The 230686-nt window shown below is 70.3% G+C and carries 195 protein-coding genes, 2 tRNA genes and 4 pseudogenes (1 of these 201 only partly in view); 116 read left to right on the top strand and 85 right to left on the bottom strand.

The genetic code is table 11. From position 1 onward, the window contains the following. A protein-coding gene (locus tag OG504_RS25090; protein ID WP_405991829.1) for a prolyl oligopeptidase family serine peptidase crosses the window boundary here: on the top strand, window positions 1–778 show its 3' end. The gene continues 1022 nt to the left of window position 1, outside the view; 778 of the gene's 1800 nt are visible here — the last part of the coding sequence; its start codon lies off the left edge, out of view; it ends in the stop codon at window positions 776–778. Between the two features lie 69 nt (window positions 779–847). On the opposite strand, the gene OG504_RS25085 is transcribed toward OG504_RS25090, so the two are convergent. After that, window positions 848–2755, bottom strand: coding sequence for an NAD-binding protein (locus OG504_RS25085; protein WP_405996419.1), 1908 nt, complete (start codon window positions 2753–2755; stop codon window positions 848–850). Between the two features lie 180 nt (window positions 2756–2935). Here OG504_RS25085 and OG504_RS25080 point away from each other — a divergent pair, with 180 nt between their 5' ends. Together OG504_RS25080 and OG504_RS25075 are read left to right on the top strand one after the other, a co-directional pair. Next, complete coding sequence (locus OG504_RS25080) at window positions 2936–4015, top strand: permease (RefSeq protein WP_405991828.1); 1080 nt, start codon at window positions 2936–2938, stop codon at window positions 4013–4015. Beyond that, on the top strand, window positions 4012–4812 hold the full coding sequence (locus OG504_RS25075) for a TIGR03943 family putative permease subunit (protein ID WP_405991827.1): 801 nt from the start codon (window positions 4012–4014) through the stop codon (window positions 4810–4812). Before OG504_RS25080 ends, OG504_RS25075 begins: the two co-directional genes overlap by 4 nt. Window positions 4813–4855: 43 nt before the next feature. On the opposite strand, the gene OG504_RS25070 is transcribed toward OG504_RS25075, so the two are convergent. Then, complete coding sequence (locus OG504_RS25070; protein ID WP_405991826.1) at window positions 4856–5299, bottom strand: DUF5994 family protein; 444 nt, start codon at window positions 5297–5299, stop codon at window positions 4856–4858. A 205-nt stretch (window positions 5300–5504) separates the two neighbouring features. Between OG504_RS25070 and OG504_RS25065 the strand changes: the two genes are divergently transcribed. The 4 genes from OG504_RS25065 to OG504_RS25050 all read left to right on the top strand — a co-directional run bounded on the left by OG504_RS25065 (window position 5505) and on the right by OG504_RS25050 (window position 7756). After that, window positions 5505–6368 carry a hypothetical protein gene (locus OG504_RS25065; RefSeq protein WP_405991825.1) on the top strand — a complete coding sequence of 288 codons (864 nt, stop codon included), beginning with the start codon at window positions 5505–5507 and terminating at the stop codon, window positions 6366–6368. 134 nt (window positions 6369–6502) lie between these two features. Beyond that, a complete protein-coding gene (locus tag OG504_RS25060; protein WP_405991824.1) occupies window positions 6503–6829 on the top strand; it encodes a MerR family transcriptional regulator in 327 nt (108 codons plus the stop codon). Between the two features lie 212 nt (window positions 6830–7041). Then, on the top strand, window positions 7042–7245 hold the full coding sequence (locus tag OG504_RS25055) for a cold-shock protein (RefSeq protein WP_019063123.1): 204 nt from the start codon (window positions 7042–7044) through the stop codon (window positions 7243–7245). Between the two features lie 169 nt (window positions 7246–7414). Then, window positions 7415–7756, top strand: a complete 342-nt coding sequence (locus tag OG504_RS25050; protein ID WP_405991823.1) for an SCO5918 family protein — start codon at window positions 7415–7417, stop codon at window positions 7754–7756. 90 nt (window positions 7757–7846) lie between these two features. On the opposite strand, the gene OG504_RS25045 is transcribed toward OG504_RS25050, so the two are convergent. Then, complete coding sequence (locus OG504_RS25045) at window positions 7847–8905, bottom strand: PucR family transcriptional regulator (RefSeq protein WP_405991822.1); 1059 nt, start codon at window positions 8903–8905, stop codon at window positions 7847–7849. A gap of 254 nt (window positions 8906–9159) precedes the next feature. On the opposite strand from OG504_RS25045, the gene OG504_RS25040 reads away from it, so the two are divergent. From OG504_RS25040 to OG504_RS25030, 3 genes are all read left to right on the top strand, one after another. Continuing rightward, window positions 9160–9789, top strand: coding sequence for a hypothetical protein (locus OG504_RS25040; protein ID WP_405991821.1), 630 nt, complete (start codon window positions 9160–9162; stop codon window positions 9787–9789). 105 nt (window positions 9790–9894) lie between these two features. Beyond that, the gene (locus OG504_RS25035) at window positions 9895–12042 is read left to right on the top strand and encodes a flotillin family protein (RefSeq protein WP_405991820.1); all 2148 of its coding nucleotides are present in this window, start codon (window positions 9895–9897) and stop codon (window positions 12040–12042) included. Between the two features lie 88 nt (window positions 12043–12130). Then, window positions 12131–16945: a DNA repair ATPase gene (locus OG504_RS25030; RefSeq protein WP_405991819.1), complete on the top strand. Its 4815-nt coding sequence runs from the start codon at window positions 12131–12133 to the stop codon at window positions 16943–16945. Window positions 16946–16975: 30 nt separating this feature from the next. On the opposite strand, the gene OG504_RS25025 is transcribed toward OG504_RS25030, so the two are convergent. Next, complete coding sequence (locus OG504_RS25025) at window positions 16976–17323, bottom strand: hypothetical protein (RefSeq protein ID WP_405991818.1); 348 nt, start codon at window positions 17321–17323, stop codon at window positions 16976–16978. A gap of 425 nt (window positions 17324–17748) precedes the next feature. Between OG504_RS25025 and OG504_RS25020 the strand changes: the two genes are divergently transcribed. Further along, on the top strand, window positions 17749–18642 hold the full coding sequence (locus OG504_RS25020; RefSeq protein ID WP_405991817.1) for an acyl-CoA desaturase: 894 nt from the start codon (window positions 17749–17751) through the stop codon (window positions 18640–18642). Window positions 18643–18648: 6 nt separating this feature from the next. Here OG504_RS25020 and OG504_RS25015 read toward each other — a convergent pair whose 3' ends face one another. From OG504_RS25015 to OG504_RS25000, 4 genes are all read right to left on the bottom strand, one after another. Next, window positions 18649–19395, bottom strand: a complete 747-nt coding sequence (locus OG504_RS25015) for a GAF domain-containing protein (protein ID WP_405991816.1) — start codon at window positions 19393–19395, stop codon at window positions 18649–18651. Then, complete coding sequence (locus OG504_RS25010) at window positions 19392–20138, bottom strand: ANTAR domain-containing protein (protein WP_405991815.1); 747 nt, start codon at window positions 20136–20138, stop codon at window positions 19392–19394. Before OG504_RS25010 ends, OG504_RS25015 begins: the two co-directional genes overlap by 4 nt. A gap of 64 nt (window positions 20139–20202) precedes the next feature. Beyond that, window positions 20203–20580, bottom strand: coding sequence for an STAS domain-containing protein (locus tag OG504_RS25005; RefSeq protein WP_405991814.1), 378 nt, complete (start codon window positions 20578–20580; stop codon window positions 20203–20205). Between the two features lie 184 nt (window positions 20581–20764). After that, the gene (locus tag OG504_RS25000; protein ID WP_405991813.1) at window positions 20765–22132 is read right to left on the bottom strand and encodes a helix-turn-helix domain-containing protein; all 1368 of its coding nucleotides are present in this window, start codon (window positions 22130–22132) and stop codon (window positions 20765–20767) included. A gap of 201 nt (window positions 22133–22333) precedes the next feature. Between OG504_RS25000 and OG504_RS24995 the strand changes: the two genes are divergently transcribed. Further along, entirely contained in the window at window positions 22334–23143 is an 810-nt protein-coding gene (locus OG504_RS24995; protein ID WP_405991812.1) for a DUF4232 domain-containing protein, read from the top strand. Window positions 23144–23224: 81 nt separating this feature from the next. On the opposite strand, the gene OG504_RS24990 is transcribed toward OG504_RS24995, so the two are convergent. The 3 genes from OG504_RS24990 to OG504_RS24980 form a co-directional block, all read right to left on the bottom strand. Continuing rightward, window positions 23225–23298, bottom strand: a tRNA-Pro gene (locus tag OG504_RS24990). A gap of 54 nt (window positions 23299–23352) precedes the next feature. After that, the gene (locus tag OG504_RS24985; RefSeq protein WP_405991811.1) at window positions 23353–24132 is read right to left on the bottom strand and encodes a Pr6Pr family membrane protein; all 780 of its coding nucleotides are present in this window, start codon (window positions 24130–24132) and stop codon (window positions 23353–23355) included. Window positions 24133–24440: 308 nt separating this feature from the next. Further along, a complete protein-coding gene (locus OG504_RS24980) occupies window positions 24441–25367 on the bottom strand; it encodes a metallophosphoesterase (protein ID WP_405991810.1) in 927 nt (308 codons plus the stop codon). 154 nt (window positions 25368–25521) lie between these two features. Between OG504_RS24980 and OG504_RS24975 the strand changes: the two genes are divergently transcribed. Beyond that, complete coding sequence (locus OG504_RS24975) at window positions 25522–25989, top strand: GatB/YqeY domain-containing protein (protein ID WP_405991809.1); 468 nt, start codon at window positions 25522–25524, stop codon at window positions 25987–25989. Window positions 25990–26101: 112 nt separating this feature from the next. Here the strand turns inward: OG504_RS24975 and OG504_RS24970 are convergent, their stop codons facing one another. Beyond that, window positions 26102–28381 carry a transglycosylase domain-containing protein gene (locus tag OG504_RS24970; protein WP_405991808.1) on the bottom strand — a complete coding sequence of 760 codons (2280 nt, stop codon included), beginning with the start codon at window positions 28379–28381 and terminating at the stop codon, window positions 26102–26104. A gap of 407 nt (window positions 28382–28788) precedes the next feature. Between OG504_RS24970 and wblA the strand changes: the two genes are divergently transcribed. Beyond that, on the top strand, window positions 28789–29127 hold the full coding sequence (wblA, locus tag OG504_RS24965) for a transcriptional regulator WblA (RefSeq protein WP_019063745.1): 339 nt from the start codon (window positions 28789–28791) through the stop codon (window positions 29125–29127). A gap of 50 nt (window positions 29128–29177) precedes the next feature. On the opposite strand, the gene OG504_RS24960 is transcribed toward wblA, so the two are convergent. Both OG504_RS24960 and OG504_RS24955 read right to left on the bottom strand, forming a co-directional pair. Next, entirely contained in the window at window positions 29178–30620 is a 1443-nt protein-coding gene (locus OG504_RS24960) for an ArsA family ATPase (protein WP_405991807.1), read from the bottom strand. Continuing rightward, window positions 30617–31594 carry an ArsA family ATPase gene (locus OG504_RS24955; RefSeq protein WP_405991806.1) on the bottom strand — a complete coding sequence of 326 codons (978 nt, stop codon included), beginning with the start codon at window positions 31592–31594 and terminating at the stop codon, window positions 30617–30619. Before OG504_RS24955 ends, OG504_RS24960 begins: the two co-directional genes overlap by 4 nt. Before the next feature lie 95 nt (window positions 31595–31689). On the opposite strand from OG504_RS24955, the gene OG504_RS24950 reads away from it, so the two are divergent. From OG504_RS24950 to OG504_RS24935, 4 genes are all read left to right on the top strand, one after another. Next, entirely contained in the window at window positions 31690–31848 is a 159-nt protein-coding gene (locus OG504_RS24950; RefSeq protein WP_019063748.1) for a DUF4177 domain-containing protein, read from the top strand. After that, window positions 31845–32312 (top strand): RidA family protein, encoded by a 468-nt coding sequence (locus OG504_RS24945; protein ID WP_317880519.1) that lies wholly within the window; start codon window positions 31845–31847, stop codon window positions 32310–32312. Before OG504_RS24950 ends, OG504_RS24945 begins: the two co-directional genes overlap by 4 nt. Before the next feature lie 222 nt (window positions 32313–32534). After that, entirely contained in the window at window positions 32535–33404 is an 870-nt protein-coding gene (locus tag OG504_RS24940) for an NUDIX hydrolase (RefSeq protein ID WP_405991805.1), read from the top strand. Window positions 33405–33953: 549 nt separating this feature from the next. Beyond that, window positions 33954–34784 carry an MBL fold metallo-hydrolase gene (locus tag OG504_RS24935; RefSeq protein WP_405991804.1) on the top strand — a complete coding sequence of 277 codons (831 nt, stop codon included), beginning with the start codon at window positions 33954–33956 and terminating at the stop codon, window positions 34782–34784. Here OG504_RS24935 and OG504_RS24930 read toward each other — a convergent pair. The 3 genes from OG504_RS24930 to OG504_RS24920 all read right to left on the bottom strand — a co-directional run bounded on the left by OG504_RS24930 (window position 34781) and on the right by OG504_RS24920 (window position 37471). Further along, window positions 34781–35617, bottom strand: a complete 837-nt coding sequence (locus tag OG504_RS24930; RefSeq protein WP_405991803.1) for a nucleotidyltransferase domain-containing protein — start codon at window positions 35615–35617, stop codon at window positions 34781–34783. The genes OG504_RS24935 and OG504_RS24930 overlap by 4 nt on opposite strands. Window positions 35618–35676: 59 nt before the next feature. Beyond that, a complete protein-coding gene (locus OG504_RS24925) occupies window positions 35677–36723 on the bottom strand; it encodes a PQQ-binding-like beta-propeller repeat protein (protein ID WP_405991802.1) in 1047 nt (348 codons plus the stop codon). Between the two features lie 73 nt (window positions 36724–36796). Continuing rightward, window positions 36797–37471 (bottom strand): Crp/Fnr family transcriptional regulator, encoded by a 675-nt coding sequence (locus tag OG504_RS24920; protein WP_019063754.1) that lies wholly within the window; start codon window positions 37469–37471, stop codon window positions 36797–36799. 252 nt (window positions 37472–37723) lie between these two features. Here OG504_RS24920 and nth point away from each other — a divergent pair, with 252 nt between their 5' ends. The 3 genes from nth to OG504_RS24905 all read left to right on the top strand — a co-directional run bounded on the left by nth (window position 37724) and on the right by OG504_RS24905 (window position 40589). Next, entirely contained in the window at window positions 37724–38602 is an 879-nt protein-coding gene (gene nth, locus OG504_RS24915) for an endonuclease III (RefSeq protein WP_405991801.1), read from the top strand. An 84-nt stretch (window positions 38603–38686) separates the two neighbouring features. Beyond that, a complete protein-coding gene (locus OG504_RS24910; RefSeq protein ID WP_318017803.1) occupies window positions 38687–39376 on the top strand; it encodes a CoA pyrophosphatase in 690 nt (229 codons plus the stop codon). A gap of 13 nt (window positions 39377–39389) precedes the next feature. Next, on the top strand, window positions 39390–40589 hold the full coding sequence (locus OG504_RS24905) for a MarP family serine protease (protein ID WP_405991800.1): 1200 nt from the start codon (window positions 39390–39392) through the stop codon (window positions 40587–40589). Window positions 40590–40633: 44 nt separating this feature from the next. On the opposite strand, the gene OG504_RS24900 is transcribed toward OG504_RS24905, so the two are convergent. From OG504_RS24900 to OG504_RS24875, 6 genes are all read right to left on the bottom strand, one after another. Then, a complete protein-coding gene (locus tag OG504_RS24900) occupies window positions 40634–40813 on the bottom strand; it encodes a hypothetical protein (RefSeq protein WP_078623198.1) in 180 nt (59 codons plus the stop codon). A gap of 160 nt (window positions 40814–40973) precedes the next feature. Continuing rightward, a complete protein-coding gene (locus tag OG504_RS24895; RefSeq protein ID WP_405991799.1) occupies window positions 40974–41924 on the bottom strand; it encodes an alpha/beta fold hydrolase in 951 nt (316 codons plus the stop codon). Continuing rightward, window positions 41921–42406, bottom strand: coding sequence for a phage holin family protein (locus OG504_RS24890; RefSeq protein ID WP_327402382.1), 486 nt, complete (start codon window positions 42404–42406; stop codon window positions 41921–41923). The genes OG504_RS24895 and OG504_RS24890 overlap by 4 nt, the downstream gene beginning before the upstream one ends. A gap of 43 nt (window positions 42407–42449) precedes the next feature. Further along, window positions 42450–43886 carry a Na+/H+ antiporter NhaA gene (gene nhaA, locus OG504_RS24885; protein ID WP_405991798.1) on the bottom strand — a complete coding sequence of 479 codons (1437 nt, stop codon included), beginning with the start codon at window positions 43884–43886 and terminating at the stop codon, window positions 42450–42452. A 280-nt stretch (window positions 43887–44166) separates the two neighbouring features. Beyond that, a complete protein-coding gene (acs, locus tag OG504_RS24880) occupies window positions 44167–46128 on the bottom strand; it encodes an acetate--CoA ligase (RefSeq protein ID WP_405991797.1) in 1962 nt (653 codons plus the stop codon). A gap of 167 nt (window positions 46129–46295) precedes the next feature. Continuing rightward, entirely contained in the window at window positions 46296–48884 is a 2589-nt protein-coding gene (locus OG504_RS24875) for a bifunctional SulP family inorganic anion transporter/carbonic anhydrase (RefSeq protein ID WP_405991796.1), read from the bottom strand. A gap of 336 nt (window positions 48885–49220) precedes the next feature. On the opposite strand from OG504_RS24875, the gene OG504_RS24870 reads away from it, so the two are divergent. Beyond that, a complete protein-coding gene (locus OG504_RS24870) occupies window positions 49221–50492 on the top strand; it encodes a hypothetical protein (protein WP_405991795.1) in 1272 nt (423 codons plus the stop codon). A 57-nt stretch (window positions 50493–50549) separates the two neighbouring features. Here the strand turns inward: OG504_RS24870 and OG504_RS24865 are convergent, their stop codons facing one another. Continuing rightward, entirely contained in the window at window positions 50550–51530 is a 981-nt protein-coding gene (locus tag OG504_RS24865; RefSeq protein WP_405991794.1) for an ATP-binding protein, read from the bottom strand. Between the two features lie 101 nt (window positions 51531–51631). Between OG504_RS24865 and OG504_RS24860 the strand changes: the two genes are divergently transcribed. Then, window positions 51632–52456 (top strand): oxidoreductase, encoded by an 825-nt coding sequence (locus tag OG504_RS24860; protein ID WP_405991793.1) that lies wholly within the window; start codon window positions 51632–51634, stop codon window positions 52454–52456. Window positions 52457–52485: 29 nt separating this feature from the next. Here OG504_RS24860 and OG504_RS24855 read toward each other — a convergent pair whose 3' ends face one another. Further along, on the bottom strand, window positions 52486–52650 hold the full coding sequence (locus tag OG504_RS24855) for a hypothetical protein (protein ID WP_405991792.1): 165 nt from the start codon (window positions 52648–52650) through the stop codon (window positions 52486–52488). Between the two features lie 153 nt (window positions 52651–52803). Further along, window positions 52804–53637 carry an HAD family hydrolase gene (locus OG504_RS24850; RefSeq protein ID WP_405991791.1) on the bottom strand — a complete coding sequence of 278 codons (834 nt, stop codon included), beginning with the start codon at window positions 53635–53637 and terminating at the stop codon, window positions 52804–52806. A 587-nt stretch (window positions 53638–54224) separates the two neighbouring features. Between OG504_RS24850 and ssd the strand changes: the two genes are divergently transcribed. From ssd to OG504_RS24815, 7 genes are all read left to right on the top strand, one after another. Further along, entirely contained in the window at window positions 54225–55328 is a 1104-nt protein-coding gene (ssd, locus tag OG504_RS24845; RefSeq protein WP_405991790.1) for a septum site-determining protein Ssd, read from the top strand. Between the two features lie 527 nt (window positions 55329–55855). Beyond that, window positions 55856–57013 (top strand): TadA family conjugal transfer-associated ATPase, encoded by a 1158-nt coding sequence (locus tag OG504_RS24840; RefSeq protein ID WP_405991789.1) that lies wholly within the window; start codon window positions 55856–55858, stop codon window positions 57011–57013. Between the two features lie 121 nt (window positions 57014–57134). After that, complete coding sequence (locus OG504_RS24835; protein ID WP_405991788.1) at window positions 57135–57995, top strand: type II secretion system F family protein; 861 nt, start codon at window positions 57135–57137, stop codon at window positions 57993–57995. Window positions 57996–58404: 409 nt separating this feature from the next. After that, entirely contained in the window at window positions 58405–59217 is an 813-nt protein-coding gene (locus OG504_RS24830; RefSeq protein ID WP_405991787.1) for a type II secretion system F family protein, read from the top strand. 94 nt (window positions 59218–59311) lie between these two features. Further along, a complete protein-coding gene (locus tag OG504_RS24825; RefSeq protein ID WP_405991786.1) occupies window positions 59312–59551 on the top strand; it encodes a DUF4244 domain-containing protein in 240 nt (79 codons plus the stop codon). Next, window positions 59538–59915, top strand: a complete 378-nt coding sequence (locus OG504_RS24820) for a TadE family type IV pilus minor pilin (RefSeq protein WP_405991785.1) — start codon at window positions 59538–59540, stop codon at window positions 59913–59915. Before OG504_RS24825 ends, OG504_RS24820 begins: the two co-directional genes overlap by 14 nt. A 71-nt stretch (window positions 59916–59986) precedes the next feature. Continuing rightward, a complete protein-coding gene (locus tag OG504_RS24815) occupies window positions 59987–60439 on the top strand; it encodes an Rv3654c family TadE-like protein (protein WP_405991784.1) in 453 nt (150 codons plus the stop codon). A gap of 54 nt (window positions 60440–60493) precedes the next feature. Here OG504_RS24815 and OG504_RS24810 read toward each other — a convergent pair whose 3' ends face one another. After that, the gene (locus tag OG504_RS24810; protein WP_405991783.1) at window positions 60494–63004 is read right to left on the bottom strand and encodes a DEAD/DEAH box helicase; all 2511 of its coding nucleotides are present in this window, start codon (window positions 63002–63004) and stop codon (window positions 60494–60496) included. An 80-nt stretch (window positions 63005–63084) separates the two neighbouring features. Here OG504_RS24810 and bldG point away from each other — a divergent pair, with 80 nt between their 5' ends. The 16 genes from bldG to OG504_RS24730 all read left to right on the top strand — a co-directional run bounded on the left by bldG (window position 63085) and on the right by OG504_RS24730 (window position 97524). Continuing rightward, window positions 63085–63426: an anti-sigma factor antagonist BldG gene (bldG, locus tag OG504_RS24805; protein ID WP_003975386.1), complete on the top strand. Its 342-nt coding sequence runs from the start codon at window positions 63085–63087 to the stop codon at window positions 63424–63426. A 118-nt stretch (window positions 63427–63544) separates the two neighbouring features. Next, window positions 63545–63982 carry an ATP-binding protein gene (locus OG504_RS24800; RefSeq protein ID WP_033286332.1) on the top strand — a complete coding sequence of 146 codons (438 nt, stop codon included), beginning with the start codon at window positions 63545–63547 and terminating at the stop codon, window positions 63980–63982. A gap of 309 nt (window positions 63983–64291) precedes the next feature. Further along, on the top strand, window positions 64292–66700 hold the full coding sequence (locus OG504_RS24795; RefSeq protein WP_405991782.1) for a sodium-translocating pyrophosphatase: 2409 nt from the start codon (window positions 64292–64294) through the stop codon (window positions 66698–66700). A gap of 218 nt (window positions 66701–66918) precedes the next feature. Next, on the top strand, window positions 66919–67515 hold the full coding sequence (locus OG504_RS24790; RefSeq protein WP_405991781.1) for a small secreted protein: 597 nt from the start codon (window positions 66919–66921) through the stop codon (window positions 67513–67515). A 139-nt stretch (window positions 67516–67654) separates the two neighbouring features. Further along, on the top strand, window positions 67655–69175 hold the full coding sequence (locus OG504_RS24785) for a methyltransferase (protein WP_405991780.1): 1521 nt from the start codon (window positions 67655–67657) through the stop codon (window positions 69173–69175). A gap of 549 nt (window positions 69176–69724) precedes the next feature. Continuing rightward, on the top strand, window positions 69725–73069 hold the full coding sequence (locus OG504_RS24780) for a protein kinase domain-containing protein (protein ID WP_405991779.1): 3345 nt from the start codon (window positions 69725–69727) through the stop codon (window positions 73067–73069). 95 nt (window positions 73070–73164) lie between these two features. Further along, on the top strand, window positions 73165–73362 hold the full coding sequence (locus OG504_RS24775; RefSeq protein WP_266769886.1) for a hypothetical protein: 198 nt from the start codon (window positions 73165–73167) through the stop codon (window positions 73360–73362). 420 nt (window positions 73363–73782) lie between these two features. Then, window positions 73783–76623 carry a type I DNA topoisomerase gene (gene topA / locus OG504_RS24770; RefSeq protein WP_405991778.1) on the top strand — a complete coding sequence of 947 codons (2841 nt, stop codon included), beginning with the start codon at window positions 73783–73785 and terminating at the stop codon, window positions 76621–76623. Between the two features lie 122 nt (window positions 76624–76745). Beyond that, window positions 76746–80033: a dTMP kinase gene (tmk, locus tag OG504_RS24765; protein WP_405991777.1), complete on the top strand. Its 3288-nt coding sequence runs from the start codon at window positions 76746–76748 to the stop codon at window positions 80031–80033. Window positions 80034–80221: 188 nt separating this feature from the next. Then, window positions 80222–81427: a DNA polymerase III subunit delta' gene (locus OG504_RS24760; protein ID WP_405991776.1), complete on the top strand. Its 1206-nt coding sequence runs from the start codon at window positions 80222–80224 to the stop codon at window positions 81425–81427. Window positions 81428–81575: 148 nt separating this feature from the next. Further along, a complete protein-coding gene (locus OG504_RS24755; protein WP_405991775.1) occupies window positions 81576–83222 on the top strand; it encodes an alpha/beta hydrolase in 1647 nt (548 codons plus the stop codon). 117 nt (window positions 83223–83339) lie between these two features. Next, window positions 83340–83413, top strand: a tRNA-Thr gene (locus OG504_RS24750). Window positions 83414–85339: 1926 nt separating this feature from the next. Then, the gene (locus tag OG504_RS24745; protein WP_405991774.1) at window positions 85340–89023 is read left to right on the top strand and encodes a LamG domain-containing protein; all 3684 of its coding nucleotides are present in this window, start codon (window positions 85340–85342) and stop codon (window positions 89021–89023) included. Between the two features lie 175 nt (window positions 89024–89198). Beyond that, on the top strand, window positions 89199–96128 hold the full coding sequence (locus tag OG504_RS24740; RefSeq protein ID WP_405991773.1) for a polymorphic toxin-type HINT domain-containing protein: 6930 nt from the start codon (window positions 89199–89201) through the stop codon (window positions 96126–96128). Between the two features lie 50 nt (window positions 96129–96178). After that, window positions 96179–96673, top strand: a complete 495-nt coding sequence (locus OG504_RS24735; protein ID WP_405991772.1) for a hypothetical protein — start codon at window positions 96179–96181, stop codon at window positions 96671–96673. A 527-nt stretch (window positions 96674–97200) separates the two neighbouring features. After that, window positions 97201–97524 (top strand): hypothetical protein, encoded by a 324-nt coding sequence (locus tag OG504_RS24730; protein WP_405991771.1) that lies wholly within the window; start codon window positions 97201–97203, stop codon window positions 97522–97524. A 96-nt stretch (window positions 97525–97620) separates the two neighbouring features. On the opposite strand, the gene OG504_RS24725 is transcribed toward OG504_RS24730, so the two are convergent. Next, window positions 97621–98151 (bottom strand): transposase, encoded by a 531-nt coding sequence (locus OG504_RS24725; RefSeq protein WP_405996418.1) that lies wholly within the window; start codon window positions 98149–98151, stop codon window positions 97621–97623. Then, window positions 98148–98690 (bottom strand): winged helix-turn-helix domain-containing protein, encoded by a 543-nt coding sequence (locus OG504_RS24720; RefSeq protein ID WP_405991770.1) that lies wholly within the window; start codon window positions 98688–98690, stop codon window positions 98148–98150. The genes OG504_RS24725 and OG504_RS24720 overlap by 4 nt, the downstream gene beginning before the upstream one ends. Window positions 98691–98962: 272 nt before the next feature. Between OG504_RS24720 and OG504_RS24715 the strand changes: the two genes are divergently transcribed. Then, window positions 98963–99121: a hypothetical protein gene (locus OG504_RS24715; protein WP_405991769.1), complete on the top strand. Its 159-nt coding sequence runs from the start codon at window positions 98963–98965 to the stop codon at window positions 99119–99121. A gap of 1595 nt (window positions 99122–100716) precedes the next feature. Here OG504_RS24715 and OG504_RS24710 read toward each other — a convergent pair. From OG504_RS24710 to OG504_RS24690, 5 genes are all read right to left on the bottom strand, one after another. After that, entirely contained in the window at window positions 100717–101103 is a 387-nt protein-coding gene (locus OG504_RS24710) for a VOC family protein (protein WP_405991768.1), read from the bottom strand. A gap of 324 nt (window positions 101104–101427) precedes the next feature. Beyond that, window positions 101428–101790, bottom strand: a complete 363-nt coding sequence (locus tag OG504_RS24705; RefSeq protein WP_405991767.1) for a VOC family protein — start codon at window positions 101788–101790, stop codon at window positions 101428–101430. After that, window positions 101787–102614 (bottom strand): MerR family transcriptional regulator, encoded by an 828-nt coding sequence (locus tag OG504_RS24700; protein ID WP_405991766.1) that lies wholly within the window; start codon window positions 102612–102614, stop codon window positions 101787–101789. Before OG504_RS24700 ends, OG504_RS24705 begins: the two co-directional genes overlap by 4 nt. Then, complete coding sequence (locus OG504_RS24695; RefSeq protein WP_405991765.1) at window positions 102614–102772, bottom strand: hypothetical protein; 159 nt, start codon at window positions 102770–102772, stop codon at window positions 102614–102616. The genes OG504_RS24700 and OG504_RS24695 overlap by 1 nt, the downstream gene beginning before the upstream one ends. Window positions 102773–102893: 121 nt before the next feature. Next, the gene (locus OG504_RS24690; RefSeq protein ID WP_405991764.1) at window positions 102894–103868 is read right to left on the bottom strand and encodes a nuclear transport factor 2 family protein; all 975 of its coding nucleotides are present in this window, start codon (window positions 103866–103868) and stop codon (window positions 102894–102896) included. 240 nt (window positions 103869–104108) lie between these two features. Here OG504_RS24690 and OG504_RS24685 point away from each other — a divergent pair, with 240 nt between their 5' ends. Continuing rightward, window positions 104109–104618 (top strand): MarR family winged helix-turn-helix transcriptional regulator, encoded by a 510-nt coding sequence (locus OG504_RS24685; RefSeq protein ID WP_405991763.1) that lies wholly within the window; start codon window positions 104109–104111, stop codon window positions 104616–104618. Window positions 104619–105286: 668 nt separating this feature from the next. Here the strand turns inward: OG504_RS24685 and OG504_RS24680 are convergent. The 4 genes and pseudogenes from OG504_RS24680 to OG504_RS24665 all read right to left on the bottom strand — a co-directional run. Continuing rightward, on the bottom strand, window positions 105287–105523 hold the full coding sequence (locus tag OG504_RS24680; RefSeq protein ID WP_405991762.1) for a hypothetical protein: 237 nt from the start codon (window positions 105521–105523) through the stop codon (window positions 105287–105289). A gap of 555 nt (window positions 105524–106078) precedes the next feature. Further along, window positions 106079–107797 carry a hypothetical protein gene (locus OG504_RS24675; protein ID WP_405991761.1) on the bottom strand — a complete coding sequence of 573 codons (1719 nt, stop codon included), beginning with the start codon at window positions 107795–107797 and terminating at the stop codon, window positions 106079–106081. Window positions 107798–108162: 365 nt separating this feature from the next. Continuing rightward, window positions 108163–108336: pseudogene (locus tag OG504_RS24670) on the bottom strand (helix-turn-helix transcriptional regulator); the annotation flags it as partial. 109 nt (window positions 108337–108445) lie between these two features. Continuing rightward, window positions 108446–108666, bottom strand: a pseudogene (locus OG504_RS24665) (aldo/keto reductase); the annotation flags it as partial. A 532-nt stretch (window positions 108667–109198) separates the two neighbouring features. Here OG504_RS24665 and OG504_RS24660 point away from each other — a divergent pair. Next, on the top strand, window positions 109199–110185 hold the full coding sequence (locus OG504_RS24660; RefSeq protein ID WP_405991760.1) for a zinc-dependent alcohol dehydrogenase family protein: 987 nt from the start codon (window positions 109199–109201) through the stop codon (window positions 110183–110185). A gap of 218 nt (window positions 110186–110403) precedes the next feature. Here OG504_RS24660 and OG504_RS24655 read toward each other — a convergent pair whose 3' ends face one another. Then, the gene (locus OG504_RS24655; RefSeq protein WP_405991759.1) at window positions 110404–112521 is read right to left on the bottom strand and encodes an FtsX-like permease family protein; all 2118 of its coding nucleotides are present in this window, start codon (window positions 112519–112521) and stop codon (window positions 110404–110406) included. Then, on the bottom strand, window positions 112518–113252 hold the full coding sequence (locus OG504_RS24650; RefSeq protein ID WP_405991758.1) for an ABC transporter ATP-binding protein: 735 nt from the start codon (window positions 113250–113252) through the stop codon (window positions 112518–112520). The genes OG504_RS24655 and OG504_RS24650 overlap by 4 nt, the downstream gene beginning before the upstream one ends. Window positions 113253–113370: 118 nt before the next feature. On the opposite strand from OG504_RS24650, the gene OG504_RS24645 reads away from it, so the two are divergent. Further along, a complete protein-coding gene (locus tag OG504_RS24645) occupies window positions 113371–114612 on the top strand; it encodes a sensor histidine kinase (protein ID WP_405991757.1) in 1242 nt (413 codons plus the stop codon). Next, entirely contained in the window at window positions 114609–115322 is a 714-nt protein-coding gene (locus OG504_RS24640) for a response regulator (RefSeq protein ID WP_405991756.1), read from the top strand. Before OG504_RS24645 ends, OG504_RS24640 begins: the two co-directional genes overlap by 4 nt. Before the next feature lie 45 nt (window positions 115323–115367). Here OG504_RS24640 and OG504_RS24635 read toward each other — a convergent pair whose 3' ends face one another. Continuing rightward, entirely contained in the window at window positions 115368–115706 is a 339-nt protein-coding gene (locus OG504_RS24635) for a DUF4333 domain-containing protein (RefSeq protein WP_033286352.1), read from the bottom strand. A gap of 294 nt (window positions 115707–116000) precedes the next feature. Between OG504_RS24635 and OG504_RS24630 the strand changes: the two are divergent. Beyond that, window positions 116001–116456, top strand: a pseudogene (locus OG504_RS24630) (DUF5994 family protein); the annotation flags it as partial. A 10-nt stretch (window positions 116457–116466) separates the two neighbouring features. On the opposite strand, the gene OG504_RS24625 reads toward OG504_RS24630, so the two are convergent. Beyond that, window positions 116467–117291, bottom strand: a complete 825-nt coding sequence (locus tag OG504_RS24625) for a SigB/SigF/SigG family RNA polymerase sigma factor (protein WP_405991755.1) — start codon at window positions 117289–117291, stop codon at window positions 116467–116469. A 252-nt stretch (window positions 117292–117543) separates the two neighbouring features. On the opposite strand from OG504_RS24625, the gene OG504_RS24620 reads away from it, so the two are divergent. Continuing rightward, a complete protein-coding gene (locus tag OG504_RS24620) occupies window positions 117544–118218 on the top strand; it encodes a hypothetical protein (protein WP_405991754.1) in 675 nt (224 codons plus the stop codon). 151 nt (window positions 118219–118369) lie between these two features. Here the strand turns inward: OG504_RS24620 and OG504_RS24615 are convergent, their stop codons facing one another. The 4 genes from OG504_RS24615 to OG504_RS24600 all read right to left on the bottom strand — a co-directional run bounded on the left by OG504_RS24615 (window position 118370) and on the right by OG504_RS24600 (window position 122258). Next, window positions 118370–118759: an ANTAR domain-containing protein gene (locus OG504_RS24615; protein ID WP_405991753.1), complete on the bottom strand. Its 390-nt coding sequence runs from the start codon at window positions 118757–118759 to the stop codon at window positions 118370–118372. A gap of 81 nt (window positions 118760–118840) precedes the next feature. Further along, window positions 118841–119173: an SCO4225 family membrane protein gene (locus tag OG504_RS24610; RefSeq protein ID WP_405991752.1), complete on the bottom strand. Its 333-nt coding sequence runs from the start codon at window positions 119171–119173 to the stop codon at window positions 118841–118843. Between the two features lie 56 nt (window positions 119174–119229). After that, on the bottom strand, window positions 119230–119922 hold the full coding sequence (locus tag OG504_RS24605) for a response regulator (RefSeq protein WP_405991751.1): 693 nt from the start codon (window positions 119920–119922) through the stop codon (window positions 119230–119232). Next, window positions 119919–122258, bottom strand: coding sequence for a histidine kinase (locus OG504_RS24600; protein ID WP_405991750.1), 2340 nt, complete (start codon window positions 122256–122258; stop codon window positions 119919–119921). Before OG504_RS24600 ends, OG504_RS24605 begins: the two co-directional genes overlap by 4 nt. A gap of 207 nt (window positions 122259–122465) precedes the next feature. On the opposite strand from OG504_RS24600, the gene OG504_RS24595 reads away from it, so the two are divergent. The 6 genes from OG504_RS24595 to OG504_RS24570 all read left to right on the top strand — a co-directional run bounded on the left by OG504_RS24595 (window position 122466) and on the right by OG504_RS24570 (window position 129642). Continuing rightward, window positions 122466–122930, top strand: coding sequence for a DUF5707 domain-containing protein (locus OG504_RS24595; protein WP_405991749.1), 465 nt, complete (start codon window positions 122466–122468; stop codon window positions 122928–122930). A gap of 193 nt (window positions 122931–123123) precedes the next feature. Next, entirely contained in the window at window positions 123124–123777 is a 654-nt protein-coding gene (locus OG504_RS24590; RefSeq protein WP_405991748.1) for a caspase family protein, read from the top strand. After that, window positions 123743–123940 (top strand): hypothetical protein, encoded by a 198-nt coding sequence (locus tag OG504_RS24585; protein WP_405991747.1) that lies wholly within the window; start codon window positions 123743–123745, stop codon window positions 123938–123940. The genes OG504_RS24590 and OG504_RS24585 overlap by 35 nt, the downstream gene beginning before the upstream one ends. Window positions 123941–123958: 18 nt before the next feature. Next, complete coding sequence (locus tag OG504_RS24580; protein WP_405991746.1) at window positions 123959–124405, top strand: DUF3052 domain-containing protein; 447 nt, start codon at window positions 123959–123961, stop codon at window positions 124403–124405. 127 nt (window positions 124406–124532) lie between these two features. Further along, a complete protein-coding gene (locus OG504_RS24575) occupies window positions 124533–125426 on the top strand; it encodes a glycosyltransferase family 2 protein (protein WP_405996417.1) in 894 nt (297 codons plus the stop codon). Window positions 125427–125910: 484 nt separating this feature from the next. After that, window positions 125911–129642, top strand: a complete 3732-nt coding sequence (locus tag OG504_RS24570; protein WP_405991745.1) for a BTAD domain-containing putative transcriptional regulator — start codon at window positions 125911–125913, stop codon at window positions 129640–129642. 3 nt (window positions 129643–129645) lie between these two features. On the opposite strand, the gene OG504_RS24565 is transcribed toward OG504_RS24570, so the two are convergent. Beyond that, window positions 129646–131334, bottom strand: a complete 1689-nt coding sequence (locus tag OG504_RS24565; protein WP_405991744.1) for a bifunctional 3'-5' exonuclease/DNA polymerase — start codon at window positions 131332–131334, stop codon at window positions 129646–129648. Window positions 131335–131577: 243 nt separating this feature from the next. Here OG504_RS24565 and OG504_RS24560 point away from each other — a divergent pair. Then, window positions 131578–132117: pseudogene (locus OG504_RS24560) on the top strand (Uma2 family endonuclease). Between the two features lie 22 nt (window positions 132118–132139). Here OG504_RS24560 and OG504_RS24555 read toward each other — a convergent pair. Beyond that, entirely contained in the window at window positions 132140–132856 is a 717-nt protein-coding gene (locus tag OG504_RS24555) for a Clp protease N-terminal domain-containing protein (protein ID WP_405991743.1), read from the bottom strand. Window positions 132857–133015: 159 nt separating this feature from the next. Between OG504_RS24555 and OG504_RS24550 the strand changes: the two genes are divergently transcribed. Further along, entirely contained in the window at window positions 133016–133786 is a 771-nt protein-coding gene (locus OG504_RS24550) for a hypothetical protein (protein ID WP_405991742.1), read from the top strand. 42 nt (window positions 133787–133828) lie between these two features. Here OG504_RS24550 and OG504_RS24545 read toward each other — a convergent pair whose 3' ends face one another. Beyond that, the gene (locus OG504_RS24545; RefSeq protein ID WP_405991741.1) at window positions 133829–134566 is read right to left on the bottom strand and encodes a TetR/AcrR family transcriptional regulator; all 738 of its coding nucleotides are present in this window, start codon (window positions 134564–134566) and stop codon (window positions 133829–133831) included. 137 nt (window positions 134567–134703) lie between these two features. Here OG504_RS24545 and OG504_RS24540 point away from each other — a divergent pair, with 137 nt between their 5' ends. Both OG504_RS24540 and OG504_RS24535 read left to right on the top strand, forming a co-directional pair. Continuing rightward, window positions 134704–135645, top strand: a complete 942-nt coding sequence (locus tag OG504_RS24540) for a hypothetical protein (RefSeq protein WP_405991740.1) — start codon at window positions 134704–134706, stop codon at window positions 135643–135645. A 249-nt stretch (window positions 135646–135894) separates the two neighbouring features. Beyond that, entirely contained in the window at window positions 135895–137010 is a 1116-nt protein-coding gene (locus OG504_RS24535; protein ID WP_405991739.1) for a DUF2786 domain-containing protein, read from the top strand. 6 nt (window positions 137011–137016) lie between these two features. On the opposite strand, the gene OG504_RS24530 is transcribed toward OG504_RS24535, so the two are convergent. The 4 genes from OG504_RS24530 to rpmB all read right to left on the bottom strand — a co-directional run bounded on the left by OG504_RS24530 (window position 137017) and on the right by rpmB (window position 138899). Beyond that, window positions 137017–137538 carry a DUF4232 domain-containing protein gene (locus OG504_RS24530; protein WP_405991738.1) on the bottom strand — a complete coding sequence of 174 codons (522 nt, stop codon included), beginning with the start codon at window positions 137536–137538 and terminating at the stop codon, window positions 137017–137019. A 210-nt stretch (window positions 137539–137748) separates the two neighbouring features. Then, window positions 137749–138228: a hypothetical protein gene (locus OG504_RS24525; protein WP_405996416.1), complete on the bottom strand. Its 480-nt coding sequence runs from the start codon at window positions 138226–138228 to the stop codon at window positions 137749–137751. 129 nt (window positions 138229–138357) lie between these two features. Further along, window positions 138358–138663, bottom strand: coding sequence for a 30S ribosomal protein S14 (gene rpsN, locus OG504_RS24520; protein WP_384151920.1), 306 nt, complete (start codon window positions 138661–138663; stop codon window positions 138358–138360). Then, window positions 138663–138899 carry a 50S ribosomal protein L28 gene (gene rpmB / locus OG504_RS24515; RefSeq protein ID WP_405991737.1) on the bottom strand — a complete coding sequence of 79 codons (237 nt, stop codon included), beginning with the start codon at window positions 138897–138899 and terminating at the stop codon, window positions 138663–138665. The genes rpsN and rpmB overlap by 1 nt, the downstream gene beginning before the upstream one ends. A 75-nt stretch (window positions 138900–138974) precedes the next feature. Here rpmB and rpmG point away from each other — a divergent pair, with 75 nt between their 5' ends. From rpmG to OG504_RS24490, 5 genes are all read left to right on the top strand, one after another. Next, window positions 138975–139139: a 50S ribosomal protein L33 gene (gene rpmG, locus OG504_RS24510; RefSeq protein ID WP_327402261.1), complete on the top strand. Its 165-nt coding sequence runs from the start codon at window positions 138975–138977 to the stop codon at window positions 139137–139139. 5 nt (window positions 139140–139144) lie between these two features. Then, window positions 139145–139393, top strand: coding sequence for a type B 50S ribosomal protein L31 (locus OG504_RS24505; protein WP_393751594.1), 249 nt, complete (start codon window positions 139145–139147; stop codon window positions 139391–139393). 2 nt (window positions 139394–139395) lie between these two features. After that, window positions 139396–140928, top strand: coding sequence for a GTP-binding protein (locus OG504_RS24500; RefSeq protein WP_405991736.1), 1533 nt, complete (start codon window positions 139396–139398; stop codon window positions 140926–140928). Between the two features lie 2 nt (window positions 140929–140930). Then, on the top strand, window positions 140931–141176 hold the full coding sequence (gene rpsR / locus OG504_RS24495; RefSeq protein ID WP_405991735.1) for a 30S ribosomal protein S18: 246 nt from the start codon (window positions 140931–140933) through the stop codon (window positions 141174–141176). A gap of 287 nt (window positions 141177–141463) precedes the next feature. Then, complete coding sequence (locus OG504_RS24490) at window positions 141464–141682, top strand: DUF397 domain-containing protein (RefSeq protein WP_051105974.1); 219 nt, start codon at window positions 141464–141466, stop codon at window positions 141680–141682. A gap of 69 nt (window positions 141683–141751) precedes the next feature. Here OG504_RS24490 and OG504_RS24485 read toward each other — a convergent pair whose 3' ends face one another. Continuing rightward, the gene (locus OG504_RS24485; protein ID WP_366497574.1) at window positions 141752–142243 is read right to left on the bottom strand and encodes an ATP-binding protein; all 492 of its coding nucleotides are present in this window, start codon (window positions 142241–142243) and stop codon (window positions 141752–141754) included. A 374-nt stretch (window positions 142244–142617) separates the two neighbouring features. Between OG504_RS24485 and OG504_RS24480 the strand changes: the two genes are divergently transcribed. The 6 genes from OG504_RS24480 (at window position 142618) to OG504_RS24455 (ending at window position 148198) form a co-directional block, all read left to right on the top strand. Further along, window positions 142618–143442 (top strand): helix-turn-helix domain-containing protein, encoded by an 825-nt coding sequence (locus OG504_RS24480; RefSeq protein WP_405868559.1) that lies wholly within the window; start codon window positions 142618–142620, stop codon window positions 143440–143442. 118 nt (window positions 143443–143560) lie between these two features. Further along, the gene (locus tag OG504_RS24475; protein ID WP_405991734.1) at window positions 143561–145021 is read left to right on the top strand and encodes an aldehyde dehydrogenase family protein; all 1461 of its coding nucleotides are present in this window, start codon (window positions 143561–143563) and stop codon (window positions 145019–145021) included. Between the two features lie 134 nt (window positions 145022–145155). Beyond that, window positions 145156–145704, top strand: a complete 549-nt coding sequence (locus tag OG504_RS24470) for a DinB family protein (protein WP_405991733.1) — start codon at window positions 145156–145158, stop codon at window positions 145702–145704. Window positions 145705–145728: 24 nt separating this feature from the next. Continuing rightward, window positions 145729–146370: a PadR family transcriptional regulator gene (locus OG504_RS24465; protein WP_405991732.1), complete on the top strand. Its 642-nt coding sequence runs from the start codon at window positions 145729–145731 to the stop codon at window positions 146368–146370. 74 nt (window positions 146371–146444) lie between these two features. Then, a complete protein-coding gene (locus tag OG504_RS24460) occupies window positions 146445–147440 on the top strand; it encodes an ATP-binding cassette domain-containing protein (RefSeq protein ID WP_405991731.1) in 996 nt (331 codons plus the stop codon). Continuing rightward, window positions 147437–148198 carry an ABC transporter permease gene (locus tag OG504_RS24455; protein ID WP_405991730.1) on the top strand — a complete coding sequence of 254 codons (762 nt, stop codon included), beginning with the start codon at window positions 147437–147439 and terminating at the stop codon, window positions 148196–148198. The genes OG504_RS24460 and OG504_RS24455 overlap by 4 nt, the downstream gene beginning before the upstream one ends. 295 nt (window positions 148199–148493) lie before the next feature. Here the strand turns inward: OG504_RS24455 and OG504_RS24450 are convergent, their stop codons facing one another. Both OG504_RS24450 and OG504_RS24445 read right to left on the bottom strand, forming a co-directional pair. Continuing rightward, window positions 148494–149900 (bottom strand): glutamate decarboxylase, encoded by a 1407-nt coding sequence (locus OG504_RS24450; protein ID WP_405991729.1) that lies wholly within the window; start codon window positions 149898–149900, stop codon window positions 148494–148496. Window positions 149901–149938: 38 nt separating this feature from the next. Beyond that, entirely contained in the window at window positions 149939–151222 is a 1284-nt protein-coding gene (locus OG504_RS24445; protein ID WP_405991728.1) for an ion channel protein, read from the bottom strand. A gap of 137 nt (window positions 151223–151359) precedes the next feature. Between OG504_RS24445 and OG504_RS24440 the strand changes: the two genes are divergently transcribed. Next, window positions 151360–152121 carry a MerR family transcriptional regulator gene (locus tag OG504_RS24440; RefSeq protein WP_405991727.1) on the top strand — a complete coding sequence of 254 codons (762 nt, stop codon included), beginning with the start codon at window positions 151360–151362 and terminating at the stop codon, window positions 152119–152121. 22 nt (window positions 152122–152143) lie between these two features. On the opposite strand, the gene OG504_RS24435 is transcribed toward OG504_RS24440, so the two are convergent. Next, window positions 152144–152509 (bottom strand): YbjQ family protein, encoded by a 366-nt coding sequence (locus OG504_RS24435; RefSeq protein WP_359613974.1) that lies wholly within the window; start codon window positions 152507–152509, stop codon window positions 152144–152146. A 144-nt stretch (window positions 152510–152653) separates the two neighbouring features. On the opposite strand from OG504_RS24435, the gene OG504_RS24430 reads away from it, so the two are divergent. After that, window positions 152654–153556 (top strand): DedA family protein, encoded by a 903-nt coding sequence (locus OG504_RS24430; RefSeq protein WP_405991726.1) that lies wholly within the window; start codon window positions 152654–152656, stop codon window positions 153554–153556. Window positions 153557–153651: 95 nt separating this feature from the next. Here OG504_RS24430 and OG504_RS24425 read toward each other — a convergent pair whose 3' ends face one another. Next, complete coding sequence (locus OG504_RS24425; protein ID WP_405991725.1) at window positions 153652–155307, bottom strand: threonine/serine exporter ThrE family protein; 1656 nt, start codon at window positions 155305–155307, stop codon at window positions 153652–153654. Between the two features lie 105 nt (window positions 155308–155412). Next, a complete protein-coding gene (locus OG504_RS24420; RefSeq protein WP_019070224.1) occupies window positions 155413–155904 on the bottom strand; it encodes an inorganic diphosphatase in 492 nt (163 codons plus the stop codon). A gap of 79 nt (window positions 155905–155983) precedes the next feature. Between OG504_RS24420 and dacB the strand changes: the two genes are divergently transcribed. The 6 genes from dacB (at window position 155984) to folE (ending at window position 163793) form a co-directional block, all read left to right on the top strand. After that, window positions 155984–157678, top strand: coding sequence for a D-alanyl-D-alanine carboxypeptidase/D-alanyl-D-alanine-endopeptidase (gene dacB, locus OG504_RS24415; RefSeq protein ID WP_405991724.1), 1695 nt, complete (start codon window positions 155984–155986; stop codon window positions 157676–157678). A gap of 175 nt (window positions 157679–157853) precedes the next feature. Continuing rightward, complete coding sequence (locus OG504_RS24410; protein WP_405991723.1) at window positions 157854–158975, top strand: zinc-dependent metalloprotease; 1122 nt, start codon at window positions 157854–157856, stop codon at window positions 158973–158975. Window positions 158976–159168: 193 nt separating this feature from the next. Next, window positions 159169–160209: a tRNA lysidine(34) synthetase TilS gene (gene tilS, locus OG504_RS24405; RefSeq protein WP_033286142.1), complete on the top strand. Its 1041-nt coding sequence runs from the start codon at window positions 159169–159171 to the stop codon at window positions 160207–160209. Window positions 160210–160274: 65 nt separating this feature from the next. Further along, complete coding sequence (hpt, locus tag OG504_RS24400) at window positions 160275–160835, top strand: hypoxanthine phosphoribosyltransferase (protein ID WP_033286141.1); 561 nt, start codon at window positions 160275–160277, stop codon at window positions 160833–160835. A 186-nt stretch (window positions 160836–161021) separates the two neighbouring features. Further along, complete coding sequence (gene ftsH, locus OG504_RS24395; protein WP_405991722.1) at window positions 161022–163055, top strand: ATP-dependent zinc metalloprotease FtsH; 2034 nt, start codon at window positions 161022–161024, stop codon at window positions 163053–163055. A 132-nt stretch (window positions 163056–163187) separates the two neighbouring features. After that, a complete protein-coding gene (gene folE / locus OG504_RS24390) occupies window positions 163188–163793 on the top strand; it encodes a GTP cyclohydrolase I FolE (protein WP_318017968.1) in 606 nt (201 codons plus the stop codon). 167 nt (window positions 163794–163960) lie between these two features. Here folE and OG504_RS24385 read toward each other — a convergent pair whose 3' ends face one another. From OG504_RS24385 to OG504_RS24360, 6 genes are all read right to left on the bottom strand, one after another. After that, entirely contained in the window at window positions 163961–164449 is a 489-nt protein-coding gene (locus OG504_RS24385) for a DUF3180 domain-containing protein (RefSeq protein WP_405991721.1), read from the bottom strand. Between the two features lie 59 nt (window positions 164450–164508). After that, window positions 164509–165120 carry a 2-amino-4-hydroxy-6-hydroxymethyldihydropteridine diphosphokinase gene (folK, locus tag OG504_RS24380; protein WP_405991720.1) on the bottom strand — a complete coding sequence of 204 codons (612 nt, stop codon included), beginning with the start codon at window positions 165118–165120 and terminating at the stop codon, window positions 164509–164511. Then, a complete protein-coding gene (gene folB / locus OG504_RS24375; RefSeq protein WP_033286136.1) occupies window positions 165117–165476 on the bottom strand; it encodes a dihydroneopterin aldolase in 360 nt (119 codons plus the stop codon). Before folB ends, folK begins: the two co-directional genes overlap by 4 nt. 302 nt (window positions 165477–165778) lie before the next feature. Next, window positions 165779–166282, bottom strand: coding sequence for a nuclear transport factor 2 family protein (locus tag OG504_RS24370; RefSeq protein WP_019064272.1), 504 nt, complete (start codon window positions 166280–166282; stop codon window positions 165779–165781). Beyond that, complete coding sequence (folP, locus tag OG504_RS24365; RefSeq protein WP_405991719.1) at window positions 166279–167187, bottom strand: dihydropteroate synthase; 909 nt, start codon at window positions 167185–167187, stop codon at window positions 166279–166281. The genes OG504_RS24370 and folP overlap by 4 nt, the downstream gene beginning before the upstream one ends. A gap of 845 nt (window positions 167188–168032) precedes the next feature. Beyond that, complete coding sequence (locus tag OG504_RS24360; protein ID WP_033286134.1) at window positions 168033–169844, bottom strand: phosphatidylglycerol lysyltransferase domain-containing protein; 1812 nt, start codon at window positions 169842–169844, stop codon at window positions 168033–168035. A gap of 226 nt (window positions 169845–170070) precedes the next feature. On the opposite strand from OG504_RS24360, the gene OG504_RS24355 reads away from it, so the two are divergent. Both OG504_RS24355 and OG504_RS24350 read left to right on the top strand, forming a co-directional pair. Next, window positions 170071–171207: an alpha/beta hydrolase gene (locus tag OG504_RS24355; protein ID WP_405991718.1), complete on the top strand. Its 1137-nt coding sequence runs from the start codon at window positions 170071–170073 to the stop codon at window positions 171205–171207. 88 nt (window positions 171208–171295) lie between these two features. Beyond that, on the top strand, window positions 171296–172642 hold the full coding sequence (locus tag OG504_RS24350; protein WP_405991717.1) for a hypothetical protein: 1347 nt from the start codon (window positions 171296–171298) through the stop codon (window positions 172640–172642). A gap of 26 nt (window positions 172643–172668) precedes the next feature. Here OG504_RS24350 and OG504_RS24345 read toward each other — a convergent pair whose 3' ends face one another. Both OG504_RS24345 and OG504_RS24340 read right to left on the bottom strand, forming a co-directional pair. Further along, complete coding sequence (locus tag OG504_RS24345; protein WP_405991716.1) at window positions 172669–174024, bottom strand: PH domain-containing protein; 1356 nt, start codon at window positions 174022–174024, stop codon at window positions 172669–172671. Then, window positions 174021–174521 carry a PH domain-containing protein gene (locus OG504_RS24340; protein ID WP_405991715.1) on the bottom strand — a complete coding sequence of 167 codons (501 nt, stop codon included), beginning with the start codon at window positions 174519–174521 and terminating at the stop codon, window positions 174021–174023. The genes OG504_RS24345 and OG504_RS24340 overlap by 4 nt, the downstream gene beginning before the upstream one ends. Window positions 174522–174552: 31 nt before the next feature. Here OG504_RS24340 and OG504_RS24335 point away from each other — a divergent pair, with 31 nt between their 5' ends. Beyond that, window positions 174553–175704, top strand: a complete 1152-nt coding sequence (locus OG504_RS24335) for an NADH-quinone oxidoreductase subunit D (protein WP_405991714.1) — start codon at window positions 174553–174555, stop codon at window positions 175702–175704. A 29-nt stretch (window positions 175705–175733) separates the two neighbouring features. Here OG504_RS24335 and OG504_RS24330 read toward each other — a convergent pair whose 3' ends face one another. Continuing rightward, complete coding sequence (locus OG504_RS24330) at window positions 175734–176762, bottom strand: SAM-dependent methyltransferase (protein WP_405991713.1); 1029 nt, start codon at window positions 176760–176762, stop codon at window positions 175734–175736. A gap of 118 nt (window positions 176763–176880) precedes the next feature. On the opposite strand from OG504_RS24330, the gene OG504_RS24325 reads away from it, so the two are divergent. Next, complete coding sequence (locus tag OG504_RS24325; protein WP_405991712.1) at window positions 176881–178086, top strand: sensor histidine kinase; 1206 nt, start codon at window positions 176881–176883, stop codon at window positions 178084–178086. A 98-nt stretch (window positions 178087–178184) separates the two neighbouring features. Continuing rightward, window positions 178185–178856 carry a response regulator transcription factor gene (locus tag OG504_RS24320; protein ID WP_026151569.1) on the top strand — a complete coding sequence of 224 codons (672 nt, stop codon included), beginning with the start codon at window positions 178185–178187 and terminating at the stop codon, window positions 178854–178856. 61 nt (window positions 178857–178917) lie between these two features. On the opposite strand, the gene OG504_RS24315 is transcribed toward OG504_RS24320, so the two are convergent. After that, window positions 178918–180030: a DUF5937 family protein gene (locus tag OG504_RS24315; protein ID WP_405991711.1), complete on the bottom strand. Its 1113-nt coding sequence runs from the start codon at window positions 180028–180030 to the stop codon at window positions 178918–178920. A 99-nt stretch (window positions 180031–180129) separates the two neighbouring features. Here OG504_RS24315 and OG504_RS24310 point away from each other — a divergent pair, with 99 nt between their 5' ends. Continuing rightward, entirely contained in the window at window positions 180130–180345 is a 216-nt protein-coding gene (locus tag OG504_RS24310; protein ID WP_405991710.1) for a hypothetical protein, read from the top strand. Between the two features lie 56 nt (window positions 180346–180401). On the opposite strand, the gene OG504_RS24305 is transcribed toward OG504_RS24310, so the two are convergent. Further along, window positions 180402–181667 (bottom strand): threonine aldolase family protein, encoded by a 1266-nt coding sequence (locus OG504_RS24305; protein WP_405991709.1) that lies wholly within the window; start codon window positions 181665–181667, stop codon window positions 180402–180404. A 185-nt stretch (window positions 181668–181852) separates the two neighbouring features. Here OG504_RS24305 and OG504_RS24300 point away from each other — a divergent pair, with 185 nt between their 5' ends. The 10 genes from OG504_RS24300 (at window position 181853) to OG504_RS24255 (ending at window position 190457) form a co-directional block, all read left to right on the top strand. Further along, window positions 181853–182773 carry a Rossmann-like and DUF2520 domain-containing protein gene (locus OG504_RS24300; protein WP_405991708.1) on the top strand — a complete coding sequence of 307 codons (921 nt, stop codon included), beginning with the start codon at window positions 181853–181855 and terminating at the stop codon, window positions 182771–182773. Then, on the top strand, window positions 182770–183777 hold the full coding sequence (gene panC / locus OG504_RS24295; RefSeq protein ID WP_405991707.1) for a pantoate--beta-alanine ligase: 1008 nt from the start codon (window positions 182770–182772) through the stop codon (window positions 183775–183777). The genes OG504_RS24300 and panC overlap by 4 nt, the downstream gene beginning before the upstream one ends. Window positions 183778–183788: 11 nt before the next feature. Continuing rightward, window positions 183789–185546, top strand: coding sequence for an L-aspartate oxidase (locus OG504_RS24290; protein WP_405996415.1), 1758 nt, complete (start codon window positions 183789–183791; stop codon window positions 185544–185546). Between the two features lie 5 nt (window positions 185547–185551). Continuing rightward, window positions 185552–186529: a carboxylating nicotinate-nucleotide diphosphorylase gene (nadC, locus tag OG504_RS24285; RefSeq protein WP_405991706.1), complete on the top strand. Its 978-nt coding sequence runs from the start codon at window positions 185552–185554 to the stop codon at window positions 186527–186529. 2 nt (window positions 186530–186531) lie between these two features. Beyond that, window positions 186532–187329 (top strand): type III pantothenate kinase, encoded by a 798-nt coding sequence (locus OG504_RS24280; RefSeq protein ID WP_200680630.1) that lies wholly within the window; start codon window positions 186532–186534, stop codon window positions 187327–187329. Window positions 187330–187929: 600 nt separating this feature from the next. Beyond that, the gene (locus tag OG504_RS24275; RefSeq protein WP_405996414.1) at window positions 187930–188592 is read left to right on the top strand and encodes a hypothetical protein; all 663 of its coding nucleotides are present in this window, start codon (window positions 187930–187932) and stop codon (window positions 188590–188592) included. A gap of 48 nt (window positions 188593–188640) precedes the next feature. After that, window positions 188641–188820 carry a hypothetical protein gene (locus OG504_RS24270; RefSeq protein ID WP_033286119.1) on the top strand — a complete coding sequence of 60 codons (180 nt, stop codon included), beginning with the start codon at window positions 188641–188643 and terminating at the stop codon, window positions 188818–188820. Window positions 188821–188940: 120 nt separating this feature from the next. Continuing rightward, window positions 188941–189354: a BlaI/MecI/CopY family transcriptional regulator gene (locus OG504_RS24265; protein WP_078623229.1), complete on the top strand. Its 414-nt coding sequence runs from the start codon at window positions 188941–188943 to the stop codon at window positions 189352–189354. 9 nt (window positions 189355–189363) lie between these two features. Continuing rightward, window positions 189364–189897: an amino-acid N-acetyltransferase gene (locus tag OG504_RS24260; protein WP_019064250.1), complete on the top strand. Its 534-nt coding sequence runs from the start codon at window positions 189364–189366 to the stop codon at window positions 189895–189897. A gap of 224 nt (window positions 189898–190121) precedes the next feature. Beyond that, window positions 190122–190457, top strand: a complete 336-nt coding sequence (locus OG504_RS24255; protein ID WP_033286117.1) for an Lsr2 family protein — start codon at window positions 190122–190124, stop codon at window positions 190455–190457. Here the strand turns inward: OG504_RS24255 and OG504_RS24250 are convergent. Beyond that, window positions 190436–191083, bottom strand: coding sequence for an SCO3374 family protein (locus tag OG504_RS24250; protein ID WP_405991705.1), 648 nt, complete (start codon window positions 191081–191083; stop codon window positions 190436–190438). The two genes, OG504_RS24255 and OG504_RS24250, sit on opposite strands and share 22 nt — an antisense overlap. 441 nt (window positions 191084–191524) lie before the next feature. Between OG504_RS24250 and OG504_RS24245 the strand changes: the two genes are divergently transcribed. Continuing rightward, window positions 191525–194053, top strand: a complete 2529-nt coding sequence (locus OG504_RS24245; protein ID WP_019064247.1) for an ATP-dependent Clp protease ATP-binding subunit — start codon at window positions 191525–191527, stop codon at window positions 194051–194053. A gap of 76 nt (window positions 194054–194129) precedes the next feature. On the opposite strand, the gene OG504_RS24240 is transcribed toward OG504_RS24245, so the two are convergent. Together OG504_RS24240 and OG504_RS24235 are read right to left on the bottom strand one after the other, a co-directional pair. Next, window positions 194130–197174, bottom strand: coding sequence for an NACHT domain-containing protein (locus OG504_RS24240; protein ID WP_405991704.1), 3045 nt, complete (start codon window positions 197172–197174; stop codon window positions 194130–194132). A 47-nt stretch (window positions 197175–197221) separates the two neighbouring features. Next, the gene (locus OG504_RS24235; protein ID WP_405991703.1) at window positions 197222–197839 is read right to left on the bottom strand and encodes an HAD family acid phosphatase; all 618 of its coding nucleotides are present in this window, start codon (window positions 197837–197839) and stop codon (window positions 197222–197224) included. A 458-nt stretch (window positions 197840–198297) separates the two neighbouring features. Here OG504_RS24235 and OG504_RS24230 point away from each other — a divergent pair, with 458 nt between their 5' ends. Then, on the top strand, window positions 198298–198885 hold the full coding sequence (locus OG504_RS24230) for a M23 family metallopeptidase (protein ID WP_405991702.1): 588 nt from the start codon (window positions 198298–198300) through the stop codon (window positions 198883–198885). Here the strand turns inward: OG504_RS24230 and OG504_RS24225 are convergent. After that, complete coding sequence (locus OG504_RS24225) at window positions 198882–199490, bottom strand: TetR/AcrR family transcriptional regulator (protein ID WP_405996413.1); 609 nt, start codon at window positions 199488–199490, stop codon at window positions 198882–198884. The two genes, OG504_RS24230 and OG504_RS24225, sit on opposite strands and share 4 nt — an antisense overlap. 128 nt (window positions 199491–199618) lie before the next feature. Between OG504_RS24225 and OG504_RS24220 the strand changes: the two genes are divergently transcribed. The 4 genes from OG504_RS24220 to OG504_RS24205 all read left to right on the top strand — a co-directional run bounded on the left by OG504_RS24220 (window position 199619) and on the right by OG504_RS24205 (window position 203400). Further along, window positions 199619–201220: an MDR family MFS transporter gene (locus OG504_RS24220; protein WP_405991701.1), complete on the top strand. Its 1602-nt coding sequence runs from the start codon at window positions 199619–199621 to the stop codon at window positions 201218–201220. 418 nt (window positions 201221–201638) lie between these two features. Next, entirely contained in the window at window positions 201639–202112 is a 474-nt protein-coding gene (locus OG504_RS24215) for a helix-turn-helix transcriptional regulator (protein ID WP_405996412.1), read from the top strand. Next, window positions 202109–202543 carry a VOC family protein gene (locus OG504_RS24210; RefSeq protein WP_405991700.1) on the top strand — a complete coding sequence of 145 codons (435 nt, stop codon included), beginning with the start codon at window positions 202109–202111 and terminating at the stop codon, window positions 202541–202543. Before OG504_RS24215 ends, OG504_RS24210 begins: the two co-directional genes overlap by 4 nt. Then, on the top strand, window positions 202540–203400 hold the full coding sequence (locus OG504_RS24205; RefSeq protein ID WP_405991699.1) for a class I SAM-dependent methyltransferase: 861 nt from the start codon (window positions 202540–202542) through the stop codon (window positions 203398–203400). The genes OG504_RS24210 and OG504_RS24205 overlap by 4 nt, the downstream gene beginning before the upstream one ends. A gap of 100 nt (window positions 203401–203500) precedes the next feature. On the opposite strand, the gene cseC is transcribed toward OG504_RS24205, so the two are convergent. The 5 genes from cseC to OG504_RS24180 all read right to left on the bottom strand — a co-directional run bounded on the left by cseC (window position 203501) and on the right by OG504_RS24180 (window position 208252). Then, entirely contained in the window at window positions 203501–204844 is a 1344-nt protein-coding gene (cseC, locus tag OG504_RS24200; RefSeq protein ID WP_405991698.1) for a two-component system sensor histidine kinase CseC, read from the bottom strand. Window positions 204845–204852: 8 nt separating this feature from the next. After that, window positions 204853–205560 (bottom strand): two-component system response regulator CseB, encoded by a 708-nt coding sequence (gene cseB / locus OG504_RS24195; protein WP_405991697.1) that lies wholly within the window; start codon window positions 205558–205560, stop codon window positions 204853–204855. 186 nt (window positions 205561–205746) lie between these two features. After that, window positions 205747–206436 (bottom strand): hypothetical protein, encoded by a 690-nt coding sequence (locus OG504_RS24190; protein ID WP_405991696.1) that lies wholly within the window; start codon window positions 206434–206436, stop codon window positions 205747–205749. Beyond that, the gene (locus OG504_RS24185) at window positions 206424–206963 is read right to left on the bottom strand and encodes a SigE family RNA polymerase sigma factor (RefSeq protein WP_019064956.1); all 540 of its coding nucleotides are present in this window, start codon (window positions 206961–206963) and stop codon (window positions 206424–206426) included. The genes OG504_RS24190 and OG504_RS24185 overlap by 13 nt, the downstream gene beginning before the upstream one ends. A gap of 341 nt (window positions 206964–207304) precedes the next feature. Continuing rightward, window positions 207305–208252 carry an A/G-specific adenine glycosylase gene (locus OG504_RS24180; protein ID WP_405991695.1) on the bottom strand — a complete coding sequence of 316 codons (948 nt, stop codon included), beginning with the start codon at window positions 208250–208252 and terminating at the stop codon, window positions 207305–207307. A gap of 562 nt (window positions 208253–208814) precedes the next feature. Here OG504_RS24180 and OG504_RS24175 point away from each other — a divergent pair. Beyond that, window positions 208815–209645, top strand: coding sequence for a hypothetical protein (locus OG504_RS24175; RefSeq protein ID WP_405991694.1), 831 nt, complete (start codon window positions 208815–208817; stop codon window positions 209643–209645). 28 nt (window positions 209646–209673) lie between these two features. Here the strand turns inward: OG504_RS24175 and disA are convergent, their stop codons facing one another. Further along, entirely contained in the window at window positions 209674–210732 is a 1059-nt protein-coding gene (gene disA, locus OG504_RS24170; RefSeq protein ID WP_051801604.1) for a DNA integrity scanning diadenylate cyclase DisA, read from the bottom strand. Between the two features lie 136 nt (window positions 210733–210868). Continuing rightward, on the bottom strand, window positions 210869–212278 hold the full coding sequence (gene radA / locus OG504_RS24165) for a DNA repair protein RadA (RefSeq protein WP_405991693.1): 1410 nt from the start codon (window positions 212276–212278) through the stop codon (window positions 210869–210871). A 198-nt stretch (window positions 212279–212476) separates the two neighbouring features. Between radA and OG504_RS24160 the strand changes: the two genes are divergently transcribed. After that, window positions 212477–214174, top strand: coding sequence for a BACON domain-containing protein (locus tag OG504_RS24160; RefSeq protein ID WP_405991692.1), 1698 nt, complete (start codon window positions 212477–212479; stop codon window positions 214172–214174). 4 nt (window positions 214175–214178) lie between these two features. Here the strand turns inward: OG504_RS24160 and OG504_RS24155 are convergent, their stop codons facing one another. Continuing rightward, window positions 214179–215039 carry a hypothetical protein gene (locus OG504_RS24155; RefSeq protein WP_405991691.1) on the bottom strand — a complete coding sequence of 287 codons (861 nt, stop codon included), beginning with the start codon at window positions 215037–215039 and terminating at the stop codon, window positions 214179–214181. 83 nt (window positions 215040–215122) lie between these two features. On the opposite strand from OG504_RS24155, the gene OG504_RS24150 reads away from it, so the two are divergent. The 4 genes from OG504_RS24150 (at window position 215123) to ilvD (ending at window position 219953) form a co-directional block, all read left to right on the top strand. Further along, complete coding sequence (locus OG504_RS24150) at window positions 215123–216070, top strand: Ppx/GppA family phosphatase (RefSeq protein WP_405991690.1); 948 nt, start codon at window positions 215123–215125, stop codon at window positions 216068–216070. A 467-nt stretch (window positions 216071–216537) separates the two neighbouring features. Next, window positions 216538–217362, top strand: coding sequence for a sugar phosphate isomerase/epimerase family protein (locus OG504_RS24145; protein ID WP_405991689.1), 825 nt, complete (start codon window positions 216538–216540; stop codon window positions 217360–217362). Continuing rightward, window positions 217359–217964: a TetR family transcriptional regulator gene (locus OG504_RS24140; protein ID WP_405991688.1), complete on the top strand. Its 606-nt coding sequence runs from the start codon at window positions 217359–217361 to the stop codon at window positions 217962–217964. The genes OG504_RS24145 and OG504_RS24140 overlap by 4 nt, the downstream gene beginning before the upstream one ends. 135 nt (window positions 217965–218099) lie before the next feature. Beyond that, on the top strand, window positions 218100–219953 hold the full coding sequence (gene ilvD, locus OG504_RS24135; protein ID WP_405991687.1) for a dihydroxy-acid dehydratase: 1854 nt from the start codon (window positions 218100–218102) through the stop codon (window positions 219951–219953). A 74-nt stretch (window positions 219954–220027) separates the two neighbouring features. On the opposite strand, the gene OG504_RS24130 is transcribed toward ilvD, so the two are convergent. Next, a complete protein-coding gene (locus OG504_RS24130) occupies window positions 220028–222133 on the bottom strand; it encodes a protein kinase domain-containing protein (RefSeq protein ID WP_405991686.1) in 2106 nt (701 codons plus the stop codon). 182 nt (window positions 222134–222315) lie between these two features. On the opposite strand from OG504_RS24130, the gene OG504_RS24125 reads away from it, so the two are divergent. The 3 genes from OG504_RS24125 to OG504_RS24115 all read left to right on the top strand — a co-directional run bounded on the left by OG504_RS24125 (window position 222316) and on the right by OG504_RS24115 (window position 224332). Then, the gene (locus OG504_RS24125) at window positions 222316–222645 is read left to right on the top strand and encodes an SH3 domain-containing protein (RefSeq protein ID WP_405991685.1); all 330 of its coding nucleotides are present in this window, start codon (window positions 222316–222318) and stop codon (window positions 222643–222645) included. 159 nt (window positions 222646–222804) lie between these two features. After that, window positions 222805–223335 carry an EamA/RhaT family transporter gene (locus tag OG504_RS24120; RefSeq protein WP_405991684.1) on the top strand — a complete coding sequence of 177 codons (531 nt, stop codon included), beginning with the start codon at window positions 222805–222807 and terminating at the stop codon, window positions 223333–223335. Window positions 223336–223549: 214 nt separating this feature from the next. Continuing rightward, complete coding sequence (locus OG504_RS24115; protein ID WP_405991683.1) at window positions 223550–224332, top strand: class I SAM-dependent methyltransferase; 783 nt, start codon at window positions 223550–223552, stop codon at window positions 224330–224332. A gap of 563 nt (window positions 224333–224895) precedes the next feature. On the opposite strand, the gene OG504_RS24110 is transcribed toward OG504_RS24115, so the two are convergent. Then, window positions 224896–226206: a SulP family inorganic anion transporter gene (locus tag OG504_RS24110; protein WP_405991682.1), complete on the bottom strand. Its 1311-nt coding sequence runs from the start codon at window positions 226204–226206 to the stop codon at window positions 224896–224898. Window positions 226207–226501: 295 nt separating this feature from the next. Here OG504_RS24110 and OG504_RS24105 point away from each other — a divergent pair, with 295 nt between their 5' ends. The 3 genes from OG504_RS24105 to proC all read left to right on the top strand — a co-directional run bounded on the left by OG504_RS24105 (window position 226502) and on the right by proC (window position 229055). After that, on the top strand, window positions 226502–227359 hold the full coding sequence (locus OG504_RS24105) for an ABC transporter ATP-binding protein (RefSeq protein ID WP_405991681.1): 858 nt from the start codon (window positions 226502–226504) through the stop codon (window positions 227357–227359). Then, complete coding sequence (locus tag OG504_RS24100) at window positions 227356–228165, top strand: ABC transporter permease (RefSeq protein WP_405991680.1); 810 nt, start codon at window positions 227356–227358, stop codon at window positions 228163–228165. Before OG504_RS24105 ends, OG504_RS24100 begins: the two co-directional genes overlap by 4 nt. An 80-nt stretch (window positions 228166–228245) precedes the next feature. Next, entirely contained in the window at window positions 228246–229055 is an 810-nt protein-coding gene (gene proC, locus OG504_RS24095) for a pyrroline-5-carboxylate reductase (RefSeq protein ID WP_033287344.1), read from the top strand. 36 nt (window positions 229056–229091) lie between these two features. Here proC and trpS read toward each other — a convergent pair whose 3' ends face one another. Then, window positions 229092–230087, bottom strand: coding sequence for a tryptophan--tRNA ligase (gene trpS, locus OG504_RS24090; RefSeq protein ID WP_405991679.1), 996 nt, complete (start codon window positions 230085–230087; stop codon window positions 229092–229094). Window positions 230088–230686: the final 599 nt, after the last annotated feature.

Raw genomic sequence — 230686 nt, 5'->3', positions numbered from 1 at the left:
CCCCGGCTCGGTCCCGGTGGAGGACGTGTGGGTGGAGGGTCCCGGCGGCCGTATCCACGCCCTGGTCCAGAAGCCGGCGGGCGCGACCGGCCCCCTGCCCACGGTCTTCGACATCCACGGCGGCCCGACCTGGCACGACAGCGACTCCTTCGCGGCGGGCCCGGCGGCCTGGGTCGACCACGGGTACGCGGTCGTCCGGGTCAACTACCGCGGCTCGACCGGCTACGGCCGTGCATGGACGGACGCCCTGAAGTACCGGGTCGGCCTGATCGAGCTGGAGGACATCGCGGCGGTCCGGGAGTGGGCGATCACCTCCGGCCTCGCCGACCCCGCCCGCCTGATCCTCACCGGCGGGTCCTGGGGCGGCTACCTCACCCTCCTCGGCATCGGCACCCAGCCCGACGCGTGGACCCTGGGCATCGCGGCGGTCCCGGTCGCCGACTACGTCACGGCGTACCACGACGAGATGGAAGCCCTGAAGGCCATGGACCGCACGCTCCTGGGCGGCACCCCCGAGGAGGTCCCGGCCCGCTTCGAGGCATCCTCCCCGCTGACCTACGTCGACGAGGTCACGGCCCCGGTCTACATCTCGGCCGGCGTCAACGACCCGCGCTGCCCGATCCGCCAGATCGACAACTACGTGAAGCGGCTCGAGTCGCGGGGTGCGGTGCACGAGGTGTACCGGTACGACGCGGGGCACGGGTCGCTGGTGGTGGACGAGCGGATCAAGCAGGTGAAGCTGGAACTGGACTTCGCGGAGCGGCACTTGGCGAAGTAGGCGGGGTTTCCCGAAGGGTCGGTCTTCTCGGGAGTCGCGTGCGGAGCGGGGATCCGAACTCCCCGCTCCCTACGTCCCCGCCCGGTCCCGAGGCCTGCGCCCCAGCAACTCCGCCAACCCCCGCCGAGTCGCCGCCAGCACAACCCGGTCGGAGTCCCGCAGGACATACGTGTCGGGGAGGTCCCAGACCAACCCCGACCGCCGTACGTCCTCGGAGGCGTCCCGCGTCGCCGTGTCCAGCGCAAGGACCCGCCACGACCCCGCCCGGAACGCCTCGGCGATCGTCTTCCCCTCCAGCTGGGGATGCCCACCCACGGTCATCGCCGCGAACAGCAACACCCGCCGCTCGACAGGGATCGCCCCCAGAATCTGCCGCCCCATCATCGCCCCGGCGAAGGCAGGCGCGGCCAGATGGGACACACTCCGGCTCCGGGTCAGGGCACCGGGGTGCGCGGCACGCAGGGTCCGGTACACGGCGGTGGCGAAGTCGTCGTCGTACAGCCGGAGCACGACCCGTAGATCCGGCCGCACGGACCGCGCGTACAGCACCGCTTCGAGGTTCGTCGTGTCGGAGCTGGTGACCGCGAGGAGGGCGTGGGCGCGGTGGACCTTGGCGGATTCCAGGACGCCCTCCTGGGTGACGTCACCCAGGATCACCGGCACCCGCAGCCGGCGCGCGACCGCGAGCCCGCGGGCCTCGGGGTCGGCCTCGACGCACACCACGGGGATGTTGAGTTCGCGCAGCCGGGTCAGCACCCGGGTGCCGATCTTGCCGAGCCCGAGCAGCACGACATGCCCGCCGAGCCCCCGCGGCGGCTTGCGCAACGCGGTCGCCGTACGGAACGTGCCGAGGGCTTCGAGCACCGCGGCCAGCAGCACCGGCAGCATCAGCAACCCGACGAGCCCGGACAGGAGTTGAAGGATCTGCCGTCCCAGGGGCGCCCCGATCGCGGGGTCGTCGATCGCGAAGAGATCGAGCAGGGTCAGATAGAAGGCGGTCAGCGGATGGATCTGCGTCACCAGCCACAGCGAGACGGCGAGCGCGATCACACACGCCACCATGCCCGCCAGCGACCACCGCAGCCGCCGCGAGAAGAGCGAGGACCACGCCGGTACGACCCCGCCCCTGCGCCCGACCGGCAACTGCGGCCCGGCGTACGACACTTGCTCAAGGACGACGGTTCCGCGCCCGGTGGCGGAGGCGACCGCCGCCGCGTCGGGCAGCAGGCGCGGACCCTGTTCGCCCATGCCCTCGGAGCCGTCCGCACCGGCCGGGTCGCTGCTGGTCGCCGAGAGCAGGGCCAGCGTGGCAAGCCCAGGATCGGCCACCTCCCCGGGGCCCGGCGGCGGCCGTTCCACCGCGCGCAGCAGCAGCCCGTCGGTCTGGACGACCTTGCTGGTCCCGGCGAGCGCGGTCGCGGCCAGCGCGGGTGCGGCGGTGTCGGCGTCGGAGAGGACGGTGGTCGAGGCGTCGAACCCGGTACCGGGCCCGCCACTCGTCCCGTCACCGGTCGCCAACGCGGCGGCCTGGTCGAGGAGTTCCTCGATGTGCTGGCCGAGCCGCCGGTTGTAGAGGCGGATCACCAGCCGGATACGGGGGTTGAGGCGGCGGGCGGTGAGGGCGGCCCGGATGTTCGTCTCGTCGTCGTCATAGACGAGGGCCAGCGCGGTCGCCCGGTCCACGCCCGCCTCGGCGAACACGGCCTCGGTCAGCTCGGCGACCTCCAACACCCGCTCGCCGCGCGGGGGTTCGGGGGCGACAGGTGCGGTGCTGCCGCCGCCATTGCCGTTGGTCCGGCCCACCGCCGCGTTGACCCGGTCGAGCAGCGCGGCCGAGGCGGCACGCGCGCGGCCGACGACGGGCGGCCGGGCGGTGGCCTCGGAGAGCGGGACGACGAGGGTGATCTGCTCGCCGTAGACACTGCGGAGTTCGACGGCGAGCCGGTGCGCGAGCGCGTCGTCTCCGCACACCACCATGTGCGCACGGGCGTTGCCCGGAGGGGTCTGATTCGGAACGCTGCTCGCCACGAGGGGAAAGACTGCCCCAAGGAGGCGGGTGGTTCCAGTATTCCGCTGAACACCCGTGCCCTGACTGCCGTATGCAGAGACAGGGAGCAAAACTCGCGAAACCAGGCGTCTGCCGGAGGTATCTCACCCGTGGCCATCACCACCGAACCAGCCGCGCCGACCACGGAGACGCCACCGGACCCGCATGCGAAACCGGACGCGAAACCGGCCGCGCCCGCCAAGGAGTCACCGGCCGCGTCCGCCAAGGCGTCGAAGGACGGCTGGCAGCTCAACTCACCCCTTGTGCTGACCATGGTGCTGCTCGTGGTCGTGCTCGCCCAGAGCCCGATCCGTCAGGCCCTGTCCGCGCCGGTGATGCAGAGCTGGATGACGGTGTTCGTGGCCGTGGTCGTGCAGGCGCTGCCCTTCCTGGTGCTGGGTGTGCTGCTGTCGGCCGGGATCGCGGTGTTCGTACCGGCGACGTTCTTCACCCGCGCGCTGCCGAAGAACCCCGTGCTGGCCGTGCCGATCGCCGGTATGGCGGGCGCGATCCTGCCCGGCTGCGAGTGCGCGTCGGTGCCGGTGGCCGGGGCGCTGGTGCGGCGGGGTGTCACCCCGGCGGCGGCGATCGCGTTCCTGCTCTCCGCCCCGGCGATCAACCCGATCGTGCTGACGGCGACGGCCGTTGCGTTCCCGCGCAACCCGGAGATGGTGCTGGCCCGGTTCGTCGGCAGCCTGCTCGTGGCCTGCGTGATGGGCTGGCTGTGGACGCGGATCGGCCGTACCGACTGGCTGCGTCTGCCCGCCCACGAGCCGCACGAGGGGGAGACCAAGGGGGCCGCGTTCTGGGGCTCGGTCCGGCACGACGTCATGCAGGCCGGCGGATTCCTCGTCCTCGGCGCGATGTCCGCGGCCACGCTCAAGGCGGTGGCACCGGCGAGCTGGCTGCGGACGGCCGCCGACAACCCGGTGGTGGCGATCCTCGCCCTCTCGATCCTCGCCGTCCTGCTGTCGATCTGCTCGGAGGCGGACGCGTTCGTCGCCGCGTCGCTCACCCAGTTCTCGCTCACGGCCAAACTCGCGTTCCTGGTGGTGGGCCCGATGATCGACCTGAAGCTGTTCGCCATGCAGGCGGGCACGTTCGGCCGGGGCTTCGCGATGCGCTTCGCACCCGCCACCTTCGTCCTCGCCATCGCGGGCGCGGTCGTCACCGGGGCGGTGCTCCTGTGAACCGGCAGGCACAGGCGGCGGTCCTGTTCCTCGTCGGCGCGGCCCTCCTGCACGCGGGCTTCACCAACCTCTACCTGCGCTACGTCAAGGCAGGCCTCCAGCCGCTCCTGCTGCTCTCCGGCGCGGTCCTCATCGTGACCGCACTGGCGACGGCCTGGTACGAGTGGCGCCGGACGCGGAGGGAGAAGACGCAGGCGGAAGCGCACGCGGGGGCCCACACCGAAGCGCACGCGGAGGCCCACACCGAGGACGACGCTCACGAGGGACACGTACCCGAGGGACACGTCCACCGCGAACCCCGTATCTCCTGGCTCCTGATCCTCCCCCTCTTCGCCCTGATCCTGGTCGCCCCACCGGCTCTCGGCTCCTACAGCGCGGTCCGCACCGGCACAGCCATCCAGCAGCCGTACGGCCTTCTCAAGCTCCCCGACAGCAACCCGCTCACCATCGGCCTGGTCGACTACGCGAGCCGCGCGGTCTACGACCACGGACGGTCCCTGGGCACCCGGCAGCTGAAGGTCACCGGCTTCGTCGCGCTGGACAAGTCGGGCTCCCCGTTCCTCGTCCGCATGGCTCTCAACTGCTGTGCGGCGGACGCCCAGCCGGTGAAGATCGCGCTGACGGGCAAGATTCCGCCGGTACTTCAGCCCGACACCTGGCTGGAGATCACCGGCACCTACAGCCCCAAGCAGACCAAGGACCCCATCAACAACCGCCCGATCCCCTACTTCCAGGTCACCCAGGCCAAACCGGTCCCGACGCCGAAGGACCCGTACGACGAGAGCTGGAACCAGTGACAACTGGAACCAGTAACAGCCGGAACCAGTAACTGGCCTGGTTTCAGAGGAGGTTGGCGACCGCGGCGGCCATGATCGGCTCGGCGGTCTCCTCCGTCAGCTCCGGCGGTACGACCAGGAGATCCCAGCGGCCGCGGCCCGGCGCGAGCAGGACGACGGTGTTCGGGGCGTGCACGGCGGTGGTCCGGTGCAGCCGTACGACCTGGTTGGCCACGAGCATCCGGCCGGGGGCGGTCGACCAGACCCGCCCGTTCACCATCACGCTGACGATGTGTCCCCAGGTCCGGGGCAGTCCGGCGAGCAGGCGCGGCACCTCGGTGAGCACGTCGTAGGAGTGCGGCCACCAGGCTCCGTCGAGGCGGCGCGGTACGGAGGTGTGGGCGGCGAGGCGCAGCCGGAGGACGGGCGGGGCGGTCTGCTCCACGTCGGGCGACGAGGCGATGGTGTCCGAGGCGGGCGAACTGTGGGTGTCCGTGGGCGCGTTCATGTCGCGGTCCCTGTCCCCGGCCGTCCGTCGTGCGGCGGTCCGGTGCCGTGGTGCACTGGGAACGACGACGGCGCCAGAGCCGAGGTGCGGAGAACTCCCGGTACTGCTCACCGTACTCCCGCCCCGGGCGGGCCGGTCTGCGCCGGAGGCACTCCGTGCCCCTCCGCGGCCCGCGGGCGTACCGTGAAAGGACCGAGGATTTCTCGTGCACCGGATCGCACCGGTGCCGTTCTCGGCGAACCACGACGCCGGGGCGGATCCGTTCCGCGCCCGGGGCAGGGCTCAGCCCATGACCGTGAATGTGCCCGGTCGGCCGGTGACCGCGGACGCGCCCGCGGCCCTCGCCGGACACGGCGGTGCCGGTACGGCGGGCTGGGAGAGGACGTGGTCCACGTCGGGCCAGGAGCGGGGTGCTTCCGGCCACGAGCCCCACACGTCCAACCGTGAGCGCGGCCCGTCCCCCTGGGAAGGGGACCGCGTCCGCCCGCTCAGCCGCCGCCAGATCGAGGACCGCTTCCAGGACCTGGGCGTCCTGTACGAGGAGACCTGCGGCGGGACCCGCAGGGGCAACCGTTCCCGCACCGCCTTCCTGCGGCGGCTGGCCGGTGACGTCCGGCGCCCCGGTTTCACCCTGCTGATCGCCGAGAACACGACCCTGACGGCCTGCGCCTACGGCTTCCCCGTGCGCGTCGGCGACCCCTGGTGGCAGGGCCACGACACCCGGCTGCCCCGGCTGCTGCACGGGCTCGCGGTGACCGGCGGACTCTTCGCGGTCTCCGGGATCGTCGTCCCGCCCCGCGTGCGCACCCACTACCAGGACCGGGACTGGAACCTCGCCCGGCGCCTGCAGCGCCGGCTGCTCGCCGATCACGCGTCGGCGCTCGGCGTCACCCTGGTGCCCCGCACCGACACCGAGACCCTGACGGCGTACCGCGCGTGGGGCTGGCAGGACGTCGTAGGACCCCCGTCTGACGCCGCGCGAGCACCCGAACGGGGCTCTCTGCGGGGCCCCGACGGCCTTGATCCACGGCTTCCGGGCGCCTGCCGGGTGCTGGTTCTGGCCCCCTGAGAGCGTCGACCGGCGTCACAACATCTATGTTCGCCGCGACAGAGATTCCCCGGGTGCGACTAGAGTTCCCGTACGGGGGAACCAGCTCCCGCGGCAGGCCGATGCCGCCCGGGCGGCCCGCAGGAAAGGTGTACATGCCCGCAGAAAGCCAGCAGCCCGCGGCCGACCGGCTCGACGACGACGACTACCCCGCCTACACCATGGGCCGGGCCGCCGAGCTGATCGGTTCCACCCCAGGTTTCCTCCGGTCACTGGGTGAGGCCGGGCTGATCACCCCGAAGCGATCGGACGGCGGTCACCGCCGCTACTCGCGCCGTCAGCTCCGTACGGCCTCCCGTGCGCGCGAGCTGGTCGACCAGGGGACGCCCATCGAGGCCGCGTGCCGCATCATCAGCCTGGAGGACCGGCTGGACGAGGCCCTGCGTGTCAACGAGGAGCTGCGCCGCTCATCCCATCGGTAGAAAATCTGCTGCGCCCGAAACAGAAATTCACCGTTTCGGGTCGGCGCTTTTCCCGCCCAATTCCCCCGCCCCGTAAATGGGTTCCGTGCTAGGCTGACTTCAGTTGCAGTTGTGGTTGCCAATTTTGAACCGGTTCTCCGGACAGGTGATCATCACGGCGATGGAGGAGATTCGTAAAGTGCGGATCTCGTGCACTGCCTAGGAGTTAAGACATGGCCACCGGTACCGTGAAGTGGTTCAACGCGGAAAAGGGCTTCGGCTTCATCGAGCAGGACGGCGGCGGCGCTGACGTCTTCGCCCACTACTCGAACATCGCCACCCAGGGCTTCCGCGAGCTGCAGGAAGGTCAGAAGGTGACCTTCGACATCACGCAGGGCCAGAAGGGCCCGCAGGCGGAGAACATCGTTCCCGCCTAAGCACGCGAAGCTGCGAAACAGGGGCCCGCACCTTGGGTGCGGGTCCCTTTTCGTATCTGCTCATTTACCTGCCGTTCCCCGGCCGTTCTCGGCATCCCCGGCATCCCCGGCTTTCCCCGAGGAGAAATCCTCCCCTCTCCTCCCGCTCGAAACCCCTTGGTGAGGCACCATGCGCTGCGTGATCGCCCGTTACCCCTTCGATCTGACGAAGAGCGAGGTGGAGGAGATGCTCAAGGGCATCCGCCCGGAGCAGCCCGTCACCGGCCAGTGCGCCGTCATCAGCCGCAAGCTGTACCCGGTCAAGCAGGTCGGCGAGGTGATCACCAAGCAGGACCGCCGTGACTTCACCGCCTTCGAGGTGACCAGGGCTCTCACCCGGCTCGGTTTCACCTGCCACGAGACGCCGCCCGCGCCCGCCACTCCGGCGCCCGCACCGGCCGCCCCCGCCACGGAGAACCCCACGGACTCCGGCCCGGAATCGACCTCGTACATCGGCACCACCCTGGGCTGACGCCTCCGCCCGCACGTCCCCGCACACCCCGAGCGACCACGCCGCCGTAGATCCATCCGGGCGCGAGGTCGCTCTTTGCGTGCCGGCTCCTCACAGCTCCTTGTCGGGCCAGTCCAGCAGGCGGGCCCCGATGACCGCCGTCTGCAGCGTGTACCGCTGGCCGGGGTCCGCCGGATCAGCGCCGGTCAGCTGGTGGATGCGCTCCAGCCGGTAGGTCAGCGCGCGCACGCTCAGCGAGAGCCGGCGCGCGGACTCCGCCGCCACACAACCGCTGTCGAAGTACGTCGACAGGGTGTCCAGCAGCGGGCGCGCACCGCCGCGCGCCCTGGTCAGCGGGCCCAGCGCGTCGAGCACCAGATCCGCCATCGCCTGCCGGTCGCGGGTGAGCACCGGGTAGACCAGCAGGTCGGCGGCGCGCAGGAGGGGGCCCTCCAGGTTGAGGCGCTCGGCCAGTTCGAGCGTGTTCAGGGCCTCCTCGTACGACTGGACGATCCCGCCCGCGCCCGGCTGCGGCCGGCCGATCGCCGCGCGGGTGCCCTCCGCGGCGGCGTACGACTGCTTCGCGAAGTGGGCGAGGATGTCGTCCTGGTCGCCGGGCGCGACACACAGCATCCGGCCGGCCTTCGTGGTGAGCAGGATGTTGCGGTCACCGAAACGGCTGATCATCGCCCGCTCCACCTGACGCGGCACCGGCGCGCTCTCGTCGTACGGCGTCGGGCCCTGGACGACCGCGACGGCGTGCGTGTGGGAGAGGCGCAGGCCGAAGCGCTCGGCGCGCTCCGCGAGCCGGCCCAGATCGCTGCGGCCGTAGAGCAGGTCGTCGATGAACTCCCGCCGCGCCGCCTCTTCCTGTCGTACGGCGAGACGCTGCGCGCGTTCGTAGCCCTCGGCGAAGGCGTCGATCACCTGCTGCACCGCGGCAAGGGTGCAGTCCGCGGCACCGGGGGTCTGGGGCCAGGCGGCGCGGGTGGCGGCGAGATGGGCGTTGACCAGGGCGCGCAGTCCGTGACCGGCCTCGGCCGCCTGCTCGCCCAGGGTGCGGCGGGCCGCCAACTCGGCCCGGGTCAGGCGGCGTCCGGTGCCGGCGACCTCCGCCAGGAGCGGCGCATACCCCGCCAGATACTGCTCAGGTATTTCGCGCTCCGGCAACTCCGCCCCCGTTTTCCTTGACGCCCTGGTGACGCTTTCTTAGCGCGTCACCGGCATCAAGACCCTAATGAACACTGCCGGGTTCCGGCAATGCGCGGGCGCGCACCCCGCGTGCACCATGGCGCCAGGGGAGCACCGCGGAAGGTTCCGGTGCCGGACACCGGCAAGTGTCCTGCACCGGGGCCGCGATCCGCGCATCCCCGAAGTCTTAACGCGTCGTGGACTCAGCGGACAGGGAACGGGGGGCCGGGATCATGGGGGCGTTCTTCGCTGCCGCGACCGGTTTTCCCACCGTCGTCTTCACCGCCGCGCTCACCGTGGTCGTCCTGTTCTGGCTGCTGGTCGCGCTGGGCGCGGCGGACGCCCGTGGACACGCCCACGTTCACCTCAACTCCCGTGCGCACGGCGATGGTTGGGGGCTCGGCGGGGTCCCGGTGACCCTCGCCTTCTCACTGTTCACCGCCGTCGGCTGGCTGATCAGCTACTGCGCGAACGTGCTGTTCGTCCCCTCCGGCCCGGTCGGGGTCCTGGTCGGAGCGGTCGTGCTGACCGTCACGGTGTACGTCTCCTGGCGCGCGACCAAGCTGCTCGTACGCCCTCTGCACCGCCTGTTCCCCGACGAACACGGGCCGTCCCGGCTGGACTTCGTCGGGCTGACCTGCACGATCCGCACCGGGCGGGTCGACGCGGGGTTCGGTCAGGCGGAGGTCAGGTCCGCGGACGGCTCGGCCGCGGTGGTCCAGGTCCGGCAGACGGGCAACGACGCCCTCGCCGGCGGCAGCACCGGACTGCTCTACGCCTACGACGAGACCGGCGAGTTCTTCTGGGTCGCGCCCTACGACAGCGCGCTGGACCCGCGGACCGGCCCCGGCACGACGGGATAGGCCGTCAACTCAGGCCGGCCGCACGCTCGTTGACCTCCACTCGCTGATCCCTGCCTGGTCGTCGATCACTCTGCTCACCCCTCTCATCCCTTGAGGACCCATGTCATGAACGCCATCACCGTCGGCATCGGTGTGTTCGTCGCCGTTGTCCTGCTCATCGCGCTCACCCTGCTTCTGGTGGTCGGACGGCTCTTCCGGAAGGTGGAGCAGGGGCGGGCGCTGATCGTCTCCAAGACGAAGAAGGTCGACGTCACCTTCACCGGGGCGGTCGTGCTGCCGGTGCTGCACAAGGCCGAGTTCATGGACATCTCGGTGAAGACCATCGAGATCCGCCGCACCGGGCGCGAGGGCCTGATCTGCCAGGACAACATCCGCGCCGACATCCACATCAGCTTCTTCGTGCGGGTCAACAAGACCGTCGAGGACGTCATCAAGGTCGCGCAGGCCATCGGCACCCAGACGGCGAGCGACCCGGCGGCGATCCAGGACTTCTTCGCCGCGAAGTTCTCCGAGGCGCTCAAGACCGTAGGAAAACAGCTGGACTTCGTCGATCTCTACACCAAGCGCGAGGAGTTCAGGGACCGGATCATCCAGGTCATCGGCACCGACCTCAACGGCTACCACCTCGACGACGCGGCCATCGACTTCCTCGAACAGACGCCGATGACCCAGCTCGACAACCAGAACATCCTGGACGCGCAGGGCATCCGCAAGATCACCGAGCTGACGACGATCGAGCACGTCCGCACCAACGAGTTCCAGCGCACCGAGCAGAAGGAGATCACCCGGCAGAACGTCGACGCCCGGGAGACCATCCTGGAGCTGGAGCGCCGGCAGGCCGAGGCGGAGATCAAGCAGCGCCGTGAGGTGGAGGTCCTGCGCGCCAAGGAGGAGGCCGCCACCGCGAAGGTGCAGGAGGAGGAACGGCTGGGCGCGCAGGCTGCGTTCCTCCGCACCGAGGAGCAACTCGGCGTTCAGCGCGAGAACCAGGCCCGCGAGATCGCCGTCGCGCAGAAGAACCGCGAGCGGGTCATCGCCGTCGAGAACGAGCGCATCGAGAAGGACCGCCTCCTCGAAGTCATCGCCAGGGAACGGGAGACCTCGCTCTCCGGGATCGCCCGTGACAAGGAGGTCGAGGCGGAGCGGCGCGAGGTCGCGGACGTGGTCCGGGAACGGATCGCCGTGGACCGTACGGTCGCCGAGCAGGAGGAGGCCATCAAGAAGCTGCGGGTGGTCGAGGAGGCCGAGCGCACCCGCCAGGCCGTGATCATCGCCGCCGAGGCGGAGGCGCAGGAGAAACTGGTCAAGGACATCAAGGGCGCCGAGGCCGCGGAGGCCGCCGCCAAGCACCGCGCCGGTGAGCAACTCACCCTCGCCGAGGCCCGGTTGAAGTCCGCCGACCTCGACGCCCGCGCCAAGTTGCGCCTCGCGGAGGGCATCCAGGCGGAGGCGGCGGCGGCCGGACTCGCCGAGGTCCAGGTCCGCGACAAGGAGGCCGAGGTCACCGTGAAGGCCGGCCGCGCCGAGGCCGAGGCCACGGGGGCGCGGCTGCGCGCGGAGGCGGAAGGCACCGAGGCCCGGCTGCGGGCGGAGGCCGAGGGCACCCGGGCCAAGGCGCTCGCCGAGGCCGAAGGTGCGCAGGCCAAGGTCCTCGCGCAGGCCGAAGGCGTACGGGCGAACGCGCTCGCGGAAGCCACGGGCATCGGCGAGAAGCTCAAGGCCGAGGCGGAGGGCCTCACCGAGAAGGCCGCCGCGATGGCCGCCCTCGACGACGCCTCGCGCGGACACGAGGAGTACCGGCTGCGGCTGCAGGCCGAGAAGGAGATCCGGCTCGCGGGTCTCGACGTGCAACGGCAGGTCGCCGAGGCGCAGGCCACGGTCCTCGCGACCGGTCTGGAGAACGCCGACATCGACATCGTCGGCGGCGACTCGGTCTTCTTCGACCGGCTGATCTCGTCGATCTCGTTCGGCAGGAGCGTCGACGGTTTCGTCTCCAACTCCCAGACGGCACAGGCCCTGGCGCGTCCCTGGCTGGACGGCACGTCGAACATCGCCGACGACCTCGGGCGCGTTCTCGGCTCCGTCTCCACGTCCGACGTGCAGAACCTCACCGTCTCCGCGCTGCTGATGAAGCTGATGACCTCGGACCCGGCGAACGCCGGTCGGCTACGGCAACTGCTGGACAAGGCAGGTGAGTTGGGCCTGGCGGACACCCCGCTGGCCGCGCTCAACGGGCACCCGGTCAAGGCCTGACCGGCCTGACCCCCACCGACGGTCCGGAACTGCCGCACAGGGGACGGCAGTTCCGGACCCACCCCCCCCGAGATCCTGAGAGGGACCCATGACCACCGGCCTGGACACCGGCACCTACGAGGTCCTGCGCGACCGCCTCGCCGCACAGGCCGCCGAACTCGCCCGCCGCGCGGAGACGCTCAACGCCCGCCGCACCGAGGAGTTCGGCTCCACCCGCCTCGAACTCACCGGCACCGAACGCCTCGACACCGACCACCCGGCCGCACCGCGCGACCTCGTCGCCGTAGGAGACACCCTCCTCTTCGGCCGCCAGGTCTCCCTCGGTGTCACCCGGGAGACGACGGTGGCCGACGTCCTCGCCCTGCACGACCGCCACGACCTGCGCGGACTGCCCGAGAACGCCGTACCCGGACTCCTCGACGACCCGGACTTCGTACGGGAGTTCACCGCCCTGCACCGGTACTACCGCCAGGCCCGCCTCCTCCAACTCCGGTGCCTCGACGGCAAGTTGCTCGCCGTCTTCCGCACCGGCGAGAAGGCCGACGACATCCGGGTCCTGCGCTGGGCACTCGCGGACGACGGCCGGTCGGCGACCTTCCTGGACGCGCACGGCGAACGCGACCACGTCTTCCCGCCGCCGTACGACGTCGACTGGACGGAGACGAACCGCGAGGACCAGATTCCCGGTCGGCACCCGCATGTCCGGATCCAGGACGGGCTGTACGTCGACACGGTGGGCGGAACTCTCACCGTCAAGGTGGAGGACAACACCGAGACGGGGGAGGGGATTTACTCCGAGCCGGTGGACGAACCGTTGCAGTCGGCGGCCGACGCGGAGATCGCGTATGCGCGGGTGGGGGCGCTGGTGCTGCTGCGGGTGCGGCCGTACAAGGAGGAGGCCCGGCGTTATCTGGTCTTCAACACGCTGACCAAGGGCGTCGTCCGGCTCGACGGGATCGGGCTGTCGTGCCATCGGCTGCCCGAGGAGCAGGGGATCGTGTTCCCGGGCGGGTACTGCCTGGCCACGGGGGCGTGGAAGACCTTCGAAGTGGACACCACCGGGCTGGAGTCGGAGCGCGTGGTGCGCTCGCCCAACGGTGAGGACGTGCTGTTCGCGTACCGGGCGCGGGTGCCGGGGCGGAGCCTGCTGCTGCCGTACAACATGATCCGCAAAGAGGTCGCCAACCCGCTGTCCTGCCAGGGGTGGGCGCTCTTCGGCGACGGTGTGTTGATGGTGCTGCGCGCGGGCGGGGAGGGGGAGACCGCTCGCGTTCATCCGTTGCGGGTGTGGCGTACTCCGTACGTCTCGGACACGTACGCCGCCGCCCAACTCGTCGGGTCCGGGCCGCTGTTCCGGGTGGGGAACGCCGATCTTGTGCGGGGGATCTCCGACTGTCTGTCCCTCGCGGGGGCGGTGGCCGGGATGGAACCCACGGCGGAGGTGTACGAGGCGTTGGTCTCCGCGTGTGTCCGGGCGGGGGACTCGTACCACTGGCTCGGTGACGTCGAACTCGGCTATCTGGGCGGCCCGTTGGAGGACGTCCGGGTCACGGCGGAACAGGTCCTGGCCGAGTTCGAGACCGTCCGGACGGTCACCGCCCGCGCGGCCGATGCCCTCGCCGAGACCACGGAACGGCTCACCGGGCTCGTACGGCGGCTGCGGGGCGAGGTGCCCCGGGACGCGGCGGGGTGGGTCGCCGGGCTGACCGAACTCCGGCGTGCGCAGGGGCACTTGCTGACGTTGAAGGAGATGCGGTACGCGGACATCGCGCGGATCGACGAGTCGGCGGCCGGGGTGGAGGCGGAGCTCGGGGCGTTCGGGCAGCGGGCGGTCGGGTTCCTGGCGGGCGAGGACGCGTTCGCCGGGCACCATGAGGTGATCGGTGAGTTGATCGCGGAGGCGGGAGCGCTCGGCACCGTCGCCGAGTCGGCACCCGTGGCCGCTCGGCTCGACGAACTGACCGACGGGCTGCGGACGGTGACCGAGGTGATCGCCGGGCTCGACATCGCCGACGCCACGGTCCGTACGTCGATCCTGGAGCGGATCGCCGAGGTGCTGGGCGGGGTCAACCGGGCCCGCGCCACGCTGGACGCCCGGCGCAGGGAGCTTCAGGACCGGGAGGGACGGGCGGAGTTCGCGGCCGAGTTCGCGCTGTTGGGGCAGTCGGTGACCGGAGCGCTCGCGGACGCGGCGACACCGGAGGCGTGTGACGATCAACTCGCCCGGCTTCTGGTGCAGTTGGAGAACCTGGAAGCCCGTTTCGCGGACTTCGACGACTTCCTCGCCGAACTGACCGGCAAGCGCACCGAGATCTACGAGACCTTCTCCGCCCGCAGGCAGAGCCTGGCCGATGAACGGGCACGCAGGGCCGAGCAGTTCGCGGTCTCGGCGAACCGGGTCCTGGAGACGGTGGTTCGGCGAGCGGCCACGCTCGCCGATGCCGACGCGGTGAGCACGTACTTCGCCTCCGATCCGATGGTGACGAAGATCCGCCGCACCATCGACCAACTCCGGGACCTGGGCGACCGGGTGAGGGCGGAGGAGCTGACTGGTCGGCTGGCCTCGGCCCGTGAGGAGGCGGCCCGTGCCCTGCGCGACCGCACCGACCTGTACACGGACGGCGGCCGTACCCTGCGCCTGGGCCGCCACCGTTTCGCCGTGAACACCGAGCCCCTCGACCTCACCCTGGTCCCGGCAGGTGACGGTCTTGCCTTCGCGCTCACCGGCACGGACTACCGAACCCCGGTCACGGACCCGGAGTTCGCGGCCACCCGTGAGTTCTGGGACCGCCCGCTGCCCTCCGAATCACCGCAGGTCTACCGCGCCGAGCACCTCGCCGCCCGCCTCCTCGACGAACACGGCGCCCAGGCCCTCGCCCAGGAGCCCGACCTCGCCGCTCTGGTCCGCGGGGCCGCGCAGGAGTCGTACGACGAAGGCTACGAACGCGGTGTGCACGACCACGACGCGACCGCGATCCTGGCGGCCGTTCTCCGCCGGTACGAGGGTGCGGGTCTGCTGCGACACGAACCGGGCGCCCGGGCAAGGGCGTTGCTGTTCTGGACCCACGGCACGAGCCCGGAGAAGCGGGCCGGCTGGACGCGGCGGGCGCGGTCGCTCGCGCGGGCCCGCGACACCTTCGGACCGACCCCGGCCGTCGCCGACTTCCTCACGGAGCTGGCGGGAAGGACGGGCGAGTCCGCCGCCGCGTACCTCTTCGACGAACTGACCACCGGTCCCGAGGGTTTCGTGATCAGCGCTGCCGCTCGCACATTCCTCGACAAGTTCCGGCGCACGGTGGGGAGTTCGGCCTACGACGACGATGTGCTCGCCGTCGATGACCTGGCAGCCCGCCGCCAGTTGGTGGAGGCCTGGCTGTCCGCGTACACGACGGCATCCGGTACCGAGGTCGACCCCGGAGACCTCGCGGAGGCGGTGGCCGCCGAACTCTGCCCGGACGCACCTCGGTACGAGTCGGACGCGCGGCTGACCGAGACGGTCGGGGGGCTGCTGGGTACCCATCTGCGGATCGTGGCGGGGTCGTTGACGCTCCGGGTAGATGAATTCCTCGCCCGGACACGGGAGTTCAGGGCGACGGACGTCCCCGGTCATCGGGCGTACCAGCGTCGCCGTACGGCCTTGGTGGCGGCGGAACGTGCCCGGCTGCGACTCGACGAGTACCGGCCGCGCGTGCTGTCGTCCTTCGTGCGGGGGCGGCTGGTCGACGAGGTGTATCTCCCGTTGGTCGGCGACAACCTGGCTCGGCAGATCGGTACGGCGGGTGAGGGGCGGCGGACCGATACCGGTGGCTTGCTGTTGCTCATCTCGCCGCCGGGGTACGGCAAGACGACCCTCATGGAGTACGTCGCCGAGCGGCTCGGGCTGGTGCTGGTCAAGGTCAGCGGGCCCGCCCTCGGGCACGGCGTCACCTCCCTCGACCCGGCCGAGGCGCCGAACGCGACCGCCCGGCAGGAGGTGGAGAAGGTCAACTTCGCGCTCGCGGCCGGCAACAACGTGCTGCTCCACCTCGACGACATCCAGCACACCTCGCCCGAACTCCTGCAGAAATTCATCCCGTTGTGCGATGCGACGCGGCGGGTGGAGGGCGTCTGGGAGGGCGTACCGCGTACATACGACCTACGGGGGAAACGGTTCGCCGTCTGCATGACCGGTAACCCCTACACCGAGTCGGGTGGGCGTTTCCGGGTCCCCGACATGCTGGCGAACCGTGCCGACGTCTGGAACCTCGGCGATGTCCTGACCGGCAAGGAGACAGTGTTCGCGCTGAGTTTCCTGGAGAACGCGCTGACCTCCAACCCGGTGCTCGCCCCGCTGGCCGGCCGCGACCGGGACGACCGGGACCTGTTGATCCGGCTGGCGGAAGGTGACGCGACCGCCCGCGCGGATCGGCTGTCCTACGCCTGTGATCCCGCCGAACTGGCCCGGATCGTAGGGGTGTTGAGGCACCTCATCGCCGCCCGCGACACCGTGCTCGCGGTCAACTCCGCGTACATGGCGTCGGCGGCGATGACGGACGCGGCCCGTTCGGAACCGCCGTTCCGGCTGCAGGGGTCGTACCGCACCATGAACCGCATCGCCCAGCGCATCGAGCCGGTGATGAACTCCCGTGAGCTGGCTGCCGTGTTGGACGACCACTACACCGCCGAGGCGCAGACCCTGGGGACGGGCGCCGAGGCGAACCTGCTGAAGCTGGGGGAGTTGCGGGGCACGCTGACCGGCGAACAGGCCGCGCGCTGGGGGGAGTTGAAGGCGACGTACGCGCGGTCGCGAGGCATGGCGGAGGGCGACCCGTTGAGCCACGCGGTGGCGGCTCTCGGGCTGCTGGCCGAGCGGATCGGGGCGGTGGAGTCGGCGATCACGCGGGCGAGCGGCGGCCCGGAATGACGGTCACCGATCTCCCCGTACACCCAACTGCTAGAGCTGGAGCAGCCGTTGGGTGATCTCGCGGTACTGCCGCAGCGCGTTGCGGGGTTCGTCGGACTGGGAATCGGGGTCCTCGTCGGCCCAGCTGGCGCGGAGGAGTTCGCGGCGGGCCGCGAGGGCGGCGACGAGCTGGGCGGTGGCCTCGTCGTAGGCGCTCTCCGCCTCCGTCAGGGCGTCGCGCGGAGTGTCCGCGAAGGTGTTGAGGGCGTGCCGCAGCCGCTGGAGGACCTTGTCCCGCTCGCTCGACGGGAGCAGCGGCTCCGGGCCCGGGGTGCGGCGTTCGGAGGGGACCCGGTTCTGGCCCGCGGGTTGTTGGGCGCGTGTCTGGTCGTACATCATCGGGAGTCGCTTCCGTCCCGCCCGAAGGCGTTATTGGGATCGTCCGTGCACCGGCCACTGCCCTGCGCCGTGCTGCCAGTCAACGTGCGGCGACGGTTCGTGTCAACGCGGCGGTCACGCGCTCCCGGCCGACGCGTTCCGGTGTGTGCCGGAGTACCGTGGAAGGACCGAGGCCTTCGCGCGCCAATGTCCCGCTCCGGCGCCGTGTTCTCGCGTTTCCCTTCACAGGGGCAGCCCGTGACCCCGGCCGCGCCGTCCGCCGCGAGGCCGAGGAGTCCAGCATGTCGACCGTCTCCGCCCCACCCCCTGCCCCGAAAAAGTGTGACACTTTCGGGGAAAGTGACACACTTTTCTCGGACACCTCCCCGCCACCCCCGTCCTACGACGGCACCTCCCCCTTCCCGCCCGACGAGGGCCCCGCGCCCGTGCGGGACCGCGGGGACCGGATCTACGTCGGCGTCACCGCGGCGATCGTCGTCCTGCCGTTCGTGGGGCTCGGCCTGGTCGGCTGGCTGCTGTGGGGGCGGCTCATCCATCCCGTCGACATCGTGCTCGCGGTCGTGCTCTACACGATCACGGGTCTCGGCGTCACGGTCGGCTTCCATCGCGGGCTCACCCACGGCTCGTACCGCGCGGTCCGGCCCGTGCGCATCGCGCTCGCGGTGGCCGGGTCGATGAGCTTCCAGGGCGACGTCATCGGCTGGGTCGCCACCCACCGCCGCCACCACGCCTTCACCGACCGGCCCGGCGACCCGCACTCGCCGTACCGCTACGGCACCCATCTGCGCGGCCAGTTGCACGGCCTGTTCGACGCCCATGTCGGCTGGCTGTTCCGCAACGAGCAGTCACCGCCCGAGCGTTACGCCCCCGACCTCGTCGCCGACCCCGACATCCGGGCGGTCTCCCGCGCCTTCCCGCTGCTGTGCTTCGTCACGCTCGCGCTGCCGTTCGGCCTCGGCTGGGCGATCGGCGGCAGCTGGCTGTACGGGGTAACAGGCCTGCTGTGGGCGGGACTTGTGCGGATCGCGCTGCTCCACCACGTCACCTGGAGCGTCAACTCGCTGTGCCACATGATCGGTGAGCGGCCCTTCCGGACCCGGCGCCACGACCGCGCCACCAACCTGTGGCCGCTTGCCCTGCTCTCCTTCGGCGAGAGCTGGCACAACCTCCACCACGCCGACCCCACCAGCGCCCGGCACGGCGTCGACCGCGGCCAGATCGACCCGTCGGCCGCCGTCATCCGCCTGATGGAGCGCGCCGGTTGGGCCTACGACGTGCACTGGCCGACCGCGGACCGGGTCGCCGCCCGCCGCGCCTGACCTCGGCTACGGCCGGTGCGGTGGCGGGATCATCCGGGTGTCGAAGCCGCCCGCGATGATCTGCGCCGCGAGATCCGACAGGCGCAGATGACGGGCACGGGCGTAGGAGCGGAACGCTGTGAACGCGTCGTCGACGGACGTGTTCCAGCGCTCCGCCAGCACACCCTTGACCTGCTCGATGAGGATGCGGCTGGTCAGCGCGGACTGCAACTGGCTGTTCTCGACGTGCGACTGCTCCAGTGTGCGCTGCTGGAGCACCGCGATGGTGGCCACGTCGGCGAGGGCCTGGGCGAGGGCGATGTCGTCGTCGCCCAGGCGGTGCGGGGTGGTCTGGAAGAGGTTGAGCGCGCCGACGACCCGGTTGCGCAGCCGGAGCGGTATGGCGTGCGTGGCCACGTACCCCGTCGCGCGGGCCTGCGCCGCGAAGCGCGGCCAGGCCGCGGTCACCTCCGGCCGCGTCAGGTCGATGTTGGTGCGAGCGGCGCCGGTGCGGTAGCACTCGACGCACGGGCCCTGGTCGTGCTGGAGCGCGAGGAGCTCCAGCAGGCGGGTGTGCTCGTCCGAGGCGGCGATGATCTGCAGTTCGCCGTGCGCGTCCACGAGCAGGATCCCGGCCGCCGACACGTCGAGCAGCTCGACGCAGCGCGAGGACAGCCGGTGCAACAGGTCGATGACGTCGAAGTCCTCGACCAGGGAGTCCGCGACCTCCACGAAGATCTCGGCCAGACGTCGTTCGCGGGCCATGGCGATCATCCCTTTCCAGTGTCGGGCGAATACGGCCCGCTCATATCGTCGTCCATTTCGTCGCCGAAGCGGAGTCGGCGGGCGACCACGTCCGCCGCGACCTCGCCGAGAGGGCGTTCACTGCCGTAGGCGTGGGCCCGCAGGCGCAGCAGCGCCTCCTGTATGGGCACGCCCAGCTGGACACTGATCATCCCGGTGGCCTGGTGCACGACCGGGCGGTTCAGCCCGGTCGGCCAGGCCGGTATCGCGTCCGGCCCGGGTGCGGTGCCGTTCGCGTGCCCGGTGCCGTTCAGGAACGCGCCGGTCAGCGCGGCCGTGAGGGCGGTGGCGTCGCCGTACTGCTGCTCGCTGATCCGTCTGTCCCCGGCGCACAGCACGGTCAGGACGCCGACCCGGATCGCGCCGATGCCCAGCGGGAACCCGCACACGCCCTGGACGCCCATGTCGCGCGCGGCCGGCAGCAGCACGGGCCAGCGCTCGGGGCGAACCCGCTCCAGGTCAGGCTCCAGCACGGGCGAACCGGTGCGGACGGCCTCCGGGCCGGGGCCCTCGCCCAGCGTGAACTGGAGCTCCTCGAAACGGGCGCTCAGGTCGGGATGGCACCACAGGGGCTCGGCAGTACGCGCGGCGCCGACCAGCAGCGACAGGGCGACGCCCTGGGCACCCAGCGCCCGGGCGCAGGCCTGCGCGGGATCGCCGCCCTCACCGAGGCGCAGCGACCGCAGGACTTCGGCCATGCCGTCGCTGATCACCGTGCTCCGTTCCGCGGCCGCCGGGACACTTCGAGACGATGCGCCGACCGACGTCTGCCGTACCCTACGTGGCCCTGCGCTCCAACGCGCGGTCGGCGAGCACACCCTTCCAGGCGTCCCGCACGCTCGCGTACCGCGGGAACCGCTCCACCAGACCGGCGGCCCGGAACACGAGCAACGGCCCCGGCCGGGAGTGCACGACGCGCAGCCACCCGAGCCGCTCACGGCACTCCTCCCAGGCCGCGCTCAACGGGTCCAGAACACTGCCGTCCATGAAGGTCACATCGAGCAGATCGACGACGATGAAGAGCCGCCCCGCGCCGTGCCGGGCTTCCTTGAGCTCGTGTGCGAAGGCCGGCACGGTCGTCAGATCGAGCTCACCGCCGGCCCGGACCACGCGTGGTTCGGCCGGTTCGTCGAACAGATCAGGATGCGGGCCCATGTGCCCCATCTCCCCTGTAAGAGAGTGGCTTTCGCCTTCTTGCGCAGGGCCTCTGTTGCGCGGAACGAGACTGCACGGAGAGGGCCGGGGTCCTGGGCTGCCGTAGGACGAGCGTACTGCCGGGGACGGACATGCCGGGAGCCGTTTCCGGCTAATGGGTACCGATTTCGGCCTTGTGCCTGCGTCAGTCGGCCTGATGCGGTATCCACTCGCTGTCGTCGAGTGAATAGCCGTAGCGCGGACGTCCGTTCATCCCGCTGGTGTGGAACGGCTTCCCCTGGTCGTCGATGCGCAGCACCCCGTGCCGGGTCCCGCTCGTCCAGGCCAGCTCCAGGTACCAGCGCACATCGTGCGAGGCCGCGGCGGCCGTGATGTACAGGACCTCGGGATCACTCTCGCTCACCTTGTACGGCAGCCCGGTCTGCCCGGCCTTCGGCGTGGCCACCGGCCGCGTCGCGTCCAGCCCGACGTCGAAGGAGTGCGTGGGCACCCCGCCGCCGCAGCCGACCCCGACATACCCCATGGTGTACGCGTTCCAGGCGAGCGGCGCCCCGCTCTGCACCACCCGCACATTCAGCGACTGGAGTACGACGGTCTCCTGCCCGGTGCCCTGGACAGTGAGCTCGAGGTACTGACTGTCCGCGGACACGGCCCCCAGCGCGCTCACCCAGCTCGGGGCGTCCTGCTCGGTGGGCGGCGGCGGCACCTTCGCCGCGTCCTCGTCGACCAGGTAGGTCTGACTGCAGGGGCTTTCCCAGGCGTACGGCCGTGAGGTGACGGTCAGCGGGACGGCGGCGGTTGCCGCGCCGCCGTCGGCCTTGTTGCTCGGGGTGGCGGATGTGCCGGTCTTCGCGGCGGCGGACCGGGAGGGGTTCGCGCTGTCGGAGGGCGAGGTGGAGGTGGAGGGGGAGGAGGACGCCTTCGACTTCGACGACGGGGAGGGGCCCGAGGTGCCGCTTCCGGTGGAGGTCACGGAACCGGCTTCCTGCTTGCGGTCACCACTGTTGTCGTCGCCGGAGACGAGACGGGGGATGAGGGCGGTGGCGGCGAGGACCACGGCGACCGCGGCGGCGGTGAGGAGGGTGGTGCGGCGGCGGGTGCGGTTGCCGTTGCGGGGGCGGGAGTTGGGGGTGGTGGGGTGGCCTGGCTGCGGGGGGTTCGCGCCGGGTGGGGGTGTGTTGGTGGCGGGGGTGGGAGCGGAGGGGGTGGTGGATGCGGGGGTGCTTGTGCCGGGTGCCGGGGTTGCCGCAGTCGCCGGGGTTGCCGTAGCGGCTGTCCCGGCGGCAGCCTTCCGCTCTCGCTGGCGTGCCCCGTCGGCCAGGATCCACCGGCGGTGGGCCTCGACGAGCTCGTCCGGGGTCGCCTTGCAGAGCCGGGCGAACCGCTCCACGGGGGCGTACTCGGTGGGTACGGCATCGCCGTTGCAGTACCGGTGCAACGTCGACGTACTCATGTGCAGCCGCTTCGCGAGCACGCCGTAGCTCAGCCCCGAACGGTCCTTGAGCTCCCGTATCAGTGCCGCGAAATCGGCGGTCTCCTCAGGCCCTGCCACCCTGCCCCCATTCCAGTCGAGCGTTCCAGGGAGTCACTGTTCCCCCAGGTAAGAGCCGGTGCGAACGTTCCAGGTTCCCGTAGATCCCGGCTGTCGTAGCGGGTGGGACGGAAAGCGGCACAAGCTGCGGTCATCAAAGCACGCCGCCCGCCGACCGGTTGGGCGGCGGCCACTTCCCTCCTTCCGAAAGGCACAACAGCCATGTCCGCGTTCACCGCCCGTCCCCGCACCCGCCTCTTCGCCGCCGCCACCGTCGCACTCGCCGCCCTCTCCCTCACGGCCTGCAACGACAAGCTGGGAGTACAGGACGAGGGCGCGGCCAACCCGACGTCTTCCACGGTGGGGACACCGGCACCGGCGGGGACGAAGGCGGGCGGTTCGACGGGTTCCACGGGTTCCACGGGTTCCACCGGGTCCACGTCGGGCGGCTCGTCGACGGGCAACTCCTCGTCCGGGGGCAGCGGGGGTTCGGGCGGCGGCAAGACGAGCGGGGGCTCGGGATCGGGCTCAGGTTCCGACTCGGGCTCGGGCTCGAATTCGGGTTCGGGTTCGGGTTCGGGTTCCGACTCGGACACCCCCGCGAGCAGGGTCCCGTGCAGCGGCGCCAACACCAAGGTCACCGCCCAGACGGTGTCACGCCCCATCAACCACATGCTGCTCACCGTCACCAACACGGGTACCAAGACCTGCGACCTCTACTACTACCCCGCCGTCAACTTCGGCGACGCCCAGTCGGTCCCCCCGGTCATGAAGGACTCCCAGCCCCAGGCGGTGACCACCCTCACCCCGGGCCAGTCGGGCTACGCCGGCGTGGCCCTCGCCGGCGGAGACAACGGCTCCGGCACCAACGGCCGCACCGCCAAGTCCCTCTCCGTCTACTTCTTCGACCGCAACAACAACAGCATCAGCCCGGCGGCGACCCCGGCGCTGCCGGCGAAGGGCGTGTACGTGGACGACTCGCTGAAGGTGACTTACTGGGTGTCGGATGCGCAGGACGCGTTGACGTACTGAGCGCCGGGGACGGGGGAGACCGAGAACGCCAGAGGGCCGGTACTGGAATCAGTACCGGCCCTCTGAACTGCTATTTGGCTGTCGGGGTGGCGGGATTTGAACCCACGACCTCTTCGTCCCGAACGAAGCGCGCTGCCAAGCTGCGCTACACCCCGATGTCGCCACTCATCTTGCCAGTGTTGCTGCTCATCGCGGCGACATCGTTTACTTTAGCCCACCGGTGGCTGGAGACGAAATCCGGTTTTGGCGCGGTGGCGGATGGGGTTGGGGCGGGCGTGGTCGAGGGCCACGAGGAGGACGGAGAGGGCGTAGAAGGCGAGGCCGAGGAGGAGGGCGTTGCCCAGGACGCTCTTGTAGCCGTGGTGTTCGACGTCCAGGAACGAGTAGAGGTAGCGGCCCGGTGTGCCGGGGAGGATCAGTTCGCCCCGGCCCAGTGACACAGCCAGGTACGTCATCGGGTACAGCAGCCACGTCGCGGCCATCCGCAGATGCAGCCGGCCGGGGGCGGTCAGGAACAGCCAGTCGATCACCGCGGCGATCGGGATCACCGTGTGCAGGACCTGGTTCGTCACCGCCTGCCAGCCGTTGAGGGGTCCGCCCGTCATCGCGAACGGGCTCGACGCGTGCGCCAGGATCAGGTGGTACACCAGGCCCGTGATCGTGATGTAGAGCAGGGCCGCTCCCGTGACCAGGGGGGAGAGGGGGCGGCGGGCCGTCCAGGCTCGGCGGGCCGTGGCGAGCATGACCAGGGCCAGCAGGATGTTGCTCTGGATCGTGAAGTAGGTCAGCACCCGGATCGGGCTGCCGAGGAAGAGGTCGACGGTCACCGCCGCTGCCGCCACGAGCGCGACCAGCAGTCGGTACGCAGCCGTCAGCGGGCGACGGTACGGGGCCACCACCGCGGTGGCGGGAACGGGTGAGGCGAGCAGCGCGGGCATGCCGGGTACCGCGGGGAGGTCCGGGATGTCCCTGGGTATCGGGGCGGTCATGCCCTCACGCTAGGCAGCGGGGACAAAAGGGGCGATACGGGTGGGCTGGACGGGCTACCCCAGCGACCGCGACTCCACGAGGACCCTCACCGCAGCCCCGGTACCCGTCTCCTAGCGCCGCGCCACCAACGTCGCGGGTGGGCCGGACCAGTTACCCGAGCGACCGCGACTCCACGAGGACCCCCGCAGCAGCCCCCGGTACCCGTCTCCTACCGCCACCCCGCCAACGTCACGGGTGGCTGGATGGGCTACCCCAGCGACCGCGACTCCACCAGGACCCCGCAGCAGCAGCCCCCGGTACCCGTCTCCTACTCCCGCCCCACCAACGTCAACAACGTCGCCTCCGGCGGACAAGCGAACCGTACCGGCGTATACCGATTGGTCCCGCACCCGGCCGACACGTGCAGATACGACGTCCGCCCCTCCGCCGTGTGCCGGGACAGTCCCTTGACCCGGTCCGTGTCCAGGTCGCAGTTGGTGACGAGCGCGCCGTAGAACGGAATGCAGAGCTGGCCGCCGTGCGTGTGGCCGCCGAGGATCAGGGGGTAGCCGTCCGCCGTGAACGCGTCCAGGGCCCGGAGGTACGGCGCGTGCACCACGGCCATCGAGAAGTCGGCGTCGTCGGACGGGCCGCCGGCCACGCGGGCGTAGCGGTCGCGTTTGATGTGGGGGTCGTCGAGGCCGGTCAACTCCACGGACGCGCCCTCGAGTTTCAGCGTGCCCCGGGTGTTCGTGAGGTTCAGCCAGCCCGCCGCGTCGAAACCGTCCCGCAGGTCCTCCCACGGGATGTGGACGGCGCCTACGACGGGCGGGTTGCCGTTCAGGCCGTGGCGGCCCGCGGTCTTCTCGAACAAGTACCGGGCGGGGTTACGGGGTGTGGGGCCGTAGTAGTCGTTCGAGCCGAAGACGTACGCGCCCGGGAAGTCCATCAGCGGGCCGAGCGCGTCCAGGACCTCTGGGATGGCCTCCGGGTCGGAGAGGTTGTCGCCGGTGTTGATCACGAAGTCGGGGCGCAGGCCCGCGAGCGAGCGCAGCCAGCGCTGCTTCTTGCGCTGGCCGCCGACCATGTGGATGTCGGACACCTGGAGGACTCTGAGCGGGCGCATGCCGGCCGGCAGCACCGGGACCGTCACCCGGCGCAGCCGGAAGGAGCGGACCTCGAAGGCCGCCGCATAGACCACACCGGCGGCACCGGCCGCCGCAATTCCCAGGGGTACTCCGTATCGCGCGCGCATACCGCCATCGTGTCAGACCCCACTGACACCCCGTCGGCCGCGGCCGCTTAAGGGGCCACCTAAGGGGCCACCTAAGAGGCCCCTTGAGCGGCTCCTCAAGCAGCCCCTTAAATCCGCGGGCGGCCGGACTCACGCACCTGCGAGAATCGGACCCATGACCACCACGCTCAAGTCGAAGCTGCAGGAAGACCTCAACGCCGCGATCAAGGCGCACGACAAGCTGCGCTCCTCCACGCTCCGGCTGACGCTCTCCGCGATCACCAACCAGGAGGTCGCGGGCAAGGAGAAGCGCGAGCTGTCCGACGACGAGGTCCTCAAGGTGATCACCAAGGAGGCGAAGAAGCGCCGCGAGGCCGCGGACGCCTTCGCGCAGGGCGGTCGCCCCGAGTCGGCCGCGCAGGAGACGGCGGAGGGCGAGATCCTCGCCGAGTACCTGCCCAAGCAGCTCGGCGACGAGGAGCTGACCGTGATCGTCACCCAGGCCGTCGAGGATGCCAGGGCGGCCGGCGCCGAGGGCCCGCGCGCGATGGGCGCCGTCATGAAGATCGTGAACCCGAAGGTCGCCGGCCTGGCCGAGGGCGGCCGCGTCGCCGCCGTGGTGAAGAAGCTCCTCGCCGGCTGACCCACCGGCCGTAAACAGACGTGCCGTTACGACGACGGGGGCGCCCCTTGTGAAAAGGGGCGCCCCCGTCGTCGTGGACGAAGAAGCAGGAGAACTGCCGGTAGCCGGGGTGTCAGCCCCTGTTGCCGCCGTTCCCGTTGCCGTTGTTGCCGCCGTTGTCGTTGCCCTGGATGAAGCCGTCGGGGAAGGAGAACGTCGGGGTGGGGTCGGTTGTGCCGGTGGTGCCGCCGTCGGTGGTCAGGCCGCCGTTGTCGTTGCCCCCGTTGTCGTCTCCGCCGTTGTCACCGTTCTTGCCGCCGTCGTTGCCCTTGTCCTTCTTGACGGGGTCGGGGATGTTGACGAGCTGGAAGGACTGGGCCTGCTTGCCCTCCAGGGCGCCGGACATGGCGTCCTTCCAGATCGGGCCGGGGGTGTCGGCGCCGTAGACCTCGTCGTGCCAGACGCCGCCGATGCGGATGTTGGTCATCTCGACGTTCTGCTTGGGGCTGCCGACCCAGACCGCGCCGGCCAGGTTCGGGGTGTAGCCGACGAACCAGGCGTTCTTGCGCGCGTCCGTCGTACCGGTCTTACCGGCGCTCTCGCGGTCGGTGAGGCCGGCCTCCTGGCCGGTACCGGAGTCGACCACGCCGCGCAGCACGGTGTTGATCGTGTCGGCGGTCTTCTTGCTCATCGCGCGCGTGCAGGTCGACTTCGGGACGGCGAGCGACTTCTGCTCGTTGCCCACCTTCTGGGTGATGGACTCGATGGCGACCGGGGTGCAGTACGTGCCCTCGTTGGCGAAGGTCGCGTACGCGGTGGCCATCGTCAGCGGCGAGAGGCCCTTGGAGCCGAGCGCGATGGCCGGGACCTCGGGGATCTTGTCGCCGTTGCCCTGCACGACGCCGAGCTTGTTGGTCATGCTCACCACGGGGCACAGACCGATGTCGGAGATCATCTGCACGAAGTAGGTGTTGACCGACTTGGCCATCGCCTCCTTCAGCGCGTACGGACCGTGCTCCGACTCGCTCTCGTTCTCCACCGTCGCGCCGCCCGTGTTGACCCAGTTCTTGCCGCTGCAGGTCGAGACGGGGCTCGGGTAGTCCATCGAGTACGGCGCCGGGTACTGCTGGGTGGCCGGCAGGCCCTGCTCCAGCGCGGCCGCCGCGACGAACGGCTTGAACGTCGAACCGGTCGGGAAGCCGAAGTTCGAGCCGCCCATGTCGGCGTTGACCGAGTAGTTGTACTCGGTCTCGTTCTTGCCGTAGCCGTACGGCCTCGACTGGCCCATGCCGAGGATCTTGCCGGTGCCGGGTTCGACGAGGGTGGCCGCCGCGGCGACCGAGTCCGACTTGTAGATGTGGTCCTTGAGCGAGGCCTGCACCGAGTCCTGCGCCTGCGGGTCCAGCGTCGTACGGATCGTCAGGCCGCCCTGGTTCCAGATCTTCGCCCGGGCCTCCTTGGTCTTGCCGAAGACCGGGTCGCTCAGGAAGACGTTCTCGACGTACTTGCAGAAGAAGCTGGCGCCCTTGACCGCGGTGATGCAGCCGTTCTTCGGCTGGCTGACCTTGAGGCCGAGGTCGGTCTGCTCGGCCTTGAGGGCATCCGCCTTGGAGATGTCGCCGACCTCGGCCATGCGGGCCAGCACGGTGTTGCGCCGCTTCTTGGCCTCGGCCTCGTCGTTGATCGGGTCGTAGCGCGTGGGCGACTGGACGATGCCCGCGAGGAGTGCCGACTGCTGGAGGTTCAGGTCCTTGGCGTGCTTGGAGAAGTAGCGCTCGGAGGCGGCCTCGACGCCGTAGGCCTGCTCTCCGAAGAAGGTGATGTTGAGGTAGTTCTCGAGGATCTTCTTCTTGCCGAGCTTCTCTTCGATCTGGATCGCGTACTTCAGCTCCTTGACCTTGCGGCCGAGCGTCTGCTGAGTGGCCTGCGCGACCTTCGTCGGGTCGTCACCGGCCTCCTCGACGAAGTAGTTCTTCACCAGCTGCTGGGTGAGGGTCGAGGCGCCCTGGGACACCCCGCCGCTCTGCGCGTTCTTGTTGAGGGCGCGCAGGACGCCCTTCAGGTCGATCGCGCCGTGCTGGTAGAAGCGCGAGTCCTCGATCGCGACGATCGCCTTCTGCATGTACGGCGAGATGTCCTTGAGCTCCACCACCGTGCGGTCACGGGAGTAGACCGAGGCGATCTGGTTGCCCTTGCTGTCCAGGATCGAGGTGCGCTGGCTCAGCTGAGGGCTCTTCAGACTGTCCGGGATGTCGTCGAATCCCTGGACCGACCCCTTGGCCGCGAGTCCCAGCGCGCCGGCCGCGGGCATCGCGATTCCGGCCATGACGGCACCGGCGAGCACACTGACACCGAGGAACTTGGCGGTCTGTTGCAGGGGGGACAGACCACCACCCGAGCGCTTTTTTGGCATGGGGGCAGCCTACGTTCTCATTCGCCGGACACGTGTATAGGCGTTGGCCTAAGCTGCTCTCAACTGTCACAGCAGCGCGGTTACGTATCAATACGTCCGGCGACCCCGAATCGTTCCGGTCGTTCCGGGTTTTTTTGTCGGAGGCGTGTCCGAATCCGCCTCCTGTGTCACCTGGTGCCCCTTGTGGCGCATGTCAACTGTCCCGCTTTGCCGGGAAAGTCACGCATGTCGTCAGCTCACTCCCCCGGGTGATCTGCCGCTTACCCATAGTCCGTTCGGGCCATTCAAGATTGGGCCCGAAGGGGGTGTTGCGCTGTGCCCACCTTCCGTAACGTCCTCAACTGGCGGCGGTGAATATGCCGCTGCCGCCGTGGGGGAGCCTCGATTCGGGAGAGGACGGCGCCGGTATGGGCTGGGTTACCGACTGGAGTGCGCAGGCGGCCTGCCGCACTACCGATCCGGATGAACTGTTCGTTCAAGGAGCAGCGCAGAACAGGGCGAAGGCAGTGTGCACCGGATGTCCGGTGCGCACGGAGTGCCTCGCCGATGCGCTCGACAACCGCGTCGAATTCGGCGTGTGGGGAGGAATGACGGAGCGGGAGCGCCGCGCACTGCTGCGCAGGCGGCCCACTGTCACTTCATGGCGCCGGCTACTGGAGACCGCGCGTATCGAGTACGAACGAGGGGTCGGCATCATCCCCCTCGACGACGACGAGATCTACGAGAACTACGCGGCGGTGGGCTGACGCCGGTCCCGTAGGGGCCGATCGACCCCGGGCGATCCCCGGGGCGTTCGTCAGACCTTCGTCTCGGGCAGCTCCGGCCGACCGGCCGCGAGCCGGTTCCCGATGTCCCGCAGCCCCGCGAGGTCGTGTACATCGCCGGGCAGCGCGGCCACTTCGGCGACGGCCACCTCCGGGTGCCGCGCGGTGAAGCGGTCACGTGTGCGCTGCTCACGCGAGAGCAGACGCATCCGCTCGGCATGCAACTTCAGCAGGCCCGCGGTGAGTTGGTCGACGGATCGCTCGTCGTCGGCCGGCTGATCGTCGGTGTCGTCCGTGGCGGCGGACCGCTCCTGGTCCGTGTCGGCGGGGGAGCCTTCGTCAGGAGCTGCGGCGCGAACTGCTGCCTCGGTGGCGGGCGATGAAGCGGGAGATTCTGAACTGCCGTACGTGTCGGGAGAGTTACGAAGTCCAGCTTTCCCGCCCACCTGATCGACAATGCGGGGCTCCTCAAGATTTTCCGCGGCGGCGAGTGCCCGCTCGGCCGACAGCCGGGCGGCTCCGCTGCCGTGCACCCGGTTGAGGACCAGACCGGCCAGCGGCATCTCCTCGGCCGCCAGCCGCTCCACGAAGTACGCGGCCTCGCGCAGCGCGTCCCGCTCCGGGGCCGCGACCACCAGGAACGCCGTACCGGGCGCCTGGAGCAGCTTGTACGTCGCGTCCGCGCGCGTGCGGAAGCCGCCGAAGGTGGTGTCCATCGCGGCGATGAACGTCTGGATGTCCTTGAGGAGTTGACCGCCGAGCAGCTTGCCGAGCGTGCCGGTCATCATCGACATGCCGACGTTGAGGAACTTCATCCCGGCCCGGCCGCCGAGCTTCGCCGGGGCGGTCAGCAGCCGGATCAACTTGCCGTCCAGGAACGAGCCGAGACGTTTCGGCGCGTCCAGGAAGTCGAGCGCCGAGCGGGACGGCGGGGTGTCCACGACGATCAGGTCCCAGTCGTGCTGGGCGCGCAACTGGCCCAGCTTCTCCATCGCCATGTACTCCTGCGTGCCCGCGAAGCCCGCCGAGAGCGACTGGTAGAAGGGGTTGTTGAGGATCGCGGCCGCCCGCTCGCGGTCCGCGTGCGCCTCGACGATCTCGTCGAAGGTGCGCTTCATGTCGAGCATCATGGCGTGCAGTTCGCCGTCCCCGTCGACGCCCTTCACACGCCTCGGGGTGTTGTCCAGCGAGTCGATCCCCATGGACTGGGCGAGCCTGCGGGCCGGGTCGATGGTGAGCACGACGACCCGGCGCCCCCGCTCGGCGGCCCGCAGCCCGAGCGCCGCCGCGGTGGTCGTCTTGCCGACCCCGCCCGAGCCGCAGCACACGACGATGCGTGTCTCCGGGTCGTCGATCAGCGGGTCCACGTCGAGCACGCGCGCGTGGGAGATGCGATGGGAGCGGGAGGTGTCCTGTGCGGAGGGGGTCTGACGGGGGCGGGCGGGGTCCGTTGTGCGGGCCGGGTCCGGACTCATGACATCCCCTGCTTCCGCAGCTCGCTGGCGAGTTCGTACAGGCCCCCGAGGTCCATGCCCTCGGTGAGCAACGGCAGTTCGTGCAACGGCAGGCCCTGCTCGCCGAGTACGGCCCGCTGGTCGTGCTCCAGCGCGTACCGCTCGGCGTACTCCTCGGCCTGCGCGAGCAGCGGGTCCACCAGCTTCTCGGCGTTGCCGCCGCGCCGGGCCCCGCCGAGGCCCGCGGAAGACAGCGCCTGCGCTACGGCGGTGCGCGGGACGGCCTGTACGAGGTCGAGGTCGGTCGCGTCCAGCACCTCGGGGCGGACCATGTTCACGATGATCCGGCCCACCGGCAGCCGGGCCGCCCGCAGTTCGGCGATGCCGTCCGCGGTCTCCTGGACGGGCATCTCCTCCAGGAGCGTCACCAGGTGCACGGCCGTCTCCGGGGACTTCAGGACCCGCATCACCGCCTGCGCCTGATTGTGTATCGGGCCGATCTTCGCGAGCCCCGCCACCTCGTCGTTGACGTTGAGGAAGCGGGTGATGCGGCCGGTGGGCGGCGCGTCCATCACGACGTAGTCGTAGGCGAACCGTCCGCTCTTCTCCTTGCGGCGTACGGCCTCGCAGGCCTTGCCGGTCAGGAGGACGTCCCGGAGACCGGGCGCGACCGTGGTGGCGAAGTCGATCGCGCCGAGTTTCTTCAGGGCGCGGCCCGCTCCGCCCAGTTTGTAGAACATCTGGAGGTAGTCCAGAAGGGCCAGTTCGGGGTCGATGGCCAGCGCGTACACCTCCCCGCCCCCGGGAGCGACGGCGATCTTCCGCTCCTCATAGGGCAGCGTCTCCGTCTCGAAGAGCTGCGCGATGCCCTGGCGACCCTCGACCTCGACGAGAAGCGTCCGCTTCCCCTCGGTGGCCAGGGCCAGCGCGAGGGCCGCGGCCACCGTGGTCTTGCCGGTACCGCCCTTGCCACTGACGACCTGGAGCCTGCTCACGTCTTCGAGCCTAACCAGTCCGCGCCCGAACCAAGCCAGAGGCTGTGGATAACGCGACCACTGGCGGCTGGTTCGCAGCGGCTAAAGTCGGCCGCATGACCAAGTGGGAATACTCGACTGTGCCGCTGCTCGTCCACGCCACGAAGCAGATTCTGGACACCTGGGGCGAGGACGGCTGGGAGCTCGTCCAGGTCGTGCCCGGGCCGAACAACCCCGAGCAACTGGTGGCCTACCTCAAGCGGGAGAAGGCATGAGCGCCGTCGACGCCCGGCTGGCCGAGCTCGGTCTGACCCTGCCGGCGGTCGTCCCGCCGCTCGCCGCGTACCAGCCGGCCGTGCAGTCCGGGGTGTACGTCTACACCTCCGGCCAACTGCCCATGGTGGACGGCAAGCTTCCCGTCACCGGCAAGGTGGGCGGTGAGGTCACCGCGGAGGAGGCCAAGGAACTGGCCCGCACCTGCGCGCTGAACGCCCTCGCCGCCGTCAAGTCCGTCACCGGTGACCTCGACCGCATCGCGCGCGTGGTGAAGGTCGTCGGCTTCGTCGCCTCGGCCTCCGACTTCACCGGCCAGCCCGGTGTCATCAACGGCGCAAGCGAGCTGCTCGGCGAGGTACTCGGCGACAAGGGTGTCCACGCGCGGAGCGCGGTCGGCGTGGCGGTACTGCCGTTGGACTCACCCGTCGAGGTCGAGATCCAGGTGGAGCTGACGCAGGCGTAGTCGCTGTCCCGGGGCGGACGATCGGGTTGATCGCTGTCCCCGGGTGGACGATCCGGCTTGAGCGCTGTCGCTGTCCCGGGACGGGTGCTCGGCCGTGGTCGCTGTCCGGAGGATGTGGCGGGTGCAGTCGCTGTCCCGGGGTGCGTGATCCGGGGTAATGGCTGTCCAGGGGACGTGTTGTTGCCTCTCGAACATCCGCGCGCTACGGGATAGCCTCCGCCCATGGCGAACGGTCAGTGGTACCCGGCGGAGTGGCCCGAGCGCATCAGGGCGCTCGCGGAGGGCCGGCTCACGCCGGTGGAGCCCCGTCGGGCGGCCACGGTGATGCTCCTCAGGGACACCGGCACCGGCCCCGCCGTCCACATGCTGCGCAGACGCGCCTCCATGGCCTTCGCCGGGGGCGCGTACGCGTACCCGGGCGGCGGTGTCGACCCGCGCGACGACGACCACCACGTCCGCTGGGCGGGCCCCACGCGCGCGTGGTGGGCGAACCGGCTGGGCGTCGACGAGACGGCGGCCCAGGCGATCGTGTGCGCGGCGGTCCGGGAGACGTACGAGGAGGCGGGCGTCCTGCTCGCCGGACCGACCCCCGACTCGGTCGTCGGCGACACCACCGGCCCCGACTGGGAGACGGACCGCACCGCCCTGGTCGCCCGTGACCTGTCCTTCGCGGAGTTCCTCGACCGCCGCGGCCTGGTCCTGCGCTCCGACCTGCTGGGCGCGTGGGCCCGCTGGATCACCCCGGAATTCGAGACCCGCCGCTACGACACCTGGTTCTTCGTCGCCGTCCTCCCGGAGGGGCAGCGCACCCGCAACGCCTCCACGGAGGCCGACCGCACGGTGTGGATCACCCCCGGCGAGGCGGCGACCGGGTACGACAAGGGCGACCTGACGATGATGCCGCCCACCATCGCGACCCTGCGCGGCCTGATCCCCTACGGCAGCGCGGCGGCGGCCCTCTCGGCAGCCCCGGAACGCGACCTGACTCCGGTCCTCGCCCGGGCCCGCCTGGAGGCCGACGAGGTCGTCCTGACCTGGCCGGGGCACGGGGAGTTCACGAAGCACATTCCTTTGGGCGGGGCGTCGGCATGACCGGTTCGGGGAAGGGCGGTTGTCGTGGGGCGGGTGCGGCGCGGGGTGCTTCTCGCGCCGTGGGTCCGGCGGTGATCGCCTGCCGCGTGACCGTTCCGGTGTTGGACGCCCTCCGCGTGATCGGTTCGCTGAAGGGCGGGCCCTGTAGGGCCGCTTCAGTGGAAGGCGCTCTCCGTGGGACCGGCCCGGTGAGGGGCACCTCGCGCGTGGCCGACCCGGGGGAAGGCATCCTCCGCGCGGCGGATCCGAAGGAAAACGTCCTCCGCGCGGCTGACCCGGCGAAGGACACCTCCCGCGCGGCCGGTCCGTGCGACCAGCCCGGCGAAGGACGCCCTCCGGGGGACCAACTCGGCGAAGGACCACCTCCGGGGGAGCAATCCGGCGAAGGACCACCTCCGGGGGAGCAACCCGGCGGAAGACGCCTTCCGCCGATCCACCCCGGCGGAAGCACGTCTCCGAGACCCGCCCCACCGAAACCCACGCCCGCATGAGCACCCCACCGAAAATCGCCCCGCACCCGATCCCCCGCCCCACGGAAGGCGCCCCCGCATGACCGACGCAGCCGCCCTCCCCGGTCAGCCACGTGGCGGGGTCCTCACCGGCCCCGCCACCGCCCGTGCCGTCAACGTGCTCGCGCCCAACGCGTCCGCGATGACGTTGGACGGGACGAACACGTGGATCGTCGCGGAGCCGGACTCGGAGCTGGCCGTGGTGATCGATCCGGGGCCGTTGGACGAGGGGCATCTGCGGAATGTCGTCGATGTCGCCGAGAAGGCGGGGAAACGGGTCGCGCTGACCCTGTTGACGCACGGGCACCCCGACCACGCGGAAGGTGCCGTCCGGTTCGCCGAGTTGACCGATACCAAGGTGCGGGCGCTGGATCCGGCGTTGCGGCTCGGGGACGAGGGGCTGGGCGCCGGGGAGATCGTTCGGGTCGGCGGGCTGGAGCTGGTCGTGGTGTCGACGCCCGGGCACACCGGGGACAGCCTGTGCTTCCATCTCCCGGCCGATCAGGCCGTCCTGACCGGGGACACCATCCTGGGGCGCGGTACGACCGTCGTGGCGCATCCTGACGGCCGCCTGGGGGACTACCTGGACTCGCTGCGGCGGCTGCGGTCCCTCACGGTCGACGACGGCGTCCACACCGTCCTGCCGGGCCACGGGCCGGTCCTGGAGGACGCCCAGGGTGCCGTCGAGTTCTATCTCGCCCACCGCGCCCACCGGCTCGCCCAGATCGAGACGGCCGTCGAGAACGGTCACCGGAGCCCGGCCGAGGTCGTCGCCCACGTGTACGCGGACGTCGACCGCTCCCTGTGGCCGGCCGCGGAACTGTCCGTCCGGGCCCAGTTGGACTACCTCAAGGAACACGGTCTGATCTAGTCCGTGCCCATGTCCTCAGGGCGCGGTGTCTTCACGCCGTGCACGCGTGCGTACTCCTCTGCCAGCCACGGGCCCAGATCGTCGACGTAGGAACGCAGGACGCTCGCGTCGCCCGTCGGGTCGTAGCCGGACTCCGCCGCCTTGCGCAGGGACTCCGCCCGCTCCGGGTAGTACGCGGCGAACGCCTCTGCCATCTCCCGTAGGTCGCTGGTCCAGCCGTTCCAGCGGGGCATGACCAGGGTGAAGCCGGTGCGGACCAGGTGCCGGGACGTGAAGCGCACCAGGGGGCGGCGGGCCTCGTCCGTGTCCTCCGTGGTGGCGATGCGCTCGCGCCAGCGGGGGAGCAGGCGGGCCAGGTCGCCGTTCGTCTCCCGGGCGAGCTGTGAGTCGGGGCGGTAGCGGGGCAGGTCCTCGGCGAGGTCCTCCCCGAGCAGCGGGGTGCACAGGCACGCCACGAACCACCCCAGGTCGTACGTCTCCGGCTCGCTCAGCAGCCGTCTCCGGCCGTACAGCAGGGTTCCGACCCCGTCGATCTCCGGGAACTCCTTGTCGAGCGCCTCGCCGAGGTTCCGGGCCTCGGAGCGGTCCTCCTCGGTCGGTTCCTGCCGGGTCACCACGAGCAGGTCCAGATCGCTGCGCCCCACGCGCGCGGTGCCGCGCGGGATCGACCCGTAGAGGTACGCGCTGTTGAGGCGTCCCCCGTAGTCGTCGATCAGCCGGTCCCGCGCGGCGGCGACGACCGGCCGGAAGGCGTGCGGGATGCGGCCCAGAGAGCCCTCGCGCTCGATGTATCCCTGGGCGTCGAGTCCCCTGTGGTCAACGGTTGTGGCCATGGGATCACTGTGCCGGGAGACGGGCCCCCGAGGAGTGCGTTTTCGGCTGTCGATCGGGGTCATGTCCAGCGGAACACCCGTAAGCCGTGGCTGTAGTCGCCGGCCTCGCAGCCCACCGCGACCAGGTCCCCGGACGCGGCGACGAGCGAGTCGAACGCCGTACCGGGCAGCCTGCGCCGGGCCACCACCCTGCCGTCGGCGGGGTCGAGCACGCTGAGGCGGCCGCCGTACTCGTGCACGACCAGCAGTCGGCCCCGGTGGGCGAGGACGCCGTCCTGGTACGTCTCCTTGCCGTGCCACTCCCACAGGAGCTCGCCGGAGGAGACGGAGTACGCCCCGAGCCGGTTGCCCCGGTCGAGCTCGGCCCGGTCCTTGGGGACGAGGCCCACCACCAGGACGTCACCGGCCACGGCGACCTGTTCGCCGAACCTCTCGTACCCCTCCGGGAGGGCGAGTGTCACGGCTCCTGTGCCGCCGTCGGCCAGGACCAGGAGGCTGTGCCTGCCGCGTACGCCGCGCGTTCTCAGGGTCGCCACGAAGGGGCGGGCGCTGATGACGGACGCGCTCTCCACGCGCGGGTCGGTGAGTTCGTATGTCCAACTCACCTCGCCCGTGTCCACGTCGAGGGCGCGCATCACCGGTCGCGCCTCCCCGTCCGTCCAGGACTCGCCGGCCGTCGCGAGGAGACCCCCGCCGAGGGCGACCTCGGACGGTATGTGCCCCAGCGGGGCCGCGTCCTGCTTCCGGCGCCGTACGACCTCGCCCGTGGCGACCGCCAGCGAGGTGAGGCCGACCCGTTTCACGTCCCGGCGCCGGCCGTCGTCGTAGTGCATGACCACCCCCACGCCGCTCTCGGCGTCGGCGGACACCAGCCCGACGATCTGGTCCCCGGGCGGCCGCCAGGTCCACAGCGGGTCGCCCGTGGTGGCCCGGAACGCCCGCACCCCGTCCGCGCGGGCGATGACCACGGTGTCGTCCGTCAGCCACAGGCCCAGCGGTTTTCCGCCGAGGTCGCCCTTCTCGTCGGGCGTTCTCCACAGCCGGCGCGCCGATCTTCGCCACCAGGAGTGTTTCCAGGCCGAATCCGACGCCTTGTCCTCGTACATCCCCACCCCTGGCGATACGCGAAGGGCCCCGCCGTACGAGCAGGGCCCTTCGAAGTCGTACGAAATGCTGTGGCTAACGCGAGCGCTTCGCCAGCCGCTCCACGTCCAGCAGGATCACCGCGCGGGCCTCCAGACGCAGCCAGCCGCGGCCCGCGAAGTCGGCGAGCGCCTTGTTGACCGTCTCGCGGGACGCGCCGACCAGCTGGGCCAGCTCCTCCTGCGTGAGGTCGTGCACCACGTGGATGCCCTCTTCCGACTGCACGCCGAAGCGGCGGGAGAGGTCCAGCAGGGCGCGGGCCACGCGGCCGGGGACGTCCGAGAAGACCAGGTCGGACATCGCGTCGTTGGTCTTGCGCAGCCGGCGGGCGACCGCGCGCAGCAGTGCGGAGGCCACCTCGGGGCGGGCGCTCAGCCAGGGCTGGAGGTCGCCGTGGCCGAGGCCGAGCAGCTTGACCTCGGTCAGCGCGCTGGCGGTCGCCGTACGCGGGCCCGGGTCGAACAGCGACAGCTCGCCGATCAGCTCGCCGGGGCCGAGGACGGCCAGCATGTTCTCGCGGCCGTCCGGGGAGGTGCGGTGCAGCTTCACCTTGCCCTCGGTGACCACGTAGAGCCGGTCGCCCGGGTCGCCCTCGTGAAAGAGCGAGTCCCCGCGCGCGAGGGTCACCTCACTCATGGAGGCGCGCAGCTCCGCGGCCTGATCGTCATCGAGCGCCGCGAAGAGCGGGGCGCGCCGCAGAACGTCGTCCACGAGTTCTCTCCTTGTCGACCTGCTCAGGGGATGGTGCTCCCCCTTGGTACCAGGGGACCGTGCTCCCCATTTTGCTGGACCGTCCAAACAGTGTGATCTGTCACAAGGATGCCGCACAGGTGTCCCGAGGTAAGCGGCAGGGGTCCAATTGGGGGCTGATCTTCGGGGTCCGGGGCGGATGTCAGTGCCGGGCTCTAGGCTGGCCGGGTGTCCAAATCGCCGGTGAGAGCACAGGCCAAGGGGGCTGGGCGGATGGTTGTACCTCGTGATTCCGCTGTGGGCGAACAGGGCCCTGACGGCGGCAAGAGCAGCGGCAGGAAAGCGGCAAAGGGGGCAAAAGTTGCGGCCGGCGTGAAGAGCGAATCGCACACCGCCCTCGTCCGCCGCGCCCGCCGCATCAATCGCGAACTGGCCGAGATCTATCCGTACGCCCATCCGGAGCTCGACTTCGAGAACCCCTTCCAGCTCGTGGTCGCCACGGTCCTGTCGGCCCAGACCACCGACCTGAGGGTCAATCAGACGACCCCGGCGCTGTTCGCCAAGTACCCGACCCCCGAGGACCTGGCCGCCGCGGACCCGGAGCAGGTCGAGGAGATCCTCCGCCCGACCGGGTTCTTCCGGGCCAAGACCAAGTCGGTCATAGGGCTCTCCAAGGCCCTGGTGGCGGACTTCGGCGGCGAGGTGCCCGGCCGGCTCGAAGATCTCGTCAAGCTGCCCGGTGTGGGCCGCAAGACCGCCTTCGTGGTGCTCGGCAACGCCTTCGGGCGGCCCGGCATCACCGTGGACACGCATTTCCAGCGGCTCGTACGGCGCTGGAAGTGGACCGAGGCGACCGAGCCCGACAAGATCGAGGCCGCCGTGGGAGCGCTCTTCCCGAAGAGTGACTGGACGATGCTCTCGCACCACGTGATCTTCCACGGCCGCCGGATCTGCCACGCCCGCAAGCCCGCGTGCGGCGCCTGCCCCATCGCCCCGCTCTGCCCGGCGTACGGCGAGGGCGAGACCGACCCGGAGAAGGCGAAGAAGCTGCTCAAGTACGAGAAGGGCGGCTACCCGGGCCAGCGTCTGAACCCGCCGCAGGCCTATCTCGACGCGGGCGGCAAACCGGCGCCGCCCCTGGGCTCGGCGTGACGGGGACCGGCATGACATCGGGGGCCGGATGACGGAACGATCTCGGAGGTATCGGGCGTTGATCAGTGGGAACGGGGGTGGGGGATGACGCACGCGAGCAATACCCAGGGTGTGGGGCTCAGCAAGGACGGGCTGCCGGGCTGGCTGGATCCGGTGGTGCGCGCCGTGGAGACGGTCGAGCCGTTGCAGCTCAGCCGGTTCCTGCCGCCGGAGGACGGGGCGGGGCGGCAGTCGGCGGTGCTGATCCTCTTCGGGGAGGGCGATCAGGGGCCCGAGCTGCTGCTCATGGAGCGGTCGAGTTCGCTCCGGTCGCACGCGGGGCAGCCGTCGTTCCCCGGTGGCGCCCTCGACCCCGAGGACGGTGACCCGACCGGTGACGGACCGCTGCGGGCCGCTCTCCGCGAGGCCGAGGAGGAGACCGGGCTCGACCCGGCCGGAGTGCAGCTCTTCGGAGTGCTGCCCAAGCTGTACATCCCGGTGAGCGGCTTCGTGGTGACGCCGGTGCTGGGCTGGTGGCGGGAGCCGACACCGGTGGGCGTGGTCGACCCGAACGAGACGGCACGCGTGTTCACGGTCCCCGTGGCGGATCTCACGGATCCGGCCAACAGAGTCACCGTCACGCACCCCAGCGGCTTCCTGGGTCCGGCATTTCTGGTCGAATCGGCCCTCGTGTGGGGCTTCACGGCCGGAGTCATCGACCGCCTGCTGCACTACTCCGGTTGGGAGCGGCCCTGGGACCCTGAGAAGCAGGTCCCCCTCGACTGGCGGTCATGACAGGGTGTCGCTCGTGAATGTGCTGGACATCCTGTTGCTGGTCGCCGCCGTGTGGTTCGCGATCGTGGGCTATCGCCAGGGGTTCGTCGTCGGCATCCTGTCGGTGATCGGGTTCCTGGGTGGCGGTCTCGTCGCCGTCTACACACTGCCCGTGATCTGGGACGCGCTGACCGAGAAGTCGGAGGTCAGCACCACCGCGGCCGTCGTCGCGGTCATCATCGTCATCGTCTGCGCCTCCGTCGGCCAGGCCCTGACCACCCACCTGGGCAACAAGCTGCGCCGGTACATCACCTGGTCCCCGGCCCGCGCCCTGGACGCGACCGGCGGCGCCCTCGTCAACGTCCTCGCGATGCTCCTGGTCGCCTGGCTGATCGGCTCCGCGCTGGCCGGCACGACCCTGCCGACGCTCGGCAAGGAGGTCCGCAGCTCCAAGGTGCTGCTGGGGGTCTCCCGGGCGCTGCCCTCGCAGGCCGACACCTGGTTCGCGGACTTCTCCTCGGTCCTCGCGCAGAACGGTTTCCCGCAGGTCTTCAGCCCGTTCGCGAACGAGCCGATCAACGACGTCCAGCCGCCCGACCCGGCCCTCGCCTCCAGTGCGGTCGCCACTCGCGCCCAGCAGTCCATCGTCAAGGTCATGGGCACCGCCCAGAGCTGCGGCAAGGTCCTGGAGGGCAGCGGCTTCGTCTTCGGCGACCGCCGCGTGATGACCAACGCGCACGTCGTCGGCGGCGTCGACGAACCCACCGTCCAGATAGGCGGCCAGGGCCGCAAGTACGACGCCAAGGTCGTCCTCTACGACTGGCACCGCGACATCGCCGTACTCGACGTACCGGACCTGAAGGCGCGCTCCCTGCAGTTCGCCACCAAGGACGCCACGAGCGGCAACAGCGCGATCGTCGCCGGCTTCCCGGAGAACGGGTCGTACGACGTCCGTGCCGCACGCGTGCGTGGCCGCATCACGGCCAACGGCCCGGACATCTACCACCGCGGCACGGTCCGCCGCGATGTGTACTCGCTCTACGCGACCGTCCGCCAGGGCAACTCCGGCGGCCCGCTGCTCACGCCCGAGGGCAAGGTGTACGGCGTGGTCTTCGCGAAGTCCCTCGACGACCCCGACACCGGGTACGCGCTCACCGCCGACGAGATCCAGCCGGACATCCTCAAGGGGCGCAGCGCCAACCAGCAGGTGGACAGCGACAGTTGCGCGCTGTGAGAGGTGTGCGCACCGAAAGGCGTGCCCTGTAGGAGGTGGGTGCGTCAGCCTCGGGGATGACGCAGCCGTACCGAGACCCAACGGGCCCGGCGGCGCAGAATGCGCGGGATCCCCACCCTGAGATCGGTGCCCTGGAGTTGCGGGGCGCCCCGTTGGTGGGAGCTCAGACCGTGGTCCGAGCGGCGATTGCGTGCTGCGTCACTGTAGTCGTGCGTCCAGCCCATACCCCGACGTCTGCCCCTGCCCCAAGGTCGATAACCACCCCTTGGGGCCCCAATTGGCCTATGCGCGAGGCAAGTAGCCGTTCGTAGTACAGGTGTTCAGATCCGGATACCGGGCGCAGCGGACCGGTCACGCACAGGTCACGCTTCGGTCATCCACCGGTCAACGATCGGGTTCGGGATCCTTGAGCCAGTTGACCAGTTCGGTCGAGAAGACCACCGGGTCCTCCTCGTGCGGGAAGTGCCCGAGACCGTCGAACAGCCGCCAGCGGTACGGCGCTTCGACGTACTCCCCGGACCCCGCCGCGCTGCGGGTGCGCAGCACCGGGTCGAGCGAGCCGTGCAGGTGCAGTGTCGGCACCCGCACCGGCCGCTTCATGCGCCGGTTGAACTGGATGCCGTCCGGGCGGGCCATCGACCGCACCATCCAGCGGTACGGCTCGATCGAGCAGTGCGCGGTCGACGGGATCAGCATCGCCCGCCGGTACGCCTCGACCGTCTCGTCGTCGGGCAGGTTCGCGCCGGACCAGTCCCGGATCAGCGTGCCCACCAACTCGGCGTCATCGGCGAGCAGTTGCCGCTCGGGGAGCCAGGGGCGCTGGAACCCCCAGATGTAGGAACTCGCCGCCGACTGCCTGACGTCGGAGAGCATCGCGTTGCGCCAGCGCCGGGGGTGCGGCATCGAGGAGACGGCGAGCCGGCGCACCAGCTTGGGGCGCATCGCGGCCGCAGTCCAGGCCAGGTAGCCGCCCAGGTCATGGCCGACCAGCGCGGCGTCCGGCTCACCGAGGGAGCGGATCACGCCGGTGATGTCGAGGGCGAGGTTGGCGGGGTCGTAGCCGCGCGGGGTGCGGTCGCTGCCGCCGACGCCCCGCAGGTCCATGGCGACGGCCCGGAACCCGGCGTCGGCCAGCGCGCCGAGCTGGTGCCGCCAGGTCCACCAGAACTGGGGGAAGCCGTGCAGCAGCAGGACCAGCGGTCCGTCGCCCACCTCCGCGATGTGGAAGCGGGCGCCGTTGGCCGCGACATCCCGGTGGGTCACCTCGCGCCCGCCGGGAATGTCGAGCCGTACGACCGAAGCAGGTTGCGCCCAAGGATTGGCGGGGTCCGTCATGAGGACGAGCGTGCCACAGCCTCGATGGCTTCGGGGACACGGTCCTCGATCGCCGCGCGGGGATGCGGCTTGGCGTTGCCGAGGACGCCGGCGGTCTCCTTGACCGAAGCGGCCACCTTCTGCGGGCCCTTGCTCTTCGCTGCCTTCTTGAAGAAGAGCACGCCCACCAGCCCGAGGACGACCGCGACGAGCACGTTCGCGGCGAAGGAGAGCAGGAAACAGAGCGCCATGTTCCAGCCGCTCCAGGTGCGAATGCCGTACGCCAGCGCGAAGTTGAGCATCGGCAGGGAGAACAGCAGCACCACCGCGGCGACCGTGAACGCGCCGCCGCCCGCGACACCGCGCTTGACGTCCTGCTTGAGCTGCGCCTTCGCCAGCGCGATCTCGTCGTGCACCAGCGCGGACATCTCGGTCGTCGCCGAGGCGAACAGCTGGCCGATGCTGCGTTCGGCGCCGACCGGGCTGCCGTCGGGTGCGCTCATCGCGTACTCCCTCTTCTGCATGTGTTTGTACCGTCTGGTCAGATCATGCCGGACCGTCGTCGTCCTCGCCTGCCCCGCCCGCCACTTCGGCAAGCCCGCGTCGCTCGGCGGCCTTCACCTCGGCGAGCCTGCGGTGCTCGGCCGCCTTGCGCTCGTGGATCTCCGCCATGCGCAGGTGGTACGACGGCTCGTCCTGCTCGTAGATGTCGGGGATGCCGTCGAGATCCTCGTCGCGCTCCTCGTCCTCGTACATCCTGCGGTACCTGGCGTTGCGCAGCTTCAGCAACACGGTCGCGCACAGGGCCGCGATGACGGAGCCGACGAGGACGGCCGCTTTGACCTCGTCGGTGAGCATCTGGTCGCCGTCGAACGCGAGTTCCCCGATGAGCAGCGACACGGTGAAGCCGATGCCGGCCAGCGAGGCGACCGCGAACACGTCCGGCCAGGCGAGGTCGTCGCTGAGCGAGGCCCGGGTGAAACGGGCCGTCAGCCAGGTCCCGCCGAAGATGCCGACCGCCTTGCCCACAACGAGCCCGAGGACCACGCCCAGGGTCTCCGGTTTGGTGAACACGTCGCCCAACGCGCGGCCGGACAGGGCGACTCCGGCGCTGAACAGCGCGAACAGCGGCACCGCGAGCCCCGCCGACAGCGGCCGTACGAGATGTTCGACGTGCTCGCCGGGGGAGTGCTTCTCGTCCTCGCGGGTGGTGCAGCGCAGCATCAGGCCCATCGCGACACCGGCGATGGTGGCGTGGACGCCGCTGTTGTACATCAGCGCCCAGATCACCAGCGCGAGCGGGACGTAGACGTACCAGCCGCGCACGCCCCTGCGCAGCAGCAGCCAGAAGACGGCGAGGCCGATGACGGCCCCGCCGAGCGCCACGAAGTCGATGTCGGCGGTGAAGAAGATCGCGATGATCAGGATCGCGAACAGGTCGTCGACGACGGCCAGGGTGAGCAGGAAGGCGCGCAGCGCGCTCGGCAGGGAGGTGCCGATGACCGCGAGGACGGCGAGCGCGAAGGCGATGTCGGTGGCGGTCGGCACCGCCCAGCCCTGGAGTGAGCCGCCTCCGGTGAGGTTCGTGAGCGTGTACACGAGCGCCGGTACGGCCATCCCGCACAGGGCCGCTACGACGGGCAGCGCGGCGGCCTTGGGGTCGCGCAGGTCGCCCGCGACGAGTTCGCGCTTGAGCTCGATGCCGGCGACGAAGAAGAAGACGGCGAGGAGGCCGTCGGCGGCCCAGTGGGCGATCGAGAGGTGCAGGCCGAGGGCGGCGGGGCCCAGGTGGAAGTGGCTGACGCTCTCGTAGCTGTCGTGCAGGGCTGGGACGTTGGCCCAGATCAGCGCGGTTACGGCGGCGATCAGGAGGAGGACACCGCCGACGGTCTCGGTGCGCAGCGCGTCCGCGACGAAGTTCCGCTCGGGCAGGGACAGCCGTCCCAGCACTTTGCGGGCGGCGGTGGGGCGGGGCGCGGTCACGGGGAGACCTCCGGGGTGGCGGGCAGCACAGAGCACTTGCCGACCAGACTTCCCGGCGCACCTTGTCGCGTCTTTGACGCTTTACTTAGCTTACCTAAGGTGCGGCGGGGCGGGTCCTGCGGATCTCACGTCTAGGGGTTCTACGGGTCGTACGGGGACGTCTACGGGTTTACGGGTCGCACGTCTACGGGTTCTACGGGTTCTACGGGTCTCACGCTATGCGCGAAAGGGGCGCCCGGCACGTTCGCCGCCGGGCGCCCCTCCTCGTCGTATCCGCAGGTCAGTCCTCGCTGGACGCGGCCGGGAGCTTGTCCTGGATCAGGGTCATGACGGTGGAGTCGGTCAGGGTCGTGACGTCTCCGAGCTGCCTGTTCTCCGCCACGTCCCGCAGCAGGCGGCGCATGATCTTGCCGGAGCGGGTCTTCGGCAGCTCGGCCACCGGGAGGATCCGCTTGGGCTTGGCGATCGGGCCGAGGACGGTGCCGACGTGGTTGCGCAGGTCGGCGACGAGGTTCTCGTCCTCGGCGTTCGCCGTGCCGCGCAGGATCACGAAGGCGACGATCGCCTGTCCGGTGGTCTCGTCGGCCGCGCCCACCACGGCCGCCTCGGCGACGGCGGGGTGGGAGACGAGCGCCGACTCGACCTCGGTGGTGGAGATGTTGTGCCCGGACACGAGCATCACGTCGTCCACCCGGCCGAGCAGCCAGATGTCGCCGTCGTCGTCCTTCTTCGCGCCGTCACCGGCGAAGTACCTGCCCGGGAACCGCGACCAGTACGTGTCGAGGAACCGCTGGTCGTCGCCCCAGATCGTGCGGAGCATCGACGGCCACGGCTCGGTCAGGACGAGGTAACCGCCGCCGCCGTTCGGGACCTCGTTGGCCTCGTCGTCGACGACCGTCGCGGAGATGCCGGGCAGCGGGGTCTGCGCGGAACCGGGCTTGGTCGCGGTCACGCCGGGCAGCGGCGAGATCATCATCGCGCCGGTCTCGGTCTGCCACCAGGTGTCCACGATCGGCGTCCTGTCGGCGCCGATGTGCTTGCGGTACCAGATCCACGCCTCGGGGTTGATCGGCTCGCCGACCGAGCCCAGGATGCGGAGGGAGGACAGGTCGAACTTCGCGGGGATGTCGTCGCCCCACTTCATGAACGTACGGATCGCGGTGGGCGCCGTGTACAGGATCGTCACCCCGTACTTCTGGACGATCTCCCAGAAGCGGCCCTGGTGCGGGGTGTCCGGGGTGCCCTCGTACATGACCTGGGTCGCGCCGTTCGCCAGCGGGCCGTAGACGATGTACGAGTGCCCGGTGACCCAGCCGACGTCGGCCGTGCACCAGTAGACGTCGGTCTCCGGCTTGAGGTCGAAGACCGCGTGGTGGGTGTACGCGGCCTGGGTGAGATAGCCGCCGGAGGTGTGCAGGATGCCCTTGGGCTTACCCGTAGTACCGGAGGTGTAGAGGATGAACAGCGGCTGCTCCGCCTCGAACGCCTCGGGCGTGTGCTCCGCCGACTGCCGGTCGACGATCTCGTGCCACCACACGTCCCGCTCGTCGTTCCACGCGACGTCCTGGCCCGTACGGCGGACCACGAGCACGTGCTCGACGCCGCTGTCCGGGCGGTCGACCGCGTCGTCCACGGCCGGCTTGAGCGCGGACGGCTTGCCGCGCCGCCAGCCGCCGTCCGTGGTGATGACGACCTTGGCGTCCGCGTCCTGGATACGGGTCGCGAGCGCGTCCGCCGAGAAACCGCCGAACACCACCGAGTGCGCGGCGCCGATGCGCGCGCAGGCCAGCATCGCGACCGCGGTCTCCGGGATCATCGGCATGTAGACGGCGACCCGGTCGCCCTTCTGAACTCCCAGCTCCAGCAGGGCGTTCGCGGCCTTGGAGACCTCGTCCTTCAGCTCGGCGTAGGTGATCGCGCGGCTGTCGCCGGGCTCGCCCTCGAAGTGGATGGCGACGCGATCGCCGTTGCCCGCCTCGACGTGCCGGTCCACGCAGTTGTACGCCACGTTGAGCGTGCCGTCCTTGAACCACTTGGCGAACGGCGGGTTCGACCAGTCCAGCGTCTCGCTCGGCTCCTTCGCCCAGCTCAGGCGGCGGGCCTGCGCGGCCCAGAAGCCGAGCCGGTCAGCCTTGGCCTGCTCATACGCCTCCGCCGTGACATTGGCGTTCGCCGCCAGGTCCGCGGGGGGTGCGAACCTGCGCTCCTCGCGCAACAGGTTGGCCAGGCTTTCGTTGCTCACGGCATCTGCCTTTCCCAGGGTGTCCGTTGTGTCCCGGGCCAGCTCATCAGACCCGGGGGTCCGATGACAAGGGTCGCCGAAATATTGGTTTAGACCTGTCATCGGACCCGCGTGCAGACGCGTGTGGCGAGGGTCTTTCGTACCCACGGACGCCGGGTGAACAAGGTTCAGGCCGACATGTCCGCCACCCCCACGCCGTCGAACAACTGCTCCCCGTCCTCCTCGGTCAGCAAGTACGCCTGCGCCTCACCGACATGGAAGTACATCCCGTGCAGCTCCAACGCCCCCTCCCGCAAGGCCCGAGCCACCGACTCGTGCCCCCGCAGATGCTCCAACTGCTGCACCACATTGGTCAGACACAACTGCTCTACGGCGTCGGCGGGCGCCCTTGTGGCCAACCGGGCCCAGGGCCGGCCGTCGTCGGCCATCCGCTCCAGGCTCGGCAGCCCGTTCCGCAGCCACCGCTTGAGCGGCGTCTGGGCGCCCCCGGGCTCGGAGTTGAGCAGCGCCTGCATGGCTCCGCACCCGGAGTGCCCGCACACCGTGATCGATCTCACCCGCAGCACGTCCACCGCGTACTCGATCGCCGCGGCCACCGAGTTGTCCCCGCTCTCCTCGCCGGGCGGCGGTACGAGGTTGCCCACGTTCCGTACGACGAACAGGTCGCCGGGACCACTGGAGGTGATCATCGACGTCACCAGCCGCGAGTCGGCACAGGTCAGGAAGAGCTGCGAGGGCCGCTGCCCTTCCCTGGCGAGCCGGGCCAGCTCGCCCCGCACGAGGGGTGCGGTGTTGCGCTGGAACGCGCTGATGCCACGGGCGAGTTGGTGGCCGCCGGGGCCGGGGTTGGTGCCGGTTCCGGGGCGGGGTCCGGCGCCGGTGTCCTTGCCGGTTCCGAGGTGGGTGTCCGTGCCGGTGCCTGCGTCGCCCGGGGTGGTGGTGCCGGGTGCGGGACGGTCGGTGGGCTCGCCCGGGTGTCCGCTCGGCGCGGCGGACTGCGGGTGGTCGCACTGGTGGTTGCGCCAGGGCGTCCAGGGGTGGCAGCGGCAGGCGGTCGACGTCGTCGGCTCGCCGGTCGGAGCGTCGGCCGTGGTGCGGGCCGGAGCCTCGGTCGTCTTGCCGCTCGTCGCGCGGGTCGTGGTGCCGGTCGCGGAGTCGGCCGGTGTTGCCTCGCTCCCGGTGCGGCCCGGCTTGGTGTCGCGAACTCCCGTACGCCGCCCGGTCAGTTCGGCGGAGCCTCCGCGCGCGGTGTGCGCGTTCTGCCAGTCCTGCAGTGACTCGTACGCCGCGTGGTCCATGAACGAACCGTCCAACTCCACGACGACGTGGGCGCCTTGGGGTACGAGATGCAGGGTTCGGCTGAGCCGTGGCACCGCGAGGAACGTCAACTGCCCTCGGACGTGGACGTGATGGACTCCTTCCTTCTCGTCGTGCGTGATGTGGGTGTGGGCAAGGCGGTTGAGGGCTACGGCGACGGCCACGGTGACCCCGAGGAGCACGCCCTCCAGGACGCCGAGGAAGACCACGCCGAGGGTGGTGACGGCGTAGACCAGCACTTCGCGGTGGCGGGTCACCGTGCGGATGTGGTGCAGGGACACCATCTGGATGCCGACGGCCATCACGAGTGCGGCGAGCGAAGCGAGGGGAATCAGCTCCAGCACCGGGACCATCAGCAGCGCGGCTACCACTACGAGAACGCCGTGCAGCATCGTGGAGTTCCGGCTCACGGCACCGGCTTGCACATTCGCCGAACTCCGTACGGCCACGCCCGCGACGGGCAGTCCGCCGAGCGCGCCGGAGACGATGTTGGCGGCGCCCTGGCCCAGCAGCTCGCGGTTCAGGTCGGAGCGGCCGACGCGGGCGGAGAGCCCGGGCTGCCCGGCGACCAGCTTGTCCACGGCGACCGCGCCGAGCAGCGACTGCACGCTGCACACCAGCGTGGTGGTGAGCACGGCGGCGGCGATCCCGAGGACCGGGCCCTCGGGCAGTCCGGCCAGCGCGTGACTGCTCCAGGACGGCAGGTCGACCTTGGCCAGGCTCAGCCCGGTGAGGGAGGCGGTGAGGGTGGCCCCGGCGACGGCGACGAGCGCGGCCGGGATCTTGCGCATCAGGTGTCCCAGCCGTCCGGGGACGCGCGGCCACAGCAGCAGAAGGGCCAGCGTCAGCATGCTCATCGCCACGTCGGCGGGGTGCAGGTCCGCCAACTGGGCGGGCAGCGCGCGGAGGTTGGCGAGGACGGAGCTCTGCGGGGTGCCGCCCAGCACGATGTGCAGCTGGGCGACGGCGATGGTGACACCGATGCCGGCCAGCATGCCGTGCACGATCGCGGGGCTGACGGCGAGCGCGGTACGGGCCACGCGCACACAGCCCAGGGCGAGTTGGGCGAGCCCTGCGAGGACGGTGACAGCGCAGGTCGTACGCCAGCCGTAACGGTGGATCAGATCGGCGGTGACCACGGTGAGTCCGGCGGCCGGGCCGCTGACCTGGAGGGGGCAGCCGCCGAGCAGCCCGGCGACGAGGCCGCCCGCGGCGGCGGCGACCAGGCCGGCCTGGAGGGGCGCGCCGGTGGCGAGAGCGATGCCGAGGGACAGGGGGAGGGCGATCAGGAAGACCGCGATAGAGGCCGACACATCGGCGCCCGCGACACGGAAGCGGCGGGGCCGGGGCGGCGGCGGGCTGTGGGGCTGGTGGACGCGCTTCGTCCGACTCTCGTTCGCATTCGAGTCGGTGGCGCGGGTGGGTACGCAGGCTGACATGTCTTCCCGTCTCCTCCGGGGCAGCGCGGTCGCGGAACTGGTGGTCCCCGTCGATGGCGGGGGTCGGTCGCGGCCGTGGGGTCACGGCGTGCAGCGGCGGGATATCTCAACGCTCGGTAAACGGATCGTAATGCAGAGTAAAGGTCAAGCATAGGCTTTGCGGGCAAATGGCCTAATAAGTCACCTCGTGGAGTGAAGTGGAAATTTCATCGGCTTGTCGTACTAATCCCACCTTCGGCCCCATGCGACCTTGGCGCCGCTGCCGGGAATCCCGGCACATCGCCAGAGAACGCCCTGATCGGCGTCGGTCCGAACGAAGGAAGAAGGTGGGCGGACATGGCCGCCACCCAGAGGATCACCGCGGGCGCCGTGATCGCCGCGGCCTGTGCCGCGTCGCTCGCCGGTTGCGCGATCGGTGACAACGGTTCCCCGCACGGAGCGCACGGTCCGCACAAGGCGGCGCCCGCCCCGGCACCCAAGAGCGGAGTCCGCCTCATCGGGGACGGCTCCACGTCGTACACCGGGGCGCAGCCGCATCTGCCCAGACCCGAGCGGCTCAAGCCCGGCCAGAAGCCCCCGCAGTTCGTGGTCTTCTCCTTCGACGGCGCCGGCGAGGACAGCCAGAAGCTGTTCTCCCACTTCCGCAAGGTCTCCAAGGCCAACCACGCGAACATGACGTACTTCCTCAGCGGCGTGTACATGCTGCCGGAGGACAAGCGCGACCTCTACAAGCCCCCGGAGCACTCGCCGGGCAGCTCGGACATCGGCTTCAACGACGAGCAGGGCATCGCCGACACCGTGAAGCAGCTGCGCCTGGCGTGGCTGGAGGGCAACGAGATCGGCACCCACTTCAACGGCCACTTCTGCGGCAAGAACGGTGGGGTCGGCGAGTGGTCGGTCGCCGAGTGGAAGAGCGAGATCGCCCAGGCGAAGCAGTTCGTGAAGACCTGGAAGACCAACTCCGGGATGAAGAAGGCGTCTTCGCTGCCCTTCGACTACGACAAGGAACTCGTCGGCGCCCGCACGCCCTGCCTGGAGGGCCAGGCCAACTTCATGAAGGCGGCCAGCCAGCTGGGCTTCCGCTACGACACCAGTGGGGTCAACGACCAGATCTGGCCCAAGAAGAAGGAGGGGCTGTGGGACCTGTCCATGCAGCTCGTCCCCTTCCCCGGCCACACCTATGAGCAGCTGACCATGGACTACAACTTCATGGTCAACCAGTCCGGCACGCAGACCCAGGGCGACCCCGACAAGTACGACCAGTGGGGCGACGAGATGCGTGACGGCCTGCTCAAGGGCTTCGACCGGGCCTACGACGGCAACCGCGCGCCCCTGGTCATCGGCAACCACTTCGAGTCCTGGAACGGCGGCACCTACATGCGTGCCCTCGACGAGGTCATCGAGAAGGTCTGCAACAAGTCCGAGGTGCGCTGCGTGTCCTTCCGGCAACTGGCCGACTGGCTGGACGCCCAGGACCCGCAGACCCTGGCCAAGCTGCGCGGCCTGAACGTCGGCGAGGCACCGAAGGCGGGCTGGACGTCCTTCCTGACCGGCCGCCCCGCCCCGGCCCCGAAGGGCGTCCCCGGGGCGCCGGCGGTCAAGCAGTAGGCGCTGCCGGTCAAGCGGTGAGCGGCAGTTGGGAGAGGGCGCGCCTCACGCAGCGCATCACGCGGAGGCGGTGACGCTCTCGTCGAGCACGAACCCGGGGTCGACCTGCGCGGCCAGGTCGGCCCCGGTGCGCTCATTGCCCCAACTCTGCGCGTTCTTCAGATGGAAGTGCACCATCTGCCGCGTGTAGCGCTCCCAGTCACGCAGTTCGTACGTCGCGTCGGCGGCGATCTCCAGCAGGCGCAGGGCGCGGCGGTTGGCGTCCTCCAGGAGCTCGAACCGGGGCGGCCGGCCCTTCTCCATGGCACGCACCCAGTCCGAGTGCCCCACCGTCACGAGCAGGTCGTCCCCGACCTCGGCGCGGAGGAAGTCGAGGTCGTCCTGGTCCCGCACCTTGTTGCCGACGACCTTGAGAACGACTCCGAAGTCACGGGCGTACTCCTTGTACTGGCGATAGACGGAGACCCCCTTCCGGGTCGGCTCGGCCACCAGGAACGTGATGTCGAAGCGGGTGAACATGCCGGAGGCGAAGGAGTCCGAGCCCGCCGTCATGTCCACCACGACGAACTCGTCGCGCCCGTCCACCAGGTGGTTCAGGCACAGCTCCACCGCTCCCGTCTTGGAGTGGTAGCAGGAGACCCCCAGATCGGCGTCGGTGAAGGGGCCCGTGACCATCAAACGGACGGCGCCACCGTCGAGTTCCACCGGTCGCGCGCAGGCGTCGTAGACCGGATTGTTCTCGCGCACCCGCAGCAGCCGGGAGCCCTCGCCGGGCGGGGTGGTCTTGATCATCGTGTCGGCGGAGGCGATGCGCGGGTTGGTGCCGCGCAAGTAGTCCTTGATCAGGGGGAGGTGCTCGCCGAGCGCGGGCAGTGCGGCGGCCTCGGACTCGTCCAGGCCGAGGGCGGGGCCCAGGTGCTGGTTGATGTCCGCGTCGACGGCGACGACCGGTTGGGCGGTGGCCGCGAGGTGGCGGACGAACAGGGAGGACAGGGTGGTCTTCCCGCTGCCGCCCTTCCCGACGAAAGCAATTTTCATGTTCACGAAGCGTAGTCGTGACATAGCTGTACGTGTCAGGTGTGCGTGAAGAAGACCACTCAATCGTGGGGCGGACCCCGGGGATGGCTACTGTCGCACTCATGAGTACGACAGGTGCGACCGCCGATCCGCTCGCGGCCCTGGGCACACTGCCCGGAGTGGCCGAGTCCGTCGAGTCCATGCGCAAGGCCGTGGACCGGGTCTACGGGCACCGCGTCATGCGGCGCCGCAGCAATGAGCTCACCGCCGAGGCGGCCCTGCGTGGCGCGCGGGGTTCGGCCGCGCTGTCCGGGGCGGACTGGGCCCTCGAAGAGGTGCGTCGGCGCACCGACTTCAGTGGTGACGCGGAGGCCCGCACGATGGGCGCGGCCCTCCGGCTGTCCGCCGAGGCGGGCCAACTGCTGTCCATCTGGCGGCAGTCGCCCCTCCGGGTGCTCGCCCGGCTGCACCTGGTGGCCGCCGCGAGCAACGACGACACGGTCGGCCGGCCGCGACAACAGGGGGAGCCGGTCGACGAGCCGCTCATCGAACTGCCGCTGCCGGGCGCGGCCGAGGTGTCCGGGCGCCTGGACGGACTCGCAGACCTGATCATCGCGGGCGGCTCGGCGCCGGCGCTGGTGACGGCCGCCGTCGTGCACGGCGAACTGCTCGCGCTGCGCCCCTTCACCTCCCACAACGGCCTGGTCGCGCGCACCGCCGAGCGGATCGTCCTCATCGGCAGCGGCCTCGACCCGAAGTCCGTCTGCCCGGCGGAGGTCGGCCACGCCGAACTGGGGCGCGCGGCTTATCTGGCGGCGCTGGACGGTTACGTATCGGGCACCCCGGAGGGCATGGCCGCCTGGATCGCGCACTGCGGCCGGGCGGTCGAGCTGGGGGCGCGCGAGTCGACGGCGGTGTGCGAGGCGCTTCAGCGCGGGGCTGCCTGACAGCGAAATGGCCCTCTACTGGAGGGCCGTCAAAGGGATGCGGCGGTACGAGGATTCGTACCGCCGCTGGCATGTTCCACCGGGTTACCAAGCGTCCTCGAAATATTGCCCATCAGGTCGGGAACAATGCCCGTCACCTGGTGCGGCTGGCCCGTAATCGACGGGTCGACGTCGCGTGGGTGCTCGGTGGTCATGCGCGGTCCGTGGGGCCAAATGCGGTATTAAGGTGATCCTTTCGGATGTCCTTGGTCTCGCGGGCCGTTGAATCCTTTGTACTCCAGCCCTGGGGGAAGCGGAACCCCTGGTCGCGGTTCTTTACTTTTACGTTCAAAGAGTTACCAACCGGCTTAAACGGTCACCGCTTTGCGTCGGCTCGCGTACCAGACGAGCCCCGCCGTGGCCGCCGCGGCACCCACGGCCGCCGCCACGACCAGCGCCGGGCGGGGCGGTACGGAGAGCACGGGAAGCCGCTGCTTGAGCCGGACCGGGCGGTTGAAGTCCAGAATCGGCCACCCGCGCGCGAGTGCCTCCCGGCGCAGCGCGCGGTCCGGGTTCACGGCGTAGGGATGGCCCACGGACTCGAGCATCGGTACGTCGGTCGCCGAGTCGCTGTAGGCGTAGCAGCGGTCGAGGTCGTACCCCTCGGACTGCGCCAGCTCCTTGATCGCCTCGGCCTTCGTCGGGCCGTACGCGTAGTACTCCACCTCGCCGGTGAAGCAGCCGTCGTCGCCCACGACCATGCGGGTCGCCACCACCCGGTCCGCGCCCAGGAGTTCACCGATCGGCTCGACCACCTCGGCGCCGGACGTGGACACGATCACGACATCGCGGCCGGCGGTGTGGTGCTCCTCGATGAGGGAGGCCGCCTCGTCGTAGATGATCGGGTCGATCAGGTCGTGCAGGGTCTCGGCGACGATCTCCTTGACCTGTTGGACGTTCCAGCCGCGGCAGAGTGCGGACAGGTACTTCCGCATCCGCTCCATCTGGTCGTGGTCGGCGCCGCCGGTGAGGAAGACGAACTGCGCATAGGCGGTCCGCAGGGCGGCCCTGCGGTTGATCAGTCCGCCTTGGTAGAAGGACTTGCCGAAGGTGAGCGTGCTCGACTTCGCAATGACCGTCTTGTCCAGGTCAAAGAAGGCTGCTGTGCGGGGCAAGGAGTGGTTTTCCACAACCCAGAGCATAGGCGCAGCCCATTCGGCGTAAGGTGAGGCGCGTGGGTTTGCCTGAGAGGCCTCTCGGGTACACCATGGAAGTCACGGATCGTTCGCGACCGTGCTAACGCGGCCCGGCTCCTCCCCCCCCCCCGAGTCGGCCGTGAAGGCGACCCCCACTCTCCCCCCCGGTGGGGGTCGTCGCATGTCCGGACGCGTTTTCCCTCCCTGTATGTGGTCGTGAGGCCAACCCGAGGCGGCTGGTGCCGCCTTTTTTCATGCCCAGAACTCATCACCGTGTGTAGTCGGCGCGCTGCGCTGTGGAACTCGTACAGAGGCCGGTACAGGGGTCACCGGTATGGGTGAAGGCGATATTCACAGGCCCTGAGTTGTCCACAGTTTTCGACCAAGATCCACACGATTTCCGCGATGCCCGCACCGTGATTCCAACGCGTCCTCGCTCGCGGCGAGTTCATGGCCCGTTCCGTTTGTCGGACGCGTTTGGCCGGTTTCTGTCGGCCGTGCATATGGAGGGCCGGTCGCCGGTTCTCCGCACCTTTGGAAATCGCGGGACCGCCGGGGTGACGCGAGAGACACAGCGATGGGGGATGGAAAACATGGCCGGAACCGTCACACACGATCCGCCGCACGCCGCCGGAGGGCGACAGGCCGGACCGTTGATCGTCACCGAGGACGCCGAACTCCTCGACGACCTGCTGCGCCTGTGCGCGGCGGCCGGCGCGACGCCCGAGGTCCATCACGGGGTGCCGGAGCGCCAGGGCGGCTGGGAGACGGCGCCGCTCGTCCTGGTCGGCGACGACGCGGCCCGTCGGGTGCGCGGGGCGGCCCGACGGCGAGGGGTGGTGCTGGTCGGCCGGGACCAGGACGATTCCGGGGTCTGGCGGCGGGCCGTCGAGATCGGCGCCGACCACGTCCTGATGCTGCCTGACGGCGAGCAGTGGCTGGTCGACCGCATCGCCGACGTCGCCGAGGGCGTCGGCCGCCCCGCCCTCACCGTGGGCGTCATCGGCGGCCGCGGCGGGGCCGGAGCGTCCACGCTCGCGTGCGCCCTCGCCGTCACCTCCGCGCGTGAGGGGCTGCGCACGCTCCTGGTGGACGCGGATCCGCTCGGTGGCGGACTCGACGTACTCCTCGGCGGCGAGACGGCGGAAGGCCTGCGCTGGCCCGCGTTCGCCGCCTCGCGCGGCCGGGTCGGCGGCGGCGCCCTGGAGGAGTCCCTTCCCGAACTCCACTCGCTCCGGGTGCTCAGCTGGGACCGCGGCGACTGCGTCGCCATCCCGCCCCAGGCGGTGCGGGCGGTGCTCGCCGCGGCCCGACGGCGCGGCGGCACGGTCGTGGTCGACCTGCCCCGCCGCATCGACGACGGGGTCGCCGAGGCCCTCGCCCAACTCGACATCGGCCTCCTCGTCGTCCCCGCCGAACTCCGCGCCGTCGCCGCGGCCGGCCGGGTCGCGTCCGCCGTCGGCATGGTCCTGCGCGACCTCCGCGTGGCGGTACGGGGTCCGTACGCCCCCGGCCTCGATGACCGGGAGGTGGCTCGCCTCCTAGGTCTGCCCCTGGCCGGTGAAGTGCCGGTCGAATCAGGGCTGTTGCGGCCGCACGAGGGCAAGTCGCCGCCGGGGACGGCGGGGAGGGGGCCGTTGGCGCGGTTCTGCAGGGAGTTCCTGGAGCGGGCGTTGGTCGAGGCGGGTGGCGTATGAGGCGGCCGGTGAGGAGCGCGGGGGGTTCCCAGAGGCGCGGTGCGACCTTCCGGAGCGGCGCGGCGGAGGCCCTGGGGAGCAGGGTGCCTGGGCTTGCGGGGACGGGTGGTTCGGCGGATGCGGCGAGGGGCGGGTTCTTGGGGGACGGCGGTTCGGCGGGTGTCCCGGTGGGTGGGGCGGTCGGGGTTGAGCGGGTGAGGGGCTCGGGAGGCGCTTCGGGGCGGTGGGCTTTGGGTGGGGGCGGGGTGAGCGGGGACGTCGGGGTCGGTCGGGTGCGGGACTCGGCGGGGGGTTCGGGTGAGGTCGGGGTTGAACGGGTGCGGGATTCGGGGGGCGCTTCGGGGCGGTGGATTTCGGGCGGGGGCGGGGTGAGCCGGGCCGCCGACTGCGATCGGGTGCGGGGCTCGGCGGAGGGTTTGGGTGAGGTCGGGGTGAGTGGGGCGGTCGGGCGTGAGCGGGTGCGGGATTCGGTGGGAGCTTCGGGGCGGTGGGCTTCGGGTGAGGGCGGGGCGAGTGGTGGGGCGGCGATGCCTGTCGGACTGCTCGACGGTGTGCGGCGGTGGCTGGCCGAGAGCGGGGGTGAGCCGACGCCCGCGCGGGTGGCGCAGGCGCTGCGGGAGCAGGGGCGGGTGCTGGGGGACGCCGAAGTGCTGGGTGCCGCCGAGCAGTTGCGGTCCGAGCTGGTGGGCAGTGGCCCGCTGGAGTCCCTGCTCGCCGACCCCTCCGTGACAGACGTTCTCGTGTCGGCTCCGGACCGGGTGTGGGTCGACCGGGGTGGCGGACTGGAGCTGACCGCCGTCTCCTTCCCGGACGCGGCAGCCGTACGACGTCTCGCGCAGCGCCTGGCCGCGGTGGCCGGACGCCGGCTGGACGACGCTCGCCCCTGGGCCGACGCCCGGCTGCCGGACGGGACCCGCCTGCATGCCGTCCTGCCTCCGGTCGCCGTCGGCTGCACCTGCCTGTCGCTGCGTGTCGTACGTCCGCGCGCGTTCACGTTGGACGAGTTGGTCACGGCGGGGACGGTGCCGCCGGGCGGGGACCGCATCCTGCGGGCGTTGATCGAGGCACGGCTCTCGTTCCTGATCAGCGGCGGCACCGGTAGCGGCAAGACGACGTTGCTGAGCGCGCTGCTCGGGCTCGTCGGACCGGGGGAGCGGATCGTGCTGGCCGAGGACTCGGCGGAGTTGAAGCCGGACCACCCGCACGTCGTACGGCTGGAGAGCAGACCCGCCAACCAGGAGGGCGCCGGGCTCGTCACGCTCCAGGACCTGGTCCGCCAGGCGCTCCGGATGCGGCCCGACCGGCTGGTCGTCGGCGAGGTGCGCGGTCCGGAGGTCGTCCACCTGCTCGCGGCGCTCAACACGGGCCACGAGGGCGGTTGCGGGACCGTCCACGCGAATGCGGCGGCCGATGTCCCCGCCCGCCTGGAAGCCCTGGGTACGGCCGCAGGCCTTGACCGGGCATCCCTGCACAGCCAGTTGGCGGCGGCCCTGTCGGTGGTCCTGCATCTCGTACGGGACCGGGCCGGGCGGCGACGGATCGCCGAGGTGCATGTCCTGGAGCGCGATGCGTCGGGGCTCGTGCGGACGGTGCCGGCGCTGCGGTGGGGGGTGGAGGCGTTCGCGTACGAGCGGGGGTGGGAGCGGTTGCGGGAGTTGATTCGGGGTGGGGGTGACGGGGGTTAGGGGCGCTGGATGTGGGGCGGGAGTGGTTGGGGGGCTGGGTGTTGTGCGGGGTGGGCGACGGGTGAGCTCGGAGGAGTGACGGCCGTGAGTGCGGGATGGACGACAGGGAGTGGGAGTGGTGATGGGTGAGGTGTCGGTCGGGGTGGTCGCGGTGTGTGTCGGGGGCCTGGTCTGGTTGACGGGCGGGCGGCAACCCGGGGCTCGGCGGGCGGAGTTGCTGTTCGCGGGCGGTGGGGGCGCGGGTGTCGGGCCGCCCTCGTGGGAGCGGGTCGTAGACGAACTGCGGCGGATCCGGGGGCGGTTGAGGGCCGAGTGGTGGGCGCTGGGGGTTGGGGTGGTGCTGGCGGTGCTGGGGGCCTCGGTCATTCCGGTTGTCGCGGGGGCGGTCGGGGTGCCGTTCTTGCGGCGGGTGCGGGTCGCCGGGGAGGCGCGGCGTGCGCGGGAGTTGGGCGGGGACGCGGTGATCGCGTTGTGCTCGGCGCTCGCCGGGGAGGTGCGCGCTGGGCGGCAGCCGGGGGAGGCGTTGCTGCGGGCGGCGAGTGACTCCGGTGGGCTCGGTGAGGCGCAGGCCGGGGTGTTGGCGGCGGCGCGGTTCGGCGGGGACGTGCCGGGTGCGCTCACCTCGGCGGCACGACAGCCGGGCGCGGAGGGGCTGTTGGGGCTCGCCGCCTGCTGGGGGGTCGCCGTGGATCAGGGGGCCGGGCTTGCGGCAGGACTGGACCGGCTCGAAGGGGCGTTGCGGGCCGACCGGGATCAACGGGCCGATCTTCGCGCCCAGTTGACGGGGGCGCGGGCCACCGCGGTGATGCTCGCCGGGTTGCCGGTGCTCGGGTTGTTGCTGGGGGCGGCGATGGGGGCCGATCCGTTGCGGGTGTTGCTGCACAGCGGGGCGGGGTTGGGGTGCCTGGTGGTCGGGGGGTTGTTGGAGGGCTTGGGGTTGTGGTGGGCGCTGCGGATTGTGCGGGGGGTGGAGGCGGTGTGAGCGGGGTGGGGCCGGGTTGGGGGTGGGTGGGTCGGTTGTTTGCGGGGTGCGGGTGGGTGGGGGCTGGTCGCGCAGTTCCCCGCGCCCCTAGGGCATCGGGGCTCGCGGCGTGAGGGGGTGCGGGTGCGTGGGGCTGGGCGCGCCCGCGCGGCGGAGCCGCATATCGGTGCAGACCCGCGCCCCTGAGGGGATCGGGGCGGGCGGGGTGAGAGGGCGCAGGTACATGGGGGGCTGGGCGCGCCCGTGGCGGAGCCGCATATCGGTGCAGACCCGCGCGCCTGAAGGCATCGGAGTGCGCGGGGTGCCGGAGATCGGTTGGTCGTCGCGGACTTGAGGGGATCCGGTGCTCGGTGAGAGCCCGGAGGGGTGTGGGTGTGGAAGTTGGACGGAGTCGGAGAGAGGAGGCGGCGTGAGTGTGGAAGTTGTCCACAGGCTGGGGGTCGTTTTGTGGGCGGTTTTGGTCGTGGGGTGGTCGGTGCGGTGGCTGGACGGGGTGCGGTGTGAGCGGAGGGCGCGGCGACGGCTGGCCGGGCTGCTGCTTCGGGAAGTTCGGGATGCGCGGGAGGCACGCGAAGTGGCTTCTGCTGGGTGGCGGTTCGAGGCTCGGGTCGTTGCGCGGCGGTGGTTGCCCGCGGTCGGTGTGGTTGGCGCCGGGTGGGTGGTGGTCGGTGGGGTCGTCGGGGTTGTGGTGGGCGCTGTCGTCGCCGGCGGGCTGTGGCAGTGGCGGCGTCGGCAGGTGGCCGACGACTCCGTCGCCGAGCGCGATGCCGCCACCGCCGCCCGCCAACTCCCCCTCGCTGCCGATCTGCTGGCCGCCTGCATCGCCGCCGGAGCCTCGCCGGTGATCGCGTCCCAGGCCGTGGGAGAGGCCCTCTCAGGGCCCGTGGGGGGACGGCTGGCGCGTGCGGCGGCGGAGGTGCGGCTCGGTGGTGAACCGGGCGATGCCTGGCGGAGGTTGGCCGCGCTTCCGGGCGCCGGCCCGCTGGCCCGGCTGCTCGAACGGGCCGACGAGTCGGGGCTGCCCGCCGCCGGACCGGCCGCACGGCTCGCGGCGGAGGCGCGTGCCGACTGGGCCCGCACCACGACGGCACGGGCCCGGCGGGCGGCTGTCCTGATCACCGCACCGGTCGGGCTGTGTTTCCTGCCCGCGTTCATCGCGGTCGGCGTACTGCCCGTGGTGATCGGGCTCGCGGGCGGGGCGGCGGGAGGAGGTGGCGGCTGACGAGAGGTGCGCAGCGGTGACGGACGTATGACGAACGACGGCTCAGCAGGCAAGTGACAACAAGCGAACTGACAGGAACCTCACGGGGGTTGAGATGTACAAGGCAATGCAGGTGGTACAGGCAGTAGCGGTTCGGGCCGTGCGAGCGGTGCGGGTACGGGCACGGATGGGGGCCTCGGCGCGCGGAGACGCCGGGATGGCCACCGCCGAGTACGCGATGGGGCTGGTCGCGGCGGTGGCGTTCGCGGTGGTGCTCTACAAGGTGGTGACCAGCGGGGCGGTCAGCGCGGAGTTGCAGAGCATCGTGAAGCGGGCCCTCGATGCGCAGGTGTGAACGGCGGGGCGGGGACCGGGGGTTCGTAACGGCGGAGGCGGCCGTGGTGCTGCCCGTGCTGGTGATGTTCGCGATGGCGCTGGTGTGGGGGCTGTTGGTGGTGGCCGCGCAGATCCAGTGCGTGGACGCGGCCCGCTCGGGCGCCCGGGCCGCGGCTCGGCAGGACCCGGCCGACGCGGTCGTCCGGGTGGTCCGGGACACGGCACCGCGCGGCGCGAAGGTCACCGTTGCCCGGGAGGGCGACCGGGTCCACGTCGTCGTGGTCGCGAAACCGCCGGTGCTGAGCGGGCTGCCCTTCGAAGTGCGGGAGGAGGCCGTGGCGTTGGCGGAGGAGACGGTGGGCGAGGGGAGGGCGGGGCCGTGAGGTGCCGTATGCGGGCCCTGTGGGAGGTGATCCCGGACCTGGGGCGTGTGACTCCGGCTCTGGGGCGGCGTATGAGGTCCCGTCACTCGGACCGTGGGTCCGCCACCGTGTGGAGCCTCGGGGCGATGGCCGTGATGTGTGTCGTGTTCGGGGTCGTGCTGGCCCTGGGGCAGGCCGTGGTGGCCCGGCACCGTGCGGCCGGCGGTGCGGATCTCGCGGCGCTCGCGGCGGCCGATCACTGGGCGGAGGGCGGTACGGGGGCCTGTGCCCGGGCGGAGCGGGTGGCGCGGGCGCAGGGGACGCGGCTCGTGCGGTGCGCGGTCGTGGGCGAGACGTCGGACGTGACGGCGTCGGCCGGCCGGGGACCGTTCGCGGCGGAGGTCAGGTCACGGGCGGGACCTGCCGGACCGGTACCGCCCCTGGCGCCCGCCCCGCCCCCTGCGGCACCGGCGCCTGCCCCTCCACCGGGCCCAGCACCACCGGCACCCGCGCCTCCAGCGGCGCCGGCCCCACCGGCATCCTGAGCTGCAGCTGCAGCCGCAGCGCACCGACGCCGTAGCCGGTCCGCAGCTCGCCCGTTAAAGCTCGCCCACCTTCTCCCCGGGCACCCCTCCCACATCCCCCGGTACCTCTCGCGCATCCTCCGGAGCTCCCCGCAGCAGTTCCGTCAGCAACCGCACAGCCCCCCGCTTGTGCAAGGGCTCGTTGCCGTTGCCGCACTTGGGGGACTGGATGCAGGACGGGCAGCCGGCGTCGCATTCGCAGGAGGCGATGGCCTGGAGGGTGGCGGTGAGCCAGGCGTGGGCCGTGTGGAAGGCGCGCTCGGCGAAGCCCGCGCCGCCCGGGTGGCCGTCGTAGACGAAGACCGTGGGGAGCAGGGTGTCCGGGTGCAGGGGGACGGAGACGCCGCCGATGTCCCAGCGGTCGCAGGTGGCGAAGAGGGGGAGCATGCCGATCGAGGCGTGTTCGGCGGCGTGGAGGGCGCCGCCGAGGATCTCGGGGTTGATGCGGGCGGCGTCGAGTTGGTCCTCCGTGACCGTCCACCAGACGGCGCGGGTGCGGAGGGTGCGAGGGGGGAGGTCGAGTTTCGACTCGCCCAGGACCTCGCCGGTGATGACACGTCGGCGGAGGAAGGAGACGACCTGGTTGGTGACTTCGACGGAGCCGTAGCACAACCGGCCCTGGCCCCACGGGAGTTCGATGTCCGTTTCCAGGACGGAGATCGCCGTGGTGTCGCGGGCGACCGTCGAGTAGGGCGGGTTGGCCTCCTCGACCAGGGCCACCGAGTCCTCCAGGTCCAGGGTGCGCACCAGGTACGTGCGGCCCTGGTGGAGGTGGACCGCGCCCTCGTGGACGCTCGCGTGGGAGGCGGCCTCGTCGACCGTGCCCAGGAGGCGGCCGGTGCCGTTCTCGACGACCTGGACCGGCCGTCCGCCCCCGCCGCGGATGTCGGTGAGGTCGGCGGCCCGTTCGCGGCGTGTCCAGTGCCAGGCCTTCGCCCGGCGGCGGAGCAGCTTCGCGGCCTCCAGCTGCGGCAGCAGATCCGCCGTCGCCGGGCCGAAGAGGTCCAAGTCCTCGTCGGTGAGCGGGAGTTCGGCTGCCGCCGCGCACAGGTGCGGGGCCAGGACGTACGGGTTGTCCGGGTCCAGGACCGTGGACTCCACCGGCTGGTCGAACAGGGCCTCCGGGTGATGGACGAGGAACGTGTCCAGGGGGTCGTCGCGGGCCACCAGGATGGCGAGCGCTCCCCGGCCGGAGCGTCCGGCGCGGCCCGCCTGCTGCCACAGGGAGGCGCGGGTGCCGGGGTAGCCGGCGATCAGTACGGCGTCCAACCCGGAGACGTCGATGCCGAGTTCGAGGGCGGTGGTGGCGGCGAGGCCGAGCAACTCGCCGGAGTGGAGGGCGCGTTCGAGGGCGCGGCGCTCCTCGGGGAGGTATCCGCCGCGGTAGGCGGCGACCCGGCGGGCCAGCGAGCGGTCGACCTCGGCGAGGCGTTCCTGGGCGATCAGCGCGATGAGCTCGGCGCCGCGCCGGGACCGTACGAAGGCCACCGAGCGGACGCCCTGGACGGCGAGGTCGGTGAGGAGGTCGGCCGTCTCCGCGGTGGCCGTGCGGCGGACCGGGGCACCCTTCTCGCCGTGCAGTTCGGTGAGCGGGGGTTCCCAGAGGGCGAACACCAGTTCACCGCGAGGCGAGGCGTCGTCGGCGACCTCGACCACCGGGAGACCGGTGAGGCGGCGGGCGGCGACCGAGGGTTCGGCGGCGGTGGCGGAGGCGAGGAGGAAGACGGGGGAGGAGCCGTAGCGGGCGCAGAGGCGGCGCAGGCGGCGCAGGACCTGGGCGACGTGGGAGCCGAAGACGCCCCGGTAGGTGTGGCACTCGTCGATGACGACGTACTTCAGGGATTTCAGGAAGGAGGACCAGCGCGGGTGCGAGGGCAATATGCCGCGGTGGAGCATGTCGGGGTTGGTCAGGACGTAGTTGGCGTACTGGCGGACCCACTCGCGCTCCTCGAACGGAGTGTCGCCGTCGTACACGGCCGGGCGAACGGCATTGCCCAGCGGTTGTGAAAGTTCCTTCACGGAGCGGAGCTGGTCCGCTGCCAGGGCTTTTGTGGGCGCGAGGTAGAGCGCGGTGGTGCCGCGGCCGTTCGGCGCCTCGGAGCCGTCGAGGAGCGCGGAGAGGACCGGTACCAGATAAGCCAGCGACTTGCCCGAGGCGGTGCCTGTGGCAACGATCACTGAGTCGCCGTCGAGGGCGTGCTCGGCGGCCTGTGCCTGGTGGGCCCAGGGGTGTTCGATACCCGCTTCCTGGACGGTGGCGATCACCTCCGCGCGAATCCGGTCAGGCCAGACGGCATGGCGGCCCTCGCGTGGGGGCAAGTGCTCCGTATGAGTGATGCGCGAAGCCCGGCTCGGTCCCGACGCCAGCCGGTCCAGAACCGTGCTCGGCGAGAGGCCGGACACGGGGTCCGCCGAGGGTCGATCGGTTCGCTGATTCTTGGCCATCGGCACCGAGTGTGTCACTGGCGTGACGGACAATGGAGCCAAGGCGTCGTGCACGCCCTGCGGTAAGTGATTGAATGCCATCGCGGCTGGCGAACCGTCCTGGGGGCTCTGCCGAGGTGTCCCATGGGATGACCGCTCGATAGCAAGGTGCTGGAGGATCCGTGGACCTGTCCCTGTCGACCCGTACCGTCGGCGATCGTACGGTCGTCGAGGTCGGTGGCGAAATCGACGTATATACCGCGCCCAAGTTGCGCGAACAGCTGGTCGAGCTGGTGAACGACGGGAGTTTCCACCTCGTCGTGGACATGGAGGGAGTCGACTTCCTCGACTCCACCGGGCTCGGTGTGCTGGTCGGCGGCCTGAAGCGGGTGCGTGCCCACGAGGGCTCGCTGCGCCTGGTCTGCAACCAGGAGCGCATTCTGAAGATCTTCCGTATCACCGGCCTCACCAAGGTGTTCCCGATTCACACCTCGGTCGAGGAAGCGGTGGCGGCCACCGACTGACCGACCGTTCCGGGAGCGGCGTGTGACCGCTCCCCGATCGGCCGTATAGACGACCGGTGGACCGGGCTTTCGGCGGCCCGGCCCTCCGACAGCACGCCCGTAGTCCCGAGGGGGATGCATGGCCACCGTTGAACTCCGCTTCAGCGCGCTGCCCGAGCACGTCAGGACCGCCCGACTGGTGGCGGCAGCGGTGGCGCGCAGGGCCGGAGTGGACGAGGCCGTACTCGACGAGGTCAGACTCGCCGTAGGTGAGGCCTGTACCCGTGCCGTCGGGCTGCATCAGAGCAGTGGGATCACCGCCCCGGTGAAGGTGCTGCTGATCGAGGAGGAGAAGCAGTTCTCCATCGAGGTCGGCGACGAGGCACCACGTTCGGCTCCCGGCGACAAGGCGCCCGGGTCCCTGGGCGACGATCCGGACGCGGAGACCGAGGAGGACGAGATGGGCCTCGCTGTCATCAGCGGGCTCGTCGACGACGTCGAGGTCACCGCGGGGGAGCACGGCGGATCGATCCGTATGACCTGGCCGACGACCCCGCCGGCCACGACGCTTTCCTGAGAAAACGCCGCACACCACAACCGAAGGGCCCTGCTGAGCAGGGCCCTTCGGCGTTTTCGGAAGAGTTCCGCGACCGCGTACCGGTTCGTACCCGTGGGCGAAAGAATTCGTGAATCAATTCACGATCAATGCAGATCGACGTCCCGATCATCGCTTTGATCGGCGCCCCGATAATTTGATCAAGCATCAATGCTTTTAAGGCATTACTATGCGAAGGCCAATTCCGTTTGCCGCGCACTGTTTTGATCAGGTTCCGGTACCTACAATCCGTCCACATCTTGAGCTCAGCACAGGCGTCAAGGAGGACGAATGGCGGGGCTTTCTACCCCTCAGCAGTTTGATCACCCCACAACCTTCGCAGCAGCAGTTCTGACCGACGACAACCGCATCCTCGTGATGGTGATCGGCCTCGTGGCGCTGGCAGCGCTCGTGGTCGCGGGCATCCTGGTCCGCGAGGTCCTCGCGGCCGGCGAGGGCACCGACAGCATGAAGAAGATCGCGACGGCGATCCAGGAGGGCGCGAACGCCTATCTGGGACGGCAGTTGCGCACGGTCGGCGTATTCGCCGTGATCGTTTTCTTCCTGCTTCTGCTGCTTCCCGCGGACGACTGGAATCAGCGCGCCGGACGATCGATCTTCTTCCTGATCGGCGCGGTGTTCTCGGCGACCACCGGCTATATCGGCATGTGGCTCGCCGTACGCAGTAATGTCCGTGTCGCCGCGGCGGCCCGGGAAGCGACCCCGGCGGAGGGCGAGCCGGAAAAGGATCTCACCGCCGTCTCGCACAAAGCAATGAAGATCGCTTTCCGCACGGGCGGCGTCGTCGGCATGTTCACGGTGGGGCTCGGTCTGCTGGGCGCCTCGTGCGTGGTGCTGGTGTACGCGGCCGACGCGCCCAAGGTGCTGGAGGGATTCGGCCTCGGTGCCGCCCTCATCGCCATGTTCATGCGTGTCGGCGGCGGCATCTTCACCAAGGCCGCCGACGTCGGCGCCGACCTGGTCGGCAAGGTCGAGAAGGGCATCCCGGAGGACGACCCGCGCAACGCCGCGACCATCGCCGACAACGTGGGCGACAACGTCGGCGACTGCGCGGGCATGGCGGCCGACCTCTTCGAGTCGTACGCCGTGACGCTGGTCGCCGCGCTGATCCTCGGCAAGGCAGCCTTCGGCGACTCCGGGCTCGCCTTCCCGCTGCTCGTGCCGGCGATCGGTGTGATCACCGCCATGATCGGCATCTTCGCGGTGGCGCCACGCCGGACCGACCGCAGCGGCATGTCCGCGATCAACCGGGGGTTCTTCATCTCCGCGGTGATCTCGCTCGTGCTGGTGGCGGTCGCGGTCTTCGTCTATCTGCCGTCGTCGTACGGCGATCTCGACGGCGTCACCGACGCGGCGATCAAGGCCAAGGACGGCGATCCGCGGATCCTCGCGCTCGTCGCCGTGGCCATCGGCATCGTGCTCGCCGCGCTGATCCAGCAGCTGACCGGCTACTTCACGGAGACGAACCGCCGTCCCGTGATGGACATCGGCAAGACCTCGCTCACCGGCCCGGCCACCGTGATCCTCGCCGGGATCTCGCTGGGCCTCGAATCGGCCGTCTACACCGCCCTGTTGATCGGTCTCGCGGTCTACGGGGCGTTCCTGCTCGGCGGCGCCTCGATCATGCTGGCGCTGTTCGCGGTGGCGCTGGCCGGTACGGGTCTGCTCACCACGGTCGGTGTGATCGTCGCCATGGACACCTTCGGGCCGGTCTCCGACAACGCGCAGGGCATCGCCGAGATGTCCGGCGACGTCGAGGGCGCGGGCGCCCAGGTGCTCACCAACCTGGACGCGGTGGGCAACACCACCAAGGCCATCACGAAGGGCATCGCCATCGCCACCGCCGTTCTGGCGGCGTCGGCGCTCTTCGGGTCGTACCGGGACGCGATCCTGACCGCCGCCAACGACGTCGGCGAGAAGGTCTCGGGACCGGGCGCGCCACTCAACCTGATGATGGACATCTCCCAGCCCAACAACCTGGTCGGGCTCATCGTCGGCGCCGCGGTCGTCTTCCTCTTCTCGGGGCTGGCGATCAACGCGGTCTCGCGGTCCGCCGGGGCCGTGGTCTACGAGGTGCGGCGGCAGTTCCGCGAGCACCCCGGGATCATGGACTACACCGAGACACCGGAGTACGGCCGCGTCGTCGACATCTGCACCAAGGACGCGCTGCGTGAGCTGGCCACGCCCGGTCTGCTCGCCGTGCTCACGCCGATCGCGGTCGGATTCACGCTCGGGGTCGGCGCGCTCGGCTCGTTCCTGGCGGGCGCGATCGGCACCGGCACGCTGATGGCGGTCTTCCTCGCGAACTCGGGCGGTGCCTGGGACAACGCGAAGAAACTCGTCGAGGACGGCAACCACGGCGGTAAGGGCAGCGAGGCCCATGCCGCCACGGTGATCGGCGACACGGTCGGCGACCCCTTCAAGGACACCGCCGGCCCGGCGATCAACCCGCTGCTGAAGGTGATGAACCTCGTCGCGCTGCTCATCGCGCCCGCGGTCATCAAGTTCAGCTACGGCGACGACAAGAACACCGGCGTGCGGATCGCGATCGCGGTCCTCGCGTTCCTCGTGATCGCCGTCTCCGTGTACATCTCCAAGCGGCGCGGGATCGCCGTGGGGGACGACGGCGACGACGCCGACCGGACGGCCAAGTCGGCGGATCCGGCGGTCGTTTCGTAGGCGGCCCTACGGGGCCCGGCTCAAGGGTCCTGCGAGGCTCGGCTCAACGGGCGGGCGGGTGGCGCGAGTTGTGGGCGCCGCCCGCCCGCTCTTTCTGTGTTCAGACCTCCGCCGTGAGCCTTCTCTCGCTTGGTGCAAATAGCTTCAAAAGGTCTCCTATCGGACCTTAGGCCCGGAGGGGTGACCCGTCCGCCGTGTATGTTCCGGGGCCGAGAGCCATGGAAGGGACCAACCCGGTGAACAAGAAGCTCGCGGCCGCACTGTCCGGCGGTGCGGTACTGGTACTGGCGCTGTCGGGATGCGGCGGCAGCGGCGACGACAGCGACGCCAAGCTGGACGCCTGGGCCAAGCAGGTCTGCGTTGCGGTGCAGCCGCAGGCGAAGAAGATCGAGGCCGCCAACACGGCGATCCAGAAGGAGACCTCGGACAACAGCACCCCGGAAGAGGTCCAGAAGACCGACTCGCAGGCCTTCCAGGACATGTCCGACGCCTACAAGGCGATCGGGGCCGCCGTGAACACCGCCGGGGCGCCGGACGTCGACAAGGGCGCGAAGAAGCAGCAGGACGCGGTCAAGGAGCTCAACGACATCTCCGCGTCGTACGCCACCCTGAAGACGCAGGTGGACGCTCTCAACACCAAGGACCAGGCGAAGTTCGCGGACGGCCTCAAGGACATCGCGACCTCCCTGGACAAGCTCAGCACGAGCGGGAACGACGCCCTGAAGACCCTCGAAGAGGGCGATGTCGGCAAGGCGATGACCAAGCAGGAGGCCTGCAAGACGGCGACGCCGGTGGCTTCGTCGTCGGCGGCCTGACGGCATCCCCTGTAGGCAGCGATCTTTCAGTAGCTGAATGATGCCCCGGTACGCGTGCGTGCCGGGGCCTTCGCATGTGCGGGGGGCCTTGTCGGTCGGTGCCACGCGTGTTGTCGGTGGGAGCGGCCACAATGAGGGTGTGAGTAACTCCACCCTGTCCACCCTGCCCGCATCCGACCGCCCGGAGGTCGCCGCCCGGCTCCGGGACGCCCTGCTCGGCGCCGCCTTCACCGCCGACGGACTGCTCGAACTGCTCGGCGCCCCCGCGTACGCGGCACTGGCCCGCAGCGAGACCGTGCCGGCCCTCCGGGCGACCAGAGGCGACACCCCGCTGGAGACGCTGGTCCGGCTGTTCCTGCTCCAGCAGCCCGTGCCGCACGCACGCGTGGCGGACGTCCTGCCCGTCGCCGCGTGCGTCGACAGCGGCTGGCTGGTGTCCGTGGGCGCCGACGAGGTCGCCGCGACCGTGGACGTACGGCCGTACGGCGGGCCCGACGGCGAGGACTGGTTCATCGTGTCCGACCTGGGGTGCGCGGTCGGCGGGGCCGGCGGGATCGGCAGCCGGGAGGAAGGCGTCGTCCTCGGGGTGGGCGGCGCGTCCACCACGCTCGCGGGGATCACCGTACGGACGCCGGTCTCCGCCGCGCTCGACCTCGGCACCGGGTCCGGCATCCAGGCGCTGCACGCGGCCCGGCACGCCACGCGCGTGACGGCCACCGACCTCAACCCCCGTGCCCTGCACATCACCGCGCTCACTCTCGCGCTGTCCGGAGCGCCGACCGCCGACCTCCGCGAGGGCTCGCTCTTCGAGCCGGTCCGTGACGACGAGACGTACGAACTCATCGTGTCCAACCCGCCGTTCGTGATCTCGCCGGGCGCCCGGCTGACCTACCGCGACGGCGGGATGGGCGGGGACGATCTGTGCCGGTCGCTCGTTCAGCAGGCGGGCGATCGCCTGCGTGAGGGCGGATTCGCACAGTTCCTCGCCAACTGGCAGCACGTGGAGGGGGAGGACTGGCAGGACAGGCTGCGCTCCTGGGTGCCGCGCGGGTGCGACGCCTGGATCGTGCAGCGCGAGGTCCAGGACGTCACGCAGTACGCCGAGTTGTGGCTGAGGGACGCGGGCGACCACCAGGGGGACACGGTCGCGTACGAGGCGCTCTACGACGCGTGGCTCGACGAGTTCGAGGCGCGCAAGGTCAAGGCCGTGGGCTTCGGCTGGATCACGCTGCGCAGGACGGGCTCCGACGCGCCCTCGATCACCGTCGAGGAGTGGCCGCACCCGGTCGAGCAGCCGCTCGGCGACACCGTGCGGGAGCACTTCGACCGCGTCGACTATCTGCGCGCCCACGACGACGCGGCCCTGCTCGCCGCCCACTTCAGGCTCGCCCCCGAGATCATCCAGGAACAGGTCGGGCTGCCCGGCGCCGAGGACCCCGAGCACGTCGTGCTCCGCCAGCACCGCGGCATGCGCCGGGCGACCAAGGTCGACACGGTCGGCGCGGGCTTCGCCGGCGTCTGCGACGGCACGCTGAGCGCGGGCCGCATCCTGGACGCCATCGCCCAACTCGTGGGCGAGGACCCGGTCCTGCTCCGCGACCGGACACCGGCGCAGATCCGGTTGCTGGTGGAGCAGGGGTTCTTGGAGCCGGTGGGGTGACGGGTTCCGGCGGCTGATCGGCGCGGGTGACGATCGGTTGCGGACGGCTGACTGGCTCAGGGTGGTGGGCGGTTGCGGGTGGCTGGCCGTTTCCCGCGGCCGGAGCGGGCCTGTAGCCCTCGGCCGACTGGCCGCTCCCGGGCGGGAGTTGGTCCCAGTCGGGCGGTTGTACTCGGGCGGGGGTTGGCCTTGGTCGGGCGGTTGCTCGCGGTCGGCGCCCACTTCTGCCGACCGGCTGCGCGCGGCGGCCGACCGCGACTCGGCCGCCGGTCCCTCGCGCCGTCGGCCGTTTCCTACGGCCGGACCGACCATCGCGCCGCCGAGTGCCCGCCGTATCCACCAACCGCCCTGCCGTACGGCGCCCCAGCCCCTCGCCGCCCCTGTCACGCCTGAGGCCTCCCCGCACCGCTGAGCCGCGTGTGTCCGTATCCGGCGAGATCGTTCTGATCGGTACGGAAAAGCCCTCTTGTCAGTGGCGGGTGCGAGGCTACTTTCAGAGACAGGTTCCACGCGTCCTCGGGGGAGGCGCGCCGTCTCGGGGGAGGCGTGATGGCCGGGGATACGCCGGAACAGGGCGAGGGCAGCGTCGTCAACGGGCGCTACCGGCTGCTGCGCATGCTCGGCGCGGGCGGCACGGGGCGCGTATGGCTCGCGTACGACGAGGAGTTGGGCTGCGAGGTCGCGGTCAAGGAGATCTCGCTGCCGGATGTGTTAGGGGATGGCGGGGAGCGCGCGCAGCGCGTCGCGCGGGCGCGCGTCGAGGCGTGGCACGTGGCCCGGTTGCGCGGCCATCCGCATGTGGTGACCGTGCACGACGTGGTGATGTACGAGGGGCTGCCCTGGATCGTCATGCAGTACATCCCGGACGGCGTCGACCTCCAGGCGGTCCTACGGCGTTCGGGCCCGCTGCCGCCCGCCCGGGTGGCCCGCATCGGGCTCGCCGTCCTCGACGCGCTCACCGCCGGGCACCGCATCGGCATCCTGCACCGGGATGTGAAACCGGCCAACATCCTTCTGGCGCCGGACGCTTCGGGCGACCCGTACGCGCGTGTGCTGCTCACTGGCTACGGCATCGTCCTCCAGCCCGACTCCCACGAACCCCGCGTCATGGCTAACGCCGGCATCTCGGGCACGCCCGGTTACCTCGCCCCGGAGCGGGCCCGCGGCGAATCGCCCACCCCGGCCGCGGACCTGTTCTCCCTGGGCGCCACGCTGTACGCCGCGGTCGAGGGCCACGGCCCCTTCGACCGCCACGGCGACTTCGCCACGCTCACGGCTCTGCTGGGCGAGGAGCCGACACCGGCCGTCCGCGCGGGCGAACTGGCGCCCGTGCTCCGGGGGTTACTGGTCAAGGACCCGGCGTTGAGGTCGGATCCGGAGACTGCGGCGCGGGGGTTGGAGCGGGTGGGGCGGCGGGTCGGCGCGGCGCCGGGGAGGCTGTCGACGCCGGATGGGGGCGGTCGAGGGGCGGACGGGGACGAGGTTGGTCGAGGGGCGGGTGTGGGCGGGCTCGGGCGGAGGGCGGATGAGTTCGGCCCGATGCCGGACGGGTTCCGCCGGATGCCGGAGGGGTTCGGCCCGCCGCCGGAGGGGTTCGCGCCGGCCCCGGGTGGTGGTGGCCCGGCAGCGGATGGTTTTGGTCCGGTGAGGCGGGGTGGTGATGGTCCGCCGCCGGATGGGTTCGGACCGGTGCTGGGCGGTGCTGCCCCGGCAGCGGATGGGTTCGGACCGGTGCAGGGCGGTCTTGGCCCGGCACCGGATGACTTCGTGCCGGCACCCGACGGTTTCGGCTTGGCACAGGGCGGCCGGCCCTCGGCTGATCAGCCGGCGGGGCCTGTTACCGATGGTGCGCCCGGCCAGGTCGCGAGTGGTCCGGCGGGCTGTGTCGGGAGTGGTTCGCCTGGCCAGGCCGGGAGTGATCACCCCGGCTACGCGGAAAGTGGCTCGTCCGGCGATGCGGTGAGCGATCCGGCGGGCTACGTCGGAGGTGGTGGGCCCGGCCAGGTCGAGAGTGGTCCGGTGGGTTACGTAGGGGGCGGGCCCGGTGATGTCGCGAGTGGGCCGCCTGGCTACGCGGGGAGTGGTTCGTCCGGCGATGCGGTGAGCGATTCGCCGGGCTACGTCGGAGGTGGTGGGCCCGGCCAGGTCGAGAGTGGTCCGGTGGGTTACGTCGGGGGCGGGCCCGGTGATGTCGTGAGTGGGCCGCCTGGTTACGCGGGGAGTGGTTCGTCCGGCGATGCGGCGAGCAGTCCGGCGGGCGATGCCGCGAGCGAATCGCCCGGCCACATCGGGAGTGACCGGCCCGGCCATGTCGCGAGCGGGCCTCCGCGGCAGGACCCGGGCGGGTTTCGGGGTCAAGCCCCGGGCGGGCCACCCGGATATGCCATGGGCGGCCCCTACGTAGGCGGTCCCTACGCCCCGCGGACGCCGGGAGGGCCCGGGGCCACCCACCGGGACCCGGCGCCGTACGGTGACCGCTCCGCGCCCGCCCTCGGGGGCTCCACGCCCGCCGGTCGGCCCACTCCGGGCAGCCCGCGAACTCCGGGGACACCGGAGGCCTTGGAGGCGCCGGAGACTCCGGGTGCCCTGCGGACTCCAGGGACGCCCGGAGCCTTCGGGACACCGGGGACTCCGGACGCCCGGCATGGCCGGGGCACCCCGGGCATCTCGTACAACCCGAGTACCCGGGGCACCCCGCAGGCGGCCGACACTCCACACCCCCCTGTCACCCCGCGGGCCCTGAGCACTCCGCACACCCCCGTCATCCCGGGGGCCCCGAGCACTCCACCGACCCCCGACACACCGACCACCCCGCCGGGCCCCGCCTCGCCGTACTCCCCGCAGGAGCAGGGCGGTTCGCCCGGTGGCGGGTCGTACGGTCAGTGGAATCCGTATGCGAGCAGCCCCACGATGTCCTACCAGGGCAGCGCGCCGACGCCCCCCTACGCAGGCGGTCAGGGGCCGACGTATCCCGGTGGCCCGGGGGCGATCGGCGGTGGGGCACGCCACGGGGGGCCGCGTCGGAGGCCGGTCGGGGCGGTCGTCGTTCTTGTCGTGGCCGTCCTGATGGTGGTCGCCGGCGGGGTGTGGGCCGTGACCTCGCTGGACGACGGGAAGGGGGCGGCGGCGACCAAGAAGGCGTCCCCGTCCGCGTCGTCGGCCGGGGTCGCCTATCCGTACGGCGAGGACGTCGGGCTCAAGAAGGCGTTGCGGACCGGGGATTGTGTGCACGCGGTGTGGACCGGGACGGCGTTCGTGGCGCGGCCCGGTCTGAAGGTCGTGAGCTGTGCGCACGGCGTTCCGGACGGGCAGGTGATGGCGGTCGACACGGCGCGCGACTTCGCCGACGCCCGTGACCACGGGGCCGAGCGGTGTGCGGACAGGACGAAGGCGACGGCCGGGTCCCTGGCCGATGCGGGGGTCTACGCGCTCACTCCCACCGAGGCCGGCTTCCGGGCCGCCGGGGGCGGTACGGCGTGCCTCGTGCTCGGCCGGCATGTGCCGATCGGCGGCGAGATAGGGCGCTTCCGCAGCACCGGGTCGAACGTGTGGACCACCGAGATGAGCATCGGTGACTGCTGGCTGTACGTCGACCACAAGACCTACTTCACCGCGAACCTGACCGACTGTGCCGATCAGCACACCGACCAGGTGATCGGTTTCGTGACGGCTCCGAGGACGATGGTGTTCGAGGATGCGCTGCGGCAGGGGAACAAGCTGTGCGGCGACAGGTTCGAGTCGACTTGGGCGCCCGGTGCGGACCGTTCCGTCTTCGGGTATCTGTCCGACGAGAGCAACTGGAAGGCCGGTTTCTACTCGGTCGTGTGCACCGTCGGCCGGGCCGATCGGTCCCGGACGAGCGGGGCGATATCGTCCTCCGGGACGACCGCCTGAGCGCTGTCAGCCGCGAGTTCACCCGGGGTTGGCCTGCCCGTCGCCTCCGGGTGCCAGCCTCCCGGACCGAGGCATCCGGCCGGGAGGGGACACGCATGGAGAGCGGGCCTGCGATCTTCGCGGGGTTGGTGTTCGCCCTGTTCGGAGGCGCGCTGCTGCTGTGGACCGTGGTCAGGGTCCGGCACCGCGAACCCGTCGCCCAGGGTGTGAACCCGGTCGCATCGGCGACCCTCGCGAGCCTCGCCGCGGTCGCCGCCCTGCTCCTCGGAACCTGGTGCTTCCTGCACGTCTGAGCAGCGCGCCGGAGCCGCGGCGCCGACGATCGGCGGACAACCAGGAGATCATCCTCCGGATGGCTCCGAAAAGGCCGGCGGGGACTCCGGGCGGCAGGAATGGCGGTAGTCGGGTTACCGTTCGAGTGGCCGTTGCGGGCTTTTCCCGTTTGACACGGGGGCGGGATGTACCGTCACACTCCGCAGCGTCACCATGACCCGACCCCGGGACCAAGCGACCCCGGGGAGATGCAGGTACGACCCCGCACCGCCCGGCACGCACTCTCGCCGCACCGGTCGAAGGCCCTGGTAGCTCCGCTACGAGGACCTCCTACCGGCACTCCGAGGGCACGCACCTAACGACGTGGAAACGCACCTGCTCCTCCCCGGAGCCGTTTGCCCCGGGGGAGGCCCCAGCGTCGACCGGAGAGAAGAGCGAAGTTGTCCCCGACCAGCGAGACCGCACACGGCGGCCGCCGACTCGTCATTGTCGAGTCCCCTGCCAAGGCGAAGACGATCAAGGGCTACCTCGGCCCCGGATATGTCGTCGAGGCGAGCGTCGGGCACATCCGCGACCTTCCCAACGGCGCCGCGGAGGTGCCCGAGAAGTACACCGGCGAGGTCCGCCGCCTCGGTGTGGACGTCGACCACGACTTCGAGCCGATCTATGTGGTCAACGCCGACAAGCGGGCCCAGGTCAAGAAGCTCAAAGACTTGCTCAAGGACTCCGACGAACTCTTCCTGGCCACCGATGAGGACCGCGAGGGCGAGGCCATCGCGTGGCACCTCCTGGAGGTCCTGAAGCCCAAGGTCCCGGTCAAGCGCATGGTGTTCCACGAGATCACCAAGGACGCGATCCGCGCCGCCGTCGCCAACCCGCGCGACCTGAACCAGCCCCTGGTCGACGCCCAGGAGACCCGCCGCATCCTCGACCGCCTCTACGGCTACGAGGTCTCGCCGGTCCTCTGGAAGAAGGTCATGCCGCGCCTGTCGGCCGGCCGTGTCCAGTCCGTCGCGACCCGGCTCGTCGTCGAGCGGGAGCGCGAGCGCATCGCGTTCCGTTCCGCCGAGTACTGGGATCTGACCGGCACCTTCGGCACCGGCCGGGCCGGGGACGCTAGCGACCCGTCGACCCTCGTCGCCCGCCTCCAGGCCGTCGACGGCAAGCGCGTCGCCCAGGGCCGCGACTTCGACTCCCTGGGCCAGATCAAGAGCGCGAACACCCTCCACCTGGACGAGGCCAACGCCCGCGCGCTGGCCGCCGCCCTGGAGGACACGCGGTTCGCCGTCCGGTCCGTCGAGTCGAAGCCGTACCGACGTTCGCCGTACGCCCCGTTCCGTACGACGACGCTCCAGCAGGAGGCCAGCCGCAAGCTCGGCTTCGGCGCGAAGGCCACGATGCAGGTCGCGCAGAAGCTGTACGAGAACGGCTACATCACCTACATGCGTACGGACTCCACGACCCTGAGCGAGACGGCCGTCACCGCCGCCCGCGCCCAGGTGACGCAGCTGTACGGCGCCGACTACCTGCCGGCCCAGCCGCGCGTGTACGCCGGGAAGGTCAAGAACGCCCAGGAGGCGCACGAGGCGATCCGCCCCTCGGGTGATCGTTTCCGCACGCCCGCCGAGACCGGCCTGACCGGCGACCAGTTCAGGCTCTACGAGCTGATCTGGAAGCGCACCGTCGCGTCCCAGATGAAGGACGCGGTCGGCAACTCCGTCACCGTGAAGATCGCGGGCACCTCGTCCGACGGCCGGGACGTCGAGTTCAGCGCCTCCGGGAAGACGATCACCTTCCACGGGTTTTTGAAGGCCTACGTAGAGGGCGCCGACGACCCGAACGCCGAGCTGGACGACCGCGAGCGCAGGCTGCCGCAGGTCGCCGAGGGCGACGCGCTCAGCGCCGAGGAGATCACGGTCGACGGGCACGCCACCAAGCCCCCGGCCCGCTACACCGAGGCCAGCCTCGTCAAGGAGCTCGAAGAGCGCGAGATCGGCCGCCCGTCGACGTACGCGTCGATCATCGGCACGATCCTCGACCGCGGCTACGTCTTCAAGAAGGGCACGGCCCTGGTGCCGTCCTTCCTGTCCTTCGCCGTCGTCAACCTCCTGGAGAAGCACTTCGGTCGGCTCGTCGACTACAGCTTCACCGCCAAGATGGAGGACGACCTCGACCGCATCGCCAGCGGCGAGGCGCAGGCCGTGCCGTGGCTGCGGCGCTTCTACTTCGGTGAGGGCGAGGCGACGGGCGCCGCCGAGGCCGGCAACGGCGACGGCGACCACCTGGGCGGCCTCAAGGAGCTCGTCACCGACCTGGGCGCGATCGACGCCCGCGAGGTCTCGTCCTTCCCGGTCGGCAACGACATCATGCTGCGCGTCGGCCGCTACGGCCCCTACGTGGAGCGCGGCGAGAAGGACTCCGAGAACCACCAGCGCGCCGACGTTCCCGAGGACCTGGCGCCGGACGAGCTCAGCGTCGAGCACGCGGAGGAACTGCTCGCCAAGCCGAGCGGCGACTTCGAGCTGGGCGCCGACCCCGAGTCGGGCCACCAGATCATCGCCCGCGACGGCCGCTACGGCCCGTACGTCACCGAGGTGCTCCCCGAGGGCACTCCGAAGACCGGCAAGAACGCCGTCAAGCCGCGTACGGCCTCGCTGTTCAAGTCGATGACCCTCGACACGGTGACGCTCGCCGACGCCCTCAAGCTGATGTCGCTGCCGCGCGTCGTCGGCAAGGACGCCGAGGGCGTGGAGATCACCGCGCAGAACGGGCGCTACGGGCCGTACCTGAAGAAGGGCACGGACTCCCGCTCGCTGACGGCCGAGGACCAGCTCTTCACGATCACCCTCGAAGAGGCGCTGGAGATCTACTCCCAGCCCAAGCAGCGCGGCCGGGCCGCCGCCAAGCCGCCGCTGAAGGAACTGGGCACCGACCCGGTCAGCGAGAAGCCCGTCGTCGTCAAGGACGGCCGCTTCGGCCCGTACGTCACCGACGGCGAGACCAACGCGACCCTGCGCTCCGGCGACAGCGTCGAGGAGATCACCCCGGAGCGCGGCTACGAGCTGCTCGCCGAGAAGCGGGCCAAGTCGCCCGCCAAGAAGACGGCGAAGAAGGCCCCGGCGAAGAAGACGGCGGCCAAGAAGGCGCCCGCCAAGAAGACGACGACGGCCAAGAAGACCGTGGCGAAGAAGACGACGACGGCCGCCAAGAAGACGACCACCGCCGCCAAGACCGCGACGGCCAAGAAGACGGCCACCTCCAAGGTGACGTCCGAGGACTGACCCGCACGCTTCCTGCACCACAGGGTCGCGAAACGAACGCCCCGGCATCACTTTGGTGTCGGGGCGTGCGCAGGTCCGGGCGGGCGCGGCTTGTTGTCGGTGGCTGCCGATAGGCTGAAAGCATGACGCCAGCCGAGCAGCCAACGGCCCACCAGCCGGCCCCCGACGACGCCCTTGTCGCGGACTCCCGCGAGCGTGCCGTCCGCGCCCTGCTGCGCCAGCCGCAGCTCAAGCGGTTGTGGAGCGCACAGCTCGTGACGGGTGTCGGTGACACCCTCGCCCTGCTGGTCCTGGTCGTGCTCGCCTTCCAGGCGGCCATCGCCCAGGGCTCGTTCGGCGGTGGTTACCGGGGTGTGGCGTTCGCGGTGGCGACCGTCTTCGGGGCACGCATCCTGGCGACGCTGCTCTTCGGGGCGGTGCTGCTCGGCCCGCTCACTTCGCTCACCTCCCAGGAAGGGCCGCTCGACCGGCGCTGGACCATGGTGGGCGCGGACGGTCTGCGGGCCGCGCTGCTGATCGTGGCCCCCCTGTGGATCGACTGGACTCCGGACAACGCGCTGGCCGTGCTCCTGGTGACCGCCTTCGTCACCGGGGTCGCCGAGCGCTTCTGGACGGTGTGCCGCGAGAGCGCCGGACCCGCCCTGCTGCCCGCCCCGCCGCTGGAGGGCGCCACGGTCCGGCCGCTGCCCGACCACATGGACGCGCTGCGCCGGCTGTCGCTGCGCACCAGCTTCGTGGCGATCCCCCTCGCGGCCGCCGCCCTCGTCGTAGCGGCTCTGCTCAACAACCTGCTGGGCACGGGCGTCGCCTGGTTCGACCAGCACCACGCCGCGCTCGGTTCGTACGTCGCCGCCGGGCTGTTCGCCGCGTCCCTCTCCGTGCTGACCGCCCTGGAACTGCCCGGAATCCGCACCCCGCGCGCGCGGTCGCCGCTCGAGGGGCTGCGCCGCCCCAGGACGGGCACCGGCGTCGACAAGGGCCGTACGGGCGCGATCGCGCTGCTCGTGGTCGCCTGCGCGGCCGTCGCCGGGGCGATCTCCGCCGCCGTCGCCGTGTCCGTGCTGCAGGCCCAGGATCTGCACGGCGGCCCGGTGACCTTCGGGCTGCTGGTCCTCGGACTGACCGGCGGGGTCGTGGTCGGCATCCGTACGGCGCCCGCGCTGCTGCCGACGCTGTCGCGGCGCCGCCTGCTGACCCTGGCGATCGCCTTCACCGGCATCGCGCTGCTCGCCGCGGGCCTGGTCCCGGACCTCACCACCGTGCTGCTGATTGTCGCGCTCGCCGGCATCGGCGCGGGCGTGGCCGCCAACACCGGGCACACCCTGCTCGACCAGGAGGCCGAGGACTACCGCCGGGCGCGTACGACCGAGCACCTGCACGCGGTCGTCCGGGTCGCGGTGGCGCTCGGCGCGCTGATCGCCCCCCTGGTGGCGGCGCTGATCGGCCCGCACCGCCTGGAGAACGGCAAGTTCGTGTTCGCGCACGGCGGTGCCGCGTTCACGCTGATGCTGGTCGGCGCCCTGCTGCTGCCGGTCGCCGCGCTGGTCCTTGCCAAGGTCGACGACCGCGCGGGAGTGCCGCTGCGGCACGATCTGCGGGACGCGCTGCTCGGCGGCGACGACCCCGACACCGTGCCCGCGAGCACCGGTTTCTTCATCGCCCTGGAAGGCGGCGACGGCGCTGGGAAGTCCACCCAGGCCGAGGCCCTCGCCGAGTGGATCAGGGGCAAGGGACACGAAGTCGTGCTGACCCGCGAGCCCGGCGCGACCCCGGTCGGCAAGCGGCTGCGGTCGATCCTGCTCGACGTGTCGTCGGCGGGACTGTCCCACCGCGCGGAGGCGCTGCTCTACGCCGCCGACCGCGCGGAGCACGTCGACACCGTCGTACGACCGGCTCTGGAGCGCGGCGCGGTCGTCGTCTCCGACCGCTACATCGACTCCTCCGTCGCCTACCAGGGCGCGGGCCGTGACCTGTCCCCGACCGAGATCGCCCGGATCAACCGCTGGGCGACCGCCGGACTCGTCCCGCACATGACCGTCCTGCTGGACGTGGACCCGGAGACCGCCCGCGAGCGGTTCACGGAGGCGCCGGACCGACTGGAGTCGGAGCCCGCCGAGTTCCACGCGCGCGTACGGTCCGGTTTTCTCACGCTGGCCGCCGCCGACCCGAGCCGCTACCTGGTGGTCGACGCGGGCCAGGAGCCCGAGGCCGTCACCACGGTGATCAGGCACCGTCTCGACACCGTCCTGCCGCTCTCCGAGGCCGAGATCAAGGCCCAGGAGGAAGCGCGCAAGGCAGCCGAGGAGGAGGCCCGCCGCAAGGCCGAGGAAGAGGCCGCGCGCAAGGCCGAGGAGGAGCGCCTGGAGCGTGAGCGCCAGGAGCAGCTCGCCCAGCTGCGCGCCGAGGAGGAGGAGCGCAAGCGGCGCGAGCTGGAGGAGGCCCAGCGCCGCGAGGCCGAGCGCCAGGCGGAAGAGGCCCGGCAACGCGCCGAGGACGCACGCAGGCGTGCCGAGGAGGAGAAGGCCCGCCTCCTCGCCGAGGAAGAGGCCCGCGCCGCCGAGGAGGCCCGCCGCAGGGCGGAGGCCGACCGGTTGCGCCGGCAGGCCGAGGACGAGGCCCGGCTGCGCGCCGAGGCGGAGGCACGGCGGCTGGAGAAGCAGCGCAAGGCCGAGGCCGCCCTGCTCGCGGCCGAGGAGGCCCGCCGCCTGGCGGCGGAGGCTGCGGCCGCGGCGGAACGGGCCGCTCGACAGCCGACGGCCCCTGTGACTCCCGCAGCTCCGGAGGCCAGGCCCGAGGCGTCGACTGTGCCGACGCCGGTGGTGAAGCCGGGTTCGGGCGCAGGTGCCGGTGCGCGTGGCCGGTCGGCGGAGGACACGGCTGTGCTGCGGCCGGTGAAGTCCGGTTCCGGTTCCGGGGACGAGACGGCCGTACTGCGGTCGGTGTCCGGGGACTCAGAGGCGTCCGGTTCCGAGGTGCGCGACTCCGAGAGGACGGCCGAGCTGCCGCAACCGCCGGCTCCTGTGGGGGCCGCGGACGAGACCGCCGTACTGCCCCCGGTGTCGGCTGCCGAGGAGACTGCCGTGCTGCCGCCGGTCGGTGCCGCGGAGGAGACCGCGGTGCTGCCGCCGGTGCGCGACCAGGGGCCGTCGGACCGGGTGCCCGCGGGCTTCTTCCGGGACGAGCGTCCGGCCGGGCAGGGCGACGGCGAGGACCGCACCCGCGAGCTGCCCCAGGTCGACGAGCAGGGTGCCCCCCGGCGCCGACCGCGCCCCGACTGGGCCGAGGAGACTCCCCTGGACGACCTGCCCTCGCTGGCCGACGAACTGCTCGGCCCGCGCGAGGACGGCGACTTCGGCCATGACGACGACACCGGGCGTGGACGGGGTCGTGGCCGGGGGCGCAGGGGCTGACGGCGACGGGGGCTGGGCGGGGACGCAGGGGCTGACAGCGGGGCGGATCCCCATACCTCGCGTGCCCGCCTCCAACCCAGCGCCCGCCCCCGGATCGCGGCCCCGAACCAGCTCCCGGCCCCCGTTGTCAGTGGCGGCCCGCACAATGGATCGCGTAACCCGAAGCGTGACGAAAGGGCCGGTGACCCATGACCGTGTGGGATGACCTGGTGGGCCAGGAGAAGGTGAGCGAGCAGCTCGATGCCGCCGCTCGGGACGCCGACGCCTTCGTCACCGCAGCGACCACCGGCACGGCGCCGCCGGAGGCGTCGAAGATGACGCACGCCTGGCTGTTCACGGGGCCGCCCGGCGCGGGACGCAACCAGGCGGCGCGGGCCTTCGCCGCCGCCCTGCAGTGCGTGAGCCCCGACCGTGCGCTCGGCGGCAGCCCCGGCTGCGGCTTCTGCGACGGCTGTCATACGGCGCTGATCGGCACCCACGCCGACGTCACCACGGTCGCCGCGGTGGGCACGCAGATCCTCGCCGACGACATGCGGGACACGGTCCGCAAGTCCTTCACCTCGCCGGCGACCGGCCGCTGGCAGATCATCCTCGTCGAGGACGCCGAGCGGCTGAACGAGAAGTCGGCCAACGCCGTCCTCAAGGCAGTGGAAGAACCCGCCCCCCGCACGGTGTGGCTCCTCTGCGCTCCCTCCATCGAGGACGTCCTCCCCACGATCCGCTCCCGCTGCCGCCACCTGAACCTGACCACGCCCTCGGTCGACGCCGTCGCCGACCTGCTCGTACGGCGGGAGGGCGTCGAGCCCGCCGTGGCGATGGCCGCCGCGCGCGCCACGCAGGGCCATGTCGACCGGGCCCGCCGCCTGGCCACCGACCCGGCCGCGCGCGAGCGCCGCACCGCCGTACTGAAGCTGCCGTTGCGTGTCGAGGACGTCGGCGGGTGTCTCAAGGCCGCTCAGGAGCTGGTGGACGCGGCGGCCGAGGACGCGAAGCAGCTGGCCGAGGAGGTGGACGACAAGGAGACCGAGGAGATGAAGGCCGCGATGGGCGGCGGCCAGGGCAGCCGGATGCCGCGCGGCACCGCCGGGGTGATGAAGGACCTGGAGGACAAGCAGAAGCGCCGGCGAACGCGTACGCAGCGCGACAGTCTCGACCTCGCGCTGACCGACCTCACCGCGTTCTACCGGGATGTACTCGCCCTCCAGCTGGGTTCCCGGGTGGCGATCGCCAACGCGGACGCCGAGGACGCGCTGGAGCGGCTCGCGCGCGCCGGGTCCCCGGAGTCCACGCTGCGCCGCATCGAGGCGATCGGGGCGTGCCGTGTGGCGCTCGACCGGAACGTGGCGCCACTGCTCGCGGTGGAGGCGATGACGTTGGCGCTCAGAGCGGGGTGAGGGGCGGGCCGGACCGCGGCCTGAGCGGCGGGCTGATCTTTCGGTCGTGAGGTTGACGGTGTAAGTCGTGAGGTTGACGGTGTAACTCGTCCGGGGCAGATCGCGCACGTAAAGCATTCACGTGATCGCGCAGCGTTACGCTCGGTCGATGTACATCAGGCGCCCCCTCCGCCGGCCCAGCGAGCGCAGCCAGCCGAGTCAGCCCAGCCAGGACCGTCGAAGCCATGGAAGCCTCCGCACCCGACGGACCGGCGGCACGCTGCTCGCCGTAGCCGCGCTGCTCGTGTCCGCCGCGTGTTCCCCGGGGAGTTCGACGACCGCGACGAGCCCGGCCGCGGACGTCGCGTTGGCCGCGCTGCCGCGGTCGACGCCGTCCACCCTGGCGTCGTACTACGGGCAGAAGCTCAGTTGGCACACGTGCGGTGTCCCCGGTTTCGAGTGCGCCACGATGAAGGCGCCGCTGGACTACGCCAAGCCCACCGGGGAAGACGTCCGGCTCGCGGTCGCCCGCAAGAAGGCCACCGGCAAGGGCAAGCCGCTCGGGTCGCTGATGGTGAACCCGGGCGGGCCGGGCGGTTCGGCGGTCGGCTACCTCCAGCAGTACGCCGGGATCGGCTACCCGGCCGAGGTCCGCGCCCGCTACGACATGGTCGCGATGGACCCCCGGGGCGTCGCCCGCAGCGAGCCCGTCGAGTGCCTCGGCGGGCGGGCCATGGACACGTTCACGCAGACCGACACGACCCCCGACGACCAGCGCGAGACCACCCAACTCGTGGGCGAGTACAAGAAGTTCGCGGAGGGCTGCGGCGCACACTCGCCCGACCTGCTCCGCCATGTCTCGACGATCGAGGCGGCGCGGGACATGGACATCCTGCGGGCGGTGCTGGGGGACCGGAAACTGACGTACGTCGGGGCGTCGTACGGCACGTTCCTCGGGGCGACGTACGCGGGCCTCTTCCCCGACCGGGTCGGCCGCGTGGTCCTGGACGGCGCGATGGACCCGTCCCTGCCCGCGCGCCGGATGAACCTCGACCAGACGGCGGGCTTCGAGACGGCGTTCCAGTCCTTCGCGAAGGACTGCGTACGGCAGACCGACTGCCCGCTCGGCGGCAAGGGCACGAAGCCCGCCAAGGTCGGCGACAACCTGAAGGCGTTCTTCAAGAAGCTCGACGCGCACCCGATCCCCACCGGCGACGCGGACGGCCGCAAACTCGGCGAGGCGCTCGCGACCACCGGCGTGATCGCGGCGATGTACGACGAGGCGGCCTGGCCGCAGTTGCGCGAGGCGCTCACGTCGGCGATGAAGGAGAACGACGGCGCCGGGCTGCTCGTCCTCTCCGACAGCTACTACGAGCGTGACGCCGACGGCCGCTACTCGAACCTGATGTTCGCCAACGCCGCCGTGAACTGCCTCGATCTCCCGGCCGCGTTCTCGACCACCGACCAGGTCGAGAAGGCCCTCCCCGCCTTCGAGAAGGCGTCCCCGGTCTTCGGCGACGGCCTCGCCTGGGCCTCCCTGAACTGCGCGTACTGGCCGGTCAAGGCCACGGGCGAACCCCACCGCATCGAGGCGAAGGGCGCCGCCCCGATCGTGGTCGTCGGCACGACGCGGGACCCGGCGACGCCGTATCCGTGGGCCCAGTCCCTGGCCCACCAGCTCTCTTCGGGACGGCTGCTGACGTATGTGGGGGACGGGCACACCGCGTATGGGCGGGGCAGTGCGTGCATCGACTCGGCGATCGATGCGTATGTGCTGCGGGGGACGGTGCCGGGGGAGGGGAAGCGCTGCTCGTAGCGTTGGTGGGGTGCGGGCGGGGTACCTCCGGGGGTGCTTCCGGGGGGTGTACGGAGCACCCCCGGAAACTGTGTAGACTTTCCGACGTTGCTGATCGCACCATGGTGTGGACAGCGCGCCGCCTTAGCTCAGATGGCCAGAGCAACGCACTCGTAATGCGTAGGTCTCGGGTTCGAATCCCGAAGGCGGCTCTGAGGGACCCCAGGACTCACTCGCCGTGACCTGGGGTTTCTTGTTTTGGTTGACCTTGGAATTCGGGCTAAACGGGCACCCGTGGTCTACACATCGCAATGCGTAGGTCTGGGGTCGACCGGCAGTGGCCGTTTCGACTCGCAGGGCTTTGACCAGGTCTTTTGTTCTTCGTTTCCGGTCGGCTCGGGCCTGTCGGGTTCGGTGTGGTGGCCAGACGGTGGCCAATTGTGCAGCGATCGTGCAAACGGGTCCAGATCCGCCATGTGGTCACAGGCGCGCTCGGGGCCGCAGGGTTGTGCCATCCAGGCAATCCCACGATCAACGCGCTCCGCGTGCCGGCAGGATTGCCAACCCGCTCGTGGAGCGACTCCTGTGCCTGCAGCAGTCGGCGCTCATCAGTCTCAGTGAGGTTCGGGCTGTCGATGAGGACGCCGGATTCAACGACGCCGCGAGCCGCCCTCGTTGCACGTGATCGTCTCCCCGGACTTGCCCCGCAGCAGTGTGCTAGGTCGGTCGCCAGTGCACTGCCGCCCGCCGGGCTTGAGCGGTCCGGTCTCTTTCAGGCGCTGCAGCATGACCTCCAGCAGTCGATCTGCGGCGCCGTCCTCGGCGAGCCGGGCCCGGAACTCGCACAGCACCGAGTACCGAAACCGGGATCGTCCAGCTCCAGGCCCAGCGCGTACTTCCAGTCGACCCTGGTTCCACTGCGTCTGCTGCCGCCCGCCGGAAAGGTTCTCCGTGAAGGCAGCACCGCCACCACTTGCCCCGGCAACGATCCCGGTCTGCCGTCCAAGGGATATAGACCAGCGAACTCCTCGCCCTCGAACAGCACGTTCAACTGGTCCCTGATCGGCATCGCCGACGTGCCGTTCGGGCACGCCGCCCAGGCTGTCAGCACTGTCCTTGCTGGGATCCTCTGATGGCTTTCCGGCTGCAGCAATATCGCGACCCCCTCGCCGCTGACACCGCCTGGCTCCCACCGGGCAAGCACCCGCCGGTCCGAAGGTCAGCACCCTGCCCACATCACCAACAGAGTCCCGGGGTGGGCCGAGCACCGTCGGCGTGGGGCGAACGTGCAGGTCGTCAAGGACCTACCTGGTCGACCGCGTCTGCATTGGTGCTGGCGTGTGGGCGACCAAGCCAGCCAGACGGCCTGCGGGAGGCGAGCTGTCGCTCACCCAGCTGACCGTCAACCGGGCGCTGGCGAGGGTGGAGCCGCCCATCTGAAGTCCGGAGATGCCTTTTATAGAGCGCGGTGCAACCCGAATCGAATGACGTCAATCGCAGCAGCATCCTCGCTCTGGAGCAGCAACCCTGAAAGCTGTGAATTCCCTGTGGGTGCGTCAGTTATTGCTTTGCTTTTTCTTTCACTTTCCAGAGGTCGCATATCGGCCACTCCCGATTAGGGATGTGTGCAGACGTGAAAGTGTGATGTATCGCATGATTTCGCGCATACGTGGAAGAGGTCGGGATGGAAGTGTTGGAGCCCTTCCGGGGATTCCGTCCGTGCGTGGAGTGCGCCGACGTGCTCATGATTCGCGTAAGTAAATAGCAAGAAGTCAAGTGGATGAAAGGTGTAATTGGATTACTTGAGTTGCAATTTGTGCTAGTGATTAATCAGTTGGCTGACGTGACTCGCCGGTTCTGGGTGCGGGGCGGTGGGTGGTTCTGGAGAGTGGAGCAGGTCTGTCCTTGAGGCTTTAATTTGCCCTATTTGGGCGAGTGTGGGCGTGGCTGGATTCTGCGCTTCTTCGCTGTATTTGCCATTGACCAGGCGTGATGCGCGCGGTTCTGATGAGGCGGCCGTAAGGGCGAGGTAAGAACTCCGTGAACGGTTGGGGTGGGGGATGGGGTTTTCTTGGCGTGCGCGCTCGGCGGTTGGCGCGCGTAGACGTGTGGTCTCGCTGGCCGCGACGGCCGCGTTGATGGCAGCTCTGCCGACGCTGGCAGTGCCGGCGACCGGAGCACACGCGGACGACACCACGGTCACCGACCAGCCGACGCCGGAGGCGCGGGCGGACGCGGAGAAGGCGGCGGAGACGGGGGAGCAGGTCGAGGTCGTAGGTGAACGCACGCCCTACACCACGACGTTCGCGAATCCGGACGGGGTGACGTTCACGCTGAAGGACTCTGTCGTGCCGGTGCGGACGCGCCAGGCCGATGGTTCCTGGGCGCAGCCGGACGCGACGCTGGAGGCGAGGTCGGACGGCACGGTCGGGCCGAAGGCGTCGGTCGCCAAGATCTCCTTCTCGGACGGTGGGGACGGTGCCGACCTGGTGAAGCTGTCCCTCAACGGGCGTTCGTTGACCGTGGGTTGGCCGGGCACGCTGCCGAAGCCGACGCTGGACGGGGACTCGGCGGTGTATGCGGATGTCCTGCCGGGAGTGGATCTGCGGATGACCGCCACCACCGAGGGCTACCGCGAGGTGCTCGTCGTCACCTCGGCGTCGGCTGCCGCGAACCCGGAGCTGAAGGAACTCTCGTTCCCTGTGCGAGCCGACGGGCTCTCCCTCAAGGACGGTGGAAGCGGCGGTCTGTCCGCGGTCGACGACGACGGGAATGTCGTCTTCCGTGCTCCGGCCGCCCAGCAGTGGGACTCGTCGGGCGACACCACCACCAGCACTGCATCCACCTCACCCGCGGCCTCCGCCCACTCGGCCTCCCAGAGCTCGTTCACGACAACGGCGCAGGACAGCGCCTCTGCGGCGAGCCTCGGTGACGACGGTGAGACGACACCGGACCCGACCGAGGGACCCAGTGACGGAGACGCCTCCACCCGTCTTCCGGTCACCGCGGCGCAGAGCACGATCAAGGTGACCCCGGATGCCTCGATGCTCGCCGATGATTCCGCCGTCTTTCCGCAGTACATCGACCCGGACGTCGGCATGACGGCCTCCGAGCGGACCCTGCTGTCCTCGGACGGCGACACCTTCTACAACTTCTCCGGCGGGGACGACGGCAAGGGCGTCGGCTACTGCGGCACCTATGTCACCGGCGGCTACGCGTACTACTGCGGTTCCGGCTACAAGAACCGCATGTACTTCGAGTTCTCGCCGGCGAAGCTGGCGGGGAAGCACGTCCTGGACGCCACGTTCGCGATCACGGAGAAGTGGTCGATGTCCTGCACCCCGTCCTGGGTGGACCTGACCCGGACGGGCAACATCTCCTCGTCGACGAACTGGCCGGGTCCGACGGCGAACTGGGACATGATGGTGGACCGGGACGTGTCCGCGGGACGCGGGTCCGCCTGCGATCCCAGCCAGCCGGCCGCCCCGATCGAGTTCAACGACAACCCGGCTGAGCCGAACGAGAACCTCACGTCCACGGTGACGAAGTTCGCCAACGGCGACTTCTCCCGTCTGACGCTGATGCTCAAGGCGCACGACGAGACCGATCCGAACGGCTGGAAGCGGTTCGACGACAACGCCGAACTCGACGTGAAGTACGTCGGTATTCCGGCCAAGCCCACGAAGATCGGTCTGGTCACCGGGACCAGTGTCGCGTGCGAGACAAGCCAGTCGGACCCGCTGGTGGTGTCCGACCCGACGCCGGCGCTCCAGTCGACGCCGCAGACCGCGGCGGGCGGTGAGTCGGGTGCGTCGTTGAAGGCCGTCTACAGCGTGGACAAGTACACGGCGAGCACTGCCACGTGGTCGACCGTCTTCGAGACCGCCCGGCCCACCAGCGGTTATGTGGGGGACAACGTCTCTCCGGGCAGCGTCCCGACCTCGACCCTGACCGAGGGGACGTTGTACCGGTACCGGTCCTGGACCCGGTCGTACTACAGCAGCGGAGACGACTATCTGGCCGGCCCGTCGAACGCGGCCAGCAACGCCTGGTGCTACTTCAAGGTCGACCCGACCCGTCCCAAAGCACCCGGGATCGCCCTGTCGAGCCCGTACTCGGTGTGCGACACCAGCTCGTGCACGGCTGCGGGCGGACCGGGTTCGGACGTGACGTTCACGTTCAGCCCCGCCTCCGGGGACGCGGCCACCAACACCAACTACGAGTACAAACTGACCTCTTCGGCCGCGTGGTCGTCGCCGATCGCGGCCTCGAAACCGACGGCGGCGTTCACCCCGCCGACCTCGGGCACCTTCAGCGTCTTCGTGAGGGCGGAGGACTCGCTGGGCTGGGGCGCCCAGAACTCGGTGGACTTCCTGGTCGCGGAGGGCGACGGCCCGACCGGCCAGTGGCACTTCGACGAAGCGAGCGGTGCCGCACTCGACACGTCCACGACGGTTGCGGCGGAGCAGGACAACGCGACGCTCTCCTCGTCCGGTGCCTCCCGCGACGGGCGTGGCCGACGGGGTGTGCTGACGCACGACGCCACGGGCGCGGAGCTGGCGACGCCGGTGACGGATACGGGTCTGACGGTGGACGGTTCGGCGGGTTATGCGGCCACCTCGGGTGCTGTGGTGGAGTCCCGGTCGTCGTACACGGTCGAGGCATGGGCCCGGATGGCCGGCACCCCGACCCACAACTACGTGCTGCTCTCCCAGACGGGCAGTGGCAGCACCCAGCCCGGATTCGCGATCTACTACTCCACCTCCTACGCCAAGTGGATCTTCAACTGGCACTGGACCGACTCGGCCGGCACCGCGCACTTCGTGCGCTCGCTCGCGGACACCGCCTCCCCACCCGTGAAGGTCTGGACGCATCTGGCCGGCGTGTACGACGCGAAGGCGGGCACGATCCAGCTCTACGTCAACGGCAAAGCCCAGGGCACTCCGCAAGCAGTACCGAGTGGTGAACCCGAGGCGGACACCGGCCCGTTGGAGTTCGGCCGCGGCAACGGCAGCACGGCCGGCACGTTCGCCGACTACTTCAACGGGCAGGTCGACGAGGTCACCGTCTGGCAGCGGGCCCTGTCCGCGCAGGAGGTGTCCACGGAGGCACGGTTGCTGACCGCGGACCGGTATGCCGCCACCGAACTCATGGCTGACTGGGACCCTTCGGCGGCGACGGGGACCACCGTGCCCGACACCACCTCCGGCTACGGCACCTCCCTGACACTCTCGGGCGGCGCGTCACTGGACGGGACAGGGATCGTCCTGGACGGCACCGATGACGCGGCGTCCGCACCGGGGCCGCTGGTGGACGAGACCGGGTCCTTCACCGCGACCACCGCCGTGCAGCTGGACAGCGCCGCGCTCGCGGCGAAACCGGTCGGCTACATGGGGCAGGTCCTCGGCCAGCGCAGTGCGGACGGCTCCGCCTGGGGGCTGTGGTACGAGCTGACGGGCACCGACACCGACCCCGAGACAGACGCCACCGTCCCCGTCGGGCTCTGGCACTTCGGCCGACTCAACACCGACGGCAGCTTCACCGGAGTGGTCTCCGACGACGTCGCGAACCTGGGGAGCGCGGTGCGCCTGACGGGTGTGTTCGACGCCCAGTCCGGCACGGTCAGCCTCTACGTGGGCGACGCGCAGAACGGTGACACCACCGCTTACACGGCGACGCCGGGCACGGGTGACTTCGCCGTCGGCAAGGCGTACGTGAACTCCGCCTGGGGCCACTACCTGCCCGCGACGGTCAGCGACATCAGGGTCTGGGCCGGTGCCATGGCCGGCCAGGACCAGATCGTCGAGACGGTCGGGGACTGACCTCCTCGTCTCCCCGTCTCCCTGGCGGGGCGGCACACCTGCTGCCGCCCCGCCCGAGCAAGTCCAGCGCTTCCTTTGCTGATGCCTGTTGATGACTTCTGACGTGTGAGGGGTTGTTGTCGTGAGTGCCGCCAGTGGTGCGAGACGCCGTAGACGCCGAGTGGTCAGAGTTGCTGTGACACTCGCGCTGGCCGTGGCCGGTCTGACTCCCATAGCCGCCCAAGCCGCGACATCCACCGGGCAGTTGGTGCCCGCCGTGCCGAAGCAGCGTTCCGACACCGTGAAGACGGTCGACGGCCTGGGGGCGAAGAAGGCCAGGGCGCGGGTGGCCGCGGAAAAGGCCGCCAACAAGAAGCAGGCTCAGGACGCCCTCGCGGAGCAGAAAGCGACCTGGCCGAAAGCCGCCACCGACGCCGGGTCGCTGCCCGCTTCCGGCACGGTCCGGCTGACCGCCGGTGGTCTGCCCGTCTCCGTTCACCACTCCACGGCGACCAAGGCCGCTTCCGGAACAGTCGACGTCCAGGTCCTCGGCCGCAAGGCCGCCACGGACGCCGGGGTCAAGGGCGTACTGCTGAGCGCGAGCGCGACCAACAGCGGCAACGCCGACGTCAGCATCGACTACAGCGCCTTCGCCTCCGCCTACGGCGGCGACTGGGCAGGCCGCCTGCGCCTCGTCACCCTGCCCTCCTGCGCACTGACGACTCCGGAGAAGGCCGCCTGCCGAATCCAGACACCGCTGGACTCCCACAACAGCGTCAGCGGCCAGACCGTCTCCGCCACGGTCCCACTCGGCCTGCCGGCCGTGAGCGCGTCCGACGCGCGGGCCTCCCGGTCGAGCGTCCGGTCGGCCCCGCTCGCGGCCGAGACGGCATCAGCGACCGTACTGGCGCTGGCAGCCACCTCAGGTGAGTCGGCGTCCGGTTCGGGCAACTACGCGGCCTCGCCCCTGTCGTCCTCCTCCACCTGGCAGGCCGGCGGCTCCTCCGGCGCGTTCACCTGGGCCTACCCGCTGTCCACACCGCCCGCGGCGGCAGGCCCGGCACCTTCCCTCTCGCTGGACTACGACTCCGGAAGCACCGACGGCAAGACGGCCTCCACGAACAACCAGTCCACCCAGCTCGGCGAGGGCTTCGACCTGAGCGCGTCGTCCTACGTCGAGCGGTCGTACGCCTCCTGCGACGACGACGGCCAGACGGACAAGCACGACGAGTGCTGGAAGTACGACAACGCCTCCCTCGTTCTCAACGGCAAGTCCACCGAACTGGTCAAGGACGACACCACCGGGGCCTGGCACCTCAAGGACGACGACGCCTCCACCGTCACCCACTCCACGGGCGGTGACAACGGCGACAACGACGGCGAGTACTGGACCGTCATCACCGGCGACGGCACCAAGTACGTCTTCGGCCTGAACAAGCTGCCCGGCGCCGACACCCAGCGCACCAACTCGGTATGGACCGTCCCGGTCTTCGGCGACGACTCCGGGGAGCCCGGCTACGACCAGGGATCCAGCTTCGCCGACCGCTCCCTCACCCAGGCCTGGCGCTGGAACCTCGACTACGCCGTCGACCTGCACGGCAACGCCATGTCGTACTGGTACACGGCCGAGACGAACTACTACCCCAAGAACGGGGCCTCCACCGCCAACACCCAGTACACGCGCGGCGGTTACCTCAACAAGATCCTGTACGGGCAGCGGGCGAGCACCCTGTTCACCGGGACCGACTCGGACGAGGTGACGTTCTCCTACGACGAGCGGTGCACCGCCTCCGACTGCTCCTCGCTGACCGACTCGACGTCCGACAACTGGCCGGACGTGCCGTACGACACCATCTGCGCCAGCGGGGACGACGACTGCAACACCGACAGCCCGTCGTTCTTCACCCGCAAACGCCTCACGAGCATCGACACGTTCGCCTACTCGGCCACGGCCGCGAAGCTCACCGCGGTGGACTCCTGGGCGCTGACCCAGAAGTTCCTGGACGGCCAGGACATCGGCGACACCTCCGACCAGACCCTGGTGCTCTCCTCGATCCAGCACACCGGCAAGAACGGCACCGCCATCACGCTGGACCCGGTCACCCTCACCTATCAGCTGCGGGCGAACCGGGTGGACTCCACCTCCGACGACATCCTGAAGCTCAGCATGCCGCGCATCGCCACCGTAACGTCCGAGACCGGCGCGATCACCACGGTGACCCTTTCCGACCCGGAGTGCGTACGCGGCTCGAACATGCCCTCGTCCGAGGACGACGACACTCTGAGCTGCTATCCCCAGTACTGGCACATCAACGGCGCCGAAGAATCCTCGCTCGACTGGTTCCACAAGTACCGGGTCACGGCCGTACTCAGCACCGACCCGACCGGCTTGGGCGAGGGCGTCGAGAACTCCTACAGCTACGCCGACCCGGCCTGGCACTACAACTACGACCCGCTGGTCCCCTCCGACGAGCGGACCTGGTCGCAGTGGCGCGGATACGGCAAGGTCACCACGACCACCGGCGCCGCAGGATCCACCCAGTCCAAGACGGTCAGCCTGTACATGCACGGCATGGACGGCGACAAGCAGTCCGACGGCACCACCACCTCTGCCACGGTCACCGGCCTGGACGTCTCCGGCCTGGACGTCACCGACGTCACCGACAGCGACCAGGACGCCGGCTTCCTCCGCGAACAGATCACCTACAACGGGTCCACTCCCACCGCGGTGACGGTCGACACCCCCTGGTCCTCGCAGACCGCCAGCCAGCAGAAGTCGTACGCCGCCATCAAGGCGTACTACATACGCACCGGCCAGAGCTCCACCTCCACCTACCTCACCGCGTCCGCGACCTGGCGCACCCGCACCACCAGCACCACCTACGACGACTACGGCATGGCCACCCAGGTCAACGACACCGGCCAGACCGGCGTCAGCGGCGACAACACCTGCACCCGCACCTGGTACGCCCGCAACGCCGGCATCGGCCTGACCAACCTCGTCTCGCGTACCCGCGTCGTGGGCCAGGACTGCTCCGTCACCGAGACCAGCCTGAGCCTGCCGACCTCCGCCACCTCCCGCGGGGACGTCCTCTCCGACTCGGCGACGGCGTACGACAACGCCTCAACCACCGCCTGGTCCGCCACCCAGACCCCCACCCTCGGTGAGGCGACGTGGACCGGACGGGCCGCCGCCTATCCGGCCGCGGTCACCGGCGGAGAGCGATACCCGTCCACGTGGCAGACAGTCGCCACCACGACCTACGACGACAGCAGCGGCACGGCCGGCCTGGGCCGCATGCTGTCCGCCACCGATGTGAACGGCAACACCACCACGACCGCCTACACGCCCGCAGACTCGGGCCCGTTGACGAAGACCAAGGTCACCAACGCCAAGGCGCAGTCCACCTACACCTACACCGACTTCGCCTTGGGCCTGGCCACCAAGGTCTACGACGTCAACAACAAGATCACCGAGGCCAGCTACGACGCCCTGGGCCGCAAGACCGCGACCTGGCTGACCAACCGCTCCCACTCCGCGAACCAGACCCCGAACTACACCTACGCCTACAGCGTCACCAACGACGCCCCCTCCTGGACGTCGACCTCGACCCTGAAGGCCGACGGGACCACCTACACCACCGCGTACACGATCTACGACTCCCTCCTGCGCACCTTGCAGACGCAGTACCCGACCCCCGACGGGGGGCGCCTGCTCACCGACACGCGCTACGACAGCAGGGGCCTGGCCTACGAGACCTACGCGGACGTCTTCGACTCCGCCAACCTCCCCAGCGGTTCCTACGCACGAGCCGAATACGGGGGTGCGCCGAAGCAGACGGAGACTGTCTTCGACGGCGTGGGCCGGGCTACGAGCAGCAGTCTGTACGTGTACGGCGTCAAGAAGTGGACCACAAGCACCAGTTACACCGGTGACTCCACCGCGACGACCGCGCTGAACGGCGGCTCGGCGACCCGCACCATCACCGACATCTTCGGCAACACCGTCGAGAAGCGGGCCTATGCGGGCTCCGACCCCGCGGACGCCGCCTACGGCGCTGGGACCGGAGCCGCGTACACGTCCACCAAGTACAAGAACACCCTGGACGGCAAGCCCTCCACGGTCACCGGACCGGACGGGGCCCAATGGTCGTACGTGTATGACCTGTTCGGCCGGCAGACCTCGGCGACCGACCCGGACCTGGGCGCCACGGCCACCACCTACACGGCCCTGGACCAGACGGACACCACCACCGACTCCCGCGGCACCGAACTGCTCTACGGCTACGACGTGCTGGGCCGCAAGACCGACCAGTGGCAGACCTCCAAGACGGACGCCAACAAGCTGGCCCACTGGGACTACGACACCCTCGCCAAGGGCCAGTTGGACGACTCCATCAGCTACGTCGGCGGCACCACCGGCAATGCCTACACTCACAAGGTCACCGCCTACGACAACCTCTACCACGCCACCGGCAACCAGCTGACCCTGCCCGCCAGCGACCCACTCGTCACCTCGGGCGCGATCGCCTCGTCGACCCTGGCCAGCACCTCGTACTACAACATCGACGGCACTCAGCAGTACTACACCGAGCCCGCGGCCGGCGGTCTCAGCAGCGAGACCGTGGACTACGAGTACAACGACCTCGGACAGGTCACCGACGTCGGGGGCGCCACCGGCTACCTGCTGGCCGCCGACTACAACGCGCTCGGCCAGGTCAACCAGTACACCCTGGGCACCTCTGAGGCACTGACGGCCAAGAAGGCGTACATCACCAACACCTACGAGGAAGGCACCGACCGGCTCACCCGCAGCCTCACCACCGACGCCACCCGCAGCGTCCAGGACCTGAACTTCACCTACGACGACGCCGGCGATGTCACTTCGACCTTCGACACCGCGAACCTCTCCGGCACCGGCGCGACCGACTACCAGTGCTTCACCTACGACGGCTACCAGCGCCTCACCGACGCCTGGACCCCGTCCACCGCCTCCTGCGCCACCACCGGCCGTACCGCCACCAACCTCGGCGGCGCCTCCCCCTACTGGACCTCCTACGGCTACACCAGCAGTGGCCTGCGCACCACGGAGACCGCACACACCGGCACCGGAGACTCCTCCCGCACCTACTGCTACAGCTCTACTACCCCGCATCAGCTCACCGCGACGACCAGTGCCACTTCCTGCACCGGTGTGAGTGCCACCTACGGCTACGACAAGATCGGTGACACGACCGCCCGTCCCAACGGCACCGACACCCAGGCGCTGACCTGGAACGCCACCGGGGACCTCGACACGATCACCGAGAAGTCCAGCACCGGCACCACCAAGAGCACGACCAGCCACGTCTACGACGCAGACGGCAACCTCCTCATCCGCCGCAACACCAGCGGAGAGACCGTCCTCTACCTGGGGACCACCGAGGTCCACCTGGACACCTCGACCTCGACGGCCAAGTACTGGGCCCAGCGCTACTACGGCACCGGAAGCGCCACCATCGCCCTGCGCACCAACAAGAGCGGCACCCAGACCCTCTCCTACCTCTCCGGAGACCCGCACGGCACGTCCACAGTCGGCCTCGACGCCACCACCCAGGCGGTCACCAAGCGCTACCTGACCCCCTTCGGAGCCGCGCGCTCCGGCGGCACCGGCGTCTGGGCCGACGACAAGACCTTCCTCGACAAGACCACCGACGCCACTAGCGGCCTCACCTACATCGGCGCCCGCGAATACGACTCCGCCATCGGCCGCTTCCTCAGCGTCGACCCCGTCCTCGACACCGGCGACGCCCAGTCCCTCAACGGCTACACCTACGCCGACAACAGCCCCGTCACCCTCTCCGACCCCACGGGGCTCGAAAGCTGCGGCCCGGACAGCAGTTGCTCCTTGGACAACATCACCAGCATGAACAAAACCAAGCCTGACGATGATTCCAAGGGAAACAGCGGAACCGCCTCCTCGGACAGTCAGGGGAGTGTCACGGGCAATGGCAGCTGGATCAGCGCGACAACGCCTTCGTCAAACGATGCAACAAGCTTGGGGAGCTCGTACTACCAGTTCGGAAGCAACAAACTCAACAGCACGATAGGCGGGTATTGGTTCCCTCAGACCAATGTCTTCGGTAAGCAGGAAACGGCGTGCTTCGGCCGTCTTGCCTGCAACCACGCGTACGACTATTACCTCCATCACCACGACGATGTGGCCGGGGCAAAGAAGATCGCTGCCACCTACTGCCTTTCCCATGCAGCTCAATGCGAGAGTGACGCCCGAGTCTGGGAACGGACGCAGCAGGTGGGAGGCAACGAATTCGTCATGGCCTTGGCTGCTGGTGAAGGAGCCTGGGCGGAAGCAGCAGCAGCAACCTGCAGTTTCTCTCCGGAGACGCCAGTGCTCATGGACGGGGGGAAGACCAAACCCATAGGCAAGATCAAGACGGGCGACCGGGTCCAGGCCGCAGACCCCGAGACCGGCAAATACGAAGGCGCACGCACGGTCCAGCACGTGTGGATCAACCACGACAACGACCTGCTCGACCTCACGATCCGCACTGAGGACGGCCACACCGCCACCCTCCACACCACTGCCAACCATCCCTTCTGGGACGACACCCTCCACACCTGGGTATCGGCTGGCGAACTCCATAAGGGCGACGCTCTCAACACGGCCACCGATCACCACTCCTACGTCATCGCCACCCGCCCCACGCCCGGCAGTGCCAACCGCTGGAACCTCACTGTCCAGCAACTCCACACGTACTATGTGCTGGCAGGGCAGAGTCCGGTACTCGTTCACAACAGCGGCTGTGGAATTGGGCGGGCGCTGATCGGTGACAAGACGTCGGATCACATTCTTGCTGGTCACAGGTACCCAGGGGCGGGGAATAAGGACGCTTTCCCGGAGGGGTGGTCTGATAACCAGATCCTGGATGCTGTTGTTGACGTGGTGACGAGTCCAAATAGCCAAAGGACCTGGTACAAGGGATCTGCTGTGCACGCCGAGAGAACCTTGAAGACGAGGAGGGGCGAACCTGCGGTTCAGAATGTGATCGGGACCGTGGGAGGGGTGAGAATTCTGGTGCGTTACGAACCTCTCACTGGAAAGGTGCTCACGGCGTTCCCGCAGTGAGGCAAGAGCTCAATCGATCCAGGTGTAGCATCTTCGATGATTGGAGGATCATGGAGAGAGATGCGAATCTGATGGAAATGTTGCATCGTCTGGATGATCCAGAATGGCCAGAAGTGCCGGCTGGCTATAACGCAGCCGATGCTGCAGCTTCATTCAGCCGTCTGGCTGCGCAGGTTGGTTCTCGCTTCTCGACGCGTTGTGAAATCGACCGAGACATCCAGGACTCCGCTCAGTACGGACGAATAGAAGTGCCGGGGGAAGCCACAGTTTGCGGGACGAGGATCGTTATCCTGGTGAGCAAGTTCAAGCCACTAGCGATGGTGGCGGCCGATAACCCTGGCGCCTTCTTGGGTACGGATGAAGCGCGCGCTGAAGGCGAGCTCGACGCGAATGACCTTGAGAAGGTAGAGCAAGTTCTTGCTGAATCGGGGTGCGTCACGATCCCGGAAGAACTTCTTGAAAGTCGCTATGACGGATCCACTCACCTGCGTTTCCATGGTTCTGGGGAGCCGAGCTGGTGGGACCGGTTCTTCGGTTCTTTCTGACGGGTCTCAAGTATCGGGTTCCATAACGTTGGCACTCATGGACCGCATGCGATTCGCTATTCGACCCGGCCGCCCCATGAGAAGGGCCATGCAGTGGCAAAGATCAGCCCCGCCGAGATGTGCTCGGCGGGGCTGATCTGGTGGTTGACGGCAACGTCAGCGGACGAGGGCGGCGCAGGCTGGTGGTTCGTCGCCTTTACCCCGGCGTTCGCAGATCCGGATGATCCGGTGGGCGCCGGCCGCAGTGATCTGCGTCTTCCCCCGGCACCCTCCAGGATGGCTGCCCAGGGCGGGTTGCACTGTGCGGCAGGAGGTAGGCCGGGGTTCGACAGAATGTGAAGGATGAAGTCATCTGTCCGCGAGGGTGGACCTGGACAAGTAGCCCCTGGTTGCCGTGCACGCACAGGCCCAGTGTGTGGCGAACCGGTAGAGGGTATCGAAGGTAGTTTTGTGCCGATTTAGAACCTCGGTCGTCCGTCACGATACGGAGTGTCCAATCTGCAACCCCTAATCTGAGAGGATGGAAATTGAGTAGCGACTTCGGTTTCTGGAAGCGCGGCGCCGGGGGCCCGGAGGAAATCTTCGAAAACCTCGCTGAAGGTGACACAGGTGACCTTGCCGTAAGTTCTGACGTATTGCGGTTCCGGGAGGATTTGCTGACTAGGTGGCCGGATTTGGTCGACGTTCTGGAGCCGTCGCGGTTCGACCTTGAAGAGGAACCGGATCATGCAGGGAAGTACGTCCTTCTGACTCTTTCGGTTCGCCAACTGGATTATCTCTCTGAGATTCTTGAAATGGCGAAGATGAACGGCCTCATCGGATTTAGTGGAGTGGGGGGAGAGTCAATTTAGGCTTCTGATCCACTACGTATCCAGGCGTAAAAATGCCGCCCCTGAGGGCGAAACCTACAGGGGCTGTTTGCCGCTAGAGATCTTCAATGGCTGGTGTTACGGCGATTGGAAGTCGAGTCCGGTCTTGGCGATGAGCCCCTCGATGAGGTGAGGCCGGTACTGCATCCGTTTCAGCCGGGTCCTGACCAGCGCGGTGAGCTGGTCGAGGCTGTGTTTGCTGAGGTTGGCCAGCGATCTCTTCAGGTGCGACCACACGCCCTCGACCGGGTTGAACTTCGGCGCGAACGGCGGCAGTTGGTAGACAGTCAGCCATAGTCGCGCGGCGATCGGCTCCCGCATGGTGCGGCTGACGTGTGTGTTCAGGCTGTCCCACACCAGGACGACGGGGCCGCCGAGCTGCTGGTGCGCGCCATCCAGAAGGCGGGCGTAGTCGGTCTCGGTGAAGCCCTTGCGCCGGCCCTTCGCGGGGCCGCGGTCGAGGTGGACGCGGTAGATCAGCCGTGGCCGGTGTCCGGCCCTGATGCAGATCAGGGCGGCCATCGAGACGCGTTTGGCGCCCTGGGCGGTGACCTTCACGACGGGTGTGTGGCCACGGCGGCCCCAGGTACGGCCTTTCGGCGGCCTCAGGCCCTGACCTGCCTCGTCCTCGAAGCAGAGCCAGGCGCCCAGGTCCGCCGCCCTCTTTTTATGACGGGCCACTGCTCGTCCTTCCAGGCGGCGATCTTCGACTCGTCCCGCTCGGTGGCTTTGCGGCTCGGGATCTGCACGCTCCAGCCGATGCGGTGCAGCAGCAGATCCAGCCCGGCCAGGGTGTACTCGACCCCGAACCGGCGGCGCACGACTTCGCCGATGCGGGCCGGCGTCCAGCACTGGTCACTCCATCCGCACGCGGCCGGACCGGCCTCCAACACCGCCTCCAGAGCATGCAGTTGACCCGCGCTGAGCTTGCAGCGAGCGCCACAGGGCCCCTTGGAGACCAGCGCCTGGCGGCCGCCCGAGGCCAGGGCCCGGCGCCAGCGGTTCGCCGACATCCGAGTCACCCGGAACCGCCGCGCCACCTCCCGGTCACTGGCCCCCGCGTCGATCAAGTCAGCTGCCGCGAGCCGGACTTGCTCACGCCGGTCCTGCTCCTCGGCCGTCAGCCCACCGCCATCGGGATACCTCACCCCTCCGGCATAGGGCAGCCGACGCCAACCGTCACGACCAGACGTAACCCGCACCGTTAAAGATCTCTAGATGGCAGTAGATGACGCTGAGGCAACAATCCCGCACAACCACGGGAACCCATGCACGTCACCAGATCCGGGAGAACTGGGGTCCTGGGGGCGCTGGGTGTCTGCTGCGTGAGCGGGAGGCGTACCCCTCAGCTCACGCAGCAGGGCTACAGAGATCGAGCGACCAGCTGGATCGTCGGTATCAACCCGCGGACCGGCAAGCGGTGGTGGAGTGGCTGGCACGGTTTTTGGCGCGCTACGACGGCAACCCTGACCTGGCGACCAGCACCACCGAGCCCGTTCACCTCTACCACTACGCCACTCGCATCACCGGCCTCTACGCCTTCCTCGGTCCGGTCCGCAAGAATCAGCGGACACGGTGACCGCGAAGCAGGACGGCACCCTGAACCGGCGCCTTCAATCGCCAGACCGGAAGCCGGTACCTGGAGAGCGCCCGGATCACCGTCTACGTCGACGTCCGGTGAACTCCCGCCGATGCCGCTCCAGGTTTTGCAGGCCGAGCGGCGGGGCGTAAATCCCCCGAGACTTGTGGGGCTGCCACAACCGGTGTGGCCGGCACGTGAAGGCGATAGTGCTCGTGGCCGTGGCGCTCGCGGTGGTCGTTCGGTGGCCGGACGCCTTTGGACGACGTGATACGAGGAAGCACAGGACAACCGGCCGTACATGCTCTGATCAGCGAACGTTACTGAATAGCATGGCGTGGCACTCGGCAACACGATCGCTCACGGTCTCGCAATGCGTAGGTCTCGGGTTCGAATCCCGAAGGCGGCTCCAAGGGAAACCCCAGGTCAGGCTTCTGACCTGGGGTTTTGTGTGCATCGCCATACGTAGGTCTGGGGGCGACTGCCAGTAGGCGTTTCGGTTCGCAGGGCTGTGGCCTGGCTTTTTTGTTCCGTGCTGCCGGTCAGCGCAGGTCTGTCGGGTTCCGCGTGGTGGCCAAGTGGTGGCCAAGCGTGTGCACCGGCTCTCGGCCGGCCGCGTAGCGGTGAGAGCGTTCGACCTTGCCGTCGATGCGGGGGTGCGGGGCTTGATGCAGGTGTGGGCGATGCCCTTGTCGAGGGCGTGCCAGTGGAAGGCCGATTGGAACTCGGCGTAGTTGTCGGTCTGGATGACGTCGACCTGGAACGGCGGGCGCTGGATGACGTAGTTGAGGAACTGGATCGCGGTGGCCTGGTTCAGCGTCGGACAGATCCGCAGTACGCGCGGGCCGGTGCAGTTGTCGATGGCGGTGAACTGGAAGTACTTGTTGCGCCCGCCGCGTCGGCCCTGGGGCATTGAGGCGGGGGGCTTGATGAACTTGACGTCGATCTGGACGCGGTGGCCGGGCAGTTGCTTTCGTAGCGCTTCCATCGGCGGTCGCGGTGCTTGTAGCGCTGGGACGCCGGTCGGCGATCTTCCCGACCACCTGCCGTGTGTCGCGTTGGGGCTGTGCTCGGGTGCCTTGGAACCGGTGCGCAGGCCCTCGATTCCGTCGGCCCGGTAGCGGCTGGTACCAGGTGTAGTACGCCTGCCGGCTGATCCCGAAGTACCGGCAGGACATCGCGACGTTCCCGGTGATCTCTTCGACGTGGTGTATGACCGCCGGGCGCCGCTCGGCCTCACGGTCAGGCGGCGGGGTGGGGTTGGACTTCGGCACGTGGATCTCCGCGGTGATCAGAGACCCAGGTGTCCAGGTGCCAACGATGATCGGCAGTTTTATACAGCCGGACATGCCCCTGGACGCGCCCGGGCCATGGGCGTCAGTCCCCTGCCTGCCCGACTGCCCGACTGCCCGACTGCCCGACTGCCCGCCTGCCGTTGCTGGGCAGGAGCGGTTCGATCTTCCGCCGCCGTGTCCGTGAAATCGTGGGTCGCCGCACCAGGGACGCCTCCTGCCCGGCGACCCACGATTTCACCGAGCCCACCGAGAGCCGTCAGGAACGAGCGAGTGGCGGACCTGGTTGCTCGGACTCGGCGACTACGCGGGCCGCCACGTGACCAGATCGAACTCGTTGCCCTCCGGGTCGGCGAGCGTGGTCCAGCGGAGCTCCGGGAGATTGACCTCGTTGACCGGTTTGGCGCCCAGGTCGGTCAACCGCTCGATCTCCTCGTCGTAGTGCTCGGTGACCAGGATGGGACGGAACCTGTTGTTGGCCGGGTTGACCTCGGAGGCGGTGTGGAAAATCATCCGCGGGCCGCTCTCGTGGCCGGCGGCGTCGACTGCTGTGTCCCCGGCGACCTTGCCCGGGCTGACCGGGCGGCCGAGAGCCTTGCCCCAGAAGCCCGCCAGGGCGTCGGAATCGGTGCAGTCGATGTTCAGAGCCGCGAAACTCACACGGACAGGGGCAGGTACAGAGACGGTCATGATTGCTTCCTTTCGATGGGTTCACTCATGGACGACCGCGTTCGGTGTACGGCTCCGGCGCGTCGGCGAGGGCAGGGCCGTGTCCCGTCCTCGCGAACAGGAACGTAGGCGCGGGCGGGTGTAAGTGGGCTGCTTGATCGGGCGATACGGCACGGCGTTCTGTTTCGCTCGCTGTATCCGGGTTCGGGTTCACCAACGGAGAACAGGACGGGCCGGATTCAGGCCACCGTCTCTTCCGCGCGCCTGTGCACACCAGTCATCTGGACACCCGGCAGACCGCCGGCCGCCGAAGCGGGTCATTTCTCAACCCGCGGTCGTGCGTTGTTACGCGGTCTCGGAGATCACGTCGAATTCGTTGCCTTCCGGATCGAGGAGGGTGGTCCAGCGCATGCCGCCCGGCTTGAGATCCGCTTTCCAGGTCGCACCGAGGCCGACCAGCCGCTCGACTTCCACCTCGAGGTCCGCGGTGATCAGGTCGGGGTGCATCCGGTTCTTCGCCGACTTGTCCTCAGGGACCTGAACGAAGCACCAGCGCGGCTCGGACCGGCCGGAGCGGTGCAACCCGATGGAGGCGAACTCCTTGCTCGCGCCCGGATCCAGCTCCTGACCGAGCGCCTGGGCCCAGAACCCGCCGAGTACGGCGGCGTCCGCGCAGTCGAAGGTCACCGCGTGCAGGCTGATCGTCATGATTCCTCTTCTCGTCTCATGGAGAGCACCGGCCAGCACACCTCAGTGACCAGACCGTGCTCGTTGTCCGTGTCGAACCGGCTCACCAGGTAGTTCTCCCGGATCGCCGTGCGCGTGCGTGAACCCAGGCCTTGTTCGGCTACGAAGCCGCCCAGCACGGTGTAGGTCCGGTCGAGTTCGCTCAGCGAGCCGCGATGCACCGCCACCGCCACCGGGCCCTCGGGCAACCGGCCCCCGACGCGACCGGCGGACGCGTCGAGTGGAATGAACGCGGTGACCTCGCCGACGTGTGATTCGAAGAACTCCGCGCTGTAGAGCGCGCCGTCCGGACCACCACGAAGACCGGCGTCCGAGCCGATTTCCCGGCGCAGGCCGGCGAGCGTGTCGGGCAGCCACTCGAAGGCCTCGTCCCAGGCCACCCGCGCGCTGACGAGCAAGGCCGGGGTACTGGTCAGGGTATGGAAGGCCACGTCCGGTGAGGATGATCCACCGCCTTCGAGGAGTTGACGCAGCGAAGCCACCACAGACTGGGTCTGCTCCAGTTGGCGTTCCATGCTTCGCAGGTGGTCGGCGATCACCTCGTCGCGCACCGTCGGATCGGTCGTGTTCAGCACGACCCGGACCTGCTCCAGCGGCATGCCCAGATCTCGGAAGCGCCGGATGAGCTGAGCCGTGGGGCCCTGGGCCGTCGCATAGAACCGATAGCCGCTGCCCGGGTCGATCCGCACAGGACACAGCAGGTCCAGGTCGTGGTAGTGGCGCAGGGCTTTGACACTGACATGGGTCAGCCGGGAGAACTCCCCGATGCTCAGCAAAGCGGCCATCAGTCCTTCCTCCCGTCCCGGCGGGCCGTCCGAGGGCGCACGTCGCCCACCACGACGGCCACGCCCGCCCGGTCCGCAGCGGCGAACGCCACGTGGCCCGAGGCGATCGTCGAACTCGCCGCACCCGCTGCGGCCTTGTGGACGAACAAGGCGCTCATCGCGGAATCTCCTTCCAGGGGTCCTCCAACCGGTGTCACGACTCTCGGCTCTCCCGTTACAGGAGGGTCAAGACGTGAGCTCGACCATGGGAGGGCCGAAGTCCTCGGTCCACCCATGCGGTCAGTGTTCGAGGGTGTCCGCGAGCAGGGTGGCCATGGCGGCGTCGTCGAGTCGGGACGCGTCCCAGGTGGCGGTGAACCGGGTGATGCGGTCGGCCGCGTCGAGTTCGACCGCGATGATCCCGTGGCTGCCGGCGAATCCGTTGCCGATCCACTCGTAGCCGCCTCCCCGGCCGCTGCCGAGGGTGCGGCGCACAGTGGTGCCGACGCCGTAGGGCAGACGGGTGTGGGCCCGGCTGACGTAGGCGTCGACGGCCGGGGCGCCGACGAACTCGGTGTGCAGCGCGAGGTCCTCGAAGACGGCGTCCTCGGCGAACAGCCCGGCGGTGTCGCCGGCGGCGAGGGCGGCGCGGAGGCGGCCGAGTGTCCGACGCAGGGCCGGCGAGGAGCGTTCGGCGAGGTGTTCCTCGCCGTAGGCCGTCGGGAATTGAGGGTCGGAGGTGCGTAGCGCGTCGACGGCGGCGATGCCGAAGTGACGTCCGTCCCAGTAGTCGACCTCGCGCACGACGAGGCCGTTGTGGAAGTCGACGGCGGCGATCGCCCGGATCTCGTGGCCGAAAAGCTCCGGCGAGTCGGTGAACTCGACGATCGCGCTGTTCTCGTCTCCGATGATGCGGGTGGCGTAGGAGCGTGCGGTGTCGGGCCACGTCGGCATGTACTGCGCGAAGGTCGCCCGCAGGGCCGTCCAGTTCGGTACGTACCAGCCCAGGGTGGCGTCCGTGTAGTGCAGCGGATTCCGGGAGAAGTACGACATGAAGCGGCCGACGTCGCGGGCGGTCTTGTCGCGGAACAGGTTGTTGACCCGGCGTACGAGCAGAGGCGTCGCGTGTGTGACGTCCTGCGGTGGATCCGGGAGGGGGACGGGCGGCGCGCTCGGGATCGAGGCGAGGGCGGGCGTCGGGCCGGCCAGGGTCGTGGCGGTGGCGATCGCCCCCGCTCCTCCCAGGACGACGGCACGGCGGGTGGGCTGGCGCACGGTAGCTCCTCACATCTGACTTCGACGTTGTCCAACCGGTGTCACGACTCTCGGCCCTCCCCTTACGGGAGCGTCAACACGTGATCCACCAAGCGCCTTGAGCATCCGTAATCAGGGGATTCACCAGCACTGGAAGGTCGACCATCGCTTGACTGAGCAAGTCAACCGTAGATTCATGTCGCTTGATTGGTCAAGTGACCCAGGCGAGATATGACTTTCCCGGTCACGTAACATGGGCTCATGACTCCACCCGATCCCGAGCCTGGTCCCGAGCCGCGCCGGCTCGACGAGAACAACCGCGAGACCTGGTTCGCCCTCGCCCGCCTGCTGATCCAGCTGCCAACGGCACTCGACAACCAACTGCAACGCGACTCCGGCCTGAGCCACTTCGAGTACGGCATCCTCGCCGCGCTGTCGGAAGCCGACGAGGGGACACTTCGGATGAGCGAGCTGGCGATCTATGCCAACGGCTCGCTGTCGCGACTGTCGCGCGCTGTCACGCGACTGGAGCGCCGTGACTGGGTGACACGCACACCGGACCCGGCCGATGGCCGCTACACCCTGGCCGTGCTGACCGGCAAAGGCAGAGACGTCCTCGTCGAAGCGGTGCCGGGACATGCCGAGGCCGTCAACCGACTCGTCTTCGATTCACTCACCGTCGCCCAGGCGCGCCAGTTGCGGACCATCGCGGGCCGCATCCTGAACGCCGTCGACGCCGAAGGCGGCATGACGCCGAAGCCGGGCCCCTGACTCGCCCCGAACGCTCGCCACCGCCGATCAGACCTCCGAGAGGTGCTGTCACGTCGGGGTCTGTCCGGGGCCGGACCGGAAGACCGTACAGAGCCCCAACCGGAAGGCGTTCAAGCCGGTCACCCGTGCTTCGCCCCTCCCGCATTCGCTCCAGGGAAACCGAACGAGAGTTGTGGAGAGGTGTTCCGGATCGAGGGGACGCCCTGGGCGAGAGCCCGGGACGTCGACCTGCCCACAATTACGCACCCCCTGTGCCGGAGCCGTTCAGCTCTGTGCCTGGTGTGCCTTTCTCCGCGTCCTGGACCTGGATCGCGAAGGCGGGGCGGGACGGCGAGAACCCGTGCACCTTCCTCGCTCTCCCCGCCGGTTCCCGCTCCATCGCCGCCGTCGTCCCCTCAGCCGCACGATGGCCGAGGCGATCAGCAGGAACACCGCCATGAAGGCGAGGTGCTGGCCGACATCTGACCAGCTGTAGCCGGTGAACGTCGCGTCGAGGACGTACTGCAGGGCAAACAACCCGAAGAGGGACGCCATCTTGAAGGTGTGGCCGGTCAGCCTTTCCAGTCTGCCGGCCAGAAGCTCTCCGAGTGAGGTGGGTCTCCCCTGAATCCGGTGCACCGGGGCGGTGCCGCGTGTCCCCCGCAACAGTTGCCTGGCTCCCAAGCCCATCAGCCCGCCGACGACGGGCCAGCGATGAATTTCTGCATCGCCGTGCCCCGGCTGAAGTTGTGGTCCATGCCTGGGTGCTTCCAGAACGAGGGGCACTGGCCGTTGAGGTCGGTGCAGTTGACCGGGTCGACGTTGCAGTAGTCGTAGGTCTGGAGGAAACGGCCGGTGGCGGTGGTCGAGCTGACGCTCAGGGTGACGCCGATGTCTCCGTGCAAGTCGGGCAGTTGGAGTGTCACGCTGCCACTTGCCGAGGTCGTTCGTGGAGGAGGCGAGGGCGGCGTCGGGGGTGGTCAGCGTGCGGCCGAACGCGTCGTAGGGCAACGTCTGAAGCTCGGCAAACGGAACGGCGGCACGCTGGGCACGGTCATCATCGAGGACATCTACGTCCGCACCTCCACGAAGGTGAGAGATCGCCGTCGAACGACGCGGGGGCACTGGCCCGGTCGGCATGCTCCGCGTTGTCTCCGAACGCGAGGACGGCCGGCAGCGGTCAAGCATCTCCTGAGACGCGTACCAGTACGTCAAGCAGCGCATGATGACGAACCGTCAAACATGTACCGAGGCCACACTCAGCCGGGCACGACCCCCGGACTCGCCCAGGCCATTGGCGTCAGTCCCCTGTCCGTCAGCCCTGGCACCCCGATACGCCGTACGGGCTGATGGCGCCGACTCCGCACGGATTGGCCGGAGATGTACCGCCAGGGTCCATGGCATCCGAGCGCCTGCGACGCGCCCGGAGACGTGCCGCTTCTCCTGCAGAGGGGAGCGTGTCGCAGGCCGGACGGGTCGGGTCAGGCGCTCTCGTCCGAGTCTCCTGGTTCGGGCCATGGGAAGCCGAGTGCCTCGGCGTGCGAGCGGCTGCCTCCCCTGACCTGTGCGTAGGCCTTCGGGTCCCGCTCGGCCAGTTGCCGCAGTGCCGTGGAAGCCTGCTTCTCGGGAGGTGTGCCGTCGTCGGGGAGACGCCAGATGAACTGCAACCAGGGGCCGTCCTTGTCCTGCTGCCCGGCGGCAAGGCCCGGCCAGTACGTGAAGGAGACCATGGCCGAGTCCTGGTCGTGGAAGTCGGTGCCGATCCAGCCGACTTGGCCGTCCCATCGGGTGAGGAGATCGGGTTGTCCGCGTAGCCCCGCGGCTATCAGGCGGGCGGTGTTTCGAGCCGGCCAGGACCAGGACCGGTCGTTCTCCGCGCGCTCGATCTCGGCGTCGTAGTCGCGCGCATCGAAACGGTACTCGGGGAGTTCCGCGCGGGGTTGCCGCGCCGGCGGGCGACGCCAGTCACGCCACACCACCTGGTCACCTTCCCTGTGGATGGTCACGTGGAGCGCGCCGCAGCAGCCCTCGGTGCAGTACGCCTCGGCGAGCTGCACCTCTCGGGGCTCGGTTGCGGCCCGCAGGCGACCGCTGTCGAGAAGGTACTCGGGGGAGTTGGCCGAACCCTTGCCGAATGCTTCGGGTACCAGGGGCCGGCCGTCGATCAACAGCCGTGCCTCGACCATGTCCGGGTCTGCCGGGTCCCGCACGGTGGCCTCCACCCGGAACCGGGAGACCGTCACGTGATCGAAAGGCTGCCGTGCCGTACGCCGTATCCAATGGACCCGGCGGCGTTCGGCGGGCTCTTCGGGCTCGCTCTCCGCGACGGCTGTCCAGGACGGGTTGCTCAGGATGGCTTCGAGGGCGCGCAGGAGGGCTTCCCGCTGTCCCGGCTGCCAGTCGAGGAGCACGCTGGGGCCACTGTGCAGGTCCAGGGCGACGGACAGCAGGACGGCGTAGTGGTCCAGCGTCGGGGGCAGTTGGGCGGCGCGTGCGACGAACGCACTGTAAGTGGTGGTGGCCTGTGGGTAGTTGAGGATCTCGGGCTGGTAGTCGCGGAGTCCCGTCATCCGGGAGAGGAGACGTCCGGCCTGGGCCACGACCTGGTTGTCGATCTGCTCCTCGCTGAGAATGTCGGCGAGTTGGACGGCCTTGGCAATCCTGCGGGCGGTGGAAGGTCCGACAGCACCTGAGTCGAGAGGGGCGTTGAGCAGCCAGGTGCGGGCCTCGTGGTCATCGCGTGCGGCGATCGCGTCGATCAGGTGGCGCAGTGCACGGCTCTCGGCGTGGTTGGCCAGCCATACCAGGGCTGCTGTCGGGCAGTCGAGGGCGGTGAGCGCGCCGACCACGGGACGGGTGAGAACCCTCAGCAGGCCGAGAACCTTGAGGTGGGACACGTCCTCCGGCTCACCGAGGCGAGCCAGGAGTGCGATGCCGACGTTCACGGTCAGTGCGCTGGTGCCGGTGCGTGTCAGATGGCGGCCGAGCGCACGGGCTGCCGCCGTGTCTTCCAGGGGTAGCTCGGCCATCGCGGCCTGGACATGACGATCCTGAATGCCCAACGTGTGCAGCCTGCGGTGGATCTCGTCGGTGGCGCGGACCGTGTCCGGATCGGACAGCAGGGGAGCGACGGCCTCCCGCACACCTGCTTCGGCCTCGCGCCAACCCCGTACTTCGTGCCTTTGCGGCGGGTCAGGCAAGAGGCGGCCACCGTGAGGCAGTCGACCGTCGGGCTCCGACTGGTACAGGCGCAGCGCGTATGCGTACAGGGAGGGCCGAGGGGCGGGGACTCCACCGCCTGCCTGGGCGCTCATCGGGTGGGGCAGGACTCGATTCCATAGGTCATGCCGCGGATCCTGTCACCACTGGTTGGTCGATGGCCAGGGGTTTTGGCTGGTCAGGAACGGACCTGAAGGGCGGTCTCGGGAACGGCCAACCAGCCACGCTGGAAGGGCATGTCTCTGGAGCGACCCGCGGGAGACCCGGCACACGGACGACGAGTCTGTGGGAGACCTGCAACCTCGGTCAGTCCGCTCTTGCCACCCGTGGCGGCCTTCCTCAGGACTCACTCGCCGTGACCTGGGGCTTTTGCTTTTTGTAGTGCGTCGCGCAGGCCGGCGCGGGCGGTGACGCCGAGTTTGGGGAACACGTTGGAGAGGTGGCAGCTGACCGTGCGGGCGGAGAGGTGGAGCCGTTCGCCGATCGCCTTGTTCGTCAGGCCCGAGGCCGTGAGCGTGGCTTCTGCAACTCCTGGGGAGTGAGCCCGAGGTCCGTCGAGCCCGTCTGGCGTCGGGATGGCCTGCCAGGGGCCGGGGCGCTGGTCAGACGGCCTGGCCGAGTGCCTGGAACTAGGCGTCGGCCAAGGTCATCTGCGCGGCCCGGGTGTTCTCCTCCAGGTGGGCCACGCGGGAGGTGCCGGGGATGGGGAGCATCACCGGGGAGCGCCGCGGCAGCCAGGCCAGGCCAGGGCCGGCTGGGAAGGGCTCGCGCCGTGCTCCTTGGCGAGCGTGTCCAGCGGGCCGCCGGGGCGCGCCGGCCGGCCGGTGGCCATCGGGAACCACGGGATGAAGCAGAACTTCGAGCGGGGTGGGAGATGTCACGCCGATGTTCGGTCGGGCCGCCCCGGATTCGGTACGGCTGACGGGTGTTCAGCGCGAACGCGGCGCGCCTGTCGAGGAACGGGCGGGCAGGAGGTGGCAGTTGCCGGGCTCCCGCCCGGCCGCGTGACGCCTACGCGGCGAGGCTGGCGCCCCTCACGCGCGAGCGCCGAGACCCAGTGGCTGCTACGGCCGTGATCCCCGCGGCGACGACGTGCGAGGGATCTGTCGCGTACGGTACCCCGCGCACCCACCGCCGGGTGCCGCACGCAGGGCGCAACAAGCCCCCACCCACCCGCACCCCGCGAGACCTGATGCCCTAGGGACGCGGGGCTGTGTCGATATGCGGCTCCGCCGCGCGGGCGCGACTAGCCCCCACCCACCCCACCCCGCACACAACCGAAGCCACCCACCCCACCCCGCACACAACCGAAGCCACCCACCCCCATCTCCACCGCCCCTCATGACGGCGGCCACCCTCGCACCCACCGAAAGACAGTGACCATGCGCGCAGCCGTGCTCAGACAATTCGCCACCCCGCTGGAACTCGCCGACATCGCCAAGCCGGTGCCCGGCGCAGGCCAGGTCCTGGTCAGGATCGCCGCCAGCGGCGTGAACCCCCTGGACACCAAGATCCGAGCCGGTCAGGCCGCACACGCCCGCACTGTCCTGCCCGCGGTGCTGGGCCTGGACCTGGCCGGCACGGTCGAGGAGGTCGGGCCGCAGGTGACCGGCTTCGCCGTCGGCGACGAGGTGTACGGGCTGAGCGGCGGCGTCGGCGACCTGCAGGGCTCACTGGCGCAGTACGCCGCCGCCGCCGCCCGCCTGCTCGCCCACAAGCCCGCCGCACTGACCATGCGCCAGGCCGCGGCGCTGCCGCTGTCGGTCGTCACCGCGTGGGAGGGCCTGGTGGACCGGGCCCGGGTCGGCGCCGAGCACAAGGTCCTGGTCCATGGCGGAGCAGGCGGCATCGGCCACGTCGCGGTGCAGATCGCCCGCGCCCGCGGCGCCGAGGTCTTCGCCACCGCCTCGGCCGCCGACGCCGAGACCGTCCGCCTGCTCGGCGCCACCGCGATCGACTACGCCGGCACCGAGGTGGAGGAGTACGTCGCCGCCCACACCGGCGGCGAGGGCTTCGACATCGTCTTCGACACCGTCGGCGGCACCGTCCTCGACAACTCCTTTGCCGCGGTGCGCACTTACACCGGGCACGTCCTGAGCGCCCTGGGCTGGGGCAGCCACAGCCTGGCCCCGCTCTCCTTCCGTGGCGCCACCTATTCCGGGGTCTTCACCCTGCTGCCCATGCTCACCGGCAAGGGCCGCGAGCACCATGGCGAAATCCTGCGCGAAGCCGCCGCCCTGGCCGACGCGGGTCTGCTCAAGCCGCTGCTGGACCCCCGCGGCTACACCCTGGACACGGTCGCCCAGGCCCACGCGGCCGTCGAGGACGGCTCGGCCGACGCCAAGATCGTCGTCGACATCGAGGCCTGACCCGACGGCAAGGAGCCCGACGGCACGATCACCGCGCCGCCGGGCTCCTTGCCGTTCAGCGCCCGCTACGGCACGCGCTCCCTGCCGTACCCGGCTCCACGGAAACTCCGGGTCATCGTGCGGCCCGCCCGGCGCGGTGAGCGCCGGACACCTTTGGACGACGTGAAACGAGGCAGCACAGGACAACCGGCCGCACATGCCCTGCTCTCTACCCGGGGTCAGTCCGGGCGCGGCCCCGCACCCCGCACCACCTCCCGCAGCAACGGCCGGCTGGCCGCGCTCGCCCCCGCCAACCCCGCGAAGCCCAGCGCCAGGCAACAGGCGAGGAGGGTCAGTCCCCGGGCGTCCGGATGTGGTGTGCCGCCGGCGAAGGTCAGCGGAGCCGCGCAGAACAGGCCCGTCAGTACCGCGCCGGTCGTCAGTACCGCACCCGGCAGTACCGACTCCGTGCGCCTCGCCGTGTCCAGGACGCGGAGGGGGGTGCCGGCGAGGTGGAGCAGGCCGTAGGTGCGGCGGCGGTCCAGGACCGAGGAGGCTGCTGTGATGCCGGTCGAGGCGATGGCGATGGCGAAGCTGGCGGCCAGGACGGTCAGGGTCGAGAGGTGGAAGTCGTGGTCGAACTCGCGTGACTGCCAGTCGACATCCGTGCCGGTGAGGGGGTACTGGCCGGGGGTGAGGCCGGTCAGCGCGGCGCGTGCCGCGTCCAGGCGGGTCGGGTCGGTGAGGGTCGCCGTCAGCTGACGTTCGCCACCGCCACCCGAGCTCCCACCGCCATCCTCGCCCTCAACCCCGCTGCCACCGCCACCACTTGCCCCCGTGCCCGTCGACACCCACGTCGTCGTCACACCGACCGTCGCCCCGATCCCCGCATCCCTCAACCGAACCTCCGCCAGCTCCCGCACCGCCGCGACCCGCCCGCTCGGTACGGCGAGGGAGAGTTGGCCGGGGGTGGCCCACGGGGAGCCCGCCGCGACGCTGAACAGGGCGAAGAAGCCGGCTACGAAGCCTGCCAGGGTGAGGCCCGAGACCGCGCGCCAGACCGACTTGGGGTCGTCCAGCAGGCGGCGGCCGGCCAGGAGGGTGGTGGGGCGGCGGGCCAGGTCCGTCACCAGGGAGCCCAGTGTCCCCACCACCCACGGGCCGATCACCGACAGCGCGGCGAAGACGGCCGCGCAGCAGTACACCACCGCGTTGATGTCCAGCGGCCTGCCCTTGGAGAGCTGCCAGTAGCCGAGGAGGACCGCGACGAACAGCAGGGCGCGTACGGCCTTCAGACGGGGGGTGCGGGAACGGCGTACGACTCCCAACGGGCCTACGACCACCTGGCGCAGGCCCGCCAGCGCGCTGACCGTCACCATCAGGACCACGCCGGTGAGGACGGCGAGGAGGACCGGTACGCCCACCCAGAGGTCTGACACGTACCAACTGCCGCCCGCCACCGGGACGTTGGAGGCCAGGGGCAGCGACGCCGCGTAGCCCAGCGCGCCCGTCACCGCTCCTGCCGCGGCCGTCAGTGCCGCCTCCGCCGCCGCCATTCCCGCGATGCGGCTCGGTGCCGCGCCCAGGAGGCGCAGCAGGGCCAGCCGACTGTCCCGGCGGGAGACGGACAGGCGGGCGGAGGAGGCGCCGAGGAGCAGGAGGGGGATGATCACCAGGGCTGTCGCGAGTTTTGTCAGGTCCTGGTACTGGGTGGTCATGCCGTCCGCCGGGCGTGCTCCCTTGAAGTTCGCTATGGGGGTGGGGGTCACTATGTCGCCCGGGCGGCGGGGGTCCGTGCCGCGTTTCGTCGTCATCGCCGGGGAGCCGACCTCGCGACCGACCACTGCCACCAGCTCGCCCGGCCTCGCCAGTGCGGCTCGGCCCAGGGTGCCTGTGGGGAGTCCGGACGACGACCCCGACGACCCCGACGACTCCGACAGCCCCGACAGCCCCGACAGTCCCAACACCCCTCGCCAACCCGGGAGTTCGGACAGTGCGGGTGAGGTCCACACCTCGCCCGGCTTGGGGAAGCGGGGCATGCCGGGTGGTGCGGGGGGACTGGTCATCCTGCCCGGGAGGGCCGCTACGTCTACGACCGTCACCGGGTCGCCGTCGACGAACGTGGTCGCCACGGCCTGGATCGCCACCGCCTGCGCGGAGTTGGACTTCGCGGGGGTGCGCCAGTGCGTGTGGGCGGCGCGGGCGCCGAAGCCCAAGTTGGCGGCCACGCACAGGAACAGGAGTGTCGTGCAGAGGGCGGAGGCGGCTACGGAGAGGGCCACGCCGAGGTTGCCGTGGCGGCCACCGCCCCGCAGCAGGCGCCAAGTCAGCGTCCATGTGGTGTGGTTGGCCTTCACCGGCCGGCTCCCGTGTTCGCTACGGCGCCCCGCGTGGTCGCCGTCTCTTCTACGATCCGCCCGTCCCGCACCCGTACCGTACGGTCGCACCAGCGGGCGACCGACTCGTCGTGGGTGACCACCACCAGCGCGGTGTTCTGGGCCTTGGTGACCCGCACCAGCAGGCTGATCACCTCCTGGCCCGTCGTCTGGTCGAGGGCGCCGGTCGGTTCGTCGGCGAAGACGACCCCGGCGCCGGCTACCAACGCCCTTGCCAGAGCGACCCGTTGGGCCTGGCCGCCGGAGAGTTCGCCGGGGCGGCTGTCCTCCTTGCCGTCGAGGCCCAGGGGTGCGAACCAGGTGCGGGCCCGGCGTTCCGCCTCGCGGCGGGGTGTGCCGCCGAGCATCAGGGGGAGTGCCACGTTCTCCACCGCCGGGAGTTCGGGCAGCAACTGGCCGAACTGGAAGACGAACCCGAAGCGGGCCCGGCGCAACTCGCTGCGGTGCGGCTCGCGCAGCTGGTCGATGCGCTCGCCGTCCAGCAACACCTGTCCGCTGTCCGGGCGTTCGATGTTCGCCAGGCAGTGCAGCAGCGTCGACTTGCCCGAACCCGAAGGGCCCATCACGGCCACGGACTCGCCGGAGCGCACCGCGATGTCCACCGCGTCGAGCGCGTGCGTCGACCCGAAGGACTTGGACAGCGCGATGCCCTGCAGCACCGGCGGAGGAACAGGAGGTGGGGTGGGGTTCATGGGCCCAACATGCCGCTCCGCCAGGGCACTCCGCCTCGGCCGGGCGACCGGTTCGCGCCCCGCGCGTCGTCCTTTCGGCCGAGGCCGGGCGGCAACGGGCGCCCCTACGCTGCGAGTTGTGCGAGAACTGGACGATCAGAATCTGGGCGACGAGCAGACGGCCCTCTCCCGGCTGTCCCGCCGTACCGCGCTCACCGCGTTGGCCCTGGTCATGGCGTTGTTGTGGGTGCTCGACGTGGCCTCCGTCGTCACCACCGCCGGGCTCCAGGGGAACGGGGTCTGGTGGAGGGTGGTGCCCGGCGTCGTCGCCGCGGCGGCCCTGCTGCTGCCCGGCAGGGCGCCGGCGTTGCCCTGGGGCGCGGGGGCGGCCGTGGTCGTCTCCTGGGCGGTCACCCTGGGGCTGCTCACGTCCGTGACGCCCTCCTTCGCCGGGTGGGGGCTGCTGGAGACGCTGTGTCTGCTGCTCCTGCTGGTGCGTACGGCGAAGGACGTGCCGTCGCCCTGGGCGGCCGCGACTCTGGGCGCCGCGCTCGGTGTCGCCGTGATCGCGGCGCCGATGCGGCTGGACGTGAACGGGGTCGTCTTCTCCTTCCTGCTGACCTTCCCCACGGGTGCCGCCGTCGGGCTCGGCTGCTATCTGCGCAGCCTGGACGACCGCAGAAGGCGTGCGGTTGCCGAGGTGCGGCAGAGCGAGCGGCTCGAACTCGCCCGGGAACTGCACGACTTCGTCGCTCACCACGTCACCGGGATCGTCGTGCAGGCGCAGGCCGCGCGGGCGATCCGGGAGAGCGCGCCCGAGCAGGTGGACGTGCTGTTGGGGCACATCGAGCGGGCCGGGTCCGAAACCCTGCAGTCCATGCGGAAGTTGGTGCGGGTGCTGCGCGAGGACGACGGGCGGGCGGTACGGCCGGGTGACCTCTTCGCCGAACTCGGGGAACTGGTCGCCGCGTTCGCCGAACGCGATGCCCCCGCCACCCTCCAGGTCGCGGCCGAGGTGCGGCAGGCGCGACCCGATCCCGAGGTGGAGACGTCCGTGCGGAACGTGGTGCGGGAGGGGCTGACGAACGTACGGCGGCATGCCTCGGGATCGCCGTCCGTGTCCGTGCGGGTCGCGCTGGCGGGGGAGGACGACGCGGACGGACGGCGGCTTCGGGTCGAGGTGCACAACGCGCCGTCCTCGCGGCGGGCCGCGCCGAACGCCGAACCGCTCGGCGGCCGGGGCGGGTTGGGGCTCGTCGGGCTGGCCGAACGCGCCGAGGCCGTCGGGGGCACGCTGCACGCGAGCCGGGCGGAGGACGGAGGGTGGCGGCTGACGGCGGAGTTTCCGTTGCGCGGGGCTGTGGCAGGATCGCCCGCATGACCGAGGCCAACGCCGGTGCCGACGCGAGCGGTTCGGGGAGACGTATCACGGTTCTGATCGCCGACGATCAGGAAATGGTGCGCACCGGATTCCGGCTCATCCTCCAACTCCAGCCCGACATCGAGGTGGTGGGCGAGGCGGCCGACGGCGCGGAGTGCGTGGAGCTGGCCAGGAAGCTGCGGCCCGACGTGTGTCTCGTCGACATCCGGATGCCGAAGCTCGACGGGCTGGAGGTGACCCGGCTGCTCGCGGGGCCCAAAGCCGTCGATCCGTTGCGGGTGGTGGTCGTGACGACCTTCGACCAGGACGACTACGTCTACGGGGCGTTGCACGGCGGCGCCTGCGGGTTCCTGCTGAAGGACGCGGGACCCGGGCTGCTGGTGGAGGCCGTGCGCGCGGCCTCGCGCGGTGACGCGCTGGTGTCGCCCGCCGTGACCGTACGGCTGTTGGAGCGGATCGGCGAGCAGCGGCCCGCGGCGGAGACCGCCCGGCGGGCCGAGGTGTCCTCAAGTCCCCTGACCGGACGGGAACTCGACGTGGTGCGGTTGGTCGCCGAAGGGCGGACCAACCAGGAGATCTGCGCCGAGCTGTTCGTGTCGCTCTCCACCGTCAAGACCCACATGGCCAGCGTCCAGGGCAAGTTGAAGCTGCGGAACCGGGTGGAGATCGCCGCCTGGGCGTGGCGGTGCGGTGTGGTCGGCGACCGCTGATCCGGCCGGTCGCCGTGCCCCGCACCAACTGCCGCGCCGCACCGCCTACTTCGTCAGGCCGTAGTCGAAGCTCACGCGGTCGCCGTGCACTCCGGTGACGGAGATCAGCATCTTCTTCGTCTCGCCCTTGAAGACGGCGGTGCACGCCACGGTGTAGTCCATCTTCGCGCGCAGCCCGCCCGGGCAGCTCACGGACTGCGGGCCGTCCTGGACGAAGGGGATGGCGTAGTTCTCCTTGGCCTGCTTCTCGACCTCGGCGCGCGGCACCGTGTGGTCAGGGCCGCTCGCGGTGGCGACCGACGAGTTGTCGAACACGTTCCATGCCACCACGACGCCGCCGGCCAGTACGGCGGCCGCGGCCAGGGCGATGACGATGCGCTTCATGCGGAGCTCCTCGATGCGCGGTGCGGCCGGTCCTCACCGGCTGCTGTCCTCAGAGCTTCCTCCCGCACGGGGGCCCGCCGCCTCGGCCGGGCGGCCGGTTCCGGAGCTGGGCCTCGGCCGGAAGTACGAGGGCCGTCCGGCGGTACGACGACCGGCTGGGGCGGTGCCTGAACAGGGGAGGAGTAGGCTCGAAGACACCGAGGGTATTTCGCGCACCGGCCTCCATGCCCGTGTCGTTTTCGGCGATCGAATACGCCGGGCCGGTTGCGATCGGTCCAGAGCAGGGTTCGCGTCATGACTGCGCCCGTTTCATCCGCGCCGGCACCCGAGGACGGGGCAACCACCCCCGCGCTCCGTATCTCGCTGGCTCCCCTCGGTTCCAAGCCGGCTCTGCTGGACGGTGCCTGGTGGCCCCACTCCCGGGATCTGGGGGCGGAACTTCCCCAACTGGTCGCCGTACTCGATCCGTTGTGGGGGCGGATCACGCGGGTCACGGTCAACCCCACGCACTGGCCGGCCGCCTTCCCGCGCAAGGTGCCGGTCGACGGGCATGTCGTGAAGGTGGGCTGGTTCCTGGCCGAGCAGGATCCCCACCAGCTGCTGCTCCTGTCGTACCGCACCTCGCGCTGGGACCTGCTCGTCATACCCCCGGAGACGGACCCCGCCACGGCGGCCTGGCTGATGACCGCCGCGAGCGACCCGCTGCGCACGTCGACCGGGAGTCAGCTGGTCGCCGAGGCGGCGAACGTGCCGGACCTCGTTACGACGCCCTCCTGAACGCGCGCGGTTCGGCCATCACCTGGTCGTGCAGGCGGGCGCAGGTGCGGGTGATCAGGCGGGAGACGTGCATCTGGGAGACGCCGAGCTGCGCGCCGATGCGGGCCTGCGTCATCTCGCAGAAGAAGCGCATGTAGAGGATCTCGCGCTCCCGCTCGGGCAGCGCCCGCAGCAGCGGGCGTAGCGCCTCGCGGTTGACGATCAGGTCGAAGTCGGGCTCGACGTCACCGAGGGTGTCCGTCAGCGGGTGGCCGTCCGTGGGGTGGCCGGGTACGGCGTCCAGGGACCAGGCGGTGTAGGCCTCCAACGCCCCCTGGCCCAGGCGTACTTCGGCCTCCGTCAGTCCGGTGTGCGCGGCGATCTCGTGGACGGCGGAGGTCGACCCGCCCCGCGTGGCGCTCAACTCGTGGTCGGCGGACCGGACTTGACCGCGCAGTTCCTGCACCCGGCGCGGGACGTGGACGACCCAGAGTTCGTCACGGAAGTGCCGCTTCACCTCGCCGAGAATCGTCGGGATCGCGAAGCTGGGGAAGGCCGTACCGAGACTCGGGTCGAAGCGTGACACCGCTTTGACCAGGCCGAGTTGGGCGACCTGCGTGAGATCCTCGGCGGACTCGCCGCGGTGCCGGAAGCGCCGGGCCAGCCGTACGGCCATCGGCATCCACGCGCACACCACTTCCTGGCACAGCGCCGCCCGCTCCGGACCGTTCGGCAGTGCGGCGATCCGGCGGAACGACGCGTCGGTGTCGGGGGAGTCGTCGTAAGTGCGCTTGGTGGTACGGGACTTGAGTGTGCGTTCGGCCTGCATGGGGACGTGCTCCCTCTTCGGTGGTGTCACTCACCGTGGGGTCGGGGGACCGCAGCACACTGGGGAGCAGCGAACACCGCTCCCACGGGGGTGCCTCCGGTCCGAAGCACACCGGACGAGTGCCCGGTGGGGTCGCCTTCAAACGGCTTCATTCGAACGGGTTTTCGTGACATGCGCGGCTATGCTGCTGGACAGACGTCCCAGACCCCGGCGCCGTACCGCCCCACCGAGTCTTCCGAACCGAGGCGTCTCATGAGCAGCCCGCTGCAAGCGCACGAACCCGAAGGCCAGAAGCCGGAGTCGACCGTCATGGGCGTGGCGGACGCCATGGACACTGTTCGGCTGCGCCGGCTGAACCGCTGGCAGGCCGAGGGCCTGCGGGAGGATCTCGCGGATCTGTACGTGGAGTCCTCCGACGCCGACGCGGGCGAGGAGTTCAACGACCGGCAGAAGTTCCTGCTCCGGCTCGCCGACGACGTGAAACTGCCCGGTTTCGACATGCTCGTCGCCGAGGCGGAGGCCCTGGCGGGATGTGTCTGCGGCTTCTCCGTGCCGCGCGACGGATCGTGGTGGCAGGGATTCGACGGGCAGTTGCCCCAGAACCTGGAGCAACTCACGGCGTCCGGGCATGTGTTCGCGATCCTGGAGACCCTCGTCCATCCGCACCAGCACGCCCGCGGCCTCGCCCGCCTGATGCAGGAGCGGCTGCTCACCGACCACCAGGCCTCGCTGGGCGTCACGCTGGTGGACGAGTCCGCCCGGTGGGTCCTGGCCGCCCTCAAGGGGTGGGGGTGGCGGGAGGTCGGGCGGATCCAACGCGAGGACGACACAACTCCCGTACGGGTACTGGTACTTCCGCTCGGCGAACGGACGGAGGACCATCCGGACGGGCTGGCGCACAACGACCGGACGCAACGTCCCGAATAGGTCCAGGACGGGTCCCGCAGTTCACGTAGTTCTCGAACTGTTTAGGTCCGGCGGGCCGGGCTACCCAGTGGGGGCGTCCGTCGGCCGTTCTGGACGAAGGCACCGGAGAGTTGGAACCACAGCTCCCGGTGCCGTCCCCATCCCGTACGGGCTACGGCCGCTCCGCCGCGTGGAGGCGGCGCAGCGCGCGGCGCAACTCCCGCTGGATGTCGGCCGGGAGCGTCGTGTCCTCCGTCGTGGCCACCAGCGCCGCCGCCACGACGCGGAGCTTGATGTTGCAGTGCTGGGAGACGCCCACCAACAGGTCCCAGGCCCGGTCGCCGGTGCACGGTGCGAGGGCCATCACCATGCCGCGTGCCTGGTCGATCACCGCCCGGGTCTCCAGGGCCAGTGCCAACTGACTGTTCTGGGCACGTAGTTGGAGGAGTTCCGCCAGCAGGGCCGGGTCCGGGGGAGGGGGAACGGCCGTCAACAGGGGGCGCAGGGGCCGTTCTTCGTGGGTCGTGGTCGGTTGGTGCGTGGTGCAGGGCGCGTGCCTCATGCCGCAGTCCTTCGACGCGGTGGTTGTGCCCGATGCGAAGCAGGGCGAACACCGCGCCCCCAGCCTAGTCCTGCCCGGGGCTCAGCGGGTGGCGTCGGACTGGTTGCCGCGCTTCAGTGCGCGGGCGCACCAGCCGATGACCGAGGCGTTCACCAGGGCGCCGATGACGACGGCGACGAAGAACATGGCCTTGCCGCCCGGCAGTACGAGGACCACGAGGCTGGCCGGGGCGGTCGCCAGGATCGGGACGACGCCCGCCATGGACTCGCCCGAGTCGTCCATGACGGTCACGACGACCGTCCAGACGACGATGGCCACGCAGATCCCGAGGTAGGCGAGGGCGAAGGGGTTGCGGAGGTTCTGGGTGACTCGGTGGAGCGGGGAACGGGCGGCGTCGGCGTCGGTGCTGGGCATGGCTGTACTCCTAAATGGCCTTGGGGCAAGAGGTGTCGAGGGTTGTTCAGGGATCGTCAGAGGTGCTCGGCGCCCGGTGGGTTCGGGCGGGTGATGCCGAGGTCGTAGGCGAGGATCGTGGCCTGGACGCGGTCGCGCAGGCCGAGTTTGCGGAGCAGGGCGTTGACGTGGGACTTGACCGTGCCGACGGTGATGTCCAACTCCGCCGCGATCTCCGCGTTGTTGAGACCCGAGGCGAGCAGGGCGAGGACGTTGCGCTGGCTGCCGGTGAGGCTCTCCAGTTCGCGCGGGCCGTTCTCGGCGTCGGAACGGAAACCCGCGCCCGCGCCGGACGCGTAGTGGCCGATCAGCCTGCGGGTCGCGGACGGGGCCAGCACGCTCTCGCCGCTCGCCACCACCCGGATTCCCGCGAGGAGTTCGGAGGCGTGCACGTCCTTGAGGAGGAAGCCGGAGGCTCCCGCGCGCAGGGCGTCGAAGACGTAGGCGTCGAGGTCGAAGGTGGTCAGCACGAGGACGCGCGGCGCGTTCTCCCGGGCGGTGATGATCCGGGTCGCGGCGATGCCGTCGAGTTCGGGCATCCGGACGTCCATCACGACCACGTCCGGGGCGAGTTCGGCGGCGAGGACCACCGCGGTGGCCCCGTCGGCTGCCTCGCCGACGACCGTCATGTCGTCCTCGGCGTCGATCACGGCGGCGAAGCCCGCGCGGACGATGCCCTGGTCGTCGACGACCAGCACCCTGAGGCTCATCGTTCTCTCTCCTCGTCGTCCGGTGCCGTGAGCGGCAGCCGGAGGTGGACCGTGCCCGGTGGGCGGCCGGCCGTCAGGGTGCCGCCGAGCGGCGCGATCCTTGCCGTGAGGCGGGTCTGTACGGCGGTGTCCGCGGCGCGGGGTACGCCGGTGGCCGTGATCGTCAACGTACTGCCGTCCGCGTCGAGTTCGAGTACGGCGGGGTCGTTGTCGCCGGTCGCGAGGAGGGTTTCGGCGACGTGGTAGGCGGCGAGGTCCACCTCGGTGGGGAGGCGGTCGGGGACGCGGTCGGTGACGCGTATCTGTACGTCTCGGCCGGTGGCTCGGCACTGGTGTGCCAGCAGGTCGAGGGCCTGGACGGTGGGTTGGGGGCGTAGGTCGGGGGCTGTCGTCTCGTCGGCGTCCCGGACCGCGTCCAGGAGGGCGCGCATCGCTGCGAGGGCCTCTCGGGCGCGGGTGGCTGTTTCGTCGAGGTGGCCTGCCTGTGCCTCGGTGATCATGTCTGCGGTGCGGGCCAGGACGGTGGTCTCCAGTCCCGCTGCGATGCGGCGGCGTTCTGCCCAGGCGTCTCTAACGGCTTCTTCTGTCCAGGTGGCCAGTTGTGCGGTTCGGGTGCCCTGGGTTGCCTGGTTGCGGTGGGCGATCAGGGATCCGGCGTAGTAGGACGCGCCAATTGCCAGTGCGGTAGCGGTAGTTGCTGCCGTGGGTACCGCCCAGGTGGGGAGTGTTGTGCCTCGGTGCAGGATGGCGATCGTCAGGGCGGTGGTGTGTGCGGCTGTGGCTGCGATCGAAAAGACGGAGACGGGGGCCCGAGGCGGTCGGTAGGTGCGGGTCGGTGGGGGCTGGTCGCGCAGTTCCCCGCGCCCCTTGAGGGAGATCACCGCTGCGCATGTTGCCAAGGTGCTCAGGGTCGGGGGTAGCAGTACCGGGCCTGTGTAGTGGCCCACCGACATTGCCAATGGCCATAGCAACGCCAAGCCCAGCAAGGCCAGTTGGACCGTCCTCGGTGCTCTGCGCAGCCACAGGAGTGCTACCGCTTGCGCCGCTGCCAGCAAGGTGAACAGGACGCCCGCCGACACATGCGTGCTGGTCGATGTCGCGTCCGCGCGGATGATCAGGACCGGTAGCAGGGGCTGGAAGCACAGGCCGATCGCGGCGACGACCTGGGCTGCGCGGTAGCTGCGTGGGACGACGTGTTCCGCCGGGGCCGCCGTACGGCCGGGGAGGGTCGCTCGTACCTCCCAACCGTCTTCCGCCGTAGGGCCGGTGGTCAGGGTGCCGCCTGTTTCCCGGGCCCGGGAGCGGAGGAAGCCCTGGCCTCGGCCGCCGCCCAGGCCCGCGCCGTGGGCCGGGGTGCCGGACGGCGGGGCCGCGCTGGTGACGACGATGTCGGTGCGGGTGTCGCCGTAGCGGACGGTCACCGTGGTGTGGGCGCCGGGGGCGTGGCGGGCCACGTTGGTGAGGGCCTCGCGGACGATGCCGTAGGCCGCGTCCGCGACGGCGCCGTCGGGGAGGGGGTCGATCTCGAAGTCGACCGGTTGGTTGAGGCGGCGGAAGCCGGCGATCAGGGAGCGCAACCGCTCCTCGGGGGAGGGGAGTTCCTCGCGGGAGGGGGCCGGGGCACGGACCGCGCTCAGTGCCCGGGTGACCTCGCGGCCCGTCTCGGTCGCGAACTCCAGTGCCTCGGCGGCGAGTTCGGGACGGCGTTCGCGCAGGCCGAGCGCGGCGCCGGCGGTGACGACGACGGCGGTCAGGTGGTGGGCGCTGACGTCGTGCAACTCCCGTTCCATACGGCGCCGTTCGGCCGCGGGGAGGCGGTGGCGCTCGGTCTCGGCGCGGTTCAGGAGGAGTTCGGCTGCCTGGCGGGCGCGTCGGGTGCGGCGTACGGAGAAACCCGCGCCGCACGCGGTGGCGTAGAGCAGGGTGATCAGGACCAGGTCGAGGCCGTTGTTGTCGCTGAGCCCGTGCAGGGTGATGTTCTGCAGGAACTGCCAGAGCGCGAGCGTGACCACGCACAGGACCGTGGTGAAGGTGGCGCGCTCGGTCGCCACCGTGAACAGGGCGAGCGCGACGCCCGCGGTGCCGAAGACCGCCATCGCCCCGGTGGGCAGCGGGCCGGCGCCCACCGCGCAGGCGGCGGCGACCACGATGAGCGTGATCACCGGACGGGTACGGCGCAGGGCGAGCGCGGCCGTCACGGATCCCGCGACCAGCGCGGCCACGAGCAGGTCGGCCGCGGTCGGCACGGTGCCGCGCAGCAGCGGAGCCACCGGCCACACCAGGGCCTGGGCACAGATCAGCAGGACCGGGAGCAGCCGGTCGTCGGTTCGTTTCATGACACTCAAAGGCTATGGGCGCAGGTGAGGGGCCCGGGTCAGGCGGAAGGGGGATTACGGTCCCGCCCTTCTCTATCTCTGGTTCGACGCGCCAACCGTCCTTCCGCCTGAGGACCGGACCCCGCCTCGCTCCTAGGCTCGATCACATCGAGGGAAGCGGTCGACCACCGCCTCCCACACCATCCACATCACACAGGGGGATTTCCCATGTCCATGTCCAAGCGCGCTCTTCTCCTCTCCCTCGCCTCCGTCGCCGCGGTCGGCGGAGTCGTCGCCGGCGGCCTCGCCGCGTCCGCCGCCTCGGCGGCCCCCGAGAAGCCGGCCCTGGAGAACGGCTCGGCCCACTACACCGCCCCCTCCGCGAACGGCGCCGGTTCCTTCACCTACACCGTGGACGTCAGTGACAACTCGGGCATCCGCGGCCTCAAGATCGTCGCCTGGCCCGCGAGTTCGAAGCTGAAGCCGACCGCGACGGACCTGCGCGACGTCGAGTCCGCCACGTGCGGGAGCACCTCGGACGACACCTCCCGCTGCACCTACACCTTCAAGGTCACCAAGAAGGAGGCGGCCGAGGCGGCCAAGGGCACCTGGTACGTCTCGGCCCTCGCCACCGCCAAGGACGGCGACACGACGTTCGTGCCCAAGGCGGCGACCTTCGACATCGCCGGCTGACACCGGCACGCGGTCACTTGAGATACGGCGCCCCGTCTCGGTCGAGACGGGGCGCCGGGTGTTGTCGTAGAAGAAGGGCGTGACGGGGAGGCTGCTGTCCGGGCCGGGGTTTCCTGGTTCCCCGGTGCGCGGAGCGACCGGGTGGCTACAGTCTTGCTCCCGGGACGGTGACACGCAGCGGTGGGGCGGTTGGGTGGAGCGACGATTCTTTATTGCGCTGGGCAGCGGCCGGTACCGCCACCTTCCCGAGGGCGAGCAACTCGCCTCCGTACCGGACGACATCACGGCGGCCAGGGATCTGTTCACCGGGCTCGGCTACACAGCGGTACTGCCCGGGCTGGGTGAGTACGAGGGTGCCGAGCAGATCCGTCAGAAGCTGCGCCACTGGTTCGCGGACACCGCCCCCACCGGCGACGACGCGGTCGTCCTCTACTTCGCGGGGCACGGCGCGGTCGAACCCCGCGACCGGCACTATCTGTTCACCTGGGACTCCGACCCCGAGGATCTCGCCGCCACCGCCCTCGCCACCGAGGACCTGGTGCGCATCCTCGGCAAGGGGGACCTACGGCATCTGCTGCTGATCCTCGACACCTGCGCGGGCGGAGCGGGCAGCGCGGACGCGGCCACGGTCGCCCTGAACCGGCTCGCCCGCAATCCCACCGGCACGGGCTCCACCGGTCTGTGGTTCCTGGCCTCCGCCCGCCGCAAGGACACCGCTGGTGACGCTCGGCTCGCCCCTGGCCGTGCGCGGGACGGTGTTCGACCGGCTGGTGCCGCCGCCCCGGGACGGACTGGCCCGCTGGCCTGCCCCGGTGAAGGCGTGGACCAACATCGCCGACCGGGGTGACGCGGTGGCGCTGGTGAAGGAACTCGCGCCGGCGTTCGGCAAGCGGGTCGACGACGTCCCCGTACACAATGGGGCGAAAGCCCACGACGTACGCCCCTACCTCACGGCCCTCGAAACGGGCGAGGCCATCGGCAAGGCCCTCGCCGGGCGGGGCGGCGACTGAGGAACGAGAGGTCGGGACATGGTCAACTCCCCTGCAGCAGTTGGAGGTTACTCCGGTACCCCCCTCGCGAAGAAGATCGGCGTCAAGCCCGGCCACCGGGTGGGTCTGCGCCATGCTCCCGACCTCTGGACCATTCCCGGACTCCCCGACGACTGCGAGGTCACCGCCTGCGGTCCGCGTGGCGCGGACGTGACGGTCGCCTTCTACCGGGAGCGGCGGCAACTGGACGCGGAGGGACCGGAACTGGTCCGCGAGCTCGCCGACACCGCCATGCTCTGGATCGCCTGGCCGCGCAGGGCCGCGGGGCACGCGAGCGACCTCACCGAGAACCATCTGCGGGACCTCTTCCTCCCCCTCGGTGTCGTCGATGTGAAGGTCGCCGCGTTGGGGGACGACTGGGCGGGGCTGAAGTTCGTGCGCCGGAGGGAAAACCGGCAAAGCCACAACAAAGGTCCCGCAAAATGAACTTGAGTCGGAGCAACCGGCCGACCTGAGGCAACATCTTGGTGAACGGGGAGTGCCGCGCGGTCAGGGCGCGGGCATCGCCGGATGGCCGGATGGAGCGAGAGACGTGCCGGATGGAGTGAGCGACGTGGTCGAGCCGAGGATCGCCGTCGCCGTGGTGACCATGGGAAACCGGCCCGCGGAGGTCGACGCGCTCCTCGAGTCCGTGGCCAAGCAGGACCTTCCGCCCACCCGGATCGTGATCGTCGGAAACGGCTGCCGACTCCCGGAGTTCACCGACCGGCTCTCCCTCCCCGGCGAGGTCACCATCATCGACCTCGACGAGAACCTCGGCTGCCCCGGCGGCCGCAACGTGGGCCTGGCCCGGCTCCGCGCGTTCGGCGACGTGGACGTCGTAGTGGAACTCGACGACGACGGACTGCTCGTCGACGCGGACGTGCTGCGCCGCGTGCGCGATCTGTACGCGGCCGAACCCCGCCTGGGCATCGTCGGGTTCCGGATCGCCGACGAGCACGGGGAGACCCAGCGGCGCCATGTGCCGCGGGTCGGCGCGGGGGATCCGATGGAGGGCGGGTACGTCACCGGGTTCCTGGGCGGCGGGCACGCGCTGAGCATGGCGATGCTCGCCGAGACGGGGGACTGGCCGGCCGAGTTCTTCTTCGCGCACGAGGAGACCGACCTCGCCTGGCGGGCCGCCGACGCCGGCTGGAGCATCCTGTACGCCCCCGAGCTGCTCCTCCAGCACCCCAAGACCTCGCCCGCCCGGCACGCCATCTACTACCGGGTCACCGCCCGCAACCGCGTCTGGCTGGTCCGCCGCCGGCTCCCGCTCGCGCTGATCCCGGTCCACCTGGGCATCTGGACGCTGCTCACGCTCGTACGGACACGGTCGCTCGCCGGGCTGCGGGCCTGGTTCGGCGGATTCGTGGAGGGCGTGCGCGAACCGGCGGGGGAGCGGCGGCCGATGCGGTGGCGGACGGTGTGGCGGCTGACGCGGCTGGGGCGCCCGCCGGTCATCTGACCGACCCGTAGTACCCGTAGTACCTCAGAGGCGTCCGGCCGACCCGTAGTACCTCAGAGGCGTCCGGCCGACCCGTAGTACCTCAGGGGTAGCCGGCCGACCCGTAATACCTCGGATGTAAGGGACGAGGGCCCCGGTCGGTCACCTCCGCCGACCGGGGCCCTCTCGCGCCCCCGGACCCGGCCGCGACGGCGACACTCCCCCGAGCTGCGCGTCGTACGCGCGCACCGTCGGGCCAGATCCGATGATGTGATCACATCAGGTCGCACCAACGAATCGCTAACATGTGGCCAATGGTGCGCACGATGCTCCTGGGCCGCGTGGCCTGAAGTCGCCGGACGGTGGCGGGAGACACCCGGTACGGCAACGGTTCCGGTGTTCGGCGGCCACGGCAAGCTGGCGGGAAACCGTCGTGAACAGGGCGGATATCCGCCAAGGGGCGCGGTCACGAGAGGTCGCGCGGAAGGGTGACGGGTTCGGTGTGATGCGGTACGAGCTGCGGTTCGGACTGCTGGGCACGCCCGTCCTTTTCGACCCGGTCGACGACGATGCCGTGCACCCCGTCGGCAGCCCCAAGGTGCGGGTGCTGCTGGCCGCGCTGCTTCTCGAACCCGGCCGAGTGGTCTCCGTGGACGCCCTGAAGGACGCCCTGTGGGGCGGCTCGCCGCCGGCGTCCGCACACGCCTCCCTGCACAACCACGTGACCCGCCTTCGCCGCCTCCTCGACGACCCCGACCGGCTGCGCGCGGTACCGCCCGGATACGTACTCCGGGTCGACGAGGGCGAGTTGGACGTCCACGTCTTCGAGGCCCACGTCGCCGCGGCCCGCACCGCGCACGCGGCGAAGGACTGGCCCGCCACGGTCCGCGCCTGCACGGCGGCCCTCGCCCTCTGGCGCGGCACCCCGCTCAGCGGAGTCCCCGCCGAACTCGGCGGCTACGCCTTCGCGCAGCGTCTGACCGAGGCCCGCCTCCTCGCCCTCGAATGGTGCTACGACGCGGAGTTGGCCCTGGGCGGCCCCCGCCTCGGCGCCCTCGTCCCCGAGTTGGCCGCACTGGTCGCCGACCACCCCCTCCGCGAGTCCTATCACCGCCAGCTGATGCTCGCCCTCCACCACACCGGCCGCCAGGCGGAGGCCCTCGCCGTCCACCGGGACCTCCGCAACCGCCTGATCGAGGAGCTCGGTATCGAGCCCGGGGCGGGGGTCCGGGGGGCGCACGTGGAGGTGTTGCGGGGGGTGGGGGTTCGGGAGGCGGCTCGTCAGGCGGGGGAGGAAAGGCCGCAAGGGGCGACGGCTCGGGACGGGGAGGTGCCGCAGCGGGCCCGCGCTCGGGAGGCGCGCGCGGAGATGCCGCAGGGCACGGAGGTGCGGGAGGCGTGGGACCTGCCGCGCGGGGCGGCGGGGGTGCGGGGCGCGGGGGCGGAACGGGGGGCGGACGCCGGGCATATTGAGTACGGCGGTCGGGTCGGGGATGCGGGTCTCATCGAGGACGGCGGTCGGGTCGAGGATGCCGGTCTCATCGAGGACGCAGGTCACAGTGGGGCTCCAGGTCGTGTCGGAGTCGTCGAGGCCGCTTGCGCGGACGAGCCGATGAACGTGTCCGGCGCACCCTCCGCACCTGACGTGCCCACTGCCTCCCACCCCGCCGCCCCCGACTCCCGAGGCCAGCCCGCCCCCCACCCCGCCCAACTCCCGCCCCCACCAGCCCACTTCACCGGACGTACGGAAACCTCCCACGCCCTGCACGACACCCTCGCGCCCCTCTCCGCCGACCCCGGAGCGCAACCCCTCGCCGTCATCACGGTCATCACCGGCATGGCCGGCGTAGGCAAGAGCGCGCTCGCGCTGCACACGGCGCATGCGTTGCGGAGCCGGTTCCCCGACGGGCAGTTGTACGTGAACCTGCACGGCGCCACCCCCGGCATGACCCCCCTCGCCTCCGGCCAGGCGCTCCACGCCCTGCTCCGCGACCTCGGTGCCGAACCACGTCACATCCCCGAACACCCGGACGCGGCAAGCGCGTTGCTCCGCTCCCTGCTCGCCCCCACCCGCACGCTGATGGTGCTGGACGACGCCGAGAACGCCGCCCAGGTACGGCCGTTGCTGCCGGCCGGCGCCAGCTGCGCGGTGATCGTCACCAGCCGTTCCCCGCTGACCGCGCTCGACGGCGCCCGCCGCTTTCCGCTCACCCCCCTGTCCGGCGAGGACAGCGCCGCACTGCTGCGCGCGGTCTCCGGCCGCGACGGCCTCGACGCGGCCCACCCGCTCGTCGAACTCACCGGCCGCCTCCCGCTCGCCCTGCGCATCGTCGCCGCCCGACTGGCCGCCCGCCACGCCCTCACCCCGGACGTCCTGGCCGGTCAACTCGCCGCCACGGAAAGCCGGTTGCGCCACCTGGAGTACGACGACCTCAGCGTCCGCCGCTCCCTGGCCGTCGCCCACGACGCCCTCGCCGCCTCGGACCGCGAGACCGACCGCGACGCGGCCCGCACCCTGCACCACATCGGCACCCTCGACCTCCCGGCCTACGGCGCACCCCTGCTCGCCCGCCTCGCCGACACCGACGAACGCCGAGCCGAGGCAGCCCTCGACCGCCTGGTCGACGTAGCCCTGCTGGAGGAGACGTCGTACGGCCGTTACGCCCCCCACGACCTGGTCCGCGACTTCGCCCGCGAACTGGCTGAGAGAGAAGGGGAGTTGGAGGGGGAGGTGGGCAAGGGAGGTGACAGGGGAGGGAAGGGCGCCCTCGTAGGTGCCGACCTCATGGAGGCCCCTCTTTCCGAAGTCACCCCCGCCGCAACCGACCTCATCGCAACCGCCCTCGCCTGGTACGCCGCCCACGCCGAACGCACCCTCACCGCGATCGTCGAACCGGGCCTCGACCAGGACGACCGCCGCCGACCGACCGCCGCGCAGCCCCCCGGCCACCCCACCGAGGTCGCGGCCACCACCCCCTTCCCCCGCCCCGAAGACGCCTTCGCCTGGGGCGACTTGGAGCTGGAGAACGTGGTCGCGCTCGTGACCCGGTACCGCGACACCCTCGATCTCCGCCGGACCGCCCACGTCTCGACGCTCGTCCGGCTCCTCTTCCCCTACGTCCTGCGCAGCGGCAGGGTCGCCGAGACGGAGGTGCTCGGCCGGGCCGCCCTCGGCGCGGCCCGGCGGCTCGGGGACGCGGCGGCGGAGGCGTACGCACTGGGGGATCTCGCCGGGCTGCACTTCCTGACCGGCCGCCAGAACGAGGCCCTCGTGCTCAACGACCAGGCCCTGGCGATCTGGTGGCGGCTCGACGCGGTCTCCTGGATCCGCCGTTGCCTCAACAACCGCGGCCTGCTCCTCGAAGGTCTGGGCCGTTACGCCGAGTCGGGCGTCGCCCTGCGCCAAAGCCTCGCCCACTCACGGCAGTTGGACGACCCGTACGGCGAGGCCGTGACCCACAGCCACCTCGGCAACCTGTACGAACACACCGATCCCCGCGCCGCCATCGAACAGCACCGCCGCTCCCTGGCCATCGGCGACGAGATCGGGGCCGTCATCGTGCAGCACTCCGCGCACTGCAACATCGGCTACGCCCACCTCACCCTCGGCGAACCGGCCGCCGCCGTACCGCACTTCGAGGAGAGCCTGCGCATCCTCGGCGGCCACGGCGACTGGCACGGCGAGTCCCAGACCCGCCTCGGCCTGGTCCGCGCCCTCCGCCTCCTCGGCCGCACCGAAGACATCCGTACCGAAGACATCCGTACCGAAGACGTCCGTACCGAAGACATCCGTACCGAAGACATCCGTACCGAAGACGCCCGTACCGAACGAGCCCGTACCGAAGACGCCCGTACCGAACGAGCCCGTACCGAAGACACCCGCACCGAACGAGCCCGTACCGAAGACACCCGCACCGAAGGAGCCCGGACCGAACGAGCCCGTACCGAACGAGCCGACACCGAAGGCACTCACACTGAACCCGCCCACACCACACGCGCCCACACCGAGTGCGCCGAACTCCTCCGCCGCGCGGACGCCCGCGCCGACCGCTACATGGGCGGCCTGGCCCGGCATCAACTCGGCCTGCTGCTAAGGGAACAGGGCCGCGAGCACGAGGCGTACGACGCATGGTGGGCCGCCCTCGACGCGCTCGACGGGACGGACGAGAAGGTCGTCGTCCGGGAGCTCGGCGAGCTGTTGTCGCAGTGTGACGCGCGTCGACCTCCTCAGCCGTAGGCCTTACTTGGCATCGGCGTAGCACTCAACTACCGCCACCGTGAAGGGAAACCGCACCGGCGTCTCCCCGAACGTCAGCCGACCGGCGAGGTCCGCCGCCTCCTGTATCGCCGCGGCCACGGTCCCGGTCTCCTCCTCGGGGCAGTGCACGATCACCTCGTCGTGCTGGAAGAAGACCAGCTCGGCCGCCAGCCCCGCACAGGACCGCCGGAGCGCGGCCAGCATCAGGAGGGCCCAGTCCGCCGCGCTGCCCTGGACGACGAAGTTGCGGGCGAAGCGGCCCCGGGCGCGGGAGTTGGTGGAGGCGTAACCCGGCACCCAGCCCTGGTCGGCGGGGGCGGTGACGGGGTCGTCCTGCGGGATGCCCGCCTCCTCCGCCGCGTCCTCGCCCCCGGCCACCGGCGGGCAGGTCCGCCCCAGCCAGGTCCGGACGAGCCGCCCCTCCTCGCCCGCCTTCGCGGCGTCGTCGACGTACGCCACCGCCTTGGGGAACCGGCGTCTGAGCGCGGCGAGGTTCTTGAGGCCGTCGCCGGAGGTCTGGCCGTAGACCGCGCCGAGCACGGCGATCTTGGCCTGGTCGCGGTCGCCGGAGAAGGCGCGGTCGGACACGGACTGGTAGAGGTCGGTGGCGCGGCCGGCCACCTCCATCAGCCCGGGGTCGCGGGAGATCGCGGCGAGCACCCGCGGTTCCATCTGGTCGGCGTCGGCGACGACGAGCCGCCAGCCCGGGTCGGCGACCACGGCCCGCCGGATCACCTTGGGGATCTGCAGCCCGCCCCCGCCGTTGGTGACCCAGCGACCGGTGACCGTGCCGCCCGCGAGGAACTCCGGCCGGAACCGCCCGTCCCGCACCCAGTCCTGCAGCCAGGACCAGCCGTGCGCCACCCAGATCCGGTACAGCTTCTTGTACTCCAGCAGCGGCTTCACGGCCGGATGGTCGAGGGACTGGATCTCCCAGCGCCGGGTCGACCTGACCTTGATCCCGGCCTCGGCGAAGGCCTTGACCACATCGGCGGGGAGATCCGGCCGCACCCGTCTCCCGAAGGCGACGGACACCTCGTCCGCCAGCTCGGCCAGCCGCCGCGGCTCACCACCGCCCGCGTACCGATCGCCCAGCAACTCGTGGAGCATCTCCCGGTGCACGTCGGCGCTCCACGGCAGCCCGGCCCGGTTCATCTCGGCGGCGACCAGCATCCCCGCCGACTCGGAGGCGGTGAGCAGGCGCATCCGGTCGGGGTGGGTGGTGGCGTCGTGCCGTCGCTGCTGCTCGGCGTACACGGCGAGCAGGTCGGCCAGCGGGAGATGGACGCTCTGCGGCTCGAAGAGCGAGGGCTGCGCGCCCGGTTCGGCGGCCCGCTGCGGCGGATCCGGCGGTACGGCCCCGCCCCGCAACCGGGCCAGCGCGGCCGCCGCCGACCGCGGTTCACCGTGCCGCCCCTCGTGCCCGAGCAAGAGCGTCTCGGCGTCCTCCACGTCGTAGCACCGCTCCACCCGCACCCCCGCGGCGAGCAGCAGCGGATACACCTCGGCCGTGGACCGCCACACCCACCGCCCCACGTCGGGCCGTCCCCGCACGGCCTCGACCAGGTCCGGCTCCCGCCCCACCGCCCCCACGGGCAGCCCGTCCGGACCGAGGGCGGCGACCTCCACACCACCACCCTCGGCCGGAGCGAGCGCCCAGCGATCGGTCATGTCCGCGAGTGTGGCACGCAGGTCTGACAACGTCCCCGACCTGCGCGAATAGCGTCGCCCGCACAGCATCTCCGAGCGAAGAAACGTCACGCGCACACTCGTACGGGTGCCGCATCACGAGATCACGGACGGCCCTCTCGCCTACGCTGACGGGGTCGCTCCGTACGAAGGAGGTCCGCCGTGGCACTGACCGCCCCAGAGCGTCGACTGAGTCCTCATCCGAGTCCGACGGAGGAGAGGCGCATGGAGGCTTCGGTGGAGGCCGCCTTCGAGGCGTTCGACGCTGCCGCCCCGGAGGGATGGCGCGTGGAGTTGATCGAAGGGAAGATCCACGCGGTGCCTTCGGCAAATGGGGAGCATGAGGAGATCGTGTCCGAGGTCACCGGGCAGGTCCGGGACCATCGAAAGGACTACGGTCGCTACACCGGTATCGGCCTGCACGTTCCGGACGCGTCCGGCACCGGCAAGGTCGTCCCCGACCTGGTGATCGCCCCGAAGGGCAGCTTCGCCGACGACCTGCGCTATCACGACCCCGCGCCCGTCGTCCTCGTCGGCGAGGTGACCCCCGAGTCCACCGCCGTCAACGACCGCGGTCCCGAACTGCGTGGCTACGCGCGCGCGGGCATCCCCTGTTACCTGTTGATCGACCGCGAGGCCGGGACGGTCATCGTCTACAGCGAGCCCTCCGAGGACCGCTAAACCCGGGCCGCCGAGATCGAGATCTCCAAGACCGTGGCGCTGCCCGAGCCGCTCGGGTTCGACCTCGACACGAGCCAGTTCTGACCCGGGCGGCGGGCAGGCCGTCTCAGCCCTGAAACCCCTTGAGCATTCCCGCGATGTGCCCTTCGGTCGTGGCCTTGTCGATGCCCAGGCCGTTGAGGACGCCCTCGCCGTTCTCGTGCTCCAGGAGGGCCAGCAGGATGTGTTCGGTGCCGATGTAGTTGTGGCCGAGGCGCAGGGCCTCGCGGAAGGTGAGTTCCAGGACCTTCTTGGCGTCGGGGCCGTAAGGGACGAGCTCCGGGACCTCGTCGGCGGCCGGGGGGAGTGCGGCGGCGGCCGCCTGGCGTACGGCGTCCAGGAGGACGTCCTGCGCGACGATCGCCTTGGCCGCCAGCCCGTCCGGTTCGGCGAGCAGGCCGAGGACCAGGTGCTCGGGTCGGCCCTCGGGGTTGCGGGCGGCGACGGCTTCGTTGTGGGCGGCCATCACCACGTTGCGGGCGCGCGGCGTGTATCGGCCGAACCCCTGACTGGGGTCGAGGTCGGCCGATTCCTTCGCCACGAAGCGCTTCTGCGCGGCCTGCCGGGTGACGCCCATGCTCTTGCCGATGTCCGTCCAGGAGGCACCGGAACGCCGGGCCTGGTCCACGAAGTGGCCGATCAGATGGTCGGCGACATCGCCCAGGTGGTCGGCGGCGATGACCGCGTCCTGGAGCTGGTCGAGCGGTGCGGGGTGGACCAGTTTGATGGCCGCGATGAGGTCGTCGAGACGTACGGATGAGGTGACGTTCGGGTTGGTCGTCATGTGTCAACCGTAGGTTGACAGCGTGAGGGTGTCAACCCCGAGTTGACACCTGTCCGGCAGGTGAAGGCGAGGGCGTGATCAAGTAAAAGCCGGTCTGCGTCGATTTCGATAATGATAGATATGGGAGGTCATCACCCCCACCTCCCCAACGGAGTTATCGTGCAAAAGGTCATCGATTACATAGAGGAACGCCGGGCGTCGTACGAAGGGCATGAATTCTTCACCGGCTTATTGGCCGACGAATCGCTCCCCGGCGAAAAGCGTCTGGCGTGGGGCCCCAGCGTGATCCCGTTCATCATGGGCTACTCCGACCTGAACAAGTACGTCTTCCGCAAGAGCGCCGAGGACGCCGAACGCGACCAGCTGCAGTCCCTGCTCAACGCGCACACGTACGAGGAGGACTTCCACTGGCAGTGGATGCTGACCGACCTGGAGAAGCTGGGCGCCGACCGCGAGTTGCCCCTGTCGGACGCCACCCGCGTCCTGTGGAGCGGGGACTTCCAGCACTCCCGCCGCCTCGTCCTGGAACTGGCCGCACTCGCCGCCGACGCACCGACGTACGCCGTCTTCGCCATGGTCGAGTCCATCGAGGCGGTCTCCATCACGATCTTCACGCACTGCCGGGGAATCGCCCTGCGGGACGGCCGCGAATGCGAATTCTTCGGCACAAAGCATTACCTGGCGGAGGCGTCGCACAGCATCAAGTCACCGGAAGTCGAAGAAACGAGCCTGCCGTCCCTCGACGAGGCCCAGCGCGAGGAATCCAGGCGGATGGTGGACCGCACGTTCGCGCTTTTCGACGACTGGTCCGGCGCTCTCCTGAAATTCGCGCTCGACAACTCGGACCCCGACCGTACCTACGCGAGGATGATCCAGCAGAGCAAGGACCTGCTGCCGGAGGCGGAGGCGGCGGCCGCGAGCGCGTTCTAGGGATGCGTCATCCAGGGATCCGCGTTCCGAGATTCCTGGCCGCTACGGCGTGAGCGACCCGGCGGCGCCGGCCAGCAGCCAGTCGAGGCCGCGTTCGAAGCTCGCCTCCGGGTCGTCGTTGTAGAGCAGCTCGGAGAAACCGGTCTCGGCGAGGTGGGGGAGCCTGCCGGCGTCGATCTGCGTCTGGACGTACTCCGTGGTGGCCGCGCGGCGGGCGGTGCCGGCCTCCTCGGTGGTCCGGCGCCGGATCCCGCCGGACAGCTCGGCCGTCACATGCCCGAGCGTGAACGTGTCGACCGCGAGGATGAGCGCCCGCAGTACGGCGCCGTCGGCGTCCAACCCCCGTACCGCGGCGGCGGATTCGTCCATGCGCTTCAGCGAGGCGGGGCCGACCGGGCACCCCGTGTCCCGGGTGGCCAGCAGCCACGGGTGGCGCAGCGCGGCGGCCCGGTTGGCCCGGGCGAGCACGCGCAACGCCTCGCACCAGTCGGAGGGGACGTCCCCCACGAGCGTCTCCTCCGCGGCGGCGTCGTGCATCAGCTCGAACAGGTCGTCCTTGCTGTCGATGTGCGCGTAGAGGCTCATCGGCCGGGCCTTCAACTCCCCGGCGATCCGCCGGATCGAGACGGCGTCGAGCCCCTCGCTGTCGGCGACCGCCATCGCGGCCCGCACGATCCGCTCACGCGTGAGCGGCTTCGCCTTCGGCTTCGCGTCGCGCTCGGCCTCACGCAGCCAGATCGGCTCGCCGTGGTTCGGGGCGGAAGGGCGTTGTGTGGGCACGGTCCGAAGTCTAACGGTGCGGGGTACGCCCGAGCGATACGCTGTACGAGATTCCGATACGCTGTATCGCGCCAGGGCTCCGGGCTTCGGCCTCCGGGCCCCGCACCGTACCGATGCCCCGGCACAGGAGGAACGCAGTGGAGACCACCACCACGGACACCACGACCACGGGCACCAACACCACGGACACCACAACCATCGAGTGCTACCGCTTCGTAGAGCCCGACCTGACCTCGGCGAACGGAGACGTGACCTGGCGGATCGGCGAATGGAACCGGACGACCGGGGCCGTCCGCTGCTGCGCGAACGGCCTGCACGCGTCCCCGACACCGAGGGACTCCCTGCGCAACGTGTACGGCCGGCGCTGGTTCCTCGCGGAGGCGAGGGGCGAATTCTCCCGCCGGTCCCACAAGTTCGCGGCGAGCGAGATGCGCCTCGTGGAGGAGATACCCGCAGTTGTTCTACGACGTTTCGCGATCCGATGCGCGCAGGACGCCCTCGATCACCTGGAGCGGCGACACCCCGTCGACGCCCGGGTACGTCAGTGTCTCCAGGCCGCGGAAGGCTTCCTGGACGGCACGCTCCACGAAGCCGACCTGATCGAAGCGCGCCAGGCCGCGGGCGGGTTGGTCGCCTCCGGCGCACCCATCGGCGCGGACACGGGACGCGCCGTGGCCGCCACGATCGCCGCGTCCTGCGCCGCCGACGGGGACGCCGCCTCCTGGGCGTCCGCGGCGGCGGCAGCGGCGTACGCGGCCCATGCCGCCGCCGACGCCATCGAGGCGGCCGAGGCCCTCGTGGCCGTATACGCGCCGGTCCACAACGTCGCGGCCGGCATCGCCGCCTCGCACGTCGCCGACCGCGCCGCCACCGCCGCACACACGGCCGCCGCAGCAGGCGCCGGCGCCCACGCGGCAGCCGTCGCAGCGGCCCGCGGCACCTACGCGGCCGACACGGCGGCCGACCCGTACTTCGCGGCGTTCTCGGAGTTCTCCACGCACCCCGCCGACACTCACTACCTGGCGCAGAACGCGGTGCTTCTTGAGCTGATCGGCGATGCGCGAGCAACGCACTTGTAACCGGGGCGAGTTGGTTGTCCACAGGGTGTGGACGAGCAAGCTTCGTCGACCCCCGCGCAGGTAACCCCGCGAAGGAAACGCGGCAGCGAGGCCCAACACATACGAGCCGAACGCGCCGAGCGCAGGACCAGTACGGCAGACCAGCACAGCACTCCCTCCGGACCCGCCAGGCGCGCCGCACCCCCGGCGGCGAACAGCGTGCACGACTCCCCGCCCCCTCCTCTCCCCACCCCATGACACGATCACCCGGTGACCAGCAAGACCACCACCGTCGAGCGCGCCTTCGAGGCCGCCCTCTACGCCGACACCCACGACGCCCTCGACGCGGGTGCCTCGATCCTCGCCGCCGATCCCGCCGTGGACGCCGAACTGGCCGGCCGTGGAAGGGAGTTCGTGGCGGCGGCGTGGCGGCGTGGCTGGCAGCCCGCGGATGTCGTACGGCTGGTTCGGCGGGAGTTGGACGACGTACACGTACGGCTCGTCTCGGCGTTGATCCGCGCGCAGGCGCCGGACGACCGGGCGCGCGGCCCCCGTTGGGCGGCGCAGGTCGACGAACTGACCGCCGAGGAACCGCCCCGCACCGACCGTTTCACGCACGCCAGCACCGTGCTGGAGCTGTACCGCCTGCTGCTGCGGCTGCCGAGCCTCGAACCCCTCGACGAGCACGAACCGAAACCGCACGAGAACCGTCGGCCCGCGTCCCGCATGCTCACTCGCATCCGCGCGCTGCTCGCGAAGGCGGAGGCGACCGGGTTCCCGGAGGAGGCGGAGGCGCTGAGCGCCAAGGCGCAGGAACTGATGGCGCGGCACAGTATCGACGAGGCGCTGCTCGACGCGCAGGCGCCGGCGAAGGACGCGCCCGGCGCGTGCCGGATCGGGGTCGAGGCGCCGTACGAGCAGGCGAAGGCGGTACTGCTGGACGCGGTCGCCGGCGCGAACCACTGCCGGGCCGTCTGGAACGAGGCCTTCGGTTTCTCCACCGTCGTCGGTTTCGAGGGTGATCTGGAGGTGGTCGAACTCCTCTACACCTCGCTCCTCGTCCAGGCCACGACCGCGATGACGCGCGCGGAGGCGGCCCAGCGCGCGGGTGGCCGCCGGCGGACCAAGACCTTCCGCCAGTCCTTCCTCGCGGCCTACGCCCACCGCATCGGGGACCGGCTGGCGCAGGCCGCCGGGACGCAGGTCACCGACGACCTGCTCCCGGTGCTGGCCACCCGCGAGGTCGCCGTCACCGACCGCGTCGACGCGATGTTCCCGGAGACCACCACGACCCGCCTGCGCGGCGTCACCGACGAGGCGGGCTGGACGGAGGGCGCCGAGGCGGCGGACCGGGCCCAGGTCAGGGCCCGGCCGCCACTGGACTGACGGCCGTCAGTCGCCGGCCTGCGTGAAGGCGCTGACCGAGGCGTCCGAGTCGCTCACGGAGGTCTTGCCCTGGACGGGTCCGTACGACCACTTGTAGCTCGTGGTGTCGCTGCTGCCGGGCAGGGTGATGACCACCTTCGTCGCGGCCAGGCTCAGCTTGTCGCCCGCCTTGCCGCGCACGTAGGTGATGGTGAAGGACGCCGCGTCGCCCTTGGCGAGCCGCAGTTTCTGAGCCTTGGCGCCCTTCAGCGTGGAGAGGACGACCTTGGTGCCGCCGCCCTCCAGCGTGGCACCCGGGAACCCGTCCAGGTCGCACGGCTTGCTCTGGTTGGTGAGCGAGACGGGCACTTCACCGGTGTCACCGGCGGCCGGCGCGGTACTGGCGGGCCCGACCTGGACGGCGACGCCGTCGAACGAGCAGGCCGACCCGTTCTTGCTGTCGGAGGAACCACCGCCGCTGCCACTGTCGCAGGCGGTCAGAAGCAGAGCCGACGCGAGCGCGGCGACGGCGAGGGGAATGGTGCGCATGAGGGGATCATCCCGCACGGAACAGCCTCCCGCTGACAGGCCTACGCCCGCAGAGCCACGCCAGATCGCCGACCCGGCACACCTCTTGCGCTGAAATGTGACACTCAGGGCCCCGAGTGTCACATTTCCTCGGAACCCACCCCCAGCCTGTACGGTCCGGGCCTCAAGACACACGCCCCGGGGCCACGCAAGGCCTACGACCCCAAGCCGCTACGACGACCCCAAGCTCGCCGTAGGCAGCCCCGACGGCAGCTTCCCGCCCTCGGCCCGCGTGTACGTCTCCTTGCCTGCACTCCCCGACCAGGTGACCGCGAGGCTCGACTTGCTGACGGAGTCGACCATCCCGGTCGTCCGGGTCTTGCTCTTGTCCGTGCACGTGAGGTGGATCATCTGCATCCCCGCCTCCTCACCGGCCGTCCCGTTGCACACGGTGCCACCGGTCGTGAACAGCGCGGCCTGCTTGTCGGTGACCACAAGGACCAACGCCTTGCCGCCGGCCGTGGCGAGCCAACTGCCCTGCAGCCCGTCGGACGCGGCCGACGGGCTGCTGCCGGAGCCACCGGAGTCCGCCGTCGCGGTCGACGTCGCCGACGAGGACGCGCTCGGCGTGGACGAGGAGTCGTCCGAGGAGTCACCGCTGCACGCGGTCAGGACGAGCGCGCCCGCCAGACCGGCGGCAGCCGCCGCCATCCGTACCGTCGTCACCGTCGAAAACGCCGTAGTCACTGGTAGCTCCCAAGCTGTAGCGGGACGCGGACGGCCGCCCGGTAGGCCTTGACCTCGGCCCTGGCCGGAACGACCGCAGCAAGCTACCAGTGGTTACCAGGAGGACTTGCGGACACCGGGTAGGTATCCGCTGTGAGCCTGCCCGCGCAGGTTCACCCGGGACAGCCCGAAGGCACGGAAGTAGCCCCGGGGGCGCCCGTCGACCTGGTCGCGGTTGCGAACCCGCGTGGCGCTCGCGTCGCGCGGCTGGCTGCGCAACTCCCGCTGCGCGGCGGCCCGTTCGGCCTCCGTCGAACCGGGCCGCCGGACGATCTCCTTCAGCTCGGCCCGCCGCGCCGCGTACCGCGCGACGACCTCCCGCCGCCGTTCGTTCGCCGCGATCTTGCTCTTCTTCGCCATCAGATCCTCACCCCGCGCTCGCGGATCCTGGCCACCGCCGCCTCGACGCCGATCGCGTCCACGGTCTTGATCCCCTTCGCGCTCAGCCGCAGCCGTACGTACCGGCCCTCGCCGGGCAGCCAGTAGCGCTTGGGCTGGATGTTCGGGTCGAAGCGGCGCGGGGTGCGCCGGTGTGAGTGGGAGATGCGGTTGCCGAAACCGGGCTGTGCGCCGGTCAGCATGCAGTGGGCGGACACGAGTGACGTACCTCTCCTCGATCGGGGCCGTAGCCAGTGCTGTTAATGGAATTCATTTTCAGTAAGGTATCAGCCATGGCTCGCAACGAACTCCGCCCGGTCATCAAACTCAGGTCCACGGCCGGCACCGGCTACACCTACGTGACCCGCAAGAACCGCCGGAACAACCCCGACCGCCTGACCCTGCGCAAGTACGACCCGGCCGCCGGCCGCCACGTCGACTTCCGAGAGGAGCGCTGACCGAGATGCGCGCGAACACCCACCCGCCCTACGGCCCCGTCGTCTTCCGGGACCGGGCCGCGAACCACGCGTTCCTCACCCGCTCGACGATGACGAGTGCGAAGACGATCGAGTGGGAGGACGGGAACACCTACCCCGTCGTCGACGTCGAGATCTCGGACGTCAGCCACCCCTTCTACACCGGCACGGCCCGCGTCCTGGACACGGCCGGCCGCGTGGAGCGCTTCGAGCGCCGGTACGGGAAGCAGGCCTGACGGTGTCCGACCTCTCCGTCGCGATCGTCGCCGGCCTGCACGCCGACGCCCGCAGAGCGACCGTCGCCCGACTCCTCCACGACGTCCCCGGCAGCGTCGTACTCCACCACGACCTCGCTACGGCGACCGCCGGCACGGTCGTCCGCACGGTCAGGGACGCCACCGGCATCCTCGACGCCGGCGAGACCCCCCTCGTCAACGACTGCGCGTGCTGCGCACTCCGCGAGGACCTGGTCCCAGAGCTGCGCCGACTGGCCGCGACCGGTCAAGTCCGGCTGGCGGTAGTCGAGTTGTGGGACTCCGTCGAACCCAAGGCGATGGCCGAGGTGATCACCTCCGGCGGCCTCACGGTCACCGGTGTCATCACCGCCGTGGACCCGGCGCTCCTCCTGCCGTACCTCGGCAACGGCGACGACCTCGCCGCGGCCGGGCTCGCGGCGGCGGCCACGGACGAGCGCACGATCGCGGACACCTTCGCCCGCCAACTGGAGTACGCCCCCGTCCTCGCCGTCCTCGACTCGGAGGAGGTCGACGACGAAGACCGCGAGCTGCTGGGCCAGTTGCACCCGACGGCCCGCCAAGTGCCGGTCGGGGGCGGCGACTTGAAGAGGAACAGCAGCACCCAGGGCGCTCACGACGCCCCGCCCCCCGCTTCCACCCCGCCCACCCCCAACCCCCCAGGGGTGCAGGCTCCCGACCCGCCCACTCTCAACCCCCCAGGGGCGCGGGGAACTGCGCGCCCGGCCCCCACCGACCCGCACCCCGCCAACCCCACGAGCACCCCGGCCCCCGCTCCCACCCCATCCACCCCCAACCCCCCAGGGGCGCGGGGAACTGCGCGCCCGGCCCCCACCGACCCGCACCCCGCCAACCCCACGAGCACCCCGGCCCCCGCTCCCACCCCATCCACCCCCAACCCCCCAGGGGCGCGGGGAACTGCGCGACCAGCCCCCACCGACCCGCACCCCGCACACAACCCCAACCACCCACCCCCACGCAGCGTCCTCGCCCGCGCAGCCCTCGCCGGCTTCGACGTGGAGGCCGCAGCCGCAGCCCAACACCCCGCCTGCGCCCTACTCCCCGTCGAGGCCGACGCCCACGGCGTCACCACCCTCGTCTGGCACCGGCGCCGCCCCTTCCACCCGGAGCGCCTGTACGCCGCACTCGAGGACATCACCTGCGCCGCCGCCCGCAGCCGGGGCCGGTTCTGGCTCGCCGACAAGCCCGACTCGCTGCTGCACTGGGACGCGGCCGGCGGTGCCCTGTGCGTGGAGAGCGCGGGACCGTGGCTGGCCTCATTGCCGGACGCCGCCTGGGAGTTGGTGCCACCGGTGCGCCGCGCCGCCGCCGCGCTCGACTGGCACCCGGAGCACGGGGACTGCTGTCAGCACCTTGTTTTCACATCCCCCGGGCTGGACCGCGACGCACTCGAACTGCTCCTGGAGTCCTGCCTGTTGACCGACGCCGAGTACGCAGCGGGCCGTAGCGCCTGGAAACGCATCCCGTCCGCCTTCGACACCCTCCTGGAGATCTGACCGTGCCCCGCAAGCCCGACCTCAAGTCCGCGCGCAGGCCGGCCGCGTCCCGCCGTAATCCGTTGGATGCGGCCGGAGTTACGTACATCGACTACAAGGACACCGCCCTGCTGCGGGCGTTCGTCTCCGATCGCGGCAAGATCCGCAGCCGCCGGGTCACCGGCGTATCGGCGCGGCAGCAGCGGCAGTTGGCGGCTGCGATCAAGAACGCCCGGGAGATGGCATTGTTGCCGTACTCGACCCGATAGCCGCCCGCATGGAACACAAGGGCCCCCGTACACGTCTTCCCTAGTACATGTCCTGCCCGGTCCTGGGCAGACGCTGGAACGGCATCGGTAAAGCGGTCGTCAAAGCTGTAACCGGAGGACCACCCCCCGTGCACGTGCATCTGCCCATGCATCTGCACATGAACAGGGCTATGATCCGGAACAGTTGACCACTGCATCAATGGCCACACCAGCCAGTGCACAACCGGGAGCGACCTGTGGACCACCGCGTTGACAGCGTGTACTTGGGGTTCGACGTGTACAACGGCATGGCTGCCACGCAGCTGGACGGAGTGGCCTGGCAGAAGAGCCGGCACAGCAACTCGCAAGGATCCTGCGTGGAGTTCGCGCGGCTGCCCGGCGGCGACGTCGCCGTGCGCAACTCGCGCTTCCCCGACGGCCCGGCGCTCGTCTACACCCGCGCCGAGATCGAGGCGATGCTCCTGGGCATCAAGGACGGCGAGTTCGACCACCTGATAGCGGGATAGCGCACCGACGACCTGCGGGGACGACGGCAACGCGCGTAGAACCGCGGCCCCAAAAAGGGCCGCGGTTCCTCACGCGTTGTTCTGTACGGGGTCGCCCTGGAGCCGGAACAGCGCCCAGACCACCTTGCCGCTGAGCGTGCCCGCCAGTGGGTGCCAGCCCCAGCCGTCGGCGAACGAGTCGACGAGGAACAGGCCGCGGCCCGACTCCGCCGAGAAGTCCTCCGACTCGCAGGCGATGGGACTGTCGTGACTGGGGTCGCGCACGGCGCACACCAGCCGCTCGGTCCAGCGCATCAGGTGCAGCCGCACGGGCGGGTTCTGCTCCGGGACGCGCGGGGTGTTCGCCGGCAGGGCATGGCGCAGCGCGTTGGTGACGAGTTCGGAGACGACCAGGCACACGTCGTCGAAGCGGTCGCCTATGTCCCACTGGTCGAGCGTGCGGCGGGTGAACTGCCGTGCCTCGCGCACCGCTTCGTAGCGGGCGGCCAGAGCACACGACGCGGCGCTGGACACGGCCGACGGGTCCAGCGGCGGAAGGCCCTGCCGTAACGGCTCGAGCATGGTCGATCCATTCGTCCCCATGCGAGGCACTCCCGGGAATTCGCGGTCGTTGCGATGCAGCGGTGGCGCGAGACCATGGTTTCGGATGCGTACAGCAGATGCAAGGGCAGATGCACGTGCAGCTGACCGAATTGGACCCTCCCGTACCGCTTGTTGGCCATTTTTTCCGCCAACTTCACGCCGATCTCGGCTCCGGACCTTGCGTCTTGCTGACGTCTTCCTGACAACTTCCTGTGAACGGGCGCCCCTTCTTTCCATTTCTGTAACCGAACGAGTACTGCTCGAAGTGTTTTAGTGGCAGACTGCGGCCCCTGAAGAGGTTGGGGAGGCTGGCGAACGTGAGCGCGGGAGAGCCCGGATCGGTGGTGCGGCGGATGCTGCTCGGCTCGCAACTCAGGCGACTGCGGGAAGCACGCGGGATCACCCGGGAGGCGGCGGGGTACTCGATCCGCGCTTCCGAATCCAAGATCAGTCGCATGGAGCTGGGGCGAGTGAGCTTCAAGACCCGGGACGTAGAGGACCTGTTGACGCTGTACGGCATCACGGACGAGGCGGAGCGCATCTCACTCCTCTCCCTCGCGAAGGAAGCCAACGTAGCGGGCTGGTGGCACAGTTACTCGGACGTCCTGCCCAGTTGGTTCCCCACCTATGTGGGCCTGGAGGGCGCCGCCTCCCTCATCCGCGTCTACGAGGTGCAGTTCGTGCACGGACTGCTGCAGACCGAGGCCTACGCCCGCGCGGTCGTCCGGCGCGGCATGAAGGGCGCGAGCGAGGCCGACGTGGAGCGGCGGGTGGCGCTGCGCCTGGAGCGGCAGAAGTACCTGGTGAACGAGAACGCCCCCGACTTCCACATCGTCCTGGACGAGGCCGCCCTGCGCCGCCCGTACGGCGACCGCGAGGTGATGCGCGGGCAGTTGCAGCATCTGATCGAGGTCTCCGAACACTCCAACGTCCGCCTCCAGGTGATGCCGTTCGGCTTCGGCGGGCACGCCGGCGAGTCCGGTGCCTTCACGATCCTGTCGTTCCCCGAGTCCGACCTCTCGGACGTCGTCTATCTCGAACAGCTCACCAGCGCGCTCTACTTGGACAAGGCCGAGGACGTGGCCCAGTACGAGAAGGCGCTGAAGGAGCTCCAGCAGGACAGCCCGGGCCCGGACGAGAGCCGGGATCTTCTTCGGGGACTGCTCCAACTCTCTTGAAACACAAGTACGATGACGTGTGATCAGACCGTGATGATCGTGAGGGATCGCCCGGTCTGCTGTTGATCGTGTCTGCAACTGATCGTGTCTGCTGACGATTGAGCGATTGAGGGATCACATGTCGTCCTACTTCACCGACCTGGCTCAGCAGTACATCGACGGTGAGTGGCGCCCGGGCACCGGCTCCTGGGACATCATCGACTTCAACCCGTACGACGGCGAGAAGCTCGCGTCGATCACCATAGCCACGGTCGACGAGGTCGACGAGGCGTACAAGGCGGCCGCCCGCGCCCAGAAGACATGGGCCGCGACCAACCCCTACGCCCGCCGCGCGGTATTCGAGAAGGCTCTGCGGATCATCGAGGACCGCGAGCAGGAGATCTCCGAGGTGATCGTCGCCGAACTCGGCGGCACATTCCTGAAGGCCGGCTTCGAGCTGCACCTCGTCAAGGAGTTCCTGCGCGAGGCGATCCACCTCGCGCTGCGCCCCCAGGGCCGGATCATCCCCTCGCCGGTCGACGGCAAGGAGAACCGCGTCTACACCGTCCCGGTGGGCGTGGTCGGCGTGATCAGCCCCTTCAACTTCCCGCTCCTGCTCTCCCTCAAGTCGGTGGCCCCCGCACTGGCGTTGGGCAACGGCGTGGTCCTCAAGCCGCACCAGAACACCCCGATCGTCGGCGGTTCCCTGGTCGCGAAGATCTTCGAGGACGCGGGCCTGCCGGGCGGCCTCCTGAACGTCGTCATCACCGACATCGCGGAGATCGGCGACGCGTTCATCGAGCACCCGATCCCGAAGGTCATCTCCTTCACCGGCTCCGACAAGGTCGGCCGCCACGTCGCGACCGTCTGCGCCGCGCAGTTCAAGCGCACGGTGCTCGAACTCGGCGGCAACAGCGCGATCGTGGTCCTCGACGACGCCGACATCGACTACGCGGTCGACGCGGCGGTCTTCAGCCGCTACGTCCACCAGGGTCAGGTCTGCATGGCCGCGAACCGTGTCCTGGTCGACCGGTCGATCGCCGACGAGTTCACCGAGAAGTTCGTCACCAAGGTCAAGTCCCTCAAGGTCGGCGACCCGCGCGACCCGCAGACGGTCATCGGCCCGGTCATCAACTCCCAGCAGGCGGACGCCCTTTCGGGTGTCGTCGAGCAGGCGATCGCCGAGGGCGCGACGGCTCTGGTCCACGGCACGACCACCGACAACCTGGTCTCCCCCTCGGTCCTCACCGACGTCCCCGCCGGCTCCGACCTCCTCCGCCAGGAGGTCTTCGGACCGGTCGCCTTCCTCATCCCGTTCGACGGCGAGGAGGAGGCCGTGAGCATCGTCAACGACACGCCGTACGGCCTCAGCGGCGCGGTCCACACCGGCGACATCGAGCGCGGCGTGAACTTCGCCAAGCAGATCGACACGGGCATGTTCCACGTCAACGACGGCACCGTCCACGACGAGCCGATCGTCCCCTTCGGCGGCGAGAAGGCCTCCGGCGTGGGCCGCCTCAACGGCGAGTCGATGCTCGACGCCTTCACCAGCCTGAAGTGGATCTCGGTGCAGCACGGGCGGAGCGGGTTCCCGTTCTAGACATGTGCTTCCGGTTCTAGGCATGTGCTTGCGACGGGCCATTGAGGACAGAAACTGACCTCGATGGCCCGTAGCTTCATCGACGTCGGGCAGGGGGACAGGCTCCCGGCCGGCACCGGCGAAAGGCGAAGGCCATGGTCACGCACGTATCCGCGGACGCGCAGGGCGACGAGCGCGGGTCGCTGCTCACGTTCGTCGAGGACCAACGGGGTGGTGTCCGCAGGGCGTTGCTCGGGCTGAGCGAGGAGCAGGCCGCGAGCAAGCCGAGTGCGAGCGGGCTGTCCCTCTCCGGGTTGCTCAAGCACTGCGCCGACGTCGAGCAGGGCTGGATCGCCCGGGCGAAGCAGGAGCCGCCGGCGGTTCAGCGGGACCAGACCAACTGGCACGAGACGTTCCAACTGGTCGACGGCGAGACCGTCGAGTCGCAGCTCGCGTACTGGGAGAAGGTCGCCGCCGAGACCGAGGCGTACATCCGCTCGGTACCGAGCCTCGACGACACCTTCCCGGTCCCGAGCGAGCCCTGGTTCCCGCCGGAGGGCCGGGTCACCATGCGCTGGCTCTGCCTGCACCTGATCCGCGAGACCGCCCGGCACGCCGGTCACGCCGACATCATCCGCGAGTCCATCGATGGCGCCACCGCCTACGAGCTGTTCACGAAGGAACGGGGCGCGACCGGGGGCTGACCTCGCGGGTTCTACGCTGGCCCCATGTCAGCGATCCGTCTCCTCGTGCTCGGCGCGGTACGCCAGCACGGGCGGGCCCACGGCTACCAGGTGCGCAACGACCTCGAATACTGGGGCGCGCACGAGTGGTCCAACGCCAAGCCCGGCTCGATCTACCACGCGCTCAAGCAACTGGCCAAGCAGGGCCTTCTGCGCGCCCACGAGATCGCGCCGTCCACGGTCGGGGGTCCGCCCCGCACCGAGTACGAGATCACCGACCGGGGCACGGAGGAGTACCTCCGGCTGCTGCGCGAGGCGCTGACGTCCTACGACCAGCAGATGGACGTCAAGTCCGCCGCGATCGGCTTCATCGTGGACCTGCCGAGGGCCGAAGCGATGGCGCTGCTCAAGGAGCGCACCCGGGGTATCGACCAGTGGCGGGCGTCCGTCACCGAGCACTACATCCCCGAGGACGGGCCCGAACAGCTGGGCCACATCGGCGAGATCATGAACCTCTGGATCCACACGGCCGACGCGGAGGCCGCGTGGACCCAGGGGTTGATCTCGCGCATCGAGGGCGGGGCGTACACCTTCGCGGGGGAGGGCGAGCCGTTCGTCGGTGTGCTGAGGGACGACGAGGAGAACCCGTACGCGACGGGGGAGCGGCATCCCGGGGACGCTCGCTAATCAAGTTTGACTAATGAGGGATGTGGCGTTACTTTCGGGCTGGTAGTCAAGTTTGACTAGCTGAGGGGTGCTCCGTGGGCGACGCGGCGATCATCGTCGAGGGTGCGTGCAAGACGTACGGCGGCAAGAAGGGCCAGGAGAAGAAGGCGTTGGACGGGGTTGATCTGTGCGTTGCGCGCGGCACCGTGCACGGGGTGCTCGGGCCCAACGGTGCGGGCAAGACCACCCTCGTCCGCATTTTGTCCACCTTGCTGCGGGCCGACTCCGGGCGCGTGGAGGTGGCCGGGTGCGATGTGCTGACCGAGGCTCGTGCGGTTCGGCTTCGGATTGGGCTGCTGGGTCAACATGCGGCGCTGGACGAGGAGTTGGGTGGTCGGCAGAATCTGGAGATGTTCGGGCGTCTTCATCATCTTGGTGCTCGGCGTGCGCGTGTGCGGGCCGATGAGCTCCTGGATCGTTTTGACCTCGCAGACACCGGGCGGAGGCCCGTGCGGGCGTACAGCGGAGGTATGCGTCGGCGGCTGGATCTCGCGGCCTCGCTTGTTACCGCGCCCGAGGTTCTCTTCCTGGACGAGCCGACCACCGGTCTTGATCCGCGTGGGCGTGCCGAGGTGTGGACGGCGGTTAGGTCGCTGGTCGGGGGTGGTACGACGGTGCTGCTCACCACGCAGTACCTGGAGGAGGCCGATCAACTTGCCGGTCGGATCTCGGTGGTTGACCGGGGGCGGGTCATCGCGGACGGCACCCCGGATGAGTTGAAGTCTCGTACGGGTGGTGACCGTATCGACGTCGTGCTGCGTGATGCGGGTCAACTGGGCGCCGCTGTCGCCTTGTTGCCGCTTCCTGCCGCCGAGGTTCGGGTCGATGTCGATCGGCGGCTGCTCAGTGCGCCGGTCTCCGACCGGATGGCGGCGCTCTCCGGGGTCGTACGGGCGTTGGAGGAGGGCGGGATCGATGCGGAGGATGTGGCTTTGCGGCGGCCGACGCTGGACGAGGTGTTCCTGCATCTCACGGGAGACGGTGACGGGGCGGGCGCGGACCGTCGTACGAACGTGAAGGAGGCCGTGTGAGTGCCTACGCTCTGACCGATTCCTGGACCATGACCCGGCGCGAACTCGCCCACTGGGCGCGGCAGCCCGTGCAGGTCGTGGTGAGCCTCGTTTTTCCGGTGATGTTGTTGTTGATGTTCGGGTATCTGATCGGCGGTGGGCGGGCCGTTGAGGGTGCCTACGTCGACTATCTGGTGCCCGGGATGCTTGCGTTGACCATGGCCTTTGGGCTGGAGGGCACGATGGTTGCCGTTACGCAGGATCTCAACAAGGGGGTGATTGATCGGTTCCGGTCGATGCCGATGGCTGATGGGGCTGTTCTGGTGGGGCGTTCGGCTGCGGACATGTTGCAGTCGGCGATCGGGCTGGTCGTGCTGATCTGCGTTGGGCTCGGGCTCGGTTGGCGTCCGCATGCCGGGCCTGGGCAATTCCTGGGCGCCGTCGGGCTGTTGTTGTTTTTTCGGTTCGCCATGTTGTGGGTCGGGATCTATCTGGCGCTGGTGGCTGGGCGGCCGGAGATGGTGCAGGCCGTGCAGATTCTGGTGTGGCCGGTTGGGTTTCTGTCCAACGCCTTGGCTACGCCTGCGGCCATGCCTGGGTGGCTGGGCGTGGTTGTTCAGTGGAATCCGATGTCTCAGACCGCTACTGCCGTGCGGGAGTTGTTCGGTGGGCCCGGGGGAGAGTCGGGGCATGTCTGGGCTGCGGTTGCTTGGCCGTTGGGCTTGCTCGTGGTGTTTTTTCCGCTGGCGGTGCGGCGGTTTCGGGGGCTTGGAGGGTGAGTCGTCGGGTGCGGGTTGTGGGGGGCTGGTCGCGCAGTTCCCCGCGCCCCTGGTTTGTGGGGGTGCGGCTCCGTGTGTGGGTGCGGGGCCGCTTCGGCGCCTGCGGTTCGTTGTGGGGCGGCGCCGCGCCGGGGGGTGTCCGTCCTCGGATTGGCGCGGGGACCGTTGCTTATCGACTTGCTCGTGTTGACGCGCCAACCGCTGCGGGCGCACACCCCCCGACACGTCGCCTTCTCGCCGTACGCGGGTGGTGGGCCGTGCCGTCCATGTGGTGGGTGGTACGGCCCCCGGTGGGTTAGTGGTGGAAGCCTGTTGCCGCTCCCTTGTCGCGGGTGAAGGGGTGGGGCTGGCGCCGTAGTTCGGGGAGGAGGCGGGTCAGGTCGTCGAGGAACAGTTCGGCCAGGTCTGCTGAGAAGCCGTTGCGGCAGACGATCCGGAGGACCGAGAGGTCTTCGCGGTTGGCCGGGAAGGTGTATGCCGGGACCAGCCAGCCGTGTTCGCGTAGGCGGCGGGAGATGTCGAAGACGTCGTAGTTCTCTACGCCGGGGGTCGTGGTGAAGGCGAAGACCGGCAACTCGTCGCCCCGGGTGAGGAGTTTGAAGTCGCCGAGGGTCTCGATGCGGGCCGCTAGGGCGCGGGCTACGTCTCTGGTGGACTGTTGGACCGCGCGGTAGCCCTCTCGGCCCAGGCGCAGGAACGTGTAGTACTGGGCCACTACTTGGGCGCCGGGGCGGGAGAAGTTGAGGGCGAAGGTGGGCATGTCGCCGCCCAAGTAGTTGACGCGGAAGACGAGTTCCTCGGGGAGGGCCTCCTTGTCGCGCCACAGGGCCCAGCCGACGCCCGGGTAGACCAGGCCGTACTTGTGGCCCGAGGTGTTGATCGAGGCCACGCGCGGGAGGCGGAAGTCCCAGATCAGGTCCGGGTCCAGGAAGGGGGCGACCATGGCGCCGGACGCGCCGTCCACGTGGACCGGGATGTCGAGGCCGGTGCGCTCCTGGAGCACGTCGAGGGCGGCGCACAGGTCGGCGATCGGCTCGTAGGAACCGTCGAAGGTCGAGCCGAGGATGCCGACCACGCCGATCGTGTTCTCGTCGCAGAGTTCGGCGGCGGCCTGCGGGTCGAGGTGGAAACGGTCGCCCTCCATGGGGACTTGGCGCGCTTCGACCTCCCAGAAGTTGCAGAACTTCTCCCAGCAGACCTGGACGTTGACGCCCATCACCAGGTTCGGGCGGGCTGCCGGATAGCGGTCCTTGTTGCGCTGTGTCCAGCGGCGCTTGAGGGCCATGCCGGCGAGCATGCAGGCCTCGCTGGAGCCGGTTGTCGAACAGCCGACGGTGGTTGACGGGTCCGGTGCGTTCCACAGGTCGGCGAGCATCGCCACGCAGCGCTTCTCCAGCTCCGCGGTGCGGGGGTACTCGTCCTTGTCGATCATGTTCTTGTCCCGGCACTCCGCCATCAGGACGCCGGCCTCCGGCTCCATCCAGGTGGTGACGAAAGTCGCCAGGTTCAGGCGGGAGTTGCCGTCCAGCATCAGCTCGTCGTGCACGAGCTGGGCCGCCGTCATCGGGGGCAACGGCGCGTCCGGGAGCCGGTGCTTGGGCGGGGCCTCGGACATGCCGCCGACCGGATTGGCCTCTCCGTAGAAGGGGTTCACGGACATGGGGCGCTCGGCGGACGGGTCGGGACCTTGGTGCAACGGCATGGCGTGCCTCCGATAAGGATCAAAAGAACCAACGGGTACTAGCGAACCGGAGTTCCGTCCGCGCGCAACTGCATCTGCGGTCTCCCGGTCACCAGCAGCCAGGCCGGGAGCGAGGCGATGCACAGCAGGGCGAGGATCGCGGGGGAGGCGACCAGGATGGCGGCCGTGAACAGGCTCACCCAGCCTTGTCGGGTGATCGCCAGGAGCATGCCCAGGACGCCTGTGGCGACCGCGAGCGCCGGGTCCACGGCGGGTACGACCGCGTGGGCGAACAGGCCGAACGCGACGCCGATGAAGACGGAAGGGAAGATCCGGCCGCCCCGGAAACCGCAGGACGCGGCGACCAGCAGTGCCGCCAGTTTCACGAATGTCATCGTCGCGAACTGGCCCGCCGACCAGCCCTCGGGATCGGCTGCGAGCTCCCCGACCTCGTCCAGCCCCTTGAAGAGCGTCAGATGGCCGCCCAGCGCCGCCAGCAGGCCCAGGACCAGTCCACCGGCCGGCAGCGCCAGCATGGGGTGCCTGAGGCGGGAGAAGGCGCCATGGGCGTACGGGAAGAGGTAGACCGCAGTCATGCCGAGCGCCGCTGCCAGGGGCGCCAGCACCAGGGCCGCCAGCAGGTCGCCCCAGCCGGGTCGGCCGAACGCGGGCAGATGCAGGTCGAAGGTCGGATGGGCCACCAGGGTGGTCGTCATGGCGCCCGCCGCCGCCGCGGCGAGCGGCGCGAACACGTTGTCCCAGAGCGCGCCCTTGGTCTGCCGCGCGGCCAGCGCCTCCGAGATGAGCAGTGCCGCCGCTACCGGTGTCCCGAACAGCGCCCCGATCGTCGCCGACTCGGCCAGCGCTCCCCACACCCCGCCCGGCAGCCGGGGTGCCAGCCTGCGCCCCAGCCACAGCGCGAGCCCCACGTTCACGGCGATGATCGGGTTCTCCGGGCCGAGGCTCGGCCCGCCCGCGAGCATCAGCGCGGTCGCCAGGACCAGACCGGGAAGTACTCCGGGGGGCAGCGGTACGGCCTCCAGGCCGGTGGTCGCCGGGTCGGGACCGGCGTGCCCGGGCACCTTCCACACCACCAGGCCGACCACGATGCCGGTGGCGGTCAGCATGACGACCATCCAGAGGACCGAGTAGCGCCCGATGCCCAGGGCGTCGGGCAGGTTCTTCCAGAGCACGTGCTGGAGTTGCTCGGCCGCCTCGCTCACCCCGATGAAGAGCAGACTCGCGAGCACGCCCACGACCAGTGCGGGGACGATCATCGGCAGCAGGGTGCGCGCCGGGGTCGTAGGGGCGGCTGGTGCCTGTTGCGCGCTGTCCTGGGCCACGGGGTCACCATAAGCGGGCAAAACGGACCCAACATCTTGAGGAACATCTTGAGATCGCGGGACAGGGGAGTGTGGGGCTTGTACCTCACGTGGCGTGAGGGTCGACCGTGGAGCGCGGACACAAGAAGGGAGCGGAAGTGAGCTACTCCGTAGGACAGGTCGCCGGATTCGCCGGGGTCACCGTGCGCACGCTGCACCACTACGACGACATCGGCCTGCTCGTCCCCAGCGAGCGCAGCCACGCGGGTCACCGGCGCTACGCCGACGCCGACCTCGACCGGCTTCAACAGGTCCTGTTCTACCGGGAACTCGGCTTCCCGCTCGACGAGGTCGCGGCCCTGCTCGACGACCCGGAGACGGACCCGCGCGCACATCTGCGCCGGCAGCACGAGCTGCTGACCGCCCGGATCGAGAAGCTCCAGAAGATGGCCGAGGCCGTGGAACACGCCATGGAGGCACGCACGATGGGCATCAACCTCACCCCCGAGGAACGTTTCGAGGTCTTCGGCGACAAGGACCCCGAGCAGTACGCCGAGGAAGCGGAACAGCGCTGGGGCGGTACCGAGGCCTACGCCGAGTCGCAGCGCCGGGCCGCCCGCTATACGAAGGCCGATTGGAAGCGGCTCCAGGCCGAGGTCGACGACTTGAGCGAGCGCTATGCCGCCCTGGTGACCGCCGGTGAACTCCCCACCGGCGACGCGGCGTTGGACCTCGCCGAGGAACATCGCCTGCACATCGACCGCTGGTTCTACGAGTGCTCGTACACCATGCACACCTGCCTCGCCGAGATGTACGTCTCCGACGAGCGCTTCAAGGCGTTCTACGACGCGATGGCCCCGGGCCTGGCCGAGCACCTGAAGGACGCGATTCTGGCGAACGCGTCCCGGCACACCTTCTAGGGACCTGGCCCGGGGGCACGCGCTACACCCGGGCCAGGACCACCGCCGTCCCGTAGGCGCACACCTCGGTGCCGACGTCCGCCGCCTCGGTCACGTCGAAGCGGAAGGCCAGGACGCCGTTGGCTCCACGCGCGCGTGCCTGCTCGATCAGTCGCTCCATGGCCTGGTTGCGGGTCTGCACGAGGGTCTTGGTGAGCCCCTTCAGTTCACCGCCGACCATCGACTTCAGACCGGCGCCGATCTGGCTGCCCAGATGCCGTGAGCGCACGGTCAGTCCGAAGACCTCGCCGATCACCTGCTCGACCCGGTACCCCGGGACGTCGTTCGTCGTCACGACCAGCACATCGGCCTGCGGCCCCTGGCCGCCGCCGTACTCTTCGATACCCATGGCTCACAGCTTTGTCCTATGGGGTGCACAGTGCATCCTGGAGTCACCGGTGGAACCTGGGGCTGACACATCGCGTTGATAGCTTTGTGCGGCTGTACCTGGACGCTGGCACCTCCCTCCACCCCTCAGGAGCCCGGAACCGTGATGACGCTCGCCCTCGGCCCGAGCTGGCTCGATCCGAACACCATGCTCGACCGGTTCGGAATCTGGGGCCTCCTGCTCGTGGTCTTCGCGGAGTCCGGCCTGCTCATCGGGTTCTTCCTGCCGGGTGACTCCCTGCTCTTCACCTGCGGCCTGCTGATCACCGCGGGCACGCTCGACTTCCCGCTGTGGGCGGCCGTCGCGCTGATCTGCGTCGCCGCGATCCTCGGTGACCAGGCGGGCTACGTCTTCGGCAAGAAGGTCGGCCCCTCGCTCTTCAACCGCCCGGACTCACGCCTCTTCAAGCAGGAGAACGTGGTCAAGGCGCACGAGTTCTTCGAGAAGTACGGTCCCAAGTCCCTTGTCCTGGCCCGCTTCGTGCCGATCGTGCGCACGTTCACGCCGATCATCGCCGGCGTCAGCGGCATGAAGTACCGCTCGTTCCTCACGTTCAACATCATCGGCGGCGTCCTGTGGGGCGCGGGCGTGACCCTGCTCGGCTCCTGGCTCGGCAACATCGACTTCGTCCACAAGAACATCGAAGCGATCCTCATCCTGATCGTCCTGATCTCCGTGGTCCCGATCATCATCGAGTTCCTGCGCGCCCGTTCCAAGGCCAAGAAGAACCCCCAGGAGCACCAGGAGCAGCCCGGCGACCCGGCCGCGACCCAGCCGTTCCCGGTGATCATGGACGACTCGACGACGCAGCTCCGTCGAGTGGACAGGCCCCAGCAGCAACAACCTCAGCAGCAGTACGACCAGAGCAACGGCTACGACCAGAGCAACGGCTACGACCAGTACTACGCCCAGCCTCAGCAGCAGCCGACGTACCAACAACAGCCGTACGGCAACCAGCAGCAGTACCCGCCGTACGACAACCAGGGCCAGGGCTATCCGCAGGGCTAGCTGAAACGCGCCCCATAGGGGCGCGGGGAACTGCGCGACCAGCCACAACGGACCCGTACCCGCCAATGATCCAAGGGCCCCGAGCCATTAGGCGCTCAGAACCCCCTGGTCCGCTTGGCCGCCCGCCGCGCCCCCGCCGACGCCCCCGGAATCCGCAAGAACAACCGCGAGATCTCCGACCCCAGATTGACCCCGATGGCGATGGCCATGGCGAGAGACGCCGCCGTGGCCAACGACACCAACCCCCGGTCGACCTCGTTCTGCGCGATCGCCAACAGCCCGAAGTACGTGGCGGAACCCGGCAACAAGGGCCCGATCGCCGCGGTCGTGTACGGCAACGCCGACGCGAACCGGTACCGCGACAGCAGCTGCCCGAACAACCCGACCAACCCCGCCGCAACGGCCGTAGACGCAACCGGCGAGATCTTCGCGACGAAGTGCATCGCCCCGTACACGGACCAGGCGACACCCCCGTTGAGCGACACGAGCAGCACGGTGGATCGTTCCTGCTGGAGCAGTACCGCGAAGGTCAGCGACAGCAGCACGGACGCGCCGATCTGCCACAGCGGCCGGTCGGAATTGCCGAGGGCCACGTCGGGGTTGAGCTGCGCGCCGAGCTTCACGCCGAAGTACAGGACGATCAGGACACCGGCCACGATGCCGACGAAGAAGTACATGACTTCAAGGAGCCGGGCCGCCGCGGTGATGTAGAAGCCGGTCAGACCGTCCTGTACGCCCGCTACGAGGGCCCGCCCGGGCAGCAGGGCGAACAGCCCACCGGTGATGACCGCGGAGGCCTTCACATCGACGTTGGCGACCGTGAGGGCGACCCCTATCGCGGCGGGCGGCATCGCGGCGACCGTGAACTGGTAGAACTCCGGCAGCCCGCGCCCCGCGCACAGCCACGCCAGCCGGTCGCCGAGCATCGCCCCGAGCGCGGCGGCGAAGAACACGATGATGTCACCGCCGACGAGCACGGAGGCGGCACCCGCGAGCAGCCCGCTGGCCGAGGTCAGCACCCAGCCGGGGTACGGGTGCCGGTTGCGCCGCATCTCCGCGAGCCGCCGGTAGGCGTCCTCCAGGGAGAGTGCGGTCTCCGGGTCGCTGAGGTCCTGGACCAGCCGGAACACGGACGCGAGCCGCGTGTAGTCGGTGCCCCGGCGCCGTACGGTCCGGGACGCGGTCACCGGATCGTCCACCAGGGAGGGCTGATACGAGATCGACAACAGGGTGAACGTGACGGTCGGCTCGCAGCGGTCGAGGCCGTAGGAGCGGCAGACCGCGAACATCGCCGCCTCGACGTCCTCCGCGCCCTCGCCGCCCGCGAGCAGCAACTCGCCGATGCGGAGCGTCAGATCGAGCACGCGCGGTACGGCGGGACCGCTGTCGTCCGGCTTCTGCACCGGCTCCGGCGCGGGCCGTTCGGCCACCGGCATCCGCAGCATCGTGCGCATCCGGTCCTGCCAGGGCACGTCCTTGGTGAGGCTGACGACGGGAATCCCGGTCGGCGGTGTGAAGGCGGGCGGCGCCTTGCGCGCGCTGTAGAGGCTGGGCGGACTGAACGCCGACCCTTCGGAGTCCTCGACGGCCGGCGCGGGCGTCACGTCGAGCCCTTGCGGAACGGCGAACTCGGACGTCGTAGACGACTCGCCGTCAGCTACCGTCACGACCGCCGCCTCGACGCCCGCCGGAGCCGTGAAGGCACTCCTGGCCTCGTCCGACTGCGGCTTGCGGTCCTCGGCTTCCGACACTCCGTGGCACTCCCTGTACGACGCCTCCAGTGATCCTCAGTATGCGCACAGACATGGAAACGGGCCGCACGCGTGTGCGTGCGGCCCGTTCAGTGCACAAGGGGCTCAGTGGCCGCCCTGCTCCTTGAGTCGCTTGTACGAGCGCTCGATCTCCGCTTCGGCGTCCGTACGGCCCACCCAGTTGGCACCCTCGACCGACTTGCCGGGCTCCAGGTCCTTGTAGACCTCGAAGAAGTGCTGGATCTCCAGGCGGTCGAACTCCGACACGTGGTGGATGTCACGCAGGTGCTCCACACGCGGGTCGGACGCCGGGACGCACAGCAGCTTGTCGTCGCCGCCGGCCTCGTCGGTCATCCGGAACATGCCGATCGCGCGGCACTTGATGAGGCAGCCGGGGAAAGTCGGCTCCTCCAGGATGACCAGCGCGTCCAGCGGGTCACCGTCCTCGCCGAGAGTGTTCTCGACGAAGCCGTAGTCGGCCGGGTAACTGGTCGAGGTGAAGAGTCGACGGTCCAGGCGGATCCGACCGGTCTCGTGGTCCACCTCGTACTTGTTCCGCGAACCCTTCGGGATCTCGATCGTGACGTCGAACTCCACCGGTGGCTCCTCCATGATCAGCACATAGTTCTGGTGGTTAAGTGTCCCTCACGCAGGTGTGTGATCGCGAAAGGGGCTGGTGGTCGTGCCGGAGCTGAGGCCTTGGCAGGCCGCGAGACCGCATGTGAAGCGGGTCGCGCGAGCCGTCCGGCCCCGTCTCGAGCGGGCCGCACAATCCGTGAAACCGCAGGTCACACGGCTCAACGAAGCCGTGAAACCACAGGTCACGCGGGTCACCCAAGCCGTGCGGCCACAGGTCACGCGGCTCACCGGAGCCGTGTCCCCGAAGGTCGCCCGGCTCGTCGGATCCGTGTCACCGCAGGTCGCGAAGTTGCCGCGGCCGAACAGGACCTGGCAGTTCACCGCCGTCGCCGCCACCGCCGGAATGGCGCTGGCCGCGGGTGTGGTGACCGCCGCCGGTCCCTGGGACTCCTCGGGTCAGCGTACGGCCGAGCGGGAGTACGCAGCCGCACAGGAACAGTCAGGTGGCGTAGATCACGGCCGTAATTCCGATACGTCCGCCAAGGCACCCCGACCTGCCCCCAGCGCCGCATCCGTCCTCGTCGGCCTCGGCGGCTCCGCCAGCACCGTGAAGTCGGCCCCGACCGGCACGGCCCTCGCGGATGTCCTCACGCCCCTCCTGGGCGACTCGGCGCTCGGCACCCGCCACACGGCCGCCGTAGTGGACGTGGCCACCGGAAAGCGCCTCTACGGAGTCGGCGCCGACGACGCGTTGACCCCGGCCTCGACGACGAAGATCGCCACCGCCGTGGCCGCCCTCTCCGCGATGGGCGCCGACCACCGCCTCACCACCCGCGCCGCCCTGGAGCCCGACACCAAGGAACTCGTCCTGGTCGGCGGCGGCGACCCGACCCTGACGGCCCACCAGGACGCCGAGGGCTGGGCCAGCCTGCGCACCCTCGCCGACAGGACGGCGGTGGCCCTGAAGAAGCGTGGCGTGAGCGAGGTGACGCTGTCGTACGACAAGACCCTGTACTCCGGTGCCGAACTCCACCCGATCGGGGTCAACGAGAACCTCGCCCCGGTCAGCGCCCTGATGGCAGACGAGGGCCGTACGGACGACTCGTCCAGCGGCCAGGTGCTGCGCGTGAAGGACCCGGCGGCGGACGCGGCCGAGAAGTTCGCGGGCTTCCTCAAGGAGCACGGCATCAGGACGACGTCCCCGGGCCCCTCCAAGGCGACGGGCCGCGCCAGCACCCTCGCCACGGTCTCCTCACCGCCGCTCTCCGACATCGTCGAGCGGATGCTGACCAACAGCGACAACGACATCGCGGAGGCCCTGGCCCGCCAGACCGCCGTGGCGACGGGCAAGCGGGCCGACTTCGACGGGGGCGCCGCCGCGATCCAGGCCCAACTGACGAAGCTTCAACTCCCGGTCAAGGGCGCCGCGTTCAACGACGGCAGCGGACTCAACCGCGACGACCGCCTCACCGCCGACCTCCTGACCGCTCTCCTGGTCAAGGCTGGTTCCCCGGCCCACCCCGAACTCCGCCCGGTCCTCACCGGCCTGCCCATCGCCGCCTTCACCGGCACCCTGACGAGTCGCTACACGGACGCCACGGGTGCGGCGGGCCTGGTCCGCGCCAAGACCGGCACCCTGACGGGCGTCAACACCTTGGCGGGCACGGTCGTGGACAAAGACGGCCAACTCCTGGCCTTCGCCTTCATGGCCTCCAACACGACCAACCCCCTGGACGCCCAGGCGGCCCTGGACCACACGGCAACGGCGCTGGCGGCCTGCGGCTGCAGTTAGACCACGGCCTGCGGCCGCAGCCGGTCGACGGCCTGCCGCCACCGCTGTGGGCAGGCGTTCCGCAGGGCGGAACGGGTGGGCACAGCCATCAACACCGGGCGCCCTCGCAACAGACGTCCACCTGACCGGCCGTCGTGCCCTGCCCCAAGCGGCAGCGCTCACGTACGGTTGACGCATGACGAGCATCGGTGGTGCCGAGATGGTCGACTGGAATCTCGCGGTGGCGACCGCGACCCGACTTGTGCGGCCGGGCCCCGAGGTGAGCCGTGACGAGGCCCGGGCCGTCGTCGCGGAGCTGCGCCGGCATGCGAAGGCCTCGGAGCAGCACGTCCGGGGGTTCACCCGGATGGGCACGGACGACATCCACGACACCCCGATCCTGGTCGTCGACCGCCCCGGCTGGGTGCGGGCGAACGTCGCCGGGTTCCGGGAGGTCCTCAAGCCGCTGCTCGACAAGATGCAGGAGCGGCGCGGCAACACCCCCGGGGGCGCCGTTTTCGGCGCGGTCGGCGGCAAGGCGACCGGTGTCGAGCTGGGCATGCTGCTGTCGTTCCTGTCCTCGCGTGTGCTCGGGCAGTACGAGACGTTCGCCCCGGCGTCCCGCGAGCTGCCGGCGGGGGCGAAGGGCGGTCGGCTGCTGCTGGTCGCGCCGAACATCGTGCACGTGGAGCGCGAACTCGACGTGGAACCGCACGACTTCCGTCTCTGGGTGTGCCTGCACGAGGAGACGCACCGCACGCAGTTCACGGCCGTGCCCTGGCTGCGTGACCACCTGGAGGGCGAGATCCAGTCTTTCTTGGGGGAGACCGAGGTCGACCCCATGACGGTCCTGGAGCGCATCCGCGAGGCCGCCCAGTCGTTGGCGGGCGGCCGGCCCGAGGGCGAGGAGGACGACGAGGGCCGCTCCCTCGTGGAGATCGTGCAGACGCCCGCGCAGCGGGAGATCCTCGGCCGGCTCACCGCCGTGATGTCCCTCCTGGAGGGGCACGCCGACTTCGTGATGGACGGCGTCGGTCCGGATGTGGTGCCGAGCGTCGCGGAGATCCGCGAGAAGTTCCAGCAGCGTCGCGCCAAGGGCGCCTCCCGACTGGACTCGGCGCTGCGGAAGCTGCTGGGTCTCGACGCCAAGCTCCGGCAGTACCGGGACGGCGAGCGGTTCGTGCGGGCGGTCGTCGACCAGGTCGGCATGGACGGCTTCAACCGGGTGTGGACCTCCCCGAACACGTTGCCGACCAAGACGGAGATCGCCAAACCGGCGGACTGGGTCGCGCGGGTGCACCGCAAGGCCGATTCGTGAACGGGTCGCGGGCGTGGTGAAACGAATCCGGCCGACGGCAGGCGAACGCCCCTGCAATCACCCGTCCGAGGGACCGTGAGCGATGGGTAGGCGTGCGATGCTCGGGGAACGCCCCGGTTCTGTCACCATCTACACACTCTGAGTGACCGAACCTCGGGCCAACCCCCCGAAAACTTCATGAAGGGAACCGGACATGGGTCCCCATCCTGCGGTCGCGGCGATACGCCTGGCGGTCCGCCGCGTCCTCCACGACATCCTCACCGACCACGAGGCCCTGCAGACCGCCGGCGCCTCCCGGCACACCTCGCACGAGCGCCCGCCCTCGCCGCTCGTGCTCGTCGCATGCTCCGGCGGCGCCGATTCCATGGCCCTCGCCTCCGCCCTTGCCTTCGAAGCCCCCAAGCTGGGCATCCGGGCCGGCGGCATCACCGTCGACCACGGCCTCCAGGCCGGCTCCGACCTGCGCGCCGACGAAGTCGTTCTACGGCTGCGCGAACTGGGCCTGGACCCCGTGGAAGCCACGTCCGTGACCGTGGGCCGCGAGGGCGGCCCCGAGGCAGCCGCCCGGGACGCCCGCTACGCAGCCCTCGACGACTGCGCCGCACGACACGGCGCCGCCGCCGTCCTGCTCGGCCACACGCGCGACGACCAGGCCGAGACCGTCCTGCTGGGCCTCGCCCGCGGCTCCGGCATCCGCTCCCTGTCGGGGATGGCCGCGGTCTCGGGGGCCGACGGCCGTTACCGCCGCCCCTTCCTCCAACTCGACCGGCAGACCGCCCGCAAGGCCTGCATGGTCCAGTCGCTGCCCGTCTGGGACGACCCGCACAACGCCGACCCCGCGTACACGCGTTCCCGTCTGCGCCACGAAGGCCTGCCGGCCCTGGAGAAGGCGCTCGGCAAAGGCGTCGTAGAGGCACTGGCCCGTACGGCGCAGCTGTCCCGGGACGACGCCGACGCCCTCGACACCTGGGCCAGCCAGGCCGAGGCCTCCGTACGGGACGCCACCGGCCTCCTGGAGTGCGCCAAGCTCTACGCCCTGCCGCCCGCCGTACGCCGTCGCATCCTGCGCCGGGCCGCCATCCAGGCCGGTGCCCCGGCAGGTTCGCTGTTCGCCCGGCACATCGAGGAAGTCGACCGCCTGATCACCGGCTGGCGCGGCCAGGGAGCCATCAATCTCCCGGGCAAGGTCGTCGCCCGTCGCCAGGGTGGCAGACTGGTGATTCGGCAAGGCTGAATCGACACCCCCTCCGGGCCTCCGGGGGCGGGGCCAGGTAGTAGCCGGTTGGACGACCGAAAGTGATGCGGGTGGACGCGAAAGACATGGGTGACGACCTCCAGTCGGTGCTCATCACCAAGGAAGAGATCGACGCGAAGCTCGTGGAGCTCGCCGCTAAGATCGACGCGGAGTACGCGGGCAAGGATCTGCTGATCGTCGGCGTCCTCAAGGGCGCGGTGATGGTCATGGCGGACCTCGCCCGGGCGCTGTCCACCCCCGTCACCATGGACTGGATGGCCGTGTCGTCGTACGGCGCGGGCACCCAGTCCTCCGGTGTCGTGCGGATCCTCAAGGACCTCGACACCGACATCAAGGGCAAGCACGTCCTCATCGTCGAGGACATCATCGACTCGGGTCTGACCCTGTCCTGGCTGATCTCCAACCTCGGCTCGCGCGAGCCCGACTCGTTGAAGATCTGCACCCTGCTCCGCAAGCCGGAGGCGGCCAAGGTCGCCATCGAGGTGGAGTGGGTCGGCTTCGACATCCCGAACGAGTTCGTCGTCGGCTACGGCCTCGACTACGCGGAGAAGTACCGCAACCTGCCGTTCGTCGGTACGCTCGCGCCGCACGTCTACGGCGGCTAGAGCCACTCGGCCCAAGCCCTGTAAGACGATCGGGAACCCCAGCGGGTTTCGCGCCGTTGGAGCATGCAGACGCGTCTCCCAGCCGTCCCGTGCGACTTCGGGCAACATTGCTGGGGTACGGTCAGAAGAACTGTCTTTATCAAACTCACTATGGCAGGAGGGACGGAGCGAATTCGCTCCGTATGGATGGACGTGAAGCGATACTTCCGTGGGCCGGTCATGTGGATCGTGCTGGCCGTCCTTGCCGTGGTCGTGTTGATGCAGGTCGTCGGCTCGTCCGGCGGCTACAAGGCGGTGGACACCGGCCAGGTCGTCCAGGCGATCAATGACAACAAGGTCGAGTCGGCCAAGATCACCACCGGTGACGAGTCGACCATCAAGGTCACGCTCAAGGACGGCGTAAAGGTCGAGGGCAGCTCCAAGATCCAGGCGAGCTACATCGGCGACCAAGGCGTGGACCTCGCGGCCACGCTGCAGACCAAGTACCAGGACAAGCAGATTCCGGACGGCTACACGGTGTCGCCGACGAAGCAGAACGCTTTCGTCGGGATCCTGTTGTCGCTGCTCCCCTTCGTCCTCATCGTGGTCGTCTTCCTGTTCCTGATGAACCAGATGCAGGGCGGCGGCTCCCGAGTCATGAACTTCGGGAAGTCCAAGGCCAAGCTCATCACCAAGGACACCCCGAAGACGACGTTCGCGGACGTCGCGGGCTCCGACGAGGCCGTCGAGGAACTGCACGAGATCAAGGAGTTCCTCCAGGAGCCGGCGAAGTTCCAGGCCGTCGGCGCCAAGATCCCCAAGGGCGTACTCCTGTACGGCCCTCCCGGCACCGGCAAGACCCTGCTGGCGCGCGCCGTCGCGGGCGAGGCCGGGGTGCCCTTCTACTCGATCTCCGGTTCCGACTTCGTCGAGATGTTCGTCGGTGTCGGTGCCTCCCGAGTCCGTGACCTGTTCGAGCAGGCCAAGGCGAACGCCCCGGCGATCGTCTTCGTCGACGAGATCGACGCGGTCGGCCGCCATCGCGGCGCAGGCCTCGGCGGTGGACACGACGAGCGCGAGCAGACGCTGAACCAGCTGCTCGTCGAGATGGACGGCTTCGACGTCAAGGGCGGCGTGATCCTCATCGCCGCGACGAACCGGCCCGACATCCTCGACCCGGCCCTCCTGCGCCCCGGCCGCTTCGACCGCCAGATCGCGGTCGACCGCCCGGACATGCAGGGCCGTCTGGAGATCCTCAAGGTCCACCAGAAGGGCAAGCCGGTCGCACCGGACGTCGATCTGTCGGCCGTAGCGCGCCGTACGCCGGGCTTCACCGGCGCGGACCTGAGCAACGTCCTCAACGAGGCCGCCCTGCTCACTGCCCGAGGCAACCGCAAGCTGATCGACAACTTCATGCTGGACGAGGCGATCGACCGTGTGGTCGCGGGCCCGCAGAAGCGGACCCGGATCATGTCGGACAAGGAGAAGAAGATCACCGCGTACCACGAGGGCGGACACGCCCTGGTCGCGGCGGCTTCCCCGAACTCCGACCCGGTGCACAAGATCACGATCCTCTCCCGAGGCCGTGCTCTGGGCTACACGATGGTCCTGCCGGAAGAGGACAAGTACTCGACCACGCGCAACGAGATGCTCGACCAGCTGGCCTACATGCTGGGCGGCCGCGCGGCCGAGGAACTGGTCTTCCACGACCCGACCACGGGCGCCGCGAACGACATCGAGAAGGCCACCGCGACGGCCCGCGCGATGGTCACGCAGTACGGCATGACCGAGCGCCTCGGCGCGATCAAGTTCGGCGGCGACAACACCGAGCCCTTCCTGGGTCGGGAGATGTCGCACCCGCGCGACTACTCGGAAGAGGTCGCCGCGCTCGTCGACGAAGAGGTCAAGAAGCTCATCGAGAACGCGCACAACGAGGCCTGGGAAATCCTGGTCGAGAACCGTGACGTGCTCGACGCGCTCGTGCTCCAGCTGCTGGAGAAGGAGACGCTGAACAAGGAGCAGATCGCCGAGGTCTTCGCTCCCATCGTCCGGCGTCCGGCCCGTCCCTCCTGGACCGGCTCCTCCCGCCGTACGCCGTCCACCCGCCCGCCGGTGCTCTCCCCCAAGGAGCTGTCGCTGACGAACGGGACGAACGGCGCGGGTCCCGCGATCACCGCCGGTGCGACCACCGAGTCCTCTCCCACGCTGGAGAAGGCCCCGGAGGACCGCCCCGAGAACTGACGCGCGTCTCACACGGCTCGAAATGGAAGCCGCGCCCCCCGGGATTTAGCCTGGGGGGCGCGGCTTTTCCATATGCCCGCAACTGAGGCGTGTGTCCGCACACGCGTGACCCGCACAGGAACGAGGCACGACATGACCGACCCCGTGACGCTGGACGGCGAGGGAGCGATCGGCGTCTTCGACGAGAAGCGCGCCGAGAACGCCGTACGCGAGCTGCTGATCGCGGTCGGTGAGGACCCGGACCGGGAGGGGCTCAGGGAGACGCCGGCGCGGGTGGCGCGGGCGTACAAGGAGATATTCGCGGGGTTGTGGCAGAAGCCCGAGGACGTGCTGACGACGACGTTCGACCTGGGGCACGACGAGATGGTCCTGGTGAAGGACATCGAGGTCCTCAGCAACTGTGAGCACCATCTGGTGCCGTTCGTCGGCGTTGCCCACGTGGGGTACATCCCGTCCGCCGACGGGAAGATCACCGGGTTGTCGAAGCTGGCGCGGCTGGTGGACGTCTATGCTCGGCGGCCGCAGGTGCAGGAGCGGTTGACCACGCAGGTCGCGGACTCGTTGATGGAGATCCTGGAGCCTCGGGGGGTCATCGTCGTCGTTGAGTGCGAGCACATGTGCATGTCGATGCGGGGGGTGCGGAAGCCCGGCGCCAAGACCATCACCTCGGCCGTTCGTGGTCAGCTGCGGGACCCGGCGACTCGTAATGAAGCGATGAGTTTGATCATGGCTCGCTGACGGGTCACTTCGGGTGCGGGTCCGTTGTGGCTGGTCGCGCAGTTCCCCGCGCCCCTTTGGGGCGCTGAGGTGAGCGGTGTTGTCCCGGTCGCGCCCACGCGGCGGAGCCGCAGATCGACATAGCCCCGCGCCCCTTTCGGGGCGCTCAAGCGACCGGTGCTGTCCCATCAGGTGACCGGGGTTGCGCCCGCCGCGTTGTTGTCGTCGTCCTCCGGGAGTTTGCAGACTCGCTCCAGGAAGATCGCCGCCGCTATGACCGCGATGCCTGCCAGGACCGAGAAGCCGGCGTAGATGGCCTGGTCGCGGCGGGCGGGGATGTCGAGGGACTCCAGGAGGTAGACGCCGGTGCCGCCGTACATGCCGGCGACGAGGGCGGCGACCAGGGCGCTGGACTGGCCGAAGACGACCGCGCGGGCGGCCATCAGGGGGTCGACGCCCTTGGCGCCGGGGCGGCGCTCGCGCTGGGCCTTGAGGCGGGCGCGCAGGGAGAGCGCCGTGGCCAGCAGGACCACGGCGATCACGGCGAGGACGATGGGCGCGGCCAGCGGGACGCTCGGCAGGGTCCCCACCGCGCTCCACAGGCGGGCCCCCGCCCAGGACAGCACTCCGGCGATCACGAACACGCCGGCCAGCACCCTGATCCGCAGCTCTCTCACGGTGTCCCTTCAGCTCCCCGTGCCCTGTCCGGGCGTAGTGGTCGTCTCGACCTTAACGACTACTCGGGCAGCCGGAGTTCCAGGTCCTTGCGGGGCGCGACACCGTCACGCGTGACGGTGTCCAGGAGAGTGGCGACCGGGCCGCGGCCGGGCAACTGCGCCTCGGGCTCCAGGTCGTGCCACGGCGCGAGCACGAAGGCCCGCTCGTGCGCGCGCGGGTGGGGGAGCGTCAGGACCGGGTCGTCCGAGACGACGTCGGCGTACGCGACGATGTCGACGTCGATCGTGCGCGCGCCCCAGCGCTCCTCGCGGACCCGGTGGAAGGCCTCCTCGACCGCGTGCGCCCGCTCCAGCAGGGAGGACGGGGGCAGGGTGGTCTTGAGGACGACGACCGCGTTGAAGTACGAGGGCTGGCTGCCGGGCTCGACGCCCCACGGCACCGTCTCGTAGACCGGCGACACGGCCTTGATGCGGACGCCGGGGGTGTCCTCCAGGGCGTCGATCGCGCCCTGGAGGGTCTCCAGGCGGTTGCCCAGGTTCGCGCCGATGGAGATCACGGCGCGCCTCGGGTTGCTGAGGGTGGTGTCGGCGGCGTCCACCTGCTGCACCACGGAGGCGGGCACCGGCTGGACGGTCGGGTCGCTGTGACCCTCGGTGAACGAGAAGGTCATACTCGGCTCCGGGTGATGGTGACGGTCACGTCGTCGAAGGGGACGGTGATCGGGGCGTCCGGCTTGTGGACGCGGACCTCGACCTCCTCGACCCCTTCGTGCTTCAGGCAGGTCTGCGCGATGCGCTCGGCGAGGGTCTCGATGAGGTTGACGGGCTCGCCCTGGACGACGGCCACGACCTCCTCGGCCACGATGCCGTAGTGCACGGTCTTCGCCAGGTCGTCGTCGGCGGCGGCCGGCCGGGTGTCCAGGCCCAGGACGAGGTCCACGATGAAGGTCTGGCCCTCCTCGCGCTCCTTGGGGAACACGCCGTGGTGCCCGCGGGCCTTCAGGCCGCTCAGCGCGACACGATCCACGCGAATCACTCCTGCAATCGTCGGTGGTGGCCGGTTCGTACCGTGTGCGGGCGGTACCCCGGCCTCGAACGAATCTACCTGCGGGCACTGACAATGCCGGGCCACGAGGGCGTGGGCACTGTCCGGGGCCAGAGGGTTCATCGAGCGTTTCCCCTGGGGAACCCGGTGGCTCATGGGTCGGTAGCCGCCCCTACCCCGGGGTTCGTGATTCCAACCACTTCTTGGTTCCGACGGGTTGCGACGGGACCCGAACGGGGGCCGAAGGGGGTCGGGCGGGTTCTCCTCGAGGGGCGCCTACCCACTCAGGTGGGGGTGTCCTCGCCCTCGTCCTCGTCGTTTTCGGCCAGAACCGGGGACGCGTGGTGCGACCAGAGCTTCCAGCCCTCGGGGGTGCGCCGGAACACGTTCGTGGCGACCACGAGCTGACCGACCAGCGGGCCCAGTTCGTCGCTGTCGTCGGGGGAGGGGCCGCCGCTGAGGATGTTCTCCGTGCAGGTGACCAGCGCGGTGTCGCCGGTCACCGAGACGTGCACGTCGGTGAGGAAGAACTGGATGTACTCGGTGTTCGCCATGATCAGCGCGTACGACCGCAGGACCTCGCCGCGACCGGTCAGCACCGGCCAGCCCGGGTGCACGCAGGAGATCACGCCGCTGTCCGCCGGGTCGTGGTACTCCTCGTCGACGCCGAGGTCGGCCGGGGTGAGCCAGAGCGCGGAGAGCTCGTCGAAGTCACCGCGCTCCAGGGTCTCGTAGAACGCGGTGTTGGCGAGTTCCACCTGCTCCACGTCGGTGTGCGGGGCGGTCACAGGGCGGCCTCGGAGTTGGTGTGCGAGGTCGGTCGGGCGCCGGGGGCGCGCGCTCCCTCGACGGCGCGGGCGACGCGTACGGCGTCGGCGGTGGCGCGGACCTCGTGGACGCGCACCGCCCAGGCGCCGGCGTGCGCCGCGAGCGCGGAGACGGCGGCCGTGGCGGCGTCGCGCTCGCGCGCGGGCGGGGGCGCGCCCTCGGGGCCCGCCAGGACGCGGCCGAGGAACCGTTTGCGGGAGGCGGCGACCAGGAGGGGGTGGCCGAGGGCGAGCAGGCGGTCGAGGTGGGCGAGGAGGACGAGGTCGTGCTCGGCGTCCTTGGAGAAGCCGAGGCCCGGGTCGACGACGATCCGGTCGGGGGCGACACCGCCGGCCAGAACGGCCTCCACGCGTGCGTGCAGTTCGTCGACGACCTCGGTGACGACGTCGTCGTAGACCCCCCTGACGTTGCCGCCCTCCAGGAAGCCGCGCCAGTGCATGACGACGAAGGGGGCGCCCGAGGCGGCGACGACCGGGATCATCGCGGGGTCCGCGAGGCCGCCGCTGACGTCGTTGACCAGGGCGGCGCCTGCGGCGAGGGCCTGCTCGGCGACGGAGGCGCGCATGGTGTCGACGGAGACGGTGACGCCCTCGGAGGCGAGACCGCGCACTACGGGGATGACGCGCTTGAGTTCCTCGGCCTCGTCCACGCGGGACGCGCCGGGGCGGGTGGACTCACCGCCGACGTCCACCAGGTCGGCGCCCTCGGTGACCAGGTCCAGGCCGCGCTTCACCGCCGCCATGGTGTCGAAGAAGCGGCCGCCGTCGGAGAAGGAGTCCGGGGTGACGTTCACGACCCCCATGACCGCGCACCGGTCCCACTCCGGAAGGCCCGTGACGCGCCCGCGTCCGCTCTGCTTGCTCATACGTTCAGCGTAGGCCCAGGAGGAGGGGGTACGGCCCTGCGGGCCGGGCGGAAGCGGGCTGGTCCGGCGGGGGAGGGGGACTCCGGGGTGGGACGGGGTGTGGCCGTTGCGCTCGAGGGGCGCGCGGCGACTGGGTCCCGCGCGCCGGACCGTGCTCCGGCGGTCGGCCTGTTCCGCAGGGGGAGTGGCGCAGGGGTCGGCGAGTGGGGTCCTCGGCCGTGGGGCGTCTTCGCGGTGGTGGTGTGCGGCTGCGCCGTACTGGCTCGCGGTCTTGGGGTGTCTGGTGGCGGACGCCGGCCCTTGCCGGGGTCACTCGCGACCCTCGGCGGGCCGGACCTCGCTCCGGTGGTCGGCCTGCTCCGCGGAGGGAGGGGCGCGAGAGCGGGCGAGTGCGGTCCTGGGCGGTGGACCTGCCGGTGGTGGCCCGCCTTCGCCATGGTGGTGTGCGGGTGCGTCGGGTCGGCTTGCGGTCTTGGAGTGTGTGTCGGTGGGCGTCGGCCTTTGCTGTGGTCGCCCGCGGTCTTCGGCGGAGTGAGCAGCGCTCCGGCGGTCGTCCTGCTCCGTAGGGGGAGGCGGGGGAGAGCCGGTGGGTGGGGCGCTCGGCCGTGGACCGGCCGGTGGTGGCCCGTCTTGGCGGTGCCTGCTTGCGGCTTTGGGGTGTCTGGTGGCGGACGCCGGCCCTTGCCGGGGTCGCTCGCGACCCTCGGCGGCCGGAGCACGTCCGTCCTTGGGGCGCCCTGTGGTCGGCGTGAAGGCCTCCGGGTCGGCCGGGCGGAAACCGCAGGCCCGTCCCGAGCGATACCCCCAGCCGGGGCTGGAGTTCTCGTTCGGGGCGGGCCTGTTGGTCAGGCTGCTCGGACATCCCGTTCCGCCAGGCCGTGGGTGCAGGCCGGGGCCGCGGTCGTGCGGCGGCGGAGGAAGCGGGGGAGGGGGAGGGCCAGATTGACGAAGCCCTCGGCCTGCATCGCGGCGAAGCCGATGCGGGGGAGGTCGCCGGAGGCGCGGTAGACGACGAAGCGGGGTTCCCAGCGGGGCTGGAACTTCGCGTTGAACTTGTACAGGGACTCGATCTGGAACCAGCGCGACAGGAAGACGAGCAGTCCGCGCCAGGCGCGCAGCACCGGGCCCGCGCCGATCTTCTCGCCGCGGGCGAGCGCCGCGCGGAACATCGCGAAGTTGAGCGACACGCGCGTGATGCCGAGCTTCGGTGCCGCCTGGAGGGAGGCCACGATCAGCAGCTCGTTCATCCCCGGGTCCGCCGCGCGGTCACGGCGCATCAGGTCCAGCGACATGCCGTCGGTGCCCCAGGGCACGAAGTGCAGGATCGCCTTCAAGTCGCCGTACTCGCCCGGCTGTTCGTCCGTCTTGTGGGCGGTCGCGATGAAGCAGTCACCGTCCTCCGGGTCGCCGATGCGGCCGAGCGCCATGGAGAAGCCGCGCTCGGTGTCGGTGCCCCGCCAGGCCTCCGCGGCGAGCCGGATCCGCTCCAACTCGCCCTCGCCGAGGTCACGTACACGCCGTACCCGGGTTTCGTAGCCGGCCCGCTCGATGCGCTTCACCATTTGGCGTACGTTGCGCATCGCGCGCCCGGCGAGCGAGAAATCCGCCACGTCGACCACCGCCTCGTCGCCCAGTTCGAGGGCGTCGAGACCGGTCTCGCGGGTCCACACCTCGCCGCCCGTCTCCGAGCAGCCCATGACGGCGGGCGTCCAGGAGTGGGCCTTCGCCTCGTCCATGAACCGCTCGATGGCGCCCGGCCAGGCCTCCACGTCGCCGATGGGGTCACCACTGGCGAGCATCACTCCGGAGACCACGCGGTATGTCACCGCCGCCTTGCCGCTGGGCGAGAAGACGACGGCCTTGTCGCGGCGGAGCGCGAAGTGACCCAGCGAGTCGCGCCGGCCGTGCTTCTCCAGGAGGGCGCGCAGATGCGTCTCGTCCTCCGGGGTGAGCTGCGCTGCCGGGTGCTCGGGCCGGAACGCGAGGTAGATCGTCGTCACGGCCGTGAGCAGCCCCAGGGCGCCCAGCGAGAACGCGACCGTCCAGGAGGTGCTGCCCTCGTAGTCGACCGGGCCCTCGAAGCCGAACAGGCCGTACAGGACGTGCGTAATCCGATCGGCCAGGCTCGGGTCGCCGACCATGCGCTTGGAGTGGACGCTGACGATGACCAGTCCGAGGACGAGGGAACCGGCGCCCATGAGCACGAAGTTGGCGAGCGCGCGCCACCTGCTGCGCGGGTCGGGCAGCGCCCGGAACTCGTCCCGGTGCAGCAGCAGCGGCGCGAGCAGCGCCGCCGAGATGACGACTCCTATGAGGGAGTGCCGGTACGCGAACTGCGCCACCGCGCCCGCCGGAAGCAGCGCGACGGCGGCCCGCCACGCCCGGCGCTTGCGCCGCCTGAGCCCGTGCGCGAGGAGCAGCAACAGCACGCCGGCACTGAGCGAGAGCGCCGCCGCGAACGGTCCGAGCGCGCCCGGCAGCACCTCGGCCATCGTGTGCATACGGCTGTGCCGGAAGCGCGGGAACACCCCCGCGGCGATGTCCAGCAGGCCGACCAGGGCACAGGCCCGGGCGACGAGCGTGGGAACGACCTCGGGGCGCGGACCTCGGACTATGCGCCGGACCCGACCTGAACGGCTCGGAACCCCACCCGACATTTCCCCATCTATCCTGACAGACATCGCATCCCGTAGTTCTGCGAGAGACCTTGGATCCGGGCCCGATTCGGGCATCCGGCGACATTGCGCCCTCTAGGACGGTGTCTAGGGGAAGGAGGTTCCTTCCTCACCGGAAAGCCGGTTCAAAGCCAGAGGAAAGCCCGGGGCAAACGCTCGCGAACCTTGCGTGCGCGCGGCGGGCGGAAAGCGCAGGCGGGGACAGCTCATGGGACTCACGAGCAGGAAAGTGCTGGTACTGGCGGTCGTCTGCGCCGTACTGCTGTTCATCGGGACAGTATGGCTGTGGCCCCGCCTGGCCAGACGCAACTGGCGGGCCGTCAGCGGGCGTGTGGGCCTGCTGCTGGCAACGCAGTTGGTGCTCTTCGCCTCGGTCGGCCTCGGCGCCAACCAGGCCTTCGGGTTCTACGCCAGCTGGGCCGACCTGTTCGGCAAGGAGACCGACCAGGGAGTGGTCGTCGACAACTCGGCGCTCCAGGGCACGGGCGGACCGGTCCAGGTGGTCGAGACCCGGCGGGTGGACGCACCGGGCGGCTCCTCGCGGCCGGAGAGCGTAGGCCAGGTGCAGCGGGTCGACATAGCCGGCCGTACGACCCACATCACCACCCCCGCGTACGTGTACCTGCCGCCGGAGTACTTCCAGCCGCGCAACCGCACCCGCTCGTTCCCGGCGACCGTCGTCCTCACGGGGTACCCGGGCACGGCCAAGGCACTCGTCGACAAGCTGAACTACCCGCGCACGGCGCTGGAGTTGGCCAGGGCCGGCCGGATGCAGCCGATGATCCTGGTGATGATGCGGCCCACGGTGGCGCCGCCGCGCGACACGGAGTGCGTGGACGTCCCGGGCGGGCCGCAGACCGAGTCGTTCTTCGCCAAGGACCTTCCCGACGCCGTACTGGCCCACTACAGGGTGAGCAAGAAGCCCGGGAGCTGGGGCATCATCGGCGATTCCACGGGCGGTTACTGCGCCCTGAAGCTCGCCATGCACCACCCCGGGGTGTACGCCGCGGCGGCGGGCCTGTCGCCGTACTACAAGGCGCCGAACGACCCCACCACGGGAAATCTCTTCCAGGGCGACGAGACGCTGCGGAACGAGGCCGACCTGTCTTGGTACATCAAGCACCGGCCCGCGCCCGACACCTCACTGCTCGTCACCACCAGCAGGGTCGGCGAACACAACTACAACGACACCCTGAAATTCATCGCCCAGGTGAAGGCCAGGAACTCCACCCGTATCTCGTCGATCGTCCTGGAGAGCGGCGGCCACAACTTCAACACCTGGCGACGGGAGATCCCGCCGGCCCTCCAGTGGATCAGCGGGCGGCTCACCGACTGGTGGAAGTGACCACCGAATCCGTGTGAGGGAAGAGGGGTGGCTGTGTTTTTACCGGGCGGGGCACCATGATTCGCCTACGCGCGGTAAGTTTCTGGCCATGCCACGTGGACGTCACCGCCATTCCCCGCCGTTGCACCGGCTGTTGCCCCCCTCGGCGATCGCAGGCGTGTCGCTCGTCTGCGCCTTCGGGCCCTGGGTCTTCTCGCAACCGGCGGCGCTCCGCATAGTCGCGGCGATCGCCGCCGCGACCGCGCTCGTCGGCGCGGCGTTCATGCGCCGCTGGGACACACAGGCGGGCAAACAGGTGGCCGACCTGATACGCGCGCGTACGAGCGACGAGTGGCGCTACGAGGAGCGGCTCGCCGAACTCGAGTCCGACCTCGACGAGTCGCGCGAACTCCGCGTCAAGCTGGAGCACAAGCTGCGCGCCAAGCGCACGGAGCTGGCCGGCCTGCGCAACGAACACGCGGCCCTGCTGCGCCGGTACGCCACGGCGGAGACCGAGCGCGCGAGTGCCCTGGAGGGCCGCCGCCTGCTGGAGATAGAGGCCGCGGAACCCGCGCGCGCGTTGCCACCGGTTCCTGCGGACGGCGACGACGAGGCCTTGGCGGACGCGGAGTTGGAGCTCCAGGACGACGTTCCCGAGACGGACGACACCGAGGCTGTGGCTGCTTCGGTCGACTCCGAGGACGAGACGGACGCCGAGGGCGACACCGAGGACGAGGAGTCGGAGGCGGCGGAGGCCGCCGCGGAGAAGCCCGCGGAGTCCACGGTGTTCTCCCCGGAGGGGTCCAAGCTGTTCCTGCGCGCCAAGGCGGCGCTGGTCCGGCACGAGGACGACCACGAGACCCCGGCGCCCGAGCCGAAGGACTCCGAGCCGAAGGACTCCGGGCCGAGCGACCCCGCGCCGAAGGACTTCGCTCCGAAGGACCTCGCGCCCAAGGACGACGACTCCGCGCGGGCCGAGCCCGCCCCGGTGCCGGCCGACAGCGGCGGTACCGACTCGGAGGCCGCGCAGGAGGACGAGGCGGAGGGGAAGCCCGAGGCGGTCGACGGGCATGAGCACGCGGCCGCCGTTCCCCCGGCCCCGACGCCCGCACAGCCCGCCCCGTCCGCGCAGCCGTCCGGGCACTTCACCGTGCCGACCGCGGTGGCGGTCGTACCGGCGTCCCCCGTACGGCGCCCGATGGTCGAGGGCGGGTTCGACTTCTTCGGTATGCAGAAGGGCGCGACGTCCGCCGCGATGGACGCCGTGCAGAACGAGGACCTCGCCGACGTCGTGGGCGAGGAGGCCCTCGCCGTGCACAAGGCCGAGGCGGAGTCGCAGTTCAAGCCGGCCGACGAGCGGTCGCGCGATGTCGGCGTCGGCCAGGTCATCGACCTGACCGCCCACGACGAGACCGAGCAGATCAACCTCCACGGGCTGCGCAGCGCGGCCTCCTGACGGCCCTTCAGGCCTGCACCGACCGGTCAGGCCATCCAGCGGTCCGGCCGGGCGTCCCTGCGGCCCGTCCGTGACCGCTCGGCCTGGCCGCGGAGCAGCTCCGTAGCCTCCTCAGCGTCCCGTAGACGCGCTGTGACGGTCTTGTTGGCCCCCGTGTCCACGTGGACCTCCGCAAGCCCCCAGAGGCGCTGCCAGGGCCCCTGGCTCAGCCGTACGCTCTGCACCTTCGCGTGCGGCACCAGCGCCAGGCTCCGGCGGAGCAGGCCGTGCCGGGACGCGAACACCGTGTCGGTGACCGCGAGGCCGTAGCCGCGCCACCACAACGGCATGCACCGGCCCGCTCGTCGCGGCGGGCGGGACAGCTCCTCGCGTGACGGCACGGTCACGCCGGGCAGCACGCGCGCGACGACCGCCTCGGCGATCTCGCGCGGGGCGACCGGCACCAGCACGGAGTTGGACGAACCGGCCACGTCCAGCTCGACCCGCACCCACCCGCGCCGCCGCCACAGCAGCGGCTCCACGATCCGCACGGTCTGCACGCGGCCCGGCGGCACCGTCTCGTGGGTGCGGTCCAGCAGCCCGTGGTCGATGCGCAGCCCGTCCGGGGACTCGCCCACCGTCCAGTCGTACTCGCCGACGAACCGCCCCACGCTGCTCGCGCCCGCCGCGCCCAGCAGCGGCAGCGCGGTCGCGAGGACCGTCCACACGCTGTGGGTGGCGAACCACAGGAGCGGCGGTACGACGAGTGCGGCGGCCAGTGATCCCCAGGTGGCGCCGGTCAGCACCAGGGACACCGCGAGGACCCCGGCCGGCACGTGCAGCAGCTGCCGCGCGGGCGCCTCGCCGACCTCGTGCGCGGTCTCGGGCGCGAACCCGGCCGCCCGCGCGAGGAGTTCGGCCCGCAGCGCCCGCGCCTCGCCCTCGCCCAGGAAGGCGAGTTCGTCCTTCTTGTCGGTCCCTACGACGTCCAGCTTCAGCTTGGCGACGCCCGCCACGCGCGCGAGGAGGGGCTGTGTCACGTCGACGGCCTGGATACGTTCCAGCCGGATGTGCGCGGTGCGCCGGAACAACAGCCCTGTACGGATGCGCAGTTCGGTGTCCGTCACCGCGAAGTGCGTGAACCACCAGGTCAGGAAGCCGTACAGGGCGGCGGCCGGGACGAACACGGCGAGCCCGATGAGCAGCGTGACCGTGGTCAGCCGGGTCAGCTGTTCCTGCGCCTGGTTGGGGTCGTGCACCGCCCACCCGATGATGACGGCGACCGGCGCCCACGCACGCCGCAACGGCGTCACCGGATGCAACCGCCGCTCCACGAGCGGCACTTGCTCCCGTACGACCTCGGTCGCCTCGGGTACGTCCTTGTCGGCTCCCGGCGTCGTCACAGCCCCGCCGATCGGGCCTCGCCCAGCTCGGTGAGCCGGTCACGCAGCCGCTCGGCCTCGGCCGGCACGAGCCCCGGGATGGTCGCGTCGGTCGCCGCGGCCGCCGTGTGCAACTGCACGCTGGCCAGCCCGAAGTGCCGCTCCACGGGCCCCGAGGTCACCTCCACGAGCTGCATCCGCCCGTACGGCACGATCGTCTCGTGGTGCCACAGCACACCCCTGGTGATCAGCAGGTCGTCGGCGCGCTCGGCGTACCTCCAGGAGCGCCAGTTGCGGCCCAGCAGCACCCAGCCCCACGCCATGAGGGCGAGCGGCAGCAGCGCGAACGCAGCCCACCCGGTGCCGACGAAAAGGCCCAGCGGCACCCCCAGGACCACGGCAAGCAGCCCCAGCCACACCACCAGCAACAGGCGTCGCATCTTCAGCAGCCCCGGCGGCAGCCCGGTCCACACCGGCTCGCGCGCCGCGCCGTCCTGGGCGGCAGTCCCCGTTTCCATGCCGCAAGCGTACGTACGAGAGACTGTGCCCATGACTCCCACGACGGAGACCATGGTCGGGATCGGCGGCGCCGCGGAGAGCACCGACATGGTGCTCAACATCGGCCCCCAGCACCCCTCCACGCACGGTGTGCTGCGCCTGCGGCTCGTCCTCGACGGCGAGCGCATCCAGCACGCGGAGCCGGTGATCGGCTACATGCACCGCGGCGCCGAGAAGCTCTTCGAAGCGCGCGACTACCGCCAGATCATCATGCTCGCCAACCGCCACGACTGGCTGTCGGCCTTCTCGAACGAGCTCGGCGTGGTCCTAGGCGTGGAGCGCATGCTCGGCATGGAGGTCCCCCCGCGCGCGGTGTGGACGCGCACCCTCCTCGCCGAGCTGAACCGGGTGCTCAACCACCTGATGTTCCTGGGGTCGTACCCCCTCGAACTCGGCGGTATCACCCCGGTGTTCTACGCGTTCCGGGAGCGCGAGGTGCTCCAGAACGTCATGGAGGAGGTCTCCGGCGGGCGCATGCACTACATGTTCAACCGCGTCGGCGGCCTCAAGGAGGACGTCCCGGCGGGCTGGACAGCACGCGCGCGTGAGGCCGTCTCCGCCGTGCGCTCCCGGATGGACCGCTTCGACGACCTGGTGCTCGGCAACGAGATCTTCCGGGGCCGCACGCGCGGAGTGGGCGTGCTGTCGCCGGAGGCCGTGCACGCGTACGGCGTGAGCGGGCCCATCGCGCGCGCCTCGGGCGTCGACTTCGACCTGCGGCGCGACGAGCCGTACCTCGCGTACGGCGAACTCCAGGACACCCTGAAGGTCGTCACGCGCCAGGAGGGCGACTGCCTGGCTCGCTTCGAGGTGCTCCTGGAGCAGACCCACAACGCGCTCGACCTCGCGGACGCCTGCCTCGACCGGCTCGCCGGGCTGGAGCCCGGTCCGATCAACCAGCGGCTCCCGAAGGTCCTGAAGGCGCCCGAGGGACACACCTACGCGTGGACCGAGAACCCGCTCGGCATCAACGGCTACTACCTCGTCAGCAAGGGCGAGAAGACGCCGTACCGGCTGAAACTGCGCTCGGCGTCCTACAACAACATCCAGGCGCTCGCCGTGCTGCTGCCGGGGACGCTGGTGGCGGACATGGTGGCGATCCTGGGGTCGCTGTTCTTCGTGGTCGGGGACATCGACAAGTAGGGCGCGCGGACGGCCGGTTCGCGGGTGGCTCAGTCCTGTAGCGGGTCCGGAATTCCAACCGACTGCACGAGCCAGCCGAAGTCGCCGAGTCCGCCCGGTGCGGTGAGTTCGGCGGCTTCTCCGGCGCCCGCGAGCGCTCGGACGTAGGCCGTCGGGTCGGTGGAGGCCAGCGTGAGCGGGGGGCGCGCGCCTGTGACGCCGAGGGCGCGCAGGGCGGCGCGTTGGGTGAGCAGGCGTGCGCCGGGGAGCGCGCTCCCCTTATGGGCGGCCGTCTCGCCCGCTTCCGCGCAGGCGTCCAGCGCCACGTGCGCCGTGATGTCGCACGAGCCGTCCGGCACGGGTGCCGTCTCGCGGCCCTCGCGGAAGCCGGTGAGCGTGCCGAACGGGGGGCGGGCGTCCCGGGTGTGCGCGTAGTCGACGGCGATCGCGAGCCCCCGGTCGACGGTGGCGACGGCGGACGCCCAGACCGTGTCCCTGGGGAGGCCGATCTCGGCGCGCAGGCCCTCCTCGGGAGCCAGGGGCCACCATCGGGCGAGCCACTCGGCCTCCGCACCGGAGAGGGGCTCCCCGAGACGCTCGGTCCCGTCCTCCCGTACGAGCACGAGCCGCGGGACGCCGGCGGGGTCCACCTCGGCCACCTCCACGGGCACGTTGTCCAGCCACTCGTTGGCGAACAGCAGCCCGGTGATTCCCTTCGGAGGCTCGGTCAGCCACTCGACGCGCGGATCGAGTCCTTCGGGGCGGTCGGCGATCTCGACGGCGAACGCACGCACGCGTGCGGCCACTTGGGCGGGCAGCGCGGCGAACACTCCGGTCACCAGCTCACCGCGGCCGGCGGCCAGGTCCACGAAGTCCAGGGCGGCCGGCTTGTCGAGGGCCTCGTCCACCCGGCACAGCAGCCGGGCCACGGCGCCCGCGAACAGCGCCGACGCGTGCACGGACGTACGGAAGTGTCCGGCGGGTCCCTCGGGCCTGCGGTAGAAGCCCTCGGGCCCGTACAGGGCCTCCTCGGCCGCTGTCCGCCAGCCGCGCCACCGGCCCGTGGTGTCTTCCGTCACGTGGTCAGACTAAGTGCAGAGGACAACGGGGCCTCCACCTTGGGGAGTACGCGGGACGTATACGGATCGGTCCTCCGGTTGACCCCCGCACACTTCGCGCGTCCCTACGCTGGGTTACGTGCAGCGCCTCTATGACTTCCTCCGCAGACACCCGACATGGGTCGACACCTTCTGGGCTGTCTTCCTGCTGGGGCTGAGCGGCGTGAGCATCGCGAGTACGAGCTACGCGTCGGGCCGGCACGGGACGGCGGCCGGGGCGATCGCCGCGTCCGCCGTGATGTGTGTGGCGATCGCGCTGCGCCGCCGCTGGCCGGAGAAGATGCTCGTCCTGGCCAGTGCGACGGGCCTCGCGCAACTGGTCCTCGACGTCGAGCCCGTGGTGGCCGACTTCGCCATGCTGGTGATCGTCTACACCGTCGCCGCGGTCGGTGCCCGCTGGGCCTCCCGCTTCGCCCTGGCCGCCGGTCTGTCCGCGGCGACCCTGGCGCAGATCCGCTGGCCACAGGAGCACACGAGTTCCGCCGGGCTGGTCGCGCTGGCGATCTTCCAGACGGTGCCGTTCGCGCTGGCCTGGGTGCTCGGAGACTCGATGCGCACCCGGCGCGCGTACTTCGCGCAGCTGGAGGAGCGCGCCGCCCGGCTGGAGAAGGAGCGCGAGGCGCAGGCCAAGGTCGCGGTCGCCGCCGAGCGCGCCCGCATCGCGCGCGAGCTGCACGACGTGGTCGCGCACAACGTGTCGGTGATGGTGGTCCAGGCCGACGGCGCCGCCTATGTCCTCGACTCCGCGCCGGACCAGGCGAAGAAGGCCCTGGAGACGATCTCCTCCACCGGCCGCCAGGCACTCGCCGAGATGCGCCGCCTGCTGGGCGTGCTGCGCACCGGCGAGCACAAGGAGGCCGGCGAGTACGTGCCGCAGCCGGACGTCGAGCAGATCGACGACCTGGTCGAGCAGTGCCGTACGTCCGGACTGCCCGTCGACTTCAAGGTCGAGGGCACCCCGCGCCCGCTGCCGAGCGGCGTCGAGCTGACGGCGTACCGGATCGTCCAGGAGGCGCTCACCAACACCCGCAAGCACGGTGGCCCGAACACGGGCGCCAGCGTGCGACTGGTCTACTTCGACGACGGACTCGGGCTGCTCGTCGAGGACGACGGCAAGGGCGCCCCGCACGAGCTGTACGAGGAGGGCGGCGCCGACGGCCAGGGGCATGGTCTGATCGGTATGCGTGAGCGGGTGGGCATGGTCGGGGGCACGCTCGACGCGGGACCCCGGCCCGGCGGCGGTTTCCGCATCAGCGCGCTGCTGCCGCTGAAACCCGCGCACTGACATGCCGTACGCCGAGCAGTGACACCTGTAACGAATTGTTGAACGACCTGTTGAACCCCTTGTTGAACGATCCTGTTGACGGAACGGAAGAGGACCCGATGGCGATCCGCGTGATGCTCGTCGACGACCAGGTGCTGCTGCGCACCGGGTTCCGGATGGTGCTCGCCGCCCAGCCGGACATGGAGGTCGTCGCCGAGGCGGGCGACGGCGTCGAGGCCCTTCAGGTGCTGGCCGCGACCGCGGTCGACGTGGTGCTGATGGACGTCCGTATGCCGAAGCTGGACGGGGTGGAGACCACCCGCCGCATCTGCCAGGGCGAGAACCCGCCGAAGGTGCTGATCCTGACCACCTTCGACCTCGACGAGTACGCCTTCTCCGGGCTGAAGGCCGGAGCCTCCGGCTTCATGCTCAAGGACGTGCCGCCCGGCGAACTCCTCACCGCGATCCGCTCCGTGCACAGCGGGGACGCCGTGGTGGCGCCCTCGACGACCCGCCGCCTCCTGGACCGCTTCGCCCCGATGCTGCCCGCCACCGGCAAGGAGCCCCAGCACAAGGAGCTGGAGCGGCTCACCGAGCGCGAGCGCGAGGTCATGATCCTCGTCGCCCAGGGCCTGTCCAACGGCGAGATCGCGGCCCGCCTGGTGCTCTCCGAGGCGACCGTGAAGACCCACGTAGGCCGCATTCTGACCAAGCTCGGCCTGCGGGACCGGGTGCAGGTCGTGGTCCTGGCGTACGAGACGGGGCTGGTGCGGGCGGGCGGCCACGGCTGACGAGGTCGCCGGCGATCTACGGTGACACGGCTCTACGGGACCGCTGTCCGTCCGGTGCCGCCTACCTGAGGATGCCCTCCAGGAAGTCGCTGCCCAGGCGGGCCACCATCGTGACGTCCAGCTGGTGCAGGACGTAGCGGCCGCGGCGGCGGGTGGTGATCAGGCCGGCCTTCTTCAGGACGCCGAGGTGGCGGGATATCTCGGGGGCGGTCATGCCGTGCACCTGGGTCAGCTCGCTGGTGGTGAACGCGCTGCGGGCCAGGCTGCGGCACAGGCGCATGCGGACCGGGTGGGACAGGGCGGTCATCCGCAGGGTCAGCTGCTCCAGGGAGGTCGGCGCGGCGATCTTCGGGGTGTTGTGCACGGGGTAGTGCACGACGGGCTGCCAGCCGTACCGGTACAGGACCGTGAGGTGCGGCCAGCCCAGGGCCGTGGGCACCAGGAGGAGGCCGCCGTCCTGGGTCGACGTACGGCCGGTGCCGAGCTTGTCGACCGTGATGCGGGTGGCGTCCTCGTCGAGCGTCACCGCCGTGGACATCGACGTCAGCGCCTCCGCCAGGCCCTTGCGGCGCAGAAGGTCCGTCTTGTGCCGGGCGTCGGTGGCGAGTTGATGCTGCATCCGGGACCAGGTCTCCGCGAAGAACGCCTCGTCGCAGTCCTCCAGGAACTGCCGCAGCCAGGCCCTGGTCCGCGGCGGGTCGGCCAACAGCCGCTCGGTGAACGCCAGTTGATGCGGACCCCGCGCGGCCGCCTGCTCCAGGGCGCGGCGCCGGATCCCGGCGTCGGTGAGCGGGCCGGGTCCGCCCGTGCTGTAGGAGGTCGCGCAGGTGGTGAACTCCATCGCGGCGTCCACGAACTGCTCGTCCGTCAGCTTGTCCAGCAGGTCCAGCTCCTCGGCGAGCGTGGCCCCGGGGAGCGTGCTGCGGCCCGGGATGCCCGCGTACGGCAGGAACAGGTCGGAGAACGTCGACCTCCACAGGAAGTCCGCCTCGCACATCCGGTCGGCCAGGTGCGGGTCGAGCCGGGCGGTGACACCGGTGACCCAGCCCTGGAGGCCGGGGTGGTGCCCCGGCTCGGACATCGCGTGCAGCGCCATGCACAGCTCGCCCAGGGGTGAGGGCGCGAAGGTGATCCGCTCCTGCCGCAGCCCGGTGATGTCGATGTGCACGCTCATGTCCTCAATCGTGCACCCCGCCACTGACAACGCCCCCCTCGTTTGACGGCGCCCGTCAATCGACGCGACAGCCACCGGGCGGCGGCGCAGCCTGGAGACATGAGCATCACCCAGCAGTACCTCCTCGACACCTACCGCGCCCAGCGCCTCGGCGAGACCCCGCAGCCCCCGCCCGGCACCCACGACCTGCGCACCCTCCGCGAGCTGCGCGGCTACCGGCAGTTCCGCGCGGTCGTCGCGGAACGCCCGGCTCATGGCCGGCTACGGCGGGCTCTGGGCCGCCTGCTGCACCCGCAGGCGCGCTCCGCCTGCTGACACACCCGGGGCCGTGGTCTGCCGCTGAGGTCTCCGGGCCCTGTGGCCGCCGCCTCCTAGCGGGCGGCCGCCTCCTCCTTCAGCCGGACCACGAAGTCCGCGACCGCCGCCTTCACGTCGTCGGCCGTCCACTCCAGGGCGGCGGCGCGCACGTAGACCTCGGTGACCGCGAGGCCCGGGCCCTTCGCGTCCCAGGGATTGGAGAAGAGGGCGGTCTTCGTCTCCTCGGCCTGCCGGATCGAGGCCTCCGTGACGGCGTCGAGGTCGTACGGCAGCCAGACCTGGAACTCGTTCGTGTGCGGCTGCTCGGGGTGGACGCGTGTCCAGGGCACCCCGGCCGCCGCGAAGCCCTCGCGCAGCGCCTCGGCGACCACGCGCGCGTGGGCCACGTACGCGGGGAGCCGGGGGAGTTCCCGGTCCAGGCCCGCGAGGGCCGTCAGCGCGGTGGGGAACTGCTGGAAGACCATGCCTCCGTAGCGGTGCCGCCAGGTCTTCGCCTCGTCGATGAGGGTCTTCGGGCCGACGAGCGCGGCGCCGCCGAGGGCGTCGAGGGACTTGTAGAACGACACGTAGACGCTGTCGGCGAGGTCGGCGATCTCGTCGAGCGGGCGGCCGAAGTGGGTGGCGGACTCCCAGAGACGGGCGCCGTCGAAATGGACCACCGCGTCGCGCTCGCGCGCGGCCTCGACGACCGCGGAGAGCTCCTCCCAGGAGGGCAGGACCAAACCGGCGTCCCGGAGGGGCAGTTCGAGCATCAGCGTCCCGAAGGGCTCCGGGAAGTCGCGGACCTCGTCGGCGGTCGGCTGCCGGGGCTCGCTCGTCACATGGACCGGGCGGAGCCCGCTGACCTGGCTGAACGCGTTCCGTTCGTGCACTTCGGGGTGGGCGAGCGGGTGCAGGGCGACGGTCGGGTTGCCGGTGCGGCCGGCCCAGCAGCGCAGGGCCACCTGTTGCGCCATGGTGCCGGTGGGGAAGAAGGCCGCGGCCTCCTTGCCGAGCAGTTCGGCGACCCGCTTCTCCAGGGTCTCGACCACGCCGCCGCCGTACATGTCCGACGTCTCGTCGAGGTCGTACAGCTCGGCCGCCTCCTGGACGAAGGCGAGCCGTTCCCGGAGTGTGTCCAGGAAGCCGAGGCGGGCGAGGGTCCGCTCCGCGTTCCGGGTGGCGCCGAGGCGCCGTTCGCGGCGCGCCAGGTCGCGTTCCTCGTCGGTTGTCGGTTCCGTTCCCTGCTCGCCCTGCTCGCCCTGCTCGCCCTGCTCGCCCTGCTCGCCCTGCTCGCCCTGCTCGCCCTGCTCTTCGCCTTGTTCCGCCGTATCGCTCATGCTCCGGATGATGCCTGGCGCGGGGCCGCGGGAGCACCCGGATTTTCCCGGGCTTTCCCGTACGGCACGACTGTGCGACAACCCACAGCCTGTGGACAACCGGACGCCCCTCGAACCGATCGCGTTAACATGACGAGAAATCGTCCGGTACCCGGAGCGGACTGGAACGGGAAGGCCGCCGTCGCGTGAGTACATTCCAACAGCCAGAGCCCAAGGACCGCCCCGCGCGGCTCGCCGTCGGTGTCGTCGGCGCCGGCCGCGTGGGCCCCGCGCTGGCCGCCTCGCTCCAGCTGGCCGGGCACCGCCCGGTGGCCGTCTCCGGGGTGTCCGACGCGTCCAGGCGCCGGGCCGCGCTGCTGCTCCCGGACGTGCCGGTCGTCACGCCGGCGCAGGTCCTGGAGCTCTCCGACCTGGTGCTGCTGACCGTCCCGGACGACGCCCTGCCCGGGCTCGTCGAGGGCCTCGCCGACACCGGGGCCGTACGCCCCGGCCAGCTCCTCGTGCACACCTCCGGGCGGTACGGCGCGAAGGTCCTGGACCCCGCTCTGCGGGTCGGCGCGCTGCCGCTGGCCCTGCACCCCGCGATGACCTTCACGGGCACTCCGGTGGACGTCCAGCGCCTCGCCGGGTGCTCCTTCGGAGTCACCGCGCCCGAGGAGCTGCGGCTGGCCGCCGAGGCCCTGGTGATCGAGATGGGCGGCGAGCCCGAGTGGATCGCCGAGGAGAGCCGCCCGCTCTACCACGCGGCCCTCGCGCTGGGCGCCAACCACCTGGTGACCCTGGTCGCCGAGTCCATGGAGCTGCTGCGCACGGCCGGTGTCGAGGCCCCCGACCGGATGCTCGGCCCGCTGCTCGGTGCCGCCCTGGACAACGCCCTGCGCTCCGGCGACGCGGCGCTCACCGGCCCCGTCGCGCGCGGGGACGCGGGCACGGTCGCCGCGCACGTCACCGAGTTGCGCAAGCACGCCCCGCAGACCGTCGCCGGGTATCTGGCGATGGCCCGCGCGACCGCCGACCGGGCCCTGGCCCACGGGCTGCTCAAGCCGGAGCTCGCCGAGGACCTCCTCGGGGTGCTCGCCAACGGCACCGAGGGAGATGCCGGATGACCGCCACCCTGCTGCGCACCGCAGACGAACTCCACGCACGCACGCGTGCCGGCCGTCGCGCCGTCGTGATGACCATGGGCGCCCTGCACGAGGGCCACGCCACCCTGGTCCGCACCGCGCGCGAGATCGCCGGGCCGGACGGCGAGGTCGTGGTCACCGTCTTCGTGAACCCGCTGCAGTTCGGCAAGGGCGAGGACCTCGACCGCTATCCGCGCACCCTGGACGCCGACCTCAAGATCGCCGAACTGGCGGGCGCCGACGTCGTGTTCGCACCCTCCGTCGACGAGGTCTACCCCGGCGGCGAACCCCAGGTGCGCATCTCGGCGGGCCCCATGGGCGAACGCCTGGAAGGCGCGGTCCGCCCCGGCCACTTCGACGGCATGCTCACCGTCGTCGCCAAACTGCTGCACCTCACCCGCCCCGACGCCGCCCTGTTCGGCCAGAAGGACGCCCAGCAGCTCGCCCTGATCCGCCGCATGGTGCGCGACCTGAACTTCGGCATGGAGATCGTCGGCGTGCCGACCGTGCGCGAGGCCGACGGCCTGGCCCTGTCCAGCCGCAACCGCTATCTGTCCCCCCGGGAGCGGCGTACCGCGCTCGCCCTCTCCCAGGCCCTCTTCGCGGGCCGCGACCGGCACGCCGCCCAGGAGGCGCTCCGCGCGCGAGCCCGTGAGGTGCCCGCCACGCACGCGCGTGCCGAGGCCCTCAGCGCCATCGGGGAGTCCCGCGCGGCGGCCGACACGCACGCCGTCGCCAAGGCCGCCCCCGGCCCCGGCAACCCGGCCTCCGTCCGCGCGGCCGCCCGCCTGGTCCTCGACGACGCGGCCCGGCTGGACCCGCCGCTCGTCCTGGACTACCTCGCCCTGGTCGACCCGTCCGACTTCACGGACGTCGACGAGGACTTCACCGGAGAGGCCGTCCTCGCCGTCGCCGCCCGGGTCGGGACGACCCGGCTGATCGACAACATCCCACTCGCTTTCGGAACCCTCGGAGCCGCCTCGTGACCAGCACAGGCATACGCCCGCCCGTCGCCCACCACCACCCTCAAACGAGAGCGCTTCGCGCTCACCCCCGCTTGCATGCCCCCGCCCCAGGATGGTCCATCGGCGCGGACGTCGTGGTCGTCGGCTCCGGAGTGGCCGGTCTGACCGCGGCCCTGCGCTGCGAGGCGGCCGGGCTGCGGACGGTCGTGGTCACCAAGGCCCGCCTCGACGACGGCTCCACCCGCTGGGCCCAGGGCGGCATCGCCGCGGCCCTCGGGGAGGGCGACACCCCCGAACAGCACCTGGACGACACCCTGGTCGCGGGCGCGGGCCTGTGCGACGAGGAGGCCGTACGGATCCTCGTCACCGAGGGCCCCGACGCCGTACGGCGGCTCATCGAGACCGGCGCCCACTTCGACGAGTCCTCCGAAGGAGGACTGGAGCTGGCCCGCGAGGGCGGCCACCACCGGCGCCGAATCGCGCACGCCGGCGGCGACGCGACCGGCGCGGAGGTCTCCCGGGCGCTCGTCGAGGCCGTACACGCGCGTGGCCTGCGCACGATCGAGAACGCGCTCGTCCTCGACCTTCTGACGGATGCCGACGGTCGTACCGCGGGCGTCACCCTGCACGTCATGGGCGAGGGCCAGCACGACGGTGTGGGCGCCGTGCACGCGCCCGCCGTGGTCCTCGCGACCGGCGGCATGGGGCAGGTCTTCTCGGCGACCACCAACCCGTCCGTGTCGACCGGCGACGGGGTCGCACTCGCCCTCCGCGCGGGCGCCGAGGTCTCCGACCTGGAGTTCGTGCAGTTCCATCCCACCGTGCTGTTCCTCGGCGCGGACGCGGAGGGCCAGCAGCCCCTCGTCTCCGAGGCGGTGCGCGGCGAGGGCGCCCACCTGGTCGACGCCGACGGCGTGCGCTTCATGGTGGGCCAGCACGAACTCGCCGAGCTGGCGCCCCGGGACATCGTCGCCAAGGGCATCATGCGGCGCATGCAGGAGCAGGACGCCGAGCACATGTTCCTGGACGCCCGGCACTTCGGCGCCGACATGTGGGAGCACCGCTTCCCGACGATCCTCGCCGCCTGCCGCAGCCATGGCATCGACCCGGTCACCGAGCCCGTCCCGGTCGCCCCGGCCGCCCACTACGCCTCCGGCGGCGTCCGCACCGACTCCCGGGGCCGTACGACCGTCCCCGGCCTGTACGCGTGCGGCGAGGTCGCCTGCACCGGCGTGCACGGCGCGAACCGGCTCGCCTCCAACTCCCTCCTCGAAGGCCTCGTCTACGCCGAGCGCATCGTCGCCGACATCACCGGGAACCAGGCCGAAACCGCCCTCCACGCGCGTGTGCCCGAGCCGGTCCCGCACCCCCAGAAGCCCGCGCACCCGCTGCTCGCCCCCGAGGCCCGCTTCGCGATCCAGCGGATCATGACCGAGGGCGCGGGCGTCCTGCGCTCCGCCGACTCCCTCGCCCGGGCCGCCGGACAGCTCCAGCAGCTGCACACCGACGCCCGCGACGCCCTCGACGAGAACGGCAAGACCGCCGAGCCCGGCGTCGACACCTGGGAGGCCACCAACCTCCTGTGCGTGGCCCGCGTCCTGGTCACCGCCGCCGCGCGGCGCGAGGAGACCCGGGGCTGCCACTGGCGCGAGGACCACGCCGACCGCGACGACAGCGCCTGGCGCCGCCACATCGTCGTACGGCTGAATCCGGACCGCACGCTGGCCGTACACACCACGGACACCGCAGACTTCCCCCCGACCCGGCAGCACCGTCCCCAGGAGCAGTGACAGACGTGAGCACCCACGACCTTCCCCTCGCCGACAGCGGCGGCTGCGGCGACGGCTGTACCTGTGGCGCGGGCGAAGATGCCGAGTACATGGAGTGTGGTCTCGACCCCGCGCTCGCCGAGCTCCTGGCGGACGCCGGACTCGACCCCCTGGAGGTCGAGGACATCGCCAACGTCGCCATCCAGGAGGACCTGGCCGGCGGCGTCGACGTGACGACCGTGGCGACCATCCCCGAAGAGGCCGTCGCCACAGCCGACTTCACCGCGCGCGAGGCAGGCGTCGTGGCGGGCCTCCGGGTCGCCGAAGCGGTGGTCTCCGTGGTCTGCACCGACGAGTTCGAGGTCGAGCGGCACGTCGAGGACGGCGACCGCGTGGAGGCCGGGCAGACGCTCCTGTCGGTCACCACGCGCACGCGTGACCTGCTGACCGCCGAGCGCAGCGCGCTCAACCTCCTGTGCCGCCTCTCCGGCATCGCGACCGCCACGCGCGCGTGGGCCGACGCTCTGGAGGACACGAAGGCGAAGGTCCGCGACACCCGCAAGACGACGCCGGGACTGCGCTCCCTGGAGAAGTACGCGGTCCGCTGCGGCGGTGGCGTCAACCACCGCATGTCGCTGTCGGACGCGGCCCTCGTCAAGGACAACCACGTGGTCGCCGCCGGCGGCGTCGCCCAGGCCTTCGAGGCCGTACGGGAGGCCTTCCCGGACGTGGCGATCGAGGTCGAGGTCGACACCCTGCACCAGCTCCGCGACGTCCTGGACGCCGGCGCCGACCTGATCCTGCTGGACAACTTCACGCCCGACGAGTGCGCGGAGGCCGTCGGCATCGTCGCCGGCCGAGCCGCCCTGGAGGCCTCGGGCCGGCTCACCCTGGACAACGCCAAGGCGTACGCCGACACCGGGGTGGACTACCTCGCCGTAGGAGCCCTGACCCACTCCGCGCAGATCCTGGACATCGGCCTCGACCTCCGCGAGGCGCAGTAGTCATGCTCCTCACGATCGACGTGGGCAACACGCACACCGTCCTGGGCCTCTTCGACGGCGAGGAGATCATCGAGCACTGGCGCATCTCCACGGACGCGCGCCGCACCGCCGACGAACTCGCCGTCCTCCTCCAGGGCCTCATGGGCATGCACCCGCTCCTCGGAGAGGAGCTGGGCGACGGCATCGACGGCATCGCGATCTGCGCCACCGTCCCGTCCGTCCTGCACGAACTGCGCGAGGTCACCCGCCGCTACTACGGCGACGTGCCCGCCGTCCTCGTCGAACCGGGCGTCAAGACCGGCGTCCCGATCCTCACCGACAACCCCAAGGAGGTCGGCGCGGACCGCATCATCAACGCGGTCGCCGCGGTCGAGCTCTACGGCGGTCCGGCGATCGTCGTCGACTTCGGTACGGCGACCACGTTCGACGCGGTCTCCGCGCGCGGGGAGTACATCGGCGGCGTCATCGCCCCCGGCATCGAGATCTCGGTCGAGGCCCTCGGCGTCAAGGGCGCCCAGCTCCGCAAGATCGAGGTGGCCCGGCCGCGCAGCGTGATCGGCAAGAACACCGTCGAGGCGATGCAGTCGGGCATCGTCTACGGCTTCGCCGGCCAGGTCGACGGCGTCGTCACCCGCATGGCCAAGGAGCTGGCCGACGACCCGGAGGACGTCACTGTCATCGCGACCGGCGGCCTCGCCCCGATGGTCCTCGGCGAGGCCTCCGTGATCGACGAGCACGAGCCCTGGCTGACGCTGATCGGCCTGCGGCTGGTGTACGAGCGGAACGTCTCGCGGATGTGAGCACGCGCGCGGGGCTCACAAGGGGCTGCCCGGTCATCTCGCGGGCGTCCCGGACGTGACCCGCGCGCGTGGTGCCGCAGGCCGACACCCCGACCGGCCGGTGCCTCACCGAGGTGACCCCGCGCGCGACGCCGCCCCCGCCGACCCGCACCCCGTGACCGCCCCCGGCGTGACCCCGCGTGTGTGTGGCGCACGACCGACCCCTGGCCAGGACGTTCACGCGAGGCGCTGTGATCACGCGCGCGTGGCGCCGCCCCCGCCGACCCGCACCCCGTGACCGCCCCCGGCGTGACCCCGCGTGTGTGTGGCGCACGACCGACCCCTGGCCAGGACGTTCACGCGAGGCGCTGTGATCACGCGCGCGTGGCGCCGCCCCCGCCGACCCGCACCCCGTGACCGCCCCCGGCGTGACCCCGCGTGTGTGTGGCGCACGACCGACCCCTGGCCAGGACGTTCACGCGAGGCGCTGTGATCACGCGCGCGTGGCGCTGCCCCCGCCGGCCGGCGAAAACCCCGCGCCACACCCGCCCCCTATGTCGAATTTGTCTGATTAGCGCGTATCGTCGCCACATGCCCACGCCATACGGATCCCGCGGCGGCATGGCGTTCGGTGCGGAGGAGCTGCGTGTGCTCCGTCGCGCTCTCGCCCTCGCCCTCCAGCCCAGAACCGCCTCGGCCGAGGACGTCCAGGACTGTCTCCGGCTCGCCGAATCCCTCGACGAGGCGGTACACGAGGGAGTCCGGCTGCGCGCCTTCCTGGTCGCCGACCTCGCCCGGTACCGCGCCGCCCTGCCCGGCACCACCGCCGGCTACCTCACCCTCCTGGAGGAGGCGCTCGGCGCCGGGTACCGCCCGGACGTCGACGACCTCTCCGCGCTGAGAGCGCTGCGCGGGAACCCCTCCGCCGCCGTCCTCCTGGACCGCTGCCTCACCCTCGCCGAACAGGACGTACGCGCGCGTCTCGCCCGCCGTACGACCGCGGCCCGCCCCGCCCCGACCGTCCCCGCCTCGCGCACCCGCCTCCTGGCGCTCCCCGGAGGCCTCTCCGGCGGCTGTCGCACAGCCGACGGCGAACCGGTCGGGGAGGACGCCAGGGAGCCCGTACGCAAGCCCGTGGAGCGGCCCGGCGAGCGGCCCGCGCCGACGCCCTCGCCCGCGCCGCCGAAGCCGTCCCGGCCCATCCCCACCCCCGGCGAGGTCTTCCCCAGGCGCAAACCGGCACCACCTCCCGCGAGCCCGCCGCAGCAACTCGCCGCCGGCTGAACCGACCCCGCCCCGTCCTCCTCGGAACCCGTGGCTACTCTGGACGGCATGGACTATGTCTCCGCGCTCGTGCCCCCGGTCGTCATGGCCGTGTTCTTCATCGGACTGATCCGGGTCATCGTGAAGACCCAGGGCGGGGCCATGAAGGCCAAGGAGGACGCGGCCGTCGACGCCGCCATCGCGCGCGCGGAGAGCGCCCGCCAGGCCTCTTCGGCCGCCGACGCCTGAACCCTCCGTTTTCCGCGGCGCCTTCAAGGGCGTACGACTCCCGCACGCGTGCGCGTGCTTTCCGAGTCGTACGCCCTTTTTGTTCCTTTTCCACTATGGTTCTGAGCTGTGCCTCGCCCATTGGGAGAACTCGAAGACTCGGTCATGACGCGGGTGTGGAAGTGGAACCGCCCGGTGACCGTTCGAGAAGTCCTGGAAGACCTTCAGCAGGAACGGTCGATCGCGTACACCACGGTGATGACCGTTTTGGACAATCTCCATCAGAAGGGCTGGGTGCGTCGTGAGGCGGAAGGCCGGGCCTATCGATATGAGGCGGTCTCCACGCGAGCCGCCTACTCCGCCGCCCTGATGAACGACGCCTGGTCCCAGAGCGACAACCCCGCCGCCGCTCTCGTCGCCTTCTTCGGGATGATGAGCGACGAACAGCGTGAGGCCCTCCGCAGCGCCGTACGCATCGTCCAGGGACCGGAAACACCCGAACCCGCGGATGGCGTCCAGAACCCCGGCTCCGCGCCCTCGGGCGGCGGGCGATAGCGTCCGCTCATGTCAGCAGAGCACCCCGAAGTCACCGCGAAAGCCATCACCGTCCGGCGGGCCCGGACCGGCGATGTCGAGGCGGTGCGCCGACTCCTTGACGCCTACGTCCGCGGTCGCATCCTGCTCGACAAAGCGACGGTGACTCTTTACGAGGACATCCAGGAGTTCTGGGTCGCCGAACGGGACGACAACGCCGAGGTCGTCGGCTGCGGGGCACTGCATGTCATGTGGGAAGACCTCGCGGAAGTCCGCACTCTCGCGGTGAAGCCGGGCTTGAAGGGTGCCGGTGTGGGCCATCAGTTGCTGGAGAAGTTGCTGCACACGGCTCGCTGGCTAGGCGTTCGTCGCGTTTTCTGTCTCACCTTCGAAGTGGACTTCTTCTCGAAGCACGGCTTCGTGGAGATCGGTGAGACACCTGTTGACACCGATGTCTACGCGGAGCTGTTGCGTTCCTATGACGAGGGCGTGGCGGAGTTCCTCGGTCTCGAACGAGTGAAACCGAACACCTTGGGCAACAGCCGGATGCTTCTGCATCTGTGATCGCGGCCCCCAATTCGGCCGGGTCGCCCTGCCCAGGTTCCCTATGTCCGAAACGCGCATCTTTCTGGGCGAGGGAGGTCACTCGGTCTCTCCCAGGGGTTTGTGTTTTTCCAGCAAAAGCGGTTTGCTTTCCGACGTACTGCAGTACTGCATATAACAGGGGACGGCGAAACGGCGGACGCCGCAGACCCCAGACCCGCAAGTAATCGATGAAAGGAAATCCGGTGGCACAGAAGGTTCAGGTCCTTCTTGTCGATGACCTCGACGGCGGCGAGGCGGACGAGACGGTGACGTTCGCGCTGGACGGCAAGACGTACGAGATCGATCTCACCACCGCGAATGCGGACAAGCTCCGTGGACTTCTCGACGCTTACGTGAAGGGTGGGCGCCGTACCGGTGGCCGCGCTTCGGGTGGTCGCGGAAAGGCACGCGCCGCAACCGGTGGCAGCCAGGACACCGCGCAGATTCGCGCGTGGGCCAAGGAGAACGGCCACGACGTGAACGACCGCGGCCGTGTTCCCGCGGCCATTCGCGAGGCCTACGAGAAGGCCAACGGCTGAGCGCACGAACGTCGCAGCCGTACCCGGTGGCACTGTGTGGCCACCGTGTCCACAAGTCGTACGAGATCAGGGGCGTGACCGACGCCCCCCACGGCCGGCATTGTCGGCAGCGAGGCCTCGACCTCGCACCCCGGCTCGGGGGGTCGCAGCCATACGGCGGCCCCCTGCAAGGGACGTGAACTGCCCGCGGCGAACGGTTGCACCTTCGCGCCCCCCGAGCCCGGCAGCGGTGCCCCTGCGGGCCCCGCCCCGGGGAACGACGGCGCCTCCATGAGCCCGTCCGCGCCCAGCGCCACCAGATCCAGCGTCGGCGCCAGAGCGCCCCACTCCAGCCAGTCCAGCAGCCCCGGAAGCTCCTCCGCGCTGCCCGCGGCCACCAGCAGCAGCATCCGGTCGCCCCGTACGGCCACCGGAGAGTCCGGGCCCAGCCGCCACAGCGCCGCGGCTCCGGCCTCGACCGGCACGTCCAGGACGTCGAAACGCAGGCCCGTGACGAGCCGTAGCGGCTCTCCGGGCACCGTGCGCCACCCCAGTTCGTTCTCGTACCAGTTCCGCTGCCGGTCGTCCGGATCGAGCGGGCGGCGGGGGAGCGGGACCGTGCCGAGAGGGGGGACGGTGCGAACCATGCCAAGAGCAACCGCCGAAGCGGGCCGGGAGTTACGCTGGGTGGTCCAACGAATGCGCTGGGTACGGGAAACGGGGCGTTCGGAGGCGCGGCGCGGCGCAACGTTGTTCGCCCGTAGCGGAGGGAACCGGTGCGAACGGCATGGAGTGTCAGTCCGTGCGGGTAAGACAATCCCTAGTGGGAGGGGGCGACACGCAGAAAAGGGCGTCTCACGTTCGCCATCGGCGTACTCATGGTGAGGGTAACTGCCTGGCCTGCGGGAACATCGTCTCGCACCATCAGGTTGGAGCAGATGTCGGCGTTACGGTTCAGGAGGCAGTGTTGGTTCTCGGTCCGGTGTCGGCAGTTGGAATGAGCGGTCCCCGCTTGCGGGACTAAGCTGCGGAAGGACAGGGAGGGGAGCGTCCCCTTACTGCCTGACCGCTCTGAGGAGCGATTAACGATGTTCGAGAGGTTCACCGACCGCGCGCGGCGGGTTGTCGTCCTGGCTCAGGAAGAAGCCCGGATGCTCAACCACAACTACATCGGCACCGAGCACATCCTCCTGGGTCTCATCCACGAGGGTGAGGGTGTCGCCGCTAAGGCCCTGGAGAGCCTCGGGATTTCGCTCGAGGCGGTCCGCCAGCAGGTGGAGGAGATCATCGGGCAGGGGCAGCAGGCCCCGTCCGGGCACATCCCCTTCACTCCTCGTGCCAAGAAGGTCCTGGAGCTGTCGCTCCGCGAGGCCCTTCAGCTGGGCCACAACTACATCGGCACGGAGCACATCCTGCTCGGCCTGATCCGTGAGGGCGAGGGCGTCGCCGCCCAGGTCCTGGTCAAGCTGGGCGCTGATCTCAACCGTGTGCGGCAGCAGGTGATCCAGCTGCTCTCCGGTTACCAGGGCAAGGAGACCGCCACCGCCGGCGGCCCTGCGGAGGGCACCCCCTCGACGTCCCTGGTCCTCGACCAGTTCGGCCGGAACCTCACCCAGGCCGCTCGTGAGTCCAAGCTCGACCCGGTCATCGGGCGCGAGAAGGAGATCGAGCGGGTCATGCAGGTGCTGTCCCGCCGTACGAAGAACAACCCGGTCCTGATCGGTGAGCCCGGCGTCGGCAAGACCGCCGTCGTCGAGGGCCTCGCCCAGGCCATCGTCAAGGGCGAGGTGCCCGAGACCCTCAAGGACAAGCACCTCTACACCCTGGACCTCGGCGCGCTGGTCGCCGGCTCCCGCTACCGCGGTGACTTCGAGGAGCGCCTGAAGAAGGTCCTCAAGGAGATCCGCACCCGCGGCGACATCATCCTGTTCATCGACGAGCTGCACACGCTGGTCGGTGCGGGTGCCGCCGAGGGCGCCATCGACGCCGCTTCGATCCTGAAGCCGATGCTGGCCCGCGGTGAGCTGCAGACCATCGGTGCGACGACCCTGGACGAGTACCGCAAGCACCTGGAGAAGGACGCCGCTCTCGAGCGCCGCTTCCAGCCCATCCAGGTCGCGGAGCCGTCCCTGCCGCACACCATCGAGATCCTCAAGGGTCTGCGCGACCGGTACGAGGCGCACCACCGTGTCTCCATCACGGACGAGGCGCTCGTGCAGGCCGCCACGCTGGCCGACCGGTACATCTCGGACCGCTTCCTGCCGGACAAGGCGATCGACCTGATCGACGAGGCCGGTTCCCGGATGCGCATCCGCCGGATGACCGCGCCGCCGGACCTCCGCGAGTTCGACGAGAAGATCGCCGGCGTCCGCCGCGACAAGGAGTCCGCGATCGACTCGCAGGACTTCGAGAAGGCCGCCTCGCTGCGCGACAAGGAGAAGCAGCTCCTGGCCGCCAAGGCCAAGCGGGAGAAGGAGTGGAAGGCCGGCGACATGGACGTCGTCGCCGAGGTCGACGGCGAGCTGATCGCCGAGGTCCTCGCGACCGCCACCGGCATCCCGGTCTTCAAGCTCACCGAGGAGGAGTCCTCGCGGCTGCTCCGCATGGAGGACGAGCTCCACAAGCGGGTCATCGGCCAGAAGGACGCCGTCAAGGCGCTCTCGAAGGCGATCCGCCGTACGCGTGCGGGCCTCAAGGACCCGAAGCGTCCCGGTGGTTCGTTCATCTTCGCCGGCCCGTCCGGTGTCGGTAAGACCGAGCTGTCGAAGGCCCTGGCGGAGTTCCTCTTCGGCGACGAGGACGCGCTGATCTCCCTCGACATGTCGGAGTTCAGCGAGAAGCACACGGTCTCGCGTCTCTTCGGTTCGCCCCCCGGATACGTGGGCTACGAAGAGGGCGGCCAGCTCACGGAGAAGGTCCGTCGCAAGCCGTTCTCGGTCGTCCTCTTCGACGAGGTCGAGAAGGCCCACCCGGACATCTTCAACAGCCTTCTCCAGATCCTGGAGGACGGTCGCCTGACCGACTCCCAGGGCCGGGTCGTGGACTTCAAGAACACGGTCATCATCATGACGACCAACCTTGGAACCCGTGACATCTCGAAGGGCTTCAACCTGGGCTTCGCGGCCACGGGTGACACGAAGTCCAACTACGAGCGCATGAAGAACAAGGTCTCGGACGAGCTCAAGCAGCACTTCCGGCCCGAGTTCCTCAACCGTGTCGACGACGTCGTCGTCTTCCCGCAGCTCACGCAGGAGGACATCCTCAAGATCGTCGACCTGATGGTCGGCAAGGTGGACGAGCGCCTCAAGGACCGGGACATGGGCATCGAGCTCTCCTCGGCCGCGAAGGAGCTCCTCTCCAAGAAGGGTTACGACCCGGTGCTGGGCGCGCGTCCGCTGCGGCGCACGATCCAGCGCGAGATCGAGGACACGCTCTCGGAGAAGATCCTCTTCGGCGAGCTGCGTCCCGGTCACATCGTGGTCGTGGATGTCGAGGGCGAGGGCGACGCCAAGACCTTCACCTTCCGGGGTGAGGAGAAGTCGGCGCTTCCCGACGTTCCGCCGATCGAGGATGCCGCTGCTGGTGGCGCGGGTCCGAATTTGAGCAAGGAGGCGTAAGGCTCAGCGGTTTGGGCTTTACGGCTGGGAAGGGGTCGGTGCCTTTTGGGCACCGGCCCCTTTTGCTTGTCCGGGGTCAGAGGTGGTCGTCTTTCACCTCGGCGCTGGGGAAGATTTCCGCGTAGCGGTCGAGGGAGATCTTTCTGCCGTACGTGCTGATGGCGACCGTACGCAGGCCGGGTAGGCGAGACGCGAGGGTGCGGAGTTGATTCCAGGATCCGCCAGGTGCGGGTAGGCGGAGGGATTCGACCGAAGGCAGGTCCGGCATCAGATCTGCGGCATAGCGGTCGAGGGACGTGTTCAGGACGAGATTCCGGAGTGCGGGCAGGTGGCTCACCTCCTGCCAGTCCATGGCGCTGAGGTTGGCTTCCGGCTGGCCGAGGTTGAGGGTGGTGAGGGTCGGCCACGAGGCAAGACCGCGCAGGCCGGTGGAGGCCAGTGTGTCGTGGCCCAGGTACAGGTACACGAGGCCAGCGTCCGGGGGCAGATGGTCGGACAGGTGCCTACCCGGCAGCGCCTGGTCCAGAGCGAGGTGGGTGATCCCGCGCAGGGCTCGCAGTCCCGATGGGTCGGCGATGCGGTTGAACGTGAGGTCGATGAGGGGGAGTTCGGACAGGCTGTCCAGGTCCCGTGCGTCATGGCAGTCCCGCAGTCGCAACGCTCTCAGGGACCCGAAGGCCGACAGCTCGTCAAGAGCGGACAGTGTGCCGTTGTGTTCAAGACTCAAGAACACGACCGCCTCCGGTTGGACGACGGCATCAATGATGTCGTCCAGCCCGTGTGAACCGTCCACCATCAGCCTGTGCCAAGGTCGCATCAGCCGCAGCGCCGCCAGCTGCTCAGCCGACGCGCAGCCTACGAAGAGTTCGTCCCGGAGCAGATGGTCGAGCACCTCGACCGCGTACTCCCGGGCGTCGAACCGGTCCCAGGTGCCCGCGAGTTGGCGCCGTACATCGAGGGACGGATGGTCGCGGAAGCGGCGTAGCACCGCCAGGGCGCCGTCGGGTTCCTGGGCGCCCAGAACCGAGGCGGTGACCGTGACGCAGTGGGCCTCCGCCGGGGTCAACCCTTCTGGGCCCGGGAGGAGTTCGAGGACGAGTGGTCCGGCGTCCGACAGGGTGTGCGCGTCGTCCGTCGTGCGCGGCGGGATCAGCGCGGCTGCACGCGTTTCGACCTCCGTCCGCACAGCCCGATCCAACGCCGTCGCGTGTTCGAGGCACGCCAGCGCGAGGAGTGTCAGTCGAGGCTGGTAGTAGGACAACAACTTCCGCAGGATTAAGACCCGTTCACGCGGCCGGGCGTGGGCGACCGCCATGCGGATGACGTCCTCCCACTGGGTGTCACCAGAGTGGCTGGTGAGGACGTCCAGGTGGCCCTCCTCCACGGCGTAGCGCGCGCCCAGGTAGTCCTGGAAGGTGCGGTGGACGAAGTCGACGATGCCCTCGGCGGGTTGGCGCAGCAGGCCGCTGCGGAGCGTGAGGGTGCGGAGGACCGTTGCCGCGTCGCCCTGCCCCGCCGCCACGGCCACCGTCGGCAGGCACCGCTCCACGATCCCCTCGGCCGTCTCCACGTCCATCTCCGTACGGCCGCTCAACACGAGCACGTAGGCGAGCCGTTGGAAGATCTCCAGCTGGGCCTCCTCGCCCAGTTCCGGGCCGTCCAGTGCGGGCATCCCCCGCTCCCGGTCCCGCCGAGCCAGCAGCATCGTCAGAGCCGCGTCGTACAACTCCTTGCGGCCCGTGGGGAGATAGCCCCGCCGCTCCCTGTGCAGGGCGCAAATAAGGCCGCACATAAGGGGGTTCGTTGCGAGCCGCGCCAAGTCCCGTTTCGTGCGCAGGGAGTCCAGGAGCGGTCCCTCGTACTCCGGGGCCCGGGCCGCCGTATGCCAGCGTTCGACGAAGGTCTTCACCTCGGGGCGGCGCATGGGGGTCAGGGTCAGTTCGCGGAAGCCCTCGGAGGCCAGCCAGTCGGGGCGTACGGCGGTGGGGCGCGAGGTGAGGAGCCAGCGGTTGCCCGGGAAGGCTCGGATCAGGGACAGGAGCCAGTCTCGGGTGCGGTGGCGGTCGGCGGACGGGATCTCGTCCAGGCCGTCGACGAGGACCAGGGCTCGGCCGGCGGTCAGGACGCGTTCCGTCCAGCCCTCGGGTGGGGTGTGCGGGCAGCCGACCGAGGCCAGGAAGGTTGCCGGGGAAGGGAGTTGGCCGGCTCGGATCAGCGTGCGGAGGGGGAGGACGTACGGGATGCGGTCGCCGTCCCTCGCGGCCGTCACCGCCAGCCACTGCACCAGCGTCGTCTTGCCGGATCCAGCGTCGCCGCGCAGCAGTACGCGGTCGTGGGTCGACAGGGCTTCCTCGGCGGGGAGTTGGACGGTGAAGGCGGCGCCGGGGTGCTCGTCGGGGAGGTGGCGTTCCTCCGTCGCCGTCGCCTCCAGGCTCAGGTAGGCGACTTCGAGGGGCCAGCGGTCCGGGGAGTCGCGGAGGTCGATGCCGTAGATGGTGATGTGGTTGTGGCGCTCGGCGACGTACGGGAGGTAGCGGCGTTCGAAGGCGCGGTCGTGGGTGCCGGGGCGTGGGGTGCGGGCGATCAACTCGTCGACGCGGGCGATCAGTTCGGCTTGCGTCCGGGTCTGTTCCACCAGCGTGCGGGCCACGAACGTGGAGCGGCGGGTGAAGAACTCCAGGATCTGCAGGCAGGCCCACTCGGTGGCGTTGCCGAGGAAGTAGCGGGCGTCGGTGGAGAGTCCGGCGGGGGTCGGGGCGCCGTACTCCAACTGCCGGGCCAGTTCCCGGTGTCCGAGCCGTACGGCCTGGACGTCGTCCATGTCCAGGTCGCCGAGGGCGAGCAGGCGGCGGGCCAACGCGTCGGCCACGGCGGTCTGTTCGTCGGGCGGGAAGGGGGCCTCGCCGGGGGAGTCCACCGCCCGCGCGACCAGGTGGGCGGCGAGCTTGTGGACGTCCTTCTCCGTCAGGGTGCGTTTCTCGCCCTTGAAGGAGACGAGGGAGGAGAGGCGGACCGGTCTGTCGACCAGGCCCGCGCCCGGGGCGTCGGGTACGAACAGCTTCTTCAGCAGCGGTGTGATCAGGCCTGACGCCAGCTTGCCACCGAGTACCGCGGGCTCCATCCGCCGCCCCACCCCCGTCGTCGCGCGAACGGACGGAGCCTAACGGCTTACGACAACTGGCCGTCGTAGTCCGGCAGTTTGAAGGTCTTCTCGGCGTGGCCGCCCGAGAGGTCGGTGGCGCTGTTGCCGATGTTCGCGATGATCGTGTAGCCCTTGTTCTCGATCGCGGTGCGCTGGGCCGTCTTGTAGTCGGCGACGTTCTTGAAGAGGTCGACGAGGCCGCGGACGTAGAGGCCGTCGACGTCGTAGCCGTCGTGTTCGAGGTTGTACTCGGTCGGCAGGTAGATGATGCCGGGGCGGGCCGTGACGAAGAACAGCGAAACGCCGTGCTCCTGGGCGTACTTGGCGACCGCGAGGACCGGCTTGTTGGCCGGCTGCGGCCAGCTGAAGCCGAAGTCCGTCTCCAGGGTGGTGTTGTCGATGTCGAAGACGATCGCCTGCTTCTCGCCGGGCTTGGTGGCCGCGACGCGCTGCTTCAGGTAGGGCAGGGCCTGGTTCATCACCGTCTGGCAGTCCGCCTGCCAGGTGGCGTAGTCCACCGTGGCGGTCGCGGCCGTGGTGCTGGTCGCCGTCGCGGCCTCCGCGGGGACGGTCAGCGTCGCGAGGGCTGCCGCGGTCACGGCGACTATGGCGGTACGGCGGGCCCAGGGGCGTCGTCTCGTCATGGGTGTGGGGGTTCCTCTCACGTCTGTGCGCTGCCGGTCGGTGCGGAAGGCATGGTCGCGGGCGCGGGTGGCGGGAGGGGAACCGTAAGGTTACTGAACGGTAGGAGTACAGAGGTCTGCGCCACATTTCCGCGGCCGGCGATCGCCCCGCCCGGTGACAAGCCGCACAGGCGATTCGACCCCTACTAGGGCGGGTAGTCGTAAGCCCCCTTCAGGGCAAAAAGGACTTTTTGCTCGGGGTGGAGTGGAACCGAATGGGCGTTTTTGCCGTCCGTGGGACGAATTCTGCCGAACGGGCGCTCTGTCAAGAAGTCGGAAGTTTTGCGGTGAAGTACTAGCTTCCGTCGTAGAAGGGGGGTTTGGGGGTCCGTGGGGTCCGGGGTTACCAATGAACGTGCCATCCGGCGGCCGTCTGTGTGCCGGGTGGTTTTTCTGTCCCCGTCCCCCGTGAGGTTTCGATGTTCCAGCGCGCCACGTCCCGCTCTTCCCGTACGTCTTCGCTCCGCACCCGCATGGCCGTCATGGCCGTCGGACTGGGAGCCACCGCCGTGCTGGGCACCGGGGTCGCGAGCGCCGCCACCGCCACGGCGAGTGTCGCGCCGAAGGCCGTCAGCGCGAAGGTCGCCGCCTCCTGGATCGACCCGGTGAAGAAGTACACGCTGTCCGCGAGCTTCGCCCAGGCCGGCAGCATGTGGCAGTCCACGCACAGCGGGCAGGACTTCGCCGTGGCCAGCGGCACCAACGTCATGGCCGCGCACGGCGGGACCGTCGTCAAGGCCGGCGGCAACGGCGCGGGCGACGGTGCCGCGTACGGCAACGCCGTCGTCATCAAGCACGGCAACGGCACGTACTCCCAGTACGCCCACCTCTCGCGCATCGACGTGAGGGTCGGCCAGGTCGTCAGCACCGGTCAGCACATCGCGCTCTCCGGCAGCACCGGCAACTCCAGCGGTCCCCACCTGCACTTCGAGATCCGTACGACCGCCAACTACGGCTCGGCGATAGACCCGGTCGCGTTCCTGCGCGGCAAGGGTGTGTCCGTCTAGGACCCGTCCCCGGTGGGCTTCGTGCCCGCGTGGGCCTGTGTGATCATGTCGGTGGCGACCTCCAGGACGGCCTTGTGCTTCTCCTCGGGGTCGCCTTCGAGGTCGTGCACGGCGAACATGCCGGCGTGCAGTGTGAAGATCGCGCTGAGGGAGCGGACCTGGTCGACCAGGCTCGCCTCGGGGTCGATCATGATCTCCCGGAGGCCGCGCATCCGCTCCTTGAAGCGCTCGCCGATGCGCAGGTCCCGTACCGTCGCCTGGTTCTCCTGCATGAAGCGGAACAGCGGGGTCGCGCCGTCGAGCGCGTCGCTGTAGCGCCGTACGATCTCCTGCTTGGTCGCCAGGGTGTGCGGCTGGCCGCGGCCCCACTCGATCAGTTCCTCGATCGGCCGGGTCAGGTCCTCGAAGATGCCGACGAGGATCTCTTCCTTGGTCTTGAAGTGGTAGTAGAGCGCCGCCTTCGTGACGTCCAGGTGCTCGGCGATCTCGCGCAGCGAGGTCTTCTCGTAGCCCTGCTCGGCGAAGAGTTCGAGCGCCACGTCCTGGATGCGCTGGCGGGTGTCTCCGCGACGCTGCCGCTTGGTGCCGTCCATGGTGCCGCCCATTCGTTTCATGCTCCAGCAAACTTACTTGACGCCCGGCTAGTTACGGGTCTACTTTCCCTGAGTGTAGTCAACTAGCCGGGCGGCAAGTAAGTGGCCGGACGGTAGCGGTATCAAGGGGAGTGGGAAAGATGGCGGACACACAGACGGTCGAGACCGGGCCAGGGGTGCCCGGGGCAGAGGTGGACGGTAAACAGCCCAAGAGCGTGCGGGTCGTCCTGCTCGCGCTGATGATCACCATGATGCTCGCGATGCTCGACAACATGATCGTGGGTACGGCGATGCCGACGATCGTCGGTGAGCTGGGCGGGCTGGAGCACCTGTCGTGGGTCGTGACCGCGTACACGCTCGCCACCGCCAGCTCCACGCCCCTGTGGGGCAAGCTCGGTGACATGTACGGGCGCAAGGGCGCCTTCATGACCTCGATCGTGATCTTCCTGGCCGGTTCCGCGCTGAGCGGTATGGCGCAGAACATGGGGCAGTTGATCGGTTTCCGGGCCATCCAGGGTCTCGGTGCCGGTGGTCTGATGGTCGGCGTCATGGCGATCATCGGCGACCTCATCCCGCCGCGTGAGCGGGGCAAGTACCAGGGCATGATGGCCGGCGTCATGGCGCTGGCGATGATCGGCGGACCGCTGGTCGGCGGCACCATCACCGACAACTGGGGCTGGCGCTGGTCCTTCTACATCAACCTGCCGCTCGGCGTCATCGCGCTCGCCGCGATCAGTGCCGTACTGCACCTCCCGAAGAAGCGGTCGCAGGCGCGGATCGACTACCTGGGTGCCGGGCTGCTGACCGTCGGCATCACCTCGATCGTGCTCGTCACCACGTGGGGCGGTTCGCAGTACGACTGGACGTCCGCGCGGATCATGGAGCTGATCGGGCTCGGTGTGGCCGCGCTCGTCGGGTTCGTGTTCTGGCAGACCAAGGCGGCCGAGCCGGTCGTACCGCTGCACATCTTCCGCAGCCGGAACTTCACCCTGATGGCGATCATCGGCTTCATCACCGGGTTCGTGATGTTCGGGGCGACGCTGTTCCTGCCGCTGTACCAGCAGTCCGTGCAGGGCGCGTCCGCCACGAACTCCGGGCTGCTGCTCCTGCCGATGCTCGGGGCGATGCTCGTGACCTCGATGGTCGCGGGGCGGGTTACCACCAACACCGGTAAGTACAAGGTGTTTCCGGTGGTCGGCAGCGTGCTGATGGTCGTCGGGCTGTATCTGCTCTCGACCATGGACACCGATACGACCCGGTTCATGTCCGGTGTGTTCATGGCCGTCGTCGGGCTCGGTATGGGCTGCCTGATGCAGATCACCATGCTGGTCGCGCAGAACAGTGTGCAGATGAAGGACATGGGGGTCGCGTCCTCCACCAGCACGCTGTCCCGGACGCTTGGTTCGTCGTTCGGTGTCGCCATCATGGGGGCGCTGTTCAACAACCGGGTGCAGGACGTCATGTCCGAGCGGGCCGGTGCGCTGGGGTCCAAGGTGACCGAGCAGTCCGCGACGCTGAACGCGGCGAGTCTGGCGAAGTTGCCGGCGGTGGCGCGGGAGGCGTACCAGCATGCGGTGTCTGCCGGTATCCACTCCGCGTTCCTGCTGGGAGCTGTGGTCGCTGTCGTCGCGTTCGTGGCCGCGGTGTTCGTGAAGGAGGTTCCGCTGAAGGGGGCGGGGCCGGCTGCGCCTAAGCCCGGCGAGGAAGCGGTGGCGCCGGCGTCGATCGTCGAGGCCGTCTGATCCGCCGACAGTGAGCTGAAGGTCCCCCGGTCGGTGTCCGCCCCGGGGGGCCTTCTTTTTGTGTGCGGGCACGCGTGCGTGCATGTGTGTTTGGCTGCGGGCGCTTCGTTTGACTGCGGGTCCGTTGCCGGGGGCTCCGCCCCCGGGCCCCCGATCGGCCCTGAAGGGGCCTCGTCCTCAAACGCCGGACGGGCTGAGTAATGCCGGCCTGAGTTGAGGGGTGCCGGACGGGCTGAGTAATGCCGGCCTGAGTTGAGGGGTGCCGGACGGGCTGGATGATGCCGGCCTGAGTTGAGAGGTGGCGGACGGGTTGGCTGGCACTGGCCTGAGTTGAGGGGTGCCGGAACCCGGAGCCCTCGGATTCAGCGGCCCGGTGTCGATGTCAGTGCCGCGTGCCACCATCGGTCGCATGGACAAAATGCGGCAGTTGCGTCTTGCCAAGGACGCCATGGATCGCGACTGGGCCGAGCCGGAGCTCGATCTGGGCGTGGTGGCCGCGCATGCCGGGTATTCGCGGTACCACTTCATCCGGGCCTTCAAGGAGGCGTACGGCGAGACGCCCGGGCAGTATCTGACGCATCGGCGGATCGAGCGGGCCGAGGAGATGCTCCGTAGCGCCGATCTGTCGGTGACGGAGATCTGCCATCTGGTCGGGTTCAGCAGCCTCGGGACGTTTTCGGCGCGGTTCAAGGCGCGGACCGGGCTGACGCCGAGCGAGTACCGGACCAAGCACGTGGGGCGCGGGGCCGCGCTCATTCCCGGGTGTTACGCGATGCTCTGGGCCGGCGGTTTCCCCGCCGCAACTTTGAAGAAGCGTCGCGCCGGGCGCCCTGCCTACGGTGACGGTGACCAACAGGAAGCAGCCTCACCCGACAGGAGTGCGGAGTCATGATCCAGGGCTTGGGCATCGCCACCGTGTGGACCTTCGACCAGCAGCGCAGCAAGGCCTTCTTCACCGAGAAACTCGACTTCGAGGTGCGCGACGACATCTCGATGGGCGACATGCAGTGGGTCACCGTCGGCGCCAAGAACCAGCCCGGCCTCGCGCTCACGCTGATGAGCCTGGACGGTCCGGGCCTCGACCCCGAGTCCGCCGAGGCGCTGAAGAAGCTGATCAGCAAAGGGGTGTTGGGTGCCGGGGCGTTCACCACCGACGACTGCCGCGGTGACCACGCGACCTTCAAGGCACGCGGGGTCGAGTTCCTCCAGGAGCCGACCGAGCGGCCGTACGGCATCGAGGCGATCTTCCGCGACGACAGCGGCAACTGGTACTCGCTGACCGAGCGCAGCGCGGAACTGGACTTCTCGAAGGACTTCGGGTGACCCGGGAGCAGCCGGTGGCGGAGGTCGAGCCCGACCACACGGCGGTGCGGGTCGCCCTGTGGCGGGCCCTGCACGTCCAGGCCGATCCGCCGCCGCACGTCATCGAGGACGAGGTCGGGCTGCGGCTCGCCGACCCGGGGGAGGAGTGGCGTGAGCGTCCTGACATGGACGTCGAGGCCACGCGGCGTATCCGTGCGTCGATCGTCGCGCGGGCCCGCTTCGTCGAGGACGTGGTGGAGGAGCAGGCCGGGAAGGGGGTGGAGCAGTACGTCATCCTGGGCGCCGGCCTCGACACCTTCGCCCAGCGGCGGCCCGAACTCGGCGCGAAACTCCGGGTGTTCGAGGTCGAGCAGCCCGGCACGCAGGCCTGGAAGCGGCGGCGGCTGACGGAGCTCGGGTACGACATCCCGGACTGGCTGCGGTTCGTACCGGTCGACTTCGAGGGCGACTGGTGGGGGCAACTGGCCGCCGCCGGGCTCGACATGGGGCGGCCCGCCGTCGTGGCCGCGACCGGCGTGACCATGTACCTCACCCTGGACGCGGTCACCACCATGTTCCGCCGGGTCGCCGGCCTCGCCCCGGGCTCCACCCTGGTCACCACGTTCCTACGGCCCGTGGACGACGTGGAGCCGGAGCAGCGCGCCCAGTTGGAGGTCGCGGTACGGGGAGCGCGTTCCGCGGGGACACCGTTCCTCAGCTTCTTCACCCCGGAGCAGGTCTTGGAGTTGGGGCGGGAGTGCGGGTTCCGGGAGGTGCGGCATGTGCCCGCCGCGGAGCTTGCGGAGCGGTATTTCGGAGGCCGGGCGGAGGGGGCTGCGCCGTCTCGGGGGGAGGAGGTGATGGTGGGGAGTACGTGAGAGTTCCGCAGCCGCCGAAAGCCACGACACCACCAACACCCGCCCAACCGCCGGGAATTACAACAGCACCGGTCACCAACTCCCGCCCAACCGCCGGAGGCTACGGCAACATCGGGTAACTCCCCGTACTCGTAGGCGCATGCTCCGGCAGCCACAGCACCGCGACCGCGCCCTCCGCCGGGATGTGGTCCGGTGCGCCCGCGGGGCGGACGTTGCGGAAGGTCAGGCGGGCGCCGAGGACGCGGGCCTGGCCGGCCGCGATGGTCAGGCCCAGGCCGTGGCCGTGGCCCGCGCGGTCCTTGCTGCCGGTGCGGAAGCGGCTCGGGCCCTCCGCGAGGAGTTCCTCGGGGAAACCGGGGCCGTGGTCGCGGACCCGGATGACCCGGCCCTCGACGGAGACCTCGATCGGCGGTTTGCCGTGCCGGGCCGCGTTGGCGAGGAGGTTGAACAGGACGCGTTCCAGACGGCGCGGGTCGGTCGTCACCTCCGACTCGTGCACGACGTGCACCACCGCGTCCGGATCCTTCGCGAGCACCCGGCGGCTCACGAAGTCGCCCAGCATGAGGTCCTGCAACTCGGCCCGCTCGGACGCCCCGTCGAGCCGGGCGACCTCCAGCACGTCCTCGACGAGCGTGCGCATCGCCTTCGCGCGGTCCAGGACCAACTCCGTGGGGCGGCCGGGGGGTAGGAGTTCGGCCGCCGTCAGCAGACCCGTCACCGGGGTGCGCAGCTCGTGCGCGATGTCCGCGGTGACTCGGCGTTCGGCCTCAAGTCGTTGCTGCAGCGCGTCCGTCATCGCGTCCACCGCGCGCGCGAGGTCGTCGGTCTCGTCCCGTACGACACCGCCGATCGCGTCCCGCACCCGTACGTCCGTCTCGCCCTTGGCGACCTGGTTCGCCGCGGCCGCCGCCTTGCGCAGCCGGCGCGAGAGCTGGCCGCCGATCAGGACGCCGAGCGCGCTGCCGCCGAGCACGGCCGCGATCGAGCCGATCACCAGGGCCTGGTCGAGATCCTTGAGGATGTCCGTGCTGCGGTCGGTGAACCCGGTGTGCAGGGACATGACGTGGCCGTCCTTGAGCGGTACGGCCGCCCAGATGTCCGGCACCCCGTGCGGCCGGTCGGTGACGTACGTCGCCCGGCGGCCCTCCTCGACCTTCTCGCGCAGCGCCGACGGCAGACTCGGGTCGTCGATCTTGATGCTGGGGAAGTTCGGCCGCCCGGACAGTTCGTAGTTGCGCTGGGCGATCTGGACGCGCTCGTCCGCGAGGTCGCGCGCGTTGTCCAGCATCGAGACCCGGGCCGCGTTGTGCACGACCAGGCTGAGCGCGATCGCGACCAGCGTGCCGACCAGTGCGATGGCCGCGCTGAGCTTCCATCTCAGGCCCGTACGGATGCCCGCTCTGTCCATGAACGTCGGGACCCTGCGCCGTGAATTCCCCCGCATACCCCTGCTCAGGCCTTCAACTTGTAGCCGAAGCCGCGGACCGTCTCGATCCGGTCCTGGCCGATCTTCGTCCGCAGCCGCTGCACATGGACGTCCACGACCCGGGTGTCACCGCCCCAGCCGTAGTCCCACACCCGCTCCAGCAGCTTGTCGCGGGACAGGACCGTGCCCGGCGCCGACGAGAACTCCAGCAGCAGTCGCATCTCGGTCGGCGTCAGCGCCACCGGGTGCCCGGCCCGGCGCACCTCCATGCCCTCGGTGTCGATCTCCAGGTCCCCGAAGGTCAGCACCCCGCCGCCGACCGGGGCCGCCTCCGCGTCCGCCGTACGGTCGCCGCCGCTCGCGTGTCCGAAGCGGCGCAGGACCGCGCGGATGCGGGCGACCAGGACGGCGCCGTCGAAGGGCTTCGTGACGTAGTCGTCGGCGCCCGCCTCCAGGCCGAGCACGACGTCGATCGAGTCCGCGCGCGCCGACAGCATGATCACCGGGACCGTCGAGTCGTCCCGGATACGGCGGCACAGGCTCACCCCGTCCAGGCCCGGGACCATCACGTCCAGCAGGGCGATGTCGGGGCGGTCCGCCCGGAACGCCTCCAGGCCCGACAGGCCGTCGGGCATGGCGGTCACCACGAAGCCGTCCCGCTCCAGGGCGAGTTGGGTGGCCTCGCGGATGACGTCGTCGTCCTCGACGAACAGGACGTGGGTCTGGTCTGCCATCCCGGTGCTCTCAGTCTCGTGTGGATCGTTCTCAAGCATGGGACGCCTGGGGCGGCGTCCGCGTTCACTGAAGCATCGGATCGGGGCGGCCGATCGGTTCAGTTCCGACCGGTTCGGTTCCGATGAAGTTCCGACCGGGCTCCGGTGAGGCCGGTTCCGATCGGTTGTATTCCGGTTCCGATCGGTTCAGTTCTTGCTCGGGGTGGGCGAGGCGTCGCCCCCGACCGCGTTGCTGTACTCGTTGTGGGTGCTGTACTCCTGGACGAAACGGCCCGAGGTCCAGCGGTACGTGATCACGTTCTCCCCGGAGGGACTCGACACCGGGTCGCCCTTCTCGTACACCTGCTTGGTGACGACCAGATCGCCGCGGTCTATCTCCGCGTAGACCGGGGGTTCCTCGGCCTTGAACACATTCTCGTACGTCCCGCCCTTGTCGCGATACACGTACGAGCCGATCCCCACCGCATCGCCGCAGGTCATCACGTTGACGACGACGTCGTTCGCGGTACCGCCGGTCAGCACGCCGTACGACACGTCGACCGCGTACTCGTCGGCGACGCACGGCTTCAGCTCGTGCTTGACCGCCGCCGAGACCTTCGGGTCGTCCATGACGAGCTTGACCGCGTCCACGTGGTCGTCGACGGTCGCGGAGGGCGATGGGGACTTGGCCTCCGCGACGCCCGCCACCGAGTCGGAGTGCGCCGGGCCCTCGTCACGGGCACCCGTGCCGCCGGTGGCGCAGCCGGACACCAAAAGGGCGAGAGCGGCGAGCACGGCCATCGCCGCGAACGCCGCCTCGAAGCTCCCGCGCACCCTGCTGGGCCCGGGGACGCTGCTCAGCCCGGGCCCAGGGGTGTCGTCGCTCAGGCCGCGCAACGCTCCCGCTCCTCACGCTCCAGCGCGCGTGCGTCCAGGTCGCGGGCCTCCAGCTCCTCCCGGAGCCGGGCGAGCGCCCGGTGCAGCGTGCTCTTGACCGTACCGGCCGACATGCCGAGGGCGGCGGCCGTCTCTTCGGTGGACATCTGCTCCCAGTGTCGCAGGACGACAACACTGCGCTGTTTCGGAGCGAGAACTTTCATGATGTCCATAAGAAGCGCCCGGTCCGCGTGCTGCTCGGTCGCGTCGTCGACGCTCGCGTCCGGCAGCTGCTCGGTGGGAACCTCTTCGAGCTTGCGGGCCCGCCACCACTCGGTCCGCGTGTTGATCATGACGCGGCGCAGGTACGCGTCCGCGAGGCGCTTGTCCTCGATGGTCTCCCAGCGGCCGTACGTCCGTACCAGCGCCGTCTGGAGCAGGTCCTGGGCGTCGACCGGGTCCGGCACCAGCCGGCGGGCGCTGCGCAGCAGCGCGTCCTGTCGGGTGCGGACGTACTCCTCGAATTCGAGCACCTCGCCCTGCGCCATGATCAACCGCCTCCATCCCCGTTTCCGACCCGCCTGCTGCCGGTTGTCCTCTGCTGCTGTCCCGCCGGTCTGCGGTACACAAATGAAGTTACGGAGGGGTTGTCACGGCACTGTGCGGAGCAGCCTGCGGAGAGCGCTCGGCTGTCCGTCGGTTGTGTAACGGAAGTAGGTCCGGGGTAAGGGGGCGCGGTTGTTGGGGTTGGTATGGGGTGATTTGCCTGGCGAGGTGGGGCGGCGGGAGTGTTGCGGGAGCTTGGTGTGGGCTGTGGGGCGGGCCGGGGTGGGGGCTCTGTCTGTGAAGTGACCGTGTGTCAGGTCGTGACGGGGTGTGTCCGGTTGTTTCAGGCTCGGGTCGCCGGGAGCCGGTACATGCCGTCGGGGAGGGGCTCGACCAGGCCGTCGGACACCAGGCCGTCCAGTGCCCTCGCCCGCTGTACCGGCTCGTGCCACACCCGGTCGAGTGCGGACTGCGGGACGGGGGTGTGCGCTTCGCGGAGTACGGCCAGGAGCTTGCCGCGTACCTGGCGGTCCGTGCCCGCATACGTCTGGCCCTTGCGGGCCGGGCCCTCGTGTTCCGGCTTGCCGGCGAGGTTCCACGCGCACTGGGCGGAGATGGGGCAGCGGTGGCACGTCTCGTTCTTCGCGGTGCAGACGAGTGCGCCGAGCTCCATGGAGGCCGCGGCCCAGCGGGCTGCCGTGTCGTCGTCCTGGGGGAGGAGCGCGCGGGCCAGCTTGCGTTCGGCGGCTGTCGTTGCGTTCGGGGGGTACTGGGTGCCGGTGACCGCGCGCGCGAAGACCCGGCGGACGTTGGTGTCCAGGACTGCGTGGCGTTGGCCGTAGGCGAAGGACGCGACCGCGGCTGCCGTGTACTCGCCGATGCCGGGGAGCGCGAGGAGTTGGGCGTGGTCGGTGGGGACGTCGCCGCCGTGGCGTTCCGTTATGGCGGTGGCGGCGCCGTGGAGGCGCAGCGCGCGGCGGGGGTAGCCGAGGCGGCCCCAGGCGCGGACCGCCTCGCCGGGGGCGTCCTGGGCGAGGTCGGCGGGGCGGGGCCAACGGGCGAGCCACTGTTCGTAGACCGGGAGGACGCGGTTGACCGGGGTCTGCTGGAGCATGAACTCGCTGACCATCACGCCCCAGGGGCCGGCGTCGGGGTGGCGCCAGGGGAGGTCGCGGGCGTTGTCCTCGAACCAGTCGATGACCGGGGTGTGGAGGTGGGCGCCTTCATTTTCACCTCCGCCCGGTGTGGTCGTGGCGGATGTGGTGTGCGGGGGTTTCGTGGGCGCAGTCATGGCGTTTCCGATCCTGCCACGGTTGGTGGGTGGGTCGGGGTCGTGGCGGTACGGCGAGCCCGCCGCTGGTGGGGCCCCGCTGTTTGTTGACATGGCTGAACGGCTTGGTGCCGGGTACGCGGCGGGCTGCGCCGTACCGCCATGACCCGCTCCCGTTGTGTTGGCGGCTGCGGGTCGTGGGTCATTCCGAGTTCCGCCGGCGTGGTTCCGGGGGCGTGCCTCAGTACGGCGGCGTCGCCGTGTGGGCGGGTACGCGGCGGGTTGCGCCGTACCGCCATGACCCGCTCCCGTTGTGTTGGCGGCTGCGGGTCGTGGGTCATTCCGAGTTCCGCCGGCGTGGTTCCGGGGGCGTGCCTCAGTACGGCGGCGTCGCCGGGTGGGCGGGTGGGTGGTGGGGTGCGCCGTAGCGCCACGACCCGCTCCCGGTTCGTCGGCGGCTGGCGGCTCGTGGTCCATCCCGGGCCATTCCAGGCGGGGTTGCCGGAATGATGATCCGGAAAAGTTGGGGCTGGGGCGGCGGGTGGGGCGAGGTAACTCGCCGATCTCTCGTACAGTTTGCGCCGTGGGATCACTGCGCAATCCGGTCGGGCCGCTTCCCTCCTCCATCTATTGGCGACGGAGGGTCCTCATGGTGTCCGTGGTCGCCTTGCTGGCGCTGCTGATCACCTGGATCGTCAACTCCGGTGGCGGGGGCGGCAAGAACGGTGCGGATGGGGCCAAGAACGGAAAGACCCCCGCTCCTACGATCACTGCCGGGCCGTCGGGATCTGGTCCCGCCATCAGTCAACACCCGGGCGGGCGCGATGACTCGGGCGGCGCGAGTAGTTCGAGTGGGGCTGGTGGATCGAGTGGGTCGAGCGGTGGGGGCTCCGGATCTGATGCCGGCTCCGGCTCCGGTGGGTCCAGTGCCGGATCAGGTGGTAGTGGGTCCGGTGGGGGGTCCAACGGCGGTAGTAGTACGGGGACTACGGTTCCTGCCGACTCGACGCTTCCCAACTGCACCGCCGGCGCTGTGCAGTTGAGTCTGCGGAGTCTGCACAACTCGTACTCGCCGGATCAGACGCCGACGTTTGTGCTCACGGCCAAGAACTCCTCCGGCAGCGACTGCAAGGTTGATCTCGGGCCCAAGAGTGCCGTGTTGACCATCACGGAGGCGGGGGGCAGTGCTGATTTCTGGTCGTCTGCCGACTGCCCGAAGAGTGCCGGGAGTGTCTTCTACCGGGTGTCCGCCGGGAGCAGTGTCACGTACACCCTGAAGTGGGACCGCAAGCCGAGTGCGCCCGAGTGTGCTACTCCGGCTGCTGGTTCGGCCGGGGCCGGGACCTATCTGGTGGAGGCGCAGGCCTCCGGGTTCGCCAAGGCTCAGACCTCGTTCGTACTGGCCAGTGACTAGGGGCAGTTGGGCTTGGTAGGTGGTTGGGTTATACGTAGCGCTCGAGGATCGAGGACTCCGCCAGGCGGGAGAGGCCCTCTCGGACGCTGCGTGCCCGTGCTTCGCCTACGCCGTCGACTGTCTGGAGGTCGTCGACGCTGGCCGCGAGGAGTTTTTGTAGGCCGCCGAAGTGCTCCACCAGGCGGTCGATGATCGCGCCGGGGAGGCGCGGGACCTTGGCCAGGAGGCGGAAGCCTCGGGGAGACACTGCTGAGTCGAGGGCCTCGGGGGAGCCGGTGTAGCCCAACGCGCGGGCCACGGTGGGGAGTTCGAGGAGTTCCGCGTGGGATAGGGCGTCCAGTTCGGCCAGGGCCTCGTTCACCGTGCGGGAGCGTTTGGCCGTGGGCTCGGGGACGTAGTCGCGCACTACCAGTTCGCGCTCCGGCTCCACGCCTGCGATCAACTCCTCCAGTTGGAGGGCGAGTAGGCGGCCGTCCGTGCCTAGTTCGACGACGTACTCTGCGATCTCTGTCGCGATCAGGCGGACCATTTCGAGGCGTTGGACCACTGCTGATACGTCTCGGACCGTCACCAGGTCCTCGATCTCCAGGGCCGAGAGTGTTCCGGCCACCTCGTCCAGGCGGAGCTTGTAGCGCTCCAGGGTGGCGAGGGCCTGGTTGGCTCGGGACAGGATCGCCGCCGAGTCCTCCAGTACGCGGCGTTGGCCGTCTACGTAGAGGGCGATCAGGCGCATGGACTGGGAGACGGAGACCACCGGGTAGGCGACCTGTTTGCTGACCCGGTCCGCCGTGCGGTGGCGGGTGCCCGTCTCTTCCGTGGGGATGTTGGGGTCGGGGACCAGCTGGACGCCCGCTCGGAGGATTTTGGAGAGGTCCGAGGATACGACGATGCCGCCGTCCAGTTTGCAGAGTTCGCGTAGGCGCGTGGCTGTGAACTCCACGTCCAGGATGAAACCGCCTGTGCACATCGCTTCGACCGTCTTGTCGGAGCCGAGCACGATGAGTCCGCCCGTGTTGCCGCGGAGGATGCGCTCCAGGCCGTCGCGCAGGGCCGTGCCGGGGGCAACGGCGCTCAGTGAGGCGCGCATCAGGCCATCGCCGCCGGACTTTCCGGGAGCTGACGCCCGGTCGTTGGCTGCCACTGCACTCCTCCGGTCGCAGGTTTTTCCGGTGCTCCCGTTTCGCGCACTCTCTTCGTACGGACGGGCGAGACCAGGGCAAAGTCTACCGGCGGTCCTCGGCGTCCCGTGGGGCCTCTCGCTTACGGGACCTTGGAAGGACCCGGAGAGCGTCCCCTATGTCGGCTACTTCGATGACCTTCATGCCCGCGGGGATCTTGCCCGGGTCGCTAGGGACGAGTGCGTGGGTGAAGCCCAGACGGTGTGCTTCGGAGAGTCTGCGCTGGACGCCTGTGACCCTCCTGACCTCGCCTGCGAGCCCTACTTCGCCGATCGCCACCAGGTTGTTGGGGAGGGGGGTGTCGCTCGCCGCGGAGGCCAGGGCGAGCGCGATGGCCAGATCTGCTGCTGGTTCTGTGAGTTTTACTCCGCCCACCGTTGCGGAGTAGATGTCCCGCTTGCCCAGGGCGCTGATCTTGCCGCGTTGCTCCAGGACCGCCAGCATCATCGAGACCCGGGAGGTCTCCAGGCCTGAAGTGGTGCGCCGGGGGGAGGGGATCTGGGAGTCGACCGTGAGGGCCTGGACCTCGGCCACCAAGGGGCGGCGGCCCTCCAGGGTGACGGTCAGGCAGGTGCCGGGGACCGGCTCCGCGCGGCGGGTCAGGAACAGGCCGCTCGGGTCGGCCAGGCCCGTGATGCCCTCGTCGTGGAGTTCGAAGCAGCCGACCTCGTCGGTCGTGCCGTAGCGGTTCTTGACGCCCCGTACGAGGCGTAGGCGTGCGTGGCGGTCGCCCTCGAAGGACAGGACCACGTCCACCAGGTGTTCCAGGAGGCGGGGGCCCGCGATCGCGCCGTCCTTGGTGACGTGGCCTACGAGGAGGGTGGACATGCCTCGTTCCTTGGAGGCGCGGATCAGGGCGCCGGCCACCTCGCGGACCTGGGCCATGCCGCCGGGGGCGCCGTCGATCTCCGGGGAGGCCACCGTCTGGACCGAGTCCAGGATCAGGAGGGAGGGCTTCACCGCGTCCAAGTGGCCCAGGATCGTGGCCAGATCGGTCTCTGCGGCGAGGTAGAGGTTGTCGTCGATCGCTTTGATGCGGTCGGCGCGCAGGCGGACCTGGCTCGCCGATTCCTCGCCGGTCACGTAGAGCGTGCGGTGCTCCTCGCTCGCCGACTTCGCCGCTACGTCGAGGAGGAGCGTCGACTTGCCCACCCCCGGTTCGCCCGCTACGAGGACCACCGCTCCGGGGACCAGGCCGCCGCCGAGGACCCGGTCCAGCTCGGGCACGCCGGTCGGGCGGGCCGTGGCGGTGCGGCCGTCGACCTGGCCGATCGGTACTGCGGAGGTGGTGACGCGGCCGGGGGCGGTCGTCCGGACCGCGGGAGCGCCGTACTCCTCGACCGTGCCCCAGGCCTGGCACTCGGTGCAGCGGCCGAGCCACTTGGCCGTCTGCCAGCCGCACTCGGTGCAGCGGTAGGACGGTCGGTCCTTGGTGGTCTTCGTACGGGCAGCCATGCGTGAACCGTAACCGCCGCCACTGACACCGCGGTCGGCGGACGGGCCGCGCTCCTTCGGTATCCGGCCACCGCCCGTCAGGAACGAGCCAGGGAAGGAAGGGTTCCTGTCCCCTTATGAGGGATCGTTTCACCCGTACGGATTAAATGTGCTCAAGGGGGCGGAAGGGGGCATCGCCCGCCGCCTACGGTCGCACGGGTGATGAGCAGCAGTCCGGAGACCTCGACCCGCACCACCGGCGCACACCGGGCGCATCGGGAGGCGCGCGACCGCGCTGCGGCGCGCACGCTGGCGCAGCGCCCGCCCGCGCGCTACGAGCCGTATCTGGACGGCCTGTTCACGTACTGCCTGTCCGTGCTCTGCGACCACGACGCGGCGACCGCCGCCCTGGGGGACGTGCTCGCGCTGGCCGAACGCCGGGGCGCGCGCGTGCCGGAGACGGCCGGTGACCGCCGGGCCTGGCTGTACGCGCTGGCCCGTTGGGCCTGCCTGCGCAAGCTGGCCGAGGCCAAGCAGAAACGTCAGGGCACGCACGCGGTGGGGCGTAGTGAGGTGGAGGAGCCCGTTGTTTCCGAGGAGTTGAGGGAGCAGCGGGGGCGTGAACTCGCCCTGCTCGCCTGGCCGGAGGCCGCCGGGACCACCCCCGAGCAGCGTGAGGCACTCGAACTCGCCGTGCGCCACCGGCTCGCCGCCCATGAGGTCGCCGCCGTTCTCGGCATGGACCTCGCCGGTGCGCGGGAGTTGCTGGCGGCCGCGGCCTGCGAGGTGGAACGCACGCGTGCCGCCCTCGCCGTCGTGGAGACCGGGAGCTGCCCGAGCGTCGCCCGGCTCACCGGTGACCATCAGCTGGTGCTCAGCAGCGCCCTGCGCCGCGAACTCGTCCGGCATGTCGACGACTGCCCGCACTGCCGTCGTACCGCCGAGCGCGCGGTGCCCGGCAGTTGGCCCGGCGCGAGTGTCACGCCCGCCGAACTGCCCGTCCTGGAGGCGCCCCGCGCGGCCCTGCACGTCGCCATGGCGCATCTCCCACGCGCGCGGGGCGCCGCCGCACCGCGCTTCGACCGGCGCGGTTTCCCGATGGACCCGAAGGACCGCGCCGCCCGAAGAGACCGCCTTCGCGCGCGTGCCGTCACGACGACCGTCGTCGCCACTGTCATCGCGGCGCCCGTCCTCGCCCTGTGGGCCGCCTACCGGGGCACACCGACCGGCGAGGGCGTCGACGGCAGGGCCGTCACCGCGAGCGAGCAGCACGGGCCCGGCAGCCTGGAGGGCGAGGTCGCGAGCGGGGGCTACGAGAACACCGGGAACGCCAGCACGAGTCCCCGGCCCGGCAAGGGCGGCAAGAACGATGTCTCCGTAGAGGTCATCAGCGTCACCGGCGCCGGCCAGAAGGGCGCGGGTCACCTCGCCGTCTCGGCCGCCAACAGCAGCGACACCACGATCGTCACCCTCACCGCGTCGGGCTCGGCCCCGGTCCGCTGGTCCGCGACCACCGCGGCGCCCTGGCTCTACCTCAGCCAGTCCTCGGGAACCCTCGCCCCGGGCGAATCGTTGACGATCAAGGTGTACGTCGACCACCTGCGCGAGCCCTCCGGCCACTGGACCGCGCGCGTGGCCGTCTCACCGGCCGGAGCCATCGTCTCGATCGAGGGCTACGGCACCGCGCCGGCCCCGACCGACCCCGGCAACCCCACGGATCCCGACCCCGGTGACCCGCCCTCGTCCGGCCCGGACCCGACACCCACGAGCACGGCACCCACCGACCCCACGCCGAGCGACCCGCCGCCCACGTCCGCCGACCCGACCCCGACACCGACCGCGACGGACTCGTCCTCCGCCGATCCCGGGGGCTCGACGCCGCCGCCGGACGACGGCGGCGAGCCGAGCTCGTCGTAACCCGTCAGGCGACCGGGTCAGCCGGATGCGGTGCCAGGAGCGGGAGCTGCGAGGCCAGGCGCTGTTCGCAGAGCTCGACCAGGCGGTCGTAGCCGGCCTTGCCCATCAGCTCGGTCAGCTCCGGGCCGTAGGACACGTAGACCGGGTCGCCCGCGCCGTGCGCCGAGGTCGCCGACGTGCACCACCAGTGCAGGTCGTGACCGCCGGAACCCCAGCCCCTGCGGTCGTACTCGCCGATCGACACCTGGAGCACGCGCGTGTCGTCCGGGCGGTCGATCCACTCGTACGTCCGCCGCACCGGGAGCTGCCAGCAGACGTCCGGCTTGGTCTCCAGGGGCTCGCGGCCCTCCTTGACGGCCAGGATGTGCAGCGAGCAGCCCGCGCCGCCGGCGAAACCGGGGCGGTTCTGGAAGATGCACGAGCCCTGGAAGGGGCGGGTCTGGCGGTCGCCGTCCTCGTCCTTGGAGACCCAGCCGTTCTCCACGCCCTCGTCGTGGTGCTGCCAGATGTCGGGCGTGAGCCTCGCCACATGCCCGGCGACCCGTTTCTCGTCGTCCTTGTCCGAGAAGTGCGCGCCCAGGGTGCAGCATCCGTCGTCCGCGCGGCTCGCCTGGATGCCCTGGCAGCCGCTTCCGAAGATGCAGTTCCAGCGAGAGGTCAGCCATGTCAGATCGCAGCGGAACAGCTGCTCCTCGTCCGCCGGATCCGGGAACTCCACCCACGCGCGCGCGAAGTCGAGCCCCTTCTCGTCGGCTTTCAGGGCCTTCTTCGTCGACGGCTTCGGGGGCTTGGCCGACGTCACCGGCGAAGAATCGCCGGGTGATTTGGCCGCCTTGTCGGTCTTCGCCTTTTTCGTCTTTGGCACGCGTCCAGGGTAAGTCGCCCGGAGCGGCCCCAGACACCGCTCCGGGGACCGAGATAGGTGCAGGTGGCAGTAGCGTTCCGTATATGAGACTCGGTGTCCTCGACGTGGGATCGAACACGGTGCATCTGCTGGTGGTGGACGCACACCCGGGCGCGCGCCCGCTGCCCGCGCACTCGCACAAGGTGGAACTCCGCCTTGCCCAACTCCTCGACGAGGACGGCGCGATCGGCCCCGAAGGGGTCGACAAACTCGTCGGCGTCGTCCAGGAGGCGCTGCAGGCAGCCGAGGACAAGGGCGTCGAGGAACTCCTCCCGTTCGCCACCTCCGCCGTCCGCGAGGCCAGCAACGCCGACGACGTCCTCGCGCGCGTGCAGACCGAGACCGGCGTCGAACTCCAGGTCCTCACCGGCGCCGAGGAGGCCCGGCTCACCTTCCTCGCCGTCCGCCGCTGGTTCGGCTGGTCCGCCGGCAAACTCCTCGTCCTCGACATCGGCGGCGGCTCCCTGGAGATCGCCTACGGCATCGACGAGGTGCCCGACGCGGCCGTCTCCCTGCCCCTCGGCGCGGGCCGCCTCACCGCCGCCTGGCTCCCCGGCGACCCGCCGGAACCGGACGCGATAAGGGCCCTGCGCCGCCATGTGCGCGCCCAGATCGCCCGCACGGTGGGGGAGTTCAGCCGTTTCGGCGCCCCCGACCACGTCGTCGCCACGTCGAAGACCTTCAAGCAGCTCGCCCGCCTCGCCGGCGCCGCCCGCTCCGCCGACGGCCTCTACGTCCAACGCGAGCTGAAGCGCGGCTCCCTGGAGGCCTGGGTCCCGCGCCTCGCCGGCATGACCACCGCCCAGCGCGCCGTCCTCCCCGGCGTCTCCGAGGGCCGGGCCGAACAGCTCATCGCGGGCGCGATGGTGGCCGAGGGCGCGATGGATCTGTTCGGCGTCGAGACCCTGGAGGTCTGCCCCTGGGCGCTGCGCGAGGGCGTGATCCTGCGGCGGCTGGATCAGATGCCGTCACGGCTGGATCAGATGCCGTAGGCGTGGGTGCCGGTGCCGGTGCCGGTGCCGGTGCGGGAAGCGCGGCGCGATGGGCGCGTGGCTGTCCGTGACGCATGACGCCGGTACTGCTCGTGACGCACGCGCGCGTGGTTGCAACTCCGACCGACCGGCCCGTCCAGTACCCGCCAACTCCGGCCCGCATTGATCAGCCCGTCCGGCGTTTGAGGACGAGGCCCCTTCAGGGCCGATGGGGGTCCGGGGCGGAGCCCCCGGCAACGACGCTGCAGAGGAACGAAGCACCCGCAGAAGCCACAAAGAAGGCCACCCGGGAGCGGACACCGGCCGAGCCGTACTGAACGCCCGCACGGTACGGGACGTATCGAACCCGCATGAAGTATCGCCACAACGCGGCCCCGCGCCGCGGATGGCCGGTTGCCGCCTCCCGCACAGCGCGGCCACAGCAACCGGCTCCCCCGCGCAAAGCGCCGCCCCGTAGTCTGTCCTCCGTGGCAGAACCAGTCGTGCGCATCCCGGATGCGAAGGTCGCGCTGTCCACGGCGTCCGTGTATCCGGAGTCGACGGCGACGGCCTTCGAGATCGCCGCACGCCTCGGCTACGACGGCGTCGAGGTCATGGTGTGGACCGACCCGGTCAGCCAGGACATCGACGCGCTGCGCCGGCTCAGCGACTACCACCAGGTCCCGATCCTCGCCGTGCACGCTCCCTGCCTGCTCATCACGCAGCGGGTGTGGTCCACCGACCCGTGGATCAAGCTCCAGCGCGCCCAGGCGGCCGCCGAGAAGCTCGGGGCGAGCACGGTCGTGGTGCATCCGCCGTTCCGCTGGCAGCGCCAGTACGCCCGGGATTTCGTCAGCGGGATCTGGCGGATGGCGAACGAGACGGATGTGCGGTTCGCCGTAGAGAACATGTATCCGTGGCGCTACCGCGACCGCGAGATGCTCGCCTACGCCCCCGACTGGGACGTCACGCGCGAGGACTACCGGCACTTCACGATCGACCTCAGCCACACCGCGACCGCCCGCACCGACGCGTCCGAGATGATCGAGCGCATGGGCGACCGGCTCGGCCATGTCCACCTCGCGGACGGCAACGGCTCCAACAAGGACGAGCACCTCGTCCCTGGCCGCGGCACCCAGCCCTGCGCCGAACTGCTGGAGCGGCTCGCGACGACCGGCTTCGACGGCCATGTCGTCATCGAGGTCAACACCCGGCGCGCGATGTCCAGCGCCGAACGCGAGGCCGATCTCGCGGAGGCGCTCGCGTTCACTCGCCTGCATCTGGCCTCGGCCGTGAAGGTGCCCCGGCGGTGACCGACGCGACCGCCAAGCGCCGGGGCCGACCCCCTCGTACGGAGTCCGCCGACACCCGCGACCGCATCCTGACCGCGGCCCGCGAGGAGTTCTCCGAGCGGGGGTACGAGAAGACGTCCGTGCGGGGGATCGCGAAGGCCGCCGGGGTCGACTCGGCGCTCGTGCACCACTACTTCGGTACGAAGGAGCAGGTTTTCGAGGCGGCCGTAGAGGTCGCGTTCGCGCCCGCGCAGAACGCGCCGGAGGCCGTCGCCGAGGGGTCGCTGGACGGTGTCGGCGAGCGGCTGACCCGGTTCATCTTCGGCATCTGGGAGAACCCGGCCACCCGTACGCCGCTGCTGGCGGTGGTCCGTTCCGCCGTCAACAACGAGGCCGCCGCGGCCGTCTTCCGTCGGCTCGTGGTCTCCCAGGTGCTGGGGCGGGTCGCCGCCCGGCTCGACCTCCCGGACGGGGAGCTGCGCGCGGAGTTGGCGGCCGCACAGCTGGTCGGTACGGCGATGCTGCGGTACGTGATCAAGGTGGAACCGCTCGCCTCGGTGGACGTGGAGCAGATCATCGCGCGGGTGGCACCGGTGGTGCAGGGGCATCTGACGGGGCCGTAAGGCCGGCTCCGAGGGGGACTTTGAGCCGACCCTTTCTGCGAGACGGGCATCCCGCGATGCGGACACCGTGTCCGCCCCCTGGATGACCGGCGTAGGCTCGTTACCAGCCCTATCTGTCTGAAGGAGCGATCGACGATGCCCGAGCTGAGGTCCCGTACAGTCACCCACGGCCGCAACATGGCGGGCGCACGCGCCCTTATGCGCGCCTCCGGTGTACCCGGTGCGGACATCGGCCGGAAGCCGATCATCGCGGTGGCGAACAGCTTCACGGAGTTCGTGCCCGGCCACACCCACCTCCAGCCCGTCGGCCGGATCGTCAGCGAGGCGATCACCGCGGCCGGGGGCATCCCGCGTGAGTTCAACACGATCGCGGTGGACGACGGCATCGCGATGGGCCACGGCGGCATGCTGTACAGCCTGCCCTCGCGCGACCTGATCGCGGACTCGGTCGAGTACATGGTCGAGGCGCACTGCGCCGACGCTCTGATCTGCATCTCCAACTGCGACAAGATCACGCCCGGCATGCTCATGGCGGCGCTCCGTCTGAACATCCCGACGGTCTTCGTCTCCGGCGGTCCCATGGAGGCCGGGCGCGCCACGCTGCAGGACGGCACGGTCCGCACGCTGGACCTGATCGACGCGATGGTCGACGCCGCCAACGACAGCATCTCCGACGCGGACGTCCTCAACATCGAGGAGAACGCCTGTCCGACCTGCGGCTCCTGTTCCGGCATGTTCACCGCCAACTCGATGAACTGCCTGACCGAGGCCATCGGCCTGTCGCTGCCGGGCAACGGCTCGGTCCTCGCCACCCACACGGCCCGCAAGGGCCTGTACCAGGACGCGGCCCGCACGGTGATGGACATCACCCGCCGCTACTACGAGCAGGACGACGAGACCGTCCTGCCGCGCAATGTCGCCACCTTCGCGGCCTTCGAGAACGCCATGGCGCTCGACATCGCGATGGGCGGCTCCACCAACACGATCCTGCACCTGCTGGCCGCGGCGCAGGAGGGCGGCGTCCAGTTCGGCCTGGACGAGATCAACGCCGTCTCGCGCCGGGTGCCCTGCCTCGCGAAGGTCGCCCCGAACGTCGCGAAGAACCGCACGTACTACATGGAGGACGTCCACCGCGCGGGCGGAATCCCGGCCCTGCTGGGCGAGTTGCACCGCGCGGGCCTGCTGAACGAGGACGTCCACTCCGTCCACAGCCCGTCCCTGGCGGACTGGCTGAAGACGTGGGACGTGCGCGGCGGCTCCCCGTCCCCCGAGGCAGTGGAACTGTGGCACGCGGCGCCCGGCTGTGTCCGTTCCTCCGAGGCCTTCTCCCAGTCGGAGCGCTGGGAGGCGCTGGACGAGGACGCGGCCGAGGGCTGCATCCGCTCCGCCGAGCACGCGTACTCCAAGGACGGCGGCCTCGCGGTCCTCAAGGGCAACCTCGCCGTCGACGGCTGCGTCGTGAAGACGGCCGGCGTCGACGAGTCCATCTGGACCTTCGAGGGCCCGGCGGTCGTCTGCGAGTCGCAGGAAGAAGCCGTCGAGAAGATCCTCAACAAACAGGTGACGCACGGCGATGTCGTCGTCATCCGCTACGAGGGCCCCAAGGGCGGCCCCGGCATGCAGGAGATGCTCTACCCGACGTCCTTCCTCAAGGGCCGCGGCCTCGGCAAGACCTGCGCCCTGATCACCGACGGCCGCTTCTCCGGCGGCACTTCGGGCCTGTCCATCGGCCACGCGTCCCCCGAGGCGGCGTCCGGCGGCACCATCGCCCTCGTCGAGAACGGCGACCGCATCCGCATCGACATCCCGAACCGCACCATCGAACTCCTCGTGGACGACGCCGAGTTGGCCCGCCGCGAGGCCGCGCTGGACGGGCAGTACGCCCCGAAGCAGCGCGAGCGCAAGGTGTCGGCGGCGCTGCGCGCGTACGCGGCGATGGCCACCAGCGCGGACCGGGGAGCGGTGCGGGACGTCAGCAAGCTCGGCTGAGGGTTTCTTCGCCCTGTGCTTTGTAGGGCCGCCTCCTTTGACGGGGGCGGCCCTTTTGCTTGCCGGGTGCGGTGCTACCAGGCGCCGGGCGTACGGGAGTTGACGGCGAAGACCGTGCCGTCGGGGGCGGCGGCGTAGACGTGGTCGTTCGCTACGACAGGTTCGGGCAGCGCCGCGCTGATCCGGTCGGAGTTGGAGTCGAGGCGTGCGGGAGTCTGGCCGACGAGGCGTCCGGCGCGGGCGTCCACTGCGAGCAGCCGCCCGTCTCCGGAGGTGACGTACACCTGCCGTCCGTCCGCGACCGGTGCGGAACTCCGTGCCACGGCCGTCTCCAGACCCCACAGCTGCTTCCGCGCGGCCATGTCCACGGCCCTCAGCGATCCGCCGGCCCCCATGAGGTAGACGACGTTCCCGTGGACGGTCCCGTGGGCCTGGTCGACTCGCACGGGCAGCGCCACGCGCCGTGTGGCTCCGGTGTCCGGGGTGTAGCGGACGACGGCCTCCGTGGCCCCGTAGACGGTGTCGACCGAGAGGAGATACACGGACCCGCCCGCCGCGCCGACGGGCTTCAACGCCCCCTTCAGCCGCGCGTCCCAGCGCACGGCACCCGTCTCCGGATCGACCGCCGTCACCCGGGTTCTCGCCCCGTCGTCCGACGTGTTCGTCGCGTACGCCGACGCGTCCCCGGCGAACGACGTGAAGTACGGCGCCTGTTGACCTGGAATCCGGTGACTCCACTTCGTGGCGCCCGTAGCCCCGTCCACACCGGTGACCGTCCCGTCCGCGTGGGTGAGCAGGAGCATGCCGCCGGCGTCCGCGAGCCCGGTGTACGCGGGGACGGTCTTCTGCCAACGTGCCTTGCCCGAGGCGGGATCGAGCGCCTCCAGATGCCGACCGGTGTCCAACGCGGGCTGCACCAGGCCGCCCGAGAGGACCGGCGGCCCGCTGCGGTGCGTCGTCGCGACGGAGTGCCGCCACAGCACACGGCCGTCGGACGGGTCCAGGGCGAACACCACCCCGGGCTGCGCGCAGAGCAACTTCCCTGCCCCGTAAGAGCATTGGGGCGTGCTCTGCTTGGAGACCGGTGTCGCTTTCCACTCGCCGAACCCGGTGCTGGGCGTGGTGTGCGGGGTGGTGCTCTTCGCCGTCGCCTCGCCGTCGTCGGTCAGCTGGAGCGCGGCGAGCGTGCCGATCGCGGCCAGGCCGAGCGCTCCCGCGCCGAGGGCGAACCGTTTGCCCAACAGCCGCCGTCCGCGCCGCGGTTCGGACTGTCCGGGCTCTTCCGTACGGTGCTCCGGCACCGGCGTGACACCGGCCCGCTGTGCCGGTATGTACGCCTGCGTGTCGTACGAGGCCGACACCGACCGGAGTTCACGCATCAACTCGTCGGGCGTGGGCCGGTCCTCGGGCTCCTTGGCGAGGCAACGCAGCACCAGCGGCGCGATGTTCTCCGGCAGTCCGGCCAAGTCCGGCTCGTCATGGACGACTTGATAGGCGACGACGTACGGGCTGTCGGAGTCGAACGGCCCACGCCCCGTCGCCGCGTGCACCAGCACGGACCCGAGCGCGAAGATGTCGGCGGCCGGACCGACCTCCCGCGGCCGCCGGAACTGCTCGGGTGCCATGAACGGCGGTGTGCCGATCAACTTGCCCGTCTCGGTGCGCAGTTCGCTGTCCTTTGGCCGAGAGATGCCGAAGTCGATGACCTTCGGCCCGTCCTCGGCGAGCAGTACATTGCTCGGCTTGAGATCCCTGTGCACGACGCCGACCCGGTGGATGTCGCGCAGGGCCTCGGCCAGTCCCGCCATCAGCCGGCGCAACTCACCCGGTGCCATGGGCCCGTTCCGCTTCACGTGCTCGGACAGGGTCGGCCCCGGGATGAACGACGTTGCCATCCACGGCCGTTCGGCCTCCGGGTCGGCATCGACCACCGGCGCGGTGAAGGCCCCGCTCACCCGCCGAGCGGCCGCCACCTCCTGCCGGAACCGCCCCCTGAACTCGGGGTCCTGGGCGAACTCCGCGTGGACGACCTTCACGGCGACCTTCATCCCGGAGGTGCTCTGCGCCAGATGCACCACGCCCATACCACCGGAACCCAGGCAGGACTGCAGGCGGTAGTGACCGGCGTACTCGGGAAGTTCCGCTTCCGCGCCCGCTCCGGTGTTGCGCTGTGGCGCCATGGAACCACCCCCGTGCTGATCGTCCGCGCGCGCGACGCACGGAGCCTAGTCGATGACCCTTACGGGACAGAGGTGGCTCGCCAGCCGCCGAGTGCGAGGTGCGCACATATGTTTCATGGCGTGTTTTAGGGGAATCAACGGGACCCCATGGCAGTCATGGGGTCCAACGGGGGAGGTTTTTCATGTCTGTTGACCACACGGAAGAGGTCGAGGGCGAAGGCGCGGCGGAGGCGGTCACCACGGCGGCGGCCACGACAACGGCCCTGCACTACTACTCCATCGCACCCGGCACCCGCGTCAACGTCCGCAGCGGCCCCGGCACCGGCTACACCATCGTCCGCGTCCTGGCCGAGGGCTCCCAGGTCCCGATCTACTGCCAGACGCCGGGCACCACGGTGACGGGCTACTACGGCACGACGAACATCTGGGACAACATCGACGACGGCGAGTACATCTCCGACGCGTACGTGAACACGGGCAGCGACGGCTACGTCCGCCCGCACTGCGCCTGACCACACCGCCACCGCCCAGGGGGACACGCATGACATTCCGCAACGGCGAGTTCGTCGCGGACGCGTATGTGCACACCGATAGCGACGGCTACGTAGCGTCCCGCTGCGCCTGAGCCCCCAACGGGAGCCCGCGCCCACCCTCGGAGCCATAATCGTCCCGTGAACGACGAGACGACCGGTACCCAGGACACCCCCGCGGGCTCCCCAGGCGAGGGCACGGCCACAGCCACGGGCCCCCGCCCCGAGCCCCTCCGCTTCTTCGGCATCACCTGGGTGAACCACGACAACGGCTACACCGCGCGCCGCGTCGGCACGGCCGCCGGCTCCCTCGCCGCCGCGGCCGCCGCCTGCCTGATCCTCCGCTTCGCCTACCAGGGCATCCAGATCGCGGACGTCGGCAGCTTCGTCACCCTCCTCGTCATCGTGATGTTCGCGATCTGCAGCGCCCTGGCCTTCGGCCACACCTGGGAAACCTTCAAAAAGCGCCCCGACCCCGACCGCCAGGCCTCCCTCCGCGGCCTCCTGGCCATCGGCTTCGTAGGCTCCCTCCTCGCCTACTTCTTCCGCTCCCTGGTGGAGGCCCCCGGCGAGAAACTCCACCGCCAGGAGTACGAGACGGCCCTGACCCAGTACGAGAAGCGCACGTCCCGCCGCACCCGCAACCCGTCGAAGAAGCGCCGGGGGGCTTGAGGCGGACGCACGGGTTCCGGGGAGCTACGACGCCCAGGGCACGGGCAGGTCTTCGGCCACGCGGAACTGGGCGCGCGGAACTGGGGCAGGCGGAACTCTCTGAGCGGGCGAGAGCCGGCGGTACGGCAGCTCACCGCTCCGCAGGTCGCGGTGATTGCTCATTTCTCACCAAAAACCACCTGCACCCTGCACTCACCCACGTAACCATGGCCGTATGACCACCTCCGCGAATCCCCCCTCGCCCGCGGCCCGAGCCAGCTCCTTCAACGCGGCCGCGGCCCAGTACGCCGAGAACCGCCCCTCCTACCCGCCCGCCCTCTTCGACGCCATCGAGGAACTCGCCGGCCACCCCCTCTCCGGTGCCCGCGTCGCGGACGTCGGCGCGGGCACCGGCATCGCGACCGCCCTGCTGCACGCCCGCGGCGCCGAGGTGATCGCGATCGAACCCGGCGACGGCATGGCGGCCCAGTTCCGTCGGACCCTCCCCGACGTCCCGATCGTCCGGGGCAACGGCAACGCCCTCCCCCTCGCCGACCACTCCGTCGACTTCCTCACCTACGCCCAGGCCTGGCACTGGACCGACCCCACCCGCTCGGTCCCGGAAGCGCTCCGCGTACTGCGCCCGGACGGCGCACTCACGCTGTGGTGGAACACCGGCGCTCTCGACGTGCCGTGGATCGCGGAGCAGTCCGAACGGATCAGGCTCCACTTCGGCATCGACCGCGTCGTGGAGCAGAACGGCAGCGGCGTACGCTCCGCGCTCGCCGACCCCACCGGCCGACTCGACTTCACCCACCGCCAGGTCCGCTGGAGCCGCCACGTCCCGATCGACACCCACCTGGCCAACATCGGCAGCCACTCGGCCTTCCTGGTCCACGACAAGGCAAGCACGAACACCTTCCTGACCGAGGAACGGGACCACCTACGAACCGTCTTCCCGGACGACACGGTGGAAGAGACCTACGTCGTGGAACTCGTCGTAGCCCGCACACCATGACCCTCTGACACCGCCCCCGTCAGGCGTCAGGCGTCAGGCGTCAGGCGTCAGGCGTCAGGCGTCAGGCGTCAGGAGCACACCGGCTCACCGGGTCACGCCCCGGCAACCCACCGAGTCACCCCGTCAGGCGTCCGGCGCCCACCGAGTCACCCCGTCAGGCGTCAGGCGTCCGGAGCACACCGGCTCACCGGGTCACGCCCCGGCAACCCACCGAGTCACCCCGCGAGCCCCGATGCCCCAGGGGCGCGGGGCTGCACCGACATACGGCTCCGCCGCGCACCCGCACTCCCCAACCCCGCCCACGCTGATCCCCTCAGGGGCGCGGGTCTGCATCGATATGCGACTCCGCCGCGCGGGCGCGCCCAGCCCCCCGCACTTCTTCACCCCGCCCAACCCCAACCCCCTAGGGGCGCGGGGAACTGCGCGACAAGCCCCCACCCACCCGCACCCCGCAAACAACCGAACCACCCACCCCGAACCCGGCCGCAACCCCACCCCGCTACACCGCGCACCCGCCCCCCCGACCCACCACACCCCGCCCCGACAGCCACGGACTCCCCAACTCACCCTCCCCTCAATGCCGTTACCCCCTCACCCCGCCCCCGCCCGACAACCCACCCCTCCAACGCCGCCGCACACGCATGATCCACATGCCGCAACCCACCCAACTCCAGCCGCACCACCCGATCCCCCGGCAACACCTCCAACGCCTCCAACAGCCTCGGCAACCGCAAAAACGTCGCATGCCCCCGCACCCGTACGACGATCCCCGCGTCCCCGAGATCCTCCGTCTCCACCCGCACATGACTGACGTCCCACGCGGTCTTCGCCACGGCCAACGCCAGCCCGACCAACACCCCCTCGAACAAACTCCCCACCACGATCACCCCCGCGGTCACCCCGAGCACGACCACCTCACCCCGATACCCACGCCACAACCCCCGCACCTGCCGCACCGGCACAAGCCCGCACCCGGCATGCACGAGCACCCCCGCCAGCGCCGCCACCGGAACCACCCCCAACACCCCGGGGACCAGAGCCGCGAACACCAGCAACCACCCGCCACGCAGCACCCGCGAGGCCTTGGCCCGAGCCCCCGCCCGAACTCCCTCAGAGGGGACACCCCCAACCACACTCCGCACGCCCACCGGGGTCATCGGCAACGCCCCGAGCACCCCGCACACGGCGTTCCCCACACCCTGCGCGCTCAACTCCCGGTCGTAGTCAGCCCGCGGCCCCCGCCGCAACCGGTCCACCGCCGCCACGCCGAACAACGACCCCGCCGAAGCGATCACCGCGAACGCCACGACCGTCCCGATCACGCCCACTTCCGTAAGCCGCCCGAAATCCCCCCACCCAGGCACCCGCACGGCACCGACCAGCCCCCGCACCTCCACCCGCCGCACCGCCAGGTCGAACCCCCCGGTCACCGCCGCGGCCAACCCCACCGCCACCAACGGCGCCGGAACCAGCCGAGCCCCCCACCCCCACCGGGGCCACAGCAGCAATACGGCAAGGGTGGCACCCCCCACTGACAACGCCACCGGATCCACCACCCCCGGCAGCGACACCAGCCCGGCGAGCTTCCCGACCGCGCCCGCCGGCGCGGCGACATCACCGAGCGCGTACACCTGCCCGGCGACCAGCACGAGCCCGATCCCGGCGAGCATCCCGTGCACCACGGCCGAGGGCACGGCCCGGAACCACCGCCCGAGCCGCAACACCCCGACCACCAGCCCACCGACGATCCCGGTCACCAGCCCCGACTCGGCCGGCACCCCGGAGGCGATCGCCACGCCCACACACAGCGGGAGCGCGACAAGAAAGACAACCAAGGACGCGAACAGCTCGGCCTTGCTCACACCACAACGCATGACAACAGCACCTCCGACGGCGAACGGGAGATGCGTGGGCGCCGCACCGGGGGAGGGCACGGCGAACTGAATTCCATTGTCGGCAAAGCGAGTTGATCGCGCACCCCTTCCGCGCCGCCACCCCGTAACCACGGAAGCACACGTACCGGACCACCCCCTTCCGATCACACCCCCACGCGCCTGCGCCACCCCGCACCCTCCTCCACCGAAGACCACGGCCGCCCTCCCCGGAGGAGACACCCGCACCCACCGAACCCACTTGACGCCCCCACCCGGCGAGAGCATTATTCATCACGTGATGAATTATCTCCCCGGCCCGCCCGGATCCCCCGACGCCTCACCCGTCACCGCAGTAGGCACCCCACCCGACACCGCCCCCGGCGCAGGACGCGACCCCGCGATCCAAGCCGAGTCCCTCACCGTCGCCCGCGGTCCCCGCACCGTCCTCCACGCCCTCGACTTCACCGTCCCGCGAGGTCAGATCACCGGCCTCCTGGGCCCCTCCGGCTGCGGCAAGTCGACGCTCATGCGCTCGATCGTCGGCACCCAGGCCAAGGTCACCGGCACCCTGAACGTCCTCGGCCGCCCCGCGGGCCACCCCACCCTCCGCACCCGCATCGGCTACGTCACCCAAGCCCCCTCCGTCTACGACGACTTGACGGTCCGTCAGAACCTCGACTACTTCGCCGCGATCCTCGCCCCCGGCCGCGCCGCGGCCACCCGCCGCCACGACGACGTCACCCGCGCCATCACCGACGTCGACCTCACCACCCACGCCGACTCCCTCGCCGGCAACCTCTCCGGCGGCCAACGCAGCCGCGTCTCCCTGGCCGTGGCGCTCCTCGGCACCCCGGAACTCCTCGTCCTCGACGAACCCACGGTCGGCCTGGACCCCGTTCTCCGCCGCGACCTGTGGGCCCTCTTCCACGACATCGCCGTCTCCCGCGGCGCCACCCTCCTCATCTCCTCCCACGTCATGGACGAGGCCGAGCGCTGCCACCGTCTCCTCCTGATGCGCGAGGGCGAGATCCTCGCCGACGACACCCCGGACGCCCTCCGCACCAGCACCGGCTCCGACACGGTCGAAGCCGCCTTCCTGCACCTGGTCGACGAGGCCGTAGCCACCGCCCGCCAGAAGGAGCCGACCCGATGAGCACGACCACGACCACGAGCACGTCCGCCACGAAGACCAGCGCCCCCGCACCTGCCGGTCCCCGCGCCCTCAGCGCCTCCCGGACCACCGCCACCGCCGCCCGGGTCCTGCGCCAGCTCCGCCACGACCCCCGCACGATCGCCCTGCTGATCCTCATCCCGTGCGTGATGCTCGTCCTGCTGCGCTACGTCTTCGACGGCAGCCCGCGCACCTTCGACAGCATCGGCGCCTCACTCCTCGGCATCTTCCCCCTCATCACGATGTTCCTGGTCACGTCCATCGCCACCCTGCGCGAACGCACCTCCGGCACCCTCGAACGCCTCCTCGCCATGCCCCTGGGCAAGGGCGACCTGATCGCCGGCTACGCCCTCGCCTTCGGCATCCTCGCGATCATCCAGTCCGCCCTGGCGACAGGCCTCGCCGTCTGGTTCCTGGGCCTCGACGTGACCGGCAGCCCCTGGCTCCTCCTCCTGGTCGCCCTCCTCGACGCCCTGCTCGGCACCGCCCTCGGCCTCTTCGTCTCGGCCTTCGCGGCCTCCGAATTCCAGGCCGTCCAGTTCATGCCGGCGGTGATCTTCCCCCAACTCCTCCTCTGCGGCCTCTTCACTCCCCGCTCCGACATGCACCCCGTCCTGGAGGCGATCTCCGACGTCCTGCCCATGTCGTACGCCGTCGACGGCATGAACGAGGTCCTCAAGCACACCGACATGACCGCCACCTTCGTACGCGACGCACTGATCGTGGCCGGCTGCGCGCTGCTCGTGCTGTGCCTGGGCGCGGCCACCCTGCGAAGGCGTACGGCATAGAGGAGTAGGAGTACGGAGGTCTTGTTCCGCCAGCCGGACAGCCACCACTCCTCCCCACGGACCGGTGCGAGGATGGGCCCATGAGTCAGAAAGTCGCAGTCCTCGGCACCGGCAAGATCGGTGAGGCCCTGCTCAGCGGAATGATCCGAGCGGGCTGGGCCCCGGCCGACCTGCTGGTCACCGCCCGCCGCCCCGAGCGCGCCGAAGAACTCCGCACCCGCCACGGAGTCACCCCGGTCACCAACCCGGAGGCCGCGAAGACCGCCGACACCCTGATCCTCACGGTCAAGCCGCAGGACATGGGCACCCTCCTCGACGAACTCGCCCCGCACCTCCCCGCCGACCGCCTGATCATCAGCGGCGCGGCGGGCATCCCCACCTCCTTCTTCGAGGAGCGCCTGGCCGCAGGCACCCCCGTCGTCCGTGTCATGACGAACACCCCCGCCCTCGTCGACGAGGCCATGTCCGTCATCTCCGCCGGCAGCCACGCCACCGAGGCCCATCTCGCGTACGCCGACGAGATCTTCGGCGCCGTCGGCAAGACGCTCCGCGTCCCCGAGTCCCAGCAGGACGCCTGTACCGCTCTCTCCGGCTCCGGCCCGGCGTACTTCTTCTACCTGGTCGAAGCCATGACGGACGCCGGCATCCTGCTCGGCCTCCCGCGCGACAAGGCCCACGACCTCATCGTCCAGTCCGCGATCGGCGCCGCCGTCATGCTCCGCGACAGCGGCGAGCACCCGGTGAAGCTCCGCGAGAACGTCACCTCGCCCGCAGGCACGACGATCAACGCCATCCGCGAACTCGAGAACCACGGTGTACGCGCCGCACTCATCGCCGCCTTGGAGGCAGCCCGCGACCGCAGCCGCGAACTGGCCTCCGGAAACAGCTGACCGGCTGACCCGCCGACCGGCTAACCGTTCACGCGACTACGCAGGCAGAAGCCCGATGGCTCGATACGCGCTGTCGACCATCGGCTTCGCCATCTCTCTCGCCTTCTCCGCCCCATCCCGCAACACCCCTTCCACATAAGCGGGATCCGCGCACAACTCCTTGTGCCGCTCCTGCACGGGCCTGAGCAGCTCGACCACGGCCTCCGCCGTGTCCTTCTTCAAAGTTCCGTACGACTCATATACACCGCTCAGGTCCTCGGGGTTCCCACCACCGCAAGCGGCCAGGATCTCCAGCAGATTGGCCACTCCCGGCCGCGCCTCCCGGTCGTAGACGACCTCCGCGCCACTGTCGGTCACGGCCCGCATGACCTTCTTCCGTACGACCTCCGGCTCGTCCAGCAGATAGACGATGCCCGGCCCGGAGTCGTCCGACTTCCCCATCTTCGAAGTCGGCTCCTGGAGGTTCATCACCCGGGCCGCCACCTCCGGCCGGGTCGCCCGCGGGACGACGAACGTGTGCCCGTACCGCTGGTTGAACCGCACCGCCAGATCCCGGGTCAGCTCCACGTGCTGCGTCTGGTCGTCCCCGACCGGCACCTCGTCCGTCCCGTACGCCAGGATGTCCGCCGCCATCAGCACGGGGTACGTCAGCAACGACAGCCGCACACTCCCGCCCCGCTCCCGCTCACGCGCGGCCTTCTCCTTGTACTGCACCATCCGCCGCATCTCACCGTCGGTGGCCACACACTCCATGACGTACGACAGCCGCGCGTGCTCGTCCACATGACTCTGTACGAAGACGGTGCACAGCTCGGGATCCAGCCCCGCCGCCAGCAACAGCGTCGCCGCCTGCCGACTGAGCCTGCGCACCCGCGCCGGATCGTGGTCCACGGTCAGCGCGTGCAGATCGACCACACAGAACAGCGCGTCGCTCTGCCGCTGATCCACGTCGACCCACCGCCGGATGGCGCCCAGGTAGTTCCCCAGCGTCAGATGCCCGGTCGGCTTGACCCCACTGAAGACCCGCGTCATCTCTCCACCTCCTGATAGAGACCGCCGCACCCGGCCGGCCGACCCTCTGGAGGGAGAAACGCGAACGGCCGCCGATGCGGCGGCCGTTGAGTACATACGTGTGTACGGCCGCCGTCAGGCGGCCCACCACTGCTGGGTGCACGTATGCGTAGTCACGTCACAGAGCGTACGCCTCCGCAGTGCTCTCCGGAGCGGAGTTGACACGCCTCTACCGCGTACGTAGTGTTCTCCGAGTTGTCCGACGTGAGAGCCGACCCCGGTCGGTCCCCGGACAGCCATTCCGCAAGTACCTACAAGCAATCGACGATCCGTCGTCGCATTGTATTGCCATGCGTATTTGCGAAATGAGGAATCCGCGTTCGAAAGGACGCACCCCCCGATTCGCTCGGGACTCAGGAATCCGCTAAAGTCTCACTCGTCGGAACGGCCCAAGGGCCGGGATGGCAAGCCCCACTGACTGGGAGTCAGGCCCGAAAGGATCTGATAGAGTCGGAACCGCCGGAAAGGGAAACGCGGAAGCGGAAACCTGGAAAGCACCGAGGAAATCGGAACCGGAAACGGTCTGATAGAGTCGGAAACGCAAGACCGAAGGGAAAAGC

The organism is Streptomyces sp. NBC_00986 (genome assembly GCF_045162565.1).
Classification (GTDB): domain Bacteria; phylum Actinomycetota; class Actinomycetes; order Streptomycetales; family Streptomycetaceae; genus Streptomyces.
The sequence above is the reverse complement of the archived record's forward strand: the minus strand, read 5'-3'. Positions and strand labels throughout refer to the sequence as shown.

Bases quoted from the DNA above. Each gene is read 5' to 3' on its own strand.
- wblA (WP_019063745.1), top strand. From the start codon at position 28,789: ATGGGCTGGGTTACCGACTGGAGTGCGCAGGCGGCCTGCCGCACTACC.
- OG504_RS24685 (WP_405991763.1), top strand. From the start codon at position 104,109: ATGACTCCACCCGATCCCGAGCCTGGTCCCGAGCCGCGCCGGCTCGAC.
- OG504_RS24970 (WP_405991808.1), bottom strand. From the start codon at position 28,381: ATGCCAAAAAAGCGCTCGGGTGGTGGTCTGTCCCCCCTGCAACAGACC.
- OG504_RS24260 (WP_019064250.1), top strand. From the start codon at position 189,364: ATGTCAGCAGAGCACCCCGAAGTCACCGCGAAAGCCATCACCGTCCGG.
- OG504_RS24110 (WP_405991682.1), bottom strand. From the start codon at position 226,206: ATGCGTTGTGGTGTGAGCAAGGCCGAGCTGTTCGCGTCCTTGGTTGTC.
- rpsN (WP_384151920.1), bottom strand. From the start codon at position 138,663: ATGGCGAAGAAGAGCAAGATCGCGGCGAACGAACGGCGGCGGGAGGTC.
- folP (WP_405991719.1), bottom strand. From the start codon at position 167,187: ATGAGCAAGCAGAGCGGACGCGGGCGCGTCACGGGCCTTCCGGAGTGG.
- OG504_RS24150 (WP_405991690.1), top strand. From the start codon at position 215,123: ATGAGACTCGGTGTCCTCGACGTGGGATCGAACACGGTGCATCTGCTG.
- OG504_RS24480 (WP_405868559.1), top strand. From the start codon at position 142,618: ATGCTGCTCGGCTCGCAACTCAGGCGACTGCGGGAAGCACGCGGGATC.
- OG504_RS24570 (WP_405991745.1), top strand. From the start codon at position 125,911: ATGCGGTACGAGCTGCGGTTCGGACTGCTGGGCACGCCCGTCCTTTTC.
- OG504_RS24100 (WP_405991680.1), top strand. From the start codon at position 227,356: ATGAGCACGACCACGACCACGAGCACGTCCGCCACGAAGACCAGCGCC.
- OG504_RS24465 (WP_405991732.1), top strand. From the start codon at position 145,729: ATGTCAGCGATCCGTCTCCTCGTGCTCGGCGCGGTACGCCAGCACGGG.
- OG504_RS25025 (WP_405991818.1), bottom strand. From the start codon at position 17,323: ATGATGTACGACCAGACACGCGCCCAACAACCCGCGGGCCAGAACCGG.
- OG504_RS24125 (WP_405991685.1), top strand. From the start codon at position 222,316: ATGTCTGTTGACCACACGGAAGAGGTCGAGGGCGAAGGCGCGGCGGAG.
- OG504_RS24485 (WP_366497574.1), bottom strand. From the start codon at position 142,243: ATGCTCGAGCCGTTACGGCAGGGCCTTCCGCCGCTGGACCCGTCGGCC.
- OG504_RS24625 (WP_405991755.1), bottom strand. From the start codon at position 117,291: ATGCAGGCCGAACGCACACTCAAGTCCCGTACCACCAAGCGCACTTAC.
- OG504_RS24835 (WP_405991788.1), top strand. From the start codon at position 57,135: ATGGGTGAGGTGTCGGTCGGGGTGGTCGCGGTGTGTGTCGGGGGCCTG.
- trpS (WP_405991679.1), bottom strand. From the start codon at position 230,087: ATGACGCGGGTCTTCAGTGGGGTCAAGCCGACCGGGCATCTGACGCTG.
- radA (WP_405991693.1), bottom strand. From the start codon at position 212,278: ATGGCTGCCCGTACGAAGACCACCAAGGACCGACCGTCCTACCGCTGC.
- OG504_RS24410 (WP_405991723.1), top strand. From the start codon at position 157,854: ATGACGAGCATCGGTGGTGCCGAGATGGTCGACTGGAATCTCGCGGTG.
- OG504_RS24900 (WP_078623198.1), bottom strand. From the start codon at position 40,813: ATGGGCTGGACGCACGACTACAGTGACGCAGCACGCAATCGCCGCTCG.
- OG504_RS24865 (WP_405991794.1), bottom strand. From the start codon at position 51,530: ATGAAAATTGCTTTCGTCGGGAAGGGCGGCAGCGGGAAGACCACCCTG.
- OG504_RS24825 (WP_405991786.1), top strand. From the start codon at position 59,312: ATGTACAAGGCAATGCAGGTGGTACAGGCAGTAGCGGTTCGGGCCGTG.
- OG504_RS24530 (WP_405991738.1), bottom strand. From the start codon at position 137,538: ATGCGCACCATTCCCCTCGCCGTCGCCGCGCTCGCGTCGGCTCTGCTT.
- OG504_RS25035 (WP_405991820.1), top strand. From the start codon at position 9,895: ATGAACGCCATCACCGTCGGCATCGGTGTGTTCGTCGCCGTTGTCCTG.
- OG504_RS24475 (WP_405991734.1), top strand. From the start codon at position 143,561: ATGTCGTCCTACTTCACCGACCTGGCTCAGCAGTACATCGACGGTGAG.
- OG504_RS25070 (WP_405991826.1), bottom strand. From the start codon at position 5,299: ATGAACGCGCCCACGGACACCCACAGTTCGCCCGCCTCGGACACCATC.
- OG504_RS24975 (WP_405991809.1), top strand. From the start codon at position 25,522: ATGACCACCACGCTCAAGTCGAAGCTGCAGGAAGACCTCAACGCCGCG.
- OG504_RS25040 (WP_405991821.1), top strand. From the start codon at position 9,160: ATGGGGGCGTTCTTCGCTGCCGCGACCGGTTTTCCCACCGTCGTCTTC.
- panC (WP_405991707.1), top strand. From the start codon at position 182,770: ATGACCGCCACCCTGCTGCGCACCGCAGACGAACTCCACGCACGCACG.
- OG504_RS24745 (WP_405991774.1), top strand. From the start codon at position 85,340: ATGGCAGCTCTGCCGACGCTGGCAGTGCCGGCGACCGGAGCACACGCG.
- OG504_RS24985 (WP_405991811.1), bottom strand. From the start codon at position 24,132: ATGACCGCCCCGATACCCAGGGACATCCCGGACCTCCCCGCGGTACCC.
- OG504_RS24700 (WP_405991766.1), bottom strand. From the start codon at position 102,614: ATGGCCGCTTTGCTGAGCATCGGGGAGTTCTCCCGGCTGACCCATGTC.
- OG504_RS24795 (WP_405991782.1), top strand. From the start codon at position 64,292: ATGGCGGGGCTTTCTACCCCTCAGCAGTTTGATCACCCCACAACCTTC.
- OG504_RS24470 (WP_405991733.1), top strand. From the start codon at position 145,156: ATGGTCACGCACGTATCCGCGGACGCGCAGGGCGACGAGCGCGGGTCG.
- OG504_RS24960 (WP_405991807.1), bottom strand. From the start codon at position 30,620: ATGAGTCCGGACCCGGCCCGCACAACGGACCCCGCCCGCCCCCGTCAG.
- OG504_RS24995 (WP_405991812.1), top strand. From the start codon at position 22,334: ATGTCCGCGTTCACCGCCCGTCCCCGCACCCGCCTCTTCGCCGCCGCC.
- OG504_RS24610 (WP_405991752.1), bottom strand. From the start codon at position 119,173: ATGCCCAGCACCGACGCCGACGCCGCCCGTTCCCCGCTCCACCGAGTC.
- OG504_RS25015 (WP_405991816.1), bottom strand. From the start codon at position 19,395: ATGATCGCCATGGCCCGCGAACGACGTCTGGCCGAGATCTTCGTGGAG.
- OG504_RS24755 (WP_405991775.1), top strand. From the start codon at position 81,576: ATGTACATCAGGCGCCCCCTCCGCCGGCCCAGCGAGCGCAGCCAGCCG.
- OG504_RS24890 (WP_327402382.1), bottom strand. From the start codon at position 42,406: ATGAGCGCACCCGACGGCAGCCCGGTCGGCGCCGAACGCAGCATCGGC.
- OG504_RS24565 (WP_405991744.1), bottom strand. From the start codon at position 131,334: ATGACCGATCGCTGGGCGCTCGCTCCGGCCGAGGGTGGTGGTGTGGAG.
- OG504_RS24275 (WP_405996414.1), top strand. From the start codon at position 187,930: ATGGCGTTCGGTGCGGAGGAGCTGCGTGTGCTCCGTCGCGCTCTCGCC.
- OG504_RS24230 (WP_405991702.1), top strand. From the start codon at position 198,298: ATGTTCCAGCGCGCCACGTCCCGCTCTTCCCGTACGTCTTCGCTCCGC.
- OG504_RS24660 (WP_405991760.1), top strand. From the start codon at position 109,199: ATGCGCGCAGCCGTGCTCAGACAATTCGCCACCCCGCTGGAACTCGCC.
- OG504_RS24710 (WP_405991768.1), bottom strand. From the start codon at position 101,103: ATGACCGTCTCTGTACCTGCCCCTGTCCGTGTGAGTTTCGCGGCTCTG.
- OG504_RS25085 (WP_405996419.1), bottom strand. From the start codon at position 2,755: ATGGTGGTGTGCGGAGACGACGCGCTCGCGCACCGGCTCGCCGTCGAA.
- OG504_RS24615 (WP_405991753.1), bottom strand. From the start codon at position 118,759: ATGAGGCACGCGCCCTGCACCACGCACCAACCGACCACGACCCACGAA.
- OG504_RS24240 (WP_405991704.1), bottom strand. From the start codon at position 197,174: ATGGAGCCCGCGGTACTCGGTGGCAAGCTGGCGTCAGGCCTGATCACA.
- OG504_RS24245 (WP_019064247.1), top strand. From the start codon at position 191,525: ATGTTCGAGAGGTTCACCGACCGCGCGCGGCGGGTTGTCGTCCTGGCT.
- OG504_RS24180 (WP_405991695.1), bottom strand. From the start codon at position 208,252: ATGACTGCGCCCACGAAACCCCCGCACACCACATCCGCCACGACCACA.
- OG504_RS24870 (WP_405991795.1), top strand. From the start codon at position 49,221: ATGGCCGCCACCCAGAGGATCACCGCGGGCGCCGTGATCGCCGCGGCC.
- OG504_RS24790 (WP_405991781.1), top strand. From the start codon at position 66,919: ATGGAAGGGACCAACCCGGTGAACAAGAAGCTCGCGGCCGCACTGTCC.
- ilvD (WP_405991687.1), top strand. From the start codon at position 218,100: ATGCCCGAGCTGAGGTCCCGTACAGTCACCCACGGCCGCAACATGGCG.
- OG504_RS24820 (WP_405991785.1), top strand. From the start codon at position 59,538: ATGCGCAGGTGTGAACGGCGGGGCGGGGACCGGGGGTTCGTAACGGCG.
- OG504_RS24775 (WP_266769886.1), top strand. From the start codon at position 73,165: ATGGAGAGCGGGCCTGCGATCTTCGCGGGGTTGGTGTTCGCCCTGTTC.
- OG504_RS24735 (WP_405991772.1), top strand. From the start codon at position 96,179: ATGGAGAGAGATGCGAATCTGATGGAAATGTTGCATCGTCTGGATGAT.
- OG504_RS24860 (WP_405991793.1), top strand. From the start codon at position 51,632: ATGAGTACGACAGGTGCGACCGCCGATCCGCTCGCGGCCCTGGGCACA.
- OG504_RS24250 (WP_405991705.1), bottom strand. From the start codon at position 191,083: ATGGTTCGCACCGTCCCCCCTCTCGGCACGGTCCCGCTCCCCCGCCGC.
- OG504_RS24315 (WP_405991711.1), bottom strand. From the start codon at position 180,030: ATGAGCGTGCACATCGACATCACCGGGCTGCGGCAGGAGCGGATCACC.
- OG504_RS24950 (WP_019063748.1), top strand. From the start codon at position 31,690: ATGACCAAGTGGGAATACTCGACTGTGCCGCTGCTCGTCCACGCCACG.
- OG504_RS24650 (WP_405991758.1), bottom strand. From the start codon at position 113,252: ATGAACCCCACCCCACCTCCTGTTCCTCCGCCGGTGCTGCAGGGCATC.
- OG504_RS24320 (WP_026151569.1), top strand. From the start codon at position 178,185: ATGGCGATCCGCGTGATGCTCGTCGACGACCAGGTGCTGCTGCGCACC.
- OG504_RS24695 (WP_405991765.1), bottom strand. From the start codon at position 102,772: ATGAGCGCCTTGTTCGTCCACAAGGCCGCAGCGGGTGCGGCGAGTTCG.
- hpt (WP_033286141.1), top strand. From the start codon at position 160,275: ATGCGGGTGGACGCGAAAGACATGGGTGACGACCTCCAGTCGGTGCTC.
- OG504_RS24850 (WP_405991791.1), bottom strand. From the start codon at position 53,637: ATGCTCTGGGTTGTGGAAAACCACTCCTTGCCCCGCACAGCAGCCTTC.
- OG504_RS24600 (WP_405991750.1), bottom strand. From the start codon at position 122,258: ATGAAACGAACCGACGACCGGCTGCTCCCGGTCCTGCTGATCTGTGCC.
- OG504_RS24945 (WP_317880519.1), top strand. From the start codon at position 31,845: ATGAGCGCCGTCGACGCCCGGCTGGCCGAGCTCGGTCTGACCCTGCCG.
- rpmG (WP_327402261.1), top strand. From the start codon at position 138,975: ATGGCTCGCAACGAACTCCGCCCGGTCATCAAACTCAGGTCCACGGCC.
- OG504_RS24815 (WP_405991784.1), top strand. From the start codon at position 59,987: ATGAGGTCCCGTCACTCGGACCGTGGGTCCGCCACCGTGTGGAGCCTC.
- OG504_RS24340 (WP_405991715.1), bottom strand. From the start codon at position 174,521: ATGGAAACGGGGACTGCCGCCCAGGACGGCGCGGCGCGCGAGCCGGTG.
- OG504_RS24855 (WP_405991792.1), bottom strand. From the start codon at position 52,650: ATGACCACCGAGCACCCACGCGACGTCGACCCGTCGATTACGGGCCAG.
- OG504_RS25055 (WP_019063123.1), top strand. From the start codon at position 7,042: ATGGCCACCGGTACCGTGAAGTGGTTCAACGCGGAAAAGGGCTTCGGC.
- OG504_RS24220 (WP_405991701.1), top strand. From the start codon at position 199,619: ATGGCGGACACACAGACGGTCGAGACCGGGCCAGGGGTGCCCGGGGCA.
- OG504_RS24925 (WP_405991802.1), bottom strand. From the start codon at position 36,723: ATGTACGAGGACAAGGCGTCGGATTCGGCCTGGAAACACTCCTGGTGG.
- OG504_RS25050 (WP_405991823.1), top strand. From the start codon at position 7,415: ATGCGCTGCGTGATCGCCCGTTACCCCTTCGATCTGACGAAGAGCGAG.
- OG504_RS24350 (WP_405991717.1), top strand. From the start codon at position 171,296: ATGCCACGTGGACGTCACCGCCATTCCCCGCCGTTGCACCGGCTGTTG.
- OG504_RS24895 (WP_405991799.1), bottom strand. From the start codon at position 41,924: ATGACGGACCCCGCCAATCCTTGGGCGCAACCTGCTTCGGTCGTACGG.
- OG504_RS24910 (WP_318017803.1), top strand. From the start codon at position 38,687: ATGACGCACGCGAGCAATACCCAGGGTGTGGGGCTCAGCAAGGACGGG.
- OG504_RS24360 (WP_033286134.1), bottom strand. From the start codon at position 169,844: ATGTCGGGTGGGGTTCCGAGCCGTTCAGGTCGGGTCCGGCGCATAGTC.
- cseB (WP_405991697.1), bottom strand. From the start codon at position 205,560: ATGGCAGACCAGACCCACGTCCTGTTCGTCGAGGACGACGACGTCATC.
- OG504_RS24580 (WP_405991746.1), top strand. From the start codon at position 123,959: ATGGTCAACTCCCCTGCAGCAGTTGGAGGTTACTCCGGTACCCCCCTC.
- OG504_RS25005 (WP_405991814.1), bottom strand. From the start codon at position 20,580: ATGGGCCCGCATCCTGATCTGTTCGACGAACCGGCCGAACCACGCGTG.
- OG504_RS24840 (WP_405991789.1), top strand. From the start codon at position 55,856: ATGCCTGTCGGACTGCTCGACGGTGTGCGGCGGTGGCTGGCCGAGAGC.
- OG504_RS24185 (WP_019064956.1), bottom strand. From the start codon at position 206,963: ATGGCGCAGGGCGAGGTGCTCGAATTCGAGGAGTACGTCCGCACCCGA.
- OG504_RS24930 (WP_405991803.1), bottom strand. From the start codon at position 35,617: ATGGCCACAACCGTTGACCACAGGGGACTCGACGCCCAGGGATACATC.
- OG504_RS24555 (WP_405991743.1), bottom strand. From the start codon at position 132,856: ATGACGACCAACCCGAACGTCACCTCATCCGTACGTCTCGACGACCTC.
- cseC (WP_405991698.1), bottom strand. From the start codon at position 204,844: ATGCGGGGGAATTCACGGCGCAGGGTCCCGACGTTCATGGACAGAGCG.
- OG504_RS24525 (WP_405996416.1), bottom strand. From the start codon at position 138,228: ATGGCGGCGGCTGCCGCCGGTCTGGCGGGCGCGCTCGTCCTGACCGCG.
- OG504_RS24640 (WP_405991756.1), top strand. From the start codon at position 114,609: ATGACCGAGGCCAACGCCGGTGCCGACGCGAGCGGTTCGGGGAGACGT.
- OG504_RS24605 (WP_405991751.1), bottom strand. From the start codon at position 119,922: ATGAGCCTCAGGGTGCTGGTCGTCGACGACCAGGGCATCGTCCGCGCG.
- OG504_RS24310 (WP_405991710.1), top strand. From the start codon at position 180,130: ATGAGCATCACCCAGCAGTACCTCCTCGACACCTACCGCGCCCAGCGC.
- disA (WP_051801604.1), bottom strand. From the start codon at position 210,732: ATGCGCGCCTCACTGAGCGCCGTTGCCCCCGGCACGGCCCTGCGCGAC.
- OG504_RS24780 (WP_405991779.1), top strand. From the start codon at position 69,725: ATGGCCGGGGATACGCCGGAACAGGGCGAGGGCAGCGTCGTCAACGGG.
- OG504_RS24335 (WP_405991714.1), top strand. From the start codon at position 174,553: ATGACTCCCACGACGGAGACCATGGTCGGGATCGGCGGCGCCGCGGAG.
- ftsH (WP_405991722.1), top strand. From the start codon at position 161,022: ATGGACGTGAAGCGATACTTCCGTGGGCCGGTCATGTGGATCGTGCTG.
- OG504_RS24270 (WP_033286119.1), top strand. From the start codon at position 188,641: ATGGACTATGTCTCCGCGCTCGTGCCCCCGGTCGTCATGGCCGTGTTC.
- OG504_RS24940 (WP_405991805.1), top strand. From the start codon at position 32,535: ATGGCGAACGGTCAGTGGTACCCGGCGGAGTGGCCCGAGCGCATCAGG.
- OG504_RS24705 (WP_405991767.1), bottom strand. From the start codon at position 101,790: ATGACGATCAGCCTGCACGCGGTGACCTTCGACTGCGCGGACGCCGCC.
- OG504_RS24355 (WP_405991718.1), top strand. From the start codon at position 170,071: ATGGGACTCACGAGCAGGAAAGTGCTGGTACTGGCGGTCGTCTGCGCC.
- OG504_RS24215 (WP_405996412.1), top strand. From the start codon at position 201,639: ATGCGGCAGTTGCGTCTTGCCAAGGACGCCATGGATCGCGACTGGGCC.
- OG504_RS24225 (WP_405996413.1), bottom strand. From the start codon at position 199,490: ATGGGCGGCACCATGGACGGCACCAAGCGGCAGCGTCGCGGAGACACC.
- OG504_RS24505 (WP_393751594.1), top strand. From the start codon at position 139,145: ATGCGCGCGAACACCCACCCGCCCTACGGCCCCGTCGTCTTCCGGGAC.
- tmk (WP_405991777.1), top strand. From the start codon at position 76,746: ATGACGCCAGCCGAGCAGCCAACGGCCCACCAGCCGGCCCCCGACGAC.
- folE (WP_318017968.1), top strand. From the start codon at position 163,188: ATGACCGACCCCGTGACGCTGGACGGCGAGGGAGCGATCGGCGTCTTC.
- OG504_RS24115 (WP_405991683.1), top strand. From the start codon at position 223,550: ATGACCACCTCCGCGAATCCCCCCTCGCCCGCGGCCCGAGCCAGCTCC.
- OG504_RS24305 (WP_405991709.1), bottom strand. From the start codon at position 181,667: ATGAGCGATACGGCGGAACAAGGCGAAGAGCAGGGCGAGCAGGGCGAG.
- OG504_RS24980 (WP_405991810.1), bottom strand. From the start codon at position 25,367: ATGCGCGCGCGATACGGAGTACCCCTGGGAATTGCGGCGGCCGGTGCC.
- proC (WP_033287344.1), top strand. From the start codon at position 228,246: ATGAGTCAGAAAGTCGCAGTCCTCGGCACCGGCAAGATCGGTGAGGCC.
- nth (WP_405991801.1), top strand. From the start codon at position 37,724: ATGGTTGTACCTCGTGATTCCGCTGTGGGCGAACAGGGCCCTGACGGC.
- OG504_RS24235 (WP_405991703.1), bottom strand. From the start codon at position 197,839: ATGACGAGACGACGCCCCTGGGCCCGCCGTACCGCCATAGTCGCCGTG.
- OG504_RS24810 (WP_405991783.1), bottom strand. From the start codon at position 63,004: ATGGCATTCAATCACTTACCGCAGGGCGTGCACGACGCCTTGGCTCCA.
- OG504_RS24635 (WP_033286352.1), bottom strand. From the start codon at position 115,706: ATGAAGCGCATCGTCATCGCCCTGGCCGCGGCCGCCGTACTGGCCGGC.
- OG504_RS24595 (WP_405991749.1), top strand. From the start codon at position 122,466: ATGTCCATGTCCAAGCGCGCTCTTCTCCTCTCCCTCGCCTCCGTCGCC.
- OG504_RS24620 (WP_405991754.1), top strand. From the start codon at position 117,544: ATGAGCAGCCCGCTGCAAGCGCACGAACCCGAAGGCCAGAAGCCGGAG.
- OG504_RS25030 (WP_405991819.1), top strand. From the start codon at position 12,131: ATGACCACCGGCCTGGACACCGGCACCTACGAGGTCCTGCGCGACCGC.
- OG504_RS24490 (WP_051105974.1), top strand. From the start codon at position 141,464: ATGGCTGCCACGCAGCTGGACGGAGTGGCCTGGCAGAAGAGCCGGCAC.
- ssd (WP_405991790.1), top strand. From the start codon at position 54,225: ATGGCCGGAACCGTCACACACGATCCGCCGCACGCCGCCGGAGGGCGA.
- OG504_RS24450 (WP_405991729.1), bottom strand. From the start codon at position 149,900: ATGCCGTTGCACCAAGGTCCCGACCCGTCCGCCGAGCGCCCCATGTCC.
- tilS (WP_033286142.1), top strand. From the start codon at position 159,169: ATGGGTCCCCATCCTGCGGTCGCGGCGATACGCCTGGCGGTCCGCCGC.
- OG504_RS24210 (WP_405991700.1), top strand. From the start codon at position 202,109: ATGATCCAGGGCTTGGGCATCGCCACCGTGTGGACCTTCGACCAGCAG.
- OG504_RS24435 (WP_359613974.1), bottom strand. From the start codon at position 152,509: ATGGGTATCGAAGAGTACGGCGGCGGCCAGGGGCCGCAGGCCGATGTG.
- OG504_RS24430 (WP_405991726.1), top strand. From the start codon at position 152,654: ATGACGCTCGCCCTCGGCCCGAGCTGGCTCGATCCGAACACCATGCTC.
- OG504_RS24130 (WP_405991686.1), bottom strand. From the start codon at position 222,133: ATGGCGCCACAGCGCAACACCGGAGCGGGCGCGGAAGCGGAACTTCCC.
- OG504_RS25060 (WP_405991824.1), top strand. From the start codon at position 6,503: ATGCCCGCAGAAAGCCAGCAGCCCGCGGCCGACCGGCTCGACGACGAC.
- OG504_RS24280 (WP_200680630.1), top strand. From the start codon at position 186,532: ATGCTCCTCACGATCGACGTGGGCAACACGCACACCGTCCTGGGCCTC.
- OG504_RS24875 (WP_405991796.1), bottom strand. From the start codon at position 48,884: ATGTCAGCCTGCGTACCCACCCGCGCCACCGACTCGAATGCGAACGAG.
- folK (WP_405991720.1), bottom strand. From the start codon at position 165,120: ATGACCTTCTCGTTCACCGAGGGTCACAGCGACCCGACCGTCCAGCCG.
- OG504_RS24760 (WP_405991776.1), top strand. From the start codon at position 80,222: ATGACCGTGTGGGATGACCTGGTGGGCCAGGAGAAGGTGAGCGAGCAG.
- OG504_RS24935 (WP_405991804.1), top strand. From the start codon at position 33,954: ATGACCGACGCAGCCGCCCTCCCCGGTCAGCCACGTGGCGGGGTCCTC.
- OG504_RS24800 (WP_033286332.1), top strand. From the start codon at position 63,545: ATGGCCACCGTTGAACTCCGCTTCAGCGCGCTGCCCGAGCACGTCAGG.